This window comes from Chryseobacterium capnotolerans (assembly GCF_021278965.1).
GTDB lineage: Bacteria > Bacteroidota > Bacteroidia > Flavobacteriales > Weeksellaceae > Chryseobacterium > Chryseobacterium capnotolerans.
This window is the reverse complement of the sequence record NZ_CP065589.1, coordinates 4,326,362-4,557,047: the sequence shown is the minus strand read 5'-3', so window position 1 is coordinate 4,557,047 and position 230,686 is coordinate 4,326,362. Positions and strand designations below refer to the sequence as shown.

Genomic DNA, 230,686 nt, shown 5'->3' with positions numbered 1-230,686 from the left:
AATCTGTTCCATAATGTACTACAGAAACCCTATTATTCCGGTTGCATTTTAAAATCTCTTCCATGAGTTTTCTTGTGGAAACAGTCATTTGATTGAAGGCTACGTCACTTATAGAACCACTGTTATCCAGACAAAAAATAATATCACTTCCTGTTTGTGAATAGAATGGTGTCCACGATAGTAGAATTGAAAGCAGAATAAGTTTAATTGTATTTCTCATATTTCATTGTTTTTAGAAGTGTTAATATGAGGTTGGATTAAATAGTTTATCTGAGAGTTTGCTATGAACAGGAAAGGTCTGTAGGGTAGAAGATAGCATGGCTGAACAGCATGCTGTACAAGATGTTTTTTTCATGGTTTTAAATTTTGTTTATGGTTATTGTTCACTGAAAAATTAAAAATCAGTGATATACAAATATATTAAAACCTGAATAAAAGATTGAAAATATTTTATTAAATTAAATAATTATAGTATTTATTTTTGATTTTATTTCAAAAATAATATTTTTATTAAGTTTTACTTAATATGGAGCGGTTGTGGCTATCTCCTTACCTTGCTTCACTTCCGGATAAACCGTTCATCTTTAATCCGTATTTCCAGTTTACGTATGCAAATACCTGGTAAAGCTTGTATTCAAATTTTATCCCGTAATTTTCCCTTGGATTATAATCTATTCCGGATTCTATAATATTTCTATATTTTCCAGTGCTGTAATAGCTATTCCATTCATTCACAAGAAATGAATTTTTTGTTTTCAGAAAAGATTCTGAATATTGGCTCATAGGTTTGGCAACAGCATTAAGAAAATAATCAAATTGGGTATCCATAACAGTAAGATCCCATTCTCCATCTTCATTTTTAGACGGTTTCATTTCATGCTGTTCTTTATCCTTTTTAGGTGTACTTTGCTGTGAAAGGCAGCTGAAAGGGATAAAGGCAATAAAGAATAATAAGATAAGATTTTTCATGATTTTATTATTTATAAAAAAAGCACTCCAATAAGAGTGCCTTTCTGTATTATTTTTTAATATATTCTTTCTGAACTACAGAAACTGCAGGGAAGTGATCACTATATCCACCAGTGAATCGGTCTCCATCCCAAGAACGTAATGGATATCCTTTCCATTGTCCTTCTTTATTAACAAGGTAAGGCGGAGCATAAATCTCTGCTTTAAAGATCGTATAAGTAGGCGTTATTTTTTCTGGAGAATAAAGATTTCTGGATACTATAATCTGGTCAAACAAGTTCGGAGCATCTCTGTAAGCAAGGGAAGCTACACCAGCTTTATATAGTTTATACATTAAGTTATAATAAGGAGTCTTATCAGATAATTCGCTTGGATCACCCACAGCGGCCAAATGTTTCTTTAAACTCGGGCTTACCGGATCGTCATTATAGTCACCCATTGAGAATAATTTGATACCCGGATTTTCAGCCGTTACTTTGTCCATTTCTTCCTTCAATACAGTAGCTGCTGTATTTCTTTTAGCAAGAGAAATAGCTTCTCCACCTCTTCTTGATGGCCAGTGATTCATGAAAATTCCTACTTTTTCTCCATCTAATAATCCGATAGCAATTACAATATCTCTGGTATATTCTCTTTTTCCGTTTTCATCATAAATCTTAATTTCTTTTTTATATGAATCTAAAACAGAAAATCTTCCTTTCTGATAAATAATGGCTACATCAATTCCTCTGGAATCATAAGAATTGAAATGTACAATACCATAGTTGCTTTTTGCCAAAGCAGGCTGTTTGATAAGATCTTCAATAACCTGTCTGTTTTCTACCTCGATCAATCCGCAGATGACAGGATTATCATTGGTATATTGCCTTCCAAGCTCAGAAATAACCTTAGCTTCATTGGCCAGCTTTTGGTTATAATATTTTGTTCCCCATCTCTTTGGGCTGTTGGCAGTAAAGTCTTCAGATAAAAACTGTTTTCTGATTACTTTTTTTCCAATCAAAAGATCATCACTCCATTCTCCTTTGTAATCTTCTGTAGTTTCAAGATATTTAAGAGAATCTACCGGTACACTTCTGTGAAATTTGGGATTAGAACGTGGTAATGTTCCGTCAATATAATCAGCAGAAGGAATGGTATCCCAAAGGTTTTCAACGTTCAGGAATGCGACAGCAGCTCTCTTTACCTGCTTCTGTTGTGAGAAAGCAGAACCAAAGCAAAATAGGGCGGCCATGATTAAATATTTTTTCATATTCTTAGTATATTCAAAAAATTGAGGGGTAAAATTACTAATTTTATATAAGAATAAAGATTAAAATGATCTGAGTTTAATTTAACAAAAGGTTAAGACTGAGTTGGAAAGTCTGGAAAAAATGGATTATTCTTCATTATTTTGATATTGGAAACTCCTATTTATTATTTAAATAATGCTAAAGAATAAGCTGTTTGTTTGGGATTAAAAATATCCAATTATGATTGTTAAACACTTTTCCTAACATCTGCGACTCTTTTTTGTGATTGATTAAAATTCGGGCATATTTTTAGGATAATGAATGGAGGTTAAGAAAAATTAATAGAATAAATAGCTATAAATGTTTGAGTTAATGAAAATAGTACTAAATTTGTTGCCCCTTAAATAAAGAAGGAGTTAAAAATAAGTTTATTATGATTAAAAAACTATCCCTAATCTCTTTGTTTACTTTAATGCCTGCCTCTTTTTATTTTGCGCAAACTACTGTTTTTGCGTATGTTAAGGATCAGGATGGTAAACCTTTAGAGAAAGCAGAAGTAGATCTAGCACAGTCCACTGATGACACATCTGTGGATAAAATTGGATACTTCCAGTTTGTGGATTTAAAACCTGGCCACTATCTTATCACAGTGACAAAACCAAATTTTGAGTCTAAAATCTTAGAGTTTGATGTAACTGCAGATGAGAAGAAAAAAGATTTAGGTGTTATTACACTTAATTACAACTTAGGATCAGACGCAGGAGTAATAGTTATTGACGACTCAGCAAGTGATGCCGAAGATGGAGGCTCTTCAATGCAGCCTACTGTAGGACTTTTAAGCTCAGGAAGAGATGCTTTCCAAAATGTTTCCGCTTTTGAACTTGGTGCTTACTGGTTCAGACCAAGAGGAGTAGACAACAGATTCGAGGATGTACTTTTTAATGGGGTATCCATGTCTAAAAATGATGACGGGAGAATTGACTTCAACAACTGGGGCGGACTGAATGATGTAACAAGATATCCATATGAAAATGTAGATAACATCACTCCTTCAGAATATACTTTTGGTAATTTAGGGGGTGTTGTATATTATAATACGAGAGCATCCAGTTATAGAAAACAAACTTCATTAGCTTATTCATTTACTAATAGAAGTTACCTGCACAGAGCAATGGCTACTTACTCTTCCGGACTTACAAAAGATGGATGGGCGTTTACTTTCTCAGGAAGCAGAAGATGGGGGGATAGAGCGATCATTGATGGGGTATATCAGGATGCTTACGCTTACTTTGCCTCTATTGAAAAGAAATTCAGTGACAGACACTCGATTAATTTAACGGCTTTTGGTTCTCCTACTTACAGGGCTTCTAATGCTCCGAATACTCAGGAAGTGTATGATATCATGGGTAAAAATTACAACTCATATTGGGGTTGGCAGGATGGAGAGAAAAGAAACTCCAGAATCAGAAACGTTTTTGAACCAATGTTTATCTTAACAGACTATCTGAAAATTGGTAAAAACTCAAACTGGACAAACACTGTTTCTTATCAGTTTGGTAGCGATGCAAGAAGCAGGTTAGACTGGTTCCATGCCGCAGATCCAAACCCTACTTATTATAGAAAACTTCCAAGCTTTGGTACTTATACTGCTGATGAATTCAGACAGCAGGCCCAGATTGATTGGAATGCCCTATATAGTGCAAACCGTCTTAATCTTACCAATATGGATGGTACGGCAAGAGGTGCTGTATATACCATTGTAGAAGACGTAAATAAAGATAAAACTTTAAATTTATCTTCTCACTTTGATACAAGATTAAAAGATAACTGGAAGTTAAACATTAACTTCAATTATCAGAACTTGAAATCTGACAATTTCAGAAGAGTTAAAGATTTATTAGGAGCTAATTTTGCTTACAACCTGAATGCATTCAACGGAGATGCTAGATACGATGCAGACAATAATGATGTAACAGTAAGAAAAGGAGACAGAACTCAATATTCTTATGAATTGACAAGAAATCATTACTCATTGAACATTTCATCTGAGATCGACTTCAATAAGTGGAATTTTGTGGCTTCCATCTTCTCTTCTTATTCAGAAGCTTACAGAGAAGGTAACTTCAGAAGCGGTCTTGCAAGATTTAGAGATAATTCTAAAGGGAAAAGTGCAGTGTATGATGCATTAGATGCAGGGATCAAAGGTAAAATTACCTATAAAATCAACGGTAAAAACTTTATCGTTTACAACGGAGCATTCTTTAGTTTAGCACCTACTCTTAATGAGATCTATATCAATCCAAGAATGGTTGATTACTTAACTCCTGGTGTTACTAACCAGATGATCAATTCAAATGATTTAAGTTATATCTTGAGAGGACAGATCTTAAAATTAAGATTATCTGCTTATTATACAACGATTCAAAATTCTACTGAGATTTCCAGATATTATGCTGATGTAAATGATGGGGAATTAGGAAACTCATTCAGTACATTGGTTAATGAGGCAATGAGTGGTGTGAACAAGAGATATATGGGGCTTGAATTAGGTTTCGATGTTAAAGTAACGCCAACTTTAAGTGCTGTGGGGGTAGCAAGTGTAGGTGAATATAAATATACAAACAATCCTGAGGTTTCTACTTTTGATGACCTTAACGGGTTCAGAGGAACTGATTTCTGGGGTAAAGCAAATGTTAAAGACTACAAAGTAGCGGGTACTCCTCAAAAAGCATTCTCATTCGGGTTAAAGTATAACTCTCCAAAATATTGGTGGGTAGGAGCTTCTGCCAATTATCTGATGGATCAGTATCTTGATTTCTCAGCTTTGAACAAGACTCCTTATATGTATACGGACAGACAGACCAATGATCCTTTCCCAGGAGTAACTCCAGAATTAATTGAGCAGATTACAAAGCAGAAGAAATTTGATAATCAGTTCATGTTAAATGCTAACGCTGGTAAATCTTTCCAGTTTGGTAAATACAGAATGGGAATCAGTGTATCTGTAAATAATATCTTGAATAACAGAGATTATGTAACCGGAGGATTCGAACAAGGAAGAAATGTAAACTTTGCTGATGCCCTTGCTGATTCTCAAAGAGCAACCCCTTATTTCGGACCAAAACTTTGGTATGACAGAGGAAGAACGTTCTTTACTAATGTTTATTTAAGATTCTAATAACAACTACAATGAAAAAATATAATTCAATTTTAAGATCTATTTTCGTTGCAGCTGCCTCTCTGTTTGTTGTAACGGGATGTGTGCACGATGATAAATACGACCAGCCTAATCTTGATGGATACGACTGTGCCGACAAAAAGGTATTGTAGTGCCATTTGCAGATGTAAAAGCAAAATATGTTCCTAACGGAGATACCTACGTTTTCCCTGAAGATAAAACTCCAAATGATGAATCTGATGATTTATATATGGTAGGTTATGTTTCTTCAAGTGATGAAACAGGGAATATCTATAAGACTATTTATATTCAGGATGCCCTTGAAAACCCCACACATGGTTTTACAATCAGTGTAGATGCGGTAAGTACTTATACAAGATACCCTCAGGGATCTAAAGTGTATGTTAAGCTTAATGGACTTGCTGTGGGTAACTATGGATCTCTTGTGCAGCTTGGTATAAAAGTAGGAACAGAATCTAAAGGATCCGTATCAAGAATTCCTGAAAAGCTTGTTGCAAAACAAATCTTCAGATCTTGTGCTCCAAAAGGGAAAATAGTACCTAAGATTATGAAATTAGCTGATATGGTAGCAGCAAATGATCAGTATTTCGGATGTCTTATTCAGGTTAATGATGTAGAATTTGATGCAAGAGCATTGTGTACTACTTATGCACCAAGTGGAGTAACAGTAGATAAAACTATTGGAGAAGGATGGGCAGGAGGAAAATATGCAAAAACTGCGGTGGTAAGAAATAGTGGTTTTGCTTCATTTGCAAGTCAGTTACTTCCTTCAGGGAAAGGAAAATTTGTGGGGATTTATAGTAAATTCCAATCAGGATCTACTACTACCTATCAATTATATGTAAATAAGCCTGAAGATCTTGAAATGAAGACTTTCCCTCGTTTAGATGGTCTTACAGAAGGTCCTTGTGATTTCAACCCAAGTTCTCTTACAGCTAAAACGGTTGCTGATGTGAAGCAATTGGCTGCCGGAACTACAAACTGGGTACAGATTACAGGAGATTATTACCTTAAAGCTCAGGTAGTCGCTAACGATGAATCAGGAAATCTTTACAAATATGTTTATGTAGAAGATGCAACAGGAGGAATCAGAGTGAATATGAACAAAACAAATCTGTATCTTGACAGCAGATTCAGATTAGGTAAAGATGTAAATATTAAACTTAAAAATCTTTACGTAAGAAGTGTCAATGGAGAGATTCAGTTAGGAGCCTTATTCAATAACAATACACAGTTTGGACAAATTGAAGAAGTAGAAATGTATAAATATTTCTTCGATAGTAATACAGCGGCAAGATCAGTTGTTCCTACAGAAAAAACAATTTCCCAGTTAACGATGGCTGATGTTGGAAGATGGATTAAAATCAAAGACGTTGAGTTTGTGAAAGGAGATTTAGGAAGAACATTAACTGACGGTAATAATGTTACCAGCAGAACTCTTGAAGATTGCTCAGGTAATACGGTTGTTTTAAGAACAAGCGGCCAGGCAAGTTTCGGTAATGTAAAGCCAGGAGGCTATGAAGTAAAAGGTGGGAAAGGTGATGTATACGCAGTTTTAAGTGTTTTCAACGGAACATACCAGTTATGGATTACCAGATTAGCTAATATCGACTTTGATGCTCCAAGATGTGATGGAAGTGTGTATGTTCCAATTCCTGTTGTATATAGTGATGACTTCGCAGCAGGTGGATTCAGCGCAGACTGGACTCCCGTAAATAAAGTGGGGCCAAACCAATTCTGGCAAACATCTAACCAAGGAAACGGAATTAATTATTATGCTATGATGAATGGTAATGCTGGTGGAGCTAATAATAACTTTGCGAACGAAGATTGGTTAATCTCTAAAGCGGTAAGTTTAGCAGGTAAAACGAAGGCAGCGGTAAGTTTCACAACAGACGTAAGATATTCAGGAAATGCACTACAGGTTTATGCTACTGATAACTATACTGGAGATGTTGCTACAACCAACTGGACATTGCTTCCTGCAACCTTAGATACCAATTCAGGAGCATTCGGTGATTGGGTTGGTTCAGGGAATATAGACTTAAGTGCTTTCTTAGGTAAAAACGTAAGAATCGCATTTAAATATACTTCTACAACTTCTGCAGCAGCAACATGGGAAGTAGATGATTTTAAAATAAAAGCACAATAATCACTATTGTTTTATAAAGTAAAAAGCCAGCTTGAAAGAGCTGGCTTTTTTATGTTATAATGAGAGGATTCTATAGCTGCTATTTATATTTCTTGTATTTTAGTAATAAATAGATCCTTATCAAAATATATCAATAGCTATATGATAAATAATAGGACAAGTATGATCATAGCATTTGTATGCTTTTTAGGATGGATTTTTTACATCTATAAATTTGTCTACATAGGCCCACCCAAAGAGGACCTACTTAAAAACACAAAGTATACTATAGGAAAAGTAACATCTGAATATTATAATGCAAAACCAAACGGATACGGATATGATTATAGATTTAAATATGGATCAGAAGTAAGGAAAGGTCATCGCAATGGGGAATTTAGATTAGGAAGGCGGTATCTTGTAGCCTATGATTCTACTACTATTAAGAATGGCTATGTAATACTAGATCAATTTGATGTAACAGATTCTCTTGCAAAATACCAGATTGAGGAAAAATATGGAGATTATCCACAAAATTGGTCTCTAGAAAAAATACCTTTTCAGTATGATAAAAGTGATATTGAATATGAAGTAAGAATGTACGTGATGAGCAGGCAATAAGTCTAAAAATAAAAAACCACCGCATTGGCAGTGGTTTTTATATTACAAAATTATTTATCTAAAAAGAAACCTCATTCACTTCTTTTCCTCGTTGGAAGTTCATCATTTTCTGGCTGCCTTTGTAGGCAATACTCACCAGGTTGATTTGCTTCGGAAAGGAGCTTAAAAGGATCGTATTTTTAATCTTTAAGGTATTGATATCCGAAACCCCTCCGGTCTCAAAATATACCCATACAGTTTCTCCGCTGATCTGACTTCCCGTGAAGGTAATTGTTTTGGGAGCACCATTGACAAACACATCAAAATTATTGTTCACATATTTTTTCACCTCGGCTTCAAATCCTGCTGTGTTAGGATTGATTTTAATAGCGTCAGAGATATGGCTTGTATTCATTTTTGTGGTAAACTTCAATGTCTTGCTTCCATCAATATAATCCACTTTGGTCATTGAAGAGAAAAAGTCTACATACATAAAACTCATTAACACAAAAAATGTTAAAATTCCTGATATATATAAAAGTTTTTTCATCTTAATTAATAGATTTACAATCATAGTTGCTAGTTATAGTTCACAAATAATATGCCAATTAAAAATTTACATTCACAGAATACTTGTCGTAAAATGCTTTAATATGCGCTACTGCCTCATCAGCGGTGTCTACCACACGGTAAAGGTCAAGATCATCTTCTAAAATCATTCCTTCTTTTACCAGAGTAGTTTTGAACCAGTCTAATAATCCACTCCAGAATTCACTTCCTACCAATACGATCGGGAATTTACCGATTTTATTGGTTTGAATTAAAGTTAAAGCTTCAGTGAGTTCATCCAATGTTCCGAAACCTCCGGGCATTACTACGAATCCCTGGGAATATTTTACAAACATTACTTTTCTTACGAAAAAGTAATCGAAGTTCATGGAGTAGGACTTGTTGATATAAGGATTGAAATGCTGCTCAAAAGGCAGGTCAATATTAAGTCCTATTGATCTTCCTTTGGCATTAAATGCCCCTTTATTCCCGGCTTCCATAATTCCCGGGCCTCCACCTGTAATAATTCCGAAACCCAGTTTTGTGATTTTTTCGGCAATTTCTACAGCCATTTCATAGTATTTATTTTCCGGTTTCAGGCGTGCTGAACCAAATATAGATACACATGGACCTATTTTTGCCAATTTTTCATAACCATCTACAAATTCAGCCATAATCTTGAAGACCATCCAGCTGTCTTTAGTGATGGTTTCATCCCAGGTTTTTTGTCTAAGACTATTATGCAGCTTTGTTTCGTTACTATCGAATTCAGGATTCACTAAACTTTCATCCCTGGTTCCATCCATTCCCATTGGTAAAATTTATTTAAAATGTTTCTCGGCTTCTATTACAGATTCTGGTCTTCCAACATCTATAAGAATGCTGTCATGCAGGAAACCATGTATATGCTCGGTCTGCATCAGATCCAGATATTCTTCCATAACAGAGAATTTGCCTTTTCTTTTTATTTTTTCAAAGATGGCAGGATTGATACAGTGAACTCCACTGAAGGCAAGAGCCTTAAATCCTTTATTAAATTCTGCCAGTCTCTGTTCACCTGTCTGTACATTCAGCCAGCCTCTTAATACTAAATCATCATTGAAAAGGAGCTTTCTCGAGCTTTCACGGTCCGATACTGCTAAAGTAGCAAAATCTTTTATTTTTTTGTGGTATTCTACCAATGCATTAATATTGAGGTCAGTTAAAATATCAGCATTTAAAATTAAAAAATCTTCTCCATGATCTAGAAATCTTCTGGCAAAAATCAAGCCGCCTCCGGTTTCCAATAGCTCATTGGTCTCATCAGAGATTTCAATCTTACAGCCGAAGTTATCATTTTTATTTAGAAAATCAACAATCTGATCTCCAAAATGATGAATATTAATCACGAAATCTTTTATTCCATATCCTTTTAGATAATTGATATTTCTTTCCAAAAGAGGAATACCATTCACCTGAGCCAAAGCTTTAGGATGGTGATCTGTAAATGGCTTAAGCCTGGTGCCTTTCCCGGCGGCAAAAATAAGAGCCTTCATAATAATATGAGTAATGAGTGATAAGTAATGAGTAATTTAATGGATTCAGTAAGTAAAATATTACTGATTGCTCATTAATCATTACTGATGTTCAGTTGTGGTTGTTCGTCGTGATGAATGGTTACTTCTGTTCCGTTAGGATACTTTTCTTTGATAAATTCTGCGATTTTGATAGCAGAATATACAGATCTGTGTTGCCCGCCGGTACATCCGAAATTGATCTGAAGATTTTCAAATCCTCTTGCCAGATAATCATCGATATTAATAGATACCAGAGACTTTATCAGTTCCAGAAACTTAGGCATTTCAGTTTTGGTCTCAAGGTATTCCTGTACACCGATATCATTTCCGGTCTGGCTTTTATATTCTTCAATTCTTCCGGGATTTAAAATTCCTCTGCAGTCAAAGGCAAAACCGCCTCCGTTTCCTGATTGATCTTTTGGAATTCCTCCTTTTTTGTATGAAAACTGTGGATGTCGATGTGTAGCATTTTCTTCTTTATTTTATTGTAATATTCTTTAGACCCTTAAAGCAGCTTAACGGTTCAAATTTAATATTTCTTTAATCTTCTGTTCTGTTTTATAAGAAGTCAGTTGTTCTATGACTTTATTAAGCTCCGGATAATATTTCATGTCTTCCCAGGAAGTGGCAAATTGTGCGATGTTTTGGATTCCTTTCTCAAGACTTGCCATAAAGTGTTGTTTTCTTTGAATTAATCCTCTGAAACCATAGGCCCCTAAGACTTGTAAGAATCTCATCATCTGCATTGGTTTCACTGAATCTTTTAGTTGATTCTGAGTTTCTTGATTTTCAAACAGTTGGGTGTAAAAATTCAGCATTTCATTTTTAAAGGCTTCAGGGAAATCTGCCTTGGCTTGAAATAGAAATGAAATAACATCATACATCAAAGGCCCTTTCATTGCCGACTGATAATCAATAAATGAAACTTCGTCTTTTTCATTAACCATGATATTCCTTGCCTGAAAATCCCGGATCATGATGCCTTTAGGTTCAAGACTCTCCACCAATGCCGCAATTTTTTTGAACTCTTTCAATAAGGCAGACTTATTATATTCCAGTTCCAGAACGTCAGCTACAAAATTTTTAAAATAATACAGATCATGAATCACAGGAAGTTCATCATAACTTTCATATTCAAATGTTTTCGAAAAATCAATTTTTCCCTGTGTTTGAAGCTGTAACCTGAAAAGCTTTTCCAAAGTCTGTTTTACCAAAGATTGTATACGGGGTGACAGATGTTCTCTTGTAATCAGCTCAGACAACGTTTGTGTACCTAAGAATTCCTGAACATACATTTTCCTGTCTTCTGAAATGGCAAGAATGGCAGGAGTATTAAGGTGAAGCGTAGAAAATACCTCAGAATAATAAAGAAAACTTTCATTTTCCGGAATATTCTCATTGTAAGTGATGATGTATTTTTCATTGTCGGTTATGGCCAGAAAGTTGACCCTCGCAGAACCACTTTGAGCTAATGTGATGAATTCAGTAGATTTTTTGCCAAGTTGGTTTTCAAAAAATCGATTTGCGTGTTCAGAAGTCATAATAATATGGAAACAAATATAGTAATTTAACATGAATAGTGTTAGGTTGGAATAAGGAAGCTGGGAGAGGGGGAGAACTGAATGCTAAAATATTGGATGAGGTTTGTTTTTATAAACTTTATCTGAATGCCTTCGGGTAAATTTTCTTTGATTTGTCACCAAATAGTGTATTTTGTGTATCCTACAGATTGTTTTAGAAGGTATATTTTAACTTTTTCGTTTCTCGTTCAGGTTATTACGGTCTAATTTTTATCTTTGTAATATGTTAAAGGACTTTAAGCCGGTTTTAGGAATTTTACTGCGCTTCATCATTATTTATCTGGTGTTGCTTTTTGCGTATCAATTTTATCTGAATGCGGGCAGGGATTATGGATTAGATCCTTTTTCAGGAATTATTGCCAACCAGGTGAACGCGGTGCAAAATGTGTTAGGATATCCTTCTCAATTGTACAATGATGTGAAAAATGAACAGGTTTGGTTTTATGTAAAGAAACAGTACGTGACGAGAATGGTGGAGGGCTGTAATGCTGTCTCTGTGATGATTCTGTTTGTCTCTTTTGTTTTTGCTTTTTATAAAGGGTCCAAAACATTTGTTTTTGTGATGGCAGGACTTGTCTTACTTTATATTATGAATCTTTTACGGATTGTAGGACTGAATATGGTCATGGCAGAACACAAGGAATACGGTAAGATGTTCCATGATTTTGTTTTTCCCGCAGTTATTTATGGAAGTGTTGTTTTACTTTGGTTAATATGGATTAAATTCTTTGCTTTACAACATGAAAATTCTTAGCTGGCTTCTTGTTATTTTAGGAATCTGTGGACTGATAGGAGTCAGGGTAGTGGAGGATAAAATATTTTATGATCCGTTTCTGGACTATTTCCACGAAGGAAATAAAAATATGAGTTTCCCTGTATTTGAATGGGGGAAACTAATAGGTGGCCATTTGTTCAGATTTGTGCTTAATCTTTTTTTCTCCTGTCTGATTATCCAAGGGTTGTTTAAGAATAAACAATGGACGTTACAGGGTGCTTTGTTGATGGTTATCGTTTTCGCAATTGCTTTCCCTATTTATCTGTTTTGTATTCAAAATACATTCGAAATAGGATATCTGTTTTCCTTTTATATGCGAAGGTTTGTGATTCAGCCTTTGATTATACTATTGATTGTTCCTATGTTTTATTATAGAAAACAAATGTTAAAGAGCAATTAAGATTCCATTGTCGCTTAGTCTACAGTGTGCTTATCTACGCTTGTTACATTTTCTGCCGTCCATTCCACTCTTTTTACGAAGTCTTTCTGCCGAACGGGGCATTTTTCAATCTGACATACCGGACATGAAATAGGCTTGCAGTCATCCATGTGAAAATTGAATTCAATATTTCTTTTGATATTATTGGCCAAAAGAATAATGACTTTCTCCATTTCATTATGAGCATCCCGAAGATCATAATACCAGGGTAGGGTGATATGAGCATCAATATGTAATGAAGCTCCAAACTGCTGGATTTTCATATTGTGTACATCAATCCACTCTGTATGTCTGTTTTCTTCAAGAATTTTGATGACCTGATGCAGTATTTCCGGATCCTGTTCATCCATAATGCCACTCAAAGATTTTCGGACGATTTTATAGCCTACAAATATGATATAAAGTCCAAATACCAAAGCAACCACAGAATCCAGCCAATAGATTTTGGTGAAATAAACAACCACTAAACTGGCTACTACTCCCAGTGTTGTAATAGTATCAGACTGGAGGTGTTTTCCGGAGGAGATAAGAACGAGAGAGTTTTCTTTTTTACCTTTCTTGATGGAAATATATCCTAAAAAGATAGTTGATAATGGCGGTGGCCATAATGATCCAGATTCCCAGATCAATTTTGCTTAAAGTTTTTCCTACAATAAGACTGTGTATCCCCTCATAAATGATCATAAGACCGGCAATGGCAATGAGAGCACCTTCAATACCGGAAGTGACAAATTCTACCTTTCCATGGCCATATGGATGATCTTCATCTTTAGGCTTTGCTGCCAGGTGAAGTGAATATAATCCCATAAAGGCACTGATGACGTTCACAATGCTTTCCATGGCATCGGAGAATACAGCATCGGAATTGGTAAGCTTCCATGCAATGATCTTTCCTACAAAAAGAATAACTCCAAATGCAGCAATGATTTTTTGAAATCCTATTTTTTCTTTGTGGGTACTCATAAATGTGTTTGATAAAAAAAAGAATCTCAATTCTGAGACTCTTTTTATTTTGTTAGTTTATACTAAGTTGTTTGCTACAAGGTATTCTGCGATTTGTACAGCGTTGGTTGCGGCTCCTTTCCTCAGGTTGTCTGCTACAATCCAAAGATTGAGCGTTTTCGGCTGTGACAGGTCTCGTCTGATTCTTCCTACAAAGACTTCATCTTTTCCTTCCGAGTATAATGGCATCGGGTAGTGGTTGTTTTTCACATCGTCCATTACAATTACTCCAGGAGTTTCAGATAAGATTTTTCTTACTTCATCTAATTCAAATTCATTTTCAAATTCGATGTTTACACTTTCTGAGTGACCTCCCTGAACCGGGACTCTTACTGCAGTAGCTGTTAAATTGAAGGTATCGTCGCCCAGGATTTTCTTAGGCTCTTTCATCAATTTAATTTCTTCTTTTGTATAATCATCATCTGCAAATACATCGCAATGAGGCAATGCATTCTTGAAGATCTGATACGGATATACTTTTGCTGCAGAATCATCACCGCTGATTTCTCCGTTTAACTGGTCAACTGCCGCTTTTCCTGTTCCTGTTACAGACTGGTAAGTAGAAACAATTACTCTTTTTAAATCATATTTTTTGTTCAAAGGTCCTAAAACCATTACCAGCTGAATGGTAGAACAGTTCGGATTTGCAATGATCTTGTCTTCTTTAGTCAATACATCTGCATTAATTTCAGGAACGACTAATTTTTTATCAGGATCCATTCTCCATGCTGAAGAGTTGTCAATAACTGTTACTCCAGCTTCTGCAAATAAAGGGGCAAATTCAAGAGAAGTAGAACCTCCGGCAGAAAAGATAGCAATATCCGGTTTGGCAGCTATAGCGTCCTTCATGCTTACAATCGTAAATTCCTTCTGTTTATACTTCACCTTCTTGCCTACAGATTTTTCGGATGCTACCGGGATTAATTCTGTTACAGGGAAGTTTCTTTCTTCCAAAACTTTCAGCATAACTTGTCCAACCATTCCTGTTGAACCTACTACAGCTACTTTCATTGATTTAATTAAAAATTTTAAGATTAAATTATTTATAAATTATAACGCATATAATTTCTTTGTCTGTTTTAAGCCCCAAAAACTCTTGTCCAAGGGAATGCGAACGCAAATAAACCTACGGCAATTAATCCCATAATGGTAATCCCAAGGGAAATAGTATCGTTTGATTTTACTTTTTTGTTGATGATGGTCATTAATACTGCTGCAATTAGCATAGAAAATGGGTGTTCAACAAATGTTTGTCTGCTGTAGGCATCTTTCATTAATGTTCCTGAATCTAAGGCAGCTTTGAAACCTGGTGAAAATATGAATAACAAGCATATTCCTAATAGAAACTGAACGTGGAAGAAAATCATCGTGAAGAGAGTGGTCTTCTTTAAAAATTTGTTCACTTTTCCACTGAAACCGAACATTGTAGCTAAAAGTGCAATAGTAAATAATGCCACTAAAAGTAGTTCTAAATATCCGAATCCTTTGTGTGCACTAAGAAAAATCTTGTAAAAATCCATAATCTATTTTTTTTGTACACAAAGATAACAAAAATCCCGGCTCAAAGCCGGGATTCATATTTATAAAATCTAATATTGTGATAATTAGAAGTTGAATGATAAAGTTGCAGTCCAAGTTCTACCGAATCCGAAGAATACCTGGTTGGATGTATCCAATCCTTTGTAGAAGTTTTTAGGATTGTTGATATAAGCATCATATTGTTGTTGAGCCGTAGCTGTAGCCGTAGCTGTAAAATCACCTACTGTTTTAATATGATTACTTGTATTAGATTCTGCAATATAAGTTGTATCAAACAAGTTATACACATTTCCTCTAATTGTAAAGTACTGCTTACTATTTAGGTTTATTTTATAAGAAAGACCTAAATCAAATAAGTTAAAGCTTGGCAATTTTAATGTTCCTCTATCAGCAGCAGCCTGAGTTCTAAAGTTGAAGGCATCTAAACTAGCATATAAGTTGTTGGTATTTCTCCATGTAGCATCAAAGCTTAGATTCTTAACAGGTCTTACAGTAAGTCCTAATGAAGCTGTCATTTGAGCAGCATCTCCTACTTTTACTTTATCTAAGTATAATGTAGTTTCGTTACTTGTGCTTCCTGGGAAATTAAGAGGTAAATTTGTACTGTCTTCAAAAAGAGCTGCGGTTGCATTTCCTTTATAATACCAATCTCCAAGAGAGAACATACCATTAACTGTTAATAGTTTGTTCAGGTTATAGCTTGCATCAACTTCTACTCCCATGTGAACCTCGTTTAATCCGTTCATTTCTACATAAGCTGTTTTTCCTGCTATAACATCTCTTACACCGCTTCTTCTAAGATATCTGTCATCCCAAGAAGTTCTGTATAGATTAACGTTAGCATTGAAGTTTGAAGACCTGAAGCCATATCCGATTTCTGCACCAAATATTTTTTCATTTTTAAGATCTGAAGAAACAACGTTTTCATTACTTCTGTATACTGCATTGAAGAAAGGTTGCTTTTCGTAGTATCCAATATTTCCGAAAACATTATGTTGTTCGTTGATGTTATAGTTAACACCTGCTTTAACGTTATATCCAAAAAGATTTTTGAACCCTGTTTTAGTATTCATAATCTCTCCTCTTTTAGACTTAGTAACTCCATCTACAATGAAGTTATCAATTCTTTGGAAACCTTGGTTAGATACTGACCCCTGAATGAATGCGGAGATTTTTTCACCTGTGTATTCAAACTGACCGAAAGCTCCGTACCAAAGTACCTCACCATCATTACTATAACCAATCTGATTGTTGATATTATCGATTTTTCCTCCGAATGGATTCCAGCTAGCTTCTGGTTTAGATACTGCTGTTACTAAGTTAGGTGGAATGTTTTTGTTGTTTTTATCAAGATATCCACTTGCTCCCAATAAGTCAGTTACTGACTGATAGTGGTAGCCATAGTAATATCTTGCATCAATACCTGCAGAAAACTTAAATTTGTCGTTGATTGTATGGTTGAAGCTAGAAATTGCACCAAACCAGTTATGTGAGTTGATAGATGCATTTCTGATAATAACACCTTTGTCAGGAGTTGAAGCCTGGTTAGCAGCAAAAACATCATCCATATTATACAAACCTGTGGTTTGATTTCTAAAGCTGTTTAAGTTTTTCCCATTTGCACTACCAGTCGTGTTTGTTCCTCCACCTCTACCAAAAGATGCATAGAATACAGTATTAAGTTTTGACTTTTCGCTTAATGTCCAGTCCCAGTTGAAAGACATTACAGGCTTATGGTAATAATTAACTCTTGTTGCGTATTCTTTACCATTAAGGTACCCCCAATCTGAGTTATATTTTCTGTTTGGAGTTCCGTCATTATCAGGATTGAATCTTATATAGTCAGAAATAGTAATTGCATATGATCTTTGGTTGTGCCATTGAGGAGCACCAGTAATTGTAAACTGGAACTCATGGTTACCTCCCGGCTTTTTGTATCCTAATGCGAAATAGTAGTTATATCCTTCAAATTTAGTTCCGTCTGCATACATAGAACCTGCAGTTCTTGACATTAGGAATGAAGAAGACCATCCTTTTTCAGATTTCCCTGTATTGTATGCGAAAAGAGATTTTACATAGTCATTGTTACCAACTGCTAGAGAAACTATTCCACCTTGTTTTTTGTCAGCAGCTCTTGTAAGAATATTTACAGTACCACCCACAGAAGCAATTGCTAATTTAGATGAACCAAGACCTCTTTGTACCTGCATTGCAGAAGTTACATCAGATAGTCCAGCCCAGTTTGACCAGTAAACTGATCCTCCTTCCATATCATTTACAGGCATACCATTTACCATTACGGCAATATTGTTTTGGTTGAATCCTCTAATATTTAATTTAGAGTCTCCAAATCCACCACCACCTTTTGTTGCATAAACAGATGGGGTTGTGTTTAGGATCTCAGGGAATTCCTGGTTTCCTAATTTTTCAACAATCTGTGCTTCTTTAATTGTTGAAACTGCTACTGGAGTCTTTCTATCTTTAGCGATATCTGCAACACCAGTTAATACAACTTGTTCAATATCATTGGACTTAATTTTTGTAGAGTCCTGAACTTGTTGAGCATAATAGACGCTAGCTGTAGATAAAGTAATTACTGCAGTTAGCATCGATTTGTTGATTAATTTCATAATCGTTAGTAATAATTAGATTTAATTTTCTGCAAAATTCGCAAAATATATTTTAACTATTATTAACTCAATGTTAATTTTTAATCAGTCTTAATAATGCTAATCATTTGATTGTTAGTAAAATGAATAAAAAACGACTTTTGGCATGAAAAAAGTCATGTTATTGAATTTTTAATAAAGAGGGTGTGTTTTTGTTAAAAATTCAACGCTATTTCACTGCTTTGAGACTCAAATCTATATTCTCAGCAGAGTGTGTTAAAGCCCCTACAGAGATATAAGTTACCCCTGTTGATGCGATTTCTTTAAGCATGTCCCGGGTGATCCCACCTGATGCTTCGGACTCGGTAGAGCCATTTATCATTTTCACAGCTTTCTTCATCATTTTAACATCCATATTATCAAGCATGATCCTGTCAACTTTTGCATTGATGGCTTCCTGAACTTCTTCCAGATTTCTGGTTTCCACTTCAATTTTTAACTTTTTCTTCGTTTTTTTAACGTAGTCTTTAGCCATTTTTACTGCGTTGGTGATGCTCCCATTATAATCAATATGGTTATCTTTAAGCATAATCATATCATAAAGACCATATCTGTGGTTGGTTCCGCCACCAATGGCAACTGCCCATTTTTCACACATTCTGAAATTTGGAGTTGTTTTTCTGGTGTCTAAAAGCTTCGTTTTTGTTCCTACTAATCTTGAGTCCCAATCATGAGTTAACGTTGCAATACCACTCATTCTCTGCATACAATTAAGAACAAATCTTTCTGTAGAAAGGATAGATCTTGCACTTCCGGTTACTATTAAAGCTATATCTCCTGCTTTACAAGGTGTTCCATCCTTGATCAATGTTTCAACTTTAAGATTTTTATCAAAAGTTTTAAAAATAATCTCTGCCAATTCTATCCCTGCAAGGATACAATCTTGTTTTACCAATAATTTGGCACTCTGTTGAAGATTTTCCGGAATGGTGGAAAGAGTAGAATGGTCTCCATCCTGAATGTCTTCTTCAAGGGCAGTTTTTATGAATGTTTTTAATGCTTTATCTGTAACGTAGCTTGGTCTTTTCATGATGGTATGCTTTTAGGCTAAATCTTTATTGTAAAATGCTCCTTTGTTTTCTGTCATTTCCATAGATTGGATAATGATGAGGTAGGCAACGGTAGTAAGGTTTCTTAATTCTGATAATTGTGGGGAAAGGATAGAGTAGTGGTAGATTTCATCAACAGCAGCAGCAATTTCCTGATGCTTTTGTAGTGCCATATTCAAACGTCTGTTGCTTCTTACAATTCCTACAAGATCGCTCATCATTTCCTGAAGCTGTTTTCTTAGGTAACTGATGATCACCATTTCATCCATGATTTTCATTCCTTCTTCATTCCATTCAGGAACGGCTTTTAAATCGTCAAAGTTGAAAAGATTTTCATTGAGAAGAGATACTGTTTTCATGGCAGCATTATGTCCGAAAACTAATCCTTCAAGTAAAGAATTGGAAGCAAGTCTGTTGGCTCCATGCAACCCGGAATTGGTACATTCTCCCACCGCAAAAAGATTTCTGATAGAAGATTGTCCGTCTCTGTCTACCTCAATGCCTCCCATAAGATAATGGCAGGCTGGTACAACGGGAATTAATTGGGTGAACGGGTCAATGCCTTCGTCTTTACACTTCTTATAAATATTCGGGAAATGTTCTAAGAATTTTTCATGATTCATTTCCTTGCAATCTAGACCAACAAATTCGTCTCCGGTGATTTTCATTTCGGCATCAATAGCTCTTGCAACAATATCTCTCGATGCAAGTTCTTCACGTTCATCATATTTATGCATGAACTTTTCGCCTCTTTTGGTTCTTAATTTGGCTCCGTCTCCACGAACAGCTTCTGAAATTAAAAACAGCATTCCATCCATTTTGCTGTATAAAGCTGTCGGGTGGAACTGATAATACTGCATATTGGAAACCTTTCCTTTGGCGCGGGCTACGAAAGCAATTCCGTCTCCTGTGGCAATGGTAGGATTCGTCGTGTTTTTATAAACATGTCCGGCTCCGCCTGTGGCAACCAATGTAATTTTGGATGTGATTTTCTTGATTGTTTTGGACTTTTCATCCAGAATATAGGCACCATAGCAATGAATGTCTCCTTCGTTAAGTTCTTTTCCCGGAACGTGGTGCTGGGTAATGATATCAATTACATAGTGATGATCCAGGATCTCAATATTCGGACTGCTATTCGCTGTTTCCAATAATGCTCTTTCTATTTCAAAACCTGTAATATCTTTATGATGGACGATCCTATTTTCGGTATGGCCGCCTTCTCTTCCTAAGGCAAATTTGCCGTTTTTCATATCGAATTGAGCGCCCCATTCTACGATCTCGTTGAATCTTGCCGGGGCTTCCTTTACCACCATTTCTACAACATCGCGTTTGTTTTCACCGTCTCCGGCACGCATGGTGTCATCTATATGTTTTTCAAAATTGTCTTTCTGAAAATCAGTAACTACGGCAAGGCCACCTTGTGCATATTTGGTATTACTTTCGTCTTCATCAGACTTGGTTACAATGATGATTTTGGCATCAGGGAGTTGTTCAGAAACTTTAATGGCATAAGAAAGTCCGGAAATTCCGGAACCGATTACTAATACATCCGCTTTTATCATGTGCTTGCTTTAGGTACAATCATTTAAATATTAAATAAATTTAAACAATTTTTCGTTTGGTTTCCTTACTTTTTTCATGTACTGGAAGTGATCTTCCTCAGAGCGGTAGCCTAAAGCGAGGGTGACGGTTACTTTTTCTGTTTGAGGATTGATGCCTAGAATTTCTTCTATTAGATCTTGTCTGAAGCCTTCCATGGGACATGAGTCTATATTTTCAATGGCAGCGGCATACATCAGATTGGCTAATACGATATAAGACTGCTTTTCTGCCCAATTGAAAATTTCATCCTGTGTTTTTTGATTCACATGCTGATTGATGCTGTTTTTAAATGGATCGAGCATTTCAAGAGGGGTTTCTCTTACTTCTGAAATATGTTTAAAATATCCCTGGATATAATTCTCCTCAATATTTTTTTTGAAACAATTACAACAAGATGAGAGCATGTAGAAATTTGGGATGGGTTATAAAAAGCAGGGATCAGTTTCTGTTTCATTTCCTCACTTTCAACAACGATAATTTTATACGGTTGAAGCCCAAGAGAGCTTGCAGACAGTTTTCCTGACTCAAGAATGTTGTGAAGGGTTTCCTGAGGAATAATTTGATTATTAAATTTTTTCACAGAATATCTTCTGCTTAAAGCTTCCAAATAATTCATAGCACAAATTTAAGAATTGAATATGAATAAAGGGGCTTTAAAATGAAATATCTCCTCTTAATGTAATACAAAAAAATCACCCCGCATAGCGGAGTGACTCTTTTAATATGATTAATAAACGTGATTAATTTCTATTTTTAACAATAATCCAGCCTGCAAAGTTGATGGGTGTTATTTTGTTCATATTGTTCTGTTCATTCCAGGAAACAGAATACCAGTAGCTTCCTGTAGGAACTCTTCTCCCATTGGCTGTGCCATTCCATCGATATCCATTGGTTTTGTCTGCTCTGAAAACCTGTACACCATATCTGTCATAAATATTCACTTCGAAATTAGGTTTAACGGCTAGTGCTGAGTAATCAATAAAGTCATTGATGCCGTCATCATTAGGGGTGATGATATTCACAAGATTAGGGACTGTAATATTAATGGTAATAGGCTCACAATTATAGCTGTCTCTTACATATATTTTCACAACTCCTCTTGGGATATTGGTAAATACATTAGAATCTTGCCAGGTAATATTATCTGTTGAATATTGATAAGGAGGCATTCCGCCATTTACATGTACGGTGAAAGATCCTCCCGAAATGTCTACACTTGTGATAACAGGATTTTCTGCCGGAAATACACTTACTTTTTGGGTGGTGAAACATTCTCCGGTTTTTAGTTTTACCCAGTAGGTTCCTACGCCGACATCTTTAATAGATTGAGAGGTTGCTCCGGTGCTCCATTCATAACTTTTGAATCCTGGACCTGCGTCCAATGTTGTTTTGCTTTCCATACAAATAATTTTGTCTTTTAAAACTCTGGATGGGGCTGGAGCATTAACTGTTAAAGTAACTTTAGCAATTGAAAAACATCCGGTTGAATTGAAAACTTTGACGAAGACAACTCCGTTTGGAGCAATGTATGCTCCCGGATTCATTATTTCGTTGGTTTCATTAAGTGCGTCTGTTATAGATGGATAATATTTTTTTGTAAATGCTGCCGGATTGGGAACAACAGAAGCATTGATGAGATTAAAAGAAGCAGTCAATGGGTTGCTTTCTATAAAACATGATTCTATGGGAACGTCATAAACGGTCACAACTGGATGAGTATTCAGTGTGATTTTAGCGGTGCTTACGCATCCTTGTGCTGTAATCACCCTTACATAGATAATCCCTGGAGGAGAGCTGTAGGCTGAAGGATTTGGGATTTGATTGGTGCTGGCATTCAGGTCGTGTATACTAGGATAAAACTCTTTCGTAACATTGGTTAAGGTAGTAACTGCAGCCGTATTGAGATCAAAGATGCCGACTCCGCCATTGTTATTGTTGCATTCTGTAAGACTTGCGTCAGTAGCGGCAAATGATGTGGGCTCTAATTGTATGATACCATCTCCATTATCACAAAGTGTTGAAGTGGGATCTTTAACCACAACTTTAATGGTAGTGTTTCCTGTGTATAGGAAATTGGTAGGATTGGCAATAGGAGTAGCAACACCTAGTACATAATAAGTGAAAATATAATTTCCAGGATTGTTTACAAACTGATTGTTGTATGATGTAAGGTCTACAGTTCCGTTTCCTGTTGCAGGGTTGGTGCAAACAAAAGGTTTTAGAGTATTGTTTAGAATGGGAACTTTATCTACAAAGACTTTAGCATTTTGGATGGAATGTCGGGCGCTCGCCCCTCCTGTAGCTGCTGAAAATCCAAAATATCCCTGTGTCATGCCTACAGCATTTCCGGAAGGTGCAAATGACTGATCTGCAATAAGTATTCCGTCTATTTTGATTTTAATAATCCAATTGGTTGGGTTGGTAAGGTCTGTTTCCCCATTTACTTCAACGTGTCTGTAGGTGTTGCTTACAAATGGCTTAGTGGGATTCAGGTCCGGAGAATGAAATGTACTGCCAGGAGTATTGTTGAATTCTATATTGTTGTTGGTAGTATTGTTTGTGCCATATAAAACGTGTACTTTACTCATCTGGCCTTCTGTGGTATTGTTGAAAATATCGAAACCTATCATTAGCCCTGATGCATTGGCTGGAATTCCAAGGCCTCCTCCTGATACAAATCCCGTTGGAGGGTTAGCAAGATACCAGAATGTAAAACCATCTCCACGCCCAAACTGTGTTGTTCCATTTCCATCAATTCTGAAATCAAATTCTACTTTCCATTTGTCACAATAGCTTAAGGTAATTGGAGTAGAAAGTTTTATAGCCCCGTACTTGCTTGTCTGGTCTGTAGTAAGTCTTATAAAATCTCCGCTTACGATAGCATCTGAAACAAGATCCCAACCGGTAGTATTTACTGGGTTTCCGGTAAGTTGGTAGGTTTGAGAAAGCATTTTTTCTGGTAAGCAGAGTAAAATGCCCAGTAAAAAAAAAGAGTAGAGTTTTTTTCATAGTGGAAGAATTGTGATGTTGTTATGTGTGTTAAGATTTTATTCGATATTTTTACCAATACCCAGCCTGAGTATTTTGTTTGTGTGTTGTTTTTATTGTTTTCATTTCATGATATTGTATATCAATAGGTGGAGCTAGATGCTTTTTTACTGTAAGTTATTCGTTCATCTCTTAACATATTGTTGTAGATATCAAAACCTACGACAAGGCCTGTGGCATTTTGTGGAATTCCCAGTCCTGCTCCTTGTTGGCTGGTGACTGGTGGATTGGCAAGATAACAGAATGCAAATCCATCTCCTTTGCCGGAAGAGGTTCCGTTTCCATCGATTCTAAAATCAAATTCAACTCTCCATTTGTCACAAAACTTTAAATTAATTGGATCATTTAATTTTATAGCACCTGATTTATTGGTTAAATCATCAGTAAGCATAATGAAATCCGTATTGGCTGCTGCATTTGGTACAATTGTCCATCCTGTAGTATTAATAGGATTTCCGGTAAGTTGATAGGTCTGTGCGAAAGACATTCCAGATAATAAGAGCAAAAGAATAGAGAAGTAAAATAATAAATTTTTATTCATTTCACTGGGAATTTAATTAATAGGTAAATATATTAAATCCCAATTAATAAATGGATATTTTATGTTAATTTTGTTAAAAAAATAAATATTATTTAAAAAATAATATTTTTTATGGTGAAGTAATGAATGTTTTGTGTGTTGTTTAGGATTAGTATTAATTAAATTAAAACAGAGAGTTGTTCTCTAAACCTTCAAAATAAGCATCAATTTCCAAATCAGGAGAATTGGCTGCTGCAACGGCTAACTTATCACAAAGTTCATTTTCGAAATGACCTGCATGGCCCTTTACCCAATGCATAGTGGGTTTGTGAAGGTTGTAAAGTTCAATGAATTTTTTCCAGAGATCCGGATTTTTTACATTTTTCCAGCCTCTTTTGATCCATCCGGTGATCCAATTTTGATTAACAGCGTCTGCAACATATTTGCTGTCTGTATATACATGAATATCGTTTTCTGTAGACTTTAGTTTTTCCAATGCAGAAATTACAGCAAGGAGTTCCATTCTATTATTGGTGGTTTTTCTGAACCCTTTAGAAAATGTTTTCTGATAGTTTTTTTCAGGAACGCGCATAAGGATGCCATATCCGCCTTTTCCAGGATTTCCACTGCATGCACCGTCTGTATAAATTTCGATTTTCAAAATCTGTTCTATAAAATTGAATTATTTAAAACGGAAAGTCATCATCATCATCAAAATCATTCATAGAAGATCCTGAAAGTTTTGAGCTGTCCGGAAGATCAAATGCTGCTCCCGGCTGGATTGTTGTTTTAATTTTGTCAAAGCCACTTGGTTCTCCAAAGTTTGATGGGTAGCCGCCTCCCATACCGCCATCAAGGGCTGCTTCAATATCACCGAATTTTGCAAAATGTTTTAAGAAGGAAAGTCGTACATCAGCAGTCGCACCATTTCTGTGTTTTGCGATAATTAATTCAGCCTGATTTTCTGTAGAGGTTTCTTGTCCTTCTTCATCATTATCCCACACTGTAATTTTATAATATTCGGGTCTGAAGATGAAAGATACAATATCCGCATCCTGCTCAATCGCTCCGGATTCCCTTAGATCGGAAAGCTGAGGTCTTTTTCCAGGACGCGTTTCCACACTACGGGAAAGCTGGGAAAGTGCAATTACCGGAACGTTCAGTTCTTTTGCAATGGCTTTTAATGAACGGGAGATCATGGAAATTTCCTGTTCACGGTTTCCAACTCCTTTTCCTCCTCCACCGGCTGTCATCAGTTGAAGGTAGTCGACCATGATCAGCCTTACCCCATGCTGCATTACCAGTCTTCGGCATTTTGCACGGAAGTCGAAGATCGAAAGGGACGGAGTTTCGTCAATATATAAGGGGGCATTTTCTAATTCGGAAACGTTGGAGAATAGTCTTTGCCATTCTTCGTCATCAAGTGTTCCTTTACGAAGTTTTTCGGAGGAAATTCTTGTTTCGGAAGCAATCATCCTGGTGATAAGCTGTACAGAGGCCATCTCGAGAGAGAATAGAGCCATTGGGATTTTGTGACCTACAGCAATATTTCTTGCCATTGAAAGAAGAAATGCTGTTTTTCCCATCGCCGGACGTGCAGCAATGATGATAAGGTCAGAATTCTGCCAGCCTCCGGTTTCTTTATCCACATCACGAAATCCTGAAGGAACTCCGGAAAGTCCTTGCTTGTCCTTTAAAGATTTAATGGTATCAATTGCTTGCTTTACTAATGAGTTGGCGGTATCAAAACCTTTTTTAATGGTTCCGTTAGTGATCTCGAAGAAAGACTGTTCTGCTTTATCCAGAAGTTCAAATACGTCTGTTGATTCTTTGTAGGAAGAATCAATCACATTTGCAGAAACATTAATGAGGCTTCTCAAAATATATTTTTCAAGAATAACACGAACATGGTATTCAATGTGGGCAGATGAACTTACTCCCATGGTAAGATCAATGATGTAATGATCTCCTCCGGCCTGACTTAGTTTATCCTCTTTCTTAAGCTCCTGGATGATGGTCATTAAGTCTACAGGATGGTTGCCTTCATAAAGCTTTAAGATAGTAGAAAAAATAACTTGATGTCTGGGATCGTAAAATACTTCCGAGGTAAGGAGGTCAATGGAATGGTCAAGACCTTTTTTGTCAATCAAAAAAGTTCCGATAACAAGTCTTTCGAAATCCACTGCATTAGGAGGCATTTTTCCATCCGCAATAGACAGCTCTTTTGCAAAGTTTCCGTGGGTAAGGGATGATAATGTTTCTTTCTGCGCCATGGTGCAAAGATAGCTTATTTAAAAAATATTTAAAAAATAGTATTCAACAAATTATTAGCAGTCTTTGTAAAAATACGGCCAATAGGGAGTTGATTGTGTTGATAAAAAAAATCACCTCAATTGAGGTGATTTTTTATGATATGATTAAAAAATTAGTCTCTGTTTTTCACAATGATCCATCCTGAGAATTTGAATGGTGTGCTCTTGCTGTTGTTCTCATTCCAGGTTAAAGAATACCAGTAAGTACCTGTAGGTATTTTCTTGCCTGCTATTGTTCCGTCCCATTTGTATCCGTTAGATTTATCAGCCTGGTGAATTTTTACACCATATCTGTCGAAAATACTCAATGTCAGGTTTTGCTTACCTGCAATTGCGGAATAATCAAGAACGTCATTAATTCCATCTCCATTTGGAGTGATAACATTTACAATATTAGGAACTATTGTTTCAACAATGATAGGGTCACAATCATAAGCATCTTTTACATATATCTTGTAATTTCCTCTTGGCACGTTGTTGAATACATTAGAATCCTGCCATACAATATTGTCTATAGAATATTTATAATCAGGAGTTCCACCTGCTACATTTACGGTAATATTTGTGGTAGATACATCAATGCTGGTGATTACAGGTTGTTCAGAAGGATATACTGTTACCTTTTGAGTGGTAGTACATTCTTGAACTTTACTTGTTAATTTTACCCAGTATGTCCCTACTCCTACGTCAGTGATGGTTTGTGTGGTAGCACCTGTGCTCCATTCGTACTTTTTAAATCCAGGTCCTGCATCCAGAGTGGTTTTGTCTTCCATACAGATGATTTTATCCTTAAGTACGCTGGATTTTACCGGAGGAAGTACTTGAAGCGTTACTTTAACAACATTGAAACATCCAAGGTCATCATATACTCTTACATATACCACACCATTAGGTGCCATATAAGTTTTGAAATTGGTTATTTCATTCGTGGCATCTACTGCGTCAGCCATTGAAGGGTAATATTTTTTCTTCGTACCATCAGTTGGCGCTGTTACCGGAGCGCTGTCAAGGTCAAACATTCCCATGGAAGGGTTTGATTCCAGATGGCAAGCAACTAACGGAGGTGGTATAAGTACTTTTACCAATGGGTTGAATTTTAATTTAATTTCTGTAATCGCAATACATCCATATTCATTGGTTGCCTTTACAAATACAGATCCTTCAGCAGAAACATATTGATAAGGATTGGTAATTTCGTTGATGACGTGGTCAAGGTCATACATTGAAGGATAATACTTTACATTAAGATTAGGAGTGAGTCCTATATCGGCTGATGATAAGTCGTATAATGCCGTTCCAGAATTGTTGTTACTACAGGAGAGGAGTTCGCCAGGGGTGAGGGCAAAAGATCTGTCAACAAAATTAATTTCCCCAAATTCTCTACATTGATTTAAAAAGCTGACAGGTTTGGTAGGGTCTGAATAAGAAATAGAATATGTGTATTTAGTAGTAGTGTTAACCGGAATAGGGGCTGTGATAGGATCATAATCAGCTGCTGCATCGGCTGCACTGCGATAATACTTTATAATGAAATTTGGATTATTATTTCTGATGTGATTGGATAAGGTAGCAAAATCAAAGGTTACCGGATTGCCACAAATATCAATATCTCCATCATTTTTTGCTCCAGGCTTTAAGAATGGGAAAGGCTGATAAATTTTTAATGAATTATTATCAAATGGAGTAAGCAATGATGCTGTTCCGCCAAAACTTAATTTAAAAGGGGCAATTTCAGTGGAGAAGTTATTTAATAGCAAATGATATACTTCTCCAGGAAGTACGTCAATGTATTTTACAAAACCGATTCCGCCGCCATCTTCCGTAGTTTCTGTAGCAGTCATGTTAAGACCTGTAAGAGGTCTGCTTATCAAGTTGCCCATTCCGGCATATGAACATCTTAGAGGAGTTTCTCTAGGGTTGCTGCAGCTGTGATTGGGTCCATATAATGCAAAATCATAATCAATGTTGTAAGCATTAGGTCCCATAGGGGTAATAAGAAAGGTTAATGTTCCTGCTGTTTGTATACTGAAGGTGAACCAGATTGAGTTACTCTCAGAGTTTAGACAGCCGCTTCCTTCTTTTACACTTCCGCTTCCATTAGGTTTTAACGAGATCTCTGAATCACTGCAAATAGGGATAGCGGTGATACAGTCCTGTTGTGCAAAGACCATCTGGGTAATGAAAATTAGAAAAATCAGTAGATATTTTTTCATTTTTTTGACCAATTTAAAGTTGAATACTTAACGTAAGTTATTTGTTTTTAGGGATAAGTTGTTTACCCCATCCAGGTACAGAGTTCAAGGTTGTGAATCCTGTTGCTGCTTTTTGGTATTGAGCTTCAGCCTCGGTCATGTTGCCAGATTTTTCTGCTGATTTTGCTTTTAGGATTGCTAATCTTGGATTGTTTGGGTCAGAACTTTCTGCTTTTGCAATGTATTTTGAAACCTCTTGTGCTGCTTTTGCCGGATCTTTATAGACATTCAGCTGTATGCTTTGCAGCATGATAAGGGCTAGAAGAATGTTGTTTTCCGCATTGTCAGGTTGGGAAAGCGATACTCCAAGAGCAAATTTTTCTGCTGTTACGCTTGAATGAATAGCTGAAGCAGCAGATTTTTTTGATAAAAGTTCCGCTTTAAGATACATAGAAACGGCAGCATAATGAAAAGCCTGCCATTGTTCAGAAGTATTAGTTTCCGTGAATTTCTTAAACAATTTGTCGTAATCACCTTCTGTATTGGTGGTATTGAGCTGTGAAGCGCTTTGTTGTAAAGCTTTATCAGTAAAAGTCTGGGCACTTACCCATAAGCCAGTCACGAAAAAGCTTAAAATAAATAGAATTTTATTCATAAAGGGGATATTTGAAGCAAATATATGAAATTATTAATGTTTCATGATAGATTTTATTATATATTTAAAGAATGTGTATTGTTGTTTTGTGATCTTGTATTTTGTTGATGATAATTGGATATATGAAGATCGTAATGGTTGTTGGTTTTATGGAGTTATTTGTGGATATAAGTATTAGTTGTTTTGAAATAAATATGGTATAAAATAAAAATAAGGACAGAAAATATTTCTGTCCTTATTTTATATATGCTTAATTTTATTTGATTTAATTGTTCTTGAATCAATCAGTCATAAGTTTGTTAATATTGCATCTTTCTTAGCTTTGGGTTAGTACTTCCAACAATTAGGGCAACCAGGACAGTCATGCATCCGCCAAACACTACAGAACGCACTACACCTAATAATTTTGCCATAACTCCACTTTCGAATTGGCCCATTTCGTTACTGGACATGATGAATATTGAATTCACACTCAAAACCCGACCTCTTATATGATCAGGTGTTTTTAATTGTACAATAGTTCCTCTAATTACTACAGAAATACCATCAAGCATTCCACTTAATACAAGGAACATAAAAGAAAGCCAATACAGCTTGGATAAGCCAAATCCAACGATACAGATTCCGAATCCTGTCACCACTATAAGAAGTATTTTTCCCTGGTTTTTTCGTAAAGGAACAATTGATAAAAGAGTAATAATGCACATGGAGCCAATATCAGACGCTGCATTCAGCAGCCCGAATCCTTCCGCTCCTGAATTCAGAATATCTGTGGCAAATACGGGGATCATGGCTACTGCACCTCCGAAAAGTACTGCAAACATATCCAGGCATAAGGCTCCTAAAATTTCTTTTGTTTTAAAAATATAGGAGATGCCTTCGCGCATGCTTTCCACAACATCTACCGTTTCTTTTTTGTACTCTGAATGTTGTTTGTTAAGCTGCCAGAAAAACAGTGAAGCAATAAATATCAAAGATAAAATAACCACCAGTGTCCATTGTACACCGAAATATCCGATAAGAAGACCTCCGATGGCGTGGCCGCATACAGAAGATATAAGGAATGTAGCCTGGTTCAGGGTAACAGCATTGGGAAGGTTCTCTTTTTTTACAATTTTAGGAATCATAGAAGGAACAATAGGGCCAATAAAAGCTCTCGCAATTCCGGTAAAAAATATAACCCCATAAATATAATAAGTGATCTGATGCCCGGTAAAATGCATCTGAACATTAAAAAAGGCAGGAATCAAAAGTAATCCGATCAGAAAAATATAAGCATAATTGCAGATAAGCAACAGTCTCTTTTTTTCGTTCATATCAATTACGTGGCCGGCATATAAAGCACAGCTTACTGCAGGAATAACCTCTGAAAGTCCGATAAGACCGATTGAAAAAGGATCTTTGGTTAATTGATACACCCACCATCCTAATAAGGTAGCAAGCATTCTGAAGGCTAAAACAATAAAAAATCTCCCGGTAAGAAGATTTCTGAACTCAACATTTTGTAAAGTTTGTAATGGGGTAAAGGAAATCATGAACAAAAATAGCCCTAAAAATTTATTTAGGGCTATCTCTATATCGTTTTTTAAAAGATATATTAAATATATATCAAAAGATAAAATCTATTTTAGTCTGTTCTTGACGAACTGATTACGATAGCAGCAACTCCTGCAGCCCCAATAATAGTAGCACCTGCTGCAATTCTTGCTTTTCTTCTGTCTTTCACAGCGGCTACATTAGATTTAGGGATAATTACTTCTGTACTGTCTTTTTTTCCGGCTGTACCTACAAGATTATCTCCAACAATGTTTCTGAATAATATTTTCTGTTTCGGAGACCCGTCTCTCATAGTGACTTTGTAAATTTTTCCGGCTTCCAGGTTGGAATAGTTGTTTTTTGAAATATCCTCGCTGTATTTTGTGGTAGCGCAAGAGGTCATAACAAATAAAGACGTTAATAAAGATGATTTCAACAGTACAGATGCTTTCATTATTTTCGTTTAGTTTTTCAAATTTATAATTTTTTTCGAATATACGTTTTTGGAATTGAAAAAATATCTTTAAAATTTGTAAATTTCTAACAAATCTGCGATATTTCTGTCATTTGCTAATCTTGGAGTCTTGTTTTGTCCACCCAATTTTCCTTGAGACTTAGCATATTCATGAAACGCATTTTTCTTCAGCTTTGTGATATGAAGCTTTTGCAGAATATTCCCTGAAATCAGATCATCATAATAGGTATTTCTGTTTCTTAGCTGCTGATCCAGTTCATTTCTGAACGTTTCCATGTTTTCAGGATCTTTTTCAAATTCGATCAGCCATTCATGATAAGGAAGACCTTCACCTGGATTTACCTGAGGTGCTAAATGAAATTCAGTAATCTGTGCCGGATATTTTTCAAGAGTTGCCTTCATTGCCTCTTCCACTTCAAAAGCAATGACATGTTCTCCGAATGCAGAAGTAAAGTGTTTGGTTCTTCCACTTACCAGAACTCTGTATGGATTTTTATCAATAAATCTTACTACATCACCAATAGAGTAGGCCCATAATCCTGAATTGGTTGTTAAAATCAGGGCATAGTCTTTATGAAGCTCAATTTCTTTTAATGTTAATCTCCTGGCATTCGGCTTTCCATATTCTTCCAAAGGAATAAATTCATAGAAAATACCATGATTGGTTAAAAGAAGAAGTCCTTCCTTGGTATAATCATCCTGAAAAGCAAAGAATCCTTCAGAGGCAGGAAAAGTTTGAATGATATCCACTTTTCCGCCCAATAAATCTTCCATCTTATCACGATAAGGTTCATAGTTGACACCTCCTGTAACAAGGAGCTGAAGGTTAGGAAAGATTTGTTTTACCTTTTTTCCGTGTTTTTCAGTCAGTTTCTCAAAATACATAATGAGCCAGGGCGGTATTCCTGAAATCAACGTCATATTTTGGTGTTCGGTTTCTTCAATAATCTTGTCTACTTTTGCTTCCCAGTCTTCCATAATATTGGTTTCCCAGCTTGGTAGCCTGTTCTTTTGGAGATAATTAGGAATATGGTGGGCTACAATTCCGGATAGTCTTCCGGTTTTAATTCCGAAAACCTCTTCCAGTTCTGGGCTTCCCTGCAGAAAGATCATTTTTCCATTCACAAAATCTGCATTATTCTTTTTACTGATATAATGGAATAAGGCACTTTGAGCTCCTGCAATCTGATAAGGCATTCCTTCTTTAGATATAGGGATGTATTTTGATCCTGAAGTGGTTCCCGAGGTTTTAGCGAAATATTCGGGAGTATCTGTCCAGAGAATATTCCCCTGTCCTTTTTTTACTCTCTCAATATAGGGTTTCAAATCTTCATAGTCGGCAATCGCAACTCTGTCCTGGAAATCCTTTACAGAACGGATGTTTTCAAAATCATGTTCCCGCCCGAAAAGTGTTTTCTGAGCTGTATTGACAAGGGAAATCAAAAGGTTCTCCTGATTTCTTTCTGCATTTTTTTTGAATTCCTCCGCCTTTTGAACATGTTTTTTTGCCCAAATAAGCGCTGCGTTTTTCTTGAAGAAGTTTAACATGGGTCAAATTTATAAATAAGTAAAGAATTGTGGAACCATTTTTAGAGAGTAAAGCATAAAAAAACCGATGAAATAAATCCCATCGGCTTTTCTCGAAATTTGATTATGAAAATAACAACTATATGTTGATGTTATGCTTATTTGTTTGCTTTGTATCTTTTGTCCGGCGTGCCATCTTTTTTCAGATGCTTATTTTCTTTATATCTCTTATCCGGAGTCCCGTCTTTTTTCATTTTAGCAGCAGGGGCAGGCTGAGCAGGTTTTGCCTCTGCCGGTTTAGCTGTTTTAGCAGCCATTGGTTTGGCAGCTTTTACTTCTGCAGGTTTAGCGGCTGCTACTTTTACAGGAGCAGGAGTGGTATGGGTAGCGGGAGCAGTCTGCTGAGCAGTAGCAAGGCCTAGTCCTAAAACTAATGACATTGCTGATAATAATTTTTTCATAAGAATATTGTTTATTTTTTGTTGAATAAAGATATGCAAAAAGCAGGCTATAAATTTTGGTTTTTTAAACTTAACTAAAGTTTATTACAGCTTAAAAAAAAATTAAAGTTCTTTTCTGAAGAATAAAAAAAGCCTGCTTCCGGTTAAGAGAGCAGGCTTTTGCATTATTAGAAGATATTCTAACGTGTACAGTTGGCTGTCCACGTTTTTCCATCCTGAATGTATAAAATTTTTAAAGTATTGTTATCAATTCTGATGTAAGAAGTTGCTGTAGATCCTACCATAACTAAGGTGTGATCTCCCTGTTGATTGAATTCTATTCCATTGAGATTTGGAATATTGTTAGAGAAGGTAAAATTGTATTTAGTGCCACTGGCGATCTTCGTTACAAATACACTTCCTGCATCAGTACTGATGTTGGTAGAACCGCCGTCATTATAGGAAACACTTCCTTTATAAGTACCTGCGAAAAAGTCGTTATCTACAGGATCATCATCCTTGCTGCACGACGAAAAAGATAATGCTGTAAAAACAAACAGCGTTAAAATACCTAGAATTTTCATTGCTTTTTTCATAATACTACTTTTAATGTTTGGTTCTTTTAAAAGCCAAACACCATGCCATGAGAAAATATTCGTTTTTTTTTAACAGGTAATTAATAAAATTAATAAAATTTAAGATTTAAATAGGCTAAGTGATTCATTTTAAATCCAAAAGTTGCTCTATTCCCATTCAAAGAAAAAAATATCCTTACCTTTGTGTAGCAATCAACGGTTTCGGAAAACTCCCGAAATCGCTTTTGTCGTTTATACCATTACTATTTATGCAGTTAAAATCCATCAATGAAAAGTTCCTTCCGGATCTCTTGCAAAAAGAATTCGGGAAAGAAATTTTCACTCAGTTAGAAAATAGTCAGCATATTGCCGTGAAGGGAAGTGCTGGATCTTCAGTCTCTGTTTTTGTGGCTGAACTTTTTTTGGTTCAGAAAAAAAATATTCTTTATCTGGTAGATGATAAAGAGGATGCATTATATGCCAATACCGAAATGGAAGATCTCCTTGGAAAAGAAAAGGTATTGTATTTTCCAGCTACTCACCTTGAGCCTTACCAGGTAGAAAAAACACAGAACGCGAATCTTGTTTTGAGAACAGAAGTTCTTAATAAAATCAATTCGGGGAGATCTCCAAAAGTGATTGTTGCCTATTCCGGAGCCTTATCAGAAAAAGTATTAAAGAAAGAAGATTTCAAAGCGATTTCTCATCACATAAAAGTAGGCGACCAGCTGGATTTTGATTTTGTAGATGAACTACTTAATCATTATCATTTTCAGCAGACTGATTTTGTCTCGGAGCCAGGTGAATTTTCTGTGAGAGGAGGAATTGTAGATGTGTTTTCTTATTCCTATGAAAAGCCTTACAGGATTACTTTCTTTGGTAACGAGGTGGAAAGCATTAAAACATTTGATATCGAAACTCAGCTTTCGGTAGATAAAGTAAAAGACTTTCAATTGGTATCCAATATGAATTTTTCTGTCACCGGAAGCAGGGTTTCATTATTGCAGCTTTTGCCTAAAGAAAGTTATGTGATTTCCAAAAATGGGATGATAGGAATGCAGAAGATTAAAACATTTTATGAAAAATCCCTTGAAAAATATGATACGCTAAGTAAAGATATTGCGCATAGAGCACCGCAGGAACTTTTTATTTCCGATCAGGAGTTTTTGTTTGATTATAAAAAGTTTAAAACCATTGATTTCGGAAATGCAGCTATTGAAGGATTAAAAGAAATTGCTGAAATTAAAATGGAGCAGCTTCCACAGCCTTCTTTCCATAAAAACTTTGAACTTCTGATTGAAGATATTGAAGAAAAACAACAAGACGGATTTGACACCTGGATTTCCTTCTCAACAGAAAAACAGAAAGAAAGACTGGAATCTATTTTTGAAGAGCTTGAACATGAGCTTCCTTTTAAAAGCTTTAAGTCTGAACTGCATGAAGGTTTTGTAGATCATGGACATAAGCTGCTGGTATATACTGATCACCAGATTTTTGACCGTTACCAGAGATATAAGGCTAAAAATACCTTTGCAAAATCAGAACAGCTTACCCTCAAAGACCTGATGTCTTTGAAGATTGGGGATTATATTGCTCATATTGATCATGGAATTGGAAAATTTATGGGATTGGTGAAGGTGAACAATGATGGGAAAATTCAGGAATGTTTTAAACTAACGTATAAAAATGGTGATCTATTATATGTAAGTATTCATTCATTACATAAGATTTCAAAGTATAATGGCCCGGATGGAAAAGAAATTGTATTAAGCAAGCTTGGTTCTCCAACCTGGAAATCCTTGAAGCAAAAGACAAAAGCTAAGGTAAAACAGATTGCATTTGATCTTATTAAGTTATATGCTCAAAGAAAAACGGCTAAAGGATTTGCCTATACACCGGATTCTTACCTGCAGAATGAACTGGAAGCAAGCTTTATTTATGAAGATACTCCGGATCAGGAAAAGGCTACTATAGATGTGAAAAAGATATGGAAGCAGATACGGTGATGGATCGGCTGGTTTGTGGAGATGTTGGGTTCGGTAAGACAGAGGTTGCCATCCGTGCGGCATTTAAAGCGGCTACAGATGGAAAGCAAGTAGCGGTATTGGTTCCAACGACTATTCTTGCATTCCAGCATTACAGAAGCTTTAAGGAAAGACTTAAAGATTTTCCGGTAAATGTTTCTTACGTCAATCGATTCAGAACGGCCAAACAGAAGTCCGAAACTTTAGATGCTCTGAAAAACGGGAAGGTAGATATTATTATCGGGACCCATCAGCTAGCAAGCAGTTCTGTGAAATTTAAGGATCTTGGGTTATTGATTATTGATGAAGAACACAAATTTGGAGTTTCTGTAAAAGATAAACTGAAGACTCTGAAAAATAATGTGGACACCCTGACCCTGACCGCAACTCCGATTCCAAGAACGCTGCAGTTCTCTCTGATGGCAGCAAGAGATTTATCTGTTATTAAAACTCCACCGCCGAACAGACAGCCGGTGGATACCCAATTGGTTGGATTTAATGAAGAGATCATCCGTGATGCTATTTCTTATGAAATTCAAAGGGATGGGCAGGTGTATTTTATCAATAACAGAATTGAAAATCTTAAAGATATTGCCGGGCTTATCCAGCGTCTGGTCCCTGATGCAAGAGTAATCACAGGGCATGGGCAGATGGATGGTAAACAACTGGAGAAGAATGTTCTGGATTTTATGGAAGGAAAGTATGATGTACTTGTTTCTACCACCATTGTAGAAAGTGGTGTGGATGTTCCGAACGCGAATACGATCTTTATCAATGATGCTCAGAGATTTGGGATGGCCGACCTTCACCAGATGAGAGGGCGGGTAGGACGAAGCAACAGAAAGGCCTTCTGTTACCTGATTACACCGCCTTATGATATGATGACTTCTGATGCCAGAAAGCGCCTTGAAGCTATTGAGCAGTTTTCTGATCTGGGAAGCGGATTCCAGATTGCAATGAAAGACCTGGAGATTCGGGGAGCTGGAGATTTATTAGGTGCGGAACAGAGTGGTTTCATCAATGAAATGGGGTTTGAGACCTATCAGAAACTGATGCAGGAAGCGCTAGAAGAATTGAAGGATGATGTTGATTTTGAGAATTTATTTGAAAATGAAGAAGACAGGCAAAAGCTTTTCAAATCTGTGAAAGATGTTAATATTGATACTGATTTGGAACTGATGCTGCCTGATTTTTATATCTCCAATACTGAGGAAAGACTTTTACTGTATCAGAAAATAGCAGAGATAAATAATGGAAAAGACCTTCATCAGTTTGAACTTGAACTGATTGATAGGTTCGGGGCATTACCTAAAGAAGCGGTCAACTTACTGAAAAGTGTTTCCCTGAAATGGCTGGCTGCAGATATAGGTTTTGAGAAGATTGTCATGAAGAATGGGGTGTTCTTAGGGTATTTTCCAAGTAATCCTCAGGATAAATTTTATCAGACAGACAGATTTAGGCATATTATTAATTACCTGACAAGAAACCCTGCGGAAGCTCAGCTTAAAGAGAAATCAGGTAAGGAAGGAAACCAATTGATGATGAGAAAAGAAAAAGTGAAGAATGTAGATGAGGTGAATATTTTATTAAAAGCGATTATTGAACATAATTAAATTATAACTTTCAAAAATTGTTAATTTTTCTGCAAACAATACTAAACCATATAAAAAGAATGATTTTTTATATGGTTTTTTTGTGATTATTATCATGTTTTTTCTTTGGAATATTCATGTTTAGGAGAATTACCCCCTTTTTTATAGGTCTGAAGTCACTTTTTAATGAGAAAAAAAAATTTTTTAAAGCCTTATGCAGAAGTAGTTTGAGGTGTGGGATCATTCTGTTTTAATTTTTCAAAAGGGTGATTGTAGAAATAATTCTACTTTTTGGTATAAATAATTCTATTGTGTAATGTGTTTATTTCTATAGGTTTAAAGATAATAACTGGAATTTTTTCGATTCGTAATTTGTACCTTTGCAGTCCTTATTATGAAAAAAATTATATTTACTTGTGTAGTCGGATTTTTTTCCTTCTATGCTAACGCACAGGTGGGAATCGGGACTCCGAAGCCGAAATCAACGCTGGATGTAAACGGTAAAATCACCTTAAGAAAAGAACTTAGAGTAGGCGGAACTTCAACCAATGCTGGAAGCGCTGGATTGAATGGCCAGGTATTGGTTTCTCAGGGAGAAGGAAAATCTCCTGTGTGGAAATCATTGAATGTTCCCTTTATGGAAGAAGGGCAGTATAAACTAATTAATTCGTATTTGTCATCGGATCAGGTAGGTATTATAGGTCTTTCTAATAGTGTTCAAGGAGATGGAGTCTCTAGGAATAGTGTAGGAGATGACTTTAATGATACTTCGAAAGGTAAATGGGTAAAAATAGCAGGTCTTAAAAACTCATTTATGATTAAAAATGGTAAGAACAGGCTTACTTATCAGTTCCAAACCGGAATTGAGATGAAAGCTCCCCAGTCAAATACTTCTGAGAATGTAAGATTTGCTTGTGCCGTTTTTAGAAATGATAAATTGGTAGCAGTACGTCCAGACAGAGTTGCTTCCAGTAATAATACCGGAAAAGCAGGACTTCAGGATTATATTTTCACTCTCAATTATACAGAACTCAACGTTCCTGTTGGAATACAGAATCTTGAAATTGCATGCAGAAAGATCAGTACTTCAAATTTAAACTCTCAGTTTGCTATAGGTCGTGACGTTCAAAGTTCTAATGGGGCATCCAACGCATTTACATTGGAGTCTAATATGAAGATAGATGTCATTGAATATGTAACTTATAAATCCAACTAAAACGAACTGATGAAAAATATATTATCAACTTTATTTCTTGCCTCGGGATTGGTGCTTTCCGCCCAAGTGGGTATTAACACTGAATCTCCAAAAGCACAACTTGATGTAAATGGAGATGTAAACCTAAGAGATAAGATTGCAGTACTTGATGTTACTGATAATACGCTTTCTTTGGGAAACAATGACCAGCTACTGGTTTCTCAGGGAGAAGGATATCCGCCTATTTGGAAAACTCTTCGAATTCCTGAATATGAACCGAATAAATTTTATTTGATCTTTAATAACTCTTTTTCAGATAGAGTAGGGGTTGATTTTCTCTACTCAGAAGAACCTGCTGCAACCAGCACTTCTAAAGCAGCCGCTTTTACAAAAGGAGCCACTTTTTCTAGCCTCAGTAAATTTAAAAAAATCAACGGTTTGTCACAGAAAATAAGTGTTTTCAGTAATGAGAGCAAAGCTTATTTTCAATTTGAAACAGTGGTGCAGGCAAATTTTACTGCCAATGGGAATCCTGATACATCAATAGATTATGCTTGTGGTATTTTCGTAGATGATAAACTGATCAATTTGAGACAGAGTAACCTAAGGGCAAGTAGTGCTCAGTTTACTTTCAGTACCCATAATCAAATCGGAATTGTAGCTAATCTCTCTAAAGGTGAACATATTGTGAGTGTAGGGTGTTCAAGACTTGCATCGTATGGGGATGCATCTAATAGAAAACTGGGAATAGGAATCAATACAAGCACCAACCTGAATAAGTTTATTACTCAATCATCTTTGAAAGTAGATGTATATGAAGTTCCACAAGTATTTAATACGATAACAAATTAAAACCAACTATGAAAAAAATATTTTTTGTTCAATTTCTATTAATGATCGGGCTGGTTAGCGCTCAGGTTGGTATAAATACTTCAACTCCAGTTAATAAGTTAGATGTGAATGGAGACGTAAATATTAGAAAGGAACTAAGGACTAACGGTACTGATGTGTTGAAAGGATCAGCAGGAAATGATGGTGATATCTTTCATAACAATTCGGAAATGACTGCAAACGATTGGAAAAGTGTTAAAATAGCTGATGGACAAGGAAGTATGTCTCTGTTTTCTATTAATACGGTTGCAGATCAAACAGGAATTACATTTAGTGGTAATGGAAATCCGGTGCCATACGATGAAGATGATGATTTGACAAGCAGCTGGACTGTAATCCCTAAAGCTGTGGATACTTTCTCTGTAACAAATGCTGTTAATAAAGTGACGTTTTCATTTCAAACCACTGCTCAAAAAGCAAATAATGGTACATCATCAGCAGGTTTTGCCTGTGGTGTCTTTGTAGACAATAAACTTAAAGCTGTGAGAACTGATGTCTTGCAAGGGGATAGTGGAGCTTATAAAATTTTTAATCTTAATGCAACGCTTGAGAATCTTAAACAGCAAAACAAATATTCAGTTAAAGTAGCCTGTACAAAGAGGACTTTGAACGGTAATGCACTTGGAATAGGAACAGCGGTAGATACAGGAGCTCTTAATGCTGATATGGCACAATCTGTTTTAACAATATCTGTGTTACAGCCTTATTAATTTTCCTGCTCATATAATAATTAAGAATCTAAAAACGTTATGTTTTTAGATTTTTTTATTGATTAGCTCTGTTCTTTGTGAATTTATTGGAAGAAGTAGCCTGTGTTGTATAAAATTGAATTATATTTGAACAAATTAAAAATATATGGTAAAAAACTATTTTCTTCATGTGTTTGCTGGTATGGTTCCGTTGGAAAGACTGGCTTCACTTTATCCCACACAGGAATATCGAAACCTGCAACAAGCTATAATTACAGGCCTCAGAATCTGAGATTTATCTATTAAGAATTATAGGTGAACTATTATTGCTAATCTTATCAGAATATAAATAATCGTATAATTTTTATGCAAAAAAAAATTATATTTGTGAAAAAAATAATCAATTACCAGGAAATGAAACAAATTTTCTATTTTATCTTATTAATTGCAGGCTTTTCTTCAATACATTCCTGCAAAGACTTATTAGATGAAGACGGGAATCCTCTTTTGGATCTGAATAATACAGGAGGACTGAGCGGCCCAAGAGCTTTATATAGAGAAGTGACGGCTAAAGACACACTGGCAGAATATCATTACAGCGGATTGCTAATGAACAGAGTGATTACAGACAGTGCTTCCATTACTGATATTATGTATAGTGGTGAAAGAATCAGCCAGATCACTTTCAGGGGCTTTCTTGATCTTAATGGAAACGGGAAACTTGATAAAGACAGTATATCTTATGATAGACAGTTCAATTATGGAAATAACAGCCAGCTGCAATCCATTTCTGAAACCCGTTCTGTTTTCAGAAGGCCACCACCGGTTCCGCCTTCCACTAAGCCAGGACCTCAAACCTTATTTGCTTCAGAAAAATACATTCATACTTTTACTTATAATACAGCTACTTCAAAACTAGAGTCTATGACTACAGTGAAAGGAGAAGAAGTAGTAGGAGGTCCAATTAAGTATACTGAATATTCAAAATCAGACTTTTCTTATGTAGGAGATAATGTGTCTAAAGTACTTAACATTTCTGGGCCAGTAACATCCAATAATCCAAACGTATTGGGAGCACCTACTGAAAAATACAGCTTTGAATACTATGCTTACGATCAACAGATCAGCCCCTTCACTTTATTGCCGCAGGTATATAAAATCTCAAGATTATTATCTACTAAATATAGCATTAAAGAGAGTATGATTCTATCTCCGAATAATCCAAAGAGATGGTCTGTAACAGATATTACTGTAAATATTCCAGTACCTATTGTTATGAGTACAAACTATGTATATGATTTACAGACTTACATGACGAAAGGTTATGATATCAACTATATCTATAAGCCACAATAGAATAGATTTTCAACAATATTTAAACTCAATCTTCCTAAGATTGAGTTTTTTATTTTTTATCCCTTAATTTTGCAAAAAATTTCTCATGAAATATTTAATTGTTGGGCTGGGAAACAAAGGCTCAGAATATGAAAATACACGACACAATATAGGCTTTAAAGTCGCTGAAAAAATAGCTGAGAAACTCGAGGTATCATTTAATACTGCTAATTTTGGCTGGATGGCAGAAGGAAAGTATAAAGGCAGAAAAGTCTTTGTCCTTAAACCGGATACCTATATGAATCTATCCGGTAATGCCGTAAGATACTGGATGCAGAAAGAAAATATTCCTTTGGAAAATGTATTGATTATAACAGATGATCTGGCATTACCTTTCGGAACTCTTAGAATGAAAGGGAAAGGTTCTGATGCAGGCCACAATGGGCTTAAAAATATCAATGAAGTACTACAAACCCAAAATTATGCAAGGCTTCGTTTTGGTATTTCAGCAGATTTTTCTGCAGGACGCCAGGTAGACTATGTATTAGGAACGTGGAATGAAGAGGAAACTGAAAAACTTGCTGAAAGAATAGATACTTTTTCAAAAGCCAGTCTTTCTTTTGTATTTGCGGGAATCAATAATACAATGTCCGGGTTTAACGGGAAATAATTGGCAGTAGATCAGTGTCCATTTTTATAAAAATAAAGGCCATCGGATTTCCGATGGCCTTCTGCTATGCAATTAAATTAATTTCCAATCAATTTATCTGAGCTATTATACTTTTTGGTAAGTAGTTAAATAGAACTCTTGATTATTCTATAACCAGCTTACAGCACCTGTTTCAACATCATAGTTAGCACCAACAATCTTAATTTTTCCTTCTTCTTCAAGTCTTTTAAGTGTTGAGCTTTGCTTACGAATGTCTTCGATGGCGCTTTTTACATTCTGGTGGTTGAGTCTTTCTAAAAGAGAACTGTTCTTTGATGAACGTTCTTCGTTTTCTTCAATCACTTCATTGATAATTGGGTCGAAATGATTGATAAGGTGATTAAGGTTGTCCATTCCCATTCCTTCAATTTGTGCTGCGTCAAGACCTCCTTTAAGAGCTCCGCATTTAGTGTGTCCTAAAACCACGATGAGTTTAGAACCTGCTACATTACAGCCAAATTCCATAGAACCAAGAATATCCTGATTTACAAAATTACCGGCAATTCTGATACTGAAAACGTCTCCCAATCCCTGATCGAAAATCAATTCTGCAGAAGTACGGCTGTCTATACAGCTCAAAACTACTGCGAAAGGCCATTGTCCTTCACGGGTTGCATTTACCTGCTCCAGAAGGTCTCTGTTGGCTTTAAGATTATTAACGAATCTTTGGTTTCCTTCCTTTAAAAACTCTAATGCTTTTTCAGGAGTAATGGTAGACTGAGTTTCGTATGTATGTGCTTTCATATAATTGAGTTGTTTTTTGAATTTGTTAAGTTTAAAATAAAATAATTTTGGTGAGCTTACATTGCTCTTTTGTGGGTAATCAGGATGTGAGAATCCTGGCTTCTTTCATAATCTTTGTATGATGTTTTAAAGCCTAGAAGTTCTACATTGATATCTTCTTCTTTTGCACGAATATTGGCAAAATCCTGGATCATTTCCAGTACATCTGTCGCAATGTATGAAGTTTCTCTTGCATCAATGATTACAGTAGAGTTAGATTTAATGTTTTTTAATGTTTTTTTGATGGCTGCTTTATTTAAGAAAGATACTTCTTCAGCCAGTTTGATCTTGATTCCATCTGCATCATCCAGTTTTTCTCTGCTCAGGTAATAAGCTCTTTTCATATTTCCCTGAAGGATATAGAATACAGAGATCGCAAGACCAATTCCAACCCCTTTTAGAAGGTCAGTAGCTACAACAGCTACTACCGTTGCCACGAAAGGTACAAACTGGAACTTTCCAAGATGCCAGAAATGTTTAAAGGTAGCAGGCTTAGCCAGTTTATATCCTACCAGAATCAAGACAGCTGCTAAAGTTGCCAATGGAATCAGGTTCAGTATAAAAGGAATGGTAAGTACGCATACCAATAAAAGTACACCATGGATCATCGCAGATGTTTTAGAAGTAGCACCAGCGTTAGCATTGGCAGAACTTCTTACCACAACAGAAGTCATAGGAAGTCCACCAATAAATGAACTGATCAGGTTTCCTATTCCCTGTGCTTTAAGCTCAAGATTAGTGTCTGTAATTCTTCTTTGCTTGTCTAATCTGTCTGAAGCTTCAATACAAAGCAGGGTCTCAATAGAAGCTACAATGGCAATAGTTGCTCCTACGATCCACACTTTAGGATTCATAAAACCTCCGAAATCAGGCATTGTAATCAAATTCTTAAAGTCATCCAGAGATTTCGGAACGGGTAACGATACCAAATGTTCTGTACCAATCGCTAAAGAACTTCCTGATAGTTTGAACAGTTCATTTAACAAGATTCCGGCAACTACAGCAACTAATGCTCCGGGAAGCATTTTCATTCTTTTAAGAGCTGGAAATTTATCCCATGCAATAAGTATCCCTACAGATACTGCTGTCACAATAATAGCACCAAGGTGAATCGCTCCAAAAAGTTCCGTAAAATAATTAAAGTTCAGACCATTGCTGAATAGTGACTGATTTCCTTCATAATCCTTATCAAATCCCAGTGCATGAGGAATTTGTTTTAAAATAATAATGATCCCGATGGCTGCAAGCATCCCCTCGATAACGTTATTGGGAAAATAATTAGAAATACTACCCGCTCTTACAAAGCCTAAAACCAATTGAATCAGACCAGCAATAATCCCGGCACATAAGAACAGTTCAAATGCTCCAAGATCGGTAATTGCTGTTAATACAATAGCTGTAAGACCTGCAGCAGGTCCTGAAACCGATATATTTGAATTACTAAGAAATCCTACCACAAGACCACCTACGATTCCGGCAATAACTCCAGACAATGGCGGTGCTCCAGATGCTAAAGCGATTCCTAAGCACAAAGGCAGTGCTACTAAGAATACAACGAGTCCGGAAGGGAAATTCTCCTTGATTCCTCCTAATAATGATGTTTTTTTCATGATATTTTTGAAAATATTATAACCGATTGATTTATAATTAAATAATCAATTATAAAAGATTGGAAAATTAATTTTAAAGCATAAACAGCTTATTCAGTGCCTTAAAGGCATGAATAACTATAAAAAAATCTAACTACTACTTTAAAATTAAGCTTCCGGAGGCGGAGAAAATATGCTAAGTAAAGGAGATAGATGAAAGGAATCATCTATCAGTACGAAAGACATAGACTGAGGTGCAGGCTCAGAAAACTTCAGATAGTCGAAAACATCTAAAGGTTTTGGAATTGTCTTTTCGTAAACAATAAAAGAGGATGGGTGAGAATGCGGTTCTTCTTCATTCACTATTATATTTGTTCTCAGAATGTCCCAGCCTGCCACCGCAGCAATGCTTGGCAGCGCTGTAAAATTCAGAAAAAACGTTAATACAATAATACTCCAGAATTTCATTTCACATTCTTTTTAGAAAAACTATTTAGTCTTTCTGCTCATTACCCAATCGGAACTGGTAAGGTTGTAGATCTTTTGGATATCTTTTAAGATTTTCTCAAAATCAATTTCAAGATCAATAATTTTACCTGTTCTAAGGTCAAATACCCAGCCGTGTACAATAGGTTGTTCTTCTAAAATATATCTTTCCTGTACACAGGCCATTTTAATTACGTTAATGCATTGTTCCTGAACATTAAGTTCAACCAATCTGTCATAACGCTTATTTTCATCTTCGATAGAATCAAGTTCTGCCTGGTGCAATCTGTAAACATCACGAATGTTTCTCAACCAAGGATTCAATAATCCTAAATCCTGAGGAGTCATCGCTGCTTTTACACCACCGCAATTGTAATGTCCACATACGATAATATGTTTTACTTTAAGATGCTCTACAGCATATTGAATAACTGCTGTGGAGCTCATATCTAAAGTATTCACAACATTGGCAATATTTCTGTGAACAAAAACCTCTCCCGGTTTTGCACCCATCAGCTCTTCCGCTGTAGCTCTACTGTCTGAACATCCTATATAAAGATAGTCAGGATGTTGAGTTTTTGCCAGATCATGGAAGAAATTTGGATCTGCTGAAACTTTAGATTCTACCCATTTCTTATTGTTCTCAAAAATAACTTCGTACGATTGTGACATAATTTTAAATTTTTTAAAAAGGTTTATAATTATTTATTTCGTTTAAATTATTTTCGAAATCAATAGACCGAATCAATAATTATGCAAAAATATACTTTTTGCAGAAAAACTATCCACTTTTAACAAAGTTTAATATTAAAATATGCTTAAAATCATATCTAATATTGCGATATACTTTGTTTTAGGGCGAATAAGAGTTCCTCAATAATCCAAACGTTTAAAAACTAAGCTAAAATTACAAAGTATAAACCATAAAATAAAACATGAAGATTAAAATATTTTTAAATTTTTACATTCTCCACAAAAATTGGATAAACTGGTTGAAAATAAATTCTATTTACTGTAGAAAAATGAATAAATTGATGCTCTGATTTTAACCCTATACTGTCAATGGCTGATTTTGATCTGGGAATATTGTATTGGAGCGGAATTTTTATTGCCTGTTTTTCATCTTTTCTGATATTGGGAAAGCAGAAAAAGAAAGCGCAGGATTTTCTTTTAGCAGCCTGGTTTTTGATGATCGGAGTTCATCTTGTTTTTTTCGTATTATTCCGCTCAGAAGGATATTTAAAGTATCCTTATCTTATTGGATATGAACTGATTTTTCCTTTCGTGCATGGTCCCATGCTGTATTTGTATATTTTATATATAACAGGCAGAACTCCAGATAAAAAGATATGGTTGTTAAATTGGATTCCTGTTCTGATCATCTATGTGATTTTGTTTCGATTCTTAATGCTGTCTCCTCAGGATAGGATGACCGTTTACCAGAATAAAGGGAAGGGATATGAAGTATTGAGTGATGTGCTTACATTTTTAATGAACTTTTCGGGAGTATTGTATGTAAGTCTGAGTCTTCTTGTCATCAAAAAATACAAACGGAAAATTTCTGAACAATATTCCAATACTGAAAAAATTAATCTGAATTGGTCTTACTATTTGATTACGGGGATTGCATTCATATGGATTGCTGTGATCTTAAGAAATGATATTCTTATTTTTTCAATGGTTGTTGTATTTATTTTGGTTGCTGCTTATTTCGGGATCAGTCGTGCTGGTATTTTAGATTTACCTGATACTGTTGCTGCTGAAAAAGAAACTGAATTTGTAAAATATCAGAAAAATTCTCCTGGAGATTACGTAATACAGAGTGTTTATGATAAGCTGATAGATCGAATGACGAACGAAAAACTGTATAAAGACCCGGAGCTTAGTCTGAATCATGTTGCACAATTGCTGGATGTTCATCCCAATGTATTATCCCAGACCATCAATTCTGTTGAGAATAAAAACTTTTATGATTATATCAACCGGCAGCGGATTGAGGAATTTAAAAGAATAGCAAGTCTTCCAGAAAATCAAAAATATACAATTCTATCATTAGCATTTGAAAGTGGGTTCAATTCAAAGACTTCTTTTAACAGGAATTTTAAAAAATATATGAACTGTTCTCCCAGAGAATTCCTGAAAAGCCAAAATCTGACAATGAAAGAGTAAGTGTCAGATAATAAGTGATATAATATTGGTTTCATCTTTCATTTTGGAACAGTTGGATCGTTTTTTATATTCATTTTTGCTGAAAAATTGAATCAGTATCCATGAAGAAATTCTTATTTATCATCATTTGTTTCTTTGCATTAATTATTGGTATGTATCCTTTAATTTATGCTTTTGTTGAACATAAAAATACTTTTCTGGGATCTAAATCTTTAGAAGTCCTTCAAAATCAATTCTGGAAATTTGCATTTTTTGCCCATATTATTTTCGGTGGAATTTCTCTTTTTATTGGCTGGCGTCAGTTTGGTGATAATTTTCGTAGCAAGTATCTGCAACTTCACAGAATAATAGGGAAATTGTATGTTATTTCTGTAATAATAAGCTCTGTATCTGCAATTTATATGGGGCTGTATGCGAATGGTGGGATAATCTCCTCTGCAGGATTTATCTGCCTGGGAGTTATATGGCTCATGACTACATTGGCAGGAGTTATATACATCATAAAAGGCAGTGTGATGATGCATCAGCGACTTATGATTTATAGCTATGCGTGTACCTTTGCTGCCGTAACATTAAGGCTTTGGCTTCCCTTATTAAACAGTGTAATCAAGGATCCTGAAAATTCCTATCTTGCTGTAGCATGGTTATGCTGGCTTCCCAATTTAATGGCCGCTTATTTTATTAATAAAAAGAACCTTGAAGCTAATTAAGATATTTTGTTATTGATATATCCTCCAGTGGCATTTTCTGCAGGATAGATCTTTCCCGGATTTCCCATAACCATAGAATTTTCCGGGACATCAAAATTAACATATGCATTGGGCGCAATCAATACATTATTTCCTATACTCACGTTGCCGACAATAACGGCATTGGGGCCAATCCACACTTCATCACCAATCACAGGATAGCCTTCGTTTTTACCCCTGTTTTGCTGTCCGATAGTTACACCCTGAGCTATATTGCAGTTTTTACCGATTTTAGCTTTAGGATTGATAACCAATGCACCCCAGTGCCCAAGATATAAACCGGCACCGATTTGCGTTTCCGGATAAATCTGGAAGCCGTATTTTATCTGATAATGTCTTAAAACAAATTTCCAAAATAGGCCAGAGATGGATTTTTTATGGTATTTCTGAGTTTTTCTTAAAATGTAGAGATAATGAAGATTAGGGTTAATGCACTTTTTCCAAATTCCAAAAGTAGAAAGCCATTGTCCGCTTTCTCTGTAAAAATCTTTCTGTATTGCTGTGTACTCTGGCATAACAAAATATTTTATACATGATCAATAATTTCCTGAAGATGCGCTACTGATTTTTCAAGCACAAATGGAAGATCTGTCTGACTTATTTCCTTCTCATAGTGTCCGGAAAGTTCACTGTTAGTTAAGAATTGTTTCATCCCTTCGTAAATTCCATCCTCTGAGTTGGGGGTAATCAGACCTAGTTTTCCATCCTGAAGAAGGTCTTTTATTCCTGAAACATCAGTAGAAACTACAGGCTTATTCAGAATAAGAGCTTCTGCAATAATGGTAGGAAATCCTTCATGGCGGGATGACATGACATAGAAATCCGATTGTTTAAGATACGGATAAGGATTGCTTCTGAAGCCAAGCATCTTTACCGTCTCCTGAAGCCCCAATTGATTAAGCTTTGCCTGGATATTTTCAAAATCAAATCCATCTCCAATAATGATGATCTGATGTTTCAGGCCTTCATCCATTAATTTTTTATGAACATCCAAAAGCCTGTCATAGCCCTTTTGAGGATATACTGTACCTATGGTTACAAAAGTTTGAAGGTCTTTGGAAAAAGGATAATCATTGATTTCAACTTCAGCCTTTTGCAAAGTATCTTTAGAGTCAATAGGATTGAAGATCTTAACAACTGCTTGTTTTTCTTTGTCGTTCTGGGCCAGCTTTTGCATTTCTTCTTTCAGTTTATTGGAAATGACCAGAATTCTGTCAAATTTGAAAAACTGCCTGATCACATCAGGAGTGTATTCTTTTAGATTAAAGATATCATTCTGGATCCAGACAATCTTTTTGGAATCCTTTTGCGGGCTGGATAGTATTTCTTGATACATCCCATGGATTGCCGCTATTTCTATATCGTATTTTTTATTCTTTAATATAAATTTATAAAGCAGAGAAGGGAATAACAGGAACATTTTCTGATAAAGAACTCTGAAAGCTTTTACCGGAATTTCATGAGGCCTGTTGGTGGTAATCATTTCTCCTTTTAGCAGATAATGTAATTTTACCCATGACGGAACTTCTTTGATGTACATTCCTGTGTACAGATTAATCAGGAGATCAACTTCATATTTGTCTTTGGGAAGGTTTTTAAGAAAGTTGACCAAAACTTTTTCTGCACCGCCATGGCGAAGGGAACCGATTCTAATAAGTATTTTCTTTTTTCAGGCATTTATTTTTTTATAGGTTTATAAGTATGAGGGAGGTTTTCTTTTACGTAAGCTTCTAGTTTGGGTCTGTCTAATTCGAGTTCTCTTGGGTACATGACATTGTTTTTTAATGCTTTGTCACCATATTCTTCAATAGTACAAATAAACTTTGCAGGAATCCCGGCATAAACCGTTCCATTCGGCATAGAGGACGTTAAAATAGAACCCGCTCCCAATACACAATTGTCACCTATTTCTGAGCCTAGCATGATGATAGTATCTGCACCAATAAAGCATTGTTTACCAATTTTTATGCGTCCGAAAGCTCTTACATCTTTATATTTTTCAAAAAAGTGTAAAGCATTATAGCCACCGTCATGATTAATGAATCTAACATTATTAGAAAGGGTCGTTTCGTCGCCTATTTCAATTAAAAAAGGTTCTGTGCCTAATTCGGGAACTTCTACGAAACGAACATTTTTTCCTACCTTTAATCCTTTAGCAATACAAATTTTGAGATAAATTCTCTTAATAAGGTATTGATAAGTGGTATGAATTTTTAATATGATACGATATATAAATATCATTATTCTAAATTTGTTTTTCTCATACAAAGAAAAGAATTTATATGATAAGAATTTCTAAAATAGAATATTATTTACCTGAATTGGTTCTTACTAATATGGATTTGGAAAAGGAGTTTCCTGAGTGGAGTTCTGAAAGAATCCGGGAGAAAGTAGGGATTGTACAGCGTCATATTTCTTCAGAAAATGAGACGGTTTTGGACTTGGCAATTCAGTCATCAGAAAAGATTTTTGAGGAGTATGACAGGAATAGAATAGACTTTATTCTTTTCTGCACTCAAAGCCCGGATTATTTCCTTCCCACTACGGCCTGTATTTTACAGGATAAACTTGGACTGAGAAAAAATATTGGGGCTGTAGATTTCAATTTAGGATGTTCAGGGTTTGTTTATGGATTGGCTTTTGCAAAAGGATTAATTGCTGCTGGAATTGCTAACCATATTTTGTTAATCACTTCAGAAACCTATACCAAACATATTCACCCGAAAGATAAAGGAAACCGCTGCCTGTTTGGAGATGCTTCCGCTTCAGTAATTGTTGAGAAAGATACAAATGTAGGGGATTACCAGTTCTGTTTGGGAACTGATGGAATTGGAGCAGAGAACCTTATGGTGAAAAAGGGGGCTTCAGAACAGATTTTATAGCCAATCCCAATCATGAGTTTGGTCCTGAAAATCTTTATATGAACGGACCGGAAATTTTTAATTTTACTATTGAAAAGATTCCAGGATTGATACAGGAAACTTTGAATGTCAATGGGCTTACGATGGATGATATAGATTATTTCGTTTTCCATCAGGCTAATTCTTTTATGCTGAATTATTTGAGACGAAAAACGAAGATTCCCACTGAAAAATTCTATATTGATATGGAGAAAACCGGAAATACCGTTTCTGCAACTATTCCGATAGCATTGAAAAATATGATGGATAAAGGTCTGTTGAAAAGAGGGAATAAGATTTTGCTGGCAGGTTTTGGAGTAGGGTATTCCTGGGGTGCTACCATACTGGATTTTTAATTCTCAAATCACAAAATTTAAAATATATGAAAACTTCCGTCTTCTTAAAAAAATTGCAAGAGGAGCTAGATGAAAACCAAGCATTGAGCATAGAAACCAAATTGAAAGATCTGGAAAATTATGATTCTATAAGTTTACTTTCCGTCATGGCTCTTGTAGATGAAAACTTTAATCAGAAGCTTGATGTGAATGAGTTCAAAGATATGGAAACGGTTTCCGATCTGATGAATATTATTGGACTGGAAAATTTTGAAGAGGATTAAATCATCCTCTTTCATTTTGTTTTTGTTGATAAAGGTTCTCAAGGATCTGCTCAACAGCATTGAATATTTTTTGATTGTCAAATTGATCTTCAATGGTAAGAAGGTTCTTTCTGATTCTGGAGATTAATTCCGGATCAGAAAGAAATTTTTTCATCGCTTCATACATTTCATTGGTTTCATAATTGATCAGATATCCGGTTTCGCGATCTTTAATCATAATTCCTACATCGCCGGTCTCCGTTGCAATAATTGGTTTTTGAAGAATCAATGCTTCAGCAATTACCAAAGGCCAGGCTTCTGATTCGGAAGGAAGAATAAAGTAATCTGCATTTTTAATATAAGGATAAGGATTCATTTTATTGCCGCATAAAATAAATGTATCCTGCACATTATTGGCATTTATCTGTGCCTTTAGGTTCTCCATTTCTTCCCCATTTCCAAGGATTAAGATGCTGTGGTGAAAACCTTCGTCTATCAATCTTTTATGAGCGTCAATAAGCTTGTGAAATCCTTTTCTGTGATGAAGTCTTCCTACGGAAACAAATACAGGTCCCTGAGGAAAATCTTCAAGCTTTTCTTCTGCCTTTCTTTTAATTTCTTCAATAGGAATCGCATTGATGACTACACTTTCTGAAGGATATTTTAAGTCCGGATAATAAATATGCATCATTTCTTTGATCCTTTGTGAACAGTAAATCATATGATCAAACTTTTGGAAGTTTTCAATGATGTTCGGAACGGCAGGCTGTAAAGCGGGTAAATTGATCTCAGAATGAAACCAGCCTACTTTTTTTGAATGCTTATTACTTGAATTGTTGACAGATGAGAATGTAGCGTAAGAAGGAGAGATTTCTATATCAAACTTTTTATTCCCTAGAATACGGTCTTCAATTTTTTTATTTCTTAATATTTGCATTAGCTTCAGTCTTCTGCGGACAAGCTGAAGTTTATGGATGAATGGATTTTTAGAAAAGCTCTCTTTCCCTTCAGTAAGATAAACTTTTTTTACGTGGCTAGGGATTTCGTTTCGGAGTTCTCCCTGGTTCATGTTTAGACATATAGTTAATTCAAATTTATCAGGGTTCAGATTATTGAGCATACTCAATACTACTTTTTCCACCCCTCCCATTTCCATGGAGCGGTGTCTGAAAAGAACCTGTATTTTCTTATTTTCTGACATTATCTAAAAAGTTTTTGTAAAGTAATGGCTATGTTTTTTTTTATCCTGTACCAAATTCCATGCTGATATTCCAAAAGAGCAAAGATCTCCTGATGATTGGTATATTTTTCCGGGATCTTTTTCCCATTGATGCTTGTAAGATTTCTTCTTTTCATAGTTGTTAAGATAACTTGTGCGAAGTAATCATAAGATTTTCCCTTATTGTTATTCTGAGAAATGCCGCCTGAATGGGCTCTGTAAAGATAATTGGTGTCATCTATGAAATAAACATCACCTTTTTCATACATCTTTAAATACAGATCCTGGTCCTCAGCTATTCTTAACTCCGGATTCATTTTGTCTGTCTGTTCATAGACATCCTTTCTAAACGTCACAAAATGATTGATCTGGTTGGGATAATTGAAGAAATAAGGGTCACCATTTCTTACCTGCATCGCAGATTTAAAGGGAGCAATAGGTTTTAGATTCTTATCACATCCCATAAAGCGGGAATAAGTGAGTACTACTTTCTTTTTCTCTTTAAAAACCTGAATGGCCTTTTCAACAGCAGTAGGAAGTATGGCATCATCAGGGTCTACAAAACCACAAATTTCTCCGGAAGCAAGCTCTATAAGTCTGCTTTTTGTAACCCCTACACCGCTGTTCTTTTCATTTTCAGAAAACTTAAATCTTTCATCTCCTGCAATGATGGCTTTTACCTGTTCTTTTTCCTCTTCTGAAGAAGCATCATCTACAATAATAGCTTCCCAATTGGAGTAGGTCTGCTTCAGCAGAGAATGATAACAATCTCTGAACAATCTGGCATTATTGTAATGAGCAATAAGTATGGAAAACTTCATATAGATTTATAGAAAGTGTTGACAATTAATTTTTGGCAAAATAATTCCTCATTTTTATCAGTTTTTGCTGACGAAGGTCTCAGAAAATAGACTGAAAGAAAACTGTTCATTGAAAAATGAAATCCTGATGGTAAACTGGCATTTTTCATAATAGGGATTAAGGTAATGCTTTTTTTCACTTGGTTACACAAATATAATTTGTTTTTATATAAATGGAAAAAAAAACTTTATTTTTGCTCAATTAAAACAACACAATGGGGGAAATAACAAGAGTTCTCAAAACATTTATCGGGTATCTGAAAAGGCCTGATCTTTATCCGGAATTAGGTCGGAAAATTATTAAAAACACAGTCAACAGAGGCAACGCATTTAAAGGCAAAGAAAAGACGAACTCTTGGGCTGCTGAAAGAGCAGTATCACAGAAAGAAGCAGTATCACAGCTTTTTGGACTAGAAATAGATACCTTTCGTAAAGATTATCAGGAAATTTTAGCTAATGCCGCTCAGAGAGAAAAGGAATGTCCTGTAAAAATGGGTGGTCCCGGTGCTTTGGAGCTGATCTACTATGCATGTGAGTTTGCTAATGCTCAATATGTTGTAGAAACAGGAGTTGCCTATGGGTGGTCTTCATTAGCATCTCTTTTATCATTAGTAAAAAGAAATGGTACACTTTACAGTTCAGATATGCCTTATCTGGCTCAGGACGGAGATCAATATGTAGGATACGTAGTTCCTGAACCTCTTAAGGGAATTTGGAAGTTATTTCGCTTTGCAGACAGAGAAGCATTACCAAAGATCTTTGCGGAGAATTCTACATTTGATGTTCTTCACTATGATTCTGATAAGAGTTATAACGGAAGAATGTGGGCATATGAAGAGCTTTACAATCATTTGAAAAAAGGGGGTGTTTTCATCAGTGATGATATTGGTGATAATTCTTCTTATCAGGATTTCTGTGAAAAAAATAATATAGAGACTATTGTAGTAGAATACGAAGGGAAATATATTGGTGTATTTATTAAATAATTTTAGAGGAGGGTGTTTTTATTAAGAGATATTGGTAGACTCTTTTGCTAATTTATTTGATAAGAGATATGCCAGATTCTATGCGTAATGATTTCTGGATAAAAAATGAGATTATAAATTTATGATACAGCTGTTTACACGCTTTTTATGAAGATAAGTCAGATTACATTTACCAGATTTCTTGCGGCTATGGCTATTGTCATTTCCCATTTCAATAAAGATTTGTTTTTATATAAAATCGATTATATTTCAAATATATTCCTGAAAGCCAATGTGGGAGTAAGTTACTTCTTTATACTTTCAGGTTTTATTATGATTGTGGCGTACCACAAAAAAGAGAAGATCGAATATTTAGATTATTATCGAAACCGATTTGCGAGGATATATCCCTTGTATGTATTGGGGCTTCTTCTGTATTTGATAACCAGATATTCTAACTTCAGTATTGATAAAGGATTCTTGTATCTGTTCGGATTGCAGAGCTGGATTCCCGGTGAGGCGATGATTCTGAATTTTCCTGGCTGGTCTATTTCTGTAGAGTTTCTTTTCTACCTGCTCTTTCCTTTGCTGTATAATTATTTTTACTCCAAAGGAAATAAGAGTATATGGGTGGTAACGGTTATTATTTGGATAATTACCCAGGTGTTTTGTAGCCTGTATTCAGATTCTTCCTATTATAAAGGCCCTCATACCGAAAGCCATGAATTACTGTACTATTTTCCGTTGATGCATGTCAATGAATTTTTGGTAGGGAATCTTGCGGGGCTATATTTTGTGAAAAACTCTGGTCGGAAGAATTATGATATACCGATAGTTATTATTTTCGGACTTGTATTATTATCCTTGATTTTTCTTCCGCTATTCTATCATAATGGGTTAATGGCATTGCTCTTTATTCCTCTTATTATTTTAATATCAAGAAATAATGGGGCATTAACAAGGATATTCTCATTAAAACCTTTAGAGTATCTGGGCGAAGCAAGCTATGCCGTCTATATTACGCATATCCCTGTTCTCTATATCTTGAGGGAGCTTTTAAAGTGGGGAAATTATAATTTTTCGATTGATATTGTATTTGGGATTTACATGGTCTTTCTTATCATAATTTGTATTTTGTTTTATCAATTTATTGAAAAGCCACTAAGAGATTATCTGAAAAGGGTGAAGATCAGATAAAAATCTCTATTTTTGTAAAAAGCAACACAATTATGGAAATGAGAAAAGTTCCCTATACTTACATTTCAGATGAAAGTCTGATATTACAATTCATCTGCAAAGAAAATAATCAAAAAGTGCTGTCAGCACCGGGGCGATATACATTGATTTTTTAATAAAAGGACAATATGTATAAAACATTTTCGGAGCTTAAAAAAGAACTTCGTAAAGATTCTAAAGGGTTAAAGAATGCAAAAGTTGCTTTGCTGGGAGATACAGCAACTCAGTTTTTAAATATTGCGCTAAAAGGAACTGCTATTACTGAAGGAATTAATCTTGAAATCTTTGAAGCCGATTTCGGACAGATATCCCGCCAGATTCTGGATCCTTCCTCAGAATATTATGAGTTTAATGCAGATTATACTATTATTTTTGAATCTTCTCACAAATTATTGGGACAGTACTATAAATCCTATAGCTCACAATCTGCTTTTGCAGAAAATAAAATCAGCTATATAGACGAACTTTATCGTACCATTCAAAGCAGAACGAAAAGCAGGGTCATCTACTGTAATTTTCCGGGAATCAATAATCAGGTTTTTGGAAATTTTTCAACCAAAGTAGAGTCTTCCTTTGTTTTTCAGCAAAATAAGCTTAACTATCTTCTTTCGGCAGAACTAGCCGTTAAGAATGATAATTTTTTTATTGCCGATTTACTTTCCATTCAAAATAAATGGGGTCGGGATTTTATGTTTTCGCCCAATATCTATATCAATACGGAAATGGTTCTTTCTTTAGATGCGCTGCCTATTATTGCGCATCATATCGTAAGTATTATTTCCTCTTTGGAAGGGAAATTTAAGAAATGTCTGATCTTGGATCTGGATAATACTACCTGGGGCGGAATTATTGGTGATGACGGCCTTGAAAAAATACAAATCGGAAGTCTGGGAATTGGAAAAGCATTTACGGAGTTCCAATATTGGGTAAAAGCATTGCAGAAAAGAGGCGTAATTCTGGCTGTATGTAGTAAGAATGATGAAGATAAAGCGAAAGAACCATTTGAAAAACATCCGGATATGGTTCTTAAGCTGGAAGATATAGCCGTATTTGTAGCCAACTGGGAAAATAAAGCAGATAATATCAGAAAAATCCAACAGATTTTAAATATAGGATTTGACTCCATGGTTTTTTTGGATGACAATCCCTTTGAAAGGAATATAGTAAGAGAAAATCTTCCTGAAGTCTGTGTACCGGAGCTCCCGGAAGACCCTGCTGAATATCTGGAATATTTATACAGTTTAAACCTTTTTGAGACGGCCAGTTTCTCAGAGAATGATACTGAAAGAACCAAACAATATCAGGTAGAGGCACAGCGTGCTATTGCTTTAGAAAGTTTTACCAATTTGGAAGATTTTCTTAAAAGTATGAATATGGTGTCTGATGTTCAGTCTTTCAATAACTTCTCAAAACCAAGAGTTTCTCAGCTTACCCAGCGTTCCAATCAGTTTAACCTGAGAACAATAAGATATACCGAGCAGGATGTAGATCGGTTAATTCACTCAGAAAATCACTTTACCATCTCCTTTACTTTAGAAGATAAATACGGAGATAACGGGCTCATCTGCGTTGTTGTAATGGAGAGAAAAGATCCTGAAAATCTGTTTATTGAGACGTGGCTGATGAGCTGCCGTGTCCTGAAAAGAGGAATGGAAGATTTTACGCTGAATACCATTGTAGATACTGCCAGAAATAATGGATATAAATATGTAGTAGGAGAATACATTCCTACTGCTAAAAATCAAATGGTTGAAGACCACTATGAAAGACTTGGTTTTACCAGGCAGAATGAGAAGTGGGTATTATCCGTAGAGGATTACAAAAACAAAAACGTATATATTAATAACAAATTATAACACAGTAAAAGATTATGAATAATGATGAAATTTTAAGTAAACTGACCCGTATTTTCCGCGATGAATTGGACAATGATGAAATTGTATTGACTCCAGAAACAACGGCTGAAGATATTGAAGAATGGGATTCGCTTTCTCATATTCAGTTAATTGTAGCAGTAGAAAAAGGCTTTGGAATACGTTTTACTTCATCTGAAATCAGAAGCTGGAATGATGTAGGAGAAATGATAGATTCTATAACTTCAAAATAAGTGATGTTGTATGCTTCTTAATTCATACAGCTTTATATTATTCTTTATTGCGTTATATTTTATTTATTATCTCTGCGGAAAAACCTCAAAGATCCAAAATATAATTCTGCTCATAGGAAGTTATGTCTTTTACAGCAGTTGGAGTTGGGAGTTCTTATCATTGTTGATAGCAACTACAGGAGTTACCTATTTTGTAGGGAATAAAATAAAGGCGGCCCAAAAAGAGAAATCTGAGATATGGTGGCTGAGGTCGGGAGTTTTTATTGTCCTGATTCAGCTTTTGTATTTTAAGTATTTTAATTTCTTCATTGATAACTTTAATGATTTCCTGCATCTTTTTGGAGTTAAGGATCAATTGGGGCTATTGAAGATTATTTTTCCGATAGGGATCAGTTTCTATTCGTTTAGAATGATAAGTTATTTATTGGATATCAGAAATAATAAACTGAAGGAAATTCCAAGTCTGCTGGATTATGCAGTTTTTATTGCCTTTTTTCCATGTATTATTGCCGGGCCTATTGATAGAGCCACTCCATTTTTGAAAAATCTGAAAATAAAAAGAGAATTTTCTTCCGCTCAATTTACTGACGGACTAAAGCAAATTTTATGGGGGCTTTTCAAAAAGCTGGTGGTAGCAGATAATATTGCCGGAATTACTTCTCAGCTATTTGAGTCCTATCATACCTTAAACGGAAGTGCTTTATTGGTTGGAGCTGTATTGTATTTTATCCAGTTGTATTCTGATTTCTCAGGATATACTGATATGGCAATAGGTATTTCTAAGCTGCTGGGGATTAAAATTCAGCCGAACTTTAATTATCCGTTGTTTGCACAAAATGTTGCCGACTATTGGAGAAGATGGCATATATCTTTAACCTCATGGCTTACGGAGTATGTTTTTACACCTTTATCCATTCGCTTTAGAGATTATGAAAAATATGGACTGATTATGGCCATCATCATCAACTTTTTGGTGGTGGGGTTCTGGCATGGGGCAGAATGGCATTACATCGTTCATGGATTGGTAAGTGGTATTATGTTTATTCCATTGATTCTGAGTGGAAAAATGAATAAAAAGATTAAAACATCTAACAACTTCATTCCAACAAAGGATGAATTAAAGAATATCCCTGTAACATTTATTCTCTTTACTTTATTGATGATTCTTTTCTTTTCAAAAGATATGGAAATGGCTGCTAAATATTATCAGGGTATTTTCTCCTTATCATTTTTCCAGTTGCCCAATTTTCCAATCCAGAAAGAAATTATACTGGTAATGGTATTTATGGTATTGCTAGAGTGGGGGAATAGAGATAAAGAATATGCGATCAAAGAGATTTTTGTGAAGAAAAATATCTTTTTACGATGGGGATTTTATTATGTACTGGTGTTTTTGGTTTTCCTGTTTTATATTGCTCCTAAAGGATTTATGTATGCTATGTTTTAATGCATTAACAGGAGTTATATAAGAATACAGTACGCTAAGGTATACTTTGAATTATGAAAAAATCACTTTTAAGATTGATAATATTTTCTATATTGCCGTTATTGGTATTAGGATATGCTGTCTGTTTTTTATCAAAACATTCGGATGATTTTTATAGAAGATTTACATCGCCACAGCAGAACTCTTTTATTTTGGGCAGTTCCAGGGCAGCATTGATGGATCCTGCTGCTATTGATAGCATCTTGCATTCAAAATATCCCAATACTGCTATGTATAACTATTCCTTTACTTGGGCACACTCTCCTTATGGGCCTAAATATCTTGAATCTATTGAGAAGAAAATAAAACCGGAAACGAAAGATGGTGTTTTTATTGTTACCGTTGAGCCTACCGCTTTAATGGTAGATAAAAAGAAACCAGACAGCCCGGAATTTTATGTTGAAAATGATAAAAGTGTTGCAAAAACTTCAATGGTAGCTGTAAATCCCAATATTGAATATCTGTTTGAAAGCTATGAACCTTCTATTACCAATGAGCTCAATAAAAAAATACTTCCTCCTAAAAATATAGTTGGAATACCTGCTATTTTAGATAACGGAAGATATTATGTGAAAATTATAAAAAGACGGCTCCGGAAAAGCAGGAGATTTCCAACAAAAGAAATATGAGATTATTTCAAGAAAGGATTGATGGCTTGAAAGTATCTGAAAATCGGATTCTGTATCTTGAAAAAACGATTGAGTTTCTTAATCGACATGGGAAAGTGATGATCATAAGAATGCCTGTGAATAAAGTCGCTTACTCTATAGAAGAAAAAGCATTCCCGGATTTTGATAGCCGTATGCAAGCTGTTGCTTCGAAAACAAAAGTTTCCTATATTAATTATGATGGATTGGATAGTACATATCAATGGCTGGATGAGGTTCATTTGGATGAAAAATCTGTTGAAGCCTTCTCAGCAGTGGTAGCAAAGGACGTTTTATCTCATTAAATAATAATACCGAAGCTATTGTAAGCTGCTGATCACGGCTTATTTTAGAAAAAAAGATAATATATAACACTTTAGTAATAAGAATTGTAAATTTAATCTCAGAATTCACTGATAAAGTGTCAGCAGGTTAATTAAGATCAGAAAACAAATTGTGTCACCTAAAACACTCACAATGACTGAAATAATAAATGTTCCCCAATTCATAAAGAGTATTCTATCGGAGAAAAACGTAATGTTTGTATTTTTTAAGAATAATATAAGAACTGAGACGAAAGATTTCAGAGAAGTACTATAATCCATATATCTTCTAAGCACTATGTTATTCAACTCAATAGGATTTCTTATTTTTTTACCAATAGTATTTTGTCTCTATTGGTTTGTTTTCAACAGAAAATTTCAGGAACAAAACAGGCTGCTGTTATTGGCGAGCTTTTATTTTTATGCCTGTTGGGACTGGCGGTTTCTTTTTTTACTGATGTTTTCCATTGGCTTGGATTATGTATCAGGAATTAAAATCGAGAATAGCAAAACCAATCGGGAAGCTAAATTCTGGCTTACTTTAAGTATTGTCATTAACCTCGGTTTCCTGGGATTCTTCAAATATTATAATTTCTTTGTCGAAAGTTTTGCGGATCTTCTTAATGGCTTTGGTTTCAAGGCCAATGTGTGGCTGCTCAATATTATACTTCCTGTAGGAATTTCGTTTTATACTTTTCATGGACTTTCGTATGTGATTGATGTTTATAAAAAAAGAATAAAGGCTGAGAGAAGTTTTACCGATTATGCTGTTTTTGTAAGTTATTTCCCTCTTCTTGTGGCGGGCCCCATAGAAAGGGCTACGCACCTCTTGCCCCAGATCCAGCGGGAGAGAGTATTCAATTATGAGCAGGCAGTGGATGGGATGCGGCAAATCTTATGGGGATTTTTCAAAAAAATGGTCATTGCAGATAATTGTGCACCGCTGGTGAATGAAATATTTAACAATTACCAGACTGAAAGTCCTGCTAATCTTGTGATAGGAACTGTACTGTTTGCCTTTCAGATCTATGGAGATTTCTCCGGATATTCAGATATTGCATTAGGTGTTTCAAGGTTATTCGGGATTGAACTGCTAAAAAACTTTGCATTTCCTTATTTCTCCAGAGACATTGCAGAATTCTGGCGAAGATGGCATATCTCGCTTTCCTCATGGTTCAGAGATTATCTGTACATACCATTAGGAGGAAGTAAAGGCGGGCTTGCAATGAAAATCAGAAATACATTCATCATTTTCCTGGTGTCAGGCTTCTGGCATGGAGCAAACTGGACGTTTATGATCTGGGGCGGTCTCAATGCATTGTACTTTATGCCTTTGCTTATTATGAATAAAAACCGTCAGAATATGGAAGTAGCGGGCCAGGGGAAGCTTCTGCCATCGTTTAGGGAATGCTTCCAAATCCTGATCACTTTCCTGATCACCTGTATTGCATGGATTTTTTCAGAGCTGAATCTGTAGCTCAGGCGATTCACTATATCGGTAGAATTTTCAGTCGTGAATTGCTCTCTATTCCGCGTACATTACCGGTAAAAGTATTGGCACTGATTGGCTTGATGATCATTATAGAATGGATCAACAGGGAAAGATTCCATGGGTTAGAAATTAAAAGATTTAACCCTTGGATAAGACGTATTTTTTATCTGGTTGTTATGTATATCATTCTCCGTTATGCCAACTTCGGGAATAATGAATTTATTTATTTTCAGTTTTAGCATGAAGAAATTTTTAATTAAAATAGTGCCTTATTTCGTTGCAGTATTTACTGTACTGGCAATTCTTGGATCTTATGCAGATGGTAATACGGATGATAATTATATGCATTTTGCGGTTAAAAAACCACAAAATATGATATTGGGAGATTCGCGTGGTTCTCAGGGAGTCGTTCCTGGAGTGTTGAAAACCAAGCTTTCTGCCAATTTTGATAATTTTTCTTTGAATATTGTAGAATCTCCTTATGGACAGGTTTATTTTAAAGCCTTAAAAAGAAAATTAGATCCTGAAACTAAAAATGGAATTTTTATCTTGACAGTGAGCCCGTGGAATTTATCATTAAATAAACAAATCAAAAAAGAAAAAGATTTTCCTGAAGAGCATTCTCCATTGAATGATATGTATTTTTATGACCGCTCACCCAATTATGAATATCTGCTAAAGCATTATACAAGAAGCTGGTTTAAAATTTATACCGAAAGAGCAGAATCGGGAAGGTCCAATACCTTTCTTCATCCTGATGGCTGGCTGGAGGTCACTATCAATATGCAGAAAGACACTGTTGCCTATAGAACGAATACAAAGGAAGCGTTTTACAGAGACTTGGCCAATACAGTAGAGCTGTCACCTGAACGCCTCAAAGCTATTAATGAAATGATTAATTATTTAAGGACTAAAGGTAAGGTTTATTTGGTACGTCTTCCTACATCTAAAGGTCTTACCAATATAGAAAATAAAAAGTATCCCCATTTCAATACATTGATGAGAGATATAGGAAGGAAACAAAATGTGAGGTTCTTTGATTTCTCAGGAAATTATGCTGAGTATGATTACACAGATGGGAATCATTTGTATAAGGACTCAAGCAGAAAAATTTCTTCCCGCATTGCAGACTCTATTATTGCTAGCAGAGGTAAATAGGATAAAGTTAGAGTAAATTATTCCTGAAATTAATGTTATAGATTCCAGACCGGATGCTTTTATAATCTGTTACAAGATATTTCAGGATCATTCCCCATTTTTTTGAACCGGGGGAATTGGCAATCTGAAAACTGCGGTACATTCTTTTGATATGGAGCTTTATATTTTCCGGTAGGGTAGCTTCGTTTTCCGCCCAGGCATCTACTTCTTTCCATAATAGGACACGGGTAGTAGCAGGATTTACCTTTTTGAATCTACCAAGGTAATTCTGTTGTCTTCATGTACACCTCTTACAGCCACAGCTTTATCTAAAATTCCGGGATAGAGATTAAGATAATAAGAGAGCCTTAATAAGAATTCCGTATCCTGATGGAGTCTCAGGGAGGCTTTAAATAAAGGATCCATTTTTTTCATTAAAGAATCCCTGCGGATGGTTAAAGCATCAATACTGAACAGTCCAAAACTTCCCAGCATATAGACTTGCCCCAGAAAAACATCTTTAGGCTCATGTCTTTTATAAACAGTAGTTAATCGGTCTCCGAATATAGAATAATATTGTTCTTTTGCTTTTTCAGTGTAATAATGAACGCCAAGAGCTCCATAAACGCCTTCTACTTCAGGTCTTTTGAAAAGTTCTCTTTCTGCATCAAATCTATTGGGTAGGAAATAGTCATCTGCATCCAGAAAAGAAATAAAGTCACCTGTGGATTTTTCTATTCCTAAGTTTCTCGTAGGGCCTGCGCCATGATTCCCTTTATCAGGATGTTGATAAAGCTTTACTCTGTCATATTTTTCGGCAAGTTGTTTACATACCTCTAGAGCATGATCCGGTGATTTATCTTCTATAAGAATGACTTCATAAACTTCATCAAATTGAAGAGCAGATTCCACCGCTTGGGAGACATATTTTTCGGCGTTGTAAACGGGAATAATTACTGAAATTTTCATTTTTTGTCTACTTAACTTTTTATATCATTTGTGTGTGCAAAAGTATTGCAAGATAGTTAATTATAAAGACTTATCTCTATTTTTTATCTGAAAAAGTTGAGATATTGTTTGCTGAAGTTTTTACTTCAAAAATTCTGCCGAATAAAGGGATTTGGGCGATATCTGTAGGGTTTTCGTTTTTAAGAAATTAATGAATGCCGGAAATTGATATTGTATAATCCAGACCTTATACTTTTATAATCAGTAAAAAAATATCTAATAATCATTCCCCATTTTTTTAATAAAGGAGCTTTTGCAATTTCAAAACTCCTGTACATCCTTTTGATATGGACCTTAACATCTTCAGAAATATCACTTTCGGTCTGAGACCAAAGATCAACCTCTTTCCAAAGCATGGCACGGGAGACAGAAGGATCTATGACCCGAAGGTCTACCTTTGTTATTCTATTATTTTCATGTACACCTCTTATAGCAATAGCTTCGTCAAGAATGCCGGGATACAGATCGAGATAATAAGAAAGGCGGAAGAGAAATTCTGTGTCTTCATGAAGTCTTAAATGAGGCTTAAACAAGGTGTCTACCTTATTCATCAAAGACTCTCTGCGAATCGTTAAAGTATCAATACTGAAGAGCCCGAAAGGTCCCAGCATATGAAGTTGACCAGGAAAAACATCTCTGGGGTCATATTTTTTATACACTGTGGTCAGTCTGTCCCCAAACAATTGATAATATTGTTCTTTTGCTTTTGCAGAATAATAATGAACGCCAAGGGCTCCGTAAACACCTTCTACTTTCGGGTCTTTAAATAATTCTTTTTCTGCATCAAATCTATTGGGTAGGAAATAGTCGTCTGCATCTAGAAAAGCAATAAAATCACCAGTTGATTTTTCAATTCCCAAATTCCTACTTGGGCCGGCACCATGGTTTTTTTATCCGGGTGCTGGTAAAGCTTTACTCTTTCATGTTTTTCAGCGAGCTGCTGACAGATTTGTAATGCATTGTCTGGGGATTCATCTTCAACAAGAATAATTTCGTGCACTTCATCAAACTGAAGCACAGAGTCTACTGCCTGAGAAACAAACTTTTCTGCATTATAAACGGGAATAACTACTGAGATCCTCATTTCTTCTCCTTTTTACAATAAATTTAGAATTACAATTGTGTTTTATTAGTACCTTTTGAATTCGAAATTTAAGCTTTTAATTTTGTTTTAAAGCAGTAAGCTTTTATTTTTTTTACAAAATGACAGATATCTACCATAGAAGTAATCAGGGAAATGATTTTCGTTAAATATTATTCTAATAAAGGTGAGAAAAGCAATATAAAATTCCTCTGTCGTGAGAATTATTTCATGTGAAATTAACTTATTTTAAGTGAAAAAAATCCAATTTTGGAAAGTTAGCTATGAATATAAATAAGTAAATCTGTATTTTGTTCTTAATATGTTTGGATTTTTTATAATAGCTGACAATAATCCTATTATTTTGAAGAAACCTTTTTTGAAGAGAGTTCAAATGCTTTATTTTGAAGGTAAATATGATGGGCGGCATCAGCTTCCAGAGAAGATAATTTAGACCATTCATAGAGCGAATTCCAGAAAAGAGATTGTCTCTGGTTATATTGTGGCGAGTATCTTACAATCTTGGAAATCCTGTTGTCATCATGCATTCCCCTCATGGCAACGGGAATATTAATAATACCGGATTTCAAATGACATAGATGGGCCAGTTTGATAATAAAATCCGAATCCTGATGAAGGCGCAGCGCTTCATTAAATCTTAATTTTTTAGATTCAAGAGAATGCCTTCTGATAGTAAGCGCATCTAAAGTGAAGAACGAACCAAAAACTCTGGGAGTAAGTCCCAGTAATCCCCTGAATACTTCATTTCCTTCTGCAGGATAGTTAACGGTTAGAAGTTCACTATCATTGATATTAGACATAAATTCCTCTCTCCCTTTTTCAGTAAGATATTCGGTGCCAATAGCATTAAAGACTCCATCTATTTTTGAATCTTTAAAAAGTTCTTTTTCAGCGGTAAATCTATTGGGAAGAAAATAATCATCGGCATCCAGAAATGCGATGAAATCCCCAGTTGCTTTTTCTATTCCGAGATTTCTGCTGGCTCCGGCACCATGATTTTTCAGGTCAGGATGTTGGAAAAGTTTTACCTGCTCATATTTTTTCGCCAATTCCGAACATATCTGAAGCGCATTATCTGGAGATTGATCTTCTATTAAAATCACTTCATAGACTTCATCGAGCTGTAAGGCAGATTCTACTGCTTTTGATATATATTTTTCCGCATTATATACAGGAATAATTACTGAGATCTTCATTTTCATCTATTGTAGTAAGTGAAACGATATTGGGTCTTTAGTATTTCAGGATTTTTAAGGGCTTCCTCTAAAATATTATAGTATTTGACAAGTCCTTTTTTTAAGGATAGATCAAATGATTTATATAGTAAATAAATTCTTTTTCCAGGTTCTGATGGAATCTGATGAGAAACTGCCCATTGATTAAGGGATTGCCATAAAAGAAATTGTCTCTGGTTATATTGTGGTGAATATTTTACAATTTTAGTGATTCTGTTATTATCATGAATGCCTCTCATGGCAACAGCTTCTGTTATATTGCCTGTTTTTAAATGACAGTGGTAGGACAGTTTGATAATAAAGTCCGAATCCTGATGCACACGAAGGTCTTTATTAAAACGAAGGTGGCTTTGTTCCAAAGCAGCCTTTCTTATAGTAAGTGAATTAAGATGAAAAGATGTACCGAAAGTTTTAGTTGTTAAACTTAAAAGCCCCTTGAATACTTCTTCTCCTTCCGCAGGATAATTAACTGTACTCAGTGATATTTCTTTAAATTTAGACTGAAACTCTTCTTTTCCTTTCTCAGTAAGATATTCTGTACCTATCGCATTGAAAACACCATCTATCTTTGGGTCTTTGAAAAGTTCTTTTTCAGAATCAAAGCGGTTAGAAAGATAATAGTCGTCTGCATCCAGAAATGCAATAAAATCTCCGCTAGCTTTTTCTATTCCAAGATTCCTGCTGGCTCCTGCACCATGATTTCCCTGATCAGGATGTTGAAAAAGTTTTACTCTATCATATTTTTGAGTCAGTTCACGGCAGATCTGTAGTGCATTGTCTGGTGATTGATCTTCCACCAAAATCACTTCATATACTTCATCAAGCTGTAAAGCTGATTCTACCGCTTTAGAAATGTATTTTTCTGCATTGTATACGGGAATAATTACTGATATTTTCATGAGCCTAAAGAGGAGTGATAATTAGGTTATCATTAACGAACAGCTCCGGGCTGATGGTAAAAAAATCTTTTTCATGTATTCTGCTGTACACTTTATAATTATTGTCAAAAAAGAATTGAAGCAATTCCTGAGAGGTATGATCTCCCTGTTCATCAATGGCGGATGGACAAAATTCCATAAAGAAAATAGGCCTGTTTTTTAAGAAAATATCTTTGTTTTCCAGAATAACAACAGCCTCATATCCCTCGACATCCATTTTAACAACATCAAACTTTGCATCAGATATCATCTTTTTCAGAGGTTCTATCTGTACATTGATCAATTTTTTTCCAGGATTTTTGGTTTCAATAAACGAACTCATTCCCGCATGTCCTGCAACATAGTTAAATGATTTTACAGCAGAGGATCCTCCAATAGCTGTATTGAACAGTTTGATGTTCTGGTAATTATTTTTTTTAATACTTTCATTAAATTCATGATAGACATCCGGAATGGGCTCAAATGAATAAATCTGTTTGCAGTAAGGAGCTAAAAGCAAGCTGTGCTGGCCAATATTGGCACCTATATCCAACAATACTTTGTCTTTGGTAAGAACAGATCTTATATCATCAATAATATATTTTTCATAAATACCATTTTCAAAAATATAGAGATCTACGAAACCAAATTTTTTATTAAGATAAATCTTGGTTTTTCTATTGTTATAATGAATGGTGAAGAGCTTACGGTTATCAAGATATGATATATTCAGCTTTCTTTTGATAAAGCTGATTGGTTTCTCTTTAAACAATATACTCTGAAGGGATTTTAAGTAATTTGGCATAAGATTTTTTTAGGCTTGTGTTTTATTATAGCTTTATAAATATGATTTATTATTATCAGCCCATAAGGCAAGTTGTAAAAGATTCCAATGTCTTTCATCCTTGTCAAGGAAACTCTGGGATGCTTTAAAATCAATAAAATTAAATACTTTATGATTCGGATCTTTTAGCAGGTCATTGGAAAGGGTTATCAGATTTTCTTCTGCAAACCAATTCTTTACTCCAAGCCCAAATCCTTGTTTGTGGCGTGATCTGATGGTTTCTGTCCAATAAGAACCCATGGCCTCTCGAAGAATGATTTTATCATTACTGTCATTAAGTTTCAGCTGATCTGGTAATTGGATACAAAATTCAGCAAAGTCCAGATCCAGGAATGGAGTTCTTACTTCTAAAGAATTAGCCATTGCCATTCGGTCGGACTTTACCATCATATTAGCAGGAACATAATTTTCCAAATCTATTCTCATGATATCGTTCAGAGAATCCGGATTGGGAGTAAAACTATAAGTCTGCAGGTAATCAGAAGAAACTCCAAGAAGGTCGCGTTCTTTCTTATTAAAAGCATTTCTTACATCATTCAGATGAAAATCCATAATAGATGAAAACTCCATATTTTTACGAGTAAGAAACGAGGTAGGTTTTATTTGCTGATATAGCTTTAATCCAAACTGAGCAATAATATTCCTATAGCTAAAATGCTTTTTTAATTTATTTTCAACGGTATAGAAATGATACCCTCCGAATAGCTCATCTCCTACATCACCGGATAATACAACCGTAAGATTCTTTCTGGCTGCTCTGCATATCTCATAGTGAGGGATAAAGGAGGCATCGGCAAAAGGTTCATCAAAAAATGGCGATATTTTTAAAAGAGAGGTAACCAGATCAGATTTCTTCTCATGAACCTCAATATGATTGGTTTTATATTTATCAGCAATTTCCTTGGCATACTTCAGTTCATTGTCTTTATGGTCATATCCGAAGCTAATGGTGGTCTGATGAGGTAAGAATTCATCTACCAGCGCAACAACAGATGAAGAGTCTAAACCTCCGCTCAGGAAGCTTCCTACTTCTACATCTGCAATAAGCTGCTTTTTTACGGCATTTTTCAACAGATACAGAAATTCTTCCTTAGCATCAGAAAGATTTATTGCTCTGTCTTTTGCCGGAAGGCTATAATAACGGGAAACTGTAAATTTTCCGTCTTTCCAAATCAGCTGATGAGCTGGTGGAAGGGTGAAAATATTACTATAAATGCTCTGATCAGAACTTACATATCCATATTGAAGATAATGGGAGAGCCCCTGGGTACTTATTTTAGGTTGGATAAGCCCTGAAGCTAAAATGGCTTTGATTTCTGAAGCAAAAATAAATTCATTGTTGTTGCCAATAGCATAATAAAAGGTTTTTCTCCAAAACGGTCTCTTGCACAGAATAACTGCTGTTTTTGTTCATCCCAAATCGCAAATGCAAACATTCCCGGAAGATCATGGATGAGATTTTCTTGCTTTCTTTGGTACATGGCAAGAATAACCTCGGTATCAGAACCTCCGTGATAAGGATATTCTGAATATTGTCTTTTGATATCCTGATAACCATAGATTTCTCCATTCAGGACAATACATTCGTTTTTAGTATTAGAGAACATGGGCTGCTTTCCATTGTCAGATAAATCTATAATAGAAAGTCTGCGGTGGCCCAGCGCGGCATTTTCATAAAATTCATAATGAGAAGAATCCGGACCACGGTGAACCAGTGAGTCTGTCATTTTTCGAATTTCCTCTTGGTAATTCCTGGCATTTCTGCTTATAATTCCCGCTATTCCACACATAATATATTATTTTTCATCATTAATCTTTACTTTTTTGTACAGCTAATTTACGATAGATTCAGAAAAGTAGGGCCTGGTTGAATCAATTGACTTCGTAAAACAGTTAATTTTTCACTATCTCTTGCAATTTTTTGATATTTCTGAGACAGTTCTTTATACTTGTTGAAATCTCCAGTTATAAAGTTTTTTAAACATACTTTTTTTCAGCGATTTCTTTTCTGATCGCAGCGCATTGGGTAGACTCGGGTTCAGGGTGTTGATCTCGATACGAACATCTTCGTATTTGGTGAAGTCTATTTTATGGAGAAGCTGTACACCATCATGAACTACTTTACTTCCCGGAACCAGCAAAACTTTCTTTTGATGAAAATGAACTCTGTTAACATATTCATCATCTTCACCATAATGGAAAAAATAAGGATTAAATCCTCCTATGGTTTCTATGGTTTTCTTTGGAAGCAGCCAGTGAGCGGCATTCACAAAATGAATCTCATAATAAGGTTTCAGGGTCTGAAAATACAGATCCGAAATCATTCTTGTTTTTTCGTAATTCTTAGCAATATACTGATCCAGGAAAATATCGAGGTATTTTTCTGAACCATCTACATGAATAGGGCTTATGATACCAATTTCATTCTTATTAGGATGGCTGTTATATACTTCCAGCATTTTTTCCATACTGTTTTCATAAAGCCATGCATCCTGATTCATCAGATAAAAGAAATCAGCACCATCTTTATATGCCTTTTCAATGCCTATATTATTAGCCTTTCCGAATCCAAGATTAGATTCGGATTGGGTGAAATCTACTTCAGGAAAGTTCGTTTTGATGTATTCCTGAGTTCCATCCGTAGATCCGTTGTCTATTACAATACACTTTACAGGAACAGATGATTTTCTTAGGCTCTTAAAGCATCTTTCTGCCCATTTCATGGCGTTGTAGGTAACAATGATAATATGAATCTGAGGCATTTTTATTGTCATGTTTTTATTCAGGATTGATTAATAATCCATGATCTTATAGCAAATTAGTGATTCTAAAGTACAAAAAATAGTATATCTGCTTAAGAAGGTCATCAAATTGAGGGAAAGTTAAGAATCCCTGGGTCATCAGCATCATTCTCCATGTAAGATTAAATAAAATTAATATGACCGCAATGATTTCCTGCTTCTTGCTTAGAATAGTTCTTTGTTCAGAAGCAAGAAATATGGTTAAAAGTGAAAAGAAAATGTTCACCCATCGTCCCCAGTCCACGGCCAGATAGAACAATGGAATTAAAAATAGAATCTGTATGATCAGGAACAGGGTATTGATTTTAATTTTATTGAATTTACAGTAGAGATAAACTGTTATTGCGCCCAGCAATATACTTATTCCATAAGTTTGATAGTCATAAGAATGGGATTGGTAATACCCAAGAACATCATAGTTGGGATCATAATCAAAAATTCCCATTTCTTCAAGAATTAAACCGTGCTCCTTAAAGAAATATATTGTGTTTTCTGTCTTTAAACCAATCCCAAACTTATAAAGGATGATCATGAGAACAGTTGCAGGCAGAAACTGATAGAGTAGTATTTTTTTGAGCTTATCCAATGATGAACCTTCATTTTTCATAAAATAAGCCATCCCAACAAATGGCAAATAGAAATAAGCAGCCTCATGCGTTAAAAGCGCAATAGTGATAAAGATGGTAATTGTAAAATCTTTAATAGTAACTTTTGAACGAAGACATAAAATGTAAAGCAGATACAGGAAAAAGAACAGCATTTCCTTTCTGGTAGCGATATTAGGATCTTTTATCATCATCCCGAAGCCTACAGGAAGCAAAATTAATGTGATGACCAGAAGATTGTTCTTTTCATTCCAGAAGAGCCTGAACAAAAGATAAAAAATTCCAGTATACAATAAAGCTACAAATGCAAATACAATGTATTCAAGATTAATATGAGTAAGCTCATTAATCCCCATAAATAGAGTTCCGAAAAGGCCTCTTCTTTTGAACCCTCCATCCTGGTAATTGATGATCCAGTCTCCAAAACACCAGCCTCCTTTTTTAACGACGATGAGGGTGTAAGAGGTTGTAATACTTACGTAGTAGTAAATGGCAAATAGTAAGCCTATTATATAATTAATTATTTTTGTTTTCATGTTCATGATCTAAACAAAGTTGAGTCTATTTATTTTAAGACAGTTTAAAATAAATAAAATAATACAGTTTTTTTATAATGGAATCTACGGCAGGAATGGTAAGAAATCCGGCTGTAAAAAGGAGCATTCTCCACAATGAGTTAAATACAATCAATACAATAGCTGTAATATCTTTTTTCAATGAACTGGCCATTTGCTGTTCACCAGCGATAAAGATGGTTAATAAAGTAAAGAAAATATTGATCCATCTCCCCCAATCATAAGCCATATAGAATAAAGGAATAAGGAAAACAGCCTGTATAACCAGGAACTTATTATTAATACTTATTTTGTTTGATCTGCAATAGATATAAAATGTTGCAGAGGCAAGAAATAAACTGATGAGGTAGGTGATATACCCATATGAATGAGCTTTATAGAAGTTAAGGACATTATAATTAGGATCATATCCATAAATACCTTTAAGGACTAACGTTAGCCCATGTTCCTGCAGAAATTGAATAGAGTTTGGAGTACTTATACTGTATCCAAACTGATACAGCAGCAGCATAACAACAGTGGCAGGAGCTAAATGATAAAAGATTATTTTTTTTAGTTTGATACTCGCAGGAGCATGATCCTTGATAAAGTAGGTGAAACTTACAAAAGGAATAAAAAAGAATGCGGCTTCATGATTGAGAATCGCGAGAATAATAAAAAATGTAACTGCAATATCTTTTACTGTTTTTTTAGATTCAAGCCAAAGAAAATAGAGCAGATACAGAAGGAAAATCAGGATTTCTTTTTTAGCAATAATCGTTGGGTCCTTCAAAAGCATGCCCATTCCTGCCGGAAGCAGCAGAATACTGATTGTAAGAAGCGTATTTTTCTTCTGTAGGAACAACTGAATTAATAAAGTGAAAAAAACAGCATATACTATGGATACAAAGGCAAATACAATGAATTCAAGTTTGATAGCCGTAAGTTCATTGAAAAGAATAAACATGCTTCCGAAAAGCCCTCTTCTTTTGAATCCGCCATCCTGATAGTTGATTAGCCATTCACCAAGATACCAGCCGTTTTTATGAAATACGAGCTGAAGATAACTGTTGTAAATACAGATACAATAGTAAATGAGAAATATCAATCCTATGAAAGAGTTGATGATTTTTGTTTTCATAATTATTTGTTATCAGATTTTAGATGATGCTTTTAATCAATAAAAACTTTTTTAAAAGTATCCATTACCGGATGAGGCAAAAACTTTTCATAGAGCTCTTTTGCCGATAAGGTAAGTTCTGTATCCAAAATAATATTTTGCAGCTCTTTACTGTCGTTATAATAATAGGCTTGATCCTTTAAATGCGTAATATGTGCTTTCTCCGGAGGATTCGCAAAAGCAATGACCGGTTTTCCCATAATGGCAAATTCAGCAACTGTGATCCCAAAGGTTTCTCCTCTTTCGCGGGCATGAAGCAAAGCATCACAGGTATTGATAAATTTTTGCTTCATGATAATATCTGAACTGGGAGGCAGAAATATAATATTAGAGGGAGAAGACTTCCACCATTTCTTTTTAACGAAAGAATCTACCCCCATAAAAATAAAATAGACATCCTTATATTTGGAAGCGATCTTTTCAATCGTCTGCTGGGCAAAAAGAATATTGAAGCTGATATGGCCTCCGTAATATCCAAAAACCTTGGCTTTTTTGGGAATATTGAGTTCTGCTCTCAGGTCCTCATGGGTTTGGATATCGAAATTAACCATGTGAGGGACATAAGGATATTTTGAACCCGTCATTTCCTGGCTTAGCCATTCGGAAACATAGGCGTACACATCTCCATGGGGTTCAAAATGTTTGAAAACACTATGAATTACAGATTTACATTCTTTGGTATCTATTCCATCGATATTTCCGTTTTTGATGGCATAAAAAAGGTCTATATTATCCTCCCGGATAAGCTGGTCCACCTCATTGAAATCTGAGTAGCCATGTACCCGGAATCTTTTTTCAAACTTTTCAATGCCTAATGGATGATTGGTCTTTGAATTTTTATTGTATACAATTATAGATTCATTTCCCAGATATCTTTCATTGAAATCTGCGTAATCATATACTGCAATGGAAGTTCCTCTGTAGTTGAGTTCATCCTCATGGAAAAGAATTTTCATCTTGATGTTGTGTTATTATTTAAATATATTTTTCAGCCTTCCTGCTATTTTCTGAATAATGGTTTTCTTTGGATATTTGGTAAGGTCATTATGTTTAAAAAGTCCTTCTCCCTGTGCAATCCTGAAATTTTGTTTTACCCACCAGGCCGCAATATTTCTTTCCAATGAAGCTGTTTCCCCAGAGAAAGGAATAATAGTCTCAAGCAAGAATCTTTTTCTGACAAGATAAGGATTATTGGTCCAGTTGGCCCAACGTGAGGTGGTGATAAAGTACTCATCTTGTTTTTGTATTTTATCAGGGAACTCTTTGGCAGGATCCAGCCAATGCAAAGATTCAAGAAGATGAGGTGATGTACACTCATGCCAGTCATCATAATAATTTAGCTCATTTCCTTTATGCCTGATGGAAATAAGAGGATAACCCGGAGTATTTCTGCTGCGGTAACGAACGACGTCAAAACCATTGTCAAGCATTTTTAATCCGCTTTGGAGACGGGAAAATACAGTTTCCTTATTTTCAATGAGCTCGAAGTCATGCTCCAGAAAAAGAATATTTTCACAGACTGCATTCTCAGCCAGTGTTTTCATGCCTTTTCCGATACCAATATTATCCTTTAATCCTATATATCTGATTTTATACTGATCAGCCAGCTTTTTATCGGACTCACTTACTTCCTGAAAAAGAATGACAATATCATCAATCATATCCAAAAGACCATACTTCTGGTAAGACTTCAGGGTGTTTCTCAGGGTATTTCCTGTTTTCCAGGAAAGAATGCAGATACTTATAGGGAGTTTCTCCATATTCATTCTTTTTAAATATTCAGGAATGGGTGTTGAGCGGTCATTGCTGTTTTTCGGGCTGTTTCAATTTCATTAAATTTTTCGGAGAAATATTTATACTGCTCCATATAAAATTTATACTCACTCCTATTTCCTTTAGCTCCCATTTTAAGGGCAAAAGAAAATAGAGCTTTTTTCTCTCTTTTAGTATCATAAGGATAGTTAAGATCAAGGTATTTTGTTTCCCTCTGCATAATCATGGAAAGCCTTTTATTCTGTAGCAGCTCCTCTTTATTCTTAGGTTCTTCTTTATAAAAGGACTGTACTGTGTCGTGTACCACTTTGCTTTGAGAGCATACTAGTATTTTGAGTCCGAAATAGGTTATACGGTTAACGTATTCATAATCTTCGGCCCCATGAAAGAAATAAGGATTAAAACCGCCTACTTTTTCAATAATACCTCTGGGAATACACCAGTGTGCTGCATTTACAAAGCGAATTTCATAATATGTCTTTTTTTCGCCAAAATAGATGTCTGAAAGCATCCGGTTATTCCTTAGGTCTTTGGCAAGATAGTCTTCAAAATGTAGATCAAACTTTTTCTCGCTCCCATCAAGATGCATAGGACTTAAAATCCCGATCTGCTTATGATCAGGGTAATGATTATACACATCCAAAATCTGTTGAAAGCTATCCGGATAGATCCAGGCATCCTGATTCATCAGGTAGAAAAAATCAGCACCTTCTTTATAGGCTTTTTCAATTCCTAAATTATTGGCTTTTCCAAACCCAAGATTTTCAGCAGACTGTATAAAATCTACTTCATGAAAATGAGTAGTTATATATTCCTGTGTCCCATCAGTAGAGCCGTTGTCTATGGTGATGCATTTAACAGGAATAGAAGAATGTCTTAAGCTTGTAAAACATTTTTCTGCCCATTGCATGGCATTGTAAGTAACAATAATAACATAAATACTGGCCATTTTAAATATACTTTCTGGTTAGGTTTTTTAAATATTCTGCTGGCTTTTTTTCAGAGAAAAAAGTCATGATATCTTCATCAAAATCTACGGTGTAAAAATCCCCTTCATCAGCCTCTTGATAAAGTCCTTTTTTATTTGTTTCTCTTTCAATAGCATTGATGATTTCCTTTAAATCATAATAGTATGGAAAGGAAAAATTGATGGTTTTATTATCCGCTTGTAAGCCATGAGATTCTACAAATCTGCAGATATCTTCAATATCTAAAAGAAGCCTTCTGGCTTTAAGATGCAGGGTGAATTCTTTGTTATTGTCAATCTGTGTTTTAAGAAAGTTGAAAAGTGTATTTGGATTTCCGCCTTTTCCTACAATATTGCCAATTCTCAGGATGAGGTAATGGACAATATTATTTTCTATATAAGCTTCAATTTCTTTTTTATGAATAACATAAGGACTGTTTTGTTTGGATTGGTCATGAATGCTCAGGGTAGAAAAATATATCAGTTTCTTTTCCCGGTTGTTTTCATAGACTGTTTTTAAAAGAGAAAATTCTCTTTCAAATTCTGATGTTCTTGTCTCCAGGGAGTTTGAAACTCCAGATGCAAAAAAAATAATATCTTCTCTGTCATAATGTTTTACAGCGTTTGCTATAATACCGTTGCCAATAATCATATGTTAGTGGGTTCATTAATTGTGTTATAGGGGGAACAATATCTCATATAAAAGAATATGAATTATTTATTTCAGGTAATCAAATATATGAAAATAGTATTTCATTTTGATTTTGGTGATTACCCGCTCCAAAAAAGGAATGTTTTTGAGATAATTTTTATACTGTTCAAGGCAATATAAAGTATGTCCTTTTTCAAGATCAGCATTCAGGTTAAGATCTTTAATCGTGTTTTTTACAAAAGGATGTCTTTTAAATATCGTAAATAATGTTTCTCGTGAAATGATTTGTTTTTCAGAAGCTTTAAAATGAGAAAATGTTTTGTAACCGATACTTTGCTTGGGATGTATGCGGTATTCTCCTAAAATTTGTTCTTCCGTCCAAACGGCATCTTTATCTGCAGCCAGTAACAGCAGTTCATAATCGTGAATGATTACCGGATTGATTCTTTTCAGAGGAAGGTGTTTCTTCAAAAAGTATTTCTGATGGCCATACTCATACCCGGGAATATATTACCCTGATATAAGATCCTTTTGATAATATCTTGAGGCTGTGTTAATGTATTTGGATGGGTTGAATCCAGGTCCCAATAGGTAATTGGCTCCGAAGGATCAATTGCCTCGCCAAAAAGTTTAATGTTATGGCATACAATATCAATATGAGGGTGCTTTTCAAAAATTTCAGCAATTGCAGCGGTTTTATTGGTAAACCATCGGTCATCTTGATCACAAAGACAAATAAGGTCTCCGGTACAAAGGCTCATCGCTTTTTCAAAATTACCTATATAACCTAGGTTCTCCGAATTCTGATATACTTTAATGATCTCCGGAAACTGATTTTCATAATGAGTAATAATCCTTAATGTATCATCGGTAGAACCATCATCACAGATGATGATTTCGTAGACAGATTTTTCCTGCTTGAGAATACTTTCCAGCTGTTCTGCGATATATTTTTCCCCGTTATAGGTACAGAGGGCCACGGATATTTTCATCGGTTGAAGATATTAAAATTTTATATAACGGAAACGGAACCTCTTTTAGAGCAAAATCCGGTTTTAGTTCTTTTTTGAAAAAGTTTATAATAATATTTTTTGAAATTCAGATAGCCGGATATCAATCTGCCTCCTGTTATCTTATAGAATTCAGATCTCATTTCAATAAATTGAGAAGAGCGTACATCAATGATGTGATAGGCTAACCGGTCATGAAGATCATCACCATATAGTTTTTTTAATATAGGTAAGATTTTGATTCTCTGGTGGAGAATTTTGTAAAGGTCTGAAGACATACTGCTATTATTGTCTTCTTTACGATAATGGGCCAGTGGTTCATCTACAAGAAAAACCTTCGGATAATCTTTCATGACATAAATCCACATCAGCCAGTCTTCACAGCTTGTTAAAGAAGTGTCAAAAAGAAATCCTTTAAGGAGCTCTTTAGAGATCAGGGAACAGTGAATAGGGATACTGAATTTTAAATCCCATCCGAATACTATACCTTCAAAAGAAAGGTATTCCTGCTCTACATGGTTGTAGCCGGGGTAATGGGTGTGATTTCTGTAAATAGTAAATTGGCTTACCATTAACGGATATTCTGAATGATGAATCAGGCTTTTGGAAAATTTTTCACGATGAATCATATCATCACTATCTAAAAACTGAATGTAATCTCCCTGTGCTTTTTCCAGTCCCGCATTTCTTGCAGAAGACAGCCCTCCGTTTTCCTTGTAAACATAACTGAATCGGGGGTCTTTTGCAATCCATTTTTTAGCTGTTTCCTCAGTGGTATCTGTAGATCCGTCATTGACAATAATGCACTCCCAGTTTTGATGTGTCTGGTCAAGAACAGATTGAAGACATTCATCAAGATACTGAGCCTGATTGTAGCAAGGTACGATAACAGATACTTTGGGAGTCATAATTTATTGGATTTTTTCTTCTTGGTTTTTAAGTGTTTTTAGCAGGTATTGTTCGTACTTGCTTATATTTTTCTCAAGATCATGGTGAGATAAAAATTGATCTGTTTCCAACTGCTGCAACTCTTCTAACTTGTTGTTGGATATGATATAATGCGTATGTTTTGCCAGTTCTGAAGGGGTGTAAAAATAGGGTGGGATAGATGTCTCATTGTCAATAGGCTTTATTGAATTATTTCCATCAATATTATCCAGAATAATAGGGATATTATTCATACATAATTCAGTGGCAGCATATCCTACATATTCATAGATGGAGACAATCCATGCAAGAGAAACATTCTTTTCTTTAATCCCTTCCAACATGTTTTCAGCATGACCTTCAAACGAAATATGATGATTGAGTCCTTTATTTTTAATGATCTCCATTAATTCTTTATGATAATCAGGATCTTGAATGTGGCCAAAGATTTTAAGTTTTACTTCAGCATTTAAATTTTTTAAAATCTCAAAAGCTTCCAAAATCTTGTCAATAGGCTTTATTCGATTGATTCTTGTAAAGACACCAATATTAAATTCCTTCTTTTCCACAATTTTGTGGTAATCTACAGGATTCAAATCATCAACATTTATTGATAATGGGAATCCAAAGGTATTTTTTATTTTAACTTCCTGGGCTTCTATTTCGCTTAATTGATATTCATCAGCATATACAAAATTATATTCAGTAGAATTTTTGTCATAGGCATCATAAATTTTGAAATCCCTATTAAACTGGGCCTGATGGCACATCAAATGCGTTTCAAAGTAGATACCTGGATCAAGGTTATTTTTTATATGATGAAAGAATAAAGCATCCACCAGGATGACCGCATCAAAAGAACTAAAAAGCTTACGTAGTCTTTTGTTGTACAGACTGCTTCTTCTATATCTGTTAATTCTGAATAGAATATAATTAGAGACTTTTTTGAGAGGAAGAAGATTGATGAAAGACGGTTGAATTTCTCCCGGCCTGTAAAGAGTAGTGTGAATCTTTATGCCTAATTTCTTGAGTTCAAAATAATAAACATGCGGAAATTTTTTATTTAGATGAACATCAGCAGTGGTCAATACTTCCACATCAAACAGCGATTTATCTATATTCTTTACTATTTCAAAAGTATATTTTTCAGATCCCGCTTTTTGTAATGAATTGGTTACAAATAAAAGTCTTTTCCTTTTTGGCATTTAGAACTTGTTTATAGCTTTAATGATCGTCGTTATATCTTCCTCGTTCATTACAGAAGATATAGGAAGACTTAGAACTTCCTGATGTATTTTTTCACTGATGGGAAACGAAAGTTGTTCCCATTCCTTATAAGCTTCCTGTTTGTGAGGTGGAATAGGGTAGTGGATTAGGGTTTGAACTCCATTTTCCGTAAGATAGGCCTGAAGTTCATCTCTTTTTGATGATCTGATTACAAAAACATGCCATACATGCTCTTTTTCATTTTCGGGATATTCAGGAAGGATGATTTCAGGATGTGTAATTTCATTGGTGAAACGTTGGGCAATAGCTCTCCTTACTTCATTTTCACGATCAATATATTTAAGCTTAATATCCAAAACGGCAGCCTGAATTTCATCCAATCTGGAGTTTAATCCTTTATAAATATTGACATATTTCTGATTGGAACCATAGTTTGCCAATGCTCTGATGGCTTTAGCCAGATCATCATCATTGGTTGTTACTGCTCCTGCATCTCCCAAAGCTCCAAGGTTTTTACCAGGATAGAAACTGAACCCGGCTGCATCTCCAAGATTTCCGGATTTTATACCATCCCATTCAGCACCAATGGCCTGGGCATTATCTTCAATGATTTTAAGATGATATTGACGAGCAATTTCCCTAAGCTGATCTGAAAAAACAACTCTTCCTTGTAAATGAACAAGCAGAATACCTTTTGTTTTAGACGTAATTTTTTCTTTAATTTTAGAAATGTCAATATTATAAGTATTGATTTCCGGTTCTACCAAAACGGGAACTAATCCGTTATCGGAAATGGCGAGAATAGAAGCAATATAAGTATTGGAGGGAACAATAATTTCATCGCCGGGATTCATCACTCCCAATTCTATATAGCCTCGAAGAATAAGACGAAGGGCATCCAGACCATTAGCTACTCCAATGGCATGTTTTGCACCAATATAATCGGAAAGGTTCGTTTCAAAATTTGAAAGCTCTTTTCCCATCAAGTACCATCCGGAACGGAAAACATCAATGAGTTTAGCCTCTATTTCCTGTTGGTATTCTAAATTAATTTTCTGAAGATCTAAAAATTTAATCATGAGTGTTTGTATATGTTATTTCTCCATTAATAATAGTCCCTTTTTGCTTTGCCGGATTTCCAAACCAAACGGTGTTGGGCGGAACATCTTTTGTGATCACACTTCCAGCTCCGATTAAAGCATTTTCTCCAATGGTATTACCGGCAATGATCGTTGCATTGGCCCCAATAGAAGCTCCCTTTTTCACAAGAGTCTTACTGAATTCTATTGGATATTGCTTAGAACGAGGAATTAAGTCATTGGTGAAAGTTACATTAGGACCAATAAAAACATTATCCTCAAGGGTAACTCCGTCCCATACCTGAACTCCAGGCTTTATTGTTACATTATCTCCAATGACCACATCATTCTCTATGAATACATTACAGTTGATATTACAGTTGCTGCCTATTTTAGCGTTTTTTAAAATAACACAAAACTGCCAGATCATTGTTTCTGCACCAATATTCTCAGATTGGACGTCGGCCAAAGGGTGTTTTTTATAATCCATTTTGTATTTTTAAAAAAGTATCATAGTCTCTCACATAATCGTTTTCATTATAGTGGTGAGAAGCCAAAACCAGACAAATAGCTCCTGAAGAAAAGTTCATTTCTGAAGCCCAAATTCCCGGGGGAATGTGTAATCCTAGATCGGGACGATTAAGAAATACCTGTCTTTTAAATTTTCCGTCATCCAGTGATACTTCAAAACTTCCACTGGCTGCAATCAGAAATTGATGACATTCTTTATGGGAATGGGCACCCCGGCTTTCACCTCCAGAAATATCATACAGATAAAAAACTCTTTTTACGTTAAAAGGAAAATGAGAATCATTTTCAACCACTGTGAGATTACCTTCATCGAAACCTATTTTGCCAAGATCGATGACACTGCAATCAAAAACTGAAACTTTATCCTTCATGGGTAAGTTGTTTAAAGGTTTCAAAATCTCTTATGTAGTCATTCTCATCATACGATTTATCAGAAACAATGAGAGCCAGAGAGTTGGTTGAAAAATTTTCAAGTCTCCTCCAATACATTTTAGGAATGTATAACCCGTAATAGGAACGGTTTAGTGAATACACTTTTTCTTCCTTTCCATCATGGATGACAACGTCAAGGCTGCCTGATAAAGCAATGATCACTTCCTGTTGCTCTTTAAAAGCATGGCTGCCTCTAAGTTCTCCACCCGGAACATCATAGATCCAGTAGGTCCTGGCAATTTCAAAAGGAAGTTGATTGGGGTGTTCAAGAAATGAAAGGTTTCCCCGCTTATCATATATTTTTGGAAACTGTATTATTTGGGGTATCATGGCATTTTTACATTATAGTCAAAGTTAGGTCTTGTAATTCCTGGGTACACATGCATTTTGCTTCCTACTTTTACGTTTTCGACTTCAAATCCTACAGAATTATCAAGAATAAATAAGGCTTCAGTCTGGTCTTTCCCGAAAAACAATTTAAAGTAGTAATTCCCAGCATTTAACAATCCTGCCGGAATATCAAACTCAATAGAATAATCTCCTGTTTTAGAATCCTGATTCTTACTAAGAATTTTTCCTACATGGAAGATAATAAGTTCTTCATAGTTTCTTAATTCAAATGTTGCATCAAGATTGATATTGGGGCGGTTATTATGAAAAACTAATTTAACTTTTATCCCGGAATTAATATCAATGAGTTCACCATGTTGAGCGGATACTGAAAACTCTTTTATTCTGATATTTTCGTTTCCTATGGCATCATCAAGATTACCATTGTATTGATAATGAGACGTAGAGGTACTGTTTTTTTGATATTCTATAATGGTACTCAGCATATCTCCTTCATATTCCAGAGCTCCCTGGGTCAAAAGGATACCTTTATTGCAAAGCTCTTTTACTGCAGTCATATTATGGCTTACAAACAGAATGGTTCTGCCTTCTCCCTTTGCCACATCATTCATCTTTCCTAAACATTTTTTCTGGAAATCAGCGTCACCTACTGCAAGAACCTCGTCTACAATTAAAATTTCAGATTCAAGATGGGCTGCCACTGCAAAGGCAAGACGCACATACATTCCCGAAGAATATCTTTTAACAGGGGTATCAATATATCTTTCAACTCCTGAAAAGTCTACGATTTCATCAAATTTACGGGTAATCTCTTTTCTGGTCATCCCCAGAATGGCACCATTTAGAAATACATTTTCCCGACCTGTCATTTCAGGATGAAAACCGGTTCCTACCTCTAATAGAGAGGCTATTCGGCCATTTGTATAAATCTTTCCTGTGGTGGGTTTGGTTACTTTACTCAACAGTTTCAACAATGTTGATTTCCCGGCTCCGTTTCTACCAATGATGCCTACAGCATCTCCTTGTTCAATTTCAAAGTTGATATCACGGAGTGACCATACGTAGTCAGAATTTCCTTTGGAAGCTCTGTCATTGGCTTCACCAATCTTTAAGTAAGGATCTTCTTTGCCTCTTATCTTATGCCAAAACCTGTTGAGGTCATGGGAAAGAGTTCCTGTTCCCACTTCACCCAAACGATATTGTTTTGATATGTTTTCTGCTTTTAAAGCTAGCATTTTTTTCAGTTTTAAATTTTTATTCTAGTGTTTTTATCTTCAACTATACAGTATCCATGAAGGTTTTCTCTACTTTATTAAAGGTGATAACTCCTATTACCAGAAGAATCAGGATAATAATAGTACTTACAACCAGCATTACCGGAGAAAAATCTCCCACACCTAGCCAACCATACTTGAAGCATTCAAAAATACCTGTTAATGGGTTGAATTTAGCAAGCTTTTTGAAATATCCAGGAAGCATAGATACAGGATAAATTACCGGTGTCGCATACATATATAAGCTGATACCAAACGTCAAAAGCATACTTAAGTCCTTATATTTTGTTGTAAGTGCAGAAAATATCATTCCAACTCCCAATGCAAAAAGGGCCATAAGGATTAATAAAAAAGGAGTGGCTAAGATCCACCAATTAGGAGAAACTTCATGATTGATAAGATAATATCCCCATACAATCAGGAACAAGATAAATTGTACACTTAAACGCATCAGGTTTGAAATGACAATTGATATGGGGGTTACTAATCTTGGAAAATATACTTTACCAAAGATATTGGCATTCCCTGTAAAGGTTGCTGTTGTCCCCAGCAATGCTCCGGAGAAATAATTCCATAGAGTAACTCCTGATAGATAAAATATGATGCCGGGAGCACCGTCTGTAGGTAATTTTGCAAATCTTCCAAAAATAATCAGATAGGTGATTGTTGTAAAGATGGGATTTATAAAAAACCAGATTGGACCCAAAATGGTTTGCTTGAAGCTTGATATGAAATCCCTCTTTACAAACATGTAAATAAGATCTTTATACCGCCAGACTTCTTTGAGTTTTAAATCAAATAAAGAATGATTCGCTTCAATGGTTTCTGTCCACTTTTGCTGTGGTTCATTCATCAGTGTGAGTTTTTACAAATTTATAATAATTAATTCTTGCCGTATTTTAGTTGGTAAGTTATTGTTTACGTAAAACTAAAAAATAATAACTAATATATTGATATTTGTTATTATGACAAAAACTATTGACTATAAAGCCAATAGTTTTTAAAGTTTATAAATGATGTGATTATTGACCAACAAGTTTTTTTAAGTACTCGCCGTAGCCGCTTTTTCCATATTTTGCAGCGGTTTCCAGTAGTTTATCTTCGTTGATGAATTTATTTCTGAATGCAATTTCTTCTATACATCCAATCTTGAAGCCTTGTCTTTTTTCAATAACACTTACAAATTCTGAAGCATCATTAAGGGAATCAAAAGTACCCGTATCCAGCCATGCTGTGCCTCTATCTAGAACTCCAACTTCAAGTTTACCGCTTTTCAGATAAACATTATTGATGTCTGTAATTTCCAGCTCTCCTCTTGCAGAAGGCTGTATGTTTTTGGCAATTTCCACTACATTGTTGTCATAAAAATATAGGCCAGGGACTGCATAATTAGATTTAGGTTTCAATGGTTTCTCCTCGATGGAAATCGCTTTGAAATCATCATCAAATTCTACAACTCCATATCTTTCAGGATCAGCAACATGATAAGCGAAAACAACACCTCCGTCCGGATTGGTTTTATTTTTTAATAAAGTTCCCATTTCAGAACCATAAAAGATATTATCTCCTAAAACAAGTGCTGCGGGATCATTACCAATAAACTGCTCTCCCAGAATGAAAGCTTGTGCTAACCCATCCGGGCTAGGTTGTACAACATATTCTATATTACAGCCAATCTGTGAGCCATCGCCCAATAATTTAATGAATCCAGATTGGTCATGTGGAGTAGTAATAATCAGAATATCCTTAATTCCAGCTAAAAGTAAAGTGGATAGTGGATAATAAATCATAGGTTTGTCATAAACAGGCATCAACTGCTTGCTTACGGCAATAGTTAGAGGGTAAAGTCTTGTCCCGGATCCTCCGGCTAATATTATTCCTTTCATCTTTTTTCTTATTATTTGGTATTCTCTAATTGTATAGTCCAATTGTTTTTGATGTTGAGATCAATAGTTCCTTAAAAGATTGAGTTGAGTTTGAAAAATGGTCACAATCTTTTTATGAAGCTTATCAGTTCTTTTAGATTTTTATCTGGTATAACTGATATTATAGGAGAATGAACTATATAATGAAATGTCATAGTCATCAACAATTGAAATGGCTGATGACTATGTATTTGTTCTTTAGTTATACTGTTTTTCGTAGTATTTTTGATAATCTCCGCTGGTTACATTTTCCAGCCATTCCTTATTTTCAAGATACCAGTCGATGGTTTTTCCTAATCCTTCTTCAAATGTTACAGATGGTTTCCAGCCTAAATCTTTGTTTAATTTATTGGCATCAATAGCATAGCGCTTATCGTGGCCAGGTCTGTCTTTTACAAAAGTGATTAGCTTTTCAGAATAACCTTCCGGTTTTCCTAATTTAGCATCCATTTGTTTGATCAGTTCTTTTACAAGATCGATATTCTGCCATTCGTTGAATCCTCCGATATTATAAGTCTCTCCGGTTTTAGCATCATTGAATATCTGATGAATAGCTCTCGCATGATCAATAACAAATAGCCAGTCTCTTGTATATTTCCCATCTCCGTAAATAGGTAATGGTCTTTCATTAATAATATTAGAAATACAAAGTGGAATTAATTTCTCTGGGAAATGGTTTGGTCCATAATTGTTTGAACAGTTAGATACAATGAATGGCATTCCATATGTATTTCCATAAGCTCTTACCAAATGGTCTGAAGCTGCTTTTGAAGCGGAATATGGAGATTGAGGATCGTAAGAAGTTGTTTCAAGGAAAAATCCTGTCTCTCCTAAGCTTCCGTATACTTCATCAGTGGAAACATGATAGAACAGATTTGTTCTTTTTTCATCGGGGAACCTTCCGTGAGTATGGTCCGGGTTTAAAGTCCAGAACTCCTTACAAAGGTTTAGAAGATTTGCTGTTCCATTTACATTGGTGTTGATAAAAGCCATTGGATCAGTAATACTTCTGTCAACGTGGCTTTCTGCTGCCAAATGCACAACTGCATCCGGATTATATTTTTCAAAAACTTTTCTTAGTTCTTCTGGTTTTGTGATATCTGCTTTTTCGAAAACATAGTTAGGCTCATTTTCAATGTCCTTTAGATTTTCTAAATTCCCGGCATAAGTAAGTGCATCAAGATTGATGATCATACTTTCCGGATTGTTTTTTACAAATTCTCTTACAACATGGGATCCGATGAATCCTGCTCCCCCCGTAATAATGATATTTTTCATTTCTTTATTTTGTAATTGTTTTCCTACCTATACTTTTATAATAGAATCCGTTTTGTTCTGGAATTTCTAACGGATACATGTTTCTTCCGTCAAAAATAACTTTATTTTTCATTTTTTTAGCCATAAGCTCAAAATTAGGATTTTTGAATTCCGGCCATTCTGTAGCAATAAATAAAGCATCTACATCTTCCAGTGCATCATACATTCCTTTAGCATATTGAATTTTTTCTCCCAGAAGTTTTTGAACATTCGCTTCGGCAACTGCATCATAAGCTACAACTGTTGCTCCTTTTTCCAATAGAAGAGCAATGTTGTCCAAAGAAGAGGCTTCTCTGATATCATCTGTATTGGCTTTGAAGGCAAGACCCCACATTGCAATCTTTTTCCCTTCTATATTTCCGCCGAAATATTTTTCAATTTCAGAAACAAGAATTACTTTTTGTGAAGTATTCACATTTTCAGTAGCTTCCAGAATCTGGAAATTGAAATCTTCCTGTTTTCCGGATTTTATGAGAGCTTTTACGTCTTTAGGGAAGCAGCTTCCACCATACCCAATGCCTGGGAATAGGAATCTGTGTCCGATTCTGTCATCACTACCCATTCCTAATCTTACTTTATCTACATCAGCACCTACTTTTTCACAGTAATTAGCAATTTCATTCATAAAGGTAATCTTTACTGCCAGAAATGAATTGGCGGCATATTTTGTAAGTTCCGATGATTTTTCATCCATAAAAATAATCGGAATGCCGGTATTCGTAAATGGCTGGTAAATTTTAGCCATAATATCTCTCGCTCTTTCAGAACTTGCTCCTACAACTACTCTTGCAGGATTCATGGAATCTTCAACGGCAAAGCCTTCTCTTAAAAATTCAGGATTGGAAACAACATCAAAAGGGATGTTTGTTTTAGACGATATGGTCTCTCTTACTCTGTCAGCAGTACCTACAGGAACAGTACTTTTGTTCACAACAACCTTATACTCGGTCATCATTTCTCCAATGTCATTGGCGACCTTCAATACATAAGAAAGATCTGCTGAGCCATCCTCTCCTGGAGGAGTTGGTAATGCCAGATAAATCACTTCACTTTTATCTAAAGCTTCTTTTAAATTGGTAGTGAAAAATAATCTTTCAGACTGGATATTTCTAAGAAACATCTCTTCAAGATTCGGCTCATAGATGGGAACTATGCCGTTTTTCATACCTTCTACTTTTTTTTCATCAATATCAACACAGTATACTGAATTGCCAAGTTCCGCAAGGGTAGTTCCCGTAACTAATCCTACATAACCTGTTCCTACAATCGTTATATTCAAAATGTTTGTTTTTTTAATTCAAAGACAAAAGTAATAAAAATACCTTCATCTGCTTCTTTAATTTAATGTAAATGAATTTCCTTCTATTTGCTTGATAATAAGATAATTTTGCATTTTTGGAAAAAAAGCGTATATTTGCAATGGATTTACGGAAAAAATGGGAAGGCTTCGCAAGAAAGCCTTTTTTCGTACTGTAAATCAAGATAAAAGAATGTATGGAGTTTAAAAAAAGAATTGAAGAATTATTAAATGAATTCCTTGAGACCAGAAAAGATCTTTTTTCTTATTGATCTAAAGATCTCTGCAGGGGATGATATTACAGTGATTTTAGATGGTGATAATGGAGTTTCTTTACAGGACTGCCTTGATGCAAGCCGTGCTATAGAATTCAATATGGATCGTGAAGAACATGATTTCAGCCTTCAGGTGATGTCTGCGGGATTAAGCGAGCCATTAGTAACACCAAGACAGTTCAATAAAAACATAGGAAGAGAGATTGAAGTGATGCTGGAGGATTCTTCTAAAATTGAAGGAGAGTTGTCAAAAGTAGATGAAGAGAAAATCACACTTGTTCTGCGTTACCGTAAACCGAAAGATATCGGAAAAGGGAAAGTAGATGTGGAGGAGGAGAAAGAGATTGCTTACTCTGAGATTAAAAAGGCATTAGTAGTAATTAAATTTTAAAAAAGAAAAAAGAATAGATGGATAATATAGCGTTGATTGAATCCTTTGGTGATTTTAAAGACGAAAAAGGGATCAGTAAGATTGATCTTATGGCAATTATTGAAGATTCACTGAAGACTCTTTTGAGAAAAAGATTCGATTCAGATGACCACTTTGATGTGATTGTAAACCCGGATAAAGGGGATTTTCAGATATTTTTAAATAAAACAATTGTAGAGGACGAAATGTCTGAAGATGATGATTTGGAAATTGAAATTTCTGAAGCGAAGAAGATTGACCCTACCTTCGAAGTAGGTGAGGACTTTACAATGGAAATTCCTGTTGCACAGTTGGGAAGAAGAAATATTCTTACCCTTAAGCAAATCCTGGCTACAAAACTTCAGGAGCATAATAATGCGATGCTGTACGAACAGTTTAGAGACAAAATTGGTGAAATCGTTGTAGGTGAAATTCACCACATCCGTCACAAGCATGTTATCTTGCTAGATGACGAAGGAAACGAATTTATTTTACCAAAAGAAAACCAGATCCCATCCGATTTCTTTAAAAAAGGTGAGAATATCAGAGCTATTGTTGAGACAGTAGATTTTAAAGGTTCAAAACCGCAGATTATTATTTCCAGAACTGCACCTAAATTCCTAGAGAAATTATTAGAGCTGGAAATTCCTGAAATCCAGGACGGAACGATTATCTTGAAAAAGGTAGTAAGAATCCCAGGAGAAAAGGCGAAGATCGCAGTAGATGCTTATGATGACAGAATTGATCCTGTAGGAGCTTGTGTAGGTGTTAAAGGATCCAGAATTCATGGGGTAGTAAGAGAGTTGAGAAATGAAAACATCGATGTTATTCAGTGGTCTAAAAACCCTGAGATTTTGGTGAAGAGAGCTTTAGGAAATGTAACTGTTAACAAAATTGATATCAACGAAAATGCTAACTATGCATTAGTTTATACTCCTGTTGAAGAAATTTCTAAAGTAATCGGAAAACAAGGACAAAATATCAGACTGGCTTCTTGGTTGTCAGGATATGAAATAGATGTTTACAGAGAGTCCAGCGAGGATGACGATGTTGAATTGAGAGAATTTAATGACGATATCGAGCAGTGGATTTTGGATGAGTTTAAGAAAGTAGGACTTACAACTGCAAAATCAGTATTGGATAAAGAGACTGAGAGTCTTTTAAATATGGTTGACCTTGAAGAAGAAACAATTGAAGAGGTTAAACGTATTCTGAGAGAAGAATTTGAAGATTAAGAGGTAAATAAATCTTAATAAGACAGTAAAAGGAAATACTTTAATTTTAAAAATTAAAAAACAGTAAATAATATAGATGCCAAAAATTAGATTAAATAAAGCGGTTAAGGAATTCAACATCTCGATGTCCAGATTAGTAGAGTTTTTACACTCAAAGGGTTTCGAGGTTGAAGGCAATCCTAACGCTCAATTGGAAGAATCGGCATATTCTGCATTGGAAGCTGAGTTTGCTAAAGATGGCGAACAAAGAAAAGCTTCCCATGAGGTGGTGATCACTAAAGTTCCAGAAGAAAAACTGGAAATTGAAGAGAAGAAAACCCCTGAAGTGATAAGAGCTAAAGCAAATAAACCAGAAACTAAAATTTTAGGTAAGATAGATTTAGAACCTGCAAAACCTGAAGTTGAAGAAACCCCTGCTGCTCCTGTAGCGTCACCGGTTGAAGAAAAGAAAGAAGAGATTGTGAAAGAAGAACCGGAAGTAAAAGCAGCTCCAGAAAAGCAGGAATTTAAAGTTTTGGATAAAATTGATTTGTCTCAAATAGAATCTAGAAATAGACCTGTGAAAAAAGACAAACCAAAAATGGAGGAGAAAAAAGAAGAAGAAAAACCGGTAGAACCTGTAAAAGAAACTCCAAAACCAGTGGTAGAAGAGAAAAAAATAGAAGCTCCAAAAGTGGATGCTGAACCTGAAAATCAGGAACCTCAAAAAATTGAAACTGTTTATCAGAAACTGGACGGTCCTAAGATCGTAGGTGAAAAAATTGACTTAACTCAATTTGCACCAAAACCAGGAGCTGGTGCTAAAAAGAAAAGAAAGAGAATTGAAAAACCAGGCGGAGGTCAGAATAACCAAGGCCAAGGTGGAAACAATCAAAACTCTGGAAATAATAACCAAGGTGGCCAAGGTGGAAACCGTCCGCACAATAATAATGGTGGTGGACAAGGTGGAAACCGCCAGGGACAGGGTGGACAAGGAAATCGTCCGCAAGGTCAAGGTGGTCAAGGTGGAAACCGTTTCGGAAATAACCAAGGTGGAAACCGTCCAGGTGGCCAAGGGGGTGGATTTAAGAAAGGAGGTCAAAACAACAGACCTGGTCAAAGAGTGATGCCAGTTGAATTAACTGACGAGCAAGTTAAAAACCAGATCAAGGAAACCTTAGAAAAACTTACCAATAAAGGTGGTAAATCTAAATCTGCAAAACACAGAAAAGATAAAAGAACTTTCCGTAGAGAGCAAGATGAACGTCAGCAGGAGCTTGAAGCACAAGACAGAACGCTGAAAGTAACAGAATTTATTACGGTAGGAGAATTAGCGAGCTTAATGAACGTTTCTCCAACTGAAGTAATCTCTGCTTGTTTCTCCCTTGGGGTAATGGTTACCATGAACCAAAGACTGGAAGCTGATACCTTATTGTTAGTAGCCGATGAATTCGGATATAAAATTGAATTCTCTGATGCTGATCTTGAGGATACAGATGCAGAAGATGAAATCGATAGCGAAGAAAGCTTAGTATCAAGAGCTCCTGTAGTTACTGTAATGGGACACGTTGACCACGGTAAAACTTCATTACTGGATTATGTTAGAAAAACTAACGTAATTGCAGGTGAATCAGGAGGTATTACTCAGCACATTGGGGCTTATAATGTGAAACTGGAAAATGGTCAGAGAATTACATTCTTAGATACACCAGGTCACGAGGCTTTTACAGCGATGAGAGCAAGAGGTGCTCAGATCACAGATATCGCAATTATCGTAATTGCTGCTGATGATGATGTAATGCCACAAACAAAAGAAGCAATTGCCCACGCTCAGGCTGCAGGAGTACCAATGATTATTGCGATCAACAAAGTAGATAAACCAAATGCAAATCCTGACAACATCCGTCAGCAACTTTCTGGATTAAACCCGCCGGTTTTAGTAGAAGAATGGGGTGGAAACGTTCAGGCTCAGGAAATCTCTGCTAAATTCGGTAATAATGTAGACGTATTGTTGGAGAAAGTTTTATTACAGGCAGAAATGCTTGAACTAAAAGCTAATCCGGACCGTTCAGCGAATGGAGTTGTTATCGAAGCATCTCTTGATAAAGGAAGAGGATATGTAGCAACGATGTTGGTGCAAACCGGAACATTAAGAGTGGGTGACTATGTAGTAGCAGGTAAAAATCACGGTAAAGTAAAGGCATTGCTTGATGAAAGAGGGAAAAATCTTGCAGAGGCAGGACCTTCGATTCCTGCAACAATCTTAGGTTTAGACGGGGCACCTACAGCTGGTGATAAATTCCGTGTTTACACTGACGAAAGTGAAGGTAAAGCGATCGCTAATAAGAGAGAGCAGTTACAGAGAGAACTTTCTATCAGGACGAAAAAACATACAACCCTTGAAGAATTAGGTAGACGTATTGCTTTAGGAGAATTCAAAGAATTGAATATTATCCTTAAAGGTGACGTGGATGGTTCTGTAGAAGCACTTTCTGATCAGTTACAAAGATTATCAACAGAAGAAATCAGCGTGAAAATCCTTCACTCAGGTGTTGGACAGATCACAGAATCTGATATCAACTTAGCGGCAGCATCAGATGCTATTATCATTGGATTTAATGTAAGAGCTGGTGCTAATGCGAAAGAACTTGCCGACCGTGAGGAAATTGAGATCAGAACATATTCTGTAATCTATAAAGCAATTGATGAAGTAAAAGAAGCGATGGAAGGTATGCTTTCTCCGGAAATCCAGGAGCAGGTAATTGGTAATGTTGAGATCCGTGAGGTATTCAAGATTTCTAAAGTAGGTTCAATTGCAGGTTGTATGGTTCTTACAGGAAAGGTGACAAGACAGTCTAAAGTACGTTTGTTAAGAGATGGTATTGTGAAGTTCGATGGAGAGCTTGAAAGCTTGAAGCGTTTCAAAGATGATGTTAAAGAAGTAACAAAAGGGTACGAATGTGGTCTTAACTTAAAAGGATATAACGATATTGAAATCGGAGATATTCTTGAAGTTTACGAAGAAGTAGCTGTTAAGAAAAAGCTGAAATAATAGTCAGGTATATAAGTATATAGAATAAGCCATCTTAATAAGATGGCTTATTTTTTTGCTAGCGGTTGAAATTGAAATCTGTACCTAAGCTGTTTCATGAAAAATTTTCTTTTCTACAGTATCTGTTTGAGATAAAATGAAAAGATGTTAAAATAATTTTTTCTAAGTAAAGAAAGATTAGCGTTATTAAAGAGTTGCTTTGTAGCATTTTTGGTTAAAAAATAGAAATTTGCAATGTGTTATATAAAACTCTGTATATCCCTAAAACTGGTTAATTTTTTTTATTTTAAATATGTATTTAGTTGAAAATTAGCACTATTATAATTTAGATTCATTATAAATAATTTTTTTTACATCGAATTATTATTTGTTAAATCCTTTTTGATAGGTTTATTTTTTATTTTCAATAATAAAGACGTATAAATATTGTGAATCTTTCTGTTTTGATAGGGGTCTTTCTATTGTATTGTGAATGAAAATCACTAATCTGTGCATATAAAATTTGCTAGTGTTAATATTTATTAACATATTTGCCTCTAAAATATATTAAAATTTGTTAATATGAATGTTAAACTACGTGTATTAAGTGCTGGAGCGTTGTTCTTTTTGGGGCAAGCCGCTTTTGCACAGACAACAAAAAAGATACGGCTAATGCAACTCAGATTGAAGAGGTTGTAATGGTTGGATTCGGTCAGAAAAAGACAATTCAGGAAATGACAGGTGCTGTTAGTACCATGTCTGCTAAGTCAATTGAGGATGTTCCTGTTGCTTCTGTCGATAAAATGTTACAAGGTAGAGTAGCTGGGGTACAGACAGGTGCTGCTTCAGGACAGCCTGGGGGTATGACGAATGTTCGTGTTCGTGGTATTTCTTCAATTAATGGAGTGTCTTCACCTATTTATATTGTTGATGGGGTAAGAGTTTCTTCAGGAGATATTTCAAAGCAAAATACAACTACCAATGCTCTTGCTGGATTAAACCCTGATGATATTGAAAACGTAACTGTACTTAAGGATGCTGTTTCTACTGCCGTTTATGGTGCTGATGCAGGAGCTGGAGTTATCGTTATTACGACAAAATCAGGTAAAAAAGGAAAAGCGAAATTTAACGCATCTTTCAATAGTGGTTTTAATGACAGAGCTATAGAAGGACAACCTTCTTTCACTTCTCCAAACTGGAAAAGTTATTTAGCTGCTGCATATTCAAACCAACAAGGTAAAACATTTACTGTAGAGCAAATTGCCAATGGCGCTTTAGGAACAGGTTTAGCTAATATTTTCAAAAACCCAACGAATACTGATTGGCAAGAAGCAACTCAAAAGAAAGGATATCAACAGAATCTTGATGTGAATGTGTCAGGGGGAAATGAAAAGTTTACTTATTATAGCTCATTCAACTACTTCAACCAGGAAAGTGTTGTTAAAGGTTCTTACTTCAATAGACTTGCTTTTACAAATAAAATTGCATACCAGGCAACTGATAAGTTAAAAATTAGTACAGACTTCCAGGTTTCTTATGGAAAAATTAGTACATTGGCTGCTGGAGGAGCTTTCTCAAACCCTATTCTTGCTCAATATTTTAACAGACCAACTGACCTTGCTAGAAACCCAGATGGAAGCCTTTATCTTGGGGCATCGAATGGAAGGTTAAGTAATGGTAACTTTAACCCGGCTGCGCTTCAAGAAATGAACTATCAGCGTGCTGGAACTTTCAGAGCTTTTGCAAACTTAAATGTTGAGTATAAAATATTAAAAAATCTTACCTATAGATTTGTTTTCTCTCCTGAATACATTAACATGGAGGAGGAACAATACTGGAATCCATTACACGGAGATGGTAGAGCTTATAGTGGGCTAAAGCAATCTGGTGTAAACAGATTTTTTAACTTCAACGTACAGAATATCTTAGACTTTAATTATAGACTTGACCGTCATAATTTTGGAGCTTCATTAATTCAGGAAGCTTATAAAAAAGACAACAAATATTTAACTGCAACTGGAATCACTGTTGGTACTCCAACACTTCAGACACTTCAAAATTTTGTTGTTCCTTTTGGATATAATGGACAATTAGACATCTCATCTCGTTATGGATATGCTGTTACGGGGCACTATGACTATGATAAGTTAGTAATGCTTGATGCATCATATAGACGAGATATCCTTTCTCAATTCCTTCCTGGAAAAAAAGCAGGTAACTTCTGGTCTGTAGGTGTTGGTTTAGATGTAGCACGTTTTGATATGATTAAAAATATTGAGGCTATCTCTCTATTGAAGTTTAGAGCATCATATGGTAAATTAGGTAACCAGATCACTGCAAATCCATATGCTACATATTCTTATACAACGAATTATGACGATCAGGCTGCTGCTGTTATTAATAGAGTATTCAGTCCTAATTTATCTTGGGAAACTGTAAATCCTTTTAACGTTGGATTTGATTTAGGTTTCTTTAAGAATAGATTGACAATTACTGCTGAATATTATAACAAGAAAACTAAGGATCTAATCTACAATATTCCATTATCTGCAGCTCAAGGAGGTATGGATCCAATTGAAGGAAATAACCCGAATTTCAATAGCTATGTTGTTGAAAATATTGGTTCATTAGTAAACAGAGGTTTCGAATTTGCTGTCAATGGAGATATCTTTAGAGGTGATAGAAACCAATTTAACTGGTCTGTAGGATTTAACTTATCAACATTACATAATGAGGTTACAGAATTATATGGTGGAAATGTTGATACTTCAACTCAAACAATTAGAGTAGGTGAAGGGGCCAGAACTTACTATTTAAGAAAATGGGCAGGAGTAGATCCAAATAACGGAGATCCTCTTTGGTATGTAAATGGTGTGGATGGAGAAACAACTAACAACTATAACAAAGCTAGACAAGCAGTACAAGGGTCTTTCTTAAGCAATGTATTTGGAGGGGCTAATACTTCCCTTTCTTATAAAGGATTCTCGCTTGATGCACAGTTTACATATGGCTTTGGAGGTAAGATCTTTGATAACTGGGCTTCTTATTTATACTCTGATGGACAATACACATCAAGTTATCCTGGATACGATGTAACAGGTGATTACTGGACTCCAACGAATACCGGAGCATCTAATCCAAAACCAATTATCGGTGGAAATAAGAGATCGAACTCAGCTTCAACAAGATTCCTATATAAAGGTGATTATATCCGTTTAAGTAATGCAAGTTTAGGATATACATTTAATAGTGATTTCCTTCAAGGAACTGGTCTTAACTCTGTTAAAGTTTATGTGATGGCTAATAATGCCTGGACTTATAGATTTGATAAGAATCTGAAGTATGACCCTGAAACCAATATCTCTGGATTCTCGGATCTAAACTTACCAGTATTGAAATCATTCTTATTTGGTGTTAATTTAAGTTTTTAAAAATTAGAAGAAATGAAAAATAAAATATTAAAAGTAGCATTATTATCTCTAGGGCTTTTAATGGTAAATGTCTCATGTAGTGATGATTTTGTAGAAAGACAATTCAACCAGGAAGTGGAGCAAGCTCCTTTGACAACGATTCAGGAATTGGAATCGTTTTCAAGAGGTATGTTTAATGTAATGAGAGATAAAACTTATTATGGTTGTGATTTCTTAGCATACGGAGAGGTGAGATCAGATGAAATGTATAGTAATCTTGCGAGTGGTTATTATGTTAACGTAATGAATTACACTCAGATATCTTCAGACGCATATGCGAAGAATACTTGGACTTTTATTTATAGAGCAGTAGCAACAGCGAATGTTGTGATTAATACAGATATCAGTGGATTTAAAGCTAGTGATAAACCTTCTGCAAACTTTATACAAGGACAGGCTTATGCAGTAAGAGCTTTAGGTTTCTTTGATTTATTACGCTTATATGGACAAAAGTATACTGGAGCACCAACAAGTTTAGGTGTTGTATTACCTCTAAAGTATGATCCAAGAGCTAAGCAAGGTAGAAGTACTATTGCTGAAACAGAAGCTCAAATTGAAGCAGATTTTGCTAAAGCAGAGCAACTAATGACAGCTAATAATAGAACTACTAGTAAAACAGATCTATCTGTAGCTGCATTAAAAGGATTAATGGCTAGATATTATCTGTACAAAGGCGATTATGCTAAAGTTAGAGATTTAGTAAAATATGTTGTAGATCTTAAGGCTTATGAAGTAGTAGCGGCGTCAGGTCTTCAGGATTCATATTCATTTAAAATGAATGGATCTGCTACCAATTCAATTTTTGAATTGGCAGTAGGAAATACAGGATCTCTTTCTACCGATTCTTACGCCTATAAAATTAATTATGACGGATATGGAAATGTCGTTGTAAATCCAGAAGTTCTTGACTTATATAATCCTGGTGATGTAAGATTGAAGTTTTTTACAGAATTGGAAGGTGATCTGTATGTCTCTGCTGGTGATAAGGGTAAATATCTGAATATAACAGGATCTGACAATATAAAAATGCTACGTTTTGAAGAAATTCTTCTTGACGGTGTTGAGGCAGAGCTTAAAGGGGGTAATCCTGCTACAGCTCTTGAATATTATAAGCAATTGGTATCAAACAGATGGACTGAGTATAAAGATGATGCTGGAGTTACTCACACTCTTGCCGCACAATTAGCTCTTGTAACTTCTGTAGATATGGATATGTTAAAAGAAGAAAGAACAAGAGAACTTATTGGTGAAGGTTTAAGACAATGGGATCTTAGAAGATGGGGAGATGCTGTACCTAGACCTGCAGGTGCTAGTGCAGATCCATTCCTAAATGCGTTCCCTATTCCATTATCAGAAACTAACGTTGGTGCTGTTAAAGGAAATCAAGGGTATGATAACTTCCAATAATACTTTTAAAATTTAAATAAGTATTTTATATAAAAACCGCTATTAATAGCGGTTTTTTTTGTAAAATTGATTCGAAAATGTAGTATCTTTACAAATATCAATATCTTATAATATGAAAAAGTTTTGTTTATCCTTATTTTTATTGTCAGCTGCAGTAAGTACCTATGCACAATCAGGCAATGAAAATGTTTTTATGTCCAGTGATAAGATCTTTACATTGGGAGGAAAAAGAGTTAAAAGCGGTGAATATAAAATAGATGGAAATCCATATACAAATAGTAAAAACTTTGAAAAAGTAACGATTGATGGATATTCTAAGAATGTACAGGATCTTCGTTACAATGCTTATGCAGATGAAATGGAATACCTCGACAAGAAAGACACTTATTATGCTGATAAAACAGAAGGGTTAACTATTGTTTTCCCATCATTGAAAAAAACCTATATCGTTAAAAAATATAACTATATGGGGAATGATAAATTTGGATATCTTGTACTATTAAGTAAAAAAGATGCTAAATATGGATTGTTTAAGCGTGAAAAAGTAGAACTGATGTCAGGAGAAAAGTCTGTAAATGCTTTTGCAAAAGATGCTAATGATTATTATGCAAAAGAAAAAGATGTGTATCTTGTTTCAAAAGATAATACTTACTACAAATTGCCTAAAAACGTAGATGAGCTTTCAGAGGAACTTTCTTTAGATGCTAAAAGTGTAAAGGAATTTGCTAAATCCAATAAGATTAACTTTAATAGAGAAGAAGACTTAGTAAAATTGTTCGATTTTATTAATAAATAGCACTGTTAAAAATCCTATAGGATGAATGTATAAAGTAAAAGCCTGCTGCATAAATGTGGCAGGCTCTTTTATTTACTATTATTTCTTATTTTTGCTGAACAATAATGAATAATGAAGTATATCCTTTTCATAATCACTTTCTTTGGCTTCGCTGCCAGTGCACAGGTTGTTAAAACTGAAGAAACCAAAACATCCAAGAAACCGGAAGATACTCTGGTCATAGACTCTGGAAAGAAAGATTCCTTGAAAATTTTCAAACCTACCATCAATGATTACCTGTATCAGACTCAGTTTTCAGAAAAGAAAGTTTTTGATACAGTCATGACTTTTGATAAAACTTATATTTTCTCTCAATATAATAACAATGACAATTTTGGCAGGGTACAGCCAGCTAATATAGGCTCAGGATTTAATCCATTGGTGTTTGAAGTGAATGCTGAGCAAAATCTATCTTTATTGCCTTCCAATAAATCTTATATGATTATAGGTGCAAATGATGTAAAGTATTACGATGTAAAAACACCTACTGCAACATTTATCTATCACAATGCGATGAGAAACGGAGCTGCATTAAGATCTACCTACACTCAGAATATTGGTAAAAGATTCAATTTTGCGCTAGAATATATGGGACTCCGTTCACAAGGACTTTATAGAAATTCCCTGGCAGCAAATAATAATACTATATTTTCCGGGCATTATGTTTCCAAAAGTGGGAACTATGAACTTTTTGCACACTACCTTCATCAGAATGTTAATAATCAGGAGAGTGGTGGGATTACCGAAGATGACTTATTTCAAAGTGGAGACAGCAATTATAAAAACAGACAAAACGCTCAGGTTAATCTGGCATCAACGACTTCGCAATTTGCCTACAGAAGATATTATCTGAGTCATCAGTTTACGCCATTCAATGCTGAAAAATTCCCATTCAGTATCAGACATACGATTTTCCATCAAGGGAATAAATATTATTATACTCAAGGAGGATTGGAAGGGTATTGGTATAAGGTTCCTACTGATTTAGTCAATGGCTTTCCTCTAGCAACGAAAAAGTACTCCAGCAATCTGAGTAATACTTTGAGTTTGGTTTTTAATAATGAAAAATTCAAGCTAGATGCCGGAGTACGCTATCAGATGATTAAGTTTGGAATAAATAATATAGTGGCTCTTGATGGTGTACCTTTTCCTGGTGAACTTAAAGAAAGCAGAATTGGAGCTGTGGGAAATCTACAGGTGAAACTTTGGGACAAGGTTCAGCTGAATTCATTCCTTGAATTTTCAAACGGAAGCCAGTTTAAAAGTTACTTGAGAACAACAAACAATCTGAAGTTCGAGCCAATAAAAGATTATTTTGTGAATGCAAAGGTGAACTTCCAGAGTGCTTATCCATCATTCAACTACTTATTGAATACTTCTGTTTATAATAATTTCAACTATTATCTTGAAAATGCTAAGAATCAATCTGTGATGGAACTTGGCGGAAGTATTAATCTGAAATGGTTTAAAACAGAACTTTTTGCTAACTACTTCAGAATTGATAATTATACATACTTTGACAGTAATAAAGCTCCAAAGCAAAGTGAGAATTCAATGAATATCTCTCAGATCGGAGGGGATGCGACTTTCAGCTACGGTAAATTCCATTTGAATACAAGGTTGCATTTCCAAAATGCATTAACCAATAAAAACCTACTTCCAATGCCAAGCTTCGTGGGAAGGGCAAATTTCTTCTACCAAACACAAGCATTTAAAAAGGCAGCAGAAATTCAGGCAGGACTTAAAGTGTATTATTTCTCTAAATTTAATTCCAGAGAATACTTTCCGGTTCTTAATGAATATGTTCTTGCTGGTAAAGATTCATTCGCTATTGGAGGGCAGCCTATTGCCGATTTATATATTAATATGAAGGTGAAAAAGATGTTTTTCTTTATAGAAGGACAGCAGATAGGAACCGTTATTTCTACTAACAAAGCTTATGTATTTCCACATTATCCGGTGTACGATTTCAGACTGAATATCGGAATTGTGTGGTATTTGTTCAACTAAAAATGATACAGGTTGAAAACAATTAATAAAATATCATTTAATGATATAGCAAGCATACCTCAATTGGTAAAAGATTTTTTGAATCAGAATATTGAGGGTTTTGAAAATAAAACATTTTCTGTAGAGCACTTCAGCCAGCAGATCCATTTAAAAAAAGATTCTTTTTCTTCAGAGCAGAGGAATATACTATTTGATGCTTTTTCAAAGCAATTATCAGATTTTTCTCTTTCTTCGAAGCAGAAAGAGAATCTTAATAACCTAAAACTGTCAAATACTTTTACCATTACTACCGGTCATCAGCTGAATCTGTTTTCAGGACCTGTTTTCTTTGTCTATAAAATTTTGCAGACGATCAAAACATGTACCTATTTGAAAGAACATTTTCCGGATTTTAATTTTGTTCCTGTGTATTGGATGGCTTCTGAAGATCATGATTTTGCCGAGATCAACCACTTCAAAACGGAGAATCATTATTATGAAATCAATGAAAAATCAGGTGGCCCTGTAGGCAGAATTAAGATTAATGATACTTATTTTATCTCTGAATTTGAGAAAGAATTTAAAGACTCTGTGTTCGGTACAGAATTGATCTTAATGCTGAAAGAGGCTTATAAAGTTGGAAATACTTTAACACAGGCAATCCAGATTTTGGTCAATCGTCTCTTTGCTGAATTCGGATTATTAATATTGGATGGAGATTCAAGAGAACTTAAAGAACAAATTAAAGAGGTCTTTAAAGACGAACTGCTTCATTTTAGTTTACATAAAACTTCAAAAGATAAAGTCGATTTCCTGACTGAAAAATATGGGAAAGTTCAGGTGAACCCTCGTGAAATTAATTTATTTTACCTTTCTGAAACGAGAGACAGAATTGATTTTAATGGACAGAAATATGTTGTTGTAGATACAGATATCCAATTTACTAAAGAAGAGATTGTTGCAGAACTTGAAAATCATCCTGAGAAATTCAGTCCGAATGCTTTAATGCGTCCTGTATATCAGGAAAAAGTATTGCCTAATCTTGCCTATATCGGAGGGAATGCCGAAATCATGTATTGGCTGGAACTGAAAGATTATTTCTCAAAATTAAATATTCCTTTCCCAATCCTTATTCCAAGAAACTCTATGCTTTTTCTGAAAGAGAAAACATTGAAGAAAATTGAAAGATTGGATCTTAAAATAGAAGATTTCTTCCAGAATTTTACGGTGATTACCAACCAAAAGATTGTAAAGGATAATCCTATTTTAGAATTATTGGATAGCAAAGAAGAAATGCTGATTAGCAATTTTGCTGAGTTAAGAGCATCTGCTGAAACTACAGAGAAATCCTTTGGAAATATGGTAAAAGCAGAAGAAGTGAGACAACTGAAATCATTTAAAAGGATGAAAAAACGTCTTCTTCATGCTGAAAAAATAAAGCAGAATGAATTATTGGAAAGACTTGAAAATCTGTTTTTAGATGTACACCCTTCCAAGATATGGCAGGAAAGAGTGTATAACTTTAGCGTATTCTTTTCGGATGAAGGCTATCCATGGCTTGAAAATTGTTTGGAAGAGATGGTGGTTCAAGATTCCAAATTAATAATTGTTGCCATTTAATTTTAAAGAAGTATTTTTGTAAATTATAATTATCGAATATGATAAAGAGGTTTTTTATTCTATCCAGTTTATGTATGGTTTTGGGAGTTTCAGCCCAGAAGTCGCATACCGTTGTACAAGGTGATAACCCTTACAACATTGCAAAGAAGTATGGAATGACTGTAGATGAATTGCTGAAACTAAACCCTAAACACAAAGATGGCAAACTGGCTATTGGAGATGTTTTAGCCGTAAAGACAGAGAAGGCTGTAGCTCCGGCTGCTCCTAAAACTGTAGTGCCTGAAAAAGTTGGCACTATTGCGGGAACTTCGGTTGGAAAAATCATTTTGCAGCCTAAGCAAACAATCTACGGGATTACAAAACAATACAGAATCTCTGAAACTGATTTGAGAAAACTAAATCCTGAACTGGATTCTCATATGAAAATCGGGGATGAGATTACTTTACCTCTTGCCAGTATCAAAAAATATGGGGGTGATCAGCCTATCGTAACTGCAACAACTGCAACGGTAGCAAAACCTGTAGAGACGGCAGTTGAAAAAACAGTAACGGCTGTATCTACTACACCTGCTGCAGAAGGAGAAGCCTATGTGATTCAGGCTAAAGATAATTATTATAGAATTACCAAACAGTTTGGGATCAGTCAACAGGATCTTTATGCCTTAAATCCAGGATTAGAAGAAAAAGGATTAAAACCTGGTGATACCATCAAAATAAAAAGATCAGCTACAGAATCTGTAGCGGAAACAAGCAATTCAAAAACGAAAGTGGATTCGGGGAATGAGAATTCTTCAACGGTTTCTAATAATGTTTCGGTTGATGATGACTATGTTACCTATACCGTTCAACAGGGAGATACTGTGTTCTCCATTGTGAATAAATTTGGAGTAAGCATCGATGAATTGATCGCTCTTAACCCTGACCTTTCAAAAGGATTAAAATCCGGAATGGTTTTGAAAATCAAAAAACAGGATCCGGTATATGTTAAGAAAAACGGTGAAGCACTAAGTGTAGTACTGATGCTTCCTTTTGGTTACAGTACCAATGAAACCCAATACAGAGGAATGGCTCTTGATTTCTTAACAGGTGCTAAGCTTGCTATTGAAAGAAATGCAAGAGGAGGGCAAAAACTGGACATCAAAGTGGTAGATTCCGGAAATGAAGCTTCTTTCAAAAACTCTCTTACGCAGATCAATCCTGAAAATACAGATCTTATTATTGGGCCATTCTTTAAGTCCAATGTAATTGATGTATTAGACTTTACTAAAAATCAAAAAATTCCTGTAGTAGCACCATTTGCCAATACACCGGAATTGTATAACTATAGCAATTTGATTATCGTTGAAACGAACAATCAAACCTATGCAGATAAGCTTGTAGAAGAAGTTAAATCAGTATATTCAGATCAAAAAATATATGTAGTAGCAGATGCTAAAAAAGAAAATGCCAACTACATCAAGTCAGGGCTTGAGAAGGCTGTGAAAAATCCTAATGTTGTTATTGTAAACTCTCCGGCTGATATTCAGTTGGATCAAAACATGATGACTGGGCAGTCTGCTCCGGTTATTGCTGTTTTAGCTAATGATGATATGGGAGAAGCTTTTGCTAATAAAGTGATTGCCCTTTCTAAAGAAGTACAGGGTGTGAAAGCATTCAGTATGTTCTACTCTCCGGTTTTCGAGAAGAAAGTAGATGATTTGAGCCAGGCAAGTCTGGTCTATCTGATGGACAGAAAAATCAACACAGATGGTAGCTTTGAGAAAGAGATTCTGGCAGCTTATAAAAGTAAATACTGCAAGACTCCGCCAAAATATGCTATCGTAGGTTTTGATGTTGTTAATGATATGTTGACAAGAGAAAACAGAAAAGGAGAAATCTTCAAACAAATGAATAAAGTACAGACTCAGCTGGCAACTAAATTTGAGTTTGTAAAATCTAAGGCAAACGGTGCTTATGTAAACACAGGGTACAGAGTAATCAGGTTAGTTCCTTAGATGATATTTATCTTTGTGTAAAAGATATTGTTAACATTATAGTTATATTTGCATAATATTTAATTCAATACATGAAAGCACTTGTATTTCCAGGGCAGGGTTCTCAGTTCGTAGGAATGGGAAAAGAATTGTATGATTCTAGAAAAGATATTAAGGATCTGATGGAATCTGCCAATGAAATTTTAGGTTTCGATATTCTTTCCATGATGTTTCACGGAACAGATGCGGATCTTAAGAAAACAGAGGTTACCCAGCCTTCAATTTTTATTCATTCAGTAGCAGCATTAAAAGCAGTAAACGGTCTTGGAGCTGAAATGGTAGCAGGACACTCTTTAGGAGAGTTCTCAGCATTAGTCGCTAATGGCGTTTTATCTTTTGATGATGGTTTGAAATTGGTTTCCGAGAGAGCTAAAGCGATGCAGGAAGCTTGTGATGCCAATCCAAGTTCAATGGCAGCTATTTTAGGTCTTGAAGATGCTAAAGTTGAAGAAATCTGTGCACAGATCAATGGAATTGTAGTTCCTGCAAATTATAACTGCCCAGGACAATTAGTAATCTCTGGAGAAACTTCTGCAGTGGAGGAAGCTTGTGTGAAATTAAAAGAAGCAGGAGCAAAAAGAGCTTTGTTGTTACCGGTAAACGGAGCTTTCCATTCACCATTGATGCAGCCAGCTCAGGAGAGATTAGCTGCAGCTATTGAAAATACAAAATTCAGAAAAGCTACTATTCCTGTATATCAGAATATCACTACTACAGCAGTAACAAATCCAGATGAGATTAAGCAAAATCTTATCGATCAGCTTACAGGTCCTGTAAAATGGACTCAGTCTGTACAGAATATGATTAAAGATGGTGCCTCTAACTTCGTGGAAGTTGGTCCAGGAAAGACCCTTCAGGGATTAATCAAAAAAATTGACGGATCAGTAGAATCTACTTCTGCCATCTAATTAATAAAAAAATATGAGCGCGATATTTTCACCGGGCAAGCTTATGCTTACTTCAGAATATTTCGCAATTGATGGAGCTCTTGTCTTAGCGGTACCTACACGGCTGGGACAAGAGTTTTTCTTTGAAGAAAAAGATGATCATCAATCTCTGATTCTTTGGGAAGCACTTCATCAGAATAAACCGTGGTTAAAAGCTGTCATTGATTATAAAACATGGCAGATTCTGGAAGCCAATATTCCATCAAGCGCTGAATTCATTCTAAAAACATTAAAAAATGTTCAGCAGCTTTCTACTACAAAATTCAAGAACGATTTTACTTATCACTTAAAAACAAATCTTCAGTTTCCCGCTGACTATGGTCTAGGAAGCAGTTCAACATTAATGAATAATCTTTCAGAATGGGCTGGTATAGATCCTTTTTATTTAAATACGATCAGCTTGGGAGGGAGCGGCTATGATATTGCGGTTGCAAAAGAAAAGTCAGCAGTTCTTTTTCAGAACAAACCTGAGATCAGATATGAGAAAGTAGATTTCAATCCATCCTTTAAGAATGAATTGATTTTTATTCATTTAAATCAAAAACAGGATAGTCGGGAAGGAATCAATCTTTATAAATCAAAAAAGAAGTCCCCGGAATTGGTGAATGAGTTTTCAGATATCACAAAGAAAATTTTATTATGCAATGAATTGGAAAGTTTTTCTGAATTAATGATGATTCATGAACAGAAAATTTCCGATTTTATTGAAATTCCTACAGTTAAGGAGAAATTATTTTCAGATTGCCCTGTATTTGTCAAAAGTTTGGGTGCATGGGGTGGAGATTTTGTGCTAAGTGCCAAATTTGGGGGCTTTAAAGACTATTTTTGGGAGAAAGGTTTCGCCACTATTTTTGAATGGGAAAATATAATTGATTTATAATCAATATTTTACGATCCGGTTTTTTTATTTGTCATTCTGACTTATATCAGTATATTTAAACCACCTTTAACAAATAATTAATATTATTTTTGTTGAAGTCAATAAAGAAATAGAAAATATAAGTAAAATGAAAAACACTAAAATCATCCAGGATTTAGAGAAATTAGGGATTAAAGGAAACTATGAAGTAGTGTATAACCCTTCGTATGAAGAATTATACCAGGCTGAAGTTTCTCCTGAAAATCAGGGGTTTGAGAAAGCGGAACTTACGGAATCGGGCGCGGTATCAGTAAAAACAGGAATTTTCACAGGTCGTTCACCTAAAGACAGATATATTGTTCAGGATGATGTTACAAGAGATACAATTTTCTGGGATGGTAAAGTAAACCTACCTACTACAGCAGAAATTTTCGGGTCTTGTAAAGAACTAGTGCTGAACCAGCTTGCTGAATCTAAAAAGATTTATGTAGTAGATACATTCTGCGGAACGAATGCAGATACGAGACTTAAAGTAAGATTTATCGTAGAAGTAGCATGGCAGGCGCATTTTGTTACTAATATGTTCATTCGTCCTTCTCACTATGAGCTTGAAAACTTTGGAGAACCAGATTTCACAGTAATCAACGGTTCTAAAACAACAAACCCGAACTGGGAAGCTCAAGGATTGAATTCTGAAAATTTCATCATGTTCAACCTTACTGAAAAACTACAGATCATTGGTGGTACTTGGTACGGAGGTGAAATGAAAAAAGGGATGTTTGCTATGATGAACTATTACCTTCCATTAAAAGGTATGGCTTCAATGCATTGCTCTGCTAACGTAGGAGAGAAAGGTGATGTTGCTTTATTCTTTGGACTTTCAGGAACTGGAAAAACTACATTGTCTGCAGATCCGAAAAGATACCTTATCGGTGACGATGAGCACGGTTGGGATAATAATGGAGTATTCAACTACGAAGGAGGATGCTATGCTAAAGTTATCGACTTATCAGAAGAAAAAGAACCAGATATCTTCGCTGCGATTAAGAGAGATGCACTTCTTGAAAACGTTGTTGTTAACAATGGTGTAGCAGATTATACAGACGGATCTATCACTGAAAATACAAGAGTTTCTTATCCAATCTATCATATTAACAAGATTGTATTGCCTTCTAAAGCAGGACATGCTAAAAAGATTGTTTATCTTTCTGCGGATGCATTTGGAGTACTTCCTCCGGTTTCTATCCTGAATGAAGATCAGGCTCAATACCATTTCCTTTGTGGATATACTTCTAAATTAGCAGGAACTGAAAGAGGAATTACTGAGCCTCAACCATCTTTCTCTCCAGCATTTGGTGAAGCATTCCTTACATTACACCCAACAATGTATTCTAAAACATTGATCGGAAAAATGAAAGAACACGGAGCTAAAGCTTATTTGGTAAATACTGGTTGGAATGGTACCGGTAAGAGAATTTCTCTAAAAGACACAAGAGCTATCATTGATGCTATCATTGATGGATCTATCGATAATGCTCCTAAAACTCAGGTTCCAATCATGAACCTTGAAATTCCTACTGAACTTCCAAATGTTTCTACAGGCATCCTTGATCCTAGAGATACATATGAAAATGCTTCAGAATGGGAAGAGAAAGCAAAAGATCTTGCTTCAAGATATATCAAAAACTTTGAACAGTATTGCGATACTGAAGAAGGTAAGAGATTAATTGCTTCAGGACCTCAATTACAGGAACAAACTATCTAATCAGATTATTTATAAATACAGAAAAGCCTCATCATTGATGGGGCTTTTTTTATTTATATTTTCCGTAGATAGCAAAAATTTCACAGATAAAAAACCTGTGTCATCTGTGAGATTTATGGGAATTTATTTTAAACTCAATATCGCCAGTCTATACCCATCCATTCCAAATCCGGATAAAACTGCATCAGTATTGGCTGCTGTAACAGATTTCTGTCTGAATTCTTCTCTTTTGTAAATATTACTGATGTGAACCTCCACTTTAGGCTTTCGGATATTCTTCAGGCAGTCAGCAATGGCGTAAGAATAATGAGTGAAAGCACCTGGATTGATTACCACTGCATCAAAATCATCTTGCTGAAGCCTGTTGATCAGCTCTCCTTCGATATTGGATTGATAGTAGCTTATTTCATGAGTATGGAACTCAGATTGTAAGTTCTTTAGATAAGCTTCCATGGAAACAGTTCCATAGATTTCAGGTTCCCGGGTGCCTAGTAAATTAAGGTTAGGCCCATTTATAATCAAAACTTTCATATAAAAAATTTACCCAAAGATAAATATTTCTATTCACTATGAGTGTCACCTGGTTTTAAGTTTTGCTGGATGTATTCTGAAGGAGTAATCCCTTCTATCTGTTTAAAAACCCTATTGAATGTTGATTGGTTAGAGAATCCGGCTTCAGTATAGACATACATTAAAGTTGCTTTTTGAAAATCAATTTCGTTGAAAAGCTTTTTTACGTGTTCTATTCTATATATATTGAGATAGGTATTGAAATTAGGATATCCCTTATACCGAATTGCCTTGGAGATATAAGAACTGTTAACATCAAGGGCAACACTTAATGCGGAGAGGTTAAATTTAATATCTTTGAAAAGCTTATTTTCTATCATGGATGTTTCGATTCTTGCAAAAAGTTTCTCCATACTTTCATGGTCAATATCAGTGTTTTCTGATAAAATCTCTGTTTTTTTTATCTTTTTTAGTTCAGACTTGTCTGCTGAAATTTGTTTAATTTGTAATAATACCTCCTGTTTTCCGATTTTGTCCTTGTAATAAAGGAGCAGAGCCACAACTAAAATATTTGAGGTGATTAAAATTATATCTGAGAATAGAATTTGTTGTTGAGTGTGTTGAGGGAAATTGTAAGAAAAATTATTAGCAATAATAGAAACTATGACAATATGAAACAGACTATAGAGTGTATATCTTAAAACTACTTTTCTGGAGAAGAATACAGATGCGCCTAAAGGAATAGGCAGCAGCCAGCAAAAGTTCATGACAGAGTTATTCCAGAATGCGAGTATTACATAAAAGCTGTATATAGGTGCTGTTATTAGATATAGATGTACAAGGGTATTGATAGAGAACTTTTGTCTTACCAATAAATAAAAGAGTCCTAATGATATTGCCCCTCCTGAGATATACCAGGACATGGTATTATTGTGAATAAAAAAAGTGAAAGCGATGGCATAAATTCCTAGGATGATAGTCATAAGAAGAATATACCTATCCATTAGTTCTTTTTTTATTTTTTCTATTTTTTCATCTTTTATATTCATTCAATAATCTAGTTATTTTGGGATATTTAATGATTTTCATGTAAATGACTTTCTTAAATATCTGATTTTCAAACATTAATATTTACTTAAGTCATTTTCGGGATTCTCATTTAATATTCTGTTTTTTTGAGTTATTAATTAAAATATTTTTGCGGAGTAGATTTTTACTAAAAAATATTTTTAATGAAGGTTCTTCTTTTTTAAAAGAAAATACTAAATATAAAAAGATTTATAAGAACTATAGAAAAAAAGTATTTAAAAAAATGCACAGAAATTATTTCAAACGAGCAGTATAGCATAAAACACAAATGTCCATATAAAATACAAATGAATTTAAAAAAATTATTATGAAGAAAATTATTTTACTGATTGCGGGTTTTGCCTTTGTATCTATGTATTCGCAGGTTGGAATTAATACTTCAAATCCTCAGGGAATTTTCCATGTAGATGGTGCAAAAGATAATGCGGCAACTGGAACTCCGACTTTGCTTCAACAAGCCAATGATTTTGTTGTAACCTCCACTGGGAATGTAGGTATTGGCACTACCACACCGAATGCCTCTGCAATTTTAGACATCAATGTAGATGGCCTTGCATCAGGAAATAAAAAAGGATTACTGGGACCCAAAGTAGCACTTACCTCTCAGACAGATCAGGTTACAATCCCCTCACCTGCAACCGGGTTGTTGGTATACAATTTAGGAACTGGGGGACTTGTTTATACAGGATATGTTTTCTGGAGCGGTACTGAATGGAGAATCTTTAGTAACGGATCTCTTGCTCCTGGAAAAGTAGAAAGTATTGTATGTAACGGGGTTACACTTTCTCCAAATAGTTATACGGCCGGAGTTTCTTACACGGGTACAATGAATGTTCCGTATACAGGAGGAAACGGAGGAGTATATGGTGCTCAGACTGTGGGACCTGTAAATGGACTTACTGCAACATTGTCACCTGGTAATTTTAATACAGGTTCGGGAACTCTAAGCTATACAATATCAGGAGTTCCTACGGTCACAAGCCCTGTTACTACGACATTTCCATTGAGTATCGGAGGACAGACATGTGCTGCAACAGTTGGGGCAGGAGGTGGAATTTCTCCAGGTGAGCTTTTGTATTACCATGGATCAATTCCACGTAAAACAACTTCTTTTTGTTGAGTGATTTCCTTTCTGATCTTCCGGTATTGAATAAGACGTTTAGGATTGATGCTTTCATAACTGCACCAAGAGCTTTTGACGGAACGAATGCTACTACCAATATGGCACCTCGTCTTTATAATGTTACTTCCTCAGATGTAAAGGTATGGGTTTCAGAAGTTTCAACCCATACAGGGGACTCACATGGGGCTAACCTTTTAATTTCTCCAGATAATTATGCTGAATTTGATGATGGGGTTTATCTTACACAAGCGAGAAATGAGACCGTGACCTTTGATGTAACTACGGTGGATAATAAATGGTTTAGAGTATATTATGTATTGCGTATTGATAATAAATCTACTGTAAGTAATGGGAATGGAAATACTACAACAGACTCCAGTACTGCAGATAACACATTGGAAGTTTATATTTCTATTCAAAGATTATATTAATGTTAAGATAATATGATGTGCGTGATAAGAGTTGCTTGTAAAAGCAGCTCTTTTTTTTGATCTATTCATACGAGAGAGGTCAGCAGTTTTTATACAAGAAGTGGTTTAAGAGGGAAAAGTTAGGACTAATGTAGGTTTGAGTTATTTTTAATGATATTTGTCATATTTGTGAAAATGGTAATTTTTCATAACTATTTATATTAGCAGGTTTTAATTAAAATTTATATTAAATTTTGAAAAATTATCATTAAAAAACCATAAGTCTACTTGTTTTATAGACTAAAAGTTTATAGCTTTGCAACCATATTTCGATCGGCTTATAAAGAAAGATGGAGGGAACTGACCCTACGAAGTCTTGACAACCTGCATTCGTGTAAGGTGTTACATTCAGCCTTTAAAGGAAAAATAAGCATTTGGTTTATCGTATTTATCGATGCCCTTTGCTGACTTTTCAGTAAAGGGCAAAATTTTAATATATGATAAATAAAATTGATTATGATTAATAAAAATTTATTTAATTCTAAAGTTTGGATTCCACCAGTTGCAGTATTTTTCTTGGGAATAGTAAGTGTAAGTGCACAGAATTCCAAACCGAAAAAAGATACACTTAAAGAAAAAGAAATTGATGAAGTAGTGGTAGTAGCTTATGGGAAGGCTAAAAGAAACAGCTATACCGGTTCAGTCGCAACTATTTCCAGTGACAAAATCAATAACAGACCCGTTACTAATGTAACAAAGGCATTAGAAGGACAGGTTCCGGGAATTCAGGTTACCGGTGCTTCAGGACAGCCTGGAGCAACATCTACAATCAGAATTAGAGGAGTAGGTTCAGTAAGTGCTTCCAGTGAGCCTTTGTATGTTGTGGATGGAATTCCTTTTGACGGAAATATCAATGCTATCAGCCCTAACGATATAGAATCTATCAGTGTTCTGAAAGATGCTACAGCAAGTGCTTTGTATGGTTCCAGAGGAGCGAATGGAATCATTATTATTACCACAAAGTCGGGTAAAAAAGGAGAAGCAAGAGTAAATCTTAATATCAGCCAGGGGTTCTCAGGCCGAGCGGTAAAAGATTATGAGCAGGTGAATACGGATCAGTATTTCCAATTATATTGGGAGGCAATGAGAAACGGATATCAATCAGGTTCAATATCTGCGCAGCAGGCAGCCCAAATGGCAACAGATAATATTATTTCTAATTTAGGAGTTAATCCTTATGGAGCTAATTATCCAAAACCTATAGGAACTGACGGTAAATTATTACCTGGAGCTAAAGCTTTATGGAATGATGACTGGAGGGACATTTTGCAGAGAGTGGCTTCCAGAAACCAGGTAGACCTTGATATCAGTGGTGGAAGTGAAAAAAGTAATTATTTCTTTTCATTAGGATATCTGGATGATAAAGGAATGGCGATTGAATCCGGATTTAAAAGATATAATACAAGATTAAAGCTCAATTCTGAAGTTAAAAGCTGGCTGAATGTTGGAGTAAACTTAAGCTATACCAACAGTATTCAACAGGCTCCAAGTTCTTCAGATTCTAAAGCTAGCAATGTTATTCAGGCTGCAAGAGTAGTTCCGTCTTTCTATCCTTATTATGAAAGAAATCCTGATGGATCTTATGTACTGGATGGAGAAGGAAACAGAGTGTATGATTTTGGAAAATACAGACCTGCTGTAGCACTTCCGAATCAGAACTTAGCCGCAAGTTTACCATTGGATAAAAATGAAAATAAGATCGATAACTTCTCAGGAAAAGGATTTGCGGAATTAACGTTCCTTCCTGAATTGAAGTTTAGATCAAGCTTTTCCGTTGACATGGTTAATTATAATGAGCATTATTATACGAATCCTCTTCTTGGTCAGTCAAAAGAGACTGGAGGTTCTGTTTCGAAGTTAAACAGCAGAACACTTTCTTATACAACCAGTAATATTCTGACCTATGATAAGAGATTTGGAAAACACCATATTAACGTATTGGGAGGCCATGAATTTTACAAATACGATTATCAGGTTATTTCAGGGAGCAGACAAGGTTTTTCATTACCTAATTATTATGAACCTGATGCAGCCTCTTTATTGGTAAATTTTGGTGGAAACAGTGATAAATTAAGTTTATTAAGTTTCCTTGGAAAGGTAGAGTATGATTTTGATAATAAATATTTCTTATCCGCATCCACAAGGGCGGACAGCTCTTCAAGATTTTCAAAAGAAAACAGATGGGGTACATTCTGGTCAGTAGGAGGATCCTGGAAACTCTCAAGTGAAGAGTTTATCAGAAACCTGAACTTCTTTAACGCGTTGACATTACGTGCAAGCTATGGAGGGCAAGGAAATGATAAATTACAGAAACCAAACGGTTCACCGCTGTATTATGCATATCCTGAATTATATAGAGATTATGCCCTTGCCGGTGAGCCAGGGAAAACATTGGAAAAAGTAGGAACTCCTAATCTGAAATGGGAAACCAACCTGAACCTTAACTTAGGGCTTGAGTTTGCGATTCTTAATAACAGAATTAAGGGTAATGTGGAGTATTTTGAAAGAAAAAGTAAGGATCTTTTGTTTAACGTGCCGGTAGCTCCGTCTTTAGGAATCAGTGATTATCCTGCGAATGTAGGGACTATTAAGAATTCCGGGTTTGAGATTTCATTGTTTACAACCCCTATAAAAACCAGTGATTTCCAGTGGAATGTAGATGTTAACCTGAGCACCCTAACGAATAAAATCACTAAACTGCCAAAAGGACCTCTTGCAGTAGGATCCACCAAGCAACTGAATGAAGGAGGTTCTGTATATGATTTCTTTATTCAGGAATGGGTAGGGGTAGATCCAAGTAATGGTAAACCATTGTGGAAGACAATTACTAAAGATGCTAACGGAAATTTGGTGGAAGGAACAACATCGGAGTATGGTAAGGCTACAAAAATATTACAGGGTTCTGCTTTACCTAAATTAACAGGGGGAGTAAGTACAAGTATGACGTATAAGAATTTTGATTTCTCAGCATTACTAACTTTCAAGATTGGAGGGAAAATTCTTGATACAGATTACACTTCACTTTTACACAGCGGAAACTCTGGTGGACGTGCCTGGGGTGTGGAAATGCTGAACAGATGGACTCCTGAAAATCCTTACACAGATGTTCCTGCTTTAAACACCAAAACCAATAACTGGAATTCAATGTCTACAAGATTCCTTTATTCAGGAACGTATGCAAGACTTAAGAATGTGAGCTTAGGATATACGTTGCCATCAGATTATTTTGAAACTATCGGATTGAAGAAGTTCAGAATTTATGTTCAGGCAGAGAACCTTCTGACATTCTATAAACATAAAGGAATGGATCCTGAGCAGGCGCTGGATGGAACAACGTATTACAGATATCCGGCGATGAGAACGATCACTTTTGGTCTTCAGGCAACATTCTAACTTTTAAAATTTGAACAATGAAAAATTTAAAATATTTATCTTTTGCTTTATTAGGATTATGGTCGCTTACAAGCTGTGAAAGTGAAATGGATACGGCTCCTACAGATCAGGCCACCAGCGTGGAAGTTTTCAAAACTGCAGAAAGTGCTGAAACAGTGATCAACGGAACCTGGGCAAAATTCAATAATGACGGGACTACCTTTGCAAATATCGGATACTCAACTGTTTTAAGAGCAAGTGATGCAATGGGGAGCGATGTAGCTGTACTAACCAACAAATATGGTTTCTCATCTACCTATGATTTTACAGAAATGGTGAATAATACGGTAGGCCGTCCTTCGTTTATCTGGACCATGTTGTATTCTACCATCAATAATATGAATAATGTTATTGCTAAAATTGATGCTACGGAAGGCACTCAAGTCAAAAAAGATCAGGTAAAAGGCCAGGCAAAAGCATTACGTGCATTCTGTTACCTGAATATTGCCAGCTTTTATCAATTCAGTTATCTTAAAGACAAATCTGCTTTAACGGCTCCTATTTATACGGAACCTTCAACAACAAGCAGTGTTCCAAAGAAAAAATCCAGTTTGGAAGATATTTATACTTTAATTAAAAGTGATCTTACAGATGCTGATAATTTACTGAAGAACTACACAAGAAATAAAAAAGATAAGATCAACCGTAACGTGGTCAACGGAATCTTAGCAAGAGTATATCTGAATACTGGAGAATGGAGTAAAGCTGTAGCAGCGGCAAAAACAGCAAGAGAAGGTTTTGCTCTGATGACTCCGGAAAAATATAAAGAAGGCTTTAATGACATTAATAATGGGGAATGGATCTGGGGACATGCACAGACTCAGGAGATGTCAGATGCAAGTTATGCTTTCCATTATCTGGATGTATCTTCTTCAGGAAGCTATTATTACAGCTTTATGGCAGACCCTTATTTTCAAAAGCTGTTTGATGCGAATGATATCAGATCCCAATTATTCTCATGGGATGGTCTTCCGGCCAGAGAAGGGTTGTTGAGATATGCTAAATTCAAGTTCAAGTCTACTCTTATTGCAGATATTGTCTATATGAGAGCGGCTGAAATGTACCTGATTGAAGCAGAATCAGAAGCAAGAAATGGAAATCCAGCTCAGGCAGTAGCTGTTTTAAATCAATTAAGAGCAGCCAGAAATGCGGATGCTTATACAGGATCATTGGCGCAAAATGATGTGGTAAAGGAAGTATTAATTGAAAGAAGAAAAGAATTATTTGGAGAAGGATTCTCGCTTTCAGATATTATCAGAACGCAGGGAACAGTGGAAAGAAAGCCATTTGTAGATGCGGAAGGAAAACCAATTAAAGTTCAGATAACAACGCCTAATGGAACCGTAAAAACAGTGGATGGTAAAGGTCATAGTGTGTTTGATCTTCCGAATAAGACTCCGTTTGTTCCGAACAGTCCATATTATTTATTCAGTATTCCACTGAAGGAAATTGAAAATAATCCCAATCTATAATCACAGTCCATATTAGATTTGATTTTTTAGCCACCGCATTTGCGGTGGTTTTTTTATATAAAATGGCTGCCTTAAAATAAGGCAGCCATTTATCATTGTATCAATAAAAATGTTCTGTTTGTATTGAATCTTTATATACTTTGAGAAAAGGTAATATAACATCATTTCATCAAAAAAACTGCTTTCTGACGTCTCCCGACTTAGAAAATGTTTATAAAATTACTTTTATTTATTGGTTTAAAGTTTGAGAATTTTGCGATGTTTTTCTTATCTATTTGAATTTTAATTAGTTACTAGTATTTGTTTTTTTATGTAAGCCCATTTGTTTTTACGCCGTTCAAAAAAATAAACATCTGTTTTGCCTCCATTTCTTTCTTCGTTAATGTTATTTTCTTTTACTAAAATAAAAGCTTTTTCTTTTTTAGGATCAATATAAAAATTTGTAAAAATTAATTCAACGTATGGCCTTTTTCTATTTTTTTCTATTGTATTTTCAAGTTTTATTTTTTTTTGCTAAAATCTCATCTGAAAGTTCTTTAATCTCAAATGAAATATACTTTGTATGTTCATCAATCTTAAATCCATTATCATTGATTAGATCGAAATAATCTTGTTTGCAATTTTCTATTACATTTAATCCTTCTATTTCATCTATACTTTCACAATTCTCAATAAAAAAATTACTTTTGCCAACTTTACTTAAAACAAAAATCGGATATTTTTGTTTGTTTGCATTTTTATAAGGAGAGTGATATAAATTTGAAATAAAATAAATAATATTTTTATTAATTATTTCTCTTCCTATATCCTCTGACTTTTGTTCTTTATTACATGAAAAAATAATAAGAAATAAGAAAAAAAGACTAAAATTTCCATTTAAATTTAACAGACATTTCATACGCATTGCTTTTATTAATTGTAGTACCAAAAGTATTTTCTTCCCCCATGCTTGCGCGAGCGTCTAGCTCGTGCCTTCAATCCCAAATTAACATTTATTTCTAACACCTCTTGATTTTCTGCTCATATTTTAAAAATAGAGAAAATAGTTGTAATGTAAAAACGAAACCCTTGCAATGATGAGGGTTTTATTTTTATTCTTGACACGAGCTAGAAGCTCGCGCTAGCGAGGGAGAGTGGAGCAAGGCTGCAGCAGCGGCAAAAACAGCAAGAGAAGGTTTTGCTCTGATGACTCCGGAAAAATATAAAGAAGGCTTTAATGACATTAATAATGGGGAATGGATCTGGGGACATGCACAGACTCAGGAGATGTCCGATGCTAGCCATGCTTTCCATTATCTGGATGTGTCTTCATCAGGAAGCTATTATTACAGTTTTATGGCAGACCCTTATTTTCAAAAACTGTTTGATGCCAATGATATCAGATCTCAATTATTCTCATGGGATGGTCTTCCGGCAAGAGAAGGGTTGTTGAGATATGTTAAATTCAAGTTCAAATCTACCCTTATTGCAGACATTGTCTATATGAGAGCGGCTGAAATGTACCTGATTGAAGCTGAGTCAGAAGCAAGAAATGGAAATCCTGCTCAGGCTGTAGCTGTTTTAAATCAGTTAAGAGCTGCGAGAAATGCTAATGCTTATACAGGATCATTGGCGCAAAATGATGTGGTAAAGGAAGTATTAATTGAAAGAAGAAAAGAATTATTTGGAGAAGGATTCTCGCTTTCAGATATTATCAGAGCGCAGGGAACAGTGGAAAGAAAGCCATTTGTAGATGCGGAAGGAAAACCAATTAAAGTTCAGATAACAACGCCTAATGGAACCGTAAAAACAGTGGATGGTAAAGGTCATAGTGTGTTTGATCTTCCGAATAAGACTCCGTTTGTTCCGAACAGTCCATATTATTTATTCAGTATTCCACTGAAGGAGATTGAAAATAATCCCAATCTATAATCACAGTCCATATTAGATTTGATTTTTTTAGCCACCGCTTTTGCGGTGGTTTTTTTATATAAAATGGCTGCCTTAAAAATAAGGCAGCCATTTATCATTGTATCAATAAAAATGCTCTGTTTGTATTGAACCATATGCTTTGAGAAAAGATGATACAAACATCACTTTCGTCAAAGAACCCAGCTCTCTGGCGTCTCCCGACTTTGGATAACGTTTATAAAATTACTTTTATTTATTGGCTCAAAGTCTGGAGACTTTGCGCAACGGGGTTTCCCGAATATTTTCATGACTTTATTTCATAAATCTATTTTTTTATAAATTCCCAATAAAATGCCTTTTTATATTCTGGTTTAGACTCTAAGAATAGCCTCAAGGCTATACTGAGTTTAATAAATTGTTCTTTTTGTATTTCATTCTCTATACATTTTGGGGGATATTTTTCATTCTCAAAATAGAAATTTGATGTAAGCACTACCTTTTCATTTTGATAATTTTTACATTCTCCAAAAACAAAATCACCAAACTCTTTTCTTAATTTCCATAGATCAGATTTCTCTTTTTCTGTTATGGGGATAATGACTTTTTCTTCCAAAGGAGTTGAGTAGAGGCCGCATCTTACTCTATAATAAATTCCTGTTTTACTGTCATAAGATTCTATTTTGGATATAAAATCATCTCTTTTTACTATTTCTTCATAGTAGAAATCTTTATGCTGTGAAAATGCTAGACAAGGCAATAAAAATTTTAATAAAATTAATTTTTTCATAGTAATCACTTTTTATAATACATAAACCTTTGAAATACTGGAAGTATTTTTTTATAAGTATCATCCACTAAGCTTCTTAATACATTTGGTAATCTATAATATTGAACGATGTTAAGTTCTTCAAAATCAGTAAACAATGTTGAAGGCCTGCTGCCATAGTTCAACAAATTATATTTAGCATATACATGCTCTAATTGGCTTATTGCAAAGTGTTGGGTTGTATCCAATGTATTGTATGTAATATTATACTTTTTTCTATCTATTGAAGAATCTATTAAACCTAAAGCATTTCCATATGCGTGTCCAGTTTCATGTACCATACTTAAAGCAAGAAGAGACCTGTTTTGTGCCGCAATAGGAGAATAAACAATATCAGAGGTTCCTGTTATAAAATTCTTTGGTGTAGTATAAGCATACTGTTGCCCATTACCAGGGTTTAAGTAACCTTCCAAATCTACATTTTTTGTTGCTAATTGATCTGTACCAACACCAAATTTTTGAAGTTCTTCTTTTGTAAAATTAACAGATCTCATGGTATTTATATTTTCTTGCATTGTTTCATTACTTACAGATGGATCATAAGTGAAATCACTACTATTAGTTACATTATCCTTAGAAAAATATTTTGTATTATAACTTCCACTAGAAAAATAATTCGCTGTGTAACTTACAGCCGCTACACCACCTCCAATCACAGCACCTTTCCAAACTCCCTCAAGAAAATTCTGTCCTGTAATTAATGCGGTAACCCCTCCTGTTCCTGCACCTGTTAGAGCGCCATTTGCAACAGTATTCAACAAACCACCAGCACTAAAGACCTCTCCCAAGCCTGCTGAAACTGCTCCTGTAGCAGCTCCCATTAAAATAGATTTTGCAAAGCCTCCCAATGAAAAGTTATTGTTGATGGTTGCCTGTAAGATGTAGATTCCCATGCTTATAGCAGCACCAATAATAGCACCAGACAAGACGGTAGCCGCAAACCAGCCAATTCCTATTCCTACTAAAAAGGGAAGGACCTCACCACTAGGATCATTATACATCAAAGGATTATTTACAGCATATCCATATTTATTATAAATTTGGGTATTGGTAGGATCCTGAATGTTTTCATCCGCATTTAAGAACCTTCTTAATAATGGATCATACAATCTGCCGTTCATGTGGATGATGCCTACTTCCATAAAATGCTCATGGGAAGTATATCCCCTGTCAATAATAAGATTCTTCGCCGCATTCAGAATGGCAATCCGGTCTGTCATAATTACTCCATTTCCAATCTGCAGGTGAGTGAAATTACCCCAGGCATCAAAATGTCTTTGTTCGAGTTTATTTCCAGTTTCATCACTGATAGCGAGAATACTTCCGATATAATCTTTATGCAAAAATCTATAAGAACCGTTGCTCTGCGTAAAGTCTTTTAAATATACGATATTACTTTCATAAGGTGTCCCGCCAATGTAAAGAATATGTTTTTCCTGGCCAGTGGTATTATTTTTTATCACCTCAAAACTACCATCTTCACTATAAAACTTGGTGAACTGACCTTCCTGATCGCCACCGAAATTTCCACCGTATGTCACTTGCTGCCTCATGGCTGTTAATCCGTACTGGAAAGCAACATCACCTTTTTCACCATCAATAAATACCGGGTCGTTATTTTCATTATAGGAAATGCTCTGGATGAGATCATTACTATAATTCTGGGTTCCTGCTGCATTTAAAGTCATCCCTGTAGGCTGGTAGATCTTTGCAGAATTTTGAAACTTAATGGTTCCTATCTGGTCGTTTTCAAGGATTCTTCCTTTGGCATCATAAACATTACGGTTGGGTTGAGGTTTCATTCCTGTTACAGGATCAGTCCAGTTTACCAGTCTGTTATTATCATCATAATCAAAAGATTCATTAATGTTAAAATCACCTCCAGTACTTCTGCTTTTCAATTCATTCCTGATCGCATCAAAAGAGTAGGAAAGCTGAAGGATACCGGATTTTGCCTGTGAAGAATGATTGACACTACTTAAGAAGCCATTGCCATCGTAATTGTTAGTGATTTGTGCAGCTCCTAATTTAGCATTCATTACCTGACCTTTGGCATTAGTTTCATTAAGTTCCCATAAAATTTTACCTGAACTTTTGTCTTTTACCTGATATAATTCTCCATTCCATGTACTGTAGCTATTTTCAATCTGTACTTTAGTGAGTACACCTGAAGAGTATAGCTGTTTTTCATAGGAAATTACTCTTGCTTTATCATCATAGGTAATCCCTTTTTGTATAAAGTACTTTCCATTACTGCTTTCTGATGAAGACAATACTCTTCCCTGAGGATCGTAAGAAATATTGGAGCTGTACCCTTTTCCTTTGGAGTTACCAGTCTTTGAAATCACTCTTCCTTTATTGTCGTATACAAAAGAAATTGTTTTATTGGTAGTGCTGCCTCCATCTGTGGTTGAAAATTCCTTTTGTGAGATAAGTTGTCCCAGATTATTATAGGAATATTCCTTGGTACCTTTCGGGCTTATTGTTTTCGTCGGTTGTCCGAAGCCATTATATTCATATTGATATAATCCGTTGGAGGGATCATTAAATTTTGATTTTCGTCCCCATGCATCGTATTCGGTGGTGACAATATTTTCAGCATACTGTGCTTTGATCTGCTCCCCAGCAGCATTATAGGAGAATTGTATGTTTCCTCCTTTATCCATACTGGTGATCACATTTCCTAGAGCATCAGTAGTTTTTGTATTCAGTCTTCCATAGCCATTATTCTCTTTTACTGAAGTTGTGTTGCCCGATACAGAAGATTCAATTTCTTTTCCAGTGAATGAAGTGATTAATCCATCGTTATTAATTTTCGCCAGGCCTTTGGTGATAACTCTAGCCGGATATACACTATCATCATATATGTTGAAATTCCATTGTATATCATTGGGAATATTATCATTTATCTCAAAATAAGGTTCTGATTCACGTACTTTTCTTCCTAATTTATCATATACCGAGTATACTACAATATATTTGTTCTGATCGAATGCTTTTGTAACATTTTTATATTCTTGTCCTAGTCTATTGGTGTATTTTTTTGAAATATTACCATCGGGATCATATTGTGTAATACTTATATTGGAATTATTATCTTTTGCATATTCATAAGTTGTTGTTCCACTCAGATTAGTTTTAGAAGTGAGAAGTTTACCCCAGTTATCATAAGTGTTTTCCAGAATGTTTCCCAAAGAATTTGTTTGCTTTTTTATCTGCCCCCAATCGCTATATTCAGTATTGCTTTCCATCCCAAGGTTATCAATTTGCTTTATGACAAATCTTCCTTTAGGATCATACACGGTTTTTGCTATCTGGGTTTTGGAATCCATACTATTTGAAGTAAGCTTTTGAATGGTATTTCCAAATCCGTCATACTCATAAGATTCAATTAAATAGCCTGTGTTATCCCTATTCCATGTTTTCAGGGTTTTTAAAATATTGTTTTCATAGGTATATTCTTCTTTAGAAGATTTGGTATCACCATAAGCTTGTACTACATCTGTTTTAGATTTTGGACGGCCGATATAATATTCAGTCCCGGCACCGGATGGATTATGAATGTATTCGAACGTAGAGGTAGTAGTAGCATATCCATTGTTAACATTGGATACGCTCTGAACCGGAAGATAGTAATTTCCATAGGTAATCGTACTTTTTGTTAGAGCACCTGTTAGGAAGTTTTTAGTTAAGGTACTTATAGGAATAACTACTTTTACTATTTTTGGCTTATCTACATCTGCGACTGAATTTACAATCTGCCCATTGATAAGTTGATCAGTGCGGTATAATGTAGATTTAAAACTCAATAACTGACTATTGTTTTCAGAAATATCATCTGGAAAAATTTTGTTTTCGTCATTGGTTCTGATTGACCATTCTTTAACGGGAACCCCTTCGTTTAATGGATCAATTTCTGCACCTCCCCATATTTTTGTATTTTCAAATCCATCTGAATACCAGGAAGAACGAGCACTTTGATGATAACCTATTATCCCTTTTCCTTGCATATGGCCAGTCATCCCCCCTGTATCTGAAATCCTGTTTCCTACCTTCTTGTCTCAGCTGAGATACGGCATAAGACTGATCTGACCTGCTGAGTGAGAAATAAGGATAGTATTCTTTTTTGTTTGTTTTTTTATAAAAATTAGAATTAATAGTATTGTCAGGGATAACTTCTAAATAATCTACATAGGTAGTAATATCACCTTGATTGATACTTTTAATTTGTGATAATTCTGCCAAAGCAGTCTGCGCTTTATATTTGTGTACTACGGAATTTTTAAACAAAAAGATATCATAGTAGTTGTTATTAGATTTGATAGGAATACTTATAGGTTGAAATAAGCCATAATCTCCGCCTGGAACAGTTTTAAGAGGTCCTGTTATATTTGAACCCGGAATAAAATTTATTCCACCATTAGCCTGCATTGTTTTAATTTCATACTGTAAGCTTCTATATTGTGCATTTCCATTACCACCTACATATCCGGATTTACTTTTAGAATAGATGAAAGTAATGTCAGATTTTCCATCTTTATTAATATCCGATATGGAATAAAAATGATGATCGATTAAAGACCAGGAGTTGTTAGGATCAGAAGGCTTTCTGTACTTTAAAAAGTTCTTTTTTAACACGGCCTCAAATCCTTTTTCTGTTCCTATGTAGAATCTCCAGTTATCTGCATCCTGCGTATCTGTTACAGGGAAGGTAAAATCAAGATTTCCATCTCCATTAAAGTCACCAAACATAATGGATGATTCAGGAGCTTTACCTTCTTTTAAATTACCTGAGAATTTAATTTTCTTTGTATACTGATTAGGTGTAGTTTTGACAAATTCAAATACAGTATATGTACTGTTAGATACATTGATAATATCAACTATCCCGTCACGATTAACATCTGTATATCTTTGATCTGTATATAGATCTTCATTAATACCTGAATCAATGATATAATTTAAAACAGGATTATTAGCATTTTTCAAATCTACGATAAAGTTTCCGGCAGGCGAATCATAGCATTTATAACCTTCCGGAGGTAAACTGCTGTGGGGATCATTGATTATCTCTAAATAACAATCTGTTCTTTTTAGAGATAATAATGCATCACTTATTCCGTCTCCATTAATATCTCCTTCATTTAGAGTTGCTTCAATATTACAGGTATGTGAAGAGTCTAATTTATTACATGGTGAAGTGTTATATACTTGTTTTTCAAACACTTTAACAAAAGAATTGTTTCTGAAAATATAACCAACAACCTTACCATTTTCATATTGAATAATTCCATTTCCATTGTAGACTTGTCCCTCTTCATCTATTAATGTATTAACAACTTTAGCATCAGTATTAAAAACTTTCCCTGTTGCAACATCTGAGTAGGCATCATTAAAGGCTCCGAGTTTTACTATTCCATTAAGCATAATAAAATCCAGATAAGAATCTCCATTAAAATCACCGGTGAACCTGATATTATTAAAATCATCATTATTATAAGGTAGAATACCAGAGTCTATTTGAGGCCCCACAAAATTAGGATATGAGAATACAATAGGATTAGCAGCCTCACCTTCAGTGTTAGATTCTATGATTTTGTCTACAAATTGATAATTGGTATTGTTTTTTATATAGTTGACAGTATACTTTTTAAACAGATTTCCATTTGAACTTACTTTGATTTCTGATAAAATATTACTTTGGTCATATTCAAGCCCTTGTACATAAGATTGCTCTATAAAATCTCTGTTGATATAGGTAAATTCAATTGTATTAAAATGAGGTTTATTTAAAGCTTCATTTCCTCCCCAGGAAATTGTAGATATTCGGGAGACTCCACCTCTTGGACTTCTGAATCCCCATTCCTCTGTAGGTGGCATGATATTATCATAAGCATAACGATAGGTAATATAATTTCCCTGGGCATCTTTCCATTTGGTAATGTTATAGTCAAGTGTAGGTGTACCTTCTGGTTCAGGTTTTAAGGCATCTGAAAACGTTTTTTGATATATAGCTTGAGTTCCGTCTTCAAAAGTTACTTCCCAATAATCTGGGCCGGAAATTCCAAGGCTATTTCCTACAGATCGGATTTTAGCATTAGAATATTTTTCTGCATAATACTCTGCTCCGTCTTTACCATATTGTCCGGATTTTAGAATTAACCGCTGCCCATTAAAACTGTAATAATCAGACTCAGTTATCTGCGCTTTTTTTGATTCTCCATCCTTTTCTACATTTCTTCCGGTTCTTGAAATAGATGTAACTCCTACAATATTCCAGCCGTATCCTGCTAGCCCATTACCGGAGCCGCTAACGTAGCTAAGACTTACCTGTGGAGCTATATTTTTTATTCCAGGAGGTAAGGCGATCGGTAGGTTAAATTGTAGCTGACCTGCTCCACTTACTTCTATATTTCCTTTAGTATTGTGAAATTTCTTTTCTGAAGTGACTGATGTACCGCTTGGATTGTTGATTCCTGCTTGTGAATTTGTCGGTCCTCCCCCGGATTTTCCGTAGCAGGACCAATTTTAGCCAAAAACGTATTGGATGTCTCCGATTTGGCATGGAATCCTTGTGTCATAATCACTGTCTGCGGATCCTGAACGGTCCGGGACGTGGTTTCTTGCTGATACAATATGGTCTGTGAAAAGCCCAATACTGAACACAAGGATAATATCAATGATGAAAATAATTTCATTGTTGTATTTGTTGTTTTTATAAATGATAGGTAGAAAGAATGTTGAATGCAAAAAGGATAAACTTGTAAATCATTCAATCTTTAAACCTGCTTTTTATTTTATCTTTTGGTTACATTTCTGCTAAAGATTCTTCCGTCTTTTAAAGTAAATCTCAGAATGTATACTCCCCAGTCATATCCAGTCATATTGATTTTTACCTGACGGTTTAAATCAGGGGCATTTTGCTGTTGAAATTTCCAGTGAGTAGTACTATGTTGATACAATGAAATAGATTCAATAAGTCCATCTACTTCTTCAGTCCAGTCTATAGTAAGAAAATCGTTGACAGGAACCGGATACAATCTGATGTTTTTCAGAAATGTTTTTTCATCCATTTGAGGTTCTTGTTTTGTAATAACAGTTTTTGCTGCCTCAACTTCTTGTTTTGCGAGTTCTTCAGGTGCTTTTTTAGCAGCAGCATTTGTTCCTCTGTAGCGTTGGTTTCCAGCTTCGTCATATTTAAAATAGACTTCTGTCTGAGAATACCCCAGAAAACCAATCAATAGAGAAAATGCAGAAAATAATTTTCTTTTCATAATCGTTATTTTTGACTTGATAAAAGATTTTGAACTTGCTGTTCCAGTTTTTCAATTTTATTGGATTGAGATTTCAGCTGTTTGTTTTGTTCAATAGAATAAAGTGTTAATTCTTCTATTTTTTCCAAAAGTTTTGCATTCATTTCTGCTACATTAATCCCATTTTTCAACACTTCATCAGCTGATGGAATATTAGGAAGGTGTCCATTTTGGGCAATGTGTTTCTCTACTTCATCCAAAGATTGTAATTGGTAATCTTTTTTGAAGACATAATCCGCCCAAACGTTAGCTTTTACTTCAACTTCTTTAGCATGAATCTTTCCATCGAATTTGGCAATCCCGTTATTAAGAAATTTGATCCATGTTCCACGGTAGGCATCCTGAAAGCCTACATAAGAGCTCCCATCATTAGCATTATTAGGCTGAGCTATGATAATATTATGGGTCTTTCCCAGGTTTCTTAAAACAGTATCACCAGTCTGTCCCCCCATAGCAGCCATCACATCCTGCTTTAGCAAGCTGGAAGACTCCAAATGAGTTAGACACCTCCATCATGACATTATCTTTATCATATAATCTTAATGTAGCCGCGGAGTTTGTATTAGGATCATCATTACCAATTTTCACTTTTCCATCACTGGTTTGTGTTATCAATTTGCTCCAGCTTCCCCATTGAGGATCTGTTGATAAAGCATTTCGATAAAAGATACCTCCGTTATTAAAATTAAGTTGATGGCGTTTGTCTCCAGAATTGTCATACCAAGGAGCAATTGTTAACATTCCGGAATAGTTTCCTGTTCCTGGAACACCTACGATGTCTCTGGTTTTAAATTCTGCCTTCACTTCATGATTGTAGGCAGAAGGTAAATCATTGATACTTCTAGTATCATGAACTACTAATCCTGCTGCATTTTGTGCATAGATAAGACTTGAAGTTACCATTCCGGCAGCCAATAATATTCGTTTCATATATTAGAAAATAAAGTTGTTTTTGAATTTGAATGGAAGTATTTCCGATAAACTTTGAATTGTTTCATCATTTTTGATCATGGTTGTTTTTTTTTGCAAATATAATGAGTGCTTATCTGAGATCAAATTTAATGTGCTGTTATTGTGTGTTTTATGTTTTTTTTTAGAATCGTTGATTATTTTGATTGATACCATTAATAAGTATGGCATTTTTTTTGAAAATAAATAACAAATTGGTGATAAATATGATTTTTGGAAAACCTATAAATATGAAAGAGGAATGATTTTTGTCATCTTTAAAACTTTAACGATTCACCCATTTTAGAAAAAAGCTTTACCTTTGTCACAATGAACCTGTTAAGATGGATACTGGCAATTTATTTCATGGCGTTATCACTGATGCCATGTGAAGATGTGTCTCACCCATTAAATTCAGGAAACAAAAGTATTTCTTTAAGTATTTCCGAGAGCCATTCTACAGACCAAGGAGATATCTGCTCGCCATTGTGTGCCTGCAGCTGTTGTCAGATGACGGTTTCAGCATTTAAAATAGATCCCTTATTGGAAGTTCCTGAACAGGTTCCTGCTTATTTTTCAAAGAAGATCTTATTTCATAAAAACGACTTTGCCTACCAGATATATGATCCTATCTGGCAGCCTCCCAAGATTTAATTTTATTGATTGTTAGAAAGTTATGCTTTCTAAGCCTACTTGAAACTTTGCAATACCATTGCAGAGGTTTTCAGGATATTTTTGCTGCAGTATTCTATACTGTAAGCCTTATTTTCAATAAAATTAAATAAATCGTGTTAGATAAAATCATAAAATTCAGTATCAAGAACAAGGCTGTCATTTGTATAATGACCTTGGTATTGGTTATTTGGGGAGCATGGAGTGCCAGCAAATTACCCATTGATGCCGTACCGGATATTACCAACAACCAGGTTCAGATCATTACGGCTTGTCCTACATTGGCAGGGCAGGAGGTAGAGCAATTGGTCACCTTTCCCATTGAACAAAGTATTGCCAATGTCCCGGATATTCAGGAAACAAGAAGTATTTCAAGATTCGGATTGTCTGTTATTACAGTAGTTTTCAAAGAAAATGTAGATGTTTACTTTGCCAGACAGTTAATTAACGAACAGTTAAAAAATGCAGTTGAAGAAATTCCTAAAGGAGTGGGAACTCCTGAATTAGCTCCTGTAAGTACAGGTCTTGGAGAAGTATATCAATACATCCTTCACCCTAAAAAAGGAAGTGAAAAGAAATATAATGCCAAGGAGCTTAGAACCATGCAGGACTGGATTGTTCGCAGACAGCTTAACGGAACTCCTGGAGTGGCCGAGATCAATAGTTTTGGAGGAGAATTAAAGCAATATGAAGTAGCTATTGATCCCAACCGATTGAAAGCAATGGGAACAAGCATTACCGAAATATTTACAGCCCTTGAAAAAAACAATCAGAATACAGGAGGAGCATATATTGATAAAAAGCCCAACGCCTACTTTATCCGTGGAATCGGGCTGGTAACTTCCCTGGAAGACATTAAAAATATTGCTGTTAAAAATGAAACAGGAAGTGTTCCTATTTTCATCAAAGATGTTGCTGATGTTCGTTTAGGAAGTGCCGTGCGTTATGGAGCCTTAACCTATGACGGAAAAGTAGACGCTGTAGGAGGAGTAGTGATGATGCTCAAAGGAGCCAACAGTAATGAAGTGGTAAATAACATCAAAGCAAAAATTCCAACCATTCAGAAATCACTTCCTGACGATGTGGTGATAGAACCGTTTCTGGACAGAACAGATTTAGTGGGAAGGGCAATCAATACGGTGGAGAAAAACCTGATAGAGGGAGCTCTGATTGTTATTTTCGTGCTTGTGGTTTTCCTTGGAAACCTGAGAGCCGGGCTTATTGTGGCATCAGCCATTCCGCTTTCCCTGTTATTTGCATTAGGAATGATGAATGTCTTTGGAGTAAGTGCGAATCTAATGAGCCTTGGAGCGATAGACTTTGGATTAATTGTTGACGGAGCGGTAATCATTGTAGAGGCAACACTCCATCATTTAGGCGTAAGAAAATCAATGCGGACTTTAACACAGTCTGAAATGGATGAAGAAGTTTTTCTTTCTGCCTCAAAGATCAGAAGCAGTGCCGCATTTGGGGAGATTATTATCCTGATTGTATATATTCCGATTCTTACTTTGGCGGGTGTAGAAGGAAAAATGTTTACCCCAATGGCCAAAACCGTAGGATTTGCGATCCTTGGAGCATTGATTCTTTCATTGACTTACATTCCAATGATGAGTGCTTTATTCTTGTCTAAAAAAGTATCGCACAAAGAAACTTTCTCTGATAAGATGATGAGTTATCTTCAGAAAATCTATCAGCCATTATTACAGAAAGCTATTAAAGTAAAATATATTATTGTTTCAGCAACAGTAGCTGTTTTTGTGATCGCAGCATTTGTCTTTAAAAATATGGGTGGTGAATTTATTCCCCAATTACAGGAAGGAGATTTTGCTTTCCACTGCATATTGCCACAGGGAAGTTCACTCAGCCAGAGTATAGAAACTTCAATGCAGGCTTCCAGATTGATCAAACAGTTTGATGAGGTGAAAATGGTCGTTGGTAAAACAGGGTCTGCCGAAGTTCCTACAGACCCGATGCCACCGGAAGCCACCGATATGATTGTCGTATTGAAGCCACAAAGTGAATGGAAAACCAAAAAATCCTATAATGAACTGGCAGATGAGATCAGTGAAAAACTGGAAACCATTCCTGGAGTCTTCTTTGAGAAAAACCAGCCTATTCAGATGCGTTTCAATGAATTGATGACAGGGATCAGACAGGATGTTGCCGTGAAGATCTTTGGAGAAAACTTAGATTCATTGGCGGTATATGCTGATAAGGTTGGAAAAATCATTCAGACTGTGGATGGAGCAACAGCTCCTCAGATTGAAAGGGTAAGCGGCCTTCCACAGATCAATGTGCAATATGACAGAACAAGAATTGCCAATTATGGATTAAATATAGAAGATGTCAACAATGCGGTAAGTACCGCTTTTGCAGGAAAAGCTGCCGGACAGGTTTTTGAAAATGAAAGACGTTTTGATCTGGTAGTCCGTTTAGACAGTCTTCACAGAACTGATATTTCTGACGTGAATAATCTGATGATCACCTCGGCTACAGGAGCTCAGATTCCATTGTCTCAGGTTGCGAATGTAAGTTATAAACTTGGCCCTGCACAGATCAGCCGTGAGCAGGGAAAACGTAGAATCGTAATAGGATTCAATGTTAAAGGGCGTGATGTGGAAAGTGTGGTGAAAGATATTCAGACTAAGCTGGATAAAGTAAAATTACCATCCGGATACTACTTTACGTATGGTGGGCAGTTTGAAAATCTTCAGGAAGCCAGTAAGCGTCTGTTGATCGCAGTTCCTGTCTCATTGCTGCTTATTTTTATGCTGCTGTATTTCACGTTTAAATCATTCAAGCAGGCTGCTTTGATCTTTACAGCAATTCCAATGAGTGCCATTGGAGGAGTCTTTGCGCTTGTGGTAAGAGACATGCCATTCAGTATCAGTGCCGGAATCGGATTTATTGCCCTCTTTGGGGTCGCGGTTCTTAATGGAATTGTATTGATCGGAACCTTTAACCAGCTCGAAAAAGAAGGCGAAACAGATATCTTAAAACGTGTTTTTGAAGGAACCAAAACCAGACTAAGACCTGTTCTGATGACCGCGACCGTAGCTTCCCTCGGATTTTTACCGATGGCTATTTCTACAGGAGCCGGAGCAGAAGTGCAAAAGCCTTTAGCTACCGTTGTTATTGGAGGTTTGGTAACGGCTACATTCCTCACATTATTTGTGCTGCCAATGCTGTACATTATTTTTAACACAAAGATTTTGAAGAGAAAAAATAATAATATGCAATCATTTACCATTGTTATTATACTGGGATTAATGATGCTGGGGCAGACGTTTAAAGCTCAGTCCAGACCAATTTCTGTAGAGGAAGCGGTGCAGATGGCGATTAATAATAATTTGACTTTACAATCAAAAGATTTAAGTATTAAATCAGCAGAAGCGCTGCGTCCAACAGCTAAAGAGCTTCCCAAATTAAGCTTTGATGCCCAGTTGGGACAATACAACAGTCCAAAATTTGACCAATCTTTTGCCATTTCACAGAATATCCCTTTTCCAACTTTGTTTAAAGCCAGAAAAGAACTTATCAATGAAAATATTAAGAGTAGACAGATCGATAAGGAGATCACAACCAATGAATTGATAAAAGACGTTCGTACTTACTATTATCAGATTGAATACCTTCAGTACAATAAAGAAAAACTGACCAGTCTTGCTGGTTTTTATGACGAATTTATCAGAATTGCAACAGTAAGATTTAAAGCGGGTGACATCAAAAAAATAGAGATTAATACCGCAGAAACTCAAAAAGGAGAAATTGATCTGCTATTGAAACAAAACGATGTCTATTTGAATAATGCCTATAAAAATCTGAAAACCCTTCTGAATACCTCGGAAAATCTGGAAGTACCATCCAATATAAACTATGAACCTTTAAAAGCCGAAAATATATTAGACAGTACAGTGGTTGCTAATAATCCTACCGTAAAAGCTTTTTATCAGGAAATGGAAATAGCAGAGAAGAATAAAAAGGTTGAAAAAGCTACAGGATTACCGGATTTTAGTTTGGGATATACCAATCAGTCCTTGATAGGTTTTCATACCATTAATGGGCAGGAGAATTTTTATGATTCAGGAAAACGTTTCCAGTCGGCAACAGTTGGTGTAGCCATTCCATTGACCTTTGGTGCTACAAAAGCCAGAATGCAGGCATTGGAATATGATAAACTGGTAGCAGAAACGAATGCAAAAATGCAAAAGAAACAGCTTACAGCTCAATTGGAAAATGCTTTCAATCAGTATCAGCAGGACATTCAGCAATATGATTATTATACCCATCAGGCATTACCCAATGCTGAGAAAATTGTAAAAGCAGCCCAGTTAGGATATAAGACAGGTGAGATTTCTTATGTAGAATATCTTTTTGCCCTACAAACGGCAACCAATATTCAATTAAAATATCTGGAATCTATTCAGCAGGTGAACCAGGCTGTAGTGACCATTAACTCAATCATTAATAAATAATATGAAGTCGATTGCATACGACCTTAGAATCAATAAAAATTCAAATATGAAACTCAAATATAACATCATAGCCCTTGTATTCATTTCTCTGTTGGCGGTAAGCTGTGGAAAAAAAGAAGCTGCGGAAGAAAAAGCTGCTGAAAAAACAGAGCAGAAAGAACAGGCGCATGAAGAAGAACCGCAAACCATTGCCTCTCTTACAGAAGAACAAATGAAATCTGTTGGCGTGGCTTTGGGATCGGTAGAAATGAAAGAACTTACCTCAACGATTAAAGCCAATGGTCTTTTGAGTGTTCCTAATAGCAATAAGGCAACCATCACTTCTTTGTACGGGGGAATTATTAAAACCATAAACATCCAGGTAGGAAGTATTGTAAAAAAAGGACAAGTAATTGCAACCATTGCCAATCCTGAATACATCCAGCTTCAGGAAGATTATTTAACCACCAACAGCAGAATTACCTATGCTGAGCAAGAGTTCAGAAGACAAAGAGAGCTTTTTGATAATGATGCCGGTGCGAAGAAGAATCTTCAAAATGCTGATGCCGAATTGAAGACGCTGCGAACTAAAAGAGCCTCTCTTTTAAAACAGCTTCAAATGATGGGAATTAATCCGGGAAATGTAAACAATGGTAACATGAGATCCGGTTTGGTAATTACTGCTCCAATCAGTGGTACCATTAGTGGAATTACAGCGCAGATAGGAAGTTATGTAGATATTTCTTCTCCTGTGGCTACTGTGATTGATAATGGTTCTATTCACCTGGATCTTCAGGTGTTTGAAAAAGATCTTCCGAAAATGAGAGTAGGGCAGATTGTACATTTCAAACTTACTAATAATCCTGAAACAGAATATGATGCTAAGATTTACAGCATTGGATCTTCTTTTGAAAATGAGAGTAAGACTATTTCGATGCACTGTGAAGTGATCGGGAATAAATCAGGATTAATTGATGGGATGAATATTACAGGGATGGTAAGTCTTGATAAAAGTGTTACTCCTGCTGTTCCTACAGAAGCCATCGTAGAAGCTGACGGAAAATTCTATGTTTTTATTCAAACCGATAAGAAAGTAGAAGAGGAACATGAGGAAAAAGGAAAACCTCATCCGAAAACTTTAAACTTCGAGAAAATAGAAGTAGTGAAAGGAACTTCAGATATGGGCTATACTGCCATTACGCCTGTCGGAAATATTCCGGACAATGCTAAAATTGTAGTAAAAGGAGCCTTTTTTGTGAATGCTAAACTAGTAAATTCAGGAGAACATGAACATTAATGAAAGGGATTAGAATCAGTAAAATGTCGATTTTTATACGTAAATTAGAACTGTTTACGGACTTATTACAAAAACCGGCTGAGGAAAGTAAAGATTATCTTACAAACTTTAATACATGACTTATTATGCTATTAAACAAAAAAATATCAGTCTGGTATTTCATCCGTGAAATAAAAACTCAGATTCTGTTCATCGGGATATTTGCGATAGCCATCGGACTTTTGGATATGCTTCCATGGTTTCGGAAAATTTCACTTCCACTGAATATTCCTGCACTTTTGGGAACAGCGGTATCATTACTGCTGGCATTCAGAACTTCTCAATCTTATGAAAGATGGTGGGAAGCAAGAACGGTTTGGGGAGCTATTGTGAATGATTCCAGAACCTTTGTAAGACAGGTGATTCAGTTTTTACCCACTGAAGATCATAAAACGGTCAAAGAATTTGCAGAACGGCAGATTATCTGGACTTATGCTTTGGGAGAATCATTGAGGAAATTACCTTTTTCAGATAAAGTGCAGGCTTACTTGGATGAAAATCAGATCAAAGCTGTTAATATTCCAAATGCTCTCCTGGATGCACATTCAAAGCAGCTTAAGGAAATTGGAACGTCAAAGTTGACAGACTTTCAGCAAATGCAGCTGAATGATATGCTAACAAGGCTCTGTGACAGCATGGGGAAATGTGAAAGATTAAAAAATACTGTTTTTCCAAGAGCTTACAGCATTCTGGTTCATACCTTGATCTATGTATTTGCTATTATACTGCCATTTGGATTAGACGATTCACAGCTGATTGTAGAGATTCTCATTACTTTCCTGGTTCCGATTGTATTCATTGCCATAGAAAAAACTTCCATTATGATGCAGGATCCATTTGAAAACAAACCGGTGGATACTCCGATGACTTCTCTGGCTCAAACCATAGAAATCAATATCAGACAAATGATGGGAGAGCAAAACGTTCCTTTGAAAAAAGAAAATACATCATATTATGAAATGTAAATAAGCCATTAATTATGGAAAACACCCAAACACAAATACAGACTCCCTCCGCAGCAAGCAGACATAAAAAAAACCTGTTGATCGTACTATGTCTTAGTGGAACTTATCTCATTGCTGAGGTTATAGGCGGAATTGTTACCAATAGTCTAGCATTACTAGCGGATGCTGCACATATGCTTACTGATGTAGTAGGCTTATTATTGGCATTTATAGCCATAAAAATTGGAGAAAAAAAAGCAGATCCTTCCAGAACGTATGGATATTATCGTACCGAAATATTAGCAGCAGTTATCAATGCTGTGGTTTTGCTGGGAATTTCGATCTATGTGTTGTTTGAAGCGTATCAGCGATTTCAGAATCCACCGGAAGTACAGAGCAAATCAATGTTGATTGTAGCAGGGATAGGATTAGTGGTCAATATTGTCGGGATGATGATCCTTAGAAAAGATTCAGAAGGAAGCCTGAATATGAAAGGAGCTTATTTTGAAGTGCTTTCCGATATGTTAACTTCCGTAGGAGTAATGATTGCCGGAATTATTATGCTGACAACAGGCTGGTATTACGCCGATCCGTTGATTTCGGCAGCCATCGGACTCTTAATATTTCCAAGAACATGGAGGCTTTTGAAAGAAGCCATCAATGTATTACTGGAAGGAACTCCGGCTGACGTGGATATTCATGCATTGAGAAAATCATTGGAGCAGATTCAGGGGGTAAAGAATGTTCATGACCTTCACGTATGGTCGTTGACCTCCAGTGTTAATGCAATGAGCGCTCATGTTGTGAAAGATAATGGAGTCTCTCAGAATCAATTGTTAAAAATACTGACGGATACTACTGTTGAAAATTTTAAGATAAACCATACAACCTTTCAGATCGAGGAAGGGGGATATGAAGAAAATGAAGTACATCTGTAATATTTTAAAAGATTAAAAATGAAAAAAGATATAGAAAATAAACTCATCGATAAAAATACCAAGCCTACCAGCATGAGGATTTTGGTCTATGATTTTTTAAGCTCACAAGACACTGCATTGTCTTTGTCTGAAATAGAAAATCATTTTGAGAATGCAGACCGGATTACCATTTACAGAACATTAAAAACCTTTGAAGAAAAAGGAATCGTTCACAGTATCCAGGAAAATACTACCACAAAATACAAGTTATGTGATGACGATTGTGATGAAAAAACGCATAAAGACTGGCATCTTCATTTCTATTGTAAAATATGCAAGCAGACCACCTGTAAAGAAGATATTTCCTTCCCGGAAAACATTCAAACCAATTTCCGGATCGATGAAATAAGACTCTTTGCGAAAGGAATCTGTGAAAATTGTCTTGAAAGTTTGCAATAGCATTGCATCAGTCTCACCATTAAATTTGTATAAAAATATCAGTTATGGAAAAATGCTGTAGTACAACCCCGGAAAAAGATCCAAAAGGACATACTCATCATCATTCAGAAGGAGATGGGCATAACCATGACCATGATGACCATGGCCATTCTCATGACACTGGCGATCAGACCATCCTTCAAATGTTTTTGCCGGCGATTATATCTTTTGTGATCTTATTAGTAGGAATTGCTTTTGACAATTATATAAAACAAGCATGGTTTACAGGATGGGTACGCTTAGTCTGGTACTTGGCAGCTTATATTCCTGTGGGATTTCCGGTATTGAAGGATGCGTTTAAAAGTATTATCAAAGGCGATGTTTTTTCAGAATTCTTTCTGATGAGTATTGCCACTATTGGAGCCTTTGCGATCGGAGAATATCCTGAAGGAGTTGCGGTAATGCTTTTTTATGCTGTAGGAGAGGTTTTCCAGTCTATGGCAGTAACAAGAGCCAAAGGGAATATTAAAGCGTTATTGGATCAACGGCCTGATGAGGTTACGATTATGGACAATAATCAGCCTAAAACTATTAAAGCTAAAGAAACCAAAATAGGAGATGTGATCCAGTTGAAACCTGGTGAAAAGCTGGCGCTGGATGGTGAGCTGATTTCTGATTCAGCTTCATTCAATACCGCAGCTTTAACCGGGGAAAGTAAACCGGATACTAAAAATAAGGGTGAAGTTGTTTTGGCTGGGATGATTAATATGAACAGTATTGCTTTAGTGAAAGTAACAACTGCTTATGAAGACAGTAAATTAAGCAAAATCTTAGAATTAGTTCAGAATGCTACTGCACAAAAAGCCCCTACAGAATTATTCATCAGAAAATTTGCAAAAGTATATACGCCGATCGTTGTATTTCTGGCTATAGGAATTACTTTTTTACCTTATTTCTTTGTGAGTGATTATCTGTTTAGAGACTGGTTGTACAGAGCATTGATCTTCCTTGTGATTTCATGTCCTTGTGCTTTGGTGATCTCTATTCCGTTAGGATACTTTGGAGGAATCGGAGCAGCCAGCAGAAACGGAATTCTATTTAAAGGAAGCAACTTCTTAGACAGCATTGCAGAGATTCAAAATGTAGTGATGGATAAAACCGGAACCATGACGGAAGGAGTTTTCAAAGTTCAGGAAGTAAGCATTAGCCCTGAGTTTAAAAAAGATGAAATCATGCAGCTGGTCAATTTACTGGAAAGTAAAAGTACACACCCGGTAGCTACAGCCATCCACAATTATGTAGGAGATATTAATTATTCCATTCCGATGGAAAGTGTAGAGGAAATTGCAGGGCACGGATTAAAAGCTACAGTCAATGGTAAAGAGTTGTTGGTAGGGAATTTTAAATTAATGGATAAATTCAATATCAGTTATGATATCAACCATGCTAATATTGTATATACTCTTATTGCTATAGCGTATGATAAAAAATTCGCAGGATATATTACCATTGCAGACAGTATTAAAGGAGATGCAAAAGAAACGGTTGACAACCTTCATAGAATGGGCGTAAAAGCTACGATGTTAAGCGGTGACAAAGGAACTGTTGTAAAGTATGTAGCCGATCAATTGGGTATTGATAATGCATTTGGAGATCTTCTTCCGGAAGATAAAGTGAATAAAGTAAAAGAGATCAAAGCCAAAAATCAAACGGTAGCCTTTGTAGGTGATGGAGTGAATGATGCTCCGGTAGTGGCTTTAAGTGATGTAGGAATTGCAATGGGAGGTTTAGGAAGTGATGCTACGATTGAAACTGCAGATGTCGTGATTCAGGATGATAAACCGAGTAAAATTCCAATGGCAATCAATATTGGTAAACAAACGAAAAAAATCGTTTGGCAGAATATTATTCTTGCTTTTGCCGTAAAAGCAGTGGTTCTTGTACTTGGAGCAGGAGGTCTGGCAACCATGTGGGAAGCCGTTTTTGCAGATGTGGGTGTTGCTTTGCTGGCGATTTTAAACGCGGTAAGAATTCAGCGAATGAAGTTTTAAAAATTAAAAACATACAACTATATTATATTAATGAAGGCTCTGCTGATTATAGCGGAGTCTTTTTTTATGAATATTAATAAAATGTTTGTTGGAATACGCAAGGGCACAAAGGTTTTATTCTTCTTGTTGATATTTTAAGATGCAAGAAAATCAAAGATTTCAGCAATAATTCATAATTCTTTTGATTGAACTATTGACCAGAAACCTATAAGGTTTTAAAAATTTTTTCCATAAAAATCATCTTAGCCATAAATATACAATAATCAATTTTATCGCAGATAAAATCTTGACATCTTAAAAAGGTGATCTTAAAAGCTCTCTATACATTCTCGTATTCCAGCAAAACAGAAAAAACTATCAATGACATTCATCATAAATAGAACAGAAACAATTTTGAAGTAGTATATTTGTAATACAGAACTGAAGAATTGAGGTTATTTATTTCCATATTTATCATTTTTACAGTTGCAGTACGTCCTGTTCTGCCATTGGTAAACTATGCGGTAAATTATGATTATATTGTGAAAAACCTCTGTGAAAAACGGGAAATCCCTCAGTCTACCTGTAAAGGAAAATGCTACGTTGAAAAAGAACTGGCAAAAACAGAAAAACAATCTAACAGTTCACAAACTGTAAAAATTGCCGGATTAGATGTTTTTCTTTCTCATGAAATCCTTTCTTTTTCAGATAAAAAAGATACTGAATTACAGGATGAGACTCCGGATTCATATTATTTTGATTCCCATTCTTCAGATTATTTTTCAAGGATATTCCATCCTCCTTTAGTTTAGTGTTCTATATTGAACTAGGATTTTAGTTTTGCCTAAAGTCTATTTAAACAATTCGTTACAGATTAACCTAAAAAACTTTGTTAGTAGGAATTTATATAATTCCCACTGAGCGTATGGTTATTGTGATGTACCGTTTAGCCTCATAATTGTATTCAATAATATTAATTTCAATTGATTATTAAATGAAATCTCCAGTTATTTTGATAGCTCTGCTGTCAATTACCCTGTTTTCCTGTGCCAAAGAACCTCAGGTAAAACATAAAAGTCATATGGATTCTTCCGGAGAAAATATAAAAAATGTTCAGGTAGTGAACAAAGAAGATCCTATCTGCCACATGAAAACGGCAGGTTCATTAAAAGATACTGCGGTATATAAGGCTAAGGTATATGGCTTCTGCAGTTCGTATTGTAAAGATGAATTCAAGAAAAATCCTGAAAGTTATGTCCAAAAATAATCAGAAGAATAACAAGAGTAAGATTATTATTCCGATTGCTGTTTTTGCCCTACTGTTTTTAGGAATAGGGATTGGAATGAGTTATTTTAAAAAGAATCTTTACACAGTGATGAAGGTTCCTGATTTTGAATTGACAGATCAGAACGGTAAAAAAATTACCAATAAAGATATGTTGGGGAAAGTTTATTTGGTAGAATTTTTCTTCAGTAAATGTCCTACCATTTGTCCGGTAATGAATACGAACATGAAAGCGATTCAAAACCAGGTAAATACCCCTGATTTCGGAATAATTTCCATTAGTATAGATCCTGAAAATGATACGCCGGAAGCTTTAAAGGAGCATGCACAAAGAATCGGAGCGAAATCTCCCAATTGGCATTTCCTGACAGGGGATAGATCTTACATTGGTAAACTTGCTGATCAGTTCAATATCTATGTTGGTGATAAGGAAGACGAGGCAGAAAGTCTTAATCATAGTGGTATGATTGCTCTTGTAGATGGAAAGGGAAATATCAGATGCCGGTATAATAAAGAAAATATGCCTATCCTTTATTATTCAGGATTAAACTATGAAGATCCGGAAGGAAAAACTCCGAAACTAACCGGAAAGTACCACCCGGACAGAGAAATTCTGATTGAAGACATTAAGAAGTTATTGAACTAGGAGAGAAGACAGGAAGAGGGGAGCTGGAAGTACTTATAGTTTACTGTAATAATATCAGTTTTCTAAAAAGTAATAAGTGTAGAAAAGGAAAGGCTTTAATATTGGGACTTATATAACTTCCATCTTCCATCCTCAAACTTCCATCCTTCAAAAAAATATTGTTAAACCATATAACAAAACATTATGAAGATTATGAAAATAGCTGCTTTAGGAGCAGTATTTGCAGCTCAGTTTACACTGGCACAATTTAAACAAACGCCTTTACCTTATGCTTATGATGCATTGGAAGGGTCTATAGATGCACAAACAATGGAGATCCATTATTCAAAGCATGGGGCAGCCTATGCAAGCAACCTGAATAAAGCGATCGCAGGAACTCCACAGGAAAAAGAAACTTTGATTAAAATTCTTTCTGAGACTTCAAAACTAAGTCCTGCAGTAAGAAATAATGCTGGTGGGCATTATAACCACGAGTTGTTCTGGACTATCCTTACTCCAGAGAAGAATACCCAGCCTTCTGCAAAATTAGCCAAAGCTATTACCGAAACTTTCGGAAGTATGGATGCTTTTAAAGAAAAGATGAGTAAAGCCGGTGCAGATCGTTTTGGCTCAGGATGGGCTTGGCTTTCTGTAGATAAAAACGGAAAACTTTTCGTTTCTTCAACCCCTAATCAGGATAACCCGTTGATGGATATTGTAGAAGAAAAAGGAACTCCTATTCTTGGAATAGATGTTTGGGAGCATGCTTATTACCTGAAATATCAGAATAAAAGAGCGGATTATCTTTCAGCAATCTGGAATGTGCTGAACTGGAAAGAAGTCAGCAAAAGATATGAGGCTGCTTTAAGCAAAAAATAATTTATGAAATTTATTTACAGCATACTTTTTATAGGCTATATGGTGTTCAGACCTCTGATACCACTGGCTGAGTATGCTGTAAATTATAATTATATCGTTAACACCCTTTGTGTCAATAAAAGTAAGCCCGATCTTCATTGTAACGGAAAATGCTACCTGAGCAAAGAGTTGGCAAAAGCCAATAACGAGACAGAATCTACACCTTTTAATAAAATAAAAAACTCAGGGCAGAAAATTCTTGATATGTATACTCTGCCTGAGATTACAGAGGTTACCATCATCGGAAAAATTACATCTTTCACTTTCCACTCTATCTATGAAACGGTCTATTCTTTTCTGTTTCTGAATCACATTTTCAAACCACCGGTTTTTTAGTATTCTCCTATAGAAAATTAACCACAAAAGCTTATTTAAGATACCTTGAATACGTTTAATGTGCCTATTTAATAACGGGTTATGACTTATCCACACTCTGTGGATAACTTTAAAACACATTAAATTTTCTAAAATCTTTGTGCCTTTTGTGGTAAAAAAAAATTGAATGTTTCAGCATTCAAAGTATTTCTATTGTATTCTTTCAACTAAAAAATCAACAATGAAAATATATCAGATTTTCATAATGAGTCTTTTGTTGATGGCTGTTTCCTGCACCCTCGACAAAACTGATTATGAAAGCGAAATCAACACAGCCGTTCCGGAACACTATGAATTTAAAGAAGCGGCGGCTATCAATAAAGATCAGTATAAAATAAGCATAGAGACTTTAAACGGAACATTTTATCAGGGATATAATGAAATCAGGGTAAGAATTATCAATACTCAGACCAACGAAAATATCAATGCTTCGAACATTACTTTTTTACCCATCATGACAAAAGCTGATGGAAGTAAAACTTCATGTCCTTATCAATACGCTTTAGACTATAAGTCGGATGGTAAATATTATTCAGGGTATTCTGTATTTACTGATAAAAACAATTCTACAGTAAGTTGGAAACTTTATCTGAATTTCAAAGTGAAAGAGGAAATGTATACGATCAATAAAGATATTATTGTGAATGAACAGAGTAATAAAAATCTTAATATGACTTCGTTTACAGGGAATGATGGTGAGCAATATTATATCGCACTTATTGCCCCTCAAAAACCCAAAGTGGCAGAAAATAAACTGATCGCTGGAATTTACAAATATAATAAGCCTGCTGCTTCATCCGGAAGTTTTCCTGATCCTTCACAGTTTTCATACTCGGAGGTAAAAGGATATACTTTGAAATTAGATCCAAGAATGCCGGAACCATCCATGGGAAATCATTCTTCTCCCAATAATCAGGACTTAATACAGGGAAATGACGGATTGTATCATGGTATTGTCAACTATACCATGACAGGAAACTGGACTTTGAATTTTATCATGCTGAATCAAAATGGTAAGATCATTAAAGGAACTAAGGTCTCAACAGACTTTACGCCAGGGGTTCCGGGAGCTAAAAGTGAACTTTTTATTGATACCCTATTCTAAAATAATGAAGCAGTTTGGAATTATATTGATCTTTTTGGGTGTTGCTATCAATGCACAACACCGAAAAGTAAAAAAAGACAGTATTGCTCATATCGCTGAGGTAAAAGTAAAAAGCAATAAAAGAAAATTGAAACGGAAATGAAAATGGCCGTTTCAGTGGATGAATTTTTGGCATCTTCTGATAAAATCAGTTTTATAAAACGTGGAGCCTATGCTTGGGAACCGTTGCTCAACAACATGAGTACAGAAAGATCTGTCATCACTCTTGATGGGATGCGCATCTTTGGGGCATGCACTGATAAAATGGATCCGGTTACCTCGTATATGGAAAGCAATACTCTTTCAGGAATAGATATAAAATCAGGTCAGGAAGGGAGTTCGCATGGAGCAACAATAGCAGGAAGTATTGATCTGAAAAGAAAAAGCACTCCTTTTGGTCTTGAAAAAAATGGAATGGAGCCTATCAGACTGGTTTTGAATTTAATAATAAACAGTTTTTCAATCTTGGAAATATTTCTTATTCCGGGAGCAAACTTGTGGTAGATGGAAGCATTTCTTTCCGGAAGGCAGGTAATTATTATGACGGAAATGATGCTGAAGTGAATCACTCTCAATATAATAAATTCAATACCGGAATTGGAATCGCTTACAAAACAAGTTCCTTATCTTCAGTGAAAGTGGATGCAATCTTTGATATGGCGAAAAATGTTGGGTTTCCTGCCTTACCAATGGATTTATGGCTTTCCCGAGCTATGATTACCTCAGCATCTTATAAACAATTGTTTAAAGAAGGATTAATTAAATCGTGGGATACAAAAATCTATTTCAACACCATTGAGCATTATATGGATGATACAAAGCGTCCTGAAAATCTGGTACACATGGATATGCCGGGATGGAGTACTACTTATGGGCTGGTCTCTTCAATGAACCTCACAAAAGAGCGGTATACCTCAGACATAGAACTTAATGCCTACAATAATACATCGATTGCAGAAATGCGTATGTATCCTCAGGATAGAGAGAACAGAACCATGTTTGCATATAGCTGGCCTTGGGTAACGACACGTTTTGCCAGTCTTTCGATGAATAATAAATGGGACATATCGGATAAAAGCCGTTTGAGTTTCGGAGGATCATTAGGATTGAATTATAATGAGTCTAAATATCCTGAATTCAACTGGATCTTTCATCCGGGAGCATCACCGAAAAAGACTAGAATCCTTCCCAGTCTGCATGCAGGATATCAATTTACCAACCACCATTTTAATTTTTCTTTAGGAACGGGTTACGGACACAGAGCGCCTTCTGTTTCAGAAGGATATGGGTATTATATCTACAACAGCTTTGATCGCTATGATTATATTGGAAATCCTGATTTAAAAAATGAAATTTCCTATGAAACCAATGCCAGTGCAGGTTTTAAAAATGAAAAAATGAATATTGAAGCCAAAGTAAATTACTTCTATATTCAGAATTATATTATAGGAAGAATTTTAAGTCTTGGAAGTCCTATGAATTATCAATCGGTAGGAGTGAAAGCTTATACTTCACTGGAGCATGCCACACTTTTTAACATGTCTTTGAATGCCAATTACAGCATTATTCCGGATTTACATTGGAAAGGAACGCTGACGTATGCAAGAGGAAGAGATGATAAAGGAAAAAATCTGCCTTTCATCCGCCCTTTAAGTTATCTGACTTCTTTACATTATTCCTATGGCAATTTTGGAATTCAGACCTCTATAAATGGAGATTTTATCCAGCTCAATTACAGTCCGGAATATGGTGAAGATCAGACACCAGCATACACCATATGGAATCTTTCCATGGATTATGCTTTCAAAATCAAAAAACTTAAGACCGTTTTTCAGGTAGGAGCCGAAAACCTGTTAAACAAATATTACAGCACCTATGCAGACTGGGGAAATATCCCAAGAATGGGCCGTAATATTTATACGTCTTTAAAATTCAACTTTTAAAGATGACAGAAACTTTAATTAAAACAACAACTAAAATTTTTAAAATGCAAAACTTAAAACAATATCTACTATTATCAGCTTTTTCATTAGGTGTAATTTCTTGCCAGAACAGCGATGATAATCCTGTTGCCAATAATGTTACCCTTGAATTTAAGAATACGTTTAAAAATGAAACGATTGTTCTTGGAGGATCCACTTCTGGTACAGCTACAACCAATACCTCAGCAGAAGGACAGGTTCACCATTTTTCAGAATTGAAATATGTAATAAGTAATATTCGACTGGTAAAAGCAGATGGGAATGAAGTTCCTTATAAAGTTAATGACCTGGATCAAGGTGCTACAGTGATTGACCAATCAAAACCGGAAACGCTTCGTTATTTACTGAGCAATATCCCTGCCGGAGAGTATAAAAAAATCAAATTCGGACTAGGAGTAAAAAAGATCTGAATGTTTTGGATCAGGTGAAGTTTCCAAAGTTTTATGCTACCGCAGGTGCCAATGATACCCAAATGATGTGGGAGTGGGGAGCTGGTTATCGTTTTACAAAAATCGAAGGTTTCTATGGAACGGATAACAAACAGATGTCTATCCACACAGGGAGTACTATAAAAGGATCAGAAGGTAATTTTACCCAGGGAGTAGATGCGTATAGAGATGTTACTTTAGATCTTTCTCAACATGCGATTGTGGATAACAAAGCTCCTAAAATTATTATTAAAGCAGATTTTGATAAGCTGTTGACGGGCAAAATTAATACGATTGTATTGGTTACGGGAACAGGATCAGATGGCAATGCCACTCCGAATATTCATACTGCTAACCAAATGGTAAAATTTGTTGATAACCTCGGTGGTAACGGTTCAAGTGATATTTCCGGAATGTTTTCAGTGAGCAGTGTTGAAAATTAGACTCTACTCTGCTGCAATGAAAAAAGGATTAAATATTTTAGTGATTCTTATTCTGTTAATATCATGTAATAATGATCGTTATGAGCCTATTTCTGACGATAATCCACAAATTTCACTCAATATTCCGTCTGGATTTCCGGAACTAAATAATTCGGTGAACTCTAACAGTCCTACAAAATATGGGATAGAGTTGGGGAAAAAATTATTTAATGAGAAAAGGCTAAGTACAGATAATAGTATTTCCTGCTCTAGTTGTCATATACAGGAAAATGCCTTTGCCGATAATAATGCACAGGGAATAGGAATTCAGAATAGAGTAGGATTACGAAATGTGCCGGCTATTCAGAACATGCTGTTTATGAAGTTTTATAATTGGGATGGCAATATTCTTCAATTGGAAAATCAACCCCTGGTTCCTATTATCACTCATGAAGAAATGGGTTCTTCTATTCTGGAGGTGATAGGGAAAATAAGGGATGATATGATGTATAAAGATCTGTTCCGAAAAGCATTTGGAGACGAAACTATTACTGCTGAAAGGATTTATAAAAGTATTGCTCAATATGAGTACACTCTGATTTCTGCCAATAGTAAATATGATAAGGTAAAAAGAAAAGAAGGAGAAACTTTCACGGAAAACGAGGCCCTGGGATATCAGACTTTTCAACAGAAATGTGTGAGTTGCCATAGTACGGAATTGTTTACCGATCAAAGTTTTAGAAATATAGGATTTCCCTTAAATCCGGATACCAATGAAGCAGGGCGTGGAAGAGTTACTGGTATTCAGGAAGATTATATGAGTTTTCGGGTTCCTTCTTTACGAAATGTAGAATACACAGCTCCTTACGGAAGTTTTGGACAATTTCCGACTTTAAAGGCTGTTCTGGATTATTTCGATAAAGGTGTTTTGGATGCCGATAATCTTGATCCTGTCTTTAAAAATAATAAAAACAGAATTCCTCTCACAGAGCAAGAAAAGACTAATCTTATCCTGTTTATGAAAACACTGAGCGATCGTGAATTTGTGAAAAAATAATCATTGATAAAAACAGTGGAATTCAATAAAAAATTATTATTTACATCCCGTTACAATGTAGCGGGATTTTTCATGTTTATTGATTGATAATCATTTTATTCTGCATGACATCGTATCTGGTGGGAATTTTATATCTTTGCCGGAATTTGGTGAGCCATAATAAGCTCTTAAAAGGGAATCCGGTGAAAATCCGGAACAGACCCGCTGCTGTAAGCTCCGCACCAAAGTTTTTGAAAAATGCATCCACTGTTTTTAGGAATGGGAAGGATTTCAAAAATGGAGTAAGTCAGAAGACCTGCCAGAAATAATAAACGTTTGACGCTTTCGTGGAATAAAGCTTAGGACAACAATGATTCTGTGCAGTGACAGCTGTGCTTTGTCGTTGCTTTTCTTATATCCATTTGCGTCATCATGATCCATGAATGAGCTAATGGTAGCAAAACTAACTACATTTCAATTCCATACAATTGTTTTCACGGTATTCGTGTTAACCTCTCAAATTCTATCTTCCCAAACCAGGAAAAAAGACAGCATTAAAGGGGAAACCATAAAGACTGTCAATATTTACAAGAAGAACTTTAAAGAAATCATCCCTGCACAGGTCTTACAGGGTGAAGAACTCGAAAGGCTCAACAGTCATTCTGTTGCTGATGCTTTACGATATTTTTCCGGTGTTCAGATTAAAGATTATGGTGGCATGGGTGGTATGAAAACAGTCAATATACGAAGTATGGGAAGCCAGCATGTAGGCGTTTTCTATGATGGAATTCAATTGGGAAATGCCCAAAACGGACAGGTGGACCTGGGAAGATATTCTTTGGATGATCTGGAAGAAATTTCTTTGTACAATGGTCAGAAAAGTGAGATCTTCCAACCTGCCAAAGACTTCGGGTCATCAGGATCAATCTATTTACAGCCTAAAACACCAGTATTCACAGGAAACAGAAAAACCAATCTTACCATAAGAGCAAAAAGTGCTTCCATTGATTTATTTAATCCTTCATTCCGGTTAGAACAGAAGATATCAAAACGGATAGCAGCCAGTTTCAGTGCAGAGTTTCTCCAGAGTGATGGTCTTTATAAATTTCGTTATGGAAGAAAATATCCCAATGGAGCCACTGCTTCTGATACCATTTCCAAAAGATATGATTCCGACATTAAAGCAAAACGGTTTGAAACATCTGTGAATGGAACTCTGAACAACGGAAGCTGGAATATCCGTGGTTATGGGTATATTTCAAACCGTGGTATTCCGGCACCTATCGTGAAGAACCGTTTTAAAGCAAGAGGGGCAAGAATGCTTGATGAGAATTATTTTGTACAGGCCAATTTCAGAAAAAAGCTGTTTCCTAAGCTTGAAACTCAACTGAAGGCAAAGTTTGCTTATGATTACACTTATTTTAATGATACTGTATTGTCTCAGTCTGCAATGCCTGCCATCAATACTTATATTCAACGCGAGGTCTATGTTTCCTCTTCCAATCTATATTCAATTACTCCTAATTGGGATGTCAGTTTGAACGGAGATTTCCAATACAATACCCTTGATGCTGATTTGTATAATTTCTCTTATCCTACCCGTTATACAACCCTGGTTGCATTGGCTACTACCTATCAGTGGAACAGATTTAAATTCTTAGGAAGCCTGTTAGGGACATTTACTTCAGAAAAGGTAAAAATGAATTTCAAACCTGATGACAGAAGAGAATGGACACCTGCTTTCTTCATGAGCTATCAGCCCGCTTCAATACCTGAACTTACCCTAAGAGCTTTCTATAAAAATATCTTTAGACTACCCACCTTTAATGACCTGTATTATACCAGTGTTGGTAATACTTTTCTTAAACCGGAATTTACCCACCAGTATGATGTAGGTTTTACTTATCAGAAAAAATATGATAGATCTTTATTCAAAGGACTTTATATAAAAGTAGATGGGTATTATAACAAAGTGACAGATAAGATTGTGGCCATCCCAACAACCAATATGTTCCGCTGGATGATGCTCAATCTTGGAAAGGTTGAAATTATGGGAGCAGACGTAAATGTTCAAGCGGAATTAATGCTTGGAAAGGTGAAACTTAGACCATTATTGGCTTATACCTACCAGAGTGCTAAAGATAAAACCATTACTAAAGGATTTAAAGAAACCTATTATGGGGAGCAAATTCCTTATACACCAAGGCACAGCGGATCTTTTACCCTGATGGCAGATTATAAAGACTGGAGTTTTAATTACAGTACAATCTATGTGGGAGAAAGATATGACGGACAGCAGGATAATATCCGCTATAACTATATTCAGCCCTGGTATACCTAGACCTTTCTGTCCAGAGAAAACTAAACCTTGCGGGACATCCTTTTAAAATAAACCTTGAAATGAACAATGTTTTCAACCAATATTATGATGTGGTACTCAATTATCCTATGCCGGGAAGAAACTTTAGACTCACTTTAAATTTCACCTTATGAGAAAACTAAATATTTATTTTCTGTTTTTGACATTAATTGCCCTTGTTTCATGTCGTACCGATGATGTCATTATTCCCATGGAAGTAGTGGAAGGGCTTAATCCCGTTGAGAAAACAAAAATAAAAGGATTCTACGTATTGAACGAAGGAAATATGGGAAGCAATAAATGCACCCTTGATTTCTTTGATTATACCAAAGGAACCTATTTCAGAAATATTTATTCCGAGATCAACCCGAATGTTTTAAAAGAGTTGGGGGACGTTGGAAATGATATTAAAATCTATGGAAGCAAAATGTACATTGTGGTAAATGTTTCTAATACCATCGAAGTCTTGGAAGCGAAAACAGCCAAGCATATCAAGTCTATTTATCTACAGAATTGCAGATACATGACCTTTAAAGATGGGAAAGCTTATGCCAGCAGCTATGCCGGCCCTGTGGATATCAATCCGTTGGCTCCCAAAGGAAAAGTAGCAGAAATAGATACAATATCGCTGACTATTCAACGTACAGCAACAGTAGGATATCAGCCTGAAGAAATGGAAATTGTAGGGAATCAACTATTTGTTGCCAATTCCGGAGGATATATGGTTCCGAATTATGACAGAACCGTTTCAGTGATTGATCTGAACACGTTTACAGAAAAGAAAAAAATTGATGTCGCTATCAACCTTCACCGTCTTAAAAAAGACAATTATGGAGACCTGTATGTAACCTCAAGAGGGGATTATTATAACGTTCCTTCCAATTTATATCTGATAGATGCAGCAACAGGAAACATTAAAAAAGACTTTCATATTGCAGTGAGCGAAATGACTATTGTGAATGATAAACTGTATTACTACGGAAATGAGTTCAATTACAATACCCACTCCTATGTAAAAACCTATGGAATTATAGATGTAAAGACAGAGCAGGTGATTTCCAACAGGATTATTGATAAGGAATATGAAGACCTCATTAAAACACCCTACGGAATTGCTGTAAATCCTATTACAGAAGACATTTATATTACAGATGCCCGAAACTATGTATCCATGGGATTTGTGTACTGCTTTGATAAAAACGGACATTTTAAATGGAAGACCGAAGGCGGAAATATCCCTGCCCACTTCGCTTTTTTATACAATTAAACAAAACTGATAGACATGAATAAAAAAACAACTAAGTACATAACAGCCGGGCTTTTATCCCTTTTTTTAGCGGGTATGGTAGTTTCTTGCCAAAATGATGATGAGGTGGCAGTACCGGTTCCTGTTGATCCGGAAGTAATTCCCCCTTCATTTAAATTAGATACTGCTTATACTATTGAGCGTTTCAAAGTATTGAGCATTCCTACCAATATTTCCGGAAAAGTTACCTGGAGCATTAAAGATTCCATCATTTCCGAAAATGCTGAACTGGAATTTATCAGTACAAAGGCCGCTACTTATCCTTTAACATTAAAGGTAGGAACCAATAAAGTATTTCAATCCAAAATTGTAGTAACCAAAGAAGCAGGAACGCTGAGCAAATATATCTCTAAAGTATTTGATTTCCGTCCCGCAGTTGGCCAGTTTACGAATGATATTCCTGAATATGATCTTGGAAATACTGAGGCAGATATGATTAAGAAAGCCAGTAGTTATCTTGTAGGTTCCAATCCTTCAATGGTGAGCCTTGGCGGATACGGTGGTTATGTAGTATTTGGTTTTGATCATACCATTCCGAATATGGACGGAAGAGATTTTAAAGTGCTGGGAAATGCATTCTTCGGGAACTCTGCGAGTGATCCCCGTTCAGGAAACTGTGAGCCGGGAATTATCATGGTGGCTTATGACAAAAACAAAAACGGAAAACCGGATGATAATGAATGGTTTGAAATTGCAGGAAGTGAATACTTTAAAAAATGAAACCCTGAAAAATTACGGGATCACTTACTTCAAACCGGATGAAAATAAAATACCTGTACCTGGAAATGACAGCTGGCAAACCGATGTAGAGTATATCAAATGGCAGGATAATATTGGAAATACAGGATTTAAAACAAAAATGGTTTTTCATGCACAAAGCTATTACCCGCTATGGCTGTCAGATGCTTCCTTTGGATTTACAGGAACCCTACTTAAAAATAACTATTACGATCAGAGCGGAACAGGGAACTACTGGGTAGGGAAGTCTTATGATTTCGGATATGCAGATAATGCTCCCAATAATGATGAAGCTTCTAATATTGATATTTCCTGGGCGGTTGACAAGAACGGAAAATATGTAAAACTTCCGGGAATTGATTTTGTAAAAGTATACACAGGAGTAAATCAGGAAGCTGGCTGGCTGGGTGAAGTTTCTACAGAAGTAGCCGGAGCTTACGACTTACACTTAAAGAAATAACAAACGTAACATATATTAAAATTAGTAAGAATGAAAAAGTTTTATCTTTTTACTGTGCTTTTTTTGTTTGCATTTTTCACGAATGCCCAGATAAAAGTACAGGGAGTACCCCGGAATGATATTTCGGTAAATACTCCTTTAACCACTACCAATATTACAAATACGATCAGCTTTTCTGATATTCAGTACTGGGTAGGAACAGGTTCCAATCAGGCCGCATTTGTAGTGCAGTGGAATGACGGTAAAAATCCTGATGCTCTGGTATGGGGTTTCAGATGGGATGGCAATGCTACAGGAGAAGATATGCTTAAAGCGATTGCAAAAGCAGATCACAGATTCTTTACTCTAATGTATCCGGGAACTCCATACGGAACTGCAATAGGCGGACTTGGATTTGATTTGAATGGTCAGGATTCCAATGCTCTTATTAAAAGTGGGAATGCCACCTATCCGCTATATCCTGTGGATGGTATTGTAAAAACTACAGCCTATGATTTCGATGATTATACAGCAAAAGATGTAAATGACCACTGGAAGTCCGGCTGGAATAATGGTTTTTGGTCTTATCTGATTAAAAACCCTTCAGATTCCGATTTTTCCTCTTCGGGATCAGGATCTACAGGACGTATCCTTCAAAATGGATCATGGGATGTATGGAATTATAGTCCCGATTTCCAGACTCCCCCAATATCATCTACTTTAACACCGGTTTCCCCTTATGTAACCACAACAAATTTTACCAACGGCTTTTTTGTTGTAAATGAAGACTGGTTCGGACATGGTAACGGTTCTGTTAACTTTATTGATAACAACGGACAGATTAATTACAGAGCCTACAGCAGTGTAAATAATAACCATGCTTTCGGTGCTACCACATCACACGGAACTATTTATGGTGATAAATTCTATTTTGTTTCCAAGCAGGCTGCTGATGGTGGAGATACCCAATATACACCTGGAGGAAGATTAGTAGTTGCCAATGCAAAGACGTTGCAGAAAATTGCAACATTTAATACGATTGGAACAGCAGACGGAAGATCTTTCCTTGGAGTTGATGAACATAAAGGATACATTGGAACATCTAAAGGAATCTATTTATTTGATATTGATAATCTGCAAATAGGAAGTCTAATCAATGGAACAGGAACAGCACAGATCGGAAATATGATCCGTACTTCAAAATATGTTTTTGCAGTGAATCAAACGGCAGGAATCCAGATTATTGACCCTAATACCAATACGGTTATCAATACCATTGCTGGCTCTTTCCATTCTATTGTTCAGGCTAAAGATGGAAGTGTTTGGGCAATTCAGAGCCAGAAGCTAGCCAATATTGATCCTTCAACTTTTGCAGTACAGTACTATAATATTCCAACTTCAACCTATTCAGGATCATGGGGAGCATGGAATGCAGGAAGTTTCACTGCAAGTAATACTGAAAATACATTATATTGGATGAAATCAGGAAATCAGATTGCAAAATTTGATGTAACCAGCAAAGTATTCAATGAAACCTTTATTACACTACCAGGACAGACAGGAGCTTATAAACAAATCCCTTACGGGGCAGCACTTCGTGTAAATCCGGCTAATGGAAATCTTGTTGCCAATACTACAGAAAGCGGATTTGGAGCTCATTTCCAAAAAAACTGGATTCACACATTTAACTCAGGTGGAAGTCTAATTGATACCAAAGTATTGAATGACTATTACTGGTTCCCTTCTGTAACCGTATTCCCGGATAATACTGCTCCGGTAGTAAGCAATACTTTCCCGTCTCAGGTTACAGCCTCTGGTATTACAACTATTGATCTTAAAACGTTGATTTCTGATGAAGACAGCTTTGGCTCTTCTATTGTGAAATCTGTTAAGTCAAATAGTAATCCATCAGTAGTTTCTGCTGATATCAATTTTAATGAAGAATTGGTACTTACTCCAATAGGTTCAGGAACATCAGATATTGTAATCAGCTTTAACTCAAACGGAAAAGTAGTAGAAAGAACACTCAAGGTAAACAGCACTACTTCTACATTAGCAACTGCTGAGGTGAAAAAACTGGAGTTTGGCATCTATCCGAACCCGGTTACAGATATTTTGTATATCAAAACTCAGGAAAAAGTGGTAAACGTTTCTATTTATGATGCTTCAGGTAAGTTTATCAATACTCAGTTTAATAATGGACAAGTAAATGTAAGCATGTTACCGAAAGGAATATACATCCTAAAAGCTAAAACTGATAAAGCAGTATATCAGCAAAAACTGATTAAAAATTAATTTTAGCATAGCTAATTTTTGTTTCACTCTGACCCGGCCAATTCATAGCCGGGTTTTTTTTGACCCCAATAACATGTCTTTTATCTAGTATTGTTTATGAAAAAAATGAAAATATTGTGTTTTTATTCAAAAATTTAGAGAACGTTTGCGATAAAAATACTAGGCTTACACCCTTTTAGTTATTGAGGTTGTAGAACGCATGTAGAGAGTCTAAAGCATGAATGATAGGGCTTATGTAGTACGTGTGAGGTATGTTTATTTTTTGCTGTTGGAGTTCATAAACTATAATTTTGCTGAAAACCAAAAAAAATGAAAAAAAATTTATTACTCCTGATATTCTTTGCGAATATCTTATTTTCGCAAGTAGGTATAGGTACAGCCAATCCCAGAGGTGCGCTAGACGTCAATAAGGAAACAACCAATAATATGGGATTGGTTCTTCCTACCAATGCAGATCCCCGCAATATGATCAACCCAATGGGTGGAAATGTTGCAATAGGAACTATTATGTATGATTCTACATTAAGCTGTGTAAGAGTTTTCAAACCTACAGGATGGTCTAATTGTTTGTGTGACCAATGTGGTCCGACACCAGGCTTTGCTTTGGATTGTTCCAGTGGAGCTGTTAGTGGAGCTTTTATGGCAAATACACTTAGTACTGGTACAAAAGTCATTAATTACACAAATGCTACCGGACAATCTTATGGAGCGATATCAGCTGCTTCAACAGTTGTGTCTGGACTTACTGCATCTGCTCCAGCTGGAACATTAGTTAACGGTAGTGGAAATATAACCCTCAGTATTTCCGGAACTCCATCTTCTTCAGGTATGGCAACTTTTACCATAAATATTGCAGGTCAGTCCTGTAGTTTTTCTGTGAATGTAAGTACTGGGGTTATTCCGAAAAGAACAATTCTTTCTCTAGGTGGTGGAATGTACACTCCTAATCCAAGTAATACAACAGCTCCTACTTCCATATTACAATCATCAGCTAATTTTGGCCCTACAGGAACCGTTCCATCACAGGGATTTGATATTAAGGCAGTAGGAACGGCACAGGGTAATTTGGCAGCTAATATTGCAGCCCATAACCCCTATATGATTATTTTTACCTGGGATTATAGCTCCAATGCTGCTGATGCATTAGCGCTTAAAAACTATCTCGATAACGGAGGAAGAGCAATGATCTTTCTGCAGCAGGCACAACCTAACCAGCTGCTTAGCCAGATTTTTGGAAGCCCAACCACTAATAATGGAGCCACTGGTACTGGGTTTGTTAAACAAATAGCCAATATTAACCATCCTATCCTTAATGGCCCTTTTGGAGATGTAAGAGGAAGGCTGGTAGGAGATGATAATGATGATGCCAGTTCTTATACCAATATTAATATTAACAGTTCCAATGTTGAAATTCTGTCAACAAACAATGGTCAGATCGTTGGTTTTGTTCACAAAACTTATAAACTATTCTTCTGGGGAGATGGTGGATTTCCTTTGGGGGCAGTCAATAATACTTCTAAAGGATCCTTTCCAGCAGGAGTAGATGCATCTGGTAAACCGATCCCTAAAGATAATTTCGGTACTGGTACTTCAGCATCATCTGTAGTTTATAATAGTATTTTGTATGCTAATGCAACAGCTTGGATGATGCAGTAAATAAAAACATTCCTATTAATATTTGTTTTGGCACTGGAAATCTTAAAACAGTTTTGATTGCGTATCACAAGTCTATTTTAATTGTACACAAGTGCGGATAAGGCAGGTTTTAGTAACCTGTCTTATTTTTTGTTAAGAGGTTTTTTGCTGACGATCAAATATAATATAGGTTATATATTTTACTTCATAAAAGTACCATCACCAGTGATTCAATAGATTTTTGGGATTCAGAAAGCGGTATGTGGATAATGAACACGGATACAAAAACCGTAATTTCTGAAATGGCAATCAATAGAGGAACTTCAGTCAATTAAAGCTCTGTTTTTTAGAATTGGTGATTGTTCCAAATATGTCTGCCAGTGAATATATTCAAATTATATTAAATGCAGTGGGTACCTCTACTATATCCTGAAATGTAAATCTTACTTTGATGGGCAGCGGAACATCATGTACAATTCCGATAAAAACTAATTAATAATGTATTGAATCTAGCACTTCTAATGGAAAAGAGTCCGGTATATCTTGTATTTCTTCTAATCTTACGGTCTTTAAAGCTTCAATGTAAAATTTTTTATCGAATTTTTTGTTCATGGTAATTGTTTTATTTAATAAAGTTGATCGTTATAAATATCTGATTGTAAGTTCAAAAGTATATAGGTTGTCTGTAGCATGAAATTTTTTTCGATGAAATCTAATTTATATCAGGTGAAATTCTGTTTTCAGAAGATAAATCATATGAGAAATCAAATTATCCGCATATGATTGATATAATTATCAGATACTTAGCAAGCATTTGAAATCCCTTTATAATTGCTCCGCAATATTTTATAAATACCTCTCTGTTTAGATATATTTATAATATTTTTGCTTAATTCTAATAAGCAAGAGATTCAAGGTGTATGAAAAAATATGAGACCTATGATAAATATCTCGTAAGAAAACCACTGTTTTCCTACGAAATATTATTTAATAATGATGGAACCAGAAATATAGAAGATGTAGTGGAAGAACTTATACAGAATGATTCTTTTGTGACATCTATATATTGGAGTTCGCCGGATTTGTATGATACCATTATCAACTATAGAGAGAAAAAACTTAAAGAAGATAAAATTCCAAGGTTAATTCATACCCTAAAAAAATATGCAATCCGTACCAGTACAAGATGTACACCGTATGGAACAATGGCAGGCGTAGCTCTGCAGCATATAAAAAATAAACATGAGCCGGAGCCAATTTCCAGAAAAGCAAGAATCGATATGGATTTTCTTGCAGAAATTAAATTTCATATCGAGAATAATGAAAATATCAGGAAGAAGTTAAGGTATAAAGTAAATAATACACTAGATAAAATTCCCGGACAATATCGATATCAGGAGCTGGTAAGAACTGACAATGAAGAAAAGTATCAATTGTCATCACTGGAAATGAATGAATATCTTGGGAGGATATCAAAAATTTCTCATTTGATGAAGTATTATGAAATCATGGACTTACTCTCCACCGATTTTGATGAGAATGAGATCTTGGATTTTATTGATGAATTGATTGATATTAAATTCTTAGTAAGTGAACTTCAGCTCACTCTTACATCAGATAATACAGCGAATATTAAAACGGTATTGCAGTCGCTTTTAAATGAAGAAGTATATGAAGCAGAAGTATATCTGAATATTTTAAATAAAATTGATCAGTGTATTTCCATAATAGAAAAAACACCCATTTCCTATCTTCCCATATCCGAAATTTCCGAGATTAAAGATTTAATCAATGCCATCGGAATTGAAAAAACACATTTTTTTCATGTGGATATGAAACATTCTCCAGAAAGTAGTTTTGAACCGGATGAGAAAATGCTTCGAAATATCAATACTTCGATTTCCATATTACATACATTGAGATCAGGAAATTCAGTACAGAAGGATTTAGATATTTTTAAAAAGCATTTTAATACCAAATACGAATCAAGGGAAGTTTCCCTTACTGAAGTATTGGATTCGGAGTTTGGAATTGGGTTTCCAACAGGATCGCAGATTGGGAATTTTCAGGGAAATCCTCTTATAGAAGGTCTTTCTGCCAATAAAAATGCTGCAGGAAAACAGGCAAATACTCCTAATTTAGATTTTATTTTAGATCTTATTGAAGAAGATAAGAAAAGAGTTATTAATCTGGAAAATATCAATTTAAAACCGGATGAAACTTCTTTAAAACTTCAAAACTTTTGTATTGTAGGTTCTCCGGTTAAGGATCAATTTTTTTGCAGAATATAGGAACAACCGGTGCAAATTCCATAATGGGAAGATTTGCTTTGCTGGATGACAATATCAAAGATTTTTGTAGCGAAATTCATCAAAAAGAGCAGGACTGCTCTACTGAAATCATTTTTGCCGAGATTATTTATATTCCTGGAAAACGTACTGCAAATATTACCAGAAGACCCCAATTCACAGAATATGAAATCCCGATTTTTGCAGGGACCGGCAATCATGATAAAGAAATTTTATTGAACGATATTATGGTGTCAGTAAAAGGGGATGAGATCATTTTAAGGTCTAAAAAGCTTAATAAAAGAATTATTCCAAGACTTTCAAATGCACATAATTTTTATAATAGTGAAAATGCTGCGTATAAGTTTTTGTGTGCCATTCAGGTGCAAAATCAAGATAATATCAATCTGAATATCAATTATTCAAAGCTTAAAAAAGATTTATCCCCAGAATTGCTTATAGAAATATTATTTTACATCGCGCGTGTTGGGTGATGTATGAGAATGACATTCTTGCAATCAAAAAATCAAAAAAACCAATATCGGCCTTAAAAGACTTTTTCCAAAAATGGGATGTTACAAAATATGTTGTACTCGTTCAGGGAGATAATGAACTTTTCTTAGATATTACGAATGATACCTATCTTCTATTGCTTCTTGATGAACTAAAAAGTAATACAATGATACAGCTCTCAGAATGGTTGTTATCTGCTGATGGAGAAGAAAATTATAATCAACAAATTGTTCTTCCATTAGAAAATAAAGAAGCAGCCTCCCCAAATAGTTTATTACAAAATAAAATCCCATCCATACAACGGAGTTTTGCACCCGGAAGTGAATGGTTATATCTGAAAATATATTGTAATTCGAACATTTCAGACAGCCTGTTGTCTGAATTAAAACCAGTTTTGGATGAACTAATTGCCGAAAATCAAATTAAAAAAGCTTTTTTCATCAGATATACAGATCCTCATTATCATATCAGGCTGAGACTTCATATAAGAGAACCCCAATTATTTGCTGCAGTGCTTCAGAAGTTGTATGAACATCTTAATCCTTATTTTCAGGAAGAAACGATCTGGAATTTGCAGTTGGATTCTTATCACCGGGAAATCGAAAGATATCAACCGGAATGTATGGAAGCTGCTGAGGAGGCTTTTTATTATGACAGCCTATTAGTCCTGAACTTATTGGGGAAAGAAATCTTCTTAGATAATGAAAATGTAAGATTATTTGCAGCAGTAAAAAATGTAAACTCCTGGCTTTCGGTATTCGGATTATCTTTACAGGAAAAACTCGATTTTTGTAAAACAATGGAGAGTGTGTTTTTAAAAGAATTTTCTTCAGAATTAAAAGCCCATATTAATTCTAAATATAGAATGTTAAAAGAAGATTTGCATTTATTCTATACAGGAAATACATGGGAAGAGGAGTTGAATGAGCGAGATCAATATGTAAAGAAGCTGAAACTCGAAAAAGAAGCTCTTTCAAGTTATATACATATGAGTATTAATCGATGGTTTTCTTCTGAACAACGTGCTTTGGAACTCATGACCTATTCATTTGCAGCAAAATATTATAGTAGAATTTTAAGTCAATTAAATAATGCAGACATCAGTTAAAGGAATCACTCCTTTTTTAGAAAGAATCTCTCAACTAGATTTTGAGAAATTTTATACTCCGGCCAATAGAATTCTTTGCCACACATTGATGTGGATTTTCTTTAGTGCACTATTTTTCCTGAATTTTTGGGTAGAGCTAAAGATGTTATCCACATCCAGTTTATTAATGACTTTGCGTGGGACTATCAACAATATGACGGTTTTTTATTTGTTTTTTTATGTTGTAATTCCCAGAATATTTAAAAGTAAAACCTGGAGCATCCTTTTAATTCTTCTTTGTATCCCGCTTTCGATCTATGTTTGGTTATCTGTCAACTTTTTCCAGTATAACATTTTGAATTATTTCGGAATTGATATTCACGAAGGTCCATTGAAAGGACTGATAAGCAAAAATGCCAACCAAAGTTATCTGCAGGCCCTATCACTTAAGAATGTTTTTGGGAACGCAATGCTGGTTATTTATTCCTTTTCGCCGCCTTTCTTTGTGAAAATATTGTTTGATATTACAAGACTTTTTAACAGAACCATCTATTTCCAGAAGCAAACCTCAGAACTTGAACTGCAGAATCTTAATATTGAAAAAGATTTTCTTAAAGCACAGCTGAATCCCCATTTCCTTTTTAATACTCTGAATAACCTGTATGGGCTGGTGGTAAAAAAAGATCCTAGTGCTCCGGAAGCAATTATTAATATCTCAGACCTAATGGCATATACATTATATGAGTCTAATACTGAAAAAGTTCCGATTGAAAAGGAACTTGATTTTATAAGGAATTATTTTTACCTGGAAAGAATGAGATATTCTGCAGATAAAGACATTACATTGGATATTTCTCTTCCTGAAGATATTGGAAATACAATGATTGCTCCGCTCTTAAGCTTTACTTTCATTGAAAATGCATTTAAGTATGGACTGAAGTCGGGAAATGATAATTTTTTGAAAATAAATATCCATATTGTGAATAATATTTTTTATTTTGCCATCGAAAATGATAAAGATAAAAACTCTAAAAAAACAACAACTTTAGGGGGAATAGGAGTGAAAAATATAGAAAAAAGATTAAAACTTTTATACCCAAATAACCATGAAATACTGATAGAAGACAGAGAAACCAGTTTTTTTGTCTCTCTCTCTATAAATTTGACCTAGGATGACTGAGAAATTACGCTGTATAGTTATTGATGATGAGCCAATTGGCAGAGAATTGATAGTAGATTTTGTGAAAACCATTCCTTTTCTGGAATTGCAGACCTCTTATGAAGACCCGATTGATGCTCTTGCATATCTTCAATCTAATGAGGTAGATATTATTTTTAGTGATATAGAAATGCCCAAAATTAATGGGATTGATCTTATTCGTACACTTACCAAACCACCTGCCATTATATTCATTACCGCACATAGAGATTTTGCTTTAGAAGGATTTGAAAGCGGGGTAGTAGACTATCTTGTAAAGCCGGTAGCTTATAGTAGATTCTTAAAAGCGGTTAATAGAGCAAAAGAAAGAATACAGACTTCTGCTAAAACCAAAAGCACTTCTCCGGAAACAGATTCCTCACCTGAGCGAATTTTTATTAAAGTAAATGGAAAACTTGTAAAAGTGATTCTTGAAGATATTCTGTATGCAGAAGCTTTAGGAGATTACCTTAAAATCGTAACAGATACGGAAACTTTTACCACTTTGGCAACACTGAAGTCTATGGAAGATATTCTGGTTGCCCCTGCTTTCTTTAGAGTGCAAAGATCTTTTATAGTAAAAATTACCTCCATAAAATCTGTTTCAGGAAATATTATTGAACTTAATAATGGTAAGACTATTACAATAGCGCTTAACAAAAAGGATGAATTATTTAATCTGTTAAGAATTTAGATTATCAATTACTCTACTGATTTCTTCTACAAACTGATGGTAATACATATTTTTATTCAGAATACCTATTTTTAATCTTTGATCTTCCTCAAAAAAACGAGCTATAATATTTTTGGGGAAGATTGATGATATTACAATCACAATAGCCCCTTTGTCTATACATCCCTTTAGATAAGGAGCATCAATGTTAATGGAATCATTATCCCAAAAAATAATGTGCCCTTCCTCCTTAGAATTTTTCCCTTCAGATAAAGTAAGAAAATGAGTTTTGTTGATAAACTCTTTTAACTTATAATGAATAAGAGTGTTTTCTGATACTATTTTACAAATTACCCACATAGTTGTTTGTTTTTAAAAAAATGAAGAGCTGATAGAGAGTGAAGTTGGATTAGTGTCTTCAAACGATTTTGTAGTTGAATAATTTTTTACCGCTCTTTTCTTAATAATTAATTTTTGATTCGTTGTGTTTGTTTTCATGGTAGTTGTTTTAGTTTGTATTCCAAAATTGCAGTATAACAGGATTGAAAACAAAACGAATCGGTGAAAACATCGAATCTTCCGATAAAACATTTATATTTTTCGATAAAGTTTTTTGATACTATGAATGATTCTATTATAGAAAGAGAACTTACGATGGATAGTGCTGTAATGATTATTAAATACCGTGAAAAAAAATGTAGCAAAAAATCTGTTGATAAGGAAATTTTGAGTCTCTTTAGTTGTTTTGAGTAACAAGATAATCAGTGAGCTGTAGGAAAGGAAATATTTACTTCTGCTAAATGTTGAGTTGGGTGAAATGGTATAAGTCAATAATAGATGCAATAAAGATTTTGTTGAAATTAAATCTTTTGTTCATCATAAAAATATCAGTCTAGATATTTATTTTCTGATCTAAATAAGAGCGGGAATTGCTAAGAAGGCTAAGCCATGATTGAGAATAATGATATTAGACTATTTCAAGGCTTTTATTAATGAATTTAATTTATTCTATCTGTATTCCTTACGATCTGTTGTACTCACAAATAATATAGACCATCCTTTATGGAAAATTTGAGGACAATATAGTTTATAATTCTATGATAAAATGAGTAGGATATTATACAAATATTTGTTCTTTTAGTTTTATTTTGATTAATTGTTGTTTTTCTTTGTTTGTGATTGTTTTTTTTAAATGATTTGATGAAAAAAATGCTAAATCAATATGATTGTATGATGATTTATTGTCTTATCCATTTATTTATCTTTTTTGTCGGATAATTTTATGTTTTCACCGATTCGTTTTGTTTTCAATCCTGTTATACTGCAATTTTGGAGTATAAACTAAAACAACCACCATGAAAACAAACACAACGAATCAAAAACTAATTATTAAGAAAAGAGCTGTAAAAAACTATTCCACTACGAAATTGTCTGATGACACATTGCTATCAACTAACCCAACTTCACTTTCTATCAGCTCTTCATTCTTTTAATTGTTAAAATTAAAACTTACAAGCAGTTATACTAAATTCATTTCATAGGAGACACTTATTCAGCGGTTATTATCACTGAAGTGCTGAGTAAATAAAATCAGTATGATACTATACGAGGATCATACTGATTTATTAAATTATCTTGACAGAATTATTTTTCGGGAATGTATTTTCCCATCTTTTGTTTCTATACTAAGAACATAAATGCCATTAGGCAGGGTTGAAGGCAGATCAAATGTTTTTGATCCGATTTTAGGGTGATATACTTCTTTTCCTGATATATTTCTGATAGTGATATACGAATCTATTAGACTCATATTTCCATCTAATGTAATTGACCCTGTAGTGGGATTTGGAGAAATAATAAATATATTATTTTCGGGTAAGGATGTTTTTTTTACAATCGAAGAGTCGATTGTAATAGATTGTGAGTAAGCATCAAAAAGCCGGGAAGGTGAAATCTTTTTACCATAAATAAGAAATTCATCCATCTGCGCCTTATTAAGAGAAATCATAAAGGTAGTATCGGATTTTCCCGTGTAATAGGGAGCCCAATGTGTGCAATAATTGGTTGCTGGAAAACCAGACCCATTCACTCCTATAGGAAAAGGAGCAGAACTTGGGGAGCCATTGACGGATAAACAGAAATCAACAGGGTAGTAGGGAGGGTGAAAAAGGCTGACATTTTGATAGTAAGAATTTGCATACTGTGGAGTGGGATCGTTATTAAAATCTAATGTATAAAAGTTTAGGGAATTTCCAGTAGGTATCGGATTGGGCCTTGACATTCTGCCAAAGTACTTTTTGTCAAAATTATGATTCTCATCAACAGGCCTTATAATTATACTGTCTTCTGTAATTTTAATCCTTTCACCATAGAGAGTGAGATCAATATAACCTCCTTTATCTATTCGGGCCCAAAATGAAACCGTTCTTGGCGCTTTAGGCTGGGGGACGGGTAATGGATTTAATGTATTGCGAATGGTATAAGTAGGGTCTGCTGGCAGATAAGAAAGTCCTTCTTTGCAGATCATGCTGTCTTTAAAAACAGTATTTCCTATACTGGTTGTAAATAAATTAAATACTGTTGTGGCACCAGAGTAATCAGACGTGTTTCCATTAAAAGGATAATAATGGATAGGGTTAGCTGGAGGGCTGCATCTTGATATTTCTTTATAATAGGCATAATAAATCCGAAGCTTATTGTTAAGACCTAGAATTCCACGAAAAGTTATTTTTGCCCGATTGTACAAATTAGTCGGAGTAAATTCAATAGTTGCTTTATTAGGGTCCTGAGGATCTACTTTTACTAAGTTATTGGTTATGATTTGTGATTCTTTATATAATTGTAATCCTCCACCTTCGTAATATGTTTCTACGGAAATTGAACTCAATAGTTGGGCAGATAAAAGTAATGAAATGGGAATATTATTATCAGAACCGAAGCCAATCACCAGATTGTTAAGTTTAGAAGTTTCAGGGAAGTATAAGGTTTGTTCAATACCAGCTAAAATACCCAAATCAGTTTTTATAACAGAATAATCACTTTCGTTATTACCTACTGCACGTTCAGGATGATCTACTCCACATCCTACACATAAAAGTCCGGAAGTTGTAGATTCCTGTCCATTGGCATACACTTTTTTTGCGCCAAAGAAAATGAGCTTATATGGGACAGGACTAAAGAGAATAGCAAAGCCCTTATCAGGTAGTTTCCTGCTAATAAATTTGTTTTCATAGATTGAGATTTGTTTGGTTAGAGTATGAATATATAAAAAAACGGCAGGCTTGAAAAAGCCTGCCGCCTCTGGCATGTTTAATTATTTATTTAAGTAAAACCTTACTTGAATATGTTTTTCCTTCTTGGGTCTGAAGCTTGATGATGTACAGTCCTCCAGGTTGGTTGATTTCAAATGTGTTCGAGTTTAGCTTGGTGCGGAATACTTCTTTTCCTGAAGTATTGATAAGTGTGATCTCTGAACCTTTGGCCTGTAAGTTTTTATCCAAAGTCACCTGTCCGTTTTCACTGTGCGCCAAAAAGCTGATAAAAGGATCTCTGTACTGGTAACCATAGTATACCCTAAATTCTCCTCCAAGACTTAATAAGCCTCCATTTACACTGATCTTGATTCGATCATAAGGCTTGTTCATGGTAAGCTCAATTTCTCCTTTGCTTGAATTGGTATCTCCAAGTTTTAAAATATCATTATTAAGATTTTGATAATCATTATTAGAAACATCTCCATTGAATGTTTCAATAGATACTCCACCTAAAACTTGTGCAGTCAGAGGAGTCCCGTTGGAACCGATACCAATAACCAATTTGTTAGTGTAAGCACTGTTAGGGAAAATTAAGGTTTGTTCGGTACGGGCTAATAACCCGACGGATACCTGTAGTACAGAATAATCATTTTCATTAGGACCGATAGCATTCAATGGGTTGACAACCCCACAGCCTATACACACGCCGTATACCTGATTTTTTTGATCGTTAGCATAGTATTTTACAATCTGTGCAAATGACATATTGCTTGTCAGAAATAATAAACAAGCAAAAATAGCAGTCTTAACACTGCGTGAACTCAAGAATAAATTAGTTTTCATATATAAAAAATTTTGATTTTAGTTTGGTGTAAATTTATAAATAAAATAATTATGTTGAATATTTTATTTCAATTTTTTGTGATGTAATTGTAATTCTATTTTTATAATCAGTTTTTTTTAACTATAAATTAATTAAATTTAACTTTGTATATGTGTAAAAAAAACGGCAGCCTTTTTAAAGACTGCCGTTTTAGTTTTGTCATTTATTTAATAATGATTTTCTTAGAATAAGTTTTGCCTTCTTTAGTTTGAAGGGTCATAATGTAGACTCCTGAAGATTGCTTAGAGTCAAATGTATTGCTTGTAAGCTTTGAACGGTAAACTTCCTTGCCTGAAGTATTGGTTAAAGCAACCTCAGAACCATCTACGCTCACATTTCCGCTTAGGGTAACCTGTCCGTTCTGGCTATGAGCCATTAGTTGAATCAATGGATCCTGGTAAGCGTAATAAATTCTGAATCCGCCACCAAGACTTAGTACTCCTCCCGTTAAACCAATTCTTATTCCGTCATAAGGTTTTGCTGGTTTAAACTCTACCGTACCTCTATTGGGAGTCGCTCCTAATTTCAGAAGGCTTACGTCTATTGTTCTACGGTCTTCATTGGATGTTCCTCCATTCATAGTCTCAAGAGTTACCCCGCTTAGTAATTGTACGGATAAAGGAATATTATCTGTTCCGATACCTACAACAAGCCTTGTGTCTGCCCTAAGATCAGGGAAAATTAAGGTCTGCTGAATTCCTCCTAATAATGCAGTGCCCAATACCATCGTGGAATAATCATCTTCATCCCCTCCAACGGCATTCTGTGGGTTATCTACACGGCATCCTAAGCAGGCTACCCCAAATACACCAGAACTTTGTGCGTGAGCATAGATTCTGTTTTGGGCAAATGAAAATTGAGTAGAGAATAAGAAGAATGCCAGTAAGGCAGCTTTAAAAGAGAATTGATCTCTAGAAAGTAAATTAAATTTCATGTTATTAATTTTTGGATTTATTATTTTATTCAAATTTAAGGATTAATAAGAAAAAGAAAAAGAAATATTTCCTTTTTTGGTGATTTTTAAAATATGCTATAATTATTGCTTATGATTTAAGTTTGACTGCAATAAAAAGACAGGCGAAATAGCCTGTCTTGAGTAGAGTATTTTTTTAATAAATTTATCGTGTCAGAATAATTTTACGGGTATAGACCTTTTTATCTTTTGTTTGTAAGGTCAGCATATAGACGCCTCCCGGCAGGGTAGCAGGAAGCTCAAAGGTTTTGGATCTGAAAGGTGAGTGATATACTTCCGTTCCTGAAGTGTTTCTAATGGAAATATTAGAACCGACCAACAGTACGTTTCCATCTAGGGTGATCTCTCCGGTGGTAGGATTGGGAGATACGGTGAAAGTATCCATTGGCGCTGCAATTTTCGATGCAGGTGCTGAAGTTCCGGAGGTACAATTGGGAATTTTACCATAAGAACAGGCTAATGCTTTTACTTCATTGCCTGTTAAAGCTCTGTCATAAATGAGAAGCTCATCTATTTTGACATGTTCTACATGAATATCTAAGTGTTCGCCACTTGTCAAGGTTTTAATATTTGTCTTACAACTAGATATTATGCCATTTTTATAGACACACAGCTCCTGTTTTTGTTCATCGTAGGTTATTGTAAAGTGTACTAATTCATTCCAATTCATTGTGTTATAAATTGGATTAACGTCTGTTGGTATCTCGCCAAATGGGTCATCATATGAATCTAGCTCTGCAGTGAAGGTAAAAGTAGTGAACCCAAGAAAATCTTTGGGCTCAGAGACGACAATCATATTTGTCTTTATGGCAAATCTTGGTTTTATATTTGTGTCACCTGTTGGATCGTCGACTTTTGCCCAGAATGCAATAGTTTTCATTCTAGTATTGTCATAATGAACAACAGGATTCATATAGGAAAGGAAACTTCCATTTTGTGCACCACTATAGAAGGAACCTCCACATGCCATGTCACCCTGGACTAAATCATAGGGACCTTTAGAATGGCTAAGATTTAGATTAGAGATAATATCATTGAAGTTCTCATCAAATGAGTAATAAGCAAGTGGATCCAGCGGAGGATTACCGCAATCTGTGAACTTTGCAGGAGTATGGTAGGCGTAATAGATCTGTAATACATCGTTTAATCCTAATGCCCCACCATTTAGAGTGATTTTAATGCGGTCAAAGAATTTGGCAGGAGTAAATTCAATGGTTCCTTTTTTTTGATTCTGGCCAAGTTCCAGCATATTATTATTGATCAGTGTTTTGTCTCCATTCGAAGTGTTTCCGGAATAGGATTCTACATACGCTTCTCCGCCCAGTAGCTTTGCAGAGAGGACATGGCTGGGAGAACCAATTCCAATGACAACTTTCTTGAAATGCCTGGTAGTAATAGCTGGGAAAATTAAAGTCTGTTCCACTTTACCTCCTAATAACGATAATGGAATTGTGATGGTTGCAAAGTCATTTTCATTATCTCCTACCGCATTTTGTGGATTTTGTATGGAGCATCCTACACATAAACCATCAACCTTGTCGATTTGACTGCTGGCGTAGGTCTTGTCTTGTGAATAAAACATGACATAGTTGATAAAGAATAAGACAAATACAATTTTTTGTATCATGCCTTGAGGTAATAAATTTTTCATAAGATTTATATTTTGGGTTAAACAAAAAAAGAAGCATGAACCTTATGGTCCACACTTCTTATAGATAGTTATCGTGTCAGAATAATTTTACGGGTATAGACCTTTTTATCTTTTGTCTGTAAGGTCAGCATATAGACTCCTCCCGGCAGGGTATCAGGAAGCTCAAAGGTTTTGGATCTGAAAGGCGAGTGGTAGATTTCTATTCCTGAAGTGTTTCTGATGGATATATCAGAACCAATCAAAAGAATGTTCCCATCTAGGGTGATCTCTCCGGTAGTGGGGTTGGGAGAAACGGTGAAGATTTCTGTTGGTGTGGCAATTTTCAATGCAGGAGCTGAAGTTCCTGAGGTACAGTTGGGAAGTTTCCCGTAAGAGCAAGCTAGTGCTTTTACTTCCTCACTTGTTAAAGTCCTGTCATAGATGAGGAGTTCGTCTATGAAAGTCCTTTGTAGTAGAATGTTAGTAATATAAGTCATCCCTCTTGTAAAGCTTCCGCAGGAGCTGCTTGATGATAAATTTCCATTTTTGTAAAAACATATTTTATTTTCCTCTTCATCATAAACTATAGCAATATGAGTTAATTCATCAGGTGTAATATTGTCGCTTGTTCTTTGAAGTATAGCATAAAAAGGTGGACCTGTCATTTCAATTAAAGTAATATTTTCATAAGCACCTGCGATAGACATGCCTTCAGTTGATATACTTATGTTTCCACGTTCAGGAAATGATGATCCATAATCCATTTTTATCCAAAATGACATAGTCTTGTTGGTATAATCAAGATCAGATAAAATGGAATTTAAGGCGGATTGGTTATGGCTATAAACAGCTCCTCCTTTACATACAATATCATTTTGAAATATTATATTGGAATCAAGTGAAAAGTCCTTATCACTTATAATATCCTTGCCATTTCCATTAAATGGATAATAGTGTTTAGGATCCAACGGAGGATTACCACAGTCTGTAAACTTTCCAGGAGTGTGGTAGGCATAATATATTCTAAGCTCTTCTCCTAATCCAATAAAGCCGCTATGTATTGAAAGTTCGATTCTGTCAAAAGGTCGGAAAGTGGTGAACTCAATAGTTCCTTTCTGCGGGTTTGAGCTGGGTTTAAGCATGCTTGCATCTACTCTTATACGATCATTATTAGAAATATCTCCTTTATATGTCTCAATATAAATTTCTCGTTTTGCTTGTTCTTTTATAGATACATTAGGGGTTTCTATCCCCATCGTGACTTTTCTGTAAGCACGGGCAAGTTTTGGAAAATTTAAATTCTGTTCAATTCTGCCATTAAGTCCGACAGGAATCCTTAATGTTTCATAATTGGTTTCGTCATTTCCTACTATATTCTGAGGATTGTCTGCTCCACAGAGTAAACACAATCCATAGTTTTTATTAGTCTGACTGCTTACGTAAGTTTTTTCCAGTTGTGCATAGAATAGAGCACCGGTGATAAACAGTAAGGCAAATACAATTTTTTGTATCATGCCTTGAGGTAATAAATTTTTCATAAGATTAAGATTTAGGTGAGTTGTTTGAATACATATTTTTTAAATTATGTTGGTAAAGATTATTTATACCATAAATTCTCTTTTCTTCCAGTTGGGGAATGAGCTGTCAGTTCAAATAGATGTGACGGGAAGGGGTGCAGTAAGCATTTTATGGTTAAAGTACCCTTATAGAAATTTTAGGTCCTGTACAACAGACAGCACTTTGTTCAATTGATAATAGGTCTCCGTATGATAAGAAGTTCAGCTGTATATTTTTAAAAAGAAAGCTCTTCTTGTCAACAAATCTGTACAATACTACAATATCACCTTTAGAAAGTAAGCTTTTGTGCTTGGATTTCAAAAGAGATAAATTTCTTTCTTAGTCATTATTGGGGTACTCTGGTATATTCTACATTGATATTTGAATTTCATGTATTGTTCCTGCCATTCGGATCTCATTTCCAGGCTGTATATTTTTATGCAGCTTTTAGCTGATCATCTTTATAACTGGTTAGGAAATAAAATAATGAGAACTTTTGGACATCCATAAATGGTTCTGTAGAATACATCGTTCAGGCTGACATCATTGCCTGCTCATATTAGAGTATTATTCAATAAAAGACGGTCAAATAGCTGATGGAGATCATCCATTTCTGTGTACTACAGAGACAGCTTTACTACAACATATACTTTTTTATTTACCAAAATGGTAATGAGGAATCAGGAACAACCATAAAGGCGGCGAAAGAAAGCCCCTTGTCAGGAAACGGTTTGTTAATAAATTGATTTTCATGTTTTATATTTAGGTGTTTTGATTTTATAAAATTACGTATAAAATAATTATGTTGATATATTTTTTTCATATTTATATAATACTTAATATTATGTTCATCATATTATTGAAATTTCACTTATTATATAATTTTTTTTATATAGGATTTTAGGAGTATATAGCAGATTCCGGCAGGCTGAAAGCCTGCCGGAATTATGAATAAAGGAAACTAAATAAAGGAAAAATGAAAAAAGAAGCTGATGAAACTGATGACTAATCAGCTTAGAAAAATCAATAACCCTGCTTCTCTGTTGTGTAAAGGTTAACAGTAAGGTTGAATCATATAATCTCCAATGGATAATTATAGATGTCTAGATTGAAATCTATGTATATGTTAGGGGGTAATAGAGGAAAGTATAGAAACAAAAAAGGACTTTCCGAAAAAAGTCCTTTGGTAGCCCGTAGGGGAATCGAACCCCTCTTACCAGAATGAAAATCTGAGGTCCTAACCGATAGACGAACGGGCCCTCTATCTTCCACTATCGAAATAGCGTGTTAGCTTTTGTTTTTATAAGTGTCAACTCTTAATGTAGCCCGTAGGGGAATCGAACCCCTCTTACCAGAATGAAAATCTGAGGTCCTAACCGATAGACGAACGGGCCGGTTAGATGTGTTTAAGTAATAGCTTTCTACTTTGTTTTTAAAAACCACTGTAAAAAACTCAGTGGTTTTTAAAAATTAAGTAGCCCGTAGGGGAATCGAACCCCTCTTACCAGAATGAAAATCTGAGGTCCTAACCGATAGACGAACGGGCCGCTATACTTTTACGCTAATTTATTAACGTGTTTTGTTAATTTGCTTTTTAAGTTAGCTGCTTTGTTTTTGTGGATAATATTTTTCTTAGCTAATTTATCCAATAAAGCGATAACTTTTGGCAGTTGCTCTGTTGCAGCAACTTTGTTCTCCTCATTTCTTAAGGCTTTCAATGCTGTTCTAGCAGTCTTGTGATAATATCTATTACGAAGTCTTCTAGTTTCGTTCTGTCTGATTCTCTTTAATGCTGATTTATGATTTGCCATATCGTTCAAATGTGAGTGCAAAACTATAAACTTTTTTTTGAAACTACCAAATTTATTTTTAAAAAATTTAATTTTCTTCTGAAAGGTACTTTCTAAGCTTATCTATTGCTTGTTCTATTTTTAAATTTTCTTGTTCTTTTTCAATTTTTTTGATCGTATTTCCCAACATGATCAGTGCGTTGTTCCATTCTCCAGTGGTATTGGTGAAAGTAAGTCCATCAATTGTTACTTCAAAAGCAACCCTTTCTCCGGTCCTGTAAAGTCTGAAACTTATTTTATCATCTCTGCCTGTAATCCCGTCTTCATTGATTTGTAAATCATAACTTTTTGGGTTAGAGTGGATTTTCTTAAAAAGCAATTTCGCTTCTTGTATTTTTAAATCCGGCATGATATAAAATTTGATAATCTGCAGTTGCCTGCAGACGGTGGGTTATCAATACTATTTTTCATCAGTGTCACCATATTTGTTTGACCAATTATGGTTAAATTTATTAAAAAATTTTTGCAAATATAAGGCTTTTGTGAGATATAACGTAAATAGAGTGACTTTTTAGACAAAAAGTTGTGATATTTTTATTAGAGTTATAATAAGTGATTCAGTACCAATGTTCTGTGATTTCAGAATTTTCACTTCCGATTTTAGATTTATTAAAAATATCATACAAATGGATAGGATAAAGGAAGTATTCCTAATTTTCTATGAGATAGTTATCTGCATCTTTTATCATTGGCTATGCCGAAATACCATTCGCTGGCTGAAAGGAGATCATCTTTGATTTCTGACGATGGAAGAGTCTTTTATGTAGTGTATAAATCAGATTCTTTATTTCTGAATATTTGTAAGCCTTCGGTGTGTATTCGGAATAAGACAGGCTTATAAACAGTTCATAAATCAACGTAGAATTGCACGCAGGTACAAAAATAGTTTTTGTATTAAAGACTATTATCGGTGCTCTCAACTAATATCTTTCGAATCATGGATTTGCCATTAAAATAAAAAAGAGAAACGACATGATCGTTTCTCTTTTTGGTAGCCTATAGGGGAATCGAACCCCTGTTGCAAGAATGAAAATCTTGAGTCCTGACCACTAGACGAATAGGCCAAATTTTGAGGTTGCAAAAGTAGAAAAACCTTTTTAAACATCAAAATTATTTTTTAGTTATTTATAAACTTTTTGAATGACCGTATTCTTAATTCCTTTGGCTTCAACTTCTTTCTGTAATTTGACAGCATCCTCCAAAGTATAGACCTTTCCATAGGTATAATAGAAGACACCACTATCTTTCTCTCTTTCTACATCCTTAAGGTTCTGAAGGATGTATGAATTCCCATTTAGCTTTTCACCGGTATATACTTCTAGTGTGTAATATCCCATGCTTATTCTCTGATTAGGCATGAATCCTACTGCAAACGCATTTCTAAATCCGGCATCTTTGGCTGTTTTAAGGTTAATGTCTTTTACAGAAGCCATGTTAGTTACTGCATAGTAGTATTTGTACTGTCCGTTTTCTTTGAGAGTAAGGATGTAGCTAAGTCCTTTTAATGCTGGATCATTCTCATTGTATTTCGTAGGAGAACTCATCAGTAATATTCTGAAATCATTTTTCAATGGAACTTCTGCAGGTTTTTCAGGTTCCTGTTTTTTCGTAGTAAAAGATCCACCTGATTTTCTATCAATTGCTTTTTTGTAGTCAATAATGGCATTGTAGATACTTTCTGCAATCTCTTGCTGACCCTTTTCGGATGCAATATAATGGCTTTCCTCCGGATGATTGATAAACCCTGTTTCTATAAGAACGGAAGGCATGGCATTCATACGAAGAACGTGAAGGTTCTTTTGGAAAACACCTCTGGAAGATCTTTTATCTTTATTTACAAAGTTATCTTCAACCAAGCCGCCTAAAAGCAAACTGGATTCAAGATATTTACTCTGTTGCAGCTTTAAGGCAATTAAAGATTCCGGAGAATCGGGATTATAGGATCCGAAGATCTGCTTATCTTTTTCGTCTAGAAAGATTACGTCATTTTCTCTTTTGGCTACTTCCAGGTTTTCGTTGTTCTGGTTAGGCCCCTGTACATAGGTTTCCGTACCATAAGCGGTAGGCCTTGCAGAAGAATTACAGTGGATAGATACAAACAGGTCTGCTTTACTTCTGTTGGCAAGGTTCGTTCTGTCAGATAGAGAAGGGTACTCATCAATCTTTCGGGTGTAGATTACTTTGAAGTCCCTGTTTTTCTCAAGCATAGCTCCTACCTTTAAAGTTATAGCAAGCGTAATGTCTTTTTCAGCAATTCTTCCTATGTCCGAATAAGTCCTGTTGGCCCCGTGATCACTTCCTCCGTGTCCCGCATCAAGAACTAGTGTAAACTTCTTTTGAGAGAAGATAATGTTGCTGATTAGGAGAAGGAGAAATGATAAAATTATTTTAAAATTTTGTTTGTGCATCTTACAGTTATAAAAATTATATTAATTTTGGGCCTTAATTATATAGAATAAAATTGGCCAAAACCGTCCTCAAAAATATATTACAAATTTTAATTATCCTAATTTTTAACAATTTTTTAGCACAGAAAACCCCTGAAAAATTGCCTAAAAATACGGTTAAAGATACTATTTCCAAAAAGGATACCATTGTTGCGAAAAAAGAAGCTTTAGATGATGTACTTCAAACAAAAGCAGATGATCAGCGCAGAGATATCCCTAAGAAAATGACATTCCTTAACAAGAATGCCCAGGTAAAATATCAGGATATGCAGATTGATGCAGATTATATTTCCATTGATGATAATAAAAATCTGATCTATGCGAGAGGAAAACAGGATTCTTTAGGGAAAATCATAGAACCTGTAATTACTACTCAGGCTGGGAAGAAATACGAAACGAACGAATTCAGCTATAACACAAAAACCAAACAGGCTATTGCTTTCAATGCAAGGACAGAAGAAAGTGAAGGCGTAATTATAGCCCAGAAAACAAAAAAATATAATGATTCGGTGTTTGCCATGAGAAAAGCAGACTATACCACCGATGAATATTTTGTAAAGAAAAAAGATACGGCAGCTGATTACTTTATGAGGGCTTCCAATATCAAACTGATCAAATCCAAAAATAAATCTCAGATTGTTACAGGGCCTATTCAAATGTATATAGAACAGGTTCCTACACCGCTTATTATGCCTTTTGCCATACTTCCGTTTTCGGATAAAAGAGCAGCCGGTATTTTGATTCCGAGTTTTGGTGAAAGGGAAGATGTAGGTTTCTTCCTGAATGGTATTGGATATTATCAGCCTATTGGAGAACATTTTGACCTTAAAGTACTTGCGGATATTTATACGAAAGGAAGCTGGAATTTGCGCCCACAGATGAATTACCAGAAAAAATATCGCTATTCGGGAAGCTTCAATGCTGACATTGGAACGATCGTAAGAGGGATTAAAGGGTTGGATGATTATACTAAAAGCAGCACTTATAGAATCAGCTGGTCACATGCTCAGGATTCTAAAGCAAATCCTTTCCTTACATTCAGTGCACAAGTGGATATTGTAAGTACAAAGTTCTATAATAACCCGCTTAACAACAATTATATTTTCAATCAGAATGTATTGAATACCCAGCAGAATTCAACGGTAACCCTTACCAAAAGATTTCTGAAACTTCCAATGACGATTACCGGAACGGCATCTTACTCTCAGAACTTTGCAACAGGATTGGCAGATCTTCGTCTTCCGCAGATGAATGTAGCGATCAACCAGTTTTATCTGTTTAAGTCAAAAACTGGAGTGAGACAAGGTCTTATTGAAAATATTACAGTAAATACAGGTTTTAACCTAACGAATTTTGTCACCACTCAGGAAAATGAATTGTTCAAAAAAGAAATGTGGGATAAAATGCAGACGGGCCTTAAAAATAACATCGCTTTAGCCACCAATACGACCTTAGCTAAATATTTTACTTTCAGTTTAAGTGCGAATATTGATAACGCATTAACCACAAAAACGTTAAACAGATATTATGACCCTGTGAAAAATGTAACAGTGGATGAAATCAATAAAAAGTTTGCAGGATATTCTTCATTCTCTACCACAGCAAGTCTTCAGACTACATTGTATGGAATGATGAAGTTCAAGAAAGGGTCTGTTATAGAAGCGGTGAGACACATGGTAATTCCTAGTATTGGGTTTACTTATTCTCCGGATTTTTCAAGTCCTGGTTTCGGATATTACAAAAACTATTATAATGCAACTGGTGCGCTTACTCCTTATTCCATCTTTGAAAAAGGAATTATTGGAAGCCCTTCAAACAATTTGGTGGGAGCGTTAGGCTTCAATATAGGAAACAACATCGAAATGAAGGTGAAATCCAAGAGTGATTCTACCGGAGTGAAGAAAGTGAAGATTTTTGAATCTTTGAACCTTTCAGGAAGTTACAACTTTGCGGCTAAAGATCATCCTTGGTCTATTTTTACGATCAACGGACAGTCTTCATTCTTTAATAATAAGCTTACAGTGAATACCAGCCTTTCTCTTGATCCTTATAAGATTGAGTTCATCCCGGGACAAGATCAGGGAATCAGAACGGAGAAGTTTGGGGCGTTTGGTGTACAGGGATTCAATATTCAGGTATCTTATCCTTTAAGCAGTGAGATTTTTGGAGAAAAAACAGACTATGGTAAAAAATATGCATCAAAAGGAGAAGTTCGAAATGAAAACTATTATTTTGATGATGACAACTATGCTCGTTTCGATCAGGCATGGACATTGAACGTTAATGCTAACTATGCTTATTCAAAAGGAACTAGCAGGTTTGGAAGCAAAATTGCATCTTTAGGTCTTGACGGAAGTATTAAGCTTACTCCTTATTGGAACGTTACCGGAAGTACACATTATGACCTGGTTACTAAACAGCTGGCTTATACGAGAATTGGTTTTTCAAGAGATCAGCGAAGTTTTACCATTAATTTTAACTGGGTGCCATTCGGACAATATAAAGTATATGACTTCTTTATCGGGATCAAAGCTAATATCTTAAGCGACGCGTTGAAGTATAAAGACAGAAGCTTTACCCAGCAAAATGCACCTTTCTAATATCAGATTGGCATTTGCCAATATAAATTTTATATTTGCAACCAAAATAAATCTAACGAAATTATCATGAAATTGCTTAACTTATCGTTGGTAATGAAAGATGGTTTTACAAAAAAATAAATATCCGTATATGAAACAAATAATCAATACAGTTAATGCACCTGCAGCTATCGGGCCCTATTCACAAGCAAATATGGCAAACGGAGTTTTATACATTTCCGGACAGATTCCTGTAGATCCTGCGACTGGTAAACTGGTAGAAGGAATTGAAAAGGAAACACATCAGGTAATGAAAAATCTTGAAGCAATCCTTACTGAAGCTGGTATGACTTTTAAAAATGTTGTAAAAGCAACCATCTTTCTTAAGAGCATGGATGATTTTGCAGTAATGAATGATATTTATGCTTCTTATTTGGATGCAGAAAGCTACCCGGCACGAGAAACAGTACAGGTTTCTTGTCTGCCTAAAAATGTGGATATTGAAATTTCTATGATTGCACATCAGGATTAATGAATTTTATAAGAAATACATTTGCGGTATTGATGGGTCTTGGGATAACAGGACTTATAATAACTCTTGGTATAAGGGCTTTCCCGCAATGGGTTACTTTCGAAGCTTTTGCTCCGTTTGAGCATTGGCAGAGATTTCTTTTCAGTATGAAAGACGATAAGGCCTTTTTTGGCTTTCTTTTGTTTATTTCCGGACTGGGAACTACCATTGGTGGAGTAGCAACCGCAATCATCGTTAAATACGCGAAAGTGGCTTATGCTATTCTGATCGGTTTCATCATGCTGTTCATCGCAATGCTGGATGTTATTATATTTCCTTATCATCCTACATTTTATAAGATTTCGATCTTCCTTACTTTTTTTCCGTTTTCCTGGATTGGGGGTAAGATTGTAGAAGTCATTTATGAACGGAACAAGAAGAAAAGGATTGCTGAGAAAATGAATAAACCCAAGTAAATAATAAAAAAACGCTGCAAATCTTTGCAGCGTTTTTCTTTGATATGAAATAACTATTGTTTAGTTTATTGATTAAGGCATTTTAAATCCTTTTGTATACATTCTTCCGTAATCATCTACAAATTTCACCTGTACATTTCCTTGGTATTTATTCAGGATGTTTTCGATGTCTTTTTGTGAATTTACCGGCTTACCGTTTACTTCAATGATGATGTAATTGTCTACGATACCAATTTTAGCCATTTCACCGCCTTCAGATACGTTTTTAGTAACTACACCACTATTCAACCCATATTCAGTTTTGAATCTTTCGTTAAGAGGATCAAACTCAGCCCCGATTTTTTCTGTTACACTAAGGTCAGCTTTAGTTCTGGTAGAAGTACCCCCTTTCTGATCTCTCAATGTTACATTTGTTGTAGATTCTTTACCATTTCTTGAATAGGTTACCTGAACTTTATCACCCGGACGTTTGCTTCCGATTGACATAGAAAGGTCTGCAAAATCAGTGATGTCATAGTTATCTATTTTTGTAATGATATCTCCTTTTTTCAGTCCTGCATCTTCTGCGCCGCTATTGTCTCCAAATCCTGTTACGTACACTCCGCTGCCTGATTTAATATTGGTTTTGAATTGTTTATTATAGGCCTGAACTTGTTGGTCATTTGAAAGGTCTAGTGATGAAACCCCTAAAAATCCTCTTTGTACAATACCGAATTTCTTGATATCCTCAACGATCTTTCTTGCCAGGTTAGATGGTACTGCAAATCCGTATCCCTGATAATATCCTGTCGTTGATTGAATAGCAGAGTTGATTCCAATAAGTTCACCATTGGTGTTTACTAAAGCTCCTCCGGAGTTTCCAGGGTTAATGGCAGCATCTGTCTGAATAAAGCTTTCAATTGGATTGCTTGCTTTCCCTTGGCTTCCTAAAATGCCAATTCCTCTTCCTTTAGCAGAAACAATACCCGCCGTTACAGTGGAATTCAATCCCAGTGGATTTCCTACAGCCAATACCCATTGTCCTACATCGATATTGTCAGAGTTCGCAAAATTTAAGTAAGGAAGTCCTTTTTCTTCAATCTTTAATAGAGAAATGTCCGTGTTAGGGTCAGTTCCTACTAAAGTAGCGATATATGATTTTTTGTTGCTTAGTACAACCTCTAGTTTATTAGCACCTGCTACAACGTGATTGTTTGAGATAATATAACCGTCAGGAGAAATGATTACTCCAGAACCCATTCCTGAAGGCATGTTGTCCGGAACCTGCTGTTGCTTCTGTCTTTGCTGGCCTCTTCCTCCGAACGGATCTCCAAAGAAATAATCGAACAGATCCTGTTCTGTAGCTCTGCTTGCTGTTCTGCTTTGATAATTTTTAATAGTAACTACGGCCGGAACAGTTGTTTTGGCTGCTTTTACAAAGTCATCACCTACAGCTCCCGTATTCATTCCAGCGAATGAAGTATTGGGTGCGGATGTAGTAAAAAATGATTGATCTCCATTATTGGAGCCATGTCCGAAATATTGTATAGCTCCAACGGTAGTAGCTCCAGAAATAACTCCAACTACTGCAAATGGTAATAGTTTTTTTAAAGTACTCTTCATTGTATATCTTTCTTGTTTATTAATTAATTTTTATTTTATGTTTTTGAGTAAACAAATTTAATGTTAAATAAGTAAGCAATTAGTATGCTATGTTTCAATTTTAACTAAAATTTAACTGCTATTATATCATTTTATACATTATGTCATAATTGTTAAGGCCATAGTTAACAAAACTTAAAAAAAAATTAAATCAAATATGACAAAATGTTCTCATAAAAATACCATAAAAAAATAACTTTCATTACTCATACCGGCAGGTATCTGTCAATTATCATCTGCCTCATGAAAAGACTTTAATTTGAAAATGTCTATCTTTGCAAAAATATTTTTCTCACTTAAAACGTTTATAGCATGCAACTGTATAACACCTTAAGCGCAGAAGAAAGAGCCAAACTTATTGATGAAGCTGGTAAGGAACGTCTTACTCTATCTTTCTATGCGTACGCTAAAATTGAAGACCCTAAAAAATTTCGTGACGACTTATTCATAGCCTGGAATGCCCTGGATGCGCTTGGCCGTATTTATGTTGCCCATGAAGGAATTAATGCTCAGATGAGTGTTCCTGCAGATCAATTTGAAGCTTTTCGTGATACGTTAGAGGTATATGACTTTATGAAAGGAATCCGTTTGAATGTAGCGGTAGAGCAGGACAATCATTCCTTTTTAAAGTTGACGATTAAAGTAAGACATAAAATTGTTGCTGATGGTCTGAATGATGAGACTTTCGATGTAACCAACAAAGGGATTCACTTAAAGGCTCAGGAGTTTAATAATATGCTTGATGATCCTAATACGATTGTAGTTGATTTTAGAAATCATTATGAAAGTGAAGTAGGGCATTTTGAAGGGGCTATTACTCCGGATGTGGAAAACTTCAGAGAAAGTTTACCAATCATCAATGAACAACTACAGGATTTCAAAGAAGATAAAAACCTATTGATGTATTGTACCGGTGGTATCCGTTGTGAAAAGGCAAGTGCATACTTCAAACATCAGGGGTTTAAAAATGTGTTCCAGCTGGAAGGCGGGATTATTGAATATACCCGTCAGATCAAAGATGAAGGAATCGAAAGTAAATTCATCGGTAAAAACTTTGTTTTCGATCATCGTTTAGGAGAAAGAATTACGGATGATATTATTGCACAGTGCCACCAATGTGGAAAACCTTGTGACAATCATACCAATTGTGCCAATGATGCCTGTCATCTTTTATTCATTCAGTGTGATGAATGTAAGGCTGCAATGGAGAACTGCTGTTCTACAGAATGTCTGGATATTATTCATTTACCTTGGGATGAGCAGGTGAAGTTGAGAAAAGGATTGCAGGTTGGGAATAAAGTATTCAGAAAAGGAAAATCTGATGCCCTGAAGTTTAAAAATTCAGGAGAGCTGCCTAAAGCTCCTTTAGCAAAAGCTGAGACTAAGAATATCCGTCAGAAAATATCGGTTAAAAAGGTATTGGTTGGAAAGGCAGAACATTATTTCTCAAAATCAAAAATCGGACAGTTTTTAATTGAAAATAAAGAACTGTCAGTAGGAGATAAAGTATTGGTTTCTGGTCCTACAACAGGAGAACAGGAACTTACGATTACTCAGATCTATGCAAATGGAGGACCTTGTGAAACAGCAAAACAGGGAGATCAGATTACTTTTGAAATTCCGTTCAGAGTTCGTTTATCAGACAAACTGTATAAAATTCTTGAACCTGCTGAAAATGCGTAATGTATAAAGACAACGTTCAGTAAAAATAATATAACGCTTATGTTGAAAGCTGAGCTTAGAAAAAAATATATGCAAAAAGAAAAGCCTTGTCTCGTGATGAGGCTTTCTTGTTATCTGAAAATATTTTTCAGAATTTCGTTACTTACTTTAAGCCTCAGGCAGGGCAGAAGATCCATGTTTTTGTTCCCATTGAGAAGTTTAATGAGATTGATACCCGAATCCTCATTGATTATTTGTTAGCACAAAATAGTCATGTCTACGTGCCTAAAATTGTAGAAGATAAACTGATTGCTATTGAAATTTTCAAGGGTACTGTTTTTGAAACAAACAATTGGGGGATTTCCGAGCCTGTTTCCAATGAAGATTCCGGAGAAGAGTTTTTTCATTATGTCATCACTCCGCTTTTATATTGTGACCCGAAAGGGAATAGGGTAGGATACGGAAAAGGCTTTTATGATGGGCTTTTTCAAAATATATCTCCAGAGACAAAAAAAATCGGAGTCAATTATTTTGGCCCCGATGAGTATATTGCTGATGTCTGGGAAAATGATATTCCTCTTGACTACTTGGTTACGCCTACAGAAGTACTGTCTTTTTTCAGCGGTTTAGAATAGAAATCTAAAAAGTAAAACTTAAATTCTTTTTTCTGTTTGGATGTTGACAGTAATATATACTGAGCATTCTTTTCGAAGTTTCCCAATGACTTATTTTTATCATCAAAGTATTCTACATTGAACTTAGCGTAGTCTAAAGTGTCCTTTTTATAAAATTCCTTATAAACGTTCAAAGAATTTACCTTTGCAGCTTTCACTTTCATGCTGTCTAATTCTTTAAACATTCTTTTGAAGGTTAAAGAATCAGGTTTGTGGAAATAACTTTCCATTTGTGAATAGATAAAACTATCTACTTCAGTATTTCTATTACCACTAATATAAAGAGTAGAAAGATCAAGAAGTTCCTGAACTTTTTGTTTGGTGATAGAGTTAATAGCCTGCATACTGTCCATTTGTACAGCTGGATAACTTTTTGTGTTGTTGCTGTTTCTTAATTTATCTAGATCACTTGCTTCTGTTTTTTTAGTACAGGCAGTAAATAAAGTCAGAAGTATAGTGAGGATTAAAAAATTATTTATTCTTTTCATCTGTAGTCGCAATTTTGAATTTAATGGATACGATCTTACCGTTGTCTTTTTTCATTTCTATTACATTCAGGTTTTTTAGAGATGTAGTAGGAGTAGTAACGAGGGTGATATACTTTTGTTTGTCTAATCTTTCAATACCATAGGTGTTATTGTCATATACCTGATAGATTACAGCATTATTGCTGATCAGGTTTTCCAGTTGATTCCTTTTTTGTTTGATAAGGGCCACCTGTTCTTCAGAATTTCCTGTAATATCTTTTCTTGAGAAATAATAGGCTGCCATTTTATAATCATCAGGCTTAAGCTCAATTTTTTCTTCTTCAGGAGCATTTTCAAGGTTTCTGTTTACATCCAGCGGCTCATAAAACGCAGCGCTGATCTTCATCTTCAGATTTTTATCTTTGGTTGAATAAGAAAAACATTCCCCAGGTTTGATTTTATACATCAACGGAGATTCATTTTCCTTGATAACCATGATGTCTAATGTGTTAATCACAGAAACTCCTCTGTCTTTATCAATGAAGCAATACGTATAGGTTTTTGAAAAAAGTACATCCTTGAATCCCAGTAAACCTGTTATTGCAATTAAAACGGAAGTAATCAATGCCCAGGCATTCTTTGTCAGGAAATTTTTCTTGGCCGGTATTGCCGAAATTTCAACTTCGTTTTGTTTAGGCTGTATTTTATTAACCTGTTGATTTTCAGTATTTGATTTTTGTAAATCAGTGTTTTCTTGGGGGTGGAATTCGTTTTTTTTAGGCTGAATTTCAGTTTTTGGAAGATCTGGAGCTGCAGCAACTGTTTCTTCCAAATCATTCATATCTTCTTCATCAAGATTTTCAATTTCCTGAAGTAATTCCCCGGCAAAAAGATGCTGCTTTTTGAATTCGTACCAGGAGTCATAACCTGCATAAATACTCAATAAATTGAGCATGTCTATTCTGGGTAATTTAGTAACTGGTGAAGTTTTGAAATAGGTGTAAAATGATTTTTCACTGATGTTGCCCTTGGCTTTTTTGCGCAGGTCTTCCTGAAAATATATGATATCTATACCCTTCCACTTGGATATATCATCCTGTGATGGGGTGTGTTCTTTTAAATATTGACCTTGGACATCCTTTTTTAGCTGCTCAAAGTGTAATAGATCTAAATCTGTCAATTTTTTTTAAAATAATTAAATTGTTGATTATCAGTTATGTTTTTTTGTAAAACTATTTTACAAAGGTATTACAATTATTTTTCATAAACAAATTTTCTAACTGCTATACCTTTGTCTTGTTCAAATAACAGAACAGAAGAAAATTTTATAAAACAATATTAACAAAATTAAATTTAATTTATTATGAAAAAGTCATTATTCGTAGCTGCTATCGCTGCAATCTCTCTAGTTGCTTGTAAAAAAACTGACGCTACAGCTACTGAAGGTACAACTGATTCTGCTGCTGCTACTGTTGCTGATTCTGCTGCTACTGTAACTGATTCTGCTGCTAAAGTTGTTGATTCTGCTGCTACTACTGCTGTAGAAGCTACTAAAGATGCTGCTGCTGCTACTACTGCTGCTGGAGCTGAAGTTGCTAAAGATGCTGCTAAAGGTGCTGCTGACGCTGCTAAAGGAGCTGCTGACGCTGCTAAAGGAGCTGCTGATGCTGCTAAAGATGCTGCTAAGAAATAATTCTAGCTTAAGCTTAAAAATAAAAGAACCGTTTCACCCAGTGAAACGGTTTTTTTATGCTTATATATTGTCTTTTCCTTAAAACTGTGATTGTGAATTAAAAGAGAAGCAATATTATTATAGAAATAGTATAAGAGTATTGATCTGTCGGCCAACCCCAAACTTTCCTTTCACTGTAGCTTATCCTTTCTTTTGTCTTAAAGATTCATAACAAGTTATTGCTACAGCATTGCTCAGATTCAAAGAATCAATACTACCAGCCATCGGAATTAATGTATTTTTACCTTTTCCTATCCAGAAATTGCTTAATCCGGAATGTTCCGTCCCGAATAATACAGCAGAACGTTGTGTGAAATCCCTTTTATAAAGATCTTCAGCTGTCTCATCCATCAATGTTGTATACATATTGAAGCTATTTTTCTGAAGAAACTCAAGTGTCTCTTCATTTTCAGCCTGATAAACTTCCATTCCGAAAAGGCAGCCTACACTAGATCTGATAACATTCGGATTATAAAAATCGGTTTTTCCGTCTGCAACAATAAGAGCATCAATGCCAAATGCTTCACAGCTTCTCAAAATAGCTCCCAAATTACCAGGCTTTTCTACTCCTTCAACGATGATAATGGTAGCATTATCTTTTGGAACATAAGATGAAAGTGTACTTTCTTTTGTCTGGTATACCCCAATAATACCTTCGGAGCTTCCTCTGTAAGCTATCTTTTCATAGACTTTATCACTTACCAAATGGATTTTCCCCTCAGGAAGCTTTTCTTTAAAGATATTTTCACAGATAAAGAATTCTACGGGTTCAAAATCATATTGCAGGGCTCTGGCATTTTCCTGTTGTCCTTCAACAACAAAAACCTTTGATTTTTTACGGAACCTGTTGTCAGTAAGTAGCTTAGTGACATTTTTTATTTTTTCGTTTTGAAAACTTTCGATCAACATGCTGCAAAATTATGCAAAATTTATGATTGTATTTCTTTGCTTTTTATAAAAAGGCTTTTCCAGGTGACCTGAAGAGGAATCTTTTTCTTTTTTTGTGATAAATGGTGAGTAAAATAACCAGAAATATGGATGCAAACCTAAAAATGTTTCCTAGTGTATTGCCTGCTGCATTATTATCGACTGTGAAAATACTCCAATAGAGATTCATGAAGAAATGTAAAAATATTGCAGTCCAGATATTAAAATTCCATTCAGAATATACCCATGCGAAAAGGATAGACCCCAAAAATGTGATAGAGAATACCTGTATAAGCTCTATGGTTGTGCTTCCCTGATACAGGTGAGCCTGTGCAAAAATTGATGAAGCCAGTAAAATTGAAGTAATAAACCCTAGTTTGGTAAATTTAAATAAGAGGCCAATCAAAAAGGCTCTGAAAATAAGTTCTTCAAAGAAAGCTGATGAAATTGTATTGATAAACAGAGACTCTATATTCAATTCATTTGATAAACTGAAGAAAACAGAATAGCCAATAAGCATCGGGAGAGTAGCGAAAAAGAAAGGATAAATCCGGTACTTATTGGTTGATTTAATGAAAATAAGTCCGAGACGTGTTTTTTGGGAAACAAAATTTTCGCAGTACCAATGAGTGGAATTATCGTTATTGAATAGGCTAGTATATGAGCGATTGCTTTACTATGGAATATTTCTTTTGATTGTTCCTGAATAATTTTAAAACAATAAAAATCAAATAAATAATAAGCGATAAAGCCAAGGATAAAGATGAAAAAGAAGCGGATATTTTTACTCATGTTAATTATTTTGAGCAAAAATGTGGCTTTATAGAACGTGAATCAATGTATTGTGATGAACATCAAGAAATAGTGACCAATGGCAAGCTTTTATTTTTTAAGCTGTTGTAATCTGGGGATAATAGCCGATATAAAACTTCTTGATACTGGAATCATGAAATCAATTTCCGCGAGAATTAATTTGTAACCTTGGGCATTGCCTTTGATGTTCTTTACTTTTTCAAGGTTAACAATATAGGAACGGTGGCATTTTTTGATGACATCAGTTTCTGTTTGCTGCAAGATATTTGCCAGGCTTATTCTTAGTAATTTTTTTTTGACTTCATTATTTTCTAAAAAGTATAAAGTACAATAGTTTTCCATAGATTGGATACATAATAAACTCTCTGTAGAAATGAGAATTTCTATATTATTTGCTTGAATAGTAAGTGTTTTTGCTTGTGAGTTTTTAGAATTTTCAAGTAAGCCTGACGCAATATTTTGGGCTGTATTTTCGTGAGTATTCTTTAAATAAATATACCTTGATAAGACATAAATAGTAGAAATGGGAATACCTACTGCTAATGAATAAAGAAGCATATATCCATAATTTTCAAAACTAAGATTGACTTTACTGACAATTAATGAGTTATATAAGTAGGATAGGATGGAGGCTAAAAACAGTACGGTTAATATTTTTAATAATTCTGAACCAATATTCCAGTCAGTGAGACGTGAAACGTAAAGATTGGATATGAAAAATACCGTTCCGAAAATAATGGTGTAAGGGAAAAGAAGAAGATATTTGTAAGGATGATGGAAGCTTTCGGTTCCAAAAGGCTGAAAAATAATCAAAAAAAGATAGACTGTAATCCCTGCTCCGAAGGAAGAGAGTAGAATTTCTGCAAATGATTCAGACTTGGGGTAAGAATATGGTTTTAATGATGGCAGATGTTTCATCTAAGTATACCTGAATGATTTTATATCAGCTTTTGTAAAATTATATAAAATTAATGATTGGTTATCCTATGAATCAGTCTGTATTTTGTTTATCAATAACCAACTGGCTGGCAATATATTCGCTGGGTGTAATTCCTTCAAACTGTTTAAAGACTCTGTTGAAGGTTGCCTGGCTTGTGAAGCCGGCACCTGTGTAAATGTACATGAGAGTAACTTTCGTTAAGTCTGATTTTTCAATGAGATTTTTTACATAATTGATTCTTAATGAATTGAGATATTGGTTGAAATTTTTATACCCTTTATAGTCAATGGCTCTTGACAAGTAGTTGATATTGGTTTTTAGTTCAGAACATAGCCCCGAGATTTTAATGGAAGGATTAGTGAAGTAATTATTGTATCTCATGTACTTATCCAATTCCAAAAATAAGCTTTCCAGTTTACGGTGGTCTATTATTATTAAATCATTTTTGTTTTTATCAGATAATTCTATGATATAATGGGGTTCTTTTGAAAGAAAATTGGCTTTGTGTATATGTTTTTCCCTCATCTTGCTTTTAATATGGTATTCAAAAGCTTTAGATTCTAAATGATCTATTTTGAGCTTGTAGTATAAAAATAAACAGAGTAAGGAAATGTTTGCCAGTATAGTTGCTGCATTAGTCGGACGGAGATACTTTTTGTCGTATTGATAAAAATGATGGTCAAAGTATTTAGCGTATGTCATAATGAGCAGCATTAATATAATGGTATAAAACATATAGTAGACAACCATCTTTCTTTTTAAAAAACATAGGCACATATTGGCATAGGCATTAACCAGATAAATCCTACAAGAGAATCATCAATAAAGTTTAAGATGATGACTGAAATATACAAGGAACTGAAATGAAGATAGGCATTCACAATCCTGGATATATTAAAATTTCTCCGGATAAGTATATAGGAGTAAATATAAAATACCAGTGCGCCTGCAAAATAATAAAGCGGAGATGTGTTTTTTAGCCAGAACAGATAGATGTAGATAGAGACAATATGAAAGACTGCCAGAATAGCTAAATACATTTCAATAAGCTGCTTTTTTAAAGAATGTATTCTGTTATTGTAATATTCAGTAATTCTCATCGCAGCAGGCCTTCAGCTTTTATTCATTTTTTAGAAGGGACAAATATAGTCTCTAAATTTTTTTTATACAAAGCAAACATTCAATTTAAATTATTGTTGCGGACTGTTTTGATAATCTTCATGAAAATAATAATTAATCATATTCATAAAATGATTGGGTTAAAAAATTAATATTCAAGGGTATATCTGTGTTTCAATCATTTTTTCAATATGATTTTACTATAGTTTTGATGATTTTAGATAAGATTTAATTTTGCAAAAACATAATGATAGAGCAAGTTTTAGGACAATAACCCGTGTAACTTGACTTCTTCTGGGAAAGGGAATACTACCTGAATTCAATAAAAACTAAATGATGAAAAAAAGAATTAAAAACTAATAGCCTTTTATTATACAAACAACCTTTTAAAAAAGAATTTATGAAGAAACTTTTCTATGTTTTGATGATTAATCTGCTATGTGGGCTTTCATTATCTAAAGCACAAACCGTCACTGTGAGTAATGGCGGGGCGGGGCAATCATCTGTTTATACTTTTGAGTATACCACCTCTGTGGCTATTGGTACAGGGACTTCAACACCTAACGTGTTTTATCTTTCATTACCTACAGGATTTCCAGCAATTGCTCCTGTTATATCAGGGGGAAAAAATTTGCAGCCCTATGTTACTTTTAAAGTGAATGGAGTAGCTTACCCTTGTTCTACTTCATTTGGAACAGTAGGGGGAAGTTGGAGTAGCGGAATACAATTATCTGTAGGAGGTGCAACTAGTGGAGTGGCGATTCCGGCTGGAGCTCAAATTCAGATTATCATTTCGGATCTAATTAAAAACCCAGCAAATCCAGGAATATATACTATACAATGGAGGACGGCAGCAGGAAATGGGCAGAGTACACAGGATTTCAGCAGCAAGATTAATGTTTCAGGAACCTTAGCTACGCAGGAAGTGAAAATCAAACACAATGAACTTTCCGTATATCCGAATCCTGCCATTGAATTTATTCAGGTTTCAGGAGTAGGTAAGCATCAAAAATACACGGTGTATAATTCTATAGGAAATCACATAACAGAAGGAAATATTTCCGAAAAAGAAAAAATTGATACTCATCATTTTGTTTCAGGTGTCTATTTTCTGAAACTTGGAAACGGAAAATCCGTTCAGTTCATCAGAAAATAAATAGATGAGGCCGTCTGAAATAAAGACTGCCTCATTTTGTTTTTAAAACATTATTGATGATCCTGAATTTTCTCAGGTGTTTTTATAAGAATAATAGTTCCGATCAGTAATGAGAAGCAGCTTGCTACCCAAAGAAAATATCCCGGACCATATCCTGTTATCGGGAATTTGTGTCCTGCTTCATTGACTGTAATTTCGCCAACAGATAGATAGCAAAAGGTAAGACCAAAAGCAATGAGGCTGAGCACTGCGGATATTTTTATTTGTTTTAATAATAGGAAAAAAGCTCCAATAAAAAGCAAAGGATTAGCCAGCCATGCTATGCCACCGCCATCCATTTCTGCCCAACCCAGTAGAGCACAGGCCAGGCCACTCATTTCATGACCTTTTGCATATACAGCGGTGAAAGGTAGCGAAGCAATATAAAGAATAAGACATATTAATAGGATGAGATTTGATTTTTTCATAGTATTTTAATGTTTACTCTAGTACATCACTATTGTCAATAAGACTTTGAGGCAGATCTTTTTTATTTTTAATTCCTAATGATTTCAGCTTTTGAGTCTGGATTACAAGATTGTCATTTCCTGTATACAACTGTTTGTAAGCATCATTATAAACATTCTTGGCAAGATCGAGATTTCGGCCTACTTTTTCAAGATTATCTACAAAACCTACAAATTTATCATATAATCTGGCGCCTCTATCAGCAATTTCAAGGGCATTTTTATTCTGATATTCGCGTTTCCAAAGATCTGCAATCAGTTTTAAAGAGGTGATCAGATTGCTTGGATTCAATAACAGAATTCTTCTTTCGTAGGCATAATTCCAAAGGTTTTGGTCTGCCTGCATAGCTGCAATATAAGCCGGCTCACTTGGAATGAACATCATGACAAAATCCAGTGATTTTCCATAATCATCGTAAGCTTTCTGGCTAAGCTGCATAATATGATTTTTGATGGAACTTAAATGTTGATTAAGCTTCATCATATAAACATCCTGATCGGTTTCATCTACTAATTCCGTAAATGCAGTAAGAGAAACTTTAGAATCAATGATGACATTTCTTTCATCCGGGTATTTTATAACAGCATCCGGACGCATTTTTTTGCCGGAAAATTCTGAAAACAAAGCTTTGTTATCTTCATCACGGAGCTCATGTTCAAGAAAATATTCTCTTCCTTTTACCAATCCGGACTTTTCCAGAATGCTTTCAAGAATCATCTCACCCCAATTTCCCTGGGTTTTACTTTCACCTTTCAGGGCCCGAGTTAATTTTTTAGCATCTTCGGAGATTTGCTGGTTCAGTTCTGCCAGTTCTTTTACTTTTTCAGCAAGAGAGAAACGTTCTTTATTTTCCTTTTCATAGGCTTCATTCACTCTGTTCTTTAAATCTGTAATTTTTTCCTGAAAGGGTTCAAGGATGTTCTTAAGATTGTTCTGATTTAAAGTTGTGAACTTTTCTGTTTTTTCCTCTAAGATCTTATTGGCAAGATTTTCAAACTGCAGTTTGGATTCGTCCTGTATTTTGGTAATTTCTTCTTTTTGGGTATTCAGGGATTTTTGAAGACTTTCATTTTGCGCAGAAAGCTCAGAATTCTTAGCAAAGAAATCCTGTTTTTCAGCGATAAGGGTTTCTATCTGGAAATCCTGTTTCAATGTTAATTGTTTTTGTTCATGAAACTGGCTGTTGAGTGAAGAATGTTGAGCGGAAAGTTTGGCAAATTCATTTTTCAGGTCATTCAGAAGATCCTGTTGTTGTATATTGATTTCCTTTTCCTTATTAAGATTCTGAGCTAGTTCCTGAATTTTTGTATTTGAATTCTCCAGATCTGATTTGTTTTTGATATGTAAGAAATTGAGTTCATCATAAGAGCTTCTTGAAACCGTAGAAGATTTCAAGGCAAAATATAATATAATGGCTCCAATGGCTCCACCAACAACACATCCAATAATTAAATAGGTCATCTCCATTCCTCAAAATTAGGAAAAAAGGCTGGAAGTTAATGCTGAGCAACGAATTTCTACAAAGAGTTTTAAATCATTATTAATGACTCCTCCCACCCTTGGAAAAGTCTTTGCTTCCTTCTTCTGGCTTCCTTTCTTCAATCATAATCCCTATATTTATAGGAAATTTCAGAAATAGTATGAATATCTTATTGGTAGAAGACGATCAAAGAATTAGCAGTTTCTTATTGAAGGGGCTTTCTGAAGCCGGGCATACTATGACGCTTGCTGATTCTGGTGAAAAAGCAAGAGAAATTCTTCATGCCTATGATTTTGATATTATATTAATGGATATTATGCTTCCGGGTTTGGACGGAATGCAGCTTACCCAGATCATAAGATTTAAAGGAAATTATACTCCGATTTTGGTTTTGAGTGCTTTGAACAGTCCGGATGATAAAATTAAGATGCTGGATCTAGGAGCAGATGATTATTTATCCAAACCATTTCACTTTGAAGAATTGATCTCAAGGATCAAAGCATTAACCAGAAGAAATAAGCTAAGTTACCAGAAAGAAGATCACCAATTGTCTTGTGGCAATATTACAGTTGATACAGATCTTCATAAGGTAACTCAAAATGATAAAGAGATCGAATTTTCCCCTACAGAATACAAACTTTTTACTTTTTTGATGGAGAATAAAAATAAGGTATTGAGCAGAACTCAGATCTTGCACAATGTTTGGGGAATTGATTTTGATAGTGCTACCAATGTGGTGGATGTCTACATTTCCTATGTTCGTAACAAAATTGATGAATCGGAGCAGAAAATTATTCACACCGTAAAAGGAACAGGATATTTAATTAAAGATTAAAATGACGCTTAGGAACAGGTTTACCCTTATTTCCAGCCTTTCGTTCGGCATCGTTTCTATCATCACATCTGCGGTGATATTTTTTGCTTATTATGACAGTACCAAAATCTTTTATTTTGAGAAACTCAGGAATACAGCTCTGATTTCTGCCATCTATTATCTTGAAAAAGATGAATTACCCAAAGACAGACATGCCCAGATTAAACAGGAATATAAACACCTTATTCAAAATAATCAGGTAGCGGTTTATAATCAGAATAATGAAGTGACGTTTGGGCAGAATCTGAATGATGAGAATATTAAGGCTTCTCATTTACAGGCTGCGAGAAACAATAAAGGCACCCAGTTTATGTCTGGTAATCAATTCTACTATGGAATTTTTTATCCGGATAACCAGGGAGACTTTGTGGTTTTTGTAAAATCCCCGAATGACTCATTTCAATCACAGATCTGGAGGCTTTCTATCATCATGCTCTCTGTACTGATTATCGGGCTGCTGGCTATCTATTTCTTGAGCCGTTATCTTTCAAAGGTTGTTTATAAGCCTATTTCAAATGTGGTAGAAAGAATTAATAAGGTAGATTATAATAATATTTCTACAGCGATTACCTCCACCAATACCAATGATGAAATTGAAGATCTGATTAAATCCTATAATAAACTATTGGGCAGAATCTCTGAAAATGTTCTGTTGCAGCAAAACTTTATCAACTATGTTTCTCATGAATTTAAAACTCCGTTAGCAGCTATTTCCGGAAACCTTGAAGTTTTTGCCCAAAAAGACCGTACTCCCGAAGAATATAAAAAGGTAGCCAAAGAATCTCTGGATAATGTCTATGAGATTGAAAATATTCTCAACAATCTTTTGCTGATGTCCGGAATGACTAAACTTGAATCTTCCCATCAACAAGTAAGAATAGATGAACTCATCTGGAAGATTTATGAAAAACTGGAACCTAAAGCAAAAGAAAATCAATCCAATATTAAAATCCAACTTCAGGTTACGAAACCTTCTTTATTAGAATTTCCAGGAAATGAAACACTTCTTTATTTGGCATTATATAATATTGTAGAAAATGCCATCAAATACTCTCATGGGCATCCTGTAGAGATTATTTTATCAGAAAAGAACAATCAACTGAATATTGAAGTGAAAGACCTGGGAAAAGGAATTCCCGTAGATGATCTGGCTAAGATTACAGAAACTTTTTACAGAGGAAAGAATGTAGATGGCATTAAAGGAAGTGGTATTGGTCTGTCATTATCAAGAAGCATTTTTGATCATCATCATATTATCATGAGTATTGATTCTAAAGTAGATGTGGGGACTAATGTTCTGCTTGTTTTTCCTTCTGTTATTTAATTTCCCGCAGATTTCTCAGATTTTCACAGATGTTTATGGATAAGTTTTTTACGAAATATAATTGTGTCATTTGTGAAAAGTATTTGTGCAATTTGTGTTAAAAAAGATCTGCGTAATCTCCATGATCTACGAGAATCATAAGCAAATCCCAACCTATTCTAATCAAACTCTAATGTTGGCCTAATTGAATTTTAATTTCATTCGAAATTGGCTCTAATATTAGACGGATAGCTTTGTGGTCTTAAAATAAGAGACCTTGAAGAAGATTTTTTTTACCCTATTTTATATTCATTGTTTCAGTTTCTTTTCAGCCCAGGTTTCAGATACTCTGAAGATCGGCAGAAAGGAAGCTGAAACCATTTTTCTTGCCAATAACCTTGATCTTATTGCTCAAAAATTAGAAATTTCTCAGGCCGAGGCAAGAGCACTTCAGGCTAAATACTGGCCTAATCCTAAACTAAGCATCAGTGAAGTCAACCTCTGGAGGACTTATGATATTGAAGAGCAGCCTGCACTGATTGGAAACTGGGGGAAGAATACCCAGATTTCTGCTGAAATAGAACAGGTAATTCAAACCGCAGGAAAGAGAAGAAAAAATATCGAGCTGCAAAAAATAGAAGTAGAGGGCGAAAAATATGAATTACAGGAAGTATTGCGTGAGCTCAAAAAGACTTTAAGGAATTCGATTACTGAAATCCAATATAATCAGGAACAGCAGAAGATTTATCAAGGACAAATTGCTTCTATCGAAAAATTAACAAGATCCTATAATAATCAATTAACCTTGGGGAATATCAGTAAGGCTGAATATATTCGTTTGAAGGCTCAGGAAATTGAATTCAAGAAAAAGCTTGTGTCATTGAAGCAGGAAATTGAAGACCAGCAGGCAGAGTTAAAGGCCTTATTGATGATTCCGTCTCACTCTTATCTTGTTATTGCAGATCCCTTTACCATGCCGGAAAAACAGCTCTCAGAAATAGAACTGACGCAGTGGATGGAAAAAGCAAAAGAAAACCGTCCGGATATCCTGATCTCTAAAAATAAAGAGAAACATGCCGCCAAGAATCTGGAAATTCAAAATGCGATGAAAACTCCTGATGTAGCAGTCTCCATTGGCTATGATCGTGGCGGAAATATCATGAAAGATTTTATTGGATTGGGAGTTTCTGTTGACCTTCCCATCTTCGACAGGAATAAAGGAAATATTCAGGAAGCCAGGCTTGAAATTGAAAAGAGCAAAAATGAAACCCGGAAAAATCAGTTGAAATCTGAGAATGAAATTGTTTCCGTTTTCAGGAACTATATCCGTACCCAACAGGTCTCCGAGGAAATTGATGATACTTACGAATCCACGCTGGATGGTTTATTGGTGAGTCATGAAAAGAACTTTAGGTTAAGGAATATCAGTATGCTGGAGTATATGGATTTTCTGGATACCTATATCAGCAATAAAATGATTATTCTGGATACTAAAAAAGAGCTTAACCAATACTACGAGAACCTGCAATATGTTGTAGGGCAGGATTTATAGATACCCATTCAGCATAGTCTTAAAATATATGAACATCTATTTATGAAAATGAACACTACCAAATATATCGCAGCAATTTATGCATCCGCACTGGTAATACTTACAAGCTGTAAAGATGATAAGCCTGCTAATGAAGCTGAGAAAACTTATTGTATCAGCCAAGAACTCAAAAAAGATATTAAACTGGCTAAAGCAGAAATGCTTCCCATTGAAGAAAGCATCACCCTTACCGGAGAAGTGGAAAGCAATTCTGATAAAACAGTTCCTTTTGTAAGCCTTGTGGATGGAGTGGTTACCGATACTTATTTTTCACTTGGAGATTATGTAAAAAAGGACAGGTTCTGGCTTCTGTAAAGAGTACAGCGGTTAACGAAATGCAGGATGATACCCAAACATTACAGGCTCAGCTTGCAGTTGCTAAACGAAAACTGTCCTCAGTGGAAGCCATGTATAAAGATGATATTGCCTCTCAGAAAGATCTTCAGGAAGCAAGAGCAGAAGTAACGATTTTACAATCCAATATTTCTAAGACCCAAAAGAATATGCAATTGTATTCTGCGGGCGGAAGTACTCTTCAAATTAAAGCGCCTGCCGACGGATATGTCATCAACAAGAATATTTCCAAAGGAATGCCGGTAACAGCTGGTGGCGACCAGCTTTTTACGATTTCCAATCTGGATAAAGTATGGGTGATGGCAAATGTATATGCTACCAACATGAGACATGTTTATGTAGATCAGCCTGTAGTTGTGAAAACTTTGGCTTATCCTGATGACAGTTTTCCCGGAAAGATCAATAATATTTCTCAGGTTTTTAACGAAAATGAAAGAGTACTGAAAGCTAAGATTATCATGGATAATAACGGAATGAAACTAAGACCGGGAATGTCCGCAGATGTTGTTTTACCTGTTAATTCACAAAATAAAACGGCGTTGGCAATTCCTGCGAAGGCTTTGATCTTTGATAATAACCAGAGTTATGTAGTAGTATATAAAAAGGATTGTGAACTGGAAATAAGACCTGTAACAGAGATTGCTTCAAACAGTCAGTATATCTATGTAGAAGGAAACTTAAAACAAGGTGAAAACGTAATTGCTTCCAATGGATTGTTAATTTATGAGAACCTGAAAAACCAATTAAATACTACTAAGAAGTAATGCGAAAATTTGTACAGAATATAGTTTCCTTCTCTTTAAAAAACTCACTGATTGTTCTTTTAGGAACTTTCATGTTATTGCTTGGAGGAATCTATTCTTATATACACACTCCCATTGAGGCATTTCCGGATGTTACCAATACTAGGGTAAGGGTAATTACCCAATGGCCGGGAAGAAGTGCAGAGGAAATAGAAAAGTTTGTCACATTGCCGATCTCAAAAGAGATGAATGCTATTCCGAATAAAACTTCGGTACGATCTATTTCTCTTTTCGGATTATCAGTGGTTACTGTGATTTTTGATGATCATGTCAATGATTTTTATGCACAGCAATATGCCTCCAATAAACTGGGAAATGTAAACCTTCCTGCCGGAGCAGAATATAGTATTGAACCTCCATCAGGAGCTACCGGTGAGATTTACCGTTATATCATCAAGAGTAAATTACCAATAAAAGAAGTGACGGCGATTCAGGATTGGGTGGTTGAAAGAGAATTGCTTGCTGTTCCCGGAGTTGCTGATGTGGTAAGCTTTGGAGGTGAAGAAAAAACATATGAAATAAAAATTAATCCTACGGAATTACACAATTACGACCTTTCCCCCCTGGACGTGTATGAAGCAGTTTCGAAGAGTAATATTAATGTAGGTGGAGATGTTGTAGCAAAAGGAGATCAGGCGTATGTAGTGCGGGGGATTGGTCTTTTGGAAAAGAAGGAGGATATTGAAAATATTCAGATTGAAGTAAAAGGTTCTACCCCTATTCTGGTAAAACATGTTGCTGAAGTTAAAGTTTCTGCAAAGCCAAGATTGGGACAGGTAGGATATAATAAAGAAAATGATGTTGTAGAAGGAATTGTCATCATGCTTCGTGGAGAAAACCCAAGTGAAGTAATAGCAAGGCTTAAAGACAGAATAGAACAGTTAAATGGTGGTGAATTACCGGGAGATGTTCAGATTGTTCCGATCATTGACCGTACAGAATTAGTCAATACAACAGTTCATACGGTTTCTAAAAACCTGATTGAAGGAGTTCTTTTGGTTTCCATCATTGTATTTATTTTCCTTTATAACTGGCGAACAACATTTATTGTGGCATCAGTGATTCCGCTGGCTTTCCTTTTTGCCATTATTATGCTGAAAATTCAGGGACTTCCGGCCAACCTGATCTCCATGGGAGCACTGGATTTCGGATTGCTTCTGGAAGGAACGCTCGTCATCGTTGAGCATGTATTTGTTGCCCTTGAGCTGAAGGCAAAAAGATTGGACTTCGAAGATTTAATAAAATTTCCAAACTTGGAATCATCAAAAAAAGCGCAGGAAGTGTGGCAAGCTATATTTTCTTTGCCCTATTAATACTGATTGTAGCTTTGATGCCTATTTTCTCTTTCCAGAAAGTGGAAGGAAAAATGTTCTCACCTTTAGCATTTACACTGGGATATGCGCTGCTAGGTTCACTGATCCTGAGTTTGACGTATGTTCCGGCCATGTGTAAGCTTTTATTAACTAAAAATATTGAGGAAAAAGAAAACTTTATTTCAAGATTCTTCAGGGTGAACATTTATAGAATTTATGAATTCAGTGTTCGTTATAAAAAAGGATTTATAGTTGGATTTGTTGCTTTGCTTGCACTTTGTGGATGGAGATTTTCAAACTACGGTTCAGAGTTCTTACCCAAGCTGAATGAAGGAGCTATTTATGTACGTGCCACTCTTCCGAATAGTGTGAATCTGGATGAATCTGTACGTTTGACCAAAGAAATGAAAGAGATTCTCATGAAGTATGATGAAGTGAAATTTGTAATGACCCAAACGGGCCGTCCGAATGACGGAACAGATCCTACCGGGTTCTTTAATATTGAATTTAATATCCAGCTGAAACCGGAAAATGAATGGAAGAAAAAAATATCCAAAGATGAGCTCCTTGAAGAAATGAGAGTTGCTCTTGAAAAATATCCGGGAATTAATTTTGGATTCAGTCAGCCGATTCAGGATAATGTGGAAGAATATGTGGCAGGAGTGAAAGCACCATTGGTGATTAAAATATTCGGGAATGATTTATTTCAACTTGAAAATTATGCCAATCAGGCCGCCAATTCCATCAGAACTGTTCCGGGAATTTCAGACGTGAATGTCTTCAAAAATATCGGGCTTCCGGAGCTCAGAATACAGCTTCATGATTCTAAAATGGCAAAATATGGAGTGTCTACAGCAGATGCCCAGACGGTAATTGAAATGACAATCGGAGGACAGGCTGCTACCAAGTTCTACGAAGAGGAAAGAATGTTTGATGTGATGCTCAGGTTCGAAAAAGAATATCGTGACACTCCGGAAAAAATGGGGAATATTCTGATCCCGACTCAGGATAATAAGAAAGTACCATTGAAGGAGATTGCCACCATTGATTATCATACCGGACCATCATTTATTTACCGTGAAGGAAATAGCAGATATATTGGGGTAGGATTTAATATAGAAGGTAGAGACCTGGGAAGTACCATTAAAGAAGCAAAAGAAAAAGTAGACAAAGAAGTAAAGCTTCCTAAGAATCATAAAATGACATGGGCTGGTGAATTTGAAAGTAAAGAAAGAGCAGCAAAGCAATTGGCGATGGTAGTTCCTATTTCGCTGGTGCTTATTCTGATGCTTTTATATTTCAACTTCGGAAATGTAAAAGATACGCTGATCTCTTCCATTACCTTAGCCTTTGCATTCATTGGTGGATTTTTATCTCTATGGTTTACGGGAACCATCTTTGGAATCTCAGCAGGGATCGGGTTTATTATCCTTTTTGGTGTAGCTACGATTGATGGTATTGTTCTGATTGGAGTGATGAAAGAAAATCTTCAGAACAGAATGTCCCTTAAAGAATCTATTTCAGAAGGAGTAAAAAGCAGAATTCGTCCGGTAGTGATGATTGCATTGATGGGGTCCATGGGTCTTCTTCCGGCAGCAATGTCCAACGGAATGGGTTCTGAAATTCAAAAACCTTTAGCAATTATGATTGTAGGCGGATTGATTATCTGCATGCTGTTATCATTTACCATATTACCAATTGTGTTCTATTATGCTTATCGTAAAAAGCATAAGGAAACAATGTAGTTTCTTTTTATTTGTTCATTATGAGGCCGGGATCCGTGAGGAAGATTCCGGCCTTTTTGTATTGACCTTAAATCGTTTTCGTTGATTCTAGTATTTCAATATTCTTCAAAATATCACTGCTTTCACATTTCTTCAGTTCTTTAAATAGAGTAGGAGTAAGGATCTTTGGATTCAAGATTTGGGTAGCAACTTTAGCAGCAGCATAATCTACAATATTGATCACTGACTCCTTTAGGAAATTAGGAGTGTTTGAAGCAATAACAGCAGTAGCCCAAGAAGTATCTCTGGCTTTGGATATAGCGAAATCCAATACAGCATTGTCTTTACCATTAGACAGTTGATCGATGAGGTTGACGGGATAACATATTTTGTTCAGAGAATCCTGAACTTTCTGATTAATGGAAGCAATAACAGAATTGATTTTTTCAAAGTCCTTTTTAAGGGATTTATTTTTCGGTACGGCATAATAGAGGCGGCAGAAATGCCCAGATCCAGATTGATATGAGCATTCATTCCCAGAAAAATATGCTGTAATATCAGAAGGTCTTTATTCTTGTTAGCTTCGAAAGCAATATACCAGGAGTTGGTACATTTTTTACCATTGCTGTAGTTTTCCCATGCTGTAAGATACCGCTCTGCAAAAGCTAAATCAAGCAGAACCATTCTGGGATTATCCTCAAACTTCTTTTGTTGAATTCCTTTTAAAACCTGTGCTGTCATAATGCGGTAAGTGCAGGCAAAATATCCGGCAGGGCTTTTATTCTCTTTGCACCAGATGATAATTTCATCGAGTTTTTTCAGAACTTCTTCAATGGTTTTCATGGCGGGTTTTGTTTGTTTAAAGATAATAAAAACCTGTGATGAGCGGTACTGTGTTTTGGGAACCAGTAGAATGATTTTTTAGTAATCAAAAAGTGAGCAGGAAGCTCACTTTATTTCTTATCGATCAGGTTATGGAGTGAAGGTAATCGGATCCGGAAAGGGTTCCAAAACTAATGGCTTACACCTTGCTGCCGGTTCGCATCTTCCACCCATGCATATAAAATTAGTCATAGTCGTTGAGCCGTCAGGGCATCTGATCATACCTTCACCAGGGCAGCCTCCGGGACATTCTGGTAGATGTAAATATCCTCCGAATACATCTTTCAGCTCATTTCTTGAAAGTTTTGATACGTTCATTTTTTTCATGGAATTAATTTTTTTTGTTAATGGTAACTTTCTTACAATTGGGTTGTAAGTTTTTTCCTTTTATTAGACTAAAATAATGAAAATATTTCTTTTATTTAATCATAGTTATTTGAAATGTAGTTGTTTAAGGAAATAAATTGTATATTTATTTCTAATTAGTGAGAAATAAAAAGAGTAATCCGAAAATCTTAAAGAGTAGGAAATTAAAACTAAACTAAATAACTATGAAAAATTTAAAAAATTTAGACAGACAAGAGTTGAAAACTGTTTTAGGAGGGGCAGCAGCAGCATGCCTGGTACCAGTAGATGGAGGAAGCTGCCCAGCAGGCTATACTTTCTGTAGCAACCCTTATTGCTGCTATCCGCCGAGAAAACCATTTATTTGTTTCGACTAACAATAAAAAATCCCTCAGTTGAGGGATTTTACTTTATTCTTTAAGGATTTTCTTTTGAAATTTCATCATGATGTTTCAGGTATAGCGGTAAGGCCGCAGAACCATACCAAGGGAAAATCTCATAACTGAAAATTCCAGCCTGAACTGCCGGATCAGTCTTTACCCATTGTTCAGCTTCTTCCTTAGATTTTGTATTGAAAATAAACATTCCACGGTAATTCTCTTTATTCTTTTCCAAAAAAGGACCTGCTACCACAATTTTTCCTTCATTGGCTAATTTGCCAATATTTTCCATATGTCCTTTCATTAAAGAACCCATTTGGGCTTTATCTTCAATTTTTGCAGTACCGGTTGTTAGCATCACAATAGTATAAGGTTTCATGCCATATTGATCTGCCCCTAATGAAGTGGCCAATTCCTGATTAAATTTCGGTTTTTCTGTTTTCTTTTCCTGAGCAGTAAAATATACTGAGAAGAGGAGGGAGGTGATAACTAATGTTCTTGATATCATATTGTTTTTGTTTCGATAAAGATAACAAAAGCTTATAAGTTTCTGTGATCAGATTACAGATGATGGATGAATACAAAAAACCTCGATGATGACGAGGTTTTATATTCTAATATTGTTGATGAGGTTATATTAATCTTTTATTCTTAAAAACTCTTTAGCTAGCTCAATCATCTTTGGATCACCAGTGTATTTCCCGTGTTCATCTGAAAGTTTTACCGTTGGAATCCATTCTTTATTAGGAGCCTGTACTCCGATAAGTTTCATCACAATGTTCATTGGTTTTAATCCTACATCATTAGTAAGGTTGGTACCTATTCCAAAAGAGATTCCTATTTTTCCTCTGCAGTAATTCGTAATTTCCTCTACTTTTTCAAGATTTAAGGCGTCAGAGAAAATAATATATTTAAACATCGGATTGATGCCGTTTTTCTGATAATGGGCAATGGTTTTGTCTGCAAATTCCAAAGCATCACCACTGTCATGGCGTACGCCGTCAAAAAGCTTTGCGAATTTCTTATCAAATTGCTGGAAGAAAACATCTGTCGTATAAGTATCAGAAAGGGCTACTCCAAGGTCTCCTCTGTATACATCCACCCAATGTTCCAACGCCAGTTCATTAGCCATTTTGAAACCGTATTCAGCTGCATGGAACATAAACCATTCATGAGCATGGGTTCCGATAGGTTTTACACCATATTTCATAGCAAAATGTACATTAGAACTTCCAATGAAGGTAGAATCTTTTTTCTGTGTTAAAGCTTCCATGACGAGATTTTGTACCTTATAAGAATGCCTTCTTCTGGTTCCAAATTCTGCAAACGTTACCCCCAATCTGCCTAAAGAATCTGCTTTCTCAAGGGTTTTACTCATTACCACTTCATTTGAGTCTCTTTCCATGTGGTTCATTTCATAATGCAGCTCACTGATTAACGCCAATAAAGGAACCTCCCAGAGAATCGTTCTGTACCAAAGTCCTTCAACAGTCACTGAAAGATCTCCACCTTCCTGACGAATTTTTACTTCAGATGGGTCATAATGATATCCTTCCAGAAAATCCAGATAAGGAAGATCAATATAAGGACATGTTCTTGCCATGAATTTCTTTTCATCCTTGGTAAGCTTCAGTTCAGCCATTTTATTAACAGCTTCTCTTAATGCTGCATCAAAACCTTCCGGGAAATGATGCTTCCCTCTGTTGATGAATTCATATTTTACAATAGAACTTGGAAAAAGTTTTACCACAGCATTTTGCATGGTTATTTTATAGAAGTCGTTATCCAGAATAGAGTTTAGTCTTACGTCGTTCATAATATGTGTAATTTTAACGCAAATATAAAAATTAAAAATAAAATCGCCTAAATGTAAGGCGATTTTTTTGAAATATTTTGATGATTGTATCTGTTATTTCCCTAAATAGGAATTGTACATCCAAACTTCTTTCTCCTGTTCAGTGATGTAGTCGCTCATCTGAGAGTTGGTACCTTCATCACCAGCCTTATCCGTAATGTCTAAAAGTTCTCTCTGAAGGTCAATCACTACTTTGAATGAGCTTAGAATTTGTTCAACACTTTTCGTTCCGTCAGTTACTTCTTTGCTTTCTTTGATAGTGGCTACTTTTAAATAGTCCGAGTAGTTGTGTGCAGGCGTTGCACCTAATGTAAGAATCCTCTCCGCAATTTCGTCAATTTTTAAAACTAAGCTATTGTAAAGCTCTTCAAACTTTGGATGAAGAGTAAAAAACTGATCTCCTTTAATGTTCCAGTGAGAACCTCTTGTATTCTGATAAAATACAGAATAGTTAGCTAAAAGTGTATTTAATTTTTCTGCGATTTTCTTGCAGTCGACTTCTTTTAGCCCTATAATACTAGCGTTTTTCATAAATTTATCTTTTTATATATCTCAAAGTTACGAAATATCGTGCCGAAAAGGCCGGGATATCAATAGATGATAACTATAAGGAAATTTTTTAAAATAGTTTGGAAATATCAATATGGGTTTATTATAAAATGGATAGGAGAAATGAAGGTGGAAATATAATTTTCGGGCTAGATTATTTCGTATACTCTATACTTTTTTCAGATCATCGTTTTATGGTAGAGGATGCTTATCTTTGGCACTTTATATTTATTTAAGATGGAAGTGGTCCGAAATATAAGTTTGCGTAGTTTTTTGCTGTCTTCAGCTTTTTTCTTTTCGGTTTGTGTATTCTATTATATCAATTCTGTTCTGAAAACTGATGGACACTACGTTTATCTCCTGGATGATGCTTATATACATCTTGCAATGGCCAAGAATTTTGCTCTATATGATGTCTGGGGAATGACAAGATATCAATTTTCTTCTACTTCCTCTTCTCCATTGTTCACTTATATATTGAGTATATTGATTAGGATTTTTGGAAATAATGATCAGATTCCGTTGTATTTTAATAGTATTTTTGCCATCGGAATTCTTTATATTTTCTCCAGCTATTATGCTGAAATTTTTAAAGAGGTTAAAAAAACAGTTATAGCAGTACTCTTTACTGTATTCTTTATTGTACTTCCTATAAATATTCTTTCAGGAATGGAACATGTTTTCCAGATCTTCCTGTTTGCTGTTAATATTTTTTGCTTTTCCCGTTTTAATCAGAATAAACTTGCTGTCTTTGGTTTTTACTTCAGTCTGCTGTTAATGGGGGTCGTCCGTTTTGAAAGTATGTTTTATTTTGTAATTCTGGCTTTTATGTTTGCCCTTGTCAGAAAATGGAAAGAAGCATTGTTTGTCGTATTGCTGGGTTTCATTCCTATTATAGCATTTTGTGCTTTCAATTATCAGCAGGACGGGTATTTTTTTCCTAACTCAGTAGTGGTAAAAGGAACAAAATTGAGTCTTGATTCCCATATTTTAGAACAACTAAAAGTTATTTTACTGGATAATCTTCTGTTGAATATTAGTTTTTATAAAATAGGAATTTTCCCTCTTTTACTATGCATAGTGTTTATTTACAGGGATCTGAGAACGAAAACGTTAAAAGAAGTATTACATAGTAATTTCCTGTTAATTGTATTTTCCTTGGTCATGCTGTGTCATGCGATGTTTGCTGATTTAAAAGGGCATTTACGTTATGAAGCCTATATTCTTACAGGCCTTAGTATGGTATTAATACCAAGATGTAAAGAGTTGTTCTTTAATTTTACGGATTATATTAAAAAAGAAAAGTTAGTGAGTCTGTTAATTGCTGCTAATGTTTTTCTGATGATCTATAAATGTTGGGCTGCTCATCCTATTATGAACAATGGAGGTAAGAACATTTATGAACAGCAGGTACAGTCTGCGAAATTTTTGCACCAGTTTTATAATACTTCAAAAGTGGTAGCCAATGATATTGGAGCGGTTTGTTATTATACAGATATTCATTTATTGGATATCGCTGGTCTTGGATCTGTAGAAACCATCCAATTTAACGAAAACAAAAGATCATTTGACCAAAAGTTTGGAGACTTTTTGAGTAAATATTGTGTTGATCACCAATATGATATTGCTGTTGTATATGAAGGATGGCTGCAAGGCTATGTTCCTTCTTATTGGAAAAAAGCAGGGACTTTAAAGATAGAAGACAAAATAACCGTCGCAAGACTGGAAGTTTCCGTATATTCTATCAATGGGAAAAACCTGGATGAATTGAAACAGAATATTAAAAAGTTTAATTGGAATAAAAATGTTACCGTTACAGTAATAGAATAATTGTTGTTATGGTATTTCTTCAATAGTTTTTTATTTCCCGTTTTGTTGATTTCTGTCTCGAATTATTAAGAAATAGATAACAATTTGTTAATGAATCCGGAGATTGCGTTTTCTAGCTTTGCACTCGAAATATAATCTAAGTAAAAAGCAATGAAGAAGTTTTTCCTGTATTCTATGCTGTCATTATGTATGTTTTCATGCAATAATAATGATGTGGATGCACAAACACAGACACCAACCCTGCCTACAAAACCAGAGGCAAAATACCAAACAAAAAATGTTATACTTCTGGTAGTTGATGGTCCCCGTATTTCCGAAACCTGGGAAGCAGCAAATAAAGAAAATATTCCTAACAGAGTAAGTTTACTGAATCAAGGTGTTTTTATCAGCAACTTTAAAAACAATGGAACTACCAATACAAACCCGGGACATAGCGCGATGTGCTCAGGAGTATATGAGAATATTAAAAACAATGGAACCGAATTGCCGGGGTTTCCATCCGTAATGCAGCAGTGGCTGAAATTCACAGGAGCAGATAAGACAAAAGCATGGGTCATTGCTTCTAAAGATAAACTTGAAGTTTTAAATGATTGTAAACTGGCAGACTGGAAAGGAAAATTTCAGCCAAGTGTTGATTGTGGAGTAAGCGGAAACGGATCCGGATATCGTGATGATCTTGTTACGATGACGAAAACCAAAGAAGTAATGGCAAAATACAGTCCGAATGTTATGGTGATCAATCTTAAAGATGTAGATTCTTATGGTCATGCTAATAACTGGAATGAATACATCAAAGCCATTAAAACTACTGATGCATCCATTAAAGAAATCTGGGATTATATCCAGTCACTTCCCGCTTATAAAGATAAAACAACACTTATCGTTTCTAATGACCACGGAAGACATATAGATGTCAACGGAGGTTTTGCAGAACATGGAGACGACTGTGCAGGATGCAGACATATTGAGTTCTTTGCAATGGGGCCGGATTTTAAAAAGAATGCGATCATCAGCACGGGAAATTATGAGCAAATTGATATTGCAAGTATGATGGCTGAACTTTTAGGTGTTTCTACACAGTATATGAAAGGAAAAATAATAAAGGATGCCTTTAAATAAGACTTTGATTTTTTGATACTAACCTCCATTACTTAAAATGTTTCAATAACATAAAAGTAATGGACGTTTTCAGTGGTTTTGAATATAAATGAAGAAAAATTCTTGTAAAATAAAATATCATAACTGCTTGTCAATTAAAAAAATATTATTATTTTTGCACCCTAAAATAAAAAGCAATTAAATGCCTACTATTCAACAATTAGTAAGAAAAGGAAGAGCCACGCTTGCCAAGAAGAGCAAATCGGCTGCCCTTGATTCTTGTCCACAAAGACGTGGAGTATGTACGAGAGTATATACTACTACACCTAAGAAACCTAACTCTGCACTTAGAAAAGTGGCAAGGGTAAGACTTTCAAACGGTAAAGAAGTTAACGCCTATATCCCGGGCGAAGGACATAATCTTCAAGAGCACTCGATAGTATTGGTTAGAGGCGGAAGGGTGAAAGACCTACCGGGAGTACGTTACCACATCGTAAGAGGTGCATTAGACACAGCTGGTGTAAATGGAAGAACTCAGAGAAGATCTAAGTACGGAGCTAAGAGACCTAAACCAGGACAAGCTGCTGCAGCTCCTGCAAAAGGAAAGAAAAAATAATCATTAAATAAGGTACAGAAGCAATGAGAAAGACAAAAGCGAAAAAAAGACCGTTGTTACCAGATCCGAAATTTAATGATCAATTGGTAACGAGATTCGTAAACAATTTAATGCTAGACGGTAAGAAGTCTATCGCATTCAAAATTTTCTATGATGCATTAGATATCGTAGAAACTAAAAAAGGAGAAACTGAGAAAACAGCCCTTGAAATCTGGAAAGATGCATTAACAAACGTTATGCCTCACGTAGAAGTACGTTCTAGAAGAGTAGGTGGAGCTAACTTCCAGATTCCTATGCCAATCAGAGCTGATAGAAAAATTTCTATGGCAATGAAATGGTTAATTAGCTACTCTAAAAAGAGAAATGATAAGTCTATGGCTTTGAAATTAGCTAATGAAGTTGTAGCTGCTTCAAGAGAAGAAGGTGCAGCTTTCAAAAAGAAATCTGATACTCACAAAATGGCGGAAGCTAACAAAGCTTTCTCACACTTTAAATTCTAATCTGAAATGGGTAGAGATCTTAAATTTACAAGAAACATTGGTATTGCTGCTCACATTGATGCAGGTAAAACTACCACTACTGAAAGGATTTTATTCTATACAGGAGTAAACCACAAAATTGGAGAGGTTCACGATGGTGCTTCTACAATGGACTGGATGGAGCAGGAAGCAGAAAGAGGTATTACTATTACTTCTGCTGCAACTACTTGTTCTTGGAACTTTCCAACAGACCAAGGAAAGCCTCTTGCAGATACTAAGCCTTACCACTTCAACATCATTGATACACCGGGACACGTTGACTTCACTGTAGAAGTAAACAGATCTTTAAGAGTATTAGATGGATTGGTATTCTTATTCTCAGCAGTAGATGGAGTAGAGCCTCAGTCTGAAACAAACTGGAGACTTGCTGACAACTATAAAGTTGCTAGAATGGGATTCGTAAACAAAATGGACAGACAAGGTGCTGACTTCCTTAACGTGGTAAACCAGGTTAAAGATATGTTAGGATCTAACGCAGTTCCAATCGTTTTACCAATCGGTGCTGAAGAAGATTTCAAAGGAGTTGTAGACTTAATTAAAAACAGAGCGATCATCTGGGATGAAGCTGGACAAGGTGCTACTTTCGAGGTAGTTCCAATTCCTGAAGACATGAAAGATGAAGTTCTTGAATATAGAGAGAAATTAGTAGAAGCTGTTTCTGAATATGACGAAACTTTGATGGAGAAATTCTTCGAAGATCCGGATTCAATTACAGAAGAAGAAATCAATGCTGCATTGAGAGCTGCTACTATCGATTTATCTATTATCCCAATGACTTGTGGTTCTTCGTTCAAGAACAAAGGAGTACAGTTTATGTTGGATGCAGTATGTAAATACTTGCCTTCTCCATTGGATAAAGATGATATCAAAGGTACTGACCCAAGAACAGACGCTGAAATTACAAGAAAGCCATCTGTAGATGAGCCTTTCTCTGCTTTGGCATTTAAGATTGCTACTGACCCGTTCGTGGGAAGATTAGCATTCTTCAGAGCATACTCTGGAAGACTGGATGCTGGTTCTTATATCTTGAACACTCGTTCAGGAGATAAAGAAAGAATCTCTAGAATCTATCAGATGCACGCTAACAAGCAAAACCCAGTAGAATATATTGAAGCTGGTGATATTGGTGCAGCGGTAGGATTCAAGTCTATCAAAACTGGTGATACAATGTGTGACGAGAAAAACCCAATCGTTCTTGAATCGATGGTTTTCCCTGATCCGGTAATTGGTATCGCTGTTGAGCCTAAAACTAAAGCTGACCAAGATAAAATGGGTAACGCTCTAGCTAAATTGGCTGAAGAAGATCCAACGTTTACGGTAAGAACTGACGAGGCTTCTGGACAAACGATCATCTCTGGTATGGGTGAGCTTCACTTAGATATCATTGTAGACCGTATGAAGAGAGAATTCAAGGTTGAAGTAAACCAAGGACAACCTCAGGTAGAGTACAAAGAAAACTTAACAAAAGTTGCTCAACACAGAGAAGTTTACAAAAAACAATCTGGTGGTAAAGGTAAATTTGCTGACATTGTATTTGAACTAGGACCTGCAGACGAAGGTAAAGTTGGTTTAGAATTCATCAATGAGATCAAAGGTGGTAACGTTCCTAGAGAATTTGTTCCTGCGATTGAAAAAGGATTTAAAGCTGCAATGAAGAACGGTCCATTGGCTGGTTTCGAAGTTGAAGGTATTAAAGTTACTCTTAAAGATGGATCTTTCCACGCGGTGGATTCTGATGCCCTTTCTTTCGAAATGGCTGCTAAATTAGGATTTAAAGAAGCGGGACGTGCTGCTAAACCAGTAATTATGGAGCCTATTATGAAACTGGAAGTTGTAACTCCAGAAGAATACATGGGTAACATCATTGGTGACCTTAACAAGAGAAGAGGTACAATCAGTGGTCAGGAAGAGAAAAATGGAGCTGTTGTAATCAAAGGTTCTGTTCCACTTTCTGAAATGTTTGGATATGTTACTACTCTAAGAACACTTTCATCAGGAAGAGCTACTTCTTCTATGGAATTAGAGAAGTATCAAGCTACTCCACAAAACGTTGCTGAAGATATCATCGCTAAAGCAAAAGGTTAATTTTTTAAAGTACAAGAAATGTCACAAAGAATCAGAATAAAATTAAAATCTTACGATTACAACTTGGTAGACAAGTCTGCTGAGAAAATCGTAAAAACGGTAAAGGCTACTGGTGCTGTTGTAAACGGACCAATTCCATTGCCAACGAATAAGAGAATCTTCACAGTGTTGAGATCTCCGCACGTAAACAAGAAAGCAAGAGAGCAGTTCCAATTATCAGCTCACAAGAGACTAATGGATATCTACTCTTCTTCTTCTAAAACTGTTGATGCTCTAATGAAATTAGAACTTCCTTCAGGTGTAGACGTTGAAATTAAAGTGTGATAAATGCATACTTTGCAATGATTATACAATCCGTTCCTTTTTAGGAACGGATTTTTTTATTTCTATTCATCAATCCTTTCCAATATACATTTGATGTTTTTGCTTTTTATTATTGATAATGATAGGATAACCGTAAGAACCTATCCTCAATAATCGTATAGCTGTGTTGGCATATTTTTATCAGAATTATTATGATATTGTTGATCTCACATTCAAGGGGGATTTATAAGGTGACATATCTCACCTTGGTTTATTTATTTAGAATTATTAAAAATAATAATTTTGCAAAAAAATTCTTGATGTTTAGAACAGTATCTTTTTCCTTGCTTGTTTTAGGATCAGCTTTCATGAGCGGTCAGAAAACTAAGGACACGTTAAAAAGTAACCATATTAATGAAGTAGTAATAACGGGTTCCGGGTATGCTCAGAAAATCAAAGACACACCAGCTACGATTTCTGTAATTTCTCAGGCAGATCTTAAAAAAAGAGCGTATAGAGACATTACCGATGCATTGCAGGATGTTCCGGGTGTTTTCGTTACAGGGGGAGGAAGTACAAGTGATTTCTCAATAAGAGGTGCCGAATCTGGCCAGACATTGGTCTTAATTGACGGTAAAAGAATCAACACAAGAGAAACAAGACCCAATTCGGACGGCCCAGGTATTGAACAAGGATGGATGCCGCCATTGGAAACTATTGAAAGAATTGAAGTCGTAAAAGGACCCATGTCTTCATTATATGGTTCTGATGCGATGGGTGGAGTAATCAATATTATCACTAAAAAACTGAGTAACGGCTGGAGAGGATCTGTTGGAACAAGTTTAGTACAGCAGGTACATAAAGAATCTGGAAATACCTACCAGATTGATGGATATGCTGCCGGCTCTTTAGTGAAAAACCTTCTTCAGATGAAAGTGACCGGGAGTTATTCCGACAGAAATGAAGATAAATTTGTAGGTGGATTTACAGAAAGAGTTATTAAAGCTTTTGGTACAGAATTCAGCCTTACTCCCAATACAAAAAATACCTTTAAGCTAAGCTACGATTATAACCGTCAGGAAAGAAATCAGAATCCTGGTTATTCATTAGGTCCTACGGCAAAAAGTTCACGCAATAATTACGAGAGAAATGTATTGGCATTAAGCCACAAAGGAGATTATTCAAACTTCCATACAAACTCTTATATCCAGTATGATAATACCAATAATCCAAACAGGGATATGAGGTATGAGACTTTAGCTGCGTACAGTCTTAATAATTTCAATATTAAAGAACATGTGATCAGCTTTGGAGCAGAATACAGATATGAGAGACTGAATGATTTGGGGAACAAAATGAAGTCTGAAAATGGGGAAGTGGTAACCCAGCTTACCCGTTGGAACTGGTCTGCTTTTGCAGAAGGAAACTGGAAGTTAGTCAATAAACTACATTTGGTTACAGGAGCACGTTTGGATAATGATGAAAACTATGGTGCTAACTTTACTCCAAGAGGATATTTAGTATGGAGCGCTACCAACAACTTTACTTTTAAAGGAGGTGCATCATGGGGATATAAAGCTCCAGGCCTAAGAGCTGTAAATCCAGGATGGGGACAGGTAACCGGTGGTGGAACTCAGGATGGAGTAATCATTGGAAATAAAGATCTTAAACCGGAGAAAAGCTTTAACCAGGAATTAACCGTAATGTTTGAAGATAATAAGAAAGTGATTAACCTAAGTGTAACAGGTTTTAACACAGACTTTAAAAACAAACTGGTTGAAGTTAGAAAATGTAACAATACCGAAGAATGCAAACAGTTTGAAGCTTTATATAATCATATTTATGATTTTATCTCTACAAGAGAAAATCTTGGTAAGGCAAACAGCATGGGGCTTGAAGCTAATCTTGGGGTAAACGTATCGAAGGATATTGTATTAAAAGCAAACTATACTTATACAGATACAAAGATTAAATCTGATGAAATTCCTGCACTTTACAATAAACCCTACGCTAGAATCCCTAAGCATATGGCCAATGTAAACCTATCATGGAAAGCCAATGACAGCTTTGAATTCTGGTCAAGAGGAAACTACAGAAGTGAGAGCCAGCCGGGAGTAAGCAGAGGGAAAGCACAGGAATACCCAATCCCATCTTATTTCCTATTAGATTTAGGAACTGTATACAGACTGAATAAACATGTTCGTTTCACATTTGGTGTGTACAATCTATTAGATAAAGATATCCGTAATGATACCAGTGATCCTGCTGCCAATTTTGGTTTCAGAATCGATGGAATCAGATATCAGTTCGGAGCAAACTATTTCTTTTAAACCCAATGGAAAAGTTGAAAAAAATGTTGATGAAATACAATAAAAAATGTTCTTACTAAAGAATATGAGAAGTGATTTTAGATTTGCAGAGAAAAGCAGCTGCTCAAGGAGAGTATTCATTCGGATTCAAAGTAAGAAATAACGATATTAATACTGGTTTAGAAAGGAGGAATTACTACAGATTCCTTTCTCAAATTTGTATTAACTTTTAATTTATTCATATCAAATTAATTTTGTAAACATTAAGATGAATCAATCATCTTAATGTTTTTTGTTATATACTCTTCTATCTTTATTTCAATATTTCTTTCACACGTTCAGGTTAATTTTATACATTTAATATAAAATAATCTGACCTATGGATCACAAGAATAATAATCTTTTTGAAAAATTTTCGAACTGGGCTGTTAAATTTACAGGTAGCCAGTATGCTTTTATTGGAGCAACATTTGTGGTTTTGGCCTGGGCGGTTACGGGACCTTTTTTTAATTATTCAGAAACCTGGCAGTTGGTTATCAATACGGGAACTACCATTATTACCTTTCTCATGGTTTTTCTCATTCAGAAAGCTCAGAATAAAGATTCAAAAGCTATACAGATTAAACTTAACGAACTCATTGCAGCCCATGAAAAGGCAAGCAACAGGATTGTAGATATTGAAGACCTTACTGAAGCAGAATTAGATCAGCTTCATCATTATTATGAAAATCTGGCCCAATTTGCTAAAAAAGATATAGATATTCATACTTCCCATTCCATAGATGTTGCACAGATCAACCAAAATTATAAGCATGAATTCTTTAAAAGGAAACATGAAGAATGGCTTCAAAAACAGGAACAACAAAAAAAGGAATCACAATGATTCCTTTTTTTATTTGAAGTTGATAATTTTATTTATTTTATCTCATGAAATAGCTGAAATAACTACAGCTTCCCATCAGGCTTTTTGTAGTTTCAGCATCTGAATACTGTGCCTTTAGCTGAGCAAAATAGGTTCTGTATTTTTGATTCTTCAGGTTGTCCATTTCCTTTTGACGGGCATCTTCTTTTTCAGACCATTTCGGATCAGAATAATCAAAATCTTTTGGAGCTTTAGCTTCATACTGGTAATATTTACCTTGCTCGGCACTTGCCATCTGGAACAGAATTCGAGCCTTTTCTTCTTTATTATTGGAAAGCGTAAGGGCTTTTTGATAATAGTTGATCACTAAATCGAAATTATCAGGTTCAATATAAGACGTATCTAGGAAGTTTTTATAATAATACTTGTAAGGATTTCCTTTGTCATTATTCCAGAAGTAATATTTTCCGCCATTGCTGTTATCAATATCCATAACGAAAAGGTGTCTGTAATATCCTAAAATGGAAGTATTGTATAGCAGGTTTCCGATAAGTTGGTTAGCTCTTGCCGCCTTTTCATCCTTACCATTTCCGATTTTCTTAAGCTGGATCAGAGCATCAGTTAAATCCAGTTTATTCATATTGTCTTTAATGAAAGGGAACTCAGTGTAGCCTTCAGACTTCATAGATTCAGTATCAGGACTTTGGTAGCTTTCCCACACATTATGCCCAAAAACAAGACTTGAAATATTATTAAAGCCATTGTATTCAGAAGATGCATATTGCTTTGAAGTAATAGTTTGGCCGCTTTTTTCACTCCAGTCATAATTTTCTCTTGGAATTCCACCGAACTTCTTTACTTTTTCATAATATGATTTAGCCTTTTCAAAATCAGCAAGTCTCATTGCTCTGTCACCATAAATGGTATTGAAGAAAGCCTCAATATTTCCAACACTATCCATATTCTTTGCAATAATTTGTTGTTCAAATTGAGTTTTGTTAGGTTTTCTGTAGAACTCCTCAACACTTTTTACAAGACTTGAGTTTGGATTATACTGAAGGTCAGAAAGGGTATTGTTCATCAGGAATGATTTTCCGTCTTCTCCCTGAAGGAAATAACGGTTGGCCATTACATCTTTTAAGAAATCTGCAGTGGAAGGTGCACTGCCATAATAATCGTAATCATTATTGACATTGGCAGTATCTTTTTTTACTTCTTTCTCTACAAAATATTCAGCATAATCCTTCATGAGATGATCTTCAAAAGCGGCATCCACTTTTGGTTGGGAAACAATGTCATTAAGAACTTTCATCCTTTTAATTTCCTCCAGATATTCCGGATTGGTTGTCTTGATGTCATTCAGAATTTCAGTACTTTCCTTATAATCTTTCTTTAAAAACTTAAGATACGCATCTGCAATCTGCCAGTATTCGTCTTTGGATTTCTCTTTTGCCTTCGAAGTAAATTTTTCAAGGTCATCAAGATAATTTTTGGTATTATCATCGTACCCGCTATATCCGGTGGTGTAAAAAGGAATTCTGTTCGGATTGTTCAGCAATTCATCATCACTCTGATCAGCTTTATTTCCATTACCGGATGCTTCAGATTTTGAACCTCCGAAAAGATTTTTGAAGAACCTTACAATTTTCTGCCAGAAAGATACTTTTTCTTCTTTCACTTCTTTTACTTCCGTTGTTTTCTTATCAGAGGCAGCATCTTTTGAATTATGGGTTTCAGTATTTCCCCTGTAGACAGATACTCTCCCGTAAGCATCAGAAGTATAATAATAGATCGGAAGGTAGCTTCTTTCCAGTTCATTGATACTTCTTACTGCCATTACTTTTAAGATTTCAGAATCCGGATTGATGTCAAACATCTTTTCCATAATGGGAATAGGGTTGTTGAAATCTTCATATCCTAAAAGGAAATAGGCCATGTTCTTTTCTTCATTCGTGTTGGCTCTTTTCATAATATTACTGAAAGAAGCTGTATCCGAAAGTTTCATAGAAACAAAAGAAGATTCTTTACGATCTTTACTGTTCATGAATACCTGGAAAAAATTCCAGTTGGCATCACTATTCATTTCCAATCCTCGTTGAGCACCTGCCAATTGGTCTAAAGCCATATAATATACAGTACCCTTTAATTTGATAGGTTCAATATAGCTTTTGAAAGCCTGAAGTGCAGAGTCATAGTTTCTGGTATAGTGGTTCAAACGAACCAATTGGTATCCATAACGTTGTTTGATCTCAGGATTTCTGGAGGCATGATACAAAGATGTTAAGGCTGCAATTGTTTTATTATAATCAAGAGAGGTGGCATTTTTTCTGTTCTCATCTCTGTTATAATAGAAAGAATTTTCACTTTCAACGTAATTGATGCTCATATAAGGTTCCAGATATTTAGCTTCAATTAAATAATCAATTCCCTCTTTATATTTCTGGTAAAATCCTGTTCCTAGCTTTTGTAAAAGAGGGTGGGTAGGAGTTCCGTTTTTAAGAGCATTCAAATCATTCATACTTAATTTATATACTAGACTCTGGGTCTCGGCATAATTAAGCTGATTGTTAAAATATTTCTTCCATGTTTCAATATTATCATCAGGAATCAATGAGGGATTGTATTCACCGTAGAATCTTGAAGAATAAGTGTGGAGGAAAGGAAGGTAAGACTTGTCCTTAATGATGCTCTGTGTAAAAAGATTGAAGTATTCATAATCCGGATCCGACCACGCACAAGCGTTGGAATTCGTATAGAAAAGAGATACAACCGCAAGTGAAAGAATATACTTTTTCATAGGGTTTGTAGTGTTTTTTTAGTTTTTATAGAGTTGTTTTTTGTAATTAATGGTGCGGGCAGAAAATAGCATAAGATGTAGAATTACTATTCTCTGTCTTAATCTATGATAGATTTAAAATTTTCGATCTAACACAAATTTACTATCTAATTGATAATAAATGATATTAAAATGCGGTATTTTTTTCTGAAGGAAAATAACCACATCAGTTAATTGTTCTTCCGAGATTTCTTCCACTTTTATTTTGAAGCCTTTATTGAGATAGCTGCCAAAGTAGAACCCGTCTTTCAGGACTTCAGCTTCATGATCGGAGATCTTTTTAAAGTTGGGATTTTCTAGGTCTTTTTTAGATAAAGCATTGATGAGTTTATGCTTGCCGAGATGATTCGTTATAATTCCCCATGAATAGATAGGCAGGGCAACTTCTATTTTCTGAATAGGATAGTCTTCCAGCTTCGAAAGATAACTTTTCAGAATATTCACATCCAGGATAGAATTTTTGTCTGACTTTTCCAATGGAGAAGAGGTGGAGTAGCACATCAGATATACCTTATTTACAGGTGGAGTACCTGTTTGCTTTTTATCTTTGACCTGATGAAGCCGTAAAGTACAGGTAACATCCTTTCCGGAAATTCTTTTGAGTTCTTTTAAAAATTTAAAATAATCATCCCGTGTGCCAGAAGTCCAGTCACAGTCAATTTGAATTTCATTGTTGATTTTTAAATGATATTCCTCTGCTTTTTTCTGAACCAAATGATGGATACTCTGCGCAAGGAACTTGATTTCTTCCTGAGTAATGCCAAGTAAAGTTGAATTCGTGATAAAAACCGTAGGGACAATTTGCTTATCGGTCTGAAAACTCTGGTCTTTTGTAATAGCAGCAACAGGCTGAAATTTTCCTCCGGCTTTATCAACATCAAAAAATCTTGTATATAAGTAAGGAACAGTTGCCTGATCTAAAGTTTTCTTCTCTTCCTGATCCAGTTTTAGATGCGTTTTCCAATAATAAAAGGTGTAAGGGTGGTTTTCTTTCTTACTGCATGAGACCATGAAAAGGAAAACCCATAATATATTCAGTATTTTCATACTTTGGTGTTGTATAATTGATTCATCAAAAGTAAAGATATTTACACAAACCCTTCATCGCGAAATCCCGGGATTTTTTATTCCTGACAAATTCCATAATCTCAAATGTCTCTTTCATCCAATTCTTATAATTAGTATAACCATTCTCCTTCAGTGGAGGAGGTGACAAAAATTCTTTAAATTTTTTGACGGAGTGGTTTTCTACCCACAAACAAAAGCCACTCCCAAAGGAATGGCTGTGTTTATATCTTGTTATTCATAGAACTCACTTTCACAAGAACAGGTCTCTTTATCTATACTCTCTCTGGCAGAACAGCAGCCTTCAAGATTTTGAATATTTCCCTTTTCATCTGTAAGGTAGATTTTATTTTTATCAAATTTCACAAAGAAAGTTTCATCATATTTTTTGAATTGTACCTTCATTACCTTACTGGGGGCATATTTCCCAGCATTAATTTCTTCTGTAGTTTCTTTTCCGTTAGCTTGGTTTACCTGAACATACCCAAAGAGGACATCACCATTCTTTTTAACATCCAAATAATATTGAGGAGTACCCGTACCGCTGTATCCCTCCAGAATATCAAAACTTCTGTGCCCGGTAAAAGGAACCTTTACCTGTGCAAGAGTGAAAATGCTGATGCATAAGACCACTAGACTGAAAATCTTTTTCATATTTTTTTCTTCAAATTTAAAAATATATTCTCAATCCTTAAACCGTAAAATCCCGGTAATCGTCTAAGCACTCATCATTAGAATTATCCAGCCTTCTTTACTTTCTACTCCTCATTCGTATAGCCATTTTCCTCCACAGAAGGGGTGGCAAAAATTAAAAAATTTTTGACGGGGTGGTTTTTTCTTATCCAATAAACAAAAAACCACCCCAAAAGGAGTGGCTTATATATAATTTAGTTAATTATTAACATTAAAAAACAGTCGCAGCCAACTGAATTCTTGCATACTTATTAGAAGGATTCCACATAGCCATCATAGAAACAGGTAAGCTATAATGTTCTGTAATCTTAAGAACTTTTCCTGCTTTTACACCTATATTGACAATATCGAAGTTGTTTTTTCCATTCCCATACAAAAAGGTGTTGCCATTCAATGAGAATCCTGCTCCAACAAAAGCATCCAGATTAACTTTCTGTCCGCTGATAACAGGATAACTAGCCTGAACATAGGTAGAGTATCTGTTCTTTTTATAACTTCCATCAGGTTCCAGAATCACTTCTCCGGCATTAGCTCCTCCATATAACATGATGTCTGCTTCAATATTGATTGGGAATGCAGGTCCAAAAGTATAATTGGTTCTTAAATCAATAATATGAGCTGTTCTTCTTTGTGAATAACTGAAAATGTCATCCGCAGCAACAGCAGTATTGATGTTTCTTGAATTATAAAGATCCCATAATCCAATATAAAAACGTCCGTTAGAATACTGAACATAATAATTGATCTCTTTATAATGGGTGTTGTCTTTATCATCTGCAAGAGCAGAGGCTCCCCAGATACCCACTTTCCATTTCTTTTCCGCATCCAAAGCATAAGAAAGATTTCCCATTACAACAGGTTTATCTGTAATAATCAAACCTCTCCACAAGTGGTTGTTTTGAATGTTTGCGGTAAAATCCAGCCTTCCTTCTTTGGTTTCCTTAGCTTCACTGCTTTCCTGAGAAAATAACCTTCCTGTACCTAATGTAAGCAGAAGGATTCCTTTTACTATTTTCATCATCTGTATTTTTATTTTAATGTTATGAATAATAACGCAGCAATAACAGCACCTACAACAGGACCTATCACTGGAATCCACGCATAGCTCCAATCACTGCTTCCTTTTACCGGAAGAATGGCATGCATGATTCTTGGAGCAAGATCTCTGGCAGGGTTAATGGCATAGCCAGTAGTTCCTCCCAAGGAAAGCCCGATCACCCATACAAGAAATGTTACAGGAATGGCTCCCACTGAACCTAATCCAACTTTTGCATGAGGATCCGCCTGTAAATTAATGCTTGGATCTGAAAAGTGGAAAATAACAAATACCAGTACAAATGTTCCGATAATTTCACTGATAAGGTTCGATGAAACTTTTCGGATAGCAGGACCTGTACTGAAACAAGCCAGTTTTGCTCCTTCGTCTTCCGTAATAGCAAAATGATCCTTATGAAAAAGCCAAACTAAGAATGCTCCCAACATACCTCCAATCATCTGAGCCGCAATATAAGACGGAACCAGATCCCAGGAAAATTTTCCTGCAACAGCTAACCCAATGGTAACAGCCGGATTCAAATGAGCGCCACTTACAGGCCCCGCAACAGTTACCCCTACAAAAACGGCTAATGCCCAGGCAGTGGTAATAACAATCCAACCGGAATTATTTCCTTTGGTATCCTTCAAGACAACATTGGCTACAACACCGTTGCCTAACAAAATTAGAAGCATCGTTCCGATCACTTCTGCGATAAATGGAGTCATATGTGTATTTTTAAGGTCAGTGAATTAATCTTCTATCCAGCTTTGAGCACGGGATACCGCTTTGTTCCATGAATGAACCATGGCATCTACTTTTTCTTTTTCCAATTGAGGATGGAAATCTTTGTCTACAATCCATTGTTCCTGGATTTCGTCAATATTTTTCCAATATCCTACTGCAAGGCCTGCTAAATAAGCTGCTCCTAATGCTGTTGTTTCTAATGTTTTTGGTCTTGTGATTTTAAACCCGAAAAGGTCAGACTGTATCTGCATCAACAAGTTGCTTGCTGAAGCACCACCATCTACTCTCAGTTCAAGACTCGCTCTTCCGGAATCTGCTTCCATAGATTTTACAATATCATATACCTGAAATGCAATGCCTTCCAAAGTAGCTCTTGCAATATGGGCATCAGTCGTACCACGGGTAATTCCTACGATAGTACCTCGGGCATATTGGTCCCAGTGTGGAGCACCTAAGCCTGTAAGGGCAGGCACGAAGTAAACACCGCCGTTATCTTCAACAGATGCAGCCAGATTATTCACTTCATCAGAAGAATGAATAAGTTTAAGGCCGTCTCTCAGCCATTGAATAGCAGCACCACCTACAAATACACTTCCTTCTAAGGCATAGTTAACCTCTCCATTGATTTTCCAGGCAACTGTTGTTAAAAGATTGTTCTTTGAAGAAACAGCTTCTTTTCCTGTATTCATTAATAGGAAGCATCCTGTTCCGTAAGTATTCTTTACCATTCCTGGATTGATGCACATTTGTCCGAATAAGGCTGCCTGCTGATCTCCTGCAATTCCCGCAATCGGAATTTTGGTAGAGAATAGAGTAGTAGCTGTTTCACCGTATACTTCACTGCTTTGTTTTACCTCAGGAAGAATCGCTTTAGGAATATTGAATAGTTCCAATAGATCATTATCCCATTCCAATGTATGGATATTCAAAAGCATGGTTCTGCTGGCATTCGAAACATCCGTAATGAACATTTTCCCGCGGGTTAACTTCCATACAAGCCAAGTATCAACAGTTCCAAAACATAATTTTCCGGCTTCCGCTTTTTCTCTTGCTCCATCAACATTGTCCAGGATCCATTTTAATTTGGTTGCCGAGAAATAAGCATCTAATACAAGACCTGTTTTTTCTTTGATGATTTCTGCGTGGCCTTGTTCTTTCAGTTCATCACAATATTTGGAGGTCCTTCTGTCTTGCCATACAATAGCATTATAAATAGGTTCTCCGGTTTCTTTATCCCAAACTATTGTTGTTTCACGCTGGTTGGTAATTCCAATAGCCGCTACTTCCAGTCCGGAAATGCCTGCTTTGGCAATAATTTCTGCAGCAACAGAGATCTGTGATGACCAGATTTCGTTCGGATCATGTTCTACCCAGCCTGGAGTAGGGAAGATTTGTCTGAAATCTTTTTGAGATACATATTTGATCTCTCCGCTATGGTTGAATAGAATCGCTCTGGAGGAAGTAGTTCCCTGATCCAAAGCGAGGATTAACTTTTCATTCATATGGTGATTAATTAAGGTTGATAACTTTAGGTGAATAAGGAGTTAGTAAATATCCTTTTGCCAATTCGATGAATTCATTTTCCTGTTCCTGAGCCCATTCTTCAGAATATCCTTTCTCTTCAGCAATAATTCTTGCTACATTATGGGCACTGTCTATAGCTGCTCTTGCATCCAGGAATAACAGGCGTGCTCTTCTTGCCAGTACATCTTCAATGGTTTCCGCCATTTCATTTCTCGCTGCCCAAACTACTTCCGCTACGGTGAATGGATGGTCTGGATGTATTTTTTGTGAAAAACGTGGATTACTTTCCTGTAAAGCTTTTATAGCAGGAATGTCAGATCCGTATACATATAAATGATTGGTTCTGTCTACTTGCTCTGGTTTTACATTTCCGTGAATAGACATATTTTCTGTCTTAGAAGTGGTATTACCTAGTTTGTGTACCTGCATGGCTTTGTCAATAGTATCTTCAGCCATTTTACGGTAAGTGGTCCACTTTCCGCCGATGATGGAAACCAATCCTGTATCGGAAGCAATCACTTTATGGCTTCGGGAAACTTCCTTGGTGTTCTTACTTCCATCTTTCGGAGCAGCAAGAGGACGGAGCCCGGCAAAAACAGATTTTACATCTTCGCGGGTTGGTTTTTTAGACAAGTATTGTCTTGCTGTGTTTAAAACAAAATTGATTTCCTCTTCTAAAGCACGAGGTTCAAAGCTCTCACTTTCCAAAAGAGTATCTGTAGTTCCTACCAATGCTCTGTCATGCCAAGGCACAACAAATAGAACCCTTCCATCAGAAGTTTTTGGGATCATAATGGCATCATCACTTTTCAAAAATGATTTATCCAATACAAGGTGTATCCCCTGGCTTGGTACTACCATTTTGCCATGTTTAGGATTGTTCATGTTTAGGATGTCATTCGTGAAAACACCGGTTGCATTGATGACTACTTTTCCATGAATTTGGTATTGCTGCTTAGAGAACTGATCTTCAGCGACTACACCAATGATTTTATTCTTGCCATCCTTCAGAAGATTGACAACCTTTACATAGTTGACTGCACTTCCTCCTTTTTCAATAATGGTCTGGGTTAAGTTGATCGCAAGTCTTGCATCATCAAACTGTCCGTCCTGGTAAACAACGCCACTTGCTAAGTGATTTTGTTCAATAGTAGGTAGTTTTTCAATGGTTTTTGATTTGCTGATGTATTTCGTTTTACCCAAACTTAATTTTCCGGCAAGGAAATCATATACAGATAAACCTATTTTATAATAGATTCCGCCCCACCAGGTATAATTAGGAATAATGAAAGATTGATTCTTTACAATATGTGCTGCATTTTTGGCCAACAGCCCTCTTTCCTTCAATGCTTCTTTCACTAAACCTACATCTCCTTGTGCTAAATATCTTACTCCGCCATGTACCAGTTTGGTACTTCTGCTGGAAGTTGCTTTCGCAAAGTCATGAGATTCAAGCAATAAAGTTTTGAATCCTCTGCTTACTGCGTCTAATGCTGAACCTAAACCACTGGCTCCCCCTCCTATGACTATAAAGTCCCATTCTTTTACATTGGTTAATTTACTGAGTTCTTCGTTTCGTTTCATAAATGTTTCGTTTATGTTTCGTTTTCAAATATATAAATTAAAAATGAAAGCAAAAAGAAAATAAATGAAATTTTATAATCTCCTATTATTATGATTTATAAGTACCTTTGTTCTTGAAGATGAAATAATTGTATATGGCCTTATAAAAAGAATAAAGACCCATATGTGAAAAAAAATCGGTAATTTTGATGAAACCTCTGTAGGAAAAGTATAAACTTATATGTCACGTTAGTGGAGGTTGCTGAAGGCAATAAAGAAAAAATAAGAAAACAACTGAAGGAACGAATAAAATGGAGAAGCTAATTCCAAGGCAGGATGAAATATTGAAAGAACTGGACGAAAAAGGACATGTTCTTGTTCAGGATCTATGTGAAAAACTGAATGTCTCTTCAGTTACGATACGAAAGGATTTGAACTATCTCGAAAGTTTAGGTCTTCTTTTTAGAAATCACGGAGGAGCGAGCAAGCAGGTAAGATATGCTTACGAAAAAAATGTGGTAGAGAAAGAAAATATTAATGTAGAAGCCAAGCAGGCTATTGCCAAAGCAGCGCTTTCATTGATTCAGGAAAACGATTGTATTATTTTGGCATCCGGAACTACCATGCACTACCTGGCAAGAATGTTGCTGAACTTCGGTCCGCTTACGGTCTTAACTTCCTCTTTGAGGGTAGCTATTGAACTTTGTAATAATCCTAATATTAATGTAATCCAGTTAGGAGGTGAGGTGAGAAAAAGCTCAACTTCAATTGTAGGATCTATTTCAGAAGGGATCCTTAAGCAATTTTCCTGTAATAAACTTTTTCTTGGAGTGGATGGCATAGACCCTGAATTTGGGATTAGTACTTCCAATGCTGCAGAAGCCCATCTTAATCAGGTGATGATTGAATGCGCTGATCAGACTGTTATCCTTGCGGATTCATCAAAGCTTAACAAGAAGGGGTTTGGTAAAATAGCTTCATTGGATAAGATAGATTACCTGATAACTGATAATGCTATAACGGATGAAGATAAAACTATATTAGAAGAATCGGGAGTTAGAGTGCTAAATGGTTGATTATTGTTTCTCAGGTTCATTCATTTCAAGTTCTTTGGCTCTTTTCATATCGGCATTGGCGAGATCTTCTTTTTTTAATAACTTATACAAATCTGCTCTGCTGTAATAAGCGCCTTTATATTCCGGGAAAATTTCTATGGCCTTATTGAAATCAGCTAATGCCTCTTTATACATTTTTAATTTCATATAAGAACTTCCCCGCAAGAAATAGCTTCCCATGTTTTGGTTATTATCGGCAAGATCCTTATTGAAATCCTGAATTGCCTTTTTGTATTCTCCATTGTGATAATAAAGACCTCCTCTGTTGTTATAAATTCCCGGATCTTTTGGATTCATCTCTATAACTTTGGAAAGATCACTAATAGCATTGCTCAAATCCTTTTTAAGGAAATAAAGATTGCCTCTTACTTTATAGGCTTCTACATTATCGCTATTTGGATTTAACTCTATGGATTTGTCTACATCTTTGAAAGCTTCATCAAAACGGTTCAGTGCTGCATAAATAGTTCCGCGTCCATAATAGGCTGAGCTATTTTTACTGTTGAGTTCAATCGCTTTATTAATGTCTGCTAGAGCATTCTCTGGTTGGTTTATGGTTATATAGTAAGTGCTCCTGTCAATATAGGCTTCTGTATATTGTGGGTCTGCTTCTATGGCCTTCGAAAAATTTTTAAATACTTCTTCCTGATTTTGTTTTTTTGTATAAACCAGGCCTTTTCCACGGTATGCACTGGCGTATTTGGGATTCATTTCAATGGCTTTGTCATAAGCAATTATACTCTTGTCATATTCTTCATTGTAAGCATAGGCAGTTCCTAAAAGATTATAAATACTATCCGTTGGCTTTAATTGTGTCGCTTCTATCAAACTTTTTATGGAAGCTTTGTAATCCTGTTTCTGGAATGTTTGCCATGCAGATAAGAAAAGCTGTCTTACTTTTTCATCTTTTGTATCTCCCTGTCCATACATGAATGGAGTAAGGAGAATGTATCCGATGATGATTAATAATTTTTTATTCATGTTTTTGTTTTTTAGGTTGAATATTAAAAAGATTTATATATCCTTTTCATTTTAAAAGTATAAAAAAATAACAGATTGAGAATAAAAAATGGTAAGTGTTTTCTCTATTTTGAAAATATGAAAATGTCTAAATGATTAAAAATCAAAATATTTTACTTAAAATATTTGTCGGTTACAAAATTATTCATAAATTTGCACACTCATTTTAGGAGCGTAGTGTGCCTATATCAAAAGTAGAAATCACTTCAGACTTCCGAAAAATGGGAAAAAATAAAGGATAAATTTTATTATAATATAAACAATGTCAGGTATTATTGGTAAAAAAATCGGTATGACATCTTTGTTTAACGAAGAAGGGAAAAACATTCCTTGTACAGTTATTCAAGCTGGTCCATGCTCGATTTTACAGGTCAGAACCTTAGAAAACGACGGTTATACAGCTGTGCAGTTAGGTTTCGATGACAAGAGTGAGAAGAACGTTGGTAAAGCGTTAGCTGGCCATTTTAAAAAGGCTGGTTCTGCTCCTAAAGCTAAATTGGTAGAATTCCACGATGGATTCACAGATGCTAAAGTAGGAGAGGAAGTAAATGTTCAACTATTCATCGAAGGTGAATATGTAGACGTAACAGGAACTTCAAAAGGTAAAGGTTTCCAAGGTGTTGTTAAAAGACACGGATTTGGAGGTGTAATGCAGGCAACTCATGGTCAGCACAACAGACTTAGAGCTCCAGGTTCTATCGGTGCTGGATCTGACCCTTCAAGAGTATTCAAAGGGATGAGAATGGCTGGAAGAATGGGAGGTAAGCAGGTAACTGTTCAAAACCTTCAAGTGTTAAAAGTTGATCAAGAACAAAATCTTTTAGTAGTAAAAGGTGCTGTTCCGGGAGCTAAAAATTCTTATGTAATTATCAGAAAATGGAACTAGTAGTATTAAATACATCAGGAAAAGAGACCGGAAGAAAAGTAACTCTAGACGAAACAGTATTCGGAATTGAGCCAAATCAGCACGCGGTTTACTTAGAAGTTAAACAGTACCTTGCTGCACAAAGACAAGGAACTCATAAAGCAAAAGAAAGAAGCGAAATTACTGCTTCTACTAAAAAGCTTAAGAAGCAAAAAGGATCTGGATCTGCTAGATATGGTGATATTAAATCTCCAACTTTCAGAGGTGGAGGTAGAGTATTCGGACCAAAACCAAGAGACTACAGATTCAAATTGAATAAAGCTCTTAAGAGATTAGCTAAAAAATCTGTTTTATCTCAGAAAATGAGAGACAACAGCATTAAAGTTTTAGAAGATGTGAGCTTTGCTGCTCCTAAGACTAAAGATTTTATCAATGTATTAAACGCATTGGAACTTAACGGTAAAAAATCTTTATTCGTTCTTCCTGAAGCTAACAAGAATGTGTATTTATCTTCAAGAAACTTACCTAAAACTAAAGTAATGAACTTCAACGAGATCAGTTCTTACGACTTAGTTAACGCTGGTGAGATCATTTTCTTCGAAGGTGCAGTTGAAAAATTCCAGGAAAATTTAAAGAAATAAGTCATGTCAGTTATTATTAAACCAGTTATTTCAGAAAAGGCTAACTACCTTACAGATTTAAGAGGTACTTATTCTTTCTTAGTTAACCCTAAGGCGAATAAGATCGAGATCAAAAAGGCTGTTGAAGCAGCTTACGGTGTAAAAGTAGCAGACGTTAATACAATGATTTATGCTCCGAAGGTTTCTTCAAAATACACTAAAAAAGGTCTTCAAGTAGGAAAGACAAACAAATTGAAAAAAGCGGTAATCAAACTTGCTGAAGGTGAGGTTATCGATATTTTTGCTGTAAATTAATTATTAATTATAAATAATAGTAATGTCTGTTAGAAAATTAAAACCTATCACCCCGGGACAGAGATTCAGAATTGTAAACAATTTTGAGGAAATTACTACCAACAAACCAGAGAAATCTCTAACAGTTGGTATTAAAAAGTCAGGTGGACGTAACCAAACAGGTAAAATGACCATGCGTTACACCGGAGGTGGACACAAAAAGAAATACAGAATTATTGACTTCAAAAGAAACAAAGCAAACGTTGAAGCAACTGTAAAATCTGTAGAATACGATCCAAACAGAACTGCATTTATCGCATTACTTGAGTATGCTGACGGAGAGAAGAGATATATCATCGCTCCAAACGGTATCAAAGTTGATCAGAAAGTAATTTCTGGTGAAAGCGTAGAACCAAATGTAGGGAACGCAATGAAGTTGAAAAACATTCCTTTAGGTACTGTAATTTCTTGTGTTGAAATGAAGCCTGGTCAAGGTGCAATTTTAGCAAGAAGTGCTGGTTCTTCAGCTCAATTAACATCTAGAGATGGAAAATATGCAATCATCAAATTGCCTTCAGGAGAATCAAGAATGATCCTTACTGAATGTTATGCAATGATTGGATCAGTTTCTAACTCAGACCACCAATTAACTGTATCAGGTAAGGCTGGTAGAAGCAGATGGTTAGGTAGAAGACCAAGAACAAGAGCGGTTGTAATGAACCCAGTAGATCACCCAATGGGTGGTGGTGAAGGACGTTCTTCAGGAGGTCACCCAAGATCTAGAAACGGTAAACCAGCTAAAGGTTACAAAACTAGAAAGAAAAACAAAGTGTCTAACCGTTACATCGTATCTAAAAGAAAATAATTATGGCAAGATCACTTAAAAAAGGACCGTTCATTCATCATACTTTAGATAAGAAGGTTCAGGCAAATATAGAGTCTGGTAAGAAGACAGTTATCAAAACTTGGTCTAGAGCATCGATGATCTCTCCGGACTTCGTAGGACAAACTATTGCAGTACACAACGGGAAATCTTTTATCCCGGTTTATGTTACAGAAAACATGGTTGGTCACAAGTTAGGCGAATTTTCTCCAACAAGATCTTTCAGAGGTCATGGTGGTAACAAAAACAAAGGAAGCAGATAATCATGGGATCAAGAAAACAAGATAGTTCAATCGCAAGAAAAGAAGCTAACAAAGACGTTGTAAAAGCTTCATTAAATAATTGCCCGTCTTCTCCAAGAAAAATGAGATTAGTTGCTGATATCATTAGAGGAGAGCAGGTAGATAAAGCTCTTTATATCCTAAAATATTCTAAGAAGGATGCATCTAACAAGTTAGAGAAATTACTTCTTTCTGCTATGGCAAACTGGCAGACTAAAAACGAAGGTGCGGATATTGAAGAAGCTAACCTTATCGTTAAAGAAATCTTCGTGGATAGTGCAAGACAATTGAAGAGACTAAGACCAGCTCCACAAGGTAGAGGGTATAGAATCAGAAAAAGATCTAACCACGTTACATTAATCTTAGGTAATAAAGAAAATTAATCAAGGTATGGGACAGAAGACAAATCCAATTGGTAATAGATTAGGTATCATCAGAGGATGGGATTCTAACTGGTTTGGTGGAAACGATTATGGAGACAGAATCGCTGAAGACTACAAAATCAGAAGATACCTTGAGGCTAGATTATCTAAAGGTGGTATTTCAAAAATCTATATTGAAAGAACACTTAAATTAGTAACAGTTACAATCACTACTGCTAGACCGGGACTGATCATCGGTAAAGGAGGCCAGGAAGTTGATAAATTGAAAGAAGAATTGAAGAAACTTACAGGTAAGGATATTCAAATCAACATCTTCGAAATCAAAAGACCTGAATTAGATGCTGTACTAGTTGCTGATAGTATTTCTAAGCAAATTGAAAACAGAATTTCTTACAGAAGAGCTGTTAAAATGGCAATGGCAAGTACTATGAGAATGGGTGCTGAAGGTATCAAAGTTCAAATCTCTGGTAGATTGAACGGAGCTGAAATGGCAAGATCAGAATCTTTCAAAGAAGGAAGAATTCCATTGTCAACTTTCAGAGCTGATATCGATTACCACTGGGCAGAAGCTCACACTACTTACGGTAGATTAGGAGTGAAAGTTTGGATCATGAAAGGTGAAGTTTACGGTAAAAGAGAACTTTCTCCACTAGTGGGACAACAGAAAAAAGGAGGTCAGTCAGACAGAGGAAACAGAGGAGGAGACAGAGACAACAGAAGACCTAGAAAAAACAACAACAATAACAATAATAATTAAAATTTTAGATTAGAAATTTTGAATTTTAAATTACCGTTACTTTTTTAAAATTAAAAAAAATCTAAAATCTAAAATCTAAAATCTAAAATTTAGAGATTATGTTACAACCAAAAAGAACCAAATTCCGTAGAGTTCACAAGATGAAGATGAAGGGGAATGCCCAAAGAGGTAGTCAACTTGCTTACGGAACTTTTGGGATCAAAGCAACTGAGGGTGCTTGGATCACTGCAAGACAAATTGAAGCTGCTCGTATTGCTGCGACAAGATATATGAAGAGAGAAGGTCAACTATGGATCAAAATCTTCCCAGATAAGCCAATTACTAAGAAACCAGCGGAAGTACGTATGGGTAAAGGTAAAGGTGCTGTTGAATACTGGGTAGCTGTAGTAAAACCAGGTAAAATTATGTTTGAAGTAGGTGGAGTTCCTTACGAAGTTGCGAAAGAAGCTCTTAGACTTGCTGCACAAAAATTACCAGTAGTTACTAAATTCATCGTTGCTAACGATTTTGTTAAACCTTTATAATCTTTGAGTACAATGAAAAATGCTGATATTAAAAATTTAAGCGCGGGTGATATTCAAGCTCAATTAACTGAAGCAAAAGCTCAATATTCTAAATTGAAATTGGCTCATGCAATCAGCCCAATTGAAAACCCGATTCAAATCAAAGATTTGAGAAGAACAATCGCTAGACTAAATACTGAGTTAACTAACAAACAATAATTTCATTTTACAATGGATAGAAATTTAAGAAAAGAAAGAATCGGAGTGGTTTCCAGCAATAAAATGGAAAAAACTATTGTTGTTAGCGAAACTACAAGAGTAAAGCACCCGATGTACGGTAAATTCGTTTTGAAAACGAAAAAATATACTGCACACGACGAGAACAACGAATGCACAGAAGGTGATACAGTTTTGATCCAAGAAACTAGACCTTTGAGCAAGAGCAAGAGATGGAGATTAGTAAGAATCATTGAAAAAGCTAAGTAATAATGTTACAAACAGAATCAAGATTAAAAGTTGCTGATAACACAGGTGCTAAAGAAGTACTAGTTATTAGAGTTCTGGGAGGAACCAGAAGAAGATATGCTTCAGTTGGTGATAAAATCGTTGTTACGATCAAAGATTCTACACCATCAGGAAACGCAAAAAAAGGTCAGGTATCTAAAGCTGTAGTAGTAAGAACTAAAAAAGCAGTAAGAAGAAAAGATGGTTCATACATCAAATTCGACGACAATGCTTGTGTATTACTAAACGCAGCAGGAGAAATGAGAGGAACACGTGTTTTCGGACCGGTTGCTCGTGAGTTGAGAGACAAAGAATATATGAAAATCATTTCATTAGCTCCTGAAGTACTTTAATTTTTAAAATTTTTTAAAGAAATGTCAAAGTTAAAAATAAAAAGAGGAGATAACGTAATCATTACTACTGGTAAGAAAGATATCAAAGGTAAGACTGGTGAAGTTATTGAAGTGATCAAAAAAGAAGGAAGAGACCCAAGAGTAATTGTTGCAGGACTTAACATCATCAAAAAGCACGTTAAGCCTTCAGCTTCAAACCCTCAAGGAGGAATCGTTGAAAGAGAAGCTTCTATCCACATCTCAAACGTAGCTTTAGTTGGTAAAGACGGAAAAGCTATCAAAATCGGTTACAAAATCGAAGGAGATAAGAAAGTAAGAATCAACAAAAAAACGGGTGAAACTTTATAATTTTAAATAACACATGGAATATATAGCAAGACCCAAAAAAGCATATAAAGAGACAATTGTTCCTGCAATGATGGAAGAATTCGGGTACAAGTCAGTAATGCAAGTACCTAAATTAGAGAAAATCGTTGTATCACAAGGTTTAGGTGATGCTACTGCAGACAAAAAAATCATTGATTATGCTGTAGAAGAGCTTACGAATATCACAGGTCAAAAAGCTGTTGGTACAATCTCTAAGAAAGACGAAGCTGCTTTCAAATTGAGAAAAGGTATGCCTGTAGGTGCGAAAGTTACCCTAAGAGGAAACCAAATGTATGAATTCTTAGACAGACTTACTGCTTCTGCTTTGCCTCGTATCAGAGATTTCTCTGGAATCAAAGCTGATGGTTTCGATGGTAGAGGTAACTACAACTTAGGTATTACTGAGCAAATTATCTTCCCTGAAATCGTAATTGACAAAGTGAAAAAAATCCAAGGGATGGACATCACTTTCGTTACAACAGCGAAAACAGATAAAGAAGCTAAAGCATTATTAACTCACTTCGGTTTACCATTTAAAAAGAACTAAGAAATGGCTAAAGAATCAATGAAAGCGCGTGAGCGCAAAAGAGAAGCACTAGTTGCTAAATACGCTGCTAAAAGACAAGCTCTTAAAGAAGCTGGTGATTACGAAGGACTTCAAAAATTGCCTAAAAATGCTTCTCCTGTAAGATTACACAACAGATGTAAATTAACAGGTAGACCAAGAGGATACATGAGAACGTTTGGTATTTCCAGAGTAACTTTCAGAGAAATGGCTAACAACGGTCTTATCCCAGGTGTAAGAAAAGCTAGCTGGTAATAATTACTAGATAAAAAATCGGGACAATTAAGTTGTCAAGATACTAAAGAATAAATATCAGACCGAAGTTTTCTGACGTCTGATATTTTTCTCTTCAAGTCTTTTCAAAACTGATTGTTCTTTAACCAATAATTTATAAAAGAAAAATGGTAACAGATCCAATTTCAGATTTCCTAACAAGAGTAAGGAACGCACAAAGCGCAGGCCACAAAGTGGTGGAAATTCCTGCATCGAAAATCAAAAAGGAGATTACTAAGATCCTATTTGATCAAGGGTATATCTTAAACTACAAGTTTGAAGATAACGCTGTTCAAGGAGTGATCAAAATCGCTTTAAAGTACGATAAGCAAACTAACAAACCTGCTATTAAGTCTATTCAAAGAGCTTCAAGACCAGGTTTAAGACAGTACAAAGGTTCTACTGAACTTCCAAGAGTACTAAACGGTTTGGGTATTTCTATCATCTCTACTTCTAAAGGAGTAATGACTGACAAGAAAGCTAGAGAAGAGAAAGTAGGCGGTGAAGTAATCTGCTATGTTTATTAATTTTTAATCAGAGGAAAATGTCAAGAATTGGTAAAGCAATTATAACAATTCCAGCTGGAGTTACCATCACTGAAAACAACGGTGTAGTAACTGTAAAAGGAGCAAAAGGAGAACTTTCTCAGGAGCTTACAGCAGGAATTACTATAGAACAAAAAGATGGGGAACTGAACGTAAACAGACCATCTGATACTAAACA

The 230,686-nt window shown here is 35.4% G+C and carries 205 protein-coding genes, 4 tRNA genes, 10 pseudogenes and 2 riboswitches (2 of these 221 cut by a window edge); of the genes and pseudogenes, 110 read left to right on the top strand and 109 right to left on the bottom strand.

Annotation, left to right across the window (positions count from 1 at the left end):
* From H5J24_RS21885 to H5J24_RS21875, 3 genes are all read right to left on the bottom strand, one after another.
* A protein-coding gene (locus H5J24_RS21885) for a T9SS type A sorting domain-containing protein (RefSeq protein ID WP_068940593.1) crosses the window boundary here: on the bottom strand, positions 1 to 220 show its beginning. 1,280 nt of this gene lie to the left of the window's left edge; only the first 220 of its 1,500 coding nucleotides appear in the window; the start codon lies at positions 218 to 220; its stop codon lies off the left edge, out of view.
* 329 nt (positions 221 to 549) lie between these two features.
* A complete protein-coding gene (locus H5J24_RS21880; protein ID WP_068940591.1) occupies positions 550 to 969 on the bottom strand; it encodes a DUF6146 family protein in 420 nt (139 codons plus the stop codon).
* Positions 970 to 1,018: 49 nt separating this feature from the next.
* Positions 1,019 to 2,218 (bottom strand): endonuclease/exonuclease/phosphatase family protein, encoded by a 1,200-nt coding sequence (locus tag H5J24_RS21875; protein WP_068940589.1) that lies wholly within the window; start codon positions 2,216 to 2,218, stop codon positions 1,019 to 1,021.
* A gap of 413 nt (positions 2,219 to 2,631) precedes the next feature.
* Between H5J24_RS21875 and H5J24_RS21870 the strand changes: the two genes are divergently transcribed.
* The 3 genes from H5J24_RS21870 (at position 2,632) to H5J24_RS21860 (ending at position 8,149) form a co-directional block, all read left to right on the top strand.
* Positions 2,632 to 5,376: a TonB-dependent receptor gene (locus H5J24_RS21870; RefSeq protein ID WP_068940587.1), complete on the top strand. Its 2,745-nt coding sequence runs from the start codon at positions 2,632 to 2,634 to the stop codon at positions 5,374 to 5,376.
* 151 nt (positions 5,377 to 5,527) lie between these two features.
* A complete protein-coding gene (locus H5J24_RS21865; protein ID WP_232815862.1) occupies positions 5,528 to 7,549 on the top strand; it encodes a DUF5689 domain-containing protein in 2,022 nt (673 codons plus the stop codon).
* A 162-nt stretch (positions 7,550 to 7,711) separates the two neighbouring features.
* Positions 7,712 to 8,149: a hypothetical protein gene (locus tag H5J24_RS21860; RefSeq protein ID WP_141395623.1), complete on the top strand. Its 438-nt coding sequence runs from the start codon at positions 7,712 to 7,714 to the stop codon at positions 8,147 to 8,149.
* A 58-nt stretch (positions 8,150 to 8,207) separates the two neighbouring features.
* On the opposite strand, the gene H5J24_RS21855 is transcribed toward H5J24_RS21860, so the two are convergent.
* The 5 genes and pseudogenes from H5J24_RS21855 to H5J24_RS21835 form a co-directional block, all read right to left on the bottom strand.
* Positions 8,208 to 8,678 carry a DUF6702 family protein gene (locus H5J24_RS21855; protein ID WP_228407579.1) on the bottom strand — a complete coding sequence of 157 codons (471 nt, stop codon included), beginning with the start codon at positions 8,676 to 8,678 and terminating at the stop codon, positions 8,208 to 8,210.
* A 58-nt stretch (positions 8,679 to 8,736) separates the two neighbouring features.
* Positions 8,737 to 9,489 (bottom strand): LOG family protein, encoded by a 753-nt coding sequence (locus H5J24_RS21850; RefSeq protein WP_082811021.1) that lies wholly within the window; start codon positions 9,487 to 9,489, stop codon positions 8,737 to 8,739.
* Between the two features lie 9 nt (positions 9,490 to 9,498).
* Entirely contained in the window at positions 9,499 to 10,212 is a 714-nt protein-coding gene (locus H5J24_RS21845) for a nucleotidyltransferase family protein (protein ID WP_068940580.1), read from the bottom strand.
* A 74-nt stretch (positions 10,213 to 10,286) separates the two neighbouring features.
* Positions 10,287 to 10,702 (bottom strand): annotated as a pseudogene (locus H5J24_RS21840) (RapZ C-terminal domain-containing protein).
* A gap of 46 nt (positions 10,703 to 10,748) precedes the next feature.
* Positions 10,749 to 11,774, bottom strand: coding sequence for an aminoglycoside phosphotransferase family protein (locus H5J24_RS21835; RefSeq protein ID WP_068940576.1), 1,026 nt, complete (start codon positions 11,772 to 11,774; stop codon positions 10,749 to 10,751).
* Positions 11,775 to 12,036: 262 nt separating this feature from the next.
* Between H5J24_RS21835 and xrtF the strand changes: the two genes are divergently transcribed.
* On the top strand, positions 12,037 to 12,567 hold the full coding sequence (xrtF, locus tag H5J24_RS21830) for an exosortase family protein XrtF (protein ID WP_068940574.1): 531 nt from the start codon (positions 12,037 to 12,039) through the stop codon (positions 12,565 to 12,567).
* Entirely contained in the window at positions 12,554 to 12,988 is a 435-nt protein-coding gene (locus H5J24_RS21825; RefSeq protein WP_068940572.1) for an exosortase F system-associated membrane protein, read from the top strand. The genes xrtF and H5J24_RS21825 overlap by 14 nt, the downstream gene beginning before the upstream one ends.
* Positions 12,989 to 13,002: 14 nt before the next feature.
* On the opposite strand, the pseudogene H5J24_RS21820 reads toward H5J24_RS21825, so the two are convergent.
* The 19 genes and pseudogenes from H5J24_RS21820 to H5J24_RS21735 all read right to left on the bottom strand — a co-directional run bounded on the left by H5J24_RS21820 (position 13,003) and on the right by H5J24_RS21735 (position 34,192).
* Positions 13,003 to 13,990, bottom strand: a pseudogene (locus H5J24_RS21820) (cation diffusion facilitator family transporter).
* A gap of 57 nt (positions 13,991 to 14,047) precedes the next feature.
* On the bottom strand, positions 14,048 to 15,040 hold the full coding sequence (locus H5J24_RS21815) for an aspartate-semialdehyde dehydrogenase (RefSeq protein WP_068940569.1): 993 nt from the start codon (positions 15,038 to 15,040) through the stop codon (positions 14,048 to 14,050).
* A gap of 68 nt (positions 15,041 to 15,108) precedes the next feature.
* The gene (locus H5J24_RS21810; RefSeq protein WP_068940567.1) at positions 15,109 to 15,549 is read right to left on the bottom strand and encodes a hypothetical protein; all 441 of its coding nucleotides are present in this window, start codon (positions 15,547 to 15,549) and stop codon (positions 15,109 to 15,111) included.
* An 84-nt stretch (positions 15,550 to 15,633) separates the two neighbouring features.
* Positions 15,634 to 18,198 (bottom strand): TonB-dependent receptor, encoded by a 2,565-nt coding sequence (locus H5J24_RS21805; protein ID WP_068940565.1) that lies wholly within the window; start codon positions 18,196 to 18,198, stop codon positions 15,634 to 15,636.
* 208 nt (positions 18,199 to 18,406) lie between these two features.
* The gene (gene nadC, locus H5J24_RS21800; protein ID WP_068940563.1) at positions 18,407 to 19,267 is read right to left on the bottom strand and encodes a carboxylating nicotinate-nucleotide diphosphorylase; all 861 of its coding nucleotides are present in this window, start codon (positions 19,265 to 19,267) and stop codon (positions 18,407 to 18,409) included.
* Between the two features lie 12 nt (positions 19,268 to 19,279).
* Positions 19,280 to 20,851, bottom strand: a complete 1,572-nt coding sequence (nadB, locus tag H5J24_RS21795) for an L-aspartate oxidase (protein ID WP_068940561.1) — start codon at positions 20,849 to 20,851, stop codon at positions 19,280 to 19,282.
* Between the two features lie 30 nt (positions 20,852 to 20,881).
* On the bottom strand, positions 20,882 to 21,193 hold the full coding sequence (locus H5J24_RS26390) for a nitroreductase family protein (protein ID WP_488153951.1): 312 nt from the start codon (positions 21,191 to 21,193) through the stop codon (positions 20,882 to 20,884).
* Between the two features lie 17 nt (positions 21,194 to 21,210).
* Positions 21,211 to 21,507: a nitroreductase family protein gene (locus tag H5J24_RS26385; RefSeq protein WP_488153950.1), complete on the bottom strand. Its 297-nt coding sequence runs from the start codon at positions 21,505 to 21,507 to the stop codon at positions 21,211 to 21,213.
* Between the two features lie 124 nt (positions 21,508 to 21,631).
* Positions 21,632 to 23,842: a T9SS type B sorting domain-containing protein gene (locus H5J24_RS21785; RefSeq protein WP_068940557.1), complete on the bottom strand. Its 2,211-nt coding sequence runs from the start codon at positions 23,840 to 23,842 to the stop codon at positions 21,632 to 21,634.
* A gap of 179 nt (positions 23,843 to 24,021) precedes the next feature.
* Positions 24,022 to 24,480 carry an L-type lectin family protein gene (locus H5J24_RS21780; RefSeq protein WP_082811016.1) on the bottom strand — a complete coding sequence of 153 codons (459 nt, stop codon included), beginning with the start codon at positions 24,478 to 24,480 and terminating at the stop codon, positions 24,022 to 24,024.
* Positions 24,481 to 24,643: 163 nt separating this feature from the next.
* Entirely contained in the window at positions 24,644 to 25,120 is a 477-nt protein-coding gene (gene rnhA / locus H5J24_RS21775; protein ID WP_068940552.1) for a ribonuclease HI, read from the bottom strand.
* A gap of 25 nt (positions 25,121 to 25,145) precedes the next feature.
* The gene (dnaB, locus tag H5J24_RS21770) at positions 25,146 to 26,732 is read right to left on the bottom strand and encodes a replicative DNA helicase (protein WP_068940551.1); all 1,587 of its coding nucleotides are present in this window, start codon (positions 26,730 to 26,732) and stop codon (positions 25,146 to 25,148) included.
* Positions 26,733 to 26,884: 152 nt separating this feature from the next.
* Entirely contained in the window at positions 26,885 to 28,984 is a 2,100-nt protein-coding gene (locus H5J24_RS21765; protein ID WP_068940549.1) for a T9SS type B sorting domain-containing protein, read from the bottom strand.
* A gap of 37 nt (positions 28,985 to 29,021) precedes the next feature.
* The gene (locus H5J24_RS21760; RefSeq protein WP_068940547.1) at positions 29,022 to 29,618 is read right to left on the bottom strand and encodes a tetratricopeptide repeat protein; all 597 of its coding nucleotides are present in this window, start codon (positions 29,616 to 29,618) and stop codon (positions 29,022 to 29,024) included.
* Positions 29,619 to 29,917: 299 nt separating this feature from the next.
* Positions 29,918 to 31,153, bottom strand: a complete 1,236-nt coding sequence (locus H5J24_RS21755; protein ID WP_068940545.1) for an MFS transporter — start codon at positions 31,151 to 31,153, stop codon at positions 29,918 to 29,920.
* Between the two features lie 92 nt (positions 31,154 to 31,245).
* A complete protein-coding gene (locus H5J24_RS21750; protein ID WP_068940543.1) occupies positions 31,246 to 31,608 on the bottom strand; it encodes a hypothetical protein in 363 nt (120 codons plus the stop codon).
* Between the two features lie 69 nt (positions 31,609 to 31,677).
* Positions 31,678 to 33,177: a GH3 auxin-responsive promoter family protein gene (locus H5J24_RS21745; protein ID WP_068940541.1), complete on the bottom strand. Its 1,500-nt coding sequence runs from the start codon at positions 33,175 to 33,177 to the stop codon at positions 31,678 to 31,680.
* Between the two features lie 137 nt (positions 33,178 to 33,314).
* Positions 33,315 to 33,617, bottom strand: a complete 303-nt coding sequence (locus H5J24_RS21740; protein ID WP_068940539.1) for a hypothetical protein — start codon at positions 33,615 to 33,617, stop codon at positions 33,315 to 33,317.
* A 179-nt stretch (positions 33,618 to 33,796) separates the two neighbouring features.
* Entirely contained in the window at positions 33,797 to 34,192 is a 396-nt protein-coding gene (locus H5J24_RS21735; protein ID WP_068940537.1) for a hypothetical protein, read from the bottom strand.
* Between the two features lie 248 nt (positions 34,193 to 34,440).
* Between H5J24_RS21735 and mfd the strand changes: the two are divergent.
* The 6 genes and pseudogenes from mfd (at position 34,441) to pth (ending at position 42,567) form a co-directional block, all read left to right on the top strand.
* Positions 34,441 to 37,808: pseudogene (mfd, locus tag H5J24_RS21730) on the top strand (transcription-repair coupling factor).
* Between the two features lie 373 nt (positions 37,809 to 38,181).
* Complete coding sequence (locus tag H5J24_RS21725) at positions 38,182 to 39,003, top strand: hypothetical protein (RefSeq protein ID WP_068940533.1); 822 nt, start codon at positions 38,182 to 38,184, stop codon at positions 39,001 to 39,003.
* A 9-nt stretch (positions 39,004 to 39,012) separates the two neighbouring features.
* Positions 39,013 to 39,834 (top strand): hypothetical protein, encoded by an 822-nt coding sequence (locus tag H5J24_RS21720; protein ID WP_068940531.1) that lies wholly within the window; start codon positions 39,013 to 39,015, stop codon positions 39,832 to 39,834.
* Between the two features lie 8 nt (positions 39,835 to 39,842).
* Positions 39,843 to 40,583 (top strand): hypothetical protein, encoded by a 741-nt coding sequence (locus H5J24_RS21715; RefSeq protein WP_068940529.1) that lies wholly within the window; start codon positions 39,843 to 39,845, stop codon positions 40,581 to 40,583.
* A gap of 366 nt (positions 40,584 to 40,949) precedes the next feature.
* Positions 40,950 to 41,918: a hypothetical protein gene (locus H5J24_RS21710; RefSeq protein ID WP_232815861.1), complete on the top strand. Its 969-nt coding sequence runs from the start codon at positions 40,950 to 40,952 to the stop codon at positions 41,916 to 41,918.
* Between the two features lie 85 nt (positions 41,919 to 42,003).
* Positions 42,004 to 42,567 carry an aminoacyl-tRNA hydrolase gene (gene pth / locus H5J24_RS21705; protein ID WP_068940526.1) on the top strand — a complete coding sequence of 188 codons (564 nt, stop codon included), beginning with the start codon at positions 42,004 to 42,006 and terminating at the stop codon, positions 42,565 to 42,567.
* Positions 42,568 to 42,714: 147 nt separating this feature from the next.
* Here pth and H5J24_RS21700 read toward each other — a convergent pair whose 3' ends face one another.
* The 4 genes from H5J24_RS21700 to H5J24_RS21685 all read right to left on the bottom strand — a co-directional run bounded on the left by H5J24_RS21700 (position 42,715) and on the right by H5J24_RS21685 (position 46,136).
* Positions 42,715 to 43,350, bottom strand: coding sequence for a carbonic anhydrase (locus H5J24_RS21700; protein ID WP_068940524.1), 636 nt, complete (start codon positions 43,348 to 43,350; stop codon positions 42,715 to 42,717).
* Between the two features lie 56 nt (positions 43,351 to 43,406).
* Positions 43,407 to 44,999, bottom strand: a complete 1,593-nt coding sequence (locus tag H5J24_RS21695) for a SulP family inorganic anion transporter (protein ID WP_068940522.1) — start codon at positions 44,997 to 44,999, stop codon at positions 43,407 to 43,409.
* 147 nt (positions 45,000 to 45,146) lie between these two features.
* Positions 45,147 to 45,446, bottom strand: a complete 300-nt coding sequence (locus tag H5J24_RS21690; protein ID WP_068940520.1) for a hypothetical protein — start codon at positions 45,444 to 45,446, stop codon at positions 45,147 to 45,149.
* Positions 45,447 to 45,467: 21 nt separating this feature from the next.
* Positions 45,468 to 46,136, bottom strand: a complete 669-nt coding sequence (locus H5J24_RS21685) for a carbonic anhydrase (RefSeq protein ID WP_068940518.1) — start codon at positions 46,134 to 46,136, stop codon at positions 45,468 to 45,470.
* Positions 46,137 to 46,526: 390 nt separating this feature from the next.
* Here H5J24_RS21685 and H5J24_RS21680 point away from each other — a divergent pair, with 390 nt between their 5' ends.
* Together H5J24_RS21680 and H5J24_RS21675 are read left to right on the top strand one after the other, a co-directional pair.
* A complete protein-coding gene (locus H5J24_RS21680) occupies positions 46,527 to 47,633 on the top strand; it encodes a helix-turn-helix domain-containing protein (protein ID WP_068940516.1) in 1,107 nt (368 codons plus the stop codon).
* Positions 47,634 to 47,734: 101 nt separating this feature from the next.
* A complete protein-coding gene (locus tag H5J24_RS21675; protein WP_068940514.1) occupies positions 47,735 to 48,343 on the top strand; it encodes a DUF2306 domain-containing protein in 609 nt (202 codons plus the stop codon).
* Here the strand turns inward: H5J24_RS21675 and H5J24_RS21670 are convergent.
* The 3 genes from H5J24_RS21670 to H5J24_RS21660 form a co-directional block, all read right to left on the bottom strand.
* On the bottom strand, positions 48,340 to 48,897 hold the full coding sequence (locus tag H5J24_RS21670; RefSeq protein ID WP_068940512.1) for a serine acetyltransferase: 558 nt from the start codon (positions 48,895 to 48,897) through the stop codon (positions 48,340 to 48,342). The genes H5J24_RS21675 and H5J24_RS21670 overlap by 4 nt on opposite strands.
* 11 nt (positions 48,898 to 48,908) lie before the next feature.
* Positions 48,909 to 49,994 (bottom strand): glycosyltransferase, encoded by a 1,086-nt coding sequence (locus H5J24_RS21665; RefSeq protein ID WP_232815860.1) that lies wholly within the window; start codon positions 49,992 to 49,994, stop codon positions 48,909 to 48,911.
* Positions 49,995 to 50,059: 65 nt separating this feature from the next.
* Complete coding sequence (locus H5J24_RS21660; RefSeq protein ID WP_068940507.1) at positions 50,060 to 50,623, bottom strand: acyltransferase; 564 nt, start codon at positions 50,621 to 50,623, stop codon at positions 50,060 to 50,062.
* 41 nt (positions 50,624 to 50,664) lie between these two features.
* Between H5J24_RS21660 and H5J24_RS21655 the strand changes: the two genes are divergently transcribed.
* From H5J24_RS21655 to H5J24_RS21645, 3 genes are read left to right on the top strand one after another with little or no spacing between them, the layout of a single operon-like run.
* Positions 50,665 to 51,264, top strand: coding sequence for a beta-ketoacyl-[acyl-carrier-protein] synthase family protein (locus tag H5J24_RS21655; RefSeq protein ID WP_232815859.1), 600 nt, complete (start codon positions 50,665 to 50,667; stop codon positions 51,262 to 51,264).
* A 38-nt stretch (positions 51,265 to 51,302) separates the two neighbouring features.
* Positions 51,303 to 51,638, top strand: coding sequence for a 3-oxoacyl-ACP synthase III family protein (locus H5J24_RS21650; protein WP_232815858.1), 336 nt, complete (start codon positions 51,303 to 51,305; stop codon positions 51,636 to 51,638).
* Positions 51,639 to 51,664: 26 nt separating this feature from the next.
* Positions 51,665 to 51,901: a phosphopantetheine-binding protein gene (locus tag H5J24_RS21645; RefSeq protein ID WP_068940503.1), complete on the top strand. Its 237-nt coding sequence runs from the start codon at positions 51,665 to 51,667 to the stop codon at positions 51,899 to 51,901.
* A 1-nt stretch (position 51,902) separates the two neighbouring features.
* On the opposite strand, the gene H5J24_RS21640 is transcribed toward H5J24_RS21645, so the two are convergent.
* Positions 51,903 to 53,081: a glycosyltransferase gene (locus tag H5J24_RS21640; RefSeq protein ID WP_068940501.1), complete on the bottom strand. Its 1,179-nt coding sequence runs from the start codon at positions 53,079 to 53,081 to the stop codon at positions 51,903 to 51,905.
* Positions 53,081 to 53,920 (bottom strand): glycosyltransferase family 2 protein, encoded by an 840-nt coding sequence (locus tag H5J24_RS21635; RefSeq protein WP_068940499.1) that lies wholly within the window; start codon positions 53,918 to 53,920, stop codon positions 53,081 to 53,083. Before H5J24_RS21635 ends, H5J24_RS21640 begins: the two co-directional genes overlap by 1 nt.
* Before the next feature lie 254 nt (positions 53,921 to 54,174).
* On the opposite strand from H5J24_RS21635, the gene H5J24_RS21630 reads away from it, so the two are divergent.
* From H5J24_RS21630 to H5J24_RS21590, 9 genes and pseudogenes are all read left to right on the top strand, one after another.
* Complete coding sequence (locus tag H5J24_RS21630) at positions 54,175 to 54,945, top strand: class I SAM-dependent methyltransferase (RefSeq protein ID WP_068940496.1); 771 nt, start codon at positions 54,175 to 54,177, stop codon at positions 54,943 to 54,945.
* A 147-nt stretch (positions 54,946 to 55,092) separates the two neighbouring features.
* Positions 55,093 to 56,121 carry an acyltransferase family protein gene (locus H5J24_RS21625; RefSeq protein WP_068940494.1) on the top strand — a complete coding sequence of 343 codons (1,029 nt, stop codon included), beginning with the start codon at positions 55,093 to 55,095 and terminating at the stop codon, positions 56,119 to 56,121.
* Between the two features lie 167 nt (positions 56,122 to 56,288).
* Entirely contained in the window at positions 56,289 to 58,016 is a 1,728-nt protein-coding gene (locus H5J24_RS21620) for an HAD-IIIC family phosphatase (RefSeq protein WP_068940492.1), read from the top strand.
* Between the two features lie 14 nt (positions 58,017 to 58,030).
* Entirely contained in the window at positions 58,031 to 58,267 is a 237-nt protein-coding gene (locus tag H5J24_RS21615) for an acyl carrier protein (RefSeq protein WP_068940490.1), read from the top strand.
* Positions 58,268 to 58,277: 10 nt separating this feature from the next.
* Positions 58,278 to 59,714, top strand: coding sequence for an MBOAT family O-acyltransferase (locus H5J24_RS21610; protein WP_068940488.1), 1,437 nt, complete (start codon positions 58,278 to 58,280; stop codon positions 59,712 to 59,714).
* A 53-nt stretch (positions 59,715 to 59,767) separates the two neighbouring features.
* Positions 59,768 to 60,382 (top strand): hypothetical protein, encoded by a 615-nt coding sequence (locus tag H5J24_RS21605; RefSeq protein WP_232815857.1) that lies wholly within the window; start codon positions 59,768 to 59,770, stop codon positions 60,380 to 60,382.
* Positions 60,379 to 60,705, top strand: a complete 327-nt coding sequence (locus tag H5J24_RS21600; RefSeq protein ID WP_232815856.1) for a hypothetical protein — start codon at positions 60,379 to 60,381, stop codon at positions 60,703 to 60,705. Before H5J24_RS21605 ends, H5J24_RS21600 begins: the two co-directional genes overlap by 4 nt.
* A 316-nt stretch (positions 60,706 to 61,021) precedes the next feature.
* Positions 61,022 to 62,454, top strand: a pseudogene (locus H5J24_RS21595) (MBOAT family O-acyltransferase).
* A gap of 1 nt (position 62,455) precedes the next feature.
* Positions 62,456 to 63,373, top strand: a complete 918-nt coding sequence (locus tag H5J24_RS21590) for an SGNH/GDSL hydrolase family protein (protein ID WP_228407577.1) — start codon at positions 62,456 to 62,458, stop codon at positions 63,371 to 63,373.
* Positions 63,374 to 63,613: 240 nt separating this feature from the next.
* Here the strand turns inward: H5J24_RS21590 and H5J24_RS21585 are convergent, their stop codons facing one another.
* The 27 genes and pseudogenes from H5J24_RS21585 to H5J24_RS21455 form a co-directional block, all read right to left on the bottom strand.
* Positions 63,614 to 64,321, bottom strand: a complete 708-nt coding sequence (locus H5J24_RS21585) for a glycosyltransferase family 2 protein (protein WP_232815855.1) — start codon at positions 64,319 to 64,321, stop codon at positions 63,614 to 63,616.
* Between the two features lie 179 nt (positions 64,322 to 64,500).
* Positions 64,501 to 65,220 carry a glycosyltransferase gene (locus H5J24_RS21580; protein ID WP_283250742.1) on the bottom strand — a complete coding sequence of 240 codons (720 nt, stop codon included), beginning with the start codon at positions 65,218 to 65,220 and terminating at the stop codon, positions 64,501 to 64,503.
* Positions 65,178 to 65,444, bottom strand: coding sequence for a glycosyltransferase family 2 protein (locus H5J24_RS25750; protein ID WP_283250741.1), 267 nt, complete (start codon positions 65,442 to 65,444; stop codon positions 65,178 to 65,180). The genes H5J24_RS21580 and H5J24_RS25750 overlap by 43 nt, the downstream gene beginning before the upstream one ends.
* A 356-nt stretch (positions 65,445 to 65,800) precedes the next feature.
* Positions 65,801 to 66,658: a glycosyltransferase family 2 protein gene (locus H5J24_RS21575; protein WP_232815854.1), complete on the bottom strand. Its 858-nt coding sequence runs from the start codon at positions 66,656 to 66,658 to the stop codon at positions 65,801 to 65,803.
* A 2-nt stretch (positions 66,659 to 66,660) separates the two neighbouring features.
* Positions 66,661 to 67,596: a glycosyltransferase family 2 protein gene (locus H5J24_RS21570; RefSeq protein WP_068940479.1), complete on the bottom strand. Its 936-nt coding sequence runs from the start codon at positions 67,594 to 67,596 to the stop codon at positions 66,661 to 66,663.
* Positions 67,597 to 67,600: 4 nt separating this feature from the next.
* The gene (locus H5J24_RS21565) at positions 67,601 to 68,419 is read right to left on the bottom strand and encodes an FkbM family methyltransferase (RefSeq protein ID WP_068940476.1); all 819 of its coding nucleotides are present in this window, start codon (positions 68,417 to 68,419) and stop codon (positions 67,601 to 67,603) included.
* Positions 68,420 to 68,452: 33 nt separating this feature from the next.
* A pseudogene (asnB, locus tag H5J24_RS21560) lies at positions 68,453 to 70,248 on the bottom strand (asparagine synthase (glutamine-hydrolyzing)).
* A 153-nt stretch (positions 70,249 to 70,401) separates the two neighbouring features.
* Positions 70,402 to 71,232 carry a glycosyltransferase family 2 protein gene (locus tag H5J24_RS21550; protein ID WP_232815852.1) on the bottom strand — a complete coding sequence of 277 codons (831 nt, stop codon included), beginning with the start codon at positions 71,230 to 71,232 and terminating at the stop codon, positions 70,402 to 70,404.
* A gap of 34 nt (positions 71,233 to 71,266) precedes the next feature.
* Positions 71,267 to 72,400 carry a hypothetical protein gene (locus H5J24_RS21545; protein WP_068940469.1) on the bottom strand — a complete coding sequence of 378 codons (1,134 nt, stop codon included), beginning with the start codon at positions 72,398 to 72,400 and terminating at the stop codon, positions 71,267 to 71,269.
* A 34-nt stretch (positions 72,401 to 72,434) separates the two neighbouring features.
* Positions 72,435 to 73,559, bottom strand: a complete 1,125-nt coding sequence (locus tag H5J24_RS21540) for a hypothetical protein (RefSeq protein WP_068940467.1) — start codon at positions 73,557 to 73,559, stop codon at positions 72,435 to 72,437.
* A 32-nt stretch (positions 73,560 to 73,591) separates the two neighbouring features.
* Positions 73,592 to 74,554, bottom strand: a complete 963-nt coding sequence (locus H5J24_RS21535; protein ID WP_068940464.1) for a glycosyltransferase family protein — start codon at positions 74,552 to 74,554, stop codon at positions 73,592 to 73,594.
* Between the two features lie 15 nt (positions 74,555 to 74,569).
* Complete coding sequence (locus H5J24_RS21530; protein ID WP_141395622.1) at positions 74,570 to 75,358, bottom strand: glycosyltransferase family 2 protein; 789 nt, start codon at positions 75,356 to 75,358, stop codon at positions 74,570 to 74,572.
* 11 nt (positions 75,359 to 75,369) lie between these two features.
* On the bottom strand, positions 75,370 to 76,320 hold the full coding sequence (locus tag H5J24_RS21525; RefSeq protein WP_068940459.1) for a glycosyltransferase family 2 protein: 951 nt from the start codon (positions 76,318 to 76,320) through the stop codon (positions 75,370 to 75,372).
* 1 nt (position 76,321) lies between these two features.
* A complete protein-coding gene (locus H5J24_RS21520) occupies positions 76,322 to 76,990 on the bottom strand; it encodes an NAD-dependent epimerase/dehydratase family protein (protein WP_068940457.1) in 669 nt (222 codons plus the stop codon).
* 66 nt (positions 76,991 to 77,056) lie between these two features.
* Complete coding sequence (locus H5J24_RS21515) at positions 77,057 to 77,461, bottom strand: hypothetical protein (RefSeq protein ID WP_232815851.1); 405 nt, start codon at positions 77,459 to 77,461, stop codon at positions 77,057 to 77,059.
* Positions 77,458 to 77,982 carry a glycosyltransferase gene (locus H5J24_RS21510; protein ID WP_232815850.1) on the bottom strand — a complete coding sequence of 175 codons (525 nt, stop codon included), beginning with the start codon at positions 77,980 to 77,982 and terminating at the stop codon, positions 77,458 to 77,460. Before H5J24_RS21510 ends, H5J24_RS21515 begins: the two co-directional genes overlap by 4 nt.
* Positions 77,983 to 78,002: 20 nt before the next feature.
* Positions 78,003 to 78,908, bottom strand: coding sequence for a glycosyltransferase family 2 protein (locus tag H5J24_RS21505; RefSeq protein ID WP_232815849.1), 906 nt, complete (start codon positions 78,906 to 78,908; stop codon positions 78,003 to 78,005).
* 3 nt (positions 78,909 to 78,911) lie between these two features.
* Positions 78,912 to 80,132, bottom strand: a complete 1,221-nt coding sequence (locus tag H5J24_RS21500) for a glycosyltransferase (RefSeq protein ID WP_068940451.1) — start codon at positions 80,130 to 80,132, stop codon at positions 78,912 to 78,914.
* The gene (locus tag H5J24_RS21495; protein WP_068940449.1) at positions 80,133 to 81,233 is read right to left on the bottom strand and encodes a DegT/DnrJ/EryC1/StrS family aminotransferase; all 1,101 of its coding nucleotides are present in this window, start codon (positions 81,231 to 81,233) and stop codon (positions 80,133 to 80,135) included.
* A complete protein-coding gene (locus H5J24_RS21490; protein ID WP_068940447.1) occupies positions 81,226 to 81,723 on the bottom strand; it encodes an acyltransferase in 498 nt (165 codons plus the stop codon). The genes H5J24_RS21495 and H5J24_RS21490 overlap by 8 nt, the downstream gene beginning before the upstream one ends.
* Positions 81,713 to 82,135, bottom strand: coding sequence for a sugar 3,4-ketoisomerase (locus H5J24_RS21485; RefSeq protein WP_068940445.1), 423 nt, complete (start codon positions 82,133 to 82,135; stop codon positions 81,713 to 81,715). The genes H5J24_RS21490 and H5J24_RS21485 overlap by 11 nt, the downstream gene beginning before the upstream one ends.
* Entirely contained in the window at positions 82,125 to 82,526 is a 402-nt protein-coding gene (locus tag H5J24_RS21480) for a sugar 3,4-ketoisomerase (protein WP_068940443.1), read from the bottom strand. Before H5J24_RS21480 ends, H5J24_RS21485 begins: the two co-directional genes overlap by 11 nt.
* Positions 82,523 to 83,782, bottom strand: a complete 1,260-nt coding sequence (locus H5J24_RS21475; RefSeq protein WP_068940441.1) for an ABC transporter ATP-binding protein — start codon at positions 83,780 to 83,782, stop codon at positions 82,523 to 82,525. Before H5J24_RS21475 ends, H5J24_RS21480 begins: the two co-directional genes overlap by 4 nt.
* 43 nt (positions 83,783 to 83,825) lie before the next feature.
* Entirely contained in the window at positions 83,826 to 84,674 is an 849-nt protein-coding gene (locus H5J24_RS21470) for an ABC transporter permease (RefSeq protein WP_068940439.1), read from the bottom strand.
* A gap of 169 nt (positions 84,675 to 84,843) precedes the next feature.
* Complete coding sequence (rfbA, locus tag H5J24_RS21465) at positions 84,844 to 85,707, bottom strand: glucose-1-phosphate thymidylyltransferase RfbA (protein WP_068940437.1); 864 nt, start codon at positions 85,705 to 85,707, stop codon at positions 84,844 to 84,846.
* A 237-nt stretch (positions 85,708 to 85,944) separates the two neighbouring features.
* Entirely contained in the window at positions 85,945 to 87,024 is a 1,080-nt protein-coding gene (gene rfbB / locus H5J24_RS21460) for a dTDP-glucose 4,6-dehydratase (protein ID WP_068940435.1), read from the bottom strand.
* A 4-nt stretch (positions 87,025 to 87,028) separates the two neighbouring features.
* Entirely contained in the window at positions 87,029 to 88,342 is a 1,314-nt protein-coding gene (locus H5J24_RS21455) for a UDP-glucose dehydrogenase family protein (protein WP_068940433.1), read from the bottom strand.
* Between the two features lie 215 nt (positions 88,343 to 88,557).
* On the opposite strand from H5J24_RS21455, the pseudogene rimP reads away from it, so the two are divergent.
* From rimP to pckA, 12 genes and pseudogenes are all read left to right on the top strand, one after another.
* A pseudogene (gene rimP / locus H5J24_RS21450) lies at positions 88,558 to 89,026 on the top strand (ribosome assembly cofactor RimP).
* Positions 89,027 to 89,043: 17 nt separating this feature from the next.
* A complete protein-coding gene (gene nusA, locus H5J24_RS21445) occupies positions 89,044 to 90,279 on the top strand; it encodes a transcription termination factor NusA (RefSeq protein WP_068940429.1) in 1,236 nt (411 codons plus the stop codon).
* Between the two features lie 76 nt (positions 90,280 to 90,355).
* Positions 90,356 to 93,310, top strand: a complete 2,955-nt coding sequence (gene infB / locus H5J24_RS21440) for a translation initiation factor IF-2 (RefSeq protein ID WP_068940427.1) — start codon at positions 90,356 to 90,358, stop codon at positions 93,308 to 93,310.
* Between the two features lie 677 nt (positions 93,311 to 93,987).
* Positions 93,988 to 96,720: a SusC/RagA family TonB-linked outer membrane protein gene (locus tag H5J24_RS21435; RefSeq protein WP_232815848.1), complete on the top strand. Its 2,733-nt coding sequence runs from the start codon at positions 93,988 to 93,990 to the stop codon at positions 96,718 to 96,720.
* A gap of 12 nt (positions 96,721 to 96,732) precedes the next feature.
* Positions 96,733 to 98,166 carry a RagB/SusD family nutrient uptake outer membrane protein gene (locus H5J24_RS21430; RefSeq protein WP_068940424.1) on the top strand — a complete coding sequence of 478 codons (1,434 nt, stop codon included), beginning with the start codon at positions 96,733 to 96,735 and terminating at the stop codon, positions 98,164 to 98,166.
* Between the two features lie 112 nt (positions 98,167 to 98,278).
* Positions 98,279 to 98,962, top strand: coding sequence for a hypothetical protein (locus H5J24_RS21425; RefSeq protein WP_068940422.1), 684 nt, complete (start codon positions 98,279 to 98,281; stop codon positions 98,960 to 98,962).
* A gap of 111 nt (positions 98,963 to 99,073) precedes the next feature.
* A complete protein-coding gene (locus tag H5J24_RS21420; protein WP_068940420.1) occupies positions 99,074 to 101,011 on the top strand; it encodes a putative porin in 1,938 nt (645 codons plus the stop codon).
* A gap of 12 nt (positions 101,012 to 101,023) precedes the next feature.
* Complete coding sequence (gene bshC, locus H5J24_RS21415; protein WP_068940418.1) at positions 101,024 to 102,610, top strand: bacillithiol biosynthesis cysteine-adding enzyme BshC; 1,587 nt, start codon at positions 101,024 to 101,026, stop codon at positions 102,608 to 102,610.
* 38 nt (positions 102,611 to 102,648) lie between these two features.
* Positions 102,649 to 104,604, top strand: a complete 1,956-nt coding sequence (locus H5J24_RS21410; RefSeq protein WP_068940417.1) for a LysM peptidoglycan-binding domain-containing protein — start codon at positions 102,649 to 102,651, stop codon at positions 104,602 to 104,604.
* A gap of 71 nt (positions 104,605 to 104,675) precedes the next feature.
* A complete protein-coding gene (gene fabD, locus H5J24_RS21405) occupies positions 104,676 to 105,551 on the top strand; it encodes an ACP S-malonyltransferase (protein ID WP_068940415.1) in 876 nt (291 codons plus the stop codon).
* A gap of 13 nt (positions 105,552 to 105,564) precedes the next feature.
* Entirely contained in the window at positions 105,565 to 106,470 is a 906-nt protein-coding gene (locus tag H5J24_RS21400; RefSeq protein ID WP_068940414.1) for a GYDIA family GHMP kinase, read from the top strand.
* Positions 106,471 to 106,597: 127 nt separating this feature from the next.
* Entirely contained in the window at positions 106,598 to 108,214 is a 1,617-nt protein-coding gene (gene pckA / locus H5J24_RS21395) for a phosphoenolpyruvate carboxykinase (ATP) (RefSeq protein WP_068940413.1), read from the top strand.
* Between the two features lie 123 nt (positions 108,215 to 108,337).
* On the opposite strand, the gene H5J24_RS21390 is transcribed toward pckA, so the two are convergent.
* Entirely contained in the window at positions 108,338 to 108,745 is a 408-nt protein-coding gene (locus H5J24_RS21390; RefSeq protein ID WP_068940412.1) for a type II 3-dehydroquinate dehydratase, read from the bottom strand.
* 29 nt (positions 108,746 to 108,774) lie between these two features.
* Entirely contained in the window at positions 108,775 to 109,728 is a 954-nt protein-coding gene (locus tag H5J24_RS21385; protein ID WP_167386958.1) for a helix-turn-helix domain-containing protein, read from the bottom strand.
* A gap of 392 nt (positions 109,729 to 110,120) precedes the next feature.
* On the opposite strand from H5J24_RS21385, the gene H5J24_RS21380 reads away from it, so the two are divergent.
* The 4 genes from H5J24_RS21380 (at position 110,121) to H5J24_RS21365 (ending at position 116,310) form a co-directional block, all read left to right on the top strand.
* Positions 110,121 to 110,933 carry a hypothetical protein gene (locus tag H5J24_RS21380; RefSeq protein ID WP_232815847.1) on the top strand — a complete coding sequence of 271 codons (813 nt, stop codon included), beginning with the start codon at positions 110,121 to 110,123 and terminating at the stop codon, positions 110,931 to 110,933.
* Entirely contained in the window at positions 110,930 to 111,367 is a 438-nt protein-coding gene (locus H5J24_RS21375) for a hypothetical protein (protein WP_232815846.1), read from the top strand. Before H5J24_RS21380 ends, H5J24_RS21375 begins: the two co-directional genes overlap by 4 nt.
* A gap of 314 nt (positions 111,368 to 111,681) precedes the next feature.
* A riboswitch (SAM riboswitch) is annotated at positions 111,682 to 111,779 on the top strand.
* A gap of 83 nt (positions 111,780 to 111,862) precedes the next feature.
* Positions 111,863 to 114,799 carry a SusC/RagA family TonB-linked outer membrane protein gene (locus H5J24_RS21370; RefSeq protein ID WP_068940409.1) on the top strand — a complete coding sequence of 979 codons (2,937 nt, stop codon included), beginning with the start codon at positions 111,863 to 111,865 and terminating at the stop codon, positions 114,797 to 114,799.
* A 17-nt stretch (positions 114,800 to 114,816) separates the two neighbouring features.
* Entirely contained in the window at positions 114,817 to 116,310 is a 1,494-nt protein-coding gene (locus H5J24_RS21365) for a RagB/SusD family nutrient uptake outer membrane protein (protein WP_068940408.1), read from the top strand.
* A 493-nt stretch (positions 116,311 to 116,803) separates the two neighbouring features.
* Here H5J24_RS21365 and H5J24_RS21360 read toward each other — a convergent pair whose 3' ends face one another.
* Positions 116,804 to 117,208 carry a hypothetical protein gene (locus H5J24_RS21360; protein WP_068940407.1) on the bottom strand — a complete coding sequence of 135 codons (405 nt, stop codon included), beginning with the start codon at positions 117,206 to 117,208 and terminating at the stop codon, positions 116,804 to 116,806.
* 287 nt (positions 117,209 to 117,495) lie between these two features.
* On the opposite strand from H5J24_RS21360, the gene H5J24_RS21355 reads away from it, so the two are divergent.
* On the top strand, positions 117,496 to 118,221 hold the full coding sequence (locus tag H5J24_RS21355; RefSeq protein WP_228407575.1) for a RagB/SusD family nutrient uptake outer membrane protein: 726 nt from the start codon (positions 117,496 to 117,498) through the stop codon (positions 118,219 to 118,221).
* A 304-nt stretch (positions 118,222 to 118,525) separates the two neighbouring features.
* Here H5J24_RS21355 and H5J24_RS21350 read toward each other — a convergent pair whose 3' ends face one another.
* From H5J24_RS21350 to H5J24_RS21315, 8 genes and pseudogenes are all read right to left on the bottom strand, one after another.
* Entirely contained in the window at positions 118,526 to 118,987 is a 462-nt protein-coding gene (locus H5J24_RS21350) for a hypothetical protein (protein ID WP_068940406.1), read from the bottom strand.
* Positions 118,988 to 118,992: 5 nt separating this feature from the next.
* A complete protein-coding gene (locus tag H5J24_RS21345) occupies positions 118,993 to 123,048 on the bottom strand; it encodes an RHS repeat-associated core domain-containing protein (RefSeq protein ID WP_232815845.1) in 4,056 nt (1,351 codons plus the stop codon).
* Complete coding sequence (locus H5J24_RS21340) at positions 122,969 to 124,906, bottom strand: FG-GAP repeat domain-containing protein (protein WP_232815844.1); 1,938 nt, start codon at positions 124,904 to 124,906, stop codon at positions 122,969 to 122,971. Before H5J24_RS21340 ends, H5J24_RS21345 begins: the two co-directional genes overlap by 80 nt.
* A 15-nt stretch (positions 124,907 to 124,921) precedes the next feature.
* Positions 124,922 to 125,437 (bottom strand): annotated as a pseudogene (locus tag H5J24_RS21335) (SpvB/TcaC N-terminal domain-containing protein); the annotation flags it as partial.
* A gap of 117 nt (positions 125,438 to 125,554) precedes the next feature.
* On the bottom strand, positions 125,555 to 125,776 hold the full coding sequence (locus tag H5J24_RS21330; RefSeq protein WP_232815843.1) for a hypothetical protein: 222 nt from the start codon (positions 125,774 to 125,776) through the stop codon (positions 125,555 to 125,557).
* A 47-nt stretch (positions 125,777 to 125,823) separates the two neighbouring features.
* The gene (locus H5J24_RS21325) at positions 125,824 to 126,300 is read right to left on the bottom strand and encodes a T9SS type A sorting domain-containing protein (protein ID WP_068940395.1); all 477 of its coding nucleotides are present in this window, start codon (positions 126,298 to 126,300) and stop codon (positions 125,824 to 125,826) included.
* Between the two features lie 5 nt (positions 126,301 to 126,305).
* Entirely contained in the window at positions 126,306 to 126,800 is a 495-nt protein-coding gene (locus tag H5J24_RS21320) for a hypothetical protein (protein WP_232815842.1), read from the bottom strand.
* Positions 126,772 to 127,269 carry a hypothetical protein gene (locus tag H5J24_RS21315; protein WP_232815841.1) on the bottom strand — a complete coding sequence of 166 codons (498 nt, stop codon included), beginning with the start codon at positions 127,267 to 127,269 and terminating at the stop codon, positions 126,772 to 126,774. Before H5J24_RS21315 ends, H5J24_RS21320 begins: the two co-directional genes overlap by 29 nt.
* 348 nt (positions 127,270 to 127,617) lie before the next feature.
* On the opposite strand from H5J24_RS21315, the gene H5J24_RS21310 reads away from it, so the two are divergent.
* The 28 genes and pseudogenes from H5J24_RS21310 (at position 127,618) to H5J24_RS21175 (ending at position 160,848) form a co-directional block, all read left to right on the top strand.
* Entirely contained in the window at positions 127,618 to 127,941 is a 324-nt protein-coding gene (locus H5J24_RS21310) for a DUF6660 family protein (protein ID WP_068940392.1), read from the top strand.
* A 134-nt stretch (positions 127,942 to 128,075) separates the two neighbouring features.
* On the top strand, positions 128,076 to 132,437 hold the full coding sequence (locus H5J24_RS21305; protein ID WP_082811009.1) for a CusA/CzcA family heavy metal efflux RND transporter: 4,362 nt from the start codon (positions 128,076 to 128,078) through the stop codon (positions 132,435 to 132,437).
* Positions 132,438 to 132,483: 46 nt separating this feature from the next.
* A complete protein-coding gene (locus tag H5J24_RS21300) occupies positions 132,484 to 133,713 on the top strand; it encodes an efflux RND transporter periplasmic adaptor subunit (RefSeq protein WP_068940390.1) in 1,230 nt (409 codons plus the stop codon).
* Positions 133,714 to 133,838: 125 nt separating this feature from the next.
* The gene (locus H5J24_RS21295; protein WP_068940385.1) at positions 133,839 to 134,717 is read left to right on the top strand and encodes a bestrophin family protein; all 879 of its coding nucleotides are present in this window, start codon (positions 133,839 to 133,841) and stop codon (positions 134,715 to 134,717) included.
* Between the two features lie 14 nt (positions 134,718 to 134,731).
* Positions 134,732 to 135,634: a cation diffusion facilitator family transporter gene (locus H5J24_RS21290; RefSeq protein WP_068940383.1), complete on the top strand. Its 903-nt coding sequence runs from the start codon at positions 134,732 to 134,734 to the stop codon at positions 135,632 to 135,634.
* Between the two features lie 18 nt (positions 135,635 to 135,652).
* Entirely contained in the window at positions 135,653 to 136,072 is a 420-nt protein-coding gene (locus tag H5J24_RS21285; RefSeq protein ID WP_068940381.1) for a Fur family transcriptional regulator, read from the top strand.
* A 44-nt stretch (positions 136,073 to 136,116) separates the two neighbouring features.
* The gene (locus H5J24_RS21280) at positions 136,117 to 138,102 is read left to right on the top strand and encodes a heavy metal translocating P-type ATPase (RefSeq protein WP_068940380.1); all 1,986 of its coding nucleotides are present in this window, start codon (positions 136,117 to 136,119) and stop codon (positions 138,100 to 138,102) included.
* Between the two features lie 428 nt (positions 138,103 to 138,530).
* Positions 138,531 to 138,893 carry a hypothetical protein gene (locus H5J24_RS21275; RefSeq protein WP_068940379.1) on the top strand — a complete coding sequence of 121 codons (363 nt, stop codon included), beginning with the start codon at positions 138,531 to 138,533 and terminating at the stop codon, positions 138,891 to 138,893.
* A 182-nt stretch (positions 138,894 to 139,075) separates the two neighbouring features.
* Positions 139,076 to 139,348 (top strand): YHS domain-containing protein, encoded by a 273-nt coding sequence (locus tag H5J24_RS21270; protein ID WP_068940378.1) that lies wholly within the window; start codon positions 139,076 to 139,078, stop codon positions 139,346 to 139,348.
* Positions 139,335 to 140,012 (top strand): SCO family protein, encoded by a 678-nt coding sequence (locus H5J24_RS21265; protein ID WP_068940376.1) that lies wholly within the window; start codon positions 139,335 to 139,337, stop codon positions 140,010 to 140,012. The genes H5J24_RS21270 and H5J24_RS21265 overlap by 14 nt, the downstream gene beginning before the upstream one ends.
* A 183-nt stretch (positions 140,013 to 140,195) precedes the next feature.
* Entirely contained in the window at positions 140,196 to 140,870 is a 675-nt protein-coding gene (locus H5J24_RS21260; RefSeq protein ID WP_068940374.1) for a superoxide dismutase, read from the top strand.
* A gap of 3 nt (positions 140,871 to 140,873) precedes the next feature.
* The gene (locus tag H5J24_RS21255) at positions 140,874 to 141,245 is read left to right on the top strand and encodes a hypothetical protein (RefSeq protein WP_082811007.1); all 372 of its coding nucleotides are present in this window, start codon (positions 140,874 to 140,876) and stop codon (positions 141,243 to 141,245) included.
* 220 nt (positions 141,246 to 141,465) lie between these two features.
* Positions 141,466 to 142,389: a hypothetical protein gene (locus tag H5J24_RS21250; protein WP_068940908.1), complete on the top strand. Its 924-nt coding sequence runs from the start codon at positions 141,466 to 141,468 to the stop codon at positions 142,387 to 142,389.
* 4 nt (positions 142,390 to 142,393) lie between these two features.
* Positions 142,394 to 144,371, top strand: a pseudogene (locus tag H5J24_RS21235) (TonB-dependent receptor plug domain-containing protein).
* A 44-nt stretch (positions 144,372 to 144,415) separates the two neighbouring features.
* On the top strand, positions 144,416 to 144,820 hold the full coding sequence (locus tag H5J24_RS21230; RefSeq protein WP_232815836.1) for an MbnP family protein: 405 nt from the start codon (positions 144,416 to 144,418) through the stop codon (positions 144,818 to 144,820).
* A gap of 14 nt (positions 144,821 to 144,834) precedes the next feature.
* Complete coding sequence (locus tag H5J24_RS21225; protein WP_346730007.1) at positions 144,835 to 145,281, top strand: MbnP family protein; 447 nt, start codon at positions 144,835 to 144,837, stop codon at positions 145,279 to 145,281.
* A 16-nt stretch (positions 145,282 to 145,297) separates the two neighbouring features.
* Positions 145,298 to 146,317 carry a cytochrome-c peroxidase gene (locus tag H5J24_RS21220; RefSeq protein ID WP_068940904.1) on the top strand — a complete coding sequence of 340 codons (1,020 nt, stop codon included), beginning with the start codon at positions 145,298 to 145,300 and terminating at the stop codon, positions 146,315 to 146,317.
* Between the two features lie 130 nt (positions 146,318 to 146,447).
* Positions 146,448 to 146,634: riboswitch (cobalamin riboswitch) on the top strand.
* Positions 146,635 to 146,735: 101 nt separating this feature from the next.
* Positions 146,736 to 148,637 (top strand): TonB-dependent receptor plug domain-containing protein, encoded by a 1,902-nt coding sequence (locus tag H5J24_RS21215; RefSeq protein ID WP_283250740.1) that lies wholly within the window; start codon positions 146,736 to 146,738, stop codon positions 148,635 to 148,637.
* A gap of 148 nt (positions 148,638 to 148,785) precedes the next feature.
* Entirely contained in the window at positions 148,786 to 149,922 is a 1,137-nt protein-coding gene (locus tag H5J24_RS21210) for a YncE family protein (protein WP_068940368.1), read from the top strand.
* A 15-nt stretch (positions 149,923 to 149,937) separates the two neighbouring features.
* Positions 149,938 to 150,681 (top strand): hypothetical protein, encoded by a 744-nt coding sequence (locus tag H5J24_RS26275; RefSeq protein ID WP_429831838.1) that lies wholly within the window; start codon positions 149,938 to 149,940, stop codon positions 150,679 to 150,681.
* On the top strand, positions 150,662 to 151,159 hold the full coding sequence (locus tag H5J24_RS26270; RefSeq protein WP_429831836.1) for a hypothetical protein: 498 nt from the start codon (positions 150,662 to 150,664) through the stop codon (positions 151,157 to 151,159). The genes H5J24_RS26275 and H5J24_RS26270 overlap by 20 nt, the downstream gene beginning before the upstream one ends.
* Positions 151,160 to 151,189: 30 nt before the next feature.
* Entirely contained in the window at positions 151,190 to 153,433 is a 2,244-nt protein-coding gene (locus H5J24_RS21200; RefSeq protein ID WP_068940364.1) for a DUF5074 domain-containing protein, read from the top strand.
* Positions 153,434 to 153,742: 309 nt separating this feature from the next.
* Positions 153,743 to 155,089, top strand: coding sequence for a hypothetical protein (locus tag H5J24_RS21195; protein WP_068940362.1), 1,347 nt, complete (start codon positions 153,743 to 153,745; stop codon positions 155,087 to 155,089).
* Positions 155,090 to 155,988: 899 nt separating this feature from the next.
* On the top strand, positions 155,989 to 157,359 hold the full coding sequence (locus H5J24_RS21190; RefSeq protein ID WP_283250739.1) for a lantibiotic dehydratase: 1,371 nt from the start codon (positions 155,989 to 155,991) through the stop codon (positions 157,357 to 157,359).
* Between the two features lie 23 nt (positions 157,360 to 157,382).
* Complete coding sequence (locus H5J24_RS25740) at positions 157,383 to 157,850, top strand: lantibiotic dehydratase (RefSeq protein ID WP_283250738.1); 468 nt, start codon at positions 157,383 to 157,385, stop codon at positions 157,848 to 157,850.
* Positions 157,850 to 158,977: a thiopeptide-type bacteriocin biosynthesis protein gene (locus H5J24_RS21185; protein ID WP_283250737.1), complete on the top strand. Its 1,128-nt coding sequence runs from the start codon at positions 157,850 to 157,852 to the stop codon at positions 158,975 to 158,977. The genes H5J24_RS25740 and H5J24_RS21185 overlap by 1 nt, the downstream gene beginning before the upstream one ends.
* Positions 158,961 to 160,127, top strand: a complete 1,167-nt coding sequence (locus tag H5J24_RS21180) for a sensor histidine kinase (RefSeq protein ID WP_068940356.1) — start codon at positions 158,961 to 158,963, stop codon at positions 160,125 to 160,127. Before H5J24_RS21185 ends, H5J24_RS21180 begins: the two co-directional genes overlap by 17 nt.
* A gap of 1 nt (position 160,128) precedes the next feature.
* The gene (locus H5J24_RS21175; protein WP_068940355.1) at positions 160,129 to 160,848 is read left to right on the top strand and encodes a LytR/AlgR family response regulator transcription factor; all 720 of its coding nucleotides are present in this window, start codon (positions 160,129 to 160,131) and stop codon (positions 160,846 to 160,848) included.
* Here H5J24_RS21175 and H5J24_RS21170 read toward each other — a convergent pair.
* Positions 160,837 to 161,187, bottom strand: coding sequence for a hypothetical protein (locus tag H5J24_RS21170; RefSeq protein ID WP_068940354.1), 351 nt, complete (start codon positions 161,185 to 161,187; stop codon positions 160,837 to 160,839). The two genes, H5J24_RS21175 and H5J24_RS21170, sit on opposite strands and share 12 nt — an antisense overlap.
* A 995-nt stretch (positions 161,188 to 162,182) precedes the next feature.
* Here H5J24_RS21170 and H5J24_RS21165 point away from each other — a divergent pair.
* The gene (locus H5J24_RS21165) at positions 162,183 to 162,320 is read left to right on the top strand and encodes a hypothetical protein (RefSeq protein WP_167386957.1); all 138 of its coding nucleotides are present in this window, start codon (positions 162,183 to 162,185) and stop codon (positions 162,318 to 162,320) included.
* Positions 162,321 to 162,457: 137 nt separating this feature from the next.
* On the opposite strand, the gene H5J24_RS21160 is transcribed toward H5J24_RS21165, so the two are convergent.
* The 12 genes from H5J24_RS21160 to H5J24_RS21105 form a co-directional block, all read right to left on the bottom strand.
* Positions 162,458 to 164,134, bottom strand: a complete 1,677-nt coding sequence (locus H5J24_RS21160; RefSeq protein WP_232815834.1) for a T9SS type A sorting domain-containing protein — start codon at positions 164,132 to 164,134, stop codon at positions 162,458 to 162,460.
* A 10-nt stretch (positions 164,135 to 164,144) separates the two neighbouring features.
* Positions 164,145 to 164,924 (bottom strand): T9SS type A sorting domain-containing protein, encoded by a 780-nt coding sequence (locus H5J24_RS21155; protein WP_082811005.1) that lies wholly within the window; start codon positions 164,922 to 164,924, stop codon positions 164,145 to 164,147.
* Positions 164,925 to 165,127: 203 nt separating this feature from the next.
* Complete coding sequence (locus H5J24_RS21150) at positions 165,128 to 165,898, bottom strand: T9SS type A sorting domain-containing protein (protein ID WP_068940346.1); 771 nt, start codon at positions 165,896 to 165,898, stop codon at positions 165,128 to 165,130.
* Positions 165,899 to 166,082: 184 nt separating this feature from the next.
* Positions 166,083 to 167,588 (bottom strand): T9SS type A sorting domain-containing protein, encoded by a 1,506-nt coding sequence (locus H5J24_RS21145; protein ID WP_068940344.1) that lies wholly within the window; start codon positions 167,586 to 167,588, stop codon positions 166,083 to 166,085.
* A 68-nt stretch (positions 167,589 to 167,656) separates the two neighbouring features.
* On the bottom strand, positions 167,657 to 169,105 hold the full coding sequence (locus H5J24_RS21140) for a LamG-like jellyroll fold domain-containing protein (RefSeq protein ID WP_082811003.1): 1,449 nt from the start codon (positions 169,103 to 169,105) through the stop codon (positions 167,657 to 167,659).
* Positions 169,106 to 170,308: 1,203 nt separating this feature from the next.
* Positions 170,309 to 170,383, bottom strand: a tRNA-Glu gene (locus H5J24_RS21135).
* A gap of 63 nt (positions 170,384 to 170,446) precedes the next feature.
* Positions 170,447 to 170,518, bottom strand: a tRNA-Glu gene (locus tag H5J24_RS21130).
* A gap of 81 nt (positions 170,519 to 170,599) precedes the next feature.
* Positions 170,600 to 170,671: transfer RNA gene (locus H5J24_RS21125), tRNA-Glu, on the bottom strand.
* 9 nt (positions 170,672 to 170,680) lie between these two features.
* Positions 170,681 to 170,935, bottom strand: coding sequence for a 30S ribosomal protein S20 (gene rpsT, locus H5J24_RS21120; RefSeq protein WP_068940340.1), 255 nt, complete (start codon positions 170,933 to 170,935; stop codon positions 170,681 to 170,683).
* A gap of 67 nt (positions 170,936 to 171,002) precedes the next feature.
* Complete coding sequence (locus H5J24_RS21115; RefSeq protein WP_068940338.1) at positions 171,003 to 171,323, bottom strand: hypothetical protein; 321 nt, start codon at positions 171,321 to 171,323, stop codon at positions 171,003 to 171,005.
* 640 nt (positions 171,324 to 171,963) lie between these two features.
* Positions 171,964 to 172,038, bottom strand: a tRNA-Glu gene (locus H5J24_RS21110).
* Positions 172,039 to 172,095: 57 nt separating this feature from the next.
* The gene (locus H5J24_RS21105; protein ID WP_068940336.1) at positions 172,096 to 173,382 is read right to left on the bottom strand and encodes an N-acetylmuramoyl-L-alanine amidase family protein; all 1,287 of its coding nucleotides are present in this window, start codon (positions 173,380 to 173,382) and stop codon (positions 172,096 to 172,098) included.
* A 53-nt stretch (positions 173,383 to 173,435) separates the two neighbouring features.
* Here H5J24_RS21105 and H5J24_RS21100 point away from each other — a divergent pair, with 53 nt between their 5' ends.
* The 3 genes from H5J24_RS21100 (at position 173,436) to H5J24_RS21090 (ending at position 176,987) form a co-directional block, all read left to right on the top strand.
* On the top strand, positions 173,436 to 176,021 hold the full coding sequence (locus H5J24_RS21100; RefSeq protein ID WP_068940334.1) for a putative LPS assembly protein LptD: 2,586 nt from the start codon (positions 173,436 to 173,438) through the stop codon (positions 176,019 to 176,021).
* A gap of 130 nt (positions 176,022 to 176,151) precedes the next feature.
* Positions 176,152 to 176,532, top strand: coding sequence for a RidA family protein (locus H5J24_RS21095; protein ID WP_045491236.1), 381 nt, complete (start codon positions 176,152 to 176,154; stop codon positions 176,530 to 176,532).
* Positions 176,532 to 176,987 (top strand): hypothetical protein, encoded by a 456-nt coding sequence (locus H5J24_RS21090; protein ID WP_068940332.1) that lies wholly within the window; start codon positions 176,532 to 176,534, stop codon positions 176,985 to 176,987. The genes H5J24_RS21095 and H5J24_RS21090 overlap by 1 nt, the downstream gene beginning before the upstream one ends.
* A gap of 72 nt (positions 176,988 to 177,059) precedes the next feature.
* Here H5J24_RS21090 and H5J24_RS21085 read toward each other — a convergent pair whose 3' ends face one another.
* Positions 177,060 to 178,589 carry a trypsin-like peptidase domain-containing protein gene (locus H5J24_RS21085; RefSeq protein WP_068940330.1) on the bottom strand — a complete coding sequence of 510 codons (1,530 nt, stop codon included), beginning with the start codon at positions 178,587 to 178,589 and terminating at the stop codon, positions 177,060 to 177,062.
* Positions 178,590 to 178,940: 351 nt separating this feature from the next.
* Between H5J24_RS21085 and trhO the strand changes: the two genes are divergently transcribed.
* Both trhO and H5J24_RS21075 read left to right on the top strand, forming a co-directional pair.
* Complete coding sequence (gene trhO, locus H5J24_RS21080; protein ID WP_068940328.1) at positions 178,941 to 180,311, top strand: oxygen-dependent tRNA uridine(34) hydroxylase TrhO; 1,371 nt, start codon at positions 178,941 to 178,943, stop codon at positions 180,309 to 180,311.
* 86 nt (positions 180,312 to 180,397) lie between these two features.
* The gene (locus H5J24_RS21075; RefSeq protein WP_232815833.1) at positions 180,398 to 180,925 is read left to right on the top strand and encodes a 5-formyltetrahydrofolate cyclo-ligase; all 528 of its coding nucleotides are present in this window, start codon (positions 180,398 to 180,400) and stop codon (positions 180,923 to 180,925) included.
* On the opposite strand, the gene H5J24_RS21070 is transcribed toward H5J24_RS21075, so the two are convergent.
* Together H5J24_RS21070 and H5J24_RS21065 are read right to left on the bottom strand one after the other, a co-directional pair.
* A complete protein-coding gene (locus tag H5J24_RS21070) occupies positions 180,874 to 181,452 on the bottom strand; it encodes a hypothetical protein (protein ID WP_068940326.1) in 579 nt (192 codons plus the stop codon). The two genes, H5J24_RS21075 and H5J24_RS21070, sit on opposite strands and share 52 nt — an antisense overlap.
* Positions 181,436 to 182,611, bottom strand: coding sequence for a hypothetical protein (locus H5J24_RS21065; protein ID WP_068940324.1), 1,176 nt, complete (start codon positions 182,609 to 182,611; stop codon positions 181,436 to 181,438). The genes H5J24_RS21070 and H5J24_RS21065 overlap by 17 nt, the downstream gene beginning before the upstream one ends.
* A 183-nt stretch (positions 182,612 to 182,794) precedes the next feature.
* On the opposite strand from H5J24_RS21065, the gene H5J24_RS21060 reads away from it, so the two are divergent.
* A complete protein-coding gene (locus H5J24_RS21060; RefSeq protein ID WP_065395887.1) occupies positions 182,795 to 183,124 on the top strand; it encodes a hypothetical protein in 330 nt (109 codons plus the stop codon).
* 180 nt (positions 183,125 to 183,304) lie between these two features.
* On the opposite strand, the gene H5J24_RS21055 is transcribed toward H5J24_RS21060, so the two are convergent.
* The 4 genes from H5J24_RS21055 to H5J24_RS21040 form a co-directional block, all read right to left on the bottom strand.
* On the bottom strand, positions 183,305 to 184,072 hold the full coding sequence (locus H5J24_RS21055; RefSeq protein ID WP_068940323.1) for a TrmH family RNA methyltransferase: 768 nt from the start codon (positions 184,070 to 184,072) through the stop codon (positions 183,305 to 183,307).
* A gap of 43 nt (positions 184,073 to 184,115) precedes the next feature.
* Positions 184,116 to 184,610 carry a CPBP family intramembrane glutamic endopeptidase gene (locus H5J24_RS21050; RefSeq protein ID WP_232815832.1) on the bottom strand — a complete coding sequence of 165 codons (495 nt, stop codon included), beginning with the start codon at positions 184,608 to 184,610 and terminating at the stop codon, positions 184,116 to 184,118.
* 362 nt (positions 184,611 to 184,972) lie between these two features.
* Positions 184,973 to 185,716, bottom strand: coding sequence for a LytTR family DNA-binding domain-containing protein (locus H5J24_RS21045; RefSeq protein ID WP_167386956.1), 744 nt, complete (start codon positions 185,714 to 185,716; stop codon positions 184,973 to 184,975).
* A gap of 178 nt (positions 185,717 to 185,894) precedes the next feature.
* Positions 185,895 to 186,593: a helix-turn-helix domain-containing protein gene (locus H5J24_RS21040; protein ID WP_232815831.1), complete on the bottom strand. Its 699-nt coding sequence runs from the start codon at positions 186,591 to 186,593 to the stop codon at positions 185,895 to 185,897.
* A 769-nt stretch (positions 186,594 to 187,362) separates the two neighbouring features.
* Between H5J24_RS21040 and H5J24_RS21035 the strand changes: the two genes are divergently transcribed.
* Positions 187,363 to 188,118, top strand: a complete 756-nt coding sequence (locus H5J24_RS21035) for a T9SS type A sorting domain-containing protein (protein WP_068940315.1) — start codon at positions 187,363 to 187,365, stop codon at positions 188,116 to 188,118.
* 50 nt (positions 188,119 to 188,168) lie between these two features.
* Here H5J24_RS21035 and H5J24_RS21030 read toward each other — a convergent pair whose 3' ends face one another.
* Entirely contained in the window at positions 188,169 to 188,585 is a 417-nt protein-coding gene (locus tag H5J24_RS21030; protein WP_068940313.1) for a hypothetical protein, read from the bottom strand.
* Between the two features lie 13 nt (positions 188,586 to 188,598).
* A complete protein-coding gene (locus H5J24_RS21025) occupies positions 188,599 to 190,092 on the bottom strand; it encodes a DNA recombination protein RmuC (protein WP_390881168.1) in 1,494 nt (497 codons plus the stop codon).
* Positions 190,093 to 190,265: 173 nt separating this feature from the next.
* Between H5J24_RS21025 and H5J24_RS21020 the strand changes: the two genes are divergently transcribed.
* From H5J24_RS21020 to H5J24_RS20995, 6 genes and pseudogenes are all read left to right on the top strand, one after another.
* Positions 190,266 to 190,940, top strand: coding sequence for a response regulator transcription factor (locus H5J24_RS21020; protein WP_068940897.1), 675 nt, complete (start codon positions 190,266 to 190,268; stop codon positions 190,938 to 190,940).
* Between the two features lies 1 nt (position 190,941).
* Positions 190,942 to 192,303 (top strand): HAMP domain-containing sensor histidine kinase, encoded by a 1,362-nt coding sequence (locus H5J24_RS21015; RefSeq protein ID WP_068940312.1) that lies wholly within the window; start codon positions 190,942 to 190,944, stop codon positions 192,301 to 192,303.
* 256 nt (positions 192,304 to 192,559) lie between these two features.
* Complete coding sequence (locus H5J24_RS21010) at positions 192,560 to 193,834, top strand: TolC family protein (protein WP_068940310.1); 1,275 nt, start codon at positions 192,560 to 192,562, stop codon at positions 193,832 to 193,834.
* Positions 193,835 to 193,876: 42 nt separating this feature from the next.
* Positions 193,877 to 194,188, top strand: a complete 312-nt coding sequence (locus H5J24_RS21005) for a hypothetical protein (RefSeq protein WP_232815830.1) — start codon at positions 193,877 to 193,879, stop codon at positions 194,186 to 194,188.
* A gap of 20 nt (positions 194,189 to 194,208) precedes the next feature.
* A complete protein-coding gene (locus H5J24_RS21000; RefSeq protein ID WP_488153949.1) occupies positions 194,209 to 194,991 on the top strand; it encodes an efflux RND transporter periplasmic adaptor subunit in 783 nt (260 codons plus the stop codon).
* Positions 194,991 to 198,088: pseudogene (locus H5J24_RS20995) on the top strand (efflux RND transporter permease subunit). The gene H5J24_RS21000 and the pseudogene H5J24_RS20995 overlap by 1 nt, the downstream one beginning before the upstream one ends.
* 67 nt (positions 198,089 to 198,155) lie before the next feature.
* On the opposite strand, the pseudogene H5J24_RS20990 reads toward H5J24_RS20995, so the two are convergent.
* Positions 198,156 to 198,910, bottom strand: a pseudogene (locus tag H5J24_RS20990) (DUF5995 family protein).
* Positions 198,911 to 199,039: 129 nt separating this feature from the next.
* Positions 199,040 to 199,276, bottom strand: a complete 237-nt coding sequence (locus tag H5J24_RS20985) for a hypothetical protein (RefSeq protein ID WP_068940306.1) — start codon at positions 199,274 to 199,276, stop codon at positions 199,040 to 199,042.
* Positions 199,277 to 199,500: 224 nt separating this feature from the next.
* Here H5J24_RS20985 and H5J24_RS20980 point away from each other — a divergent pair, with 224 nt between their 5' ends.
* A complete protein-coding gene (locus H5J24_RS20980; RefSeq protein ID WP_167386955.1) occupies positions 199,501 to 199,671 on the top strand; it encodes a bacteriocin-like protein in 171 nt (56 codons plus the stop codon).
* 40 nt (positions 199,672 to 199,711) lie between these two features.
* Here the strand turns inward: H5J24_RS20980 and H5J24_RS20975 are convergent, their stop codons facing one another.
* The 3 genes from H5J24_RS20975 to H5J24_RS20965 form a co-directional block, all read right to left on the bottom strand.
* Positions 199,712 to 200,182 carry a YciI family protein gene (locus tag H5J24_RS20975; RefSeq protein WP_068940305.1) on the bottom strand — a complete coding sequence of 157 codons (471 nt, stop codon included), beginning with the start codon at positions 200,180 to 200,182 and terminating at the stop codon, positions 199,712 to 199,714.
* Between the two features lie 129 nt (positions 200,183 to 200,311).
* On the bottom strand, positions 200,312 to 201,490 hold the full coding sequence (pncB, locus tag H5J24_RS20970) for a nicotinate phosphoribosyltransferase (RefSeq protein WP_068940303.1): 1,179 nt from the start codon (positions 201,488 to 201,490) through the stop codon (positions 200,312 to 200,314).
* A gap of 93 nt (positions 201,491 to 201,583) precedes the next feature.
* Positions 201,584 to 202,060, bottom strand: coding sequence for a Dps family protein (locus H5J24_RS20965; RefSeq protein ID WP_068940300.1), 477 nt, complete (start codon positions 202,058 to 202,060; stop codon positions 201,584 to 201,586).
* Positions 202,061 to 202,339: 279 nt separating this feature from the next.
* Here H5J24_RS20965 and H5J24_RS20960 point away from each other — a divergent pair, with 279 nt between their 5' ends.
* From H5J24_RS20960 to H5J24_RS20925, 8 genes are all read left to right on the top strand, one after another.
* Complete coding sequence (locus H5J24_RS20960) at positions 202,340 to 203,908, top strand: hypothetical protein (RefSeq protein ID WP_141395621.1); 1,569 nt, start codon at positions 202,340 to 202,342, stop codon at positions 203,906 to 203,908.
* Between the two features lie 150 nt (positions 203,909 to 204,058).
* Positions 204,059 to 205,027, top strand: coding sequence for an alkaline phosphatase family protein (locus tag H5J24_RS20955; protein WP_068940296.1), 969 nt, complete (start codon positions 204,059 to 204,061; stop codon positions 205,025 to 205,027).
* A 181-nt stretch (positions 205,028 to 205,208) separates the two neighbouring features.
* Entirely contained in the window at positions 205,209 to 205,622 is a 414-nt protein-coding gene (gene rpsL, locus H5J24_RS20950) for a 30S ribosomal protein S12 (protein WP_002983146.1), read from the top strand.
* A gap of 23 nt (positions 205,623 to 205,645) precedes the next feature.
* Entirely contained in the window at positions 205,646 to 206,122 is a 477-nt protein-coding gene (gene rpsG / locus H5J24_RS20945; protein ID WP_034677991.1) for a 30S ribosomal protein S7, read from the top strand.
* A gap of 6 nt (positions 206,123 to 206,128) precedes the next feature.
* Positions 206,129 to 208,246 carry an elongation factor G gene (gene fusA / locus H5J24_RS20940; RefSeq protein WP_068940294.1) on the top strand — a complete coding sequence of 706 codons (2,118 nt, stop codon included), beginning with the start codon at positions 206,129 to 206,131 and terminating at the stop codon, positions 208,244 to 208,246.
* Between the two features lie 18 nt (positions 208,247 to 208,264).
* Entirely contained in the window at positions 208,265 to 208,570 is a 306-nt protein-coding gene (rpsJ, locus tag H5J24_RS20935; RefSeq protein ID WP_002661363.1) for a 30S ribosomal protein S10, read from the top strand.
* A 299-nt stretch (positions 208,571 to 208,869) separates the two neighbouring features.
* Positions 208,870 to 210,879: a TonB-dependent receptor domain-containing protein gene (locus H5J24_RS20930; RefSeq protein ID WP_068940292.1), complete on the top strand. Its 2,010-nt coding sequence runs from the start codon at positions 208,870 to 208,872 to the stop codon at positions 210,877 to 210,879.
* A 358-nt stretch (positions 210,880 to 211,237) separates the two neighbouring features.
* Entirely contained in the window at positions 211,238 to 211,741 is a 504-nt protein-coding gene (locus tag H5J24_RS20925) for a low affinity iron permease family protein (RefSeq protein ID WP_068940290.1), read from the top strand.
* A 37-nt stretch (positions 211,742 to 211,778) separates the two neighbouring features.
* Here H5J24_RS20925 and H5J24_RS20920 read toward each other — a convergent pair whose 3' ends face one another.
* The 7 genes from H5J24_RS20920 to H5J24_RS20890 all read right to left on the bottom strand — a co-directional run bounded on the left by H5J24_RS20920 (position 211,779) and on the right by H5J24_RS20890 (position 221,202).
* On the bottom strand, positions 211,779 to 214,517 hold the full coding sequence (locus H5J24_RS20920) for a hypothetical protein (protein ID WP_068940288.1): 2,739 nt from the start codon (positions 214,515 to 214,517) through the stop codon (positions 211,779 to 211,781).
* A 114-nt stretch (positions 214,518 to 214,631) separates the two neighbouring features.
* Positions 214,632 to 215,603, bottom strand: a complete 972-nt coding sequence (locus tag H5J24_RS20915) for a hypothetical protein (RefSeq protein ID WP_068940286.1) — start codon at positions 215,601 to 215,603, stop codon at positions 214,632 to 214,634.
* Between the two features lie 252 nt (positions 215,604 to 215,855).
* On the bottom strand, positions 215,856 to 216,275 hold the full coding sequence (locus H5J24_RS20910; protein ID WP_068940284.1) for a hypothetical protein: 420 nt from the start codon (positions 216,273 to 216,275) through the stop codon (positions 215,856 to 215,858).
* 250 nt (positions 216,276 to 216,525) lie between these two features.
* A complete protein-coding gene (locus tag H5J24_RS20905; protein ID WP_082811001.1) occupies positions 216,526 to 217,335 on the bottom strand; it encodes a hypothetical protein in 810 nt (269 codons plus the stop codon).
* A gap of 8 nt (positions 217,336 to 217,343) precedes the next feature.
* A complete protein-coding gene (locus H5J24_RS20900) occupies positions 217,344 to 218,075 on the bottom strand; it encodes an MIP/aquaporin family protein (protein ID WP_068940283.1) in 732 nt (243 codons plus the stop codon).
* Between the two features lie 24 nt (positions 218,076 to 218,099).
* On the bottom strand, positions 218,100 to 219,596 hold the full coding sequence (glpK, locus tag H5J24_RS20895; RefSeq protein ID WP_068940282.1) for a glycerol kinase GlpK: 1,497 nt from the start codon (positions 219,594 to 219,596) through the stop codon (positions 218,100 to 218,102).
* 7 nt (positions 219,597 to 219,603) lie between these two features.
* Positions 219,604 to 221,202 (bottom strand): glycerol-3-phosphate dehydrogenase/oxidase, encoded by a 1,599-nt coding sequence (locus H5J24_RS20890; protein ID WP_068940281.1) that lies wholly within the window; start codon positions 221,200 to 221,202, stop codon positions 219,604 to 219,606.
* A gap of 290 nt (positions 221,203 to 221,492) precedes the next feature.
* Between H5J24_RS20890 and H5J24_RS20885 the strand changes: the two genes are divergently transcribed.
* Positions 221,493 to 222,257: a DeoR/GlpR family DNA-binding transcription regulator gene (locus H5J24_RS20885; RefSeq protein ID WP_068940278.1), complete on the top strand. Its 765-nt coding sequence runs from the start codon at positions 221,493 to 221,495 to the stop codon at positions 222,255 to 222,257.
* On the opposite strand, the gene H5J24_RS20880 is transcribed toward H5J24_RS20885, so the two are convergent.
* Positions 222,258 to 223,277: a tetratricopeptide repeat protein gene (locus tag H5J24_RS20880; RefSeq protein WP_068940276.1), complete on the bottom strand. Its 1,020-nt coding sequence runs from the start codon at positions 223,275 to 223,277 to the stop codon at positions 222,258 to 222,260.
* Between the two features lie 301 nt (positions 223,278 to 223,578).
* On the opposite strand from H5J24_RS20880, the gene rplC reads away from it, so the two are divergent.
* From rplC to rplF, 16 genes are all read left to right on the top strand, one after another.
* Positions 223,579 to 224,202 carry a 50S ribosomal protein L3 gene (gene rplC / locus H5J24_RS20875; protein ID WP_068940275.1) on the top strand — a complete coding sequence of 208 codons (624 nt, stop codon included), beginning with the start codon at positions 223,579 to 223,581 and terminating at the stop codon, positions 224,200 to 224,202.
* A complete protein-coding gene (gene rplD, locus H5J24_RS20870) occupies positions 224,193 to 224,822 on the top strand; it encodes a 50S ribosomal protein L4 (protein ID WP_047422406.1) in 630 nt (209 codons plus the stop codon). The genes rplC and rplD overlap by 10 nt, the downstream gene beginning before the upstream one ends.
* 3 nt (positions 224,823 to 224,825) lie before the next feature.
* Positions 224,826 to 225,116, top strand: coding sequence for a 50S ribosomal protein L23 (gene rplW / locus H5J24_RS20865; RefSeq protein ID WP_045491154.1), 291 nt, complete (start codon positions 224,826 to 224,828; stop codon positions 225,114 to 225,116).
* Between the two features lie 22 nt (positions 225,117 to 225,138).
* On the top strand, positions 225,139 to 225,960 hold the full coding sequence (rplB, locus tag H5J24_RS20860) for a 50S ribosomal protein L2 (RefSeq protein ID WP_047422407.1): 822 nt from the start codon (positions 225,139 to 225,141) through the stop codon (positions 225,958 to 225,960).
* 2 nt (positions 225,961 to 225,962) lie between these two features.
* Positions 225,963 to 226,241 (top strand): 30S ribosomal protein S19, encoded by a 279-nt coding sequence (gene rpsS / locus H5J24_RS20855; protein WP_002983209.1) that lies wholly within the window; start codon positions 225,963 to 225,965, stop codon positions 226,239 to 226,241.
* Positions 226,242 to 226,243: 2 nt separating this feature from the next.
* Complete coding sequence (gene rplV, locus H5J24_RS20850) at positions 226,244 to 226,642, top strand: 50S ribosomal protein L22 (RefSeq protein ID WP_047096818.1); 399 nt, start codon at positions 226,244 to 226,246, stop codon at positions 226,640 to 226,642.
* Between the two features lie 7 nt (positions 226,643 to 226,649).
* Positions 226,650 to 227,399 carry a 30S ribosomal protein S3 gene (gene rpsC / locus H5J24_RS20845; protein WP_034694675.1) on the top strand — a complete coding sequence of 250 codons (750 nt, stop codon included), beginning with the start codon at positions 226,650 to 226,652 and terminating at the stop codon, positions 227,397 to 227,399.
* Between the two features lie 98 nt (positions 227,400 to 227,497).
* Entirely contained in the window at positions 227,498 to 227,923 is a 426-nt protein-coding gene (gene rplP, locus H5J24_RS20840) for a 50S ribosomal protein L16 (RefSeq protein ID WP_002983219.1), read from the top strand.
* A gap of 12 nt (positions 227,924 to 227,935) precedes the next feature.
* Entirely contained in the window at positions 227,936 to 228,121 is a 186-nt protein-coding gene (rpmC, locus tag H5J24_RS20835; RefSeq protein ID WP_027371716.1) for a 50S ribosomal protein L29, read from the top strand.
* Positions 228,122 to 228,133: 12 nt separating this feature from the next.
* Complete coding sequence (gene rpsQ, locus H5J24_RS20830; RefSeq protein ID WP_027371715.1) at positions 228,134 to 228,388, top strand: 30S ribosomal protein S17; 255 nt, start codon at positions 228,134 to 228,136, stop codon at positions 228,386 to 228,388.
* A gap of 2 nt (positions 228,389 to 228,390) precedes the next feature.
* Positions 228,391 to 228,759 carry a 50S ribosomal protein L14 gene (gene rplN, locus H5J24_RS20825; RefSeq protein ID WP_002983226.1) on the top strand — a complete coding sequence of 123 codons (369 nt, stop codon included), beginning with the start codon at positions 228,391 to 228,393 and terminating at the stop codon, positions 228,757 to 228,759.
* A gap of 21 nt (positions 228,760 to 228,780) precedes the next feature.
* Positions 228,781 to 229,107, top strand: coding sequence for a 50S ribosomal protein L24 (rplX, locus tag H5J24_RS20820; RefSeq protein ID WP_047096816.1), 327 nt, complete (start codon positions 228,781 to 228,783; stop codon positions 229,105 to 229,107).
* A 13-nt stretch (positions 229,108 to 229,120) separates the two neighbouring features.
* Entirely contained in the window at positions 229,121 to 229,672 is a 552-nt protein-coding gene (gene rplE / locus H5J24_RS20815) for a 50S ribosomal protein L5 (protein ID WP_034694682.1), read from the top strand.
* Positions 229,673 to 229,675: 3 nt separating this feature from the next.
* Positions 229,676 to 229,945 (top strand): 30S ribosomal protein S14, encoded by a 270-nt coding sequence (rpsN, locus tag H5J24_RS20810; RefSeq protein WP_002983233.1) that lies wholly within the window; start codon positions 229,676 to 229,678, stop codon positions 229,943 to 229,945.
* Positions 229,946 to 230,091: 146 nt separating this feature from the next.
* Positions 230,092 to 230,490: a 30S ribosomal protein S8 gene (gene rpsH / locus H5J24_RS20805; RefSeq protein WP_034694686.1), complete on the top strand. Its 399-nt coding sequence runs from the start codon at positions 230,092 to 230,094 to the stop codon at positions 230,488 to 230,490.
* Between the two features lie 17 nt (positions 230,491 to 230,507).
* Positions 230,508 to 230,686, top strand: partial view of a 50S ribosomal protein L6 gene (gene rplF / locus H5J24_RS20800; protein ID WP_068940273.1) — the 5' portion only. Its footprint extends 367 nt past the window's final position; 179 of the gene's 546 nt are visible here — the first part of the coding sequence; its start codon is at positions 230,508 to 230,510; the stop codon falls past the right edge of the window.

What these genes read in the sequence shown, in the direction of transcription:
- H5J24_RS21880 (WP_068940591.1), bottom strand. Translation starts at nt 969, where the DNA reads ATGAAAAATCTTATCTTATTATTCTTTATTGCCTTTATCCCTTTCAGC.
- H5J24_RS21875 (WP_068940589.1), bottom strand. Translation starts at nt 2,218, where the DNA reads ATGAAAAAATATTTAATCATGGCCGCCCTATTTTGCTTTGGTTCTGCT.
- H5J24_RS21870 (WP_068940587.1), top strand. Translation starts at nt 2,632, where the DNA reads ATGATTAAAAAACTATCCCTAATCTCTTTGTTTACTTTAATGCCTGCC.
- H5J24_RS21860 (WP_141395623.1), top strand. Translation starts at nt 7,712, where the DNA reads ATGATCATAGCATTTGTATGCTTTTTAGGATGGATTTTTTACATCTAT.
- H5J24_RS21855 (WP_228407579.1), bottom strand. Translation starts at nt 8,678, where the DNA reads ATGAAAAAACTTTTATATATATCAGGAATTTTAACATTTTTTGTGTTA.
- H5J24_RS21850 (WP_082811021.1), bottom strand. Translation starts at nt 9,489, where the DNA reads ATGGGAATGGATGGAACCAGGGATGAAAGTTTAGTGAATCCTGAATTC.
- H5J24_RS21845 (WP_068940580.1), bottom strand. Translation starts at nt 10,212, where the DNA reads ATGAAGGCTCTTATTTTTGCCGCCGGGAAAGGCACCAGGCTTAAGCCA.
- H5J24_RS21835 (WP_068940576.1), bottom strand. Translation starts at nt 11,774, where the DNA reads ATGACTTCTGAACACGCAAATCGATTTTTTGAAAACCAACTTGGCAAA.
- xrtF (WP_068940574.1), top strand. Translation starts at nt 12,037, where the DNA reads ATGTTAAAGGACTTTAAGCCGGTTTTAGGAATTTTACTGCGCTTCATC.
- H5J24_RS21825 (WP_068940572.1), top strand. Translation starts at nt 12,554, where the DNA reads ATGAAAATTCTTAGCTGGCTTCTTGTTATTTTAGGAATCTGTGGACTG.
- H5J24_RS21815 (WP_068940569.1), bottom strand. Translation starts at nt 15,040, where the DNA reads ATGAAAGTAGCTGTAGTAGGTTCAACAGGAATGGTTGGACAAGTTATG.
- H5J24_RS21810 (WP_068940567.1), bottom strand. Translation starts at nt 15,549, where the DNA reads ATGGATTTTTACAAGATTTTTCTTAGTGCACACAAAGGATTCGGATAT.
- H5J24_RS21805 (WP_068940565.1), bottom strand. Translation starts at nt 18,198, where the DNA reads ATGAAATTAATCAACAAATCGATGCTAACTGCAGTAATTACTTTATCT.
- nadC (WP_068940563.1), bottom strand. Translation starts at nt 19,267, where the DNA reads ATGAAAAGACCAAGCTACGTTACAGATAAAGCATTAAAAACATTCATA.
- nadB (WP_068940561.1), bottom strand. Translation starts at nt 20,851, where the DNA reads ATGATAAAAGCGGATGTATTAGTAATCGGTTCCGGAATTTCCGGACTT.
- H5J24_RS26390 (WP_488153951.1), bottom strand. Translation starts at nt 21,193, where the DNA reads ATGCTCGATCCATTTAAAAACAGCATCAATCAGCATGTGAATCAAAAA.
- H5J24_RS26385 (WP_488153950.1), bottom strand. Translation starts at nt 21,507, where the DNA reads ATGAATTATTTGGAAGCTTTAAGCAGAAGATATTCTGTGAAAAAATTT.
- H5J24_RS21785 (WP_068940557.1), bottom strand. Translation starts at nt 23,842, where the DNA reads ATGCTTTCTCAAACCTACCAACTTACCGGAAACCCAGTAAATACTACC.
- H5J24_RS21780 (WP_082811016.1), bottom strand. Translation starts at nt 24,480, where the DNA reads ATGAATAAAAATTTATTATTTTACTTCTCTATTCTTTTGCTCTTATTA.
- dnaB (WP_068940551.1), bottom strand. Translation starts at nt 26,732, where the DNA reads ATGGCGCAGAAAGAAACATTATCATCCCTTACCCACGGAAACTTTGCA.
- H5J24_RS21765 (WP_068940549.1), bottom strand. Translation starts at nt 28,984, where the DNA reads ATGAAAAAATATCTACTGATTTTTCTAATTTTCATTACCCAGATGGTC.
- H5J24_RS21760 (WP_068940547.1), bottom strand. Translation starts at nt 29,618, where the DNA reads ATGAATAAAATTCTATTTATTTTAAGCTTTTTCGTGACTGGCTTATGG.
- H5J24_RS21755 (WP_068940545.1), bottom strand. Translation starts at nt 31,153, where the DNA reads ATGATTTCCTTTACCCCATTACAAACTTTACAAAATGTTGAGTTCAGA.
- H5J24_RS21750 (WP_068940543.1), bottom strand. Translation starts at nt 31,608, where the DNA reads ATGAAAGCATCTGTACTGTTGAAATCATCTTTATTAACGTCTTTATTT.
- H5J24_RS21745 (WP_068940541.1), bottom strand. Translation starts at nt 33,177, where the DNA reads ATGTTAAACTTCTTCAAGAAAAACGCAGCGCTTATTTGGGCAAAAAAA.
- H5J24_RS21740 (WP_068940539.1), bottom strand. Translation starts at nt 33,617, where the DNA reads ATGAAAAAATTATTATCAGCAATGTCATTAGTTTTAGGACTAGGCCTT.
- H5J24_RS21735 (WP_068940537.1), bottom strand. Translation starts at nt 34,192, where the DNA reads ATGAAAAAAGCAATGAAAATTCTAGGTATTTTAACGCTGTTTGTTTTT.
- H5J24_RS21725 (WP_068940533.1), top strand. Translation starts at nt 38,182, where the DNA reads ATGAAAAAAATTATATTTACTTGTGTAGTCGGATTTTTTTCCTTCTAT.
- H5J24_RS21720 (WP_068940531.1), top strand. Translation starts at nt 39,013, where the DNA reads ATGAAAAATATATTATCAACTTTATTTCTTGCCTCGGGATTGGTGCTT.
- H5J24_RS21715 (WP_068940529.1), top strand. Translation starts at nt 39,843, where the DNA reads ATGAAAAAAATATTTTTTGTTCAATTTCTATTAATGATCGGGCTGGTT.
- pth (WP_068940526.1), top strand. Translation starts at nt 42,004, where the DNA reads ATGAAATATTTAATTGTTGGGCTGGGAAACAAAGGCTCAGAATATGAA.
- H5J24_RS21700 (WP_068940524.1), bottom strand. Translation starts at nt 43,350, where the DNA reads ATGAAAGCACATACATACGAAACTCAGTCTACCATTACTCCTGAAAAA.
- H5J24_RS21695 (WP_068940522.1), bottom strand. Translation starts at nt 44,999, where the DNA reads ATGAAAAAAACATCATTATTAGGAGGAATCAAGGAGAATTTCCCTTCC.
- H5J24_RS21690 (WP_068940520.1), bottom strand. Translation starts at nt 45,446, where the DNA reads ATGAAATTCTGGAGTATTATTGTATTAACGTTTTTTCTGAATTTTACA.
- H5J24_RS21685 (WP_068940518.1), bottom strand. Translation starts at nt 46,136, where the DNA reads ATGTCACAATCGTACGAAGTTATTTTTGAGAACAATAAGAAATGGGTA.
- H5J24_RS21680 (WP_068940516.1), top strand. Translation starts at nt 46,527, where the DNA reads ATGGCTGATTTTGATCTGGGAATATTGTATTGGAGCGGAATTTTTATT.
- H5J24_RS21675 (WP_068940514.1), top strand. Translation starts at nt 47,735, where the DNA reads ATGAAGAAATTCTTATTTATCATCATTTGTTTCTTTGCATTAATTATT.
- H5J24_RS21670 (WP_068940512.1), bottom strand. Translation starts at nt 48,897, where the DNA reads ATGCCAGAGTACACAGCAATACAGAAAGATTTTTACAGAGAAAGCGGA.
- H5J24_RS21660 (WP_068940507.1), bottom strand. Translation starts at nt 50,623, where the DNA reads ATGATATTTATATATCGTATCATATTAAAAATTCATACCACTTATCAA.
- H5J24_RS21655 (WP_232815859.1), top strand. Translation starts at nt 50,665, where the DNA reads ATGATAAGAATTTCTAAAATAGAATATTATTTACCTGAATTGGTTCTT.
- H5J24_RS21650 (WP_232815858.1), top strand. Translation starts at nt 51,303, where the DNA reads ATGAACGGACCGGAAATTTTTAATTTTACTATTGAAAAGATTCCAGGA.
- H5J24_RS21645 (WP_068940503.1), top strand. Translation starts at nt 51,665, where the DNA reads ATGAAAACTTCCGTCTTCTTAAAAAAATTGCAAGAGGAGCTAGATGAA.
- H5J24_RS21640 (WP_068940501.1), bottom strand. Translation starts at nt 53,081, where the DNA reads ATGTCAGAAAATAAGAAAATACAGGTTCTTTTCAGACACCGCTCCATG.
- H5J24_RS21635 (WP_068940499.1), bottom strand. Translation starts at nt 53,920, where the DNA reads ATGAAGTTTTCCATACTTATTGCTCATTACAATAATGCCAGATTGTTC.
- H5J24_RS21630 (WP_068940496.1), top strand. Translation starts at nt 54,175, where the DNA reads ATGGGGGAAATAACAAGAGTTCTCAAAACATTTATCGGGTATCTGAAA.
- H5J24_RS21625 (WP_068940494.1), top strand. Translation starts at nt 55,093, where the DNA reads ATGAAGATAAGTCAGATTACATTTACCAGATTTCTTGCGGCTATGGCT.
- H5J24_RS21620 (WP_068940492.1), top strand. Translation starts at nt 56,289, where the DNA reads ATGTATAAAACATTTTCGGAGCTTAAAAAAGAACTTCGTAAAGATTCT.
- H5J24_RS21615 (WP_068940490.1), top strand. Translation starts at nt 58,031, where the DNA reads ATGAATAATGATGAAATTTTAAGTAAACTGACCCGTATTTTCCGCGAT.
- H5J24_RS21610 (WP_068940488.1), top strand. Translation starts at nt 58,278, where the DNA reads ATGCTTCTTAATTCATACAGCTTTATATTATTCTTTATTGCGTTATAT.
- H5J24_RS21605 (WP_232815857.1), top strand. Translation starts at nt 59,768, where the DNA reads ATGAAAAAATCACTTTTAAGATTGATAATATTTTCTATATTGCCGTTA.
- H5J24_RS21600 (WP_232815856.1), top strand. Translation starts at nt 60,379, where the DNA reads ATGAGATTATTTCAAGAAAGGATTGATGGCTTGAAAGTATCTGAAAAT.
- H5J24_RS21590 (WP_228407577.1), top strand. Translation starts at nt 62,456, where the DNA reads ATGAAGAAATTTTTAATTAAAATAGTGCCTTATTTCGTTGCAGTATTT.
- H5J24_RS21585 (WP_232815855.1), bottom strand. Translation starts at nt 64,321, where the DNA reads ATGAAAATTTCAGTAATTATTCCCGTTTACAACGCCGAAAAATATGTC.
- H5J24_RS25750 (WP_283250741.1), bottom strand. Translation starts at nt 65,444, where the DNA reads ATGAGGATCTCAGTAGTTATTCCCGTTTATAATGCAGAAAAGTTTGTT.
- H5J24_RS21575 (WP_232815854.1), bottom strand. Translation starts at nt 66,658, where the DNA reads ATGAAGATCTCAGTAATTATTCCTGTATATAATGCGGAAAAATATATA.
- H5J24_RS21570 (WP_068940479.1), bottom strand. Translation starts at nt 67,596, where the DNA reads ATGAAAATATCAGTAATTATTCCCGTATACAATGCAGAAAAATACATT.
- H5J24_RS21565 (WP_068940476.1), bottom strand. Translation starts at nt 68,419, where the DNA reads ATGCCAAATTACTTAAAATCCCTTCAGAGTATATTGTTTAAAGAGAAA.
- H5J24_RS21550 (WP_232815852.1), bottom strand. Translation starts at nt 71,232, where the DNA reads ATGACAATAAAAATGCCTCAGATTCATATTATCATTGTTACCTACAAC.
- H5J24_RS21545 (WP_068940469.1), bottom strand. Translation starts at nt 72,400, where the DNA reads ATGAAAACAAAAATAATTAATTATATAATAGGCTTACTATTTGCCATT.
- H5J24_RS21540 (WP_068940467.1), bottom strand. Translation starts at nt 73,559, where the DNA reads ATGAAAACAAAAATCATCAACTCTTTCATAGGATTGATATTTCTCATT.
- H5J24_RS21535 (WP_068940464.1), bottom strand. Translation starts at nt 74,554, where the DNA reads ATGAAAATTCTTTTCCATGAGGATGAACTCAACTACAGAGGAACTTCC.
- H5J24_RS21530 (WP_141395622.1), bottom strand. Translation starts at nt 75,358, where the DNA reads ATGGAGAAACTCCCTATAAGTATCTGCATTCTTTCCTGGAAAACAGGA.
- H5J24_RS21525 (WP_068940459.1), bottom strand. Translation starts at nt 76,320, where the DNA reads ATGGCCAGTATTTATGTTATTATTGTTACTTACAATGCCATGCAATGG.
- H5J24_RS21520 (WP_068940457.1), bottom strand. Translation starts at nt 76,990, where the DNA reads ATGATTATTGGCAACGGTATTATAGCAAACGCTGTAAAACATTATGAC.
- H5J24_RS21510 (WP_232815850.1), bottom strand. Translation starts at nt 77,982, where the DNA reads ATGAAAATATCCGTGGCCCTCTGTACCTATAACGGGGAAAAATATATC.
- H5J24_RS21505 (WP_232815849.1), bottom strand. Translation starts at nt 78,908, where the DNA reads ATGACTCCCAAAGTATCTGTTATCGTACCTTGCTACAATCAGGCTCAG.
- H5J24_RS21500 (WP_068940451.1), bottom strand. Translation starts at nt 80,132, where the DNA reads ATGCCAAAAAGGAAAAGACTTTTATTTGTAACCAATTCATTACAAAAA.
- H5J24_RS21495 (WP_068940449.1), bottom strand. Translation starts at nt 81,233, where the DNA reads ATGATTAAATTTTTAGATCTTCAGAAAATTAATTTAGAATACCAACAG.
- H5J24_RS21490 (WP_068940447.1), bottom strand. Translation starts at nt 81,723, where the DNA reads ATGGATTATAAAAAACACCCTTTGGCCGACGTCCAATCTGAGAATATT.
- H5J24_RS21485 (WP_068940445.1), bottom strand. Translation starts at nt 82,135, where the DNA reads ATGAAGGATAAAGTTTCAGTTTTTGATTGCAGTGTCATCGATCTTGGC.
- H5J24_RS21480 (WP_068940443.1), bottom strand. Translation starts at nt 82,526, where the DNA reads ATGATACCCCAAATAATACAGTTTCCAAAAATATATGATAAGCGGGGA.
- H5J24_RS21475 (WP_068940441.1), bottom strand. Translation starts at nt 83,782, where the DNA reads ATGCTAGCTTTAAAAGCAGAAAACATATCAAAACAATATCGTTTGGGT.
- H5J24_RS21470 (WP_068940439.1), bottom strand. Translation starts at nt 84,674, where the DNA reads ATGAATGAACCACAGCAAAAGTGGACAGAAACCATTGAAGCGAATCAT.
- rfbA (WP_068940437.1), bottom strand. Translation starts at nt 85,707, where the DNA reads ATGAAAGGAATAATATTAGCCGGAGGATCCGGGACAAGACTTTACCCT.
- rfbB (WP_068940435.1), bottom strand. Translation starts at nt 87,024, where the DNA reads ATGAAAAATATCATTATTACGGGGGGAGCAGGATTCATCGGATCCCAT.
- nusA (WP_068940429.1), top strand. Translation starts at nt 89,044, where the DNA reads ATGGATAATATAGCGTTGATTGAATCCTTTGGTGATTTTAAAGACGAA.
- infB (WP_068940427.1), top strand. Translation starts at nt 90,356, where the DNA reads ATGCCAAAAATTAGATTAAATAAAGCGGTTAAGGAATTCAACATCTCG.
- H5J24_RS21435 (WP_232815848.1), top strand. Translation starts at nt 93,988, where the DNA reads ATGGTTGGATTCGGTCAGAAAAAGACAATTCAGGAAATGACAGGTGCT.
- H5J24_RS21430 (WP_068940424.1), top strand. Translation starts at nt 96,733, where the DNA reads ATGAAAAATAAAATATTAAAAGTAGCATTATTATCTCTAGGGCTTTTA.
- H5J24_RS21425 (WP_068940422.1), top strand. Translation starts at nt 98,279, where the DNA reads ATGAAAAAGTTTTGTTTATCCTTATTTTTATTGTCAGCTGCAGTAAGT.
- H5J24_RS21420 (WP_068940420.1), top strand. Translation starts at nt 99,074, where the DNA reads ATGAAGTATATCCTTTTCATAATCACTTTCTTTGGCTTCGCTGCCAGT.
- H5J24_RS21410 (WP_068940417.1), top strand. Translation starts at nt 102,649, where the DNA reads ATGATAAAGAGGTTTTTTATTCTATCCAGTTTATGTATGGTTTTGGGA.
- fabD (WP_068940415.1), top strand. Translation starts at nt 104,676, where the DNA reads ATGAAAGCACTTGTATTTCCAGGGCAGGGTTCTCAGTTCGTAGGAATG.
- H5J24_RS21400 (WP_068940414.1), top strand. Translation starts at nt 105,565, where the DNA reads ATGAGCGCGATATTTTCACCGGGCAAGCTTATGCTTACTTCAGAATAT.
- pckA (WP_068940413.1), top strand. Translation starts at nt 106,598, where the DNA reads ATGAAAAACACTAAAATCATCCAGGATTTAGAGAAATTAGGGATTAAA.
- H5J24_RS21390 (WP_068940412.1), bottom strand. Translation starts at nt 108,745, where the DNA reads ATGAAAGTTTTGATTATAAATGGGCCTAACCTTAATTTACTAGGCACC.
- H5J24_RS21385 (WP_167386958.1), bottom strand. Translation starts at nt 109,728, where the DNA reads ATGGATAGGTATATTCTTCTTATGACTATCATCCTAGGAATTTATGCC.
- H5J24_RS21380 (WP_232815847.1), top strand. Translation starts at nt 110,121, where the DNA reads ATGAAGAAAATTATTTTACTGATTGCGGGTTTTGCCTTTGTATCTATG.
- H5J24_RS21370 (WP_068940409.1), top strand. Translation starts at nt 111,863, where the DNA reads ATGATTAATAAAAATTTATTTAATTCTAAAGTTTGGATTCCACCAGTT.
- H5J24_RS21365 (WP_068940408.1), top strand. Translation starts at nt 114,817, where the DNA reads ATGAAAAATTTAAAATATTTATCTTTTGCTTTATTAGGATTATGGTCG.
- H5J24_RS21360 (WP_068940407.1), bottom strand. Translation starts at nt 117,208, where the DNA reads ATGAAATGTCTGTTAAATTTAAATGGAAATTTTAGTCTTTTTTTCTTA.
- H5J24_RS21355 (WP_228407575.1), top strand. Translation starts at nt 117,496, where the DNA reads ATGACTCCGGAAAAATATAAAGAAGGCTTTAATGACATTAATAATGGG.
- H5J24_RS21350 (WP_068940406.1), bottom strand. Translation starts at nt 118,987, where the DNA reads ATGAAAAAATTAATTTTATTAAAATTTTTATTGCCTTGTCTAGCATTT.
- H5J24_RS21345 (WP_232815845.1), bottom strand. Translation starts at nt 123,048, where the DNA reads ATGACTGGCCATATGCAAGGAAAAGGGATAATAGGTTATCATCAAAGT.
- H5J24_RS21340 (WP_232815844.1), bottom strand. Translation starts at nt 124,906, where the DNA reads ATGCCACCTACAGAGGAATGGGGATTCAGAAGTCCAAGAGGTGGAGTC.
- H5J24_RS21325 (WP_068940395.1), bottom strand. Translation starts at nt 126,300, where the DNA reads ATGAAAAGAAAATTATTTTCTGCATTTTCTCTATTGATTGGTTTTCTG.
- H5J24_RS21320 (WP_232815842.1), bottom strand. Translation starts at nt 126,800, where the DNA reads ATGGCTGCTATGGGGGGACAGACTGGTGATACTGTTTTAAGAAACCTG.
- H5J24_RS21315 (WP_232815841.1), bottom strand. Translation starts at nt 127,269, where the DNA reads ATGAAACGAATATTATTGGCTGCCGGAATGGTAACTTCAAGTCTTATC.
- H5J24_RS21310 (WP_068940392.1), top strand. Translation starts at nt 127,618, where the DNA reads ATGAACCTGTTAAGATGGATACTGGCAATTTATTTCATGGCGTTATCA.
- H5J24_RS21300 (WP_068940390.1), top strand. Translation starts at nt 132,484, where the DNA reads ATGAAACTCAAATATAACATCATAGCCCTTGTATTCATTTCTCTGTTG.
- H5J24_RS21295 (WP_068940385.1), top strand. Translation starts at nt 133,839, where the DNA reads ATGCTATTAAACAAAAAAATATCAGTCTGGTATTTCATCCGTGAAATA.
- H5J24_RS21290 (WP_068940383.1), top strand. Translation starts at nt 134,732, where the DNA reads ATGGAAAACACCCAAACACAAATACAGACTCCCTCCGCAGCAAGCAGA.
- H5J24_RS21285 (WP_068940381.1), top strand. Translation starts at nt 135,653, where the DNA reads ATGAAAAAAGATATAGAAAATAAACTCATCGATAAAAATACCAAGCCT.
- H5J24_RS21280 (WP_068940380.1), top strand. Translation starts at nt 136,117, where the DNA reads ATGGAAAAATGCTGTAGTACAACCCCGGAAAAAGATCCAAAAGGACAT.
- H5J24_RS21270 (WP_068940378.1), top strand. Translation starts at nt 139,076, where the DNA reads ATGAAATCTCCAGTTATTTTGATAGCTCTGCTGTCAATTACCCTGTTT.
- H5J24_RS21265 (WP_068940376.1), top strand. Translation starts at nt 139,335, where the DNA reads ATGTCCAAAAATAATCAGAAGAATAACAAGAGTAAGATTATTATTCCG.
- H5J24_RS21260 (WP_068940374.1), top strand. Translation starts at nt 140,196, where the DNA reads ATGAAGATTATGAAAATAGCTGCTTTAGGAGCAGTATTTGCAGCTCAG.
- H5J24_RS21255 (WP_082811007.1), top strand. Translation starts at nt 140,874, where the DNA reads ATGAAATTTATTTACAGCATACTTTTTATAGGCTATATGGTGTTCAGA.
- H5J24_RS21250 (WP_068940908.1), top strand. Translation starts at nt 141,466, where the DNA reads ATGAAAATATATCAGATTTTCATAATGAGTCTTTTGTTGATGGCTGTT.
- H5J24_RS21230 (WP_232815836.1), top strand. Translation starts at nt 144,416, where the DNA reads ATGCAAAACTTAAAACAATATCTACTATTATCAGCTTTTTCATTAGGT.
- H5J24_RS21220 (WP_068940904.1), top strand. Translation starts at nt 145,298, where the DNA reads ATGAAAAAAGGATTAAATATTTTAGTGATTCTTATTCTGTTAATATCA.
- H5J24_RS21215 (WP_283250740.1), top strand. Translation starts at nt 146,736, where the DNA reads ATGAATGAGCTAATGGTAGCAAAACTAACTACATTTCAATTCCATACA.
- H5J24_RS21210 (WP_068940368.1), top strand. Translation starts at nt 148,786, where the DNA reads ATGAGAAAACTAAATATTTATTTTCTGTTTTTGACATTAATTGCCCTT.
- H5J24_RS26275 (WP_429831838.1), top strand. Translation starts at nt 149,938, where the DNA reads ATGAATAAAAAAACAACTAAGTACATAACAGCCGGGCTTTTATCCCTT.
- H5J24_RS21200 (WP_068940364.1), top strand. Translation starts at nt 151,190, where the DNA reads ATGAAAAAGTTTTATCTTTTTACTGTGCTTTTTTTGTTTGCATTTTTC.
- H5J24_RS21195 (WP_068940362.1), top strand. Translation starts at nt 153,743, where the DNA reads ATGAAAAAAAATTTATTACTCCTGATATTCTTTGCGAATATCTTATTT.
- H5J24_RS21190 (WP_283250739.1), top strand. Translation starts at nt 155,989, where the DNA reads ATGAAAAAATATGAGACCTATGATAAATATCTCGTAAGAAAACCACTG.
- H5J24_RS25740 (WP_283250738.1), top strand. Translation starts at nt 157,383, where the DNA reads ATGGGAAGATTTGCTTTGCTGGATGACAATATCAAAGATTTTTGTAGC.
- H5J24_RS21185 (WP_283250737.1), top strand. Translation starts at nt 157,850, where the DNA reads ATGTATGAGAATGACATTCTTGCAATCAAAAAATCAAAAAAACCAATA.
- H5J24_RS21180 (WP_068940356.1), top strand. Translation starts at nt 158,961, where the DNA reads ATGCAGACATCAGTTAAAGGAATCACTCCTTTTTTAGAAAGAATCTCT.
- H5J24_RS21175 (WP_068940355.1), top strand. Translation starts at nt 160,129, where the DNA reads ATGACTGAGAAATTACGCTGTATAGTTATTGATGATGAGCCAATTGGC.
- H5J24_RS21170 (WP_068940354.1), bottom strand. Translation starts at nt 161,187, where the DNA reads ATGTGGGTAATTTGTAAAATAGTATCAGAAAACACTCTTATTCATTAT.
- H5J24_RS21165 (WP_167386957.1), top strand. Translation starts at nt 162,183, where the DNA reads ATGAAAACAAACACAACGAATCAAAAACTAATTATTAAGAAAAGAGCT.
- H5J24_RS21160 (WP_232815834.1), bottom strand. Translation starts at nt 164,134, where the DNA reads ATGCCAGAGGCGGCAGGCTTTTTCAAGCCTGCCGTTTTTTTATATATT.
- H5J24_RS21155 (WP_082811005.1), bottom strand. Translation starts at nt 164,924, where the DNA reads ATGAAAACTAATTTATTCTTGAGTTCACGCAGTGTTAAGACTGCTATT.
- H5J24_RS21150 (WP_068940346.1), bottom strand. Translation starts at nt 165,898, where the DNA reads ATGAAATTTAATTTACTTTCTAGAGATCAATTCTCTTTTAAAGCTGCC.
- H5J24_RS21145 (WP_068940344.1), bottom strand. Translation starts at nt 167,588, where the DNA reads ATGAAAAATTTATTACCTCAAGGCATGATACAAAAAATTGTATTTGTC.
- H5J24_RS21140 (WP_082811003.1), bottom strand. Translation starts at nt 169,105, where the DNA reads ATGAAAAATTTATTACCTCAAGGCATGATACAAAAAATTGTATTTGCC.
- rpsT (WP_068940340.1), bottom strand. Translation starts at nt 170,935, where the DNA reads ATGGCAAATCATAAATCAGCATTAAAGAGAATCAGACAGAACGAAACT.
- H5J24_RS21115 (WP_068940338.1), bottom strand. Translation starts at nt 171,323, where the DNA reads ATGCCGGATTTAAAAATACAAGAAGCGAAATTGCTTTTTAAGAAAATC.
- H5J24_RS21105 (WP_068940336.1), bottom strand. Translation starts at nt 173,382, where the DNA reads ATGCACAAACAAAATTTTAAAATAATTTTATCATTTCTCCTTCTCCTA.
- H5J24_RS21095 (WP_045491236.1), top strand. Translation starts at nt 176,152, where the DNA reads ATGAAACAAATAATCAATACAGTTAATGCACCTGCAGCTATCGGGCCC.
- H5J24_RS21090 (WP_068940332.1), top strand. Translation starts at nt 176,532, where the DNA reads ATGAATTTTATAAGAAATACATTTGCGGTATTGATGGGTCTTGGGATA.
- H5J24_RS21085 (WP_068940330.1), bottom strand. Translation starts at nt 178,589, where the DNA reads ATGAAGAGTACTTTAAAAAAACTATTACCATTTGCAGTAGTTGGAGTT.
- trhO (WP_068940328.1), top strand. Translation starts at nt 178,941, where the DNA reads ATGCAACTGTATAACACCTTAAGCGCAGAAGAAAGAGCCAAACTTATT.
- H5J24_RS21070 (WP_068940326.1), bottom strand. Translation starts at nt 181,452, where the DNA reads ATGAAAAGAATAAATAATTTTTTAATCCTCACTATACTTCTGACTTTA.
- H5J24_RS21060 (WP_065395887.1), top strand. Translation starts at nt 182,795, where the DNA reads ATGAAAAAGTCATTATTCGTAGCTGCTATCGCTGCAATCTCTCTAGTT.
- H5J24_RS21055 (WP_068940323.1), bottom strand. Translation starts at nt 184,072, where the DNA reads ATGTTGATCGAAAGTTTTCAAAACGAAAAAATAAAAAATGTCACTAAG.
- H5J24_RS21050 (WP_232815832.1), bottom strand. Translation starts at nt 184,610, where the DNA reads ATGCTTATTGGCTATTCTGTTTTCTTCAGTTTATCAAATGAATTGAAT.
- H5J24_RS21040 (WP_232815831.1), bottom strand. Translation starts at nt 186,593, where the DNA reads ATGGTTGTCTACTATATGTTTTATACCATTATATTAATGCTGCTCATT.
- H5J24_RS21035 (WP_068940315.1), top strand. Translation starts at nt 187,363, where the DNA reads ATGAAGAAACTTTTCTATGTTTTGATGATTAATCTGCTATGTGGGCTT.
- H5J24_RS21030 (WP_068940313.1), bottom strand. Translation starts at nt 188,585, where the DNA reads ATGAAAAAATCAAATCTCATCCTATTAATATGTCTTATTCTTTATATT.
- H5J24_RS21025 (WP_390881168.1), bottom strand. Translation starts at nt 190,092, where the DNA reads ATGGAGATGACCTATTTAATTATTGGATGTGTTGTTGGTGGAGCCATT.
- H5J24_RS21020 (WP_068940897.1), top strand. Translation starts at nt 190,266, where the DNA reads ATGAATATCTTATTGGTAGAAGACGATCAAAGAATTAGCAGTTTCTTA.
- H5J24_RS21015 (WP_068940312.1), top strand. Translation starts at nt 190,942, where the DNA reads ATGACGCTTAGGAACAGGTTTACCCTTATTTCCAGCCTTTCGTTCGGC.
- H5J24_RS21005 (WP_232815830.1), top strand. Translation starts at nt 193,877, where the DNA reads ATGAAAATGAACACTACCAAATATATCGCAGCAATTTATGCATCCGCA.
- H5J24_RS21000 (WP_488153949.1), top strand. Translation starts at nt 194,209, where the DNA reads ATGCAGGATGATACCCAAACATTACAGGCTCAGCTTGCAGTTGCTAAA.
- H5J24_RS20985 (WP_068940306.1), bottom strand. Translation starts at nt 199,276, where the DNA reads ATGAAAAAAATGAACGTATCAAAACTTTCAAGAAATGAGCTGAAAGAT.
- H5J24_RS20980 (WP_167386955.1), top strand. Translation starts at nt 199,501, where the DNA reads ATGAAAAATTTAAAAAATTTAGACAGACAAGAGTTGAAAACTGTTTTA.
- H5J24_RS20975 (WP_068940305.1), bottom strand. Translation starts at nt 200,182, where the DNA reads ATGATATCAAGAACATTAGTTATCACCTCCCTCCTCTTCTCAGTATAT.
- pncB (WP_068940303.1), bottom strand. Translation starts at nt 201,490, where the DNA reads ATGAACGACGTAAGACTAAACTCTATTCTGGATAACGACTTCTATAAA.
- H5J24_RS20965 (WP_068940300.1), bottom strand. Translation starts at nt 202,060, where the DNA reads ATGAAAAACGCTAGTATTATAGGGCTAAAAGAAGTCGACTGCAAGAAA.
- H5J24_RS20955 (WP_068940296.1), top strand. Translation starts at nt 204,059, where the DNA reads ATGAAGAAGTTTTTCCTGTATTCTATGCTGTCATTATGTATGTTTTCA.
- rpsL (WP_002983146.1), top strand. Translation starts at nt 205,209, where the DNA reads ATGCCTACTATTCAACAATTAGTAAGAAAAGGAAGAGCCACGCTTGCC.
- rpsG (WP_034677991.1), top strand. Translation starts at nt 205,646, where the DNA reads ATGAGAAAGACAAAAGCGAAAAAAAGACCGTTGTTACCAGATCCGAAA.
- fusA (WP_068940294.1), top strand. Translation starts at nt 206,129, where the DNA reads ATGGGTAGAGATCTTAAATTTACAAGAAACATTGGTATTGCTGCTCAC.
- rpsJ (WP_002661363.1), top strand. Translation starts at nt 208,265, where the DNA reads ATGTCACAAAGAATCAGAATAAAATTAAAATCTTACGATTACAACTTG.
- H5J24_RS20930 (WP_068940292.1), top strand. Translation starts at nt 208,870, where the DNA reads ATGTTTAGAACAGTATCTTTTTCCTTGCTTGTTTTAGGATCAGCTTTC.
- H5J24_RS20925 (WP_068940290.1), top strand. Translation starts at nt 211,238, where the DNA reads ATGGATCACAAGAATAATAATCTTTTTGAAAAATTTTCGAACTGGGCT.
- H5J24_RS20920 (WP_068940288.1), bottom strand. Translation starts at nt 214,517, where the DNA reads ATGAAAAAGTATATTCTTTCACTTGCGGTTGTATCTCTTTTCTATACG.
- H5J24_RS20915 (WP_068940286.1), bottom strand. Translation starts at nt 215,603, where the DNA reads ATGAAAATACTGAATATATTATGGGTTTTCCTTTTCATGGTCTCATGC.
- H5J24_RS20910 (WP_068940284.1), bottom strand. Translation starts at nt 216,275, where the DNA reads ATGAAAAAGATTTTCAGTCTAGTGGTCTTATGCATCAGCATTTTCACT.
- H5J24_RS20905 (WP_082811001.1), bottom strand. Translation starts at nt 217,335, where the DNA reads ATGATGAAAATAGTAAAAGGAATCCTTCTGCTTACATTAGGTACAGGA.
- H5J24_RS20900 (WP_068940283.1), bottom strand. Translation starts at nt 218,075, where the DNA reads ATGACTCCATTTATCGCAGAAGTGATCGGAACGATGCTTCTAATTTTG.
- glpK (WP_068940282.1), bottom strand. Translation starts at nt 219,596, where the DNA reads ATGAATGAAAAGTTAATCCTCGCTTTGGATCAGGGAACTACTTCCTCC.
- H5J24_RS20890 (WP_068940281.1), bottom strand. Translation starts at nt 221,202, where the DNA reads ATGAAACGAAACGAAGAACTCAGTAAATTAACCAATGTAAAAGAATGG.
- H5J24_RS20885 (WP_068940278.1), top strand. Translation starts at nt 221,493, where the DNA reads ATGGAGAAGCTAATTCCAAGGCAGGATGAAATATTGAAAGAACTGGAC.
- H5J24_RS20880 (WP_068940276.1), bottom strand. Translation starts at nt 223,277, where the DNA reads ATGAATAAAAAATTATTAATCATCATCGGATACATTCTCCTTACTCCA.
- rplC (WP_068940275.1), top strand. Translation starts at nt 223,579, where the DNA reads ATGTCAGGTATTATTGGTAAAAAAATCGGTATGACATCTTTGTTTAAC.
- rplD (WP_047422406.1), top strand. Translation starts at nt 224,193, where the DNA reads ATGGAACTAGTAGTATTAAATACATCAGGAAAAGAGACCGGAAGAAAA.
- rplW (WP_045491154.1), top strand. Translation starts at nt 224,826, where the DNA reads ATGTCAGTTATTATTAAACCAGTTATTTCAGAAAAGGCTAACTACCTT.
- rplB (WP_047422407.1), top strand. Translation starts at nt 225,139, where the DNA reads ATGTCTGTTAGAAAATTAAAACCTATCACCCCGGGACAGAGATTCAGA.
- rpsS (WP_002983209.1), top strand. Translation starts at nt 225,963, where the DNA reads ATGGCAAGATCACTTAAAAAAGGACCGTTCATTCATCATACTTTAGAT.
- rplV (WP_047096818.1), top strand. Translation starts at nt 226,244, where the DNA reads ATGGGATCAAGAAAACAAGATAGTTCAATCGCAAGAAAAGAAGCTAAC.
- rpsC (WP_034694675.1), top strand. Translation starts at nt 226,650, where the DNA reads ATGGGACAGAAGACAAATCCAATTGGTAATAGATTAGGTATCATCAGA.
- rplP (WP_002983219.1), top strand. Translation starts at nt 227,498, where the DNA reads ATGTTACAACCAAAAAGAACCAAATTCCGTAGAGTTCACAAGATGAAG.
- rpmC (WP_027371716.1), top strand. Translation starts at nt 227,936, where the DNA reads ATGAAAAATGCTGATATTAAAAATTTAAGCGCGGGTGATATTCAAGCT.
- rpsQ (WP_027371715.1), top strand. Translation starts at nt 228,134, where the DNA reads ATGGATAGAAATTTAAGAAAAGAAAGAATCGGAGTGGTTTCCAGCAAT.
- rplN (WP_002983226.1), top strand. Translation starts at nt 228,391, where the DNA reads ATGTTACAAACAGAATCAAGATTAAAAGTTGCTGATAACACAGGTGCT.
- rplX (WP_047096816.1), top strand. Translation starts at nt 228,781, where the DNA reads ATGTCAAAGTTAAAAATAAAAAGAGGAGATAACGTAATCATTACTACT.
- rplE (WP_034694682.1), top strand. Translation starts at nt 229,121, where the DNA reads ATGGAATATATAGCAAGACCCAAAAAAGCATATAAAGAGACAATTGTT.
- rpsN (WP_002983233.1), top strand. Translation starts at nt 229,676, where the DNA reads ATGGCTAAAGAATCAATGAAAGCGCGTGAGCGCAAAAGAGAAGCACTA.
- rpsH (WP_034694686.1), top strand. Translation starts at nt 230,092, where the DNA reads ATGGTAACAGATCCAATTTCAGATTTCCTAACAAGAGTAAGGAACGCA.